Source organism: Bacteroides fragilis NCTC 9343 (assembly GCF_000025985.1).
In the GTDB taxonomy this organism is placed as follows: Bacteria; Bacteroidota; Bacteroidia; order Bacteroidales; family Bacteroidaceae; genus Bacteroides; species Bacteroides fragilis.
The window spans coordinates 1-230,686 of record NC_003228.3 but is presented as its reverse complement, the minus strand read 5'-3'; the positions used below and the strand labels follow the sequence as shown (position 1 = coordinate 230,686).

Genomic DNA, 230,686 nt, shown 5'->3' with positions numbered 1-230,686 from the left:
CCTGCAATATATTGAGCCACTGCCATACCGTTACGTGCCTCTGCATTCGATGGTTCTTCAACGGCAGTCACAAGATAACGATTGATCATTTCAATAGCTTTAATTTCGAACATATCACTCATCTCCCATGCCCCTTTGGTTATTAAACCTTCAATAGCATGAGTCAGTGCGTCGAGTCCCGTAGCTGCAGTCAGACTTTTAGGAAGTGTGTACATCAACTCAGCATCCACTATCGCAATAGACGGAATATCATTAGGATCTACACAAACCATCTTCTTCTGGTTCTTTTCATCCGTTATCACATAGTTGATAGTCACCTCTGCCGCAGTTCCTGCAGTAGTAGGCAACGCGATGATGGGAACAGATTTCTTCTTGGTATCTGCCACTCCCTCCAATGAAACGACATCACTGAATTCCGGGTTATTGGTAATAATACCAATCGCCTTTGCCGTATCCATAGAAGATCCGCCACCTATAGCCAAAATAAAGTCTGCACCGGAAGATGCAAATGCCTCGACACCGGCTTTCACATTCGACACTGTAGGATTGGGCTTAATCTCACTGAATATTTCATAAGGAATCTTGGCAGCTTCCAGCACCTTAAGTACTTTGTCAGCTACTCCAAACTTTATCAAATCTTTGTCTGTTGCGACAAATGCTTTGTGCAGCCCCAAACGTGAAATCTCTTTGGGGAGCACTTCACGTGCTCCCGGACCGAAGTAAGAAACTTCGTTTAATATAAATCGATTAATCATGTTGTACTCTTCTAAAGGTTATTTATAAATAGGCCCATAAGTAGTACAAGCTCTATAATCTGCTCCTTCTTTATCCATACCAAAAGCATTCCAAGCTGCCGGACGGAAAATCTGGTCTTCTTCTACATTATGCATGCAAACCGGAATACGAAGCATGGAAGCCAATGTAATCACATCCTGCCCAATATGTCCATAACTGATCGCCCCATGATTGGCCCCCCAGTTATTCATCACAGAATATACATCTTTAAAGGCCGGTTTATCACACAAACGAGGAACAAACCAGGTAGTAGGCCATGTACGATCCGTACGTTCGTCAAGTAATTTATGAATCTCCGGATCAATCTCTACTGTCCAGCCTTCGGCTATCTGCAGCACTGGACCAAGACCTTTTATCAGGTTCAACCGCATCATAGTTACAGGCATACCTCCTTTTGATAAGAAATTGGAAGAGAAACCACCTCCACGGAAATAATCGCGATTAGCCGGATACCAGGTAGTAGCCTCCAGACACTTCTCAACTTCTCCTTCTGTAATTTCCCAGCAAGGTTTCATCGCAGGTTCTCCGTTAGCATTCGTCTGCTGTCCGGTTCCGTCAAGAGTAGTTGCCCCCGAATTAATCAAGTGAATAATACCGTTAGCAGCCATTCCTGTCAACTCTTTACCGGTCACACGTTTCACTGCTTCCGGACTCCAATATGTGCGTACATCTGAAAAAATCTGTGCACGATTCGTCAGCAGATGACCAAACAGCATAGCCACACCGTTACAAGCATCGTTTTCTGTTGTAACGACAAAAGCCTCACGAATACCATTCCAATCGAACGAAGTATTGAGTAATGCTTCAGAGAAGTCGCCATTCGGATAGAAATCGGTCCACTGACGCTGCCCTTGGAAACCTGCCGCAATAGCATTATGCCCCAAAGCCTCTTCCTTAAATCCGAGTTCTTTCAATTTAGGGTTTCCCTGCATCAGATCGCGCATGATGATTGTCATTTTCACAATGAACTCCCAGTCCTCATCTTTTTGTGCACGGGTCTTCGTTTTTTCAGGTATATTAAAGTCATTGCCCTCATTCTTTTTGCAATATTTTTCAGTCCAAGCCATTGCCTTGGCATACTCTTCCTTATCATAGATTCCTTCGGCCATACGACGAATAATCTCTGTCAAATCAATCGATTCATTACGCATGCCCAGATATTCCTGGAAAAAGTCCGGGTTTACAATCGAACCGGCAATACCCATAGAAACACTGCCCATAGACAGATAAGATTTGCCACGCATTGTGGCTACAGCCTGAGCCGCACGTGCAAAACGCAGAATTTTTTCAGCTACATCTGCCGGAATAGAATTGTCATTCAAGTCTTGTACATCGCGACCATAAATGCCAAATGCCGGAAGTCCTTTCTGTGCATGTCCTGCCAGCACAGCAGCCAGATATACAGCTCCCGGACGCTCTGTTCCATTAAATCCCCAAACAGCTTTCGGATAATACGGATTCATATCCATTGTTTCGGCACCGTAACACCAGCATGAAGTGACAGTGATAGTGGCTCCTACCCCCTCACGTTCAAACTTCTCCGCACAAGCAGCACTTTCAGCCACACGTCCGATGGTTCCATCTGCAATCACACACTCCACAGGGGTTCCGTCTCCATTCTTCAAATTAGAAGTGATCAACTCGGCAACAGCTTTTGCCAGATTCATTGTTTTTTCTTCAAGGCTTTCGCGAACGCCGCCCTGACGTCCATCGATGGTGGGACGAATCCCGATTTTTGGATACTTTTTCATACTATATTATTAAGTTTATTAAACAATCTTCCTATGCTGACCTGTGCTGACACACAGGTCTGAAAAGCTCTTTTATAAAGAAGCCCTTAACCTGACCTCCGTAGGCAAGTAATCTTGTATGGTTTTCCCCTGCAAAACAAACTCAGCAGCTTTATCTCCCATCTTTTCCCAATCCACACTTAGTGCAGTTATTCCCTGATCTATCACTTCATAAGCAGGTGTATCATTATATCCGATCAAGCCAAAATCAACCCCACATTGCAATCCCTCAACCCTACTTTTCTTAATAATACTTACTACATCTATTTGGCGAATTGCTATATAAACTTCTCCTCTGCGAACCTGAAGTCCCTCAATATCACTCACCACTTCACAACCAAGATGTTGATCGGCACAAAATCTCTCAAAAAAGTCACGGCTACTCCGGGGATGCATACTATCATCTACTAACACGAAAACGAGTTTTTGATATTTTCTCAATCGATCTGCCAGTTGAAATAGCGCATTATAGAATCCTTGATCAAAGTCCTGACAAACATAAGAAAACCCCTCTTTCTCAAATTTACCGAAATCAAGAAGAAGAAGTTTGGATGGATTTATCTTATAAAGATTAGGAGACAGTTTTTCGTTATCGAAGTTCATCACAATATATTTATTATACCGCCCCAACGATTCACGGATGATGGTATTGAACAAACGTTCATTGTACTGATGAAACAGCAGGTCGACTTTATAGCGGATAGACAAACGCTTTACAAAACTATTGTAAAGTGCATACTTAAAAGGAGAATATTCATCAAGCAGAAGCAATACATTCTTCAATCTCCCCACAACGTAATACCCTTTTCCCGGAGTAGAATCAATAATCCCTCTTTCTTTTAAATCAAGAAAAGCTTTAAACACAGTATCACGGGAAACTTCATACGCCTGACTGAGCTGATTAATAGAAGGCAATGAGTCTCCCGATTTATATACTCCCATCGAGATATCAAAACTGATCTTATCAGCCAGTTGCTTTACTTTGGTCGTTTGTTGTCCAAAAGTTATTTTCATACGTATCAATAAAGGTTATTTAATTGTAGATAGCTATGCTGAACTATCATGATACAAAGAAAGGTAGTTTATTCTGGATAAGCAAGATAAAATGGTATGTTATACAACATCAAAGGCAGAGAACAAAGCAATTATTTATAGTAATCATTTACTCTACAACCAACAGAGCTACTCTTACTTAAATATAGAAAAGCATCCCTTGTGTTACAAGAAATCTAAATCTATTGACTTTACTAATTTAAAGTACAAGTCCAAGTCTATATTTTTATGATGAAGTGCCAAAGGATATAAAACCGTTCCAGTTTTTGAGCAATAGAATATATATGTCATATCTTTAAATTCCTCCTGAGGCATGGCATACTTTTCCGAACAAAAAATAGACGACAACTTAAGTTTATAAACGGTATTATAGATTTCCATATTCTTCTTCAATTTATCAGGGACAACCACCACTAAATCCGAAGTACTGGATAATTCAGAGATTTGTTTAAACAACCATTTATTACAAACATCACAAATACCATTAGGAAACACAAGGACAAAATATCCTGCAAATTCTTTTTTATCAGAAATTACATGTGGAATAATCCCTGATTCTATTTGATTAACTATTAATTCATAATTTTGTTTTTTCTGATGTTCCAACTCTTGCCCCAACAGTACTTCCCTGTTTTGTTGGTAATAGTAGTATCCTATAAACAGACAGTTAGTAAATAGACACAATGCTAACAACGAATAAAAAATTATATCATTACTTTTTCTCATAAAAACAAACTATTATATCATTTGAATTTTCATCTAACATATCATCTAGTTTTACCATCCACTTTTCTCCTACGCTTTTTTTACACTTCTTTTTCAACTGCATAATTCTATCAAAATCGTAAAAAGACAATGTATAATAATGGATATTCTCCTGAACATTAGCACGATATAAATAATCTTCAACAGGGACAACCTCATTTAATATCAAGTCATCATATACCCATTTATATGAATGTACGCTATAATCAGATTTATCTATAATATTCCAAAACAGTTCTTTTTTATACATATAAGTAGAACTCACAAAGCGCTCTCCTTCAAATAAATTACGATGCGCCCAAATAAAAGGACTATTTTCACAAACATCTATAAAAGACTGAAATGTATGATCTTCATTATAAAGTTCTTTTTCCGGAAAAGTATATTCATTTTGTTTAAAAGCGATGTATCCAGTCATATCATTAGCAGATAACCGACAAATACCATTTCTAAAAACCTCGTAATAATAGATTTCATCCTGAACACGATATAAACAATCACTTTGATCAAAAGAAATATACTCACTAGACTTTTTATCCATATTCAATATTCTATTTACGATTGTCCCCTCTTTCTTATTATACACATAAAGTTTATACTCTTCCTTTTTTTTCTCTCGGGAGATCGATTTTAAGAATATATAATTTCCACCATTATCAACAACAAAATCTGTAGCTGAAAGTATCTCAGACGGTAGCCGAAAGCGCTCTACCATTTTTTGTTTCTGCAAAGAATATTCCACAACTTCTGTTCCAGAATTAATCAATAAATAGATAGATCCATCTAATAGTTTAATACTCCAAATATCATATGCTTCTTCAGGTCCCTGCCCCCATTTCAAAACGGTTTTTAAATATCGGCCTTCATTATTAAACAAATGGACCCCACCCTGATCAGACTTTCCTTGCACAATCCACAAAGAATCATACTTAAATACTTTATTTATTGACGCTAAAACAATATCATTCAATTTTACAATTTCACATCTAGAAAAGAGAGCAGATAATGTGATAGTATCCTCTTGGGGTATGATACTTACCATAGTATCGGCTTGGATAATATCGGAGTGTTTAACAGGTCGATTACATCCTGCCAACAACAACACGAATATAAACAAATTCAAGTACTTCATAACTAACATATTATTAGAATAAACCGGAAGAGGAAAACACCTCTTCCGGTAACATTTGAACAAGTAACTATTATTTTTTACAAAAAATTGAATATGAACAAGTGCGGGTTGGATCAGGATCCGAAACACATCCTGTAGCATTTTTGGGACTTGTACAATATTGATTATGGGCTCCAGTATAGTTTCCCGGACTGTTTTCATAAGTAGCTGCTACAGCTTCTATTCCAGATAGAGTTAATGTCTCAGCATCATCCGATTTCACAACGACATTAAGCACATTTACAACAACAATTGTAAATAATGCCAAAAGACAAATAATTTTCTTCTTATAATTCATAAATATTTTTTTTAAAATTCATATTTCAAGAAATCAGTGAGAAGAACTTTCCTCCCATTCTTATCTCTAATTGTTTTATTTTATATTTGAAGCATATCTTAGTCCCTCCTTGGACTGATTCAAAGTGGGTTTACTAAACACTAATAATACAACTCACTCCTTTTTAAATTAATACTCTTTCAAAAACTGCGCCCATTCATAACATAGGAAACTTTGCTATCGCTTATAGGGCAATCTACATTACCACTGCCATAACAACTTGTAGGAACATCTCCTTCACCTGTAGCAAGCGCTTCAACATTCACTAAAGCCAATTCACTCAAATATTGCTTATTATTCATTCGGCAAACAGTCATAACGGCAATACCGACTAATAATAAAAAGGCACTTACAAAAAAATTTCTCATACTCCGATTTGTTTTTAACGGTTACAAATCTATGGAAAAAGAAAAGGAATAAAAAAACAACAAGAAGGAATCGACTGACATTCACTGACAAACAATAAAAGCCTATATAAACCTCCGAAAGCAGATCCGAAAGCTTATACAAAATTCTCAAATACAAACATTATAAAATTTGCATCTGATAAATTTCCTCCCCTAAATATTCAATTTGTATGGTCATAGGAAGCTGCCTTAACAAATCACGCAAACGTTCTATTGCTTTATGGAAACAATCGGGAGAAATAGATTTTCCCGGCCAAACATCTGCCATAATTTGAGACATAGACAGAGTATGATTCTCAGCCTTAATAAACAAAACTAAAAGAACACGCTGCTGGGGAGTAAGAGATACTTCCATGTTTTCGCAGATCAATACACCTTTACCAACATCCAGTTTAAGATCATCTTTCAAATCGTATATAGGCAGAGTCCCCTTTTTAACAGCAACTGTCTGAATATAAGTAGTAACCTCTTTTATTTTAGGAGGGTGAACAGACAACTTATATATATAGATTGTAAGAATCACACAAAGCACAAAAGCAACAACAACTCCAATAAGAGTCCAAACTATATTTACAAATACTGAGAAAAAAGATATAGATACAAACCCTAAGATTTCAATTTCACATCTATAGCCTACATAATAAGTAAATATCGAAGAATAAGATAAACAAGAAAGGCTATCCGGACTAAAAGAAGAGCGGACCACTCCATTATTATCAGAAACAGTTAATTTTAATCCTGTACGAATAGGAAATTTCTGTCTTTCATTCAACATAGTCCTCCATAGTATATTCAACGTATCTACACTCAAAGGATGTGTTAAACAAACAACAGTATGCAGTCCTTGCTCTCCAGGGGAAGACACGATATTTTTGCGAATCTTCATTGCATCAACCCGAAAACTATACGTACCGTACTCGTCCTGTATAGTAACTTTTTTGAAGGCTGTATCCACTGAAGAGACGAAAGAGTCTTCACATCCATATCTCCAACTTTCCACTTGATCCATACCTCGTTTTTGCAATTCTACATGAAAAGCTTCATGAAAAACACTATCCGCATATACATGCAATGCCTTTACTTCTTGTTCATATGCATAGTTCCCCCCTAACAAACCAAGAAGGGCATACCCTCCAATCAAACAACCAAAAATTGTTTTTTCCCAAGACATTACCATTCGTTTTTCACAGTTAATTTCAGCAAAGGTATCGTTATTCTTGTAATGAATAAAACAAATCACTATCTTTATCACGGATATTATAAAAAGAGAATAGAATAACATTATGGCACATCGTCTTAACACTAACAAGCAATTTATGGTAGGAAACGGCATTTTGGCATTTGCCGTCATATTTGTCGTGGTCATCTTTGTATATATGAGTTTAAGATTACAACGAGAAAAAGAAGCTAATCGTCATTTTAGTGAAACATACTCCATTCAGTTGACAAAAGGCTTCGTGGGTGATTCTATTTCACTGTTTGTTAATGACAGTCTGATCATGAATAAACAGATCAAAGAGGAACCTACTGCCATCGAAGTCGGACGCTTCGCAGAGCAAAGTGCACTGATGATTGTAAACAATCAAACTGAAACAGTAGCCGCATTTGACCTAAGTGAGAAAGGAGGTACTTACCGTTTTGAAAAGGATATTGACGGTATCAAACAGCTGCCACAAAAATGAGAAGGCAAGAGCTTTTCCAGTTTAAACCATAGAATATAAAAGATTCGATTCACACTCATGAAAAACTAAAAGCCGATTATCCGTGCAGACAATCAATCTGTAATAATCGGCGAAATCTGTGGTGGGAAGAACTTTACGACATTTGTTTTGTAACTGTCATGTCAGATCTCAGTCTTGTACCTCTTCAACTCTTCGCGTAGTTCCAATGCTTTCCCATCGGTAAGCCCATTTAGCAAGTCCCAAAAGCGATCTCCATGATTCATCTCGCAAGTATGGCAAAGTTCATGCAAAAGGACGTAATCTATCAGATGTTTTGGCAACAATACAAGGAAATAAGAGAGATTTATCTTTTTACGAGAGGAACAGCTTCCCCATCGCCCACGGCTCGAATTTATCTGCACGCTCTCGTAGGGTAAACGGTGCTTCTCTGAAAGCATATACAACCGGGGAGGCAAGATAATCTTTGCATTCCGTCGCAAAGCTTCTTCAATCACTTTTCGAAGCCAATCCTGCAAATTCGAGTCTGTAAAATCAGCTGTTGGAGGACAGATAATCCGCATCTCTCCCAACTCTGAATGTGCCAAAAACCTCTCTCGTTTACCACTAACCAGTGATAATTTGAAGTATTCTGTCTCAATCCGATAGTTCAGGTCAATCAAAGGGCGCACCAACTTCTGCCTGGAATCCAGTAATCGGGGACGCAACTTCTCTATTGCCTCTTTTACCTCTCGCATCGTAACTCCCAGAGGTATACTAATGTAAATAGCATCCGCTTTCGTACGAAAAACAAGCCGTTTTGCACGCACATTATCGCGTACAACCAAACGCCCTAACTCTTTATCTTCGATAACCCTATCCAATGTTACTCTTAATTATAAATACAAATAAACGGATTATTTTGCATAAAAAAGAAAGATAGATGCAACTTTTCATAGCCGACTTACGTCTAAATCAATAGAAACCTCTAAAAACGAAATAAAATGAAAACAATTTTCAGAATGTTATCGGTATTACTGCTAACTACAGGTTTATTGAGTAGCTGTATACAAATAGGTGAAGGTATCCAACCCAGCAAGAAGCTCATCACAAGAGACTATAAAGTGAAGGAGTTCAATAAGATTGATGCGGGGACTGTGGGCAACATCTATTATACACAATCCACAGACGGAAAAACGGATCTGCAAATCTACGGACCGGATAACATCGTAGCACTGATACAAGTAGCCGTAAAGGACAATACACTATTTTTGAGTATCGATAAATCGAAAAAGGTACGCAACTTCAAAAAGATGAAAATAACCATTACATCTCCCACCTTAAATGGTATCTCCTTTAAAGGAGTGGGCGATGTACATATCGAAAATGGATTAACTACGGATAATCTTGATATAGAAAGTAAAGGGGTAGGTAATGTGGACATTCAATCGCTGACTTGCCAAAAATTGAACGTTCAGTCGATGGGTGTAGGTGATGTAAAGCTTGAAGGCACAGCTCAGATAGCTGCTCTTCATTCCAAAGGAGTGGGCAACATAGAAGCGGGAAATCTACGAGCCAACGCAGTGGAAGCCAGTTCACAAGGCGTAGGAGATATAACCTGTAATGCAACAGAGTCCATTGATGCAGCCGTACGAGGAGTGGGAAGTATTAAATATAAAGGTAGCCCTACTATAAAATCACTCAGTAAAAAAGGAGTGGGAACTATCAAGAATATCTAATATAACAAATCAGAAGAGCATGAAAAAATATATACTATCGAGTCTTACAATTACTTTTTTGTTACTCAGCATCACAGCCTGTTCGCAAGGAAAGCAAATCAGTGGAAGTTCCAACTACATCACTAAAAATATAAAAGTCGGTTCATTCGACCAAATAAAATCGATGAGTAGTTCGGATATTGTTTATACACAAAAACAGGGCGCCCCCACCGTTCAGATTTATGGCCCCGACAATATAGTTGAATTGATGGAAACCTCTGTCAGCGGTCGAACATTAACGATTAAATTCAAAAAGAATACCTCCATCCGTAATAGTGGGAAACTCGAGATCAGAGTATCTTCTCCATCATTAAAACACTTATCTATATATGGATCGGGAAATACCACTTTTACAAATGGAATAAAAAGCCATGATGAACTGCAAATGTCTATTTATGGCTCGGGAAACATCAGCGGAAACAGTTTCTCATGCACAAAACTGGCAGCACGTATTTACGGTTCAGGAAATGTCAACCTGAAAAGAATCAGTACATCCGACACCCAAGTAAACATTTCCGGCTCGGGAAATGTACTGCTAGACGGCAAATCGACCGAGGCCGAATATCACATTGCCGGTTCGGGAGACATTAATGCTACCGAATTAAAAGTAGAGAATGTCAATGCACGTATTAGCGGTTCGGGCAGTATAAGATGTTACGCCACAGAAAATCTGACAGGAGGAGTCAGTGGCAGTGGAAACGTAGCCTATAAAGGCAACCCGCAAATAAACTTTTCTAAAAGAGGACTACAGAAACTCTAAATATAAAAACTCTCTCTTAGTTTAACTTCGCTCTATGAAGACAACGTAGTATAAACATAAAAGGGCTACTGCATCACGCGGTAGCCCATTTATTTAGTTAGTTTTTTATTGAAATTGAGAGAATTGAAACTTCACAGCCTCAAGTCAAAAAGTTGTTTTAATTAAGCACACTAACTATATTATATGTTTAAAGCAAATGAAAATGTCTTTTTATTTGTGCAATAAACTCCGGACTCATATTCCCCGTAAAGTTTACCACAGCAAAGTGATTCTTTTCGTGCATCAACATCACCAGTTCAACAATCGTACTTTTTTTCTTACGAACCATAATCTGACAATTCTCAGATTTGTCCTTAAAAGAAAGAAACGATTCAAACCGACCGGAATTCTTCTCTACCACCTTCAAAGCTGCATTGAAATACTTTTTTCCTTCCACATCAGAAGTAAGCACCTGCATGCTTTTGAGATTAGAGATCATATCCAGCACCTCCTTATCTTTTTCAGCATCGCTTTTCATAATCTCCTCCATCATTTTCGGACTGATCGTAACACAAGTCAGATTGGAATCTGCCTGATGTTCAGCCATGAAACGTGAAGCAAAGTCCTGGGCCGAAACAGCCACAGACAGCAATGCCATCCAGCACATTAAAAGAACGCTCTTCATTATTTTATTCCTTCATCACACGAACCGGTTCGACCTTTACACTGTCTCTTACGACCTGATCCTGCGATTTATTTATACCTTCAGACAACATCATCAACGCAGAAGAAACTTGTTTGTAAGCCACTTCGGGATCGTCGTATGTGTCCTTGTAAGCATCATAATTATAATCCAAAGCCTCATCGGCAAAGAATGTATGTTGTGCTACATTGCCCAATGATAAAATCAATGCAACCACGGCAGCAGCCTTAAATAAAGGCATAAATCTTCCGACCATTGTCAGATGTTTTGCTTTTACCACAGGTGCCTCTACCTGAGCCAGAATACGTGCATCAAAGTCTTTTCCCAGCCCTACCTCCTGTTGAACAGTCTGATAAACAAACAGTTCTTTGTAACGGAGCAAATGAGCAGGCACCTCTTCCTCCGAAAAGAAAGAGCGCAATTCCGATTCTTCTTCCAGAGAAGTCTCACATTGCCAGTATCGCTCTAAAAGCTGTTCTATATACTTATAATCCATATTCATCAATCTCTAAATACCTTTGTTTTACCTTTTGTCTTGCTCTGAAAAGATTCACTTTTACCTGTTCCTCTGTCAGATTCAAGATTTTTGCTATTTCTTTATAGCTCTCTCCTTCTATATCCCTCAACTGCATAATGAGCCGTTGCTTCTCAGGAAGTTCGTTAATCAGACGATGGATAATCGACATCCGTTCATTATTGACCAATTGATCATAAGGCCCGGATATTTCGGATTCTTCTTCCATTTCAGGTGTGAGTTCTACATTCTGAGCTTCTTTTTTTTGGCTTCTGTCTATAGCCAGATTTTTTGCTACAGTCAGGCAATATGCCTCTATAGATCCGAATTGTGTCCACTCTTCACGTTTATTCCACACTCTAATCATCGTATCCTGAACAACATCCTCTGCTTCGGCCCTGTCGAAAGTGATTCGGAGTGCCAAACGAAAGAGTTTATCCTTCAATGGCAATATGTCGTCTCGGAAGCTGATTTCTTGCATCTCTATTAAGTTGACGGATGAGCTGGTGAAAAGTTACAGAAGTACTCCTATTTTTTTTGAATTATTTTTTTATCCGAGTTCCCCCATCTGTATGAATAGCTGATGCTAAGGTAATTACAACCTCAGACACACCTGCATTAATTGCCTCAAAAGAATTTTCAAGCTTCGGTATCATTCCTCCCTGAATAACCCCCTCGGCAATGTAGCGTTGAAACTCGGCATGATTAATTTGGGGGATGACACTCTCATCGTCATTTTCATCACGAAGCACGCCTTTCTTTTCGAAACAATAAACCAAAGTCACATCAAAAATAGCAGAAAGGGCTTTTGCTGTTTCTCCGGCAATGGTATCTGCATTCGTATTGAGCATATTCCCTTGTCCGTCATGCGTCAACGGCGCCATCACAGGAACAACACCTTTATGAATCAGATCGGAAAGTAGCGTAGAATCCACACGCTCTACGTCCCCTACAAAACCATAATCAACCTCTTTCACAGGACGCTTCATTGAACGGATTACATTCATATCCGCCCCGGTCAATCCCAAAGCATTGACACCGCGAGCTTGCAATCCGGCTACGATATTTTTGTTCACCAGCCCGCCATAAACCATAGTCACCACCTTCAATGTCTCAGCATCAGTGATACGGCGGCCATTAACCATTTTGCTGTCTATACCCAGTTGCGCGGCTATTTTCGTTGCCGAACGTCCGCCTCCATGCACCAGCACTTTATGCCCTTCAATGGCTGCAAAATCATTCAACAACTGATTTAATGTAGCTTCTTCTTCTACAATCTTACCTCCGACTTTAATGACTGTCAGTTTTTCCTTCATCTTTTCTTTCATTACAAATTATGAGTTATGAACCACGGATTACAAGCCACGAGCTACAAGAAACGAGACTGATATCATGCAGTATTCGTAACTTGTAGCTCGTCGTTTGTTGTTCGTTGTTTATTGTAATCCTTTCTATTTATTCAAGATAAGTGTATCCATACAATCCCGAACGATAGTTGGAAAGGAATTCTTTACCTTCTTCTACCGAAATTTTTCCCTCTTTAACGGACTTTGTCACCCATGTTTCCAGGGTTCGAACCAGTTTCTTCGGGCTATATTGTACATAGTCAAGCACTTCGGCAACCGTCTCACCATCAATAATCTGTTCAATGTTATATCCCTTCTCATTGACAGAAACGTGTACTGCATTTGTATCTCCAAACAAGTTATGCATATCACCCAGAATTTCCTGATAAGCTCCTACCAAGAATACCGCAACATAATAAGGCTCTTTCTGCTTCAAGCTATGAACCGGCATATAGTGTGCCACATTCCTGGTAGAGATAAAATTGGCTATTTTCCCATCGGAATCACAGGTTATATCTTGCAAAGTGGCCGAACGATCCGGCTTCTCATCCAGACGCTGAATGGGCATAATCGGAAAAATCTGGTCGATTGCCCAAGAATCCGGCAGTGATTGGAAAAGTGAAAAATTACAGAAATATTTATCGGCCAACAACTTGGACAATCCACGGAATTCATCGGGGGCATGTTTCAACCCACCGGCTATTTGATTGATTTCGCGAGTAATTGACCAATAAAGACGTTCGATCTGAGCACGCGTTTTCAGGTCCACAATTCCATGACTGAACAAATCAAGTGCTTCTTCACGTATCTGCTGGGCATCATGCCACGCCTCGAGCATCTTATTCTGGTTCAGCGTATCCCAGATACCATAAAGTTCTTGTACCAGTTCGTGTGCATCCGGAGCAATCTCTTCTTCATCATCCCATTGAGGTAAAGTAGCCGTTTCGAGCACCTCGAAAATCAACACAGAATGATGTGCTGTCAAGGCCCGGCCACTCTCCGTGATGATATTAGGATGGGGAATACCGTTTTTATCACTGGCATCTACCAACGTAGAAATAGAGTCGTTGACATACTCCTGAATAGAGTAGTTCACGCTACTCTCGCTGCTTGACGAACGGGTTCCGTCATAATCGACTCCAAGCCCTCCGCCAATATCAACAAATTCAACATTGAATCCCATTGCATGAAGCTGCACATAAAATTGAGAGGCTTCCCGCAATGCTGTTTTGATGCGACGTATCTTTGTCACTTGGCTTCCGATATGGAAATGGATCAGTTTCAGGCAGTCCTTCATTCCCTTACTCTCGAGGAAATCGAGTGCTTCGAGCAGTTCGCTGGAAGTCAAACCAAACTTGCTGGCATCCCCTCCGGACTCCTCCCACTTGCCGCTTCCCGAAGAAGCCAGTTTGATACGAATACCGATATTAGGCTGCACATTCAACTGTTTTGCCATGCGGGCAATCAGTTTCAGTTCATTCATTTTCTCAACGACCAAGAAAATGCGCTTACCCATTTTTTGTGCCAGCAAAGCAAGCTCGATATAGCTTTCGTCTTTATATCCATTACAGATAATAAGAGAGTCAGAATCGGTATTGACGGCAATTACAGCATGCAATTCCGGTTTGGAACCGGCTTCAAGTCCCAGATTAAATTTCTTGCCGTGGCTGATTATTTCTTCAACAACCGGGCGCATCTGGTTCACTTTAATCGGATAGATGATAAAATTCTGGGCTTTATATCCATATTCTTCAGATGCCTGTTTAAAACAATAGGCAGTCTTTTCAATACGGTTATCCAAAATATCCGGAAAACGTACGAGCATCGGAGCCGCTACATCACGCAACTGCAACTCGTCGACCAATTCTTTCAAATCGACGGCTACGCCATCTTTCCGCGGTGTAACAACAACATGACCCTTGTCATTAATACCAAAGTATGAAGTCCCCCAACCTGTGATGTTGTAAAGTTCTTCAGAATCTTCAATACGCCACTTTCTCATTTTTCTGTTATTCAGTTGTTTTTAATAAATAATTGGACGGCAAAAATACGTATTAATCTACAGGTTGCCAATTAAATTGACATTAAATAATCGTTCCTGATATCCGTTATTTCCGTTACGTGTGTCATACAAGCTTGCCAATTGGGTAGCTTGTTTATAAAAATAATCACGCAATGCAGCTACTGAGTATATTCCGTCTGCCCGGTAAAGCGGAAATTCTTCCGGCAGGGACAAACTGACTTCTTCACGGGATTCATAACTCAAAGCCTCTACCATATCACACGAAAAACGATATTTTTTCTGCATATTAGTATTCAGGCTCCAGGGAATACAACGCTCTGCATACTCCCAGCCCCGATCCGGATGGGTCATAAAATAATAGGCAATAAACAACCCGAGATATAGCAACAAATATTCATCTTTTTCTCTCCCAACCAAGGCTTCTTCAGCCCGTGCACACATATCGGCAGCAATTTCCGGCTTCCCGGCTTTACAGGCATAATAAGCCAACTTCATATAGGCTCTCAGGTTAGCTTCATAACAAGAGACCTGTCTGGTAATTAAAGGTTGGGCACGATTATAAGCTTCCTCAAACTGCCCGGTTTCAAGATAATAATCCAACATAAAATTCAGTTCGCATGCCTCACAAGTCAGATCATCCATTTTTTCCGCCAACATTTTATCAATGCATTCTTTAGCTTTCGCGTATTCCCTCATTTTGGTATACTCCACAGACAGACGATGATAGTACGTACGCAACGAGTAACCATTTCGCAAGATACGGGTTTTATAATCTTCTCCCACTGCCTCTACCTGTTCCATCGGTATGCTGGGAAGATCGAATGTACAAGACCATATCCATTTATATTTCCATAAAATATCATCTTCATTTATCTGGTCCTTATGATTTTCATAACTGTCCAGGATTTTAGAAAACACAGCAATTTCTTCAGCATCAGCCGAAAGGAGATTTAGCTCGTAAATAAGATCCAATCTCATCTCCACAGCCCATTGTACATCTTCATTCTCGTCTGCAATGCGAATAGCTTCTCTCAGCAAATTGGCCTTTTCGCGGGGATGCAGGTTGTCGTTTTGTGCCTGCAACAGTAATTTTTGTATTTCAAGTGTATATTTCATGCTTTCGTTTAATTGAGAAAGTTTATAAAATCATTCATTTTGGCAGTCATCAATTCAGAAAGAGAGTGATTGAAAAGTTCCATCTCCTCACTGTTCACGGGATATTTTCCTTGCAAAAGCGATTGTACATACAGAATGTGCACAACATGCTGAAACAACTTGTTGTCTCCCTGGATTCTCAGCAATGTCTGCACCATCTCATTGTCGGCATTGAAAGTCAATGTGGGTGGCAAACGTTTTTTGGCATTTACCGAGCCCAATACCGCCGCCAACGGATTATTGGCGACTTTACTGTTCTCTTCTTTTTCTTCGGCTACGAATATAACCGGAGTATCCACCGGAGTGAAATGCTTCAACCGGCAAATACACCCAAAACGTTTCAAAAGTTCACTGGCTTTCGTTTCAAAAGACCGGTGCTCTTTATTACCCTCTACTTCGGCAAACTCTTCCAACAGACGGGCAGGTGAAATCTCCTCTAAAGACAATTCTTGATTAAGCCGGATATATTTTTTCAACAACGTTTCATCGAATGTATAAGCAGCATTAACTACCAGCCTGCCTTGTGCACCGGCTATTCTGCGCACTTGCCTGAAATCTTCCAGATTGCGTGTATAATAAATAGTATTATTTGACGAACGGATACTACCGAAACTTCTTATTCCCTTATTCGTCTCAAACGGAAGATAATCCATAAACAGACGAAGTAACTCATTATCTTCCGAAGCAATGGCTTTAATGTGAAAGTGATGAACATCCAGTATTTTATTAAAAACGGACCGATTGTTCTGCACCAAAGCCCGGAGATATTCCTTGATAGCGACCCCAATCTCTTTCCGGGCATCTTTCAATGAATCGTTGCTGACAAATGATTCGCGGGAGGCTGTGGAAAGCAGTCCGTCGGCATTCACCAGGCAACGAATAAAAAATGCCCAAGAAGGCAACAGATTGCAATCGTCCTCACTAAGCAACATCCGCTTCAGATATACTTTATGCGAATTACGCACAGAGAATTGCGTACGGAAAGGCAATACATAGAGTACACCTTCTATCCGTCCATGCTCTGTCCGTATAGGAAATGCATCCAGGGCAGACGATTGGAAGACCTTTGTCCCATAATCCAATAACTCTTTCCGGGTAGCTTTCGGATCAAGCCAGACGGGCGATGGGGTATTAACCAACTCTTCTTCTTCTCCACCATGTAAATAGACAGGATATGGCAAGACTTCTCCATAATTTACCAATATCTTTTTAAACACTTCGTATTCGAACAGATGAGCCCATTCATTTTTAGGCCTCAACACAACCCTTGAACCGATCTCCCACTCTTCATCGGGGAAAGTAGTCTGATAAGTACCGTCCACCTTTCCGCACCAGCAAACAGGATTTCCCCCCATTGCCGACCGGCTCTCTACCCTGATTTCATTGGTCACCACAAAACAAGACAACAAGCCGATACCAAACCGACCGATAAAATCGTCGGCATCGGGAGTGTCTCTCTTTGAACTTTCACCTATCACTGTGAGGAAACGGTATACCTCCTCTTCCTTCAGTCCGATTCCATTGTCCTGAAAGACCATCGAGCCATCCCCATTCAGGAAGACATCAATACGTCCGGAGTAATTTTCATCGATGTTGTGCAATGCAGTGATGGCATCCACACTATTTTGCAATAACTCCCGGACAAAAGTATTCGGATTACTATAAATATGCTCTGACAACAGGGCAATCATACCTTTAAGATTGACCTGAAACAGATTATTACCTTCTTTTTCCATTCTGTTTTTATCGTTGTCTTCTTCCAGTAATTTTCAAGGCTTTCGCGTTTCCGTTTTCGGCTGCTTTCTCAAACCACTCCATAGCGATCTCATCATTCTCCTCTACTCCATTACCCATCAAATAGGCATTGCCCAATTCGAACTGCGCCTTGTCACTATTATGCTCAGCAGCTTTCATCAACCATTGAAGCCCTGCTTCCGCATCGGGCACACAGCCTTCGCCATACATCAGCATCTTACCTAAATAATAATACGAAGCCACATTGTCATTTCCGGCGGCATCATTAAACCATCGGTAAGCTTCTGTATAATTCTGTTTTACACCTACTCCGTTGTAATAACACAATCCGGTGCGATACATACTCATAACATTGCCACTGCCCGCAGCCAAAGTATAATATTTGAATGCCTCTGTTTCATTGTCTTCCACACCGATACCCATCTCGTAGCAGATTCCCAGCCCTTCATTATAACATTCTGCTTCAGCCGCTTTCTTGAAGTAGCTGAAAGCTTTCTCCGACTCATTCAGTTTGTCATAATCGTAAAGGTAATATTCACCCATACGCAACATAGCCAAAGGTATATCATTTGCAACAGCCTTCTCGTACCATTCCACAGCTTGTTTGTTATCTTCGGGACAGGCACCGTAACCAAAGAAAAAGTAGTCTCCCATTTTAAATTGGGCATAACCATAATTTTGTTCGGCAGCCTTTGTCATATATTCAACAGCTTGATGAGGATTCTCTTCTATCCCACTACCGTATTCATAAGCCAACCCCATTTCTGTAAGACAACGGGGTTCGTTATTCTCTGCACCCTTAGTAAACCATTCAAGAGCCTTATCCGGATTCTCTTCCGTACCAATTCCATTCTTATAGCAACGCCCAAGAGCGAAGATCGCATCTCCATCTCCCCGTTCGGCTGCCTTTGCATACCATGCAAACGCTTCTTCGGGCCGTGGCTCACCGATGACTCCCCTATCCAAATAAAGTCCTACACGATACATCGCATAAGGATACTCCTGTCCGGCAGCTTTTTGGAGCAAGTCGAAAGCTTTCTCATAACTTTGTTCTACCACCTCACCATTTTCGTATAAGAATGCCAATTCTACCATTGCAAAACATGAACCCAGCTCTGCCGCTTTTTCATAATAGGCCTTTGACTTCCCGGCATCCGTAACTCCGGAATAACCATTAGCCAAATAAAGAGCCGCCCGTGCATACCCGTCAGCACTGTCCATAGACACAGCTTTTTCATAATACTCCATAGCCTTCTGATAATCCGGTTCTTCAGAAAGCAATCCACGCTCATACATCCAGCCGATACGATAGGCTGCACTACCGGACCCCAGCTCGATAGCTCTCTCCAACAACTGACAGGCATACGAGATATTCTCTTCCACCAATTCACCGTTGAAATAAACATTGGCAAGCGTCTCGATAGCTTCTACATAATTGTCGTCGACACAGCGCTGCAGGCACATCAACCCACGTTCCACATTCTTATACTCATCATTATAAAGATAGATCAATGCTAATTCATAGGCACAATATGATTCACAATAAAGCATCCCTTTCTCCAGCCATTCAATGGCTTTAGGCATATCGAGCCACTCTTCTTCCTGATAGTTATATCCAAGGAAATTAGCTGCAGACCATACACCTGCATGCCAGGCTTTCTCCCACAACTCAAACGCCAGCTCTTTTTGCTTCCCTAGTTCCGGATAGCGGAAATAGAGAGTTGCCAGATTTTTTAAAGAATATAGATTAGGAACAAGTTCCAGCGACTTCTCATAGCATGCCGCTTCTTCAGCCACACTTCCTTCTTCTATATCAAGTGCGTCGCCCATCGCGGCATATACATGGGCACGCAGGCGATGGCCTTCGGGAAGTTCGTCAAGCAACTCTTTTCGCATAAGCAGGGCTTTCTCTTTACTGCCGGTGTGCTGCTCGGCATAAGCCCGGTAATATTTTCCCCATAGCAAAGCTTCGGGTGAGGATAAAGCTGCAAATCGACGCTCTCCTTCTGCCCTATCCTGTTCGCAGTAGAAACCCATATAACGCCAATAAGCAACGGTTGCCTCTGCTTCCGGGCTTCCCATTTCCGCCGCTTTTTCATAGCAAGGGAATAACAGGCTGAGATCACGTTTCCCATAACGGGCTTCCGAATATTGTGCACCTTTCTGTGACCACCCGGCACCGTTGAATACAGCCACACGATCGCATACACTGATCACTTTCTCCCACCAGTAGGCATACTCTTCCTCATTAAGATCCACTTCTACGTTACAATCGTATGCACTGAATATTAATTCAAAAAATCCGGCTGTCAGTGCTTCGTCCTCATGGGTGTCCAAGGCATATTCGCACACAGCAAGTGCTTCCCACCAATTTTCGGCGTTCAACAAAGTGACAGGTGTAAATTGAGGGAACCATGCGGCAGCCGGTTTTCCGGATGATTGGATACGATGGGCCAGGGCTTCGAATTTCTCTTTTAAAGTTTCCATAATTGTCTGATCGTTTTATTTATGTTGTAACACACTGACAGGCATAAAACCTCACAGCGACTGCAAGATAGTAATATTGGCCGACTGAACAAAGGATAGAGAAGAAAAAAGGGATAGCCGAAGCAGAAAATAAGGTTTCTTAAAATTTAGCTTGCTATATGTAAGTTCAAAAGTTTACGCAGTTGTTGCACGGATGTTTCAATCTGACTACGGTCTTCCAGTTTGTCTGCACAATAGATATAATTAGCCTGACGATAAAAAGGCGCACGTTTTTCGAGTGCCTGTACGATAAAATCAAGTAGTTCGTCATCTTTCTTCCCCTGCAATATAGGGCGCTGTTGTTTGGCAACCCGCAACCGGCTAAACAATACCTTGGGGTCTACATCCAGAAAGACGGTAGTCCCCACCCGATTCATATACTCCATGTTATCGAAAAAGCAAGGCGCCCCTCCTCCTGTAGAGATCACCACATCCTCAAACTCACCTACTTCATGTAGCATGTTCTTTTCAAGTTCCCTAAAACTGGCTTCTCCCCGTTCAGAAAACAACTCTCCGACCGTTTTGTGAAAACGCTCTTCAATATACCAGTCCAAATCGATAAATGGGATGTGCAGTTCTCGTGCGAGAGCCTTTCCTAACGTGGTTTTTCCGGCTCCCATATAGCCGGTCAGAAATATACGGATCATAAGCAAACGGCATTTTCGCACAAAGATAGATATTTATTGAGAGAACACCGAATGACCCACATGGTAACTTTTCGGGTTCTTCTTCAAATTTGGTGGTAAATTCTTTATTTCTTTTTTTTCAAGTTGATTATTGTCCTTTTTGCTTTAATAAGAAAAAACAGACATCGGCTGAATAAGATAGCTCAAGCTTCGGAAGTGAATTTACGTCGTCTGAACCGGTATCTTCATCTTTATACCTTTCTTCAATTAACATTGTTAACGTCTTTTGCAGTTGGCAGGTTCTTGTGCGCAAATAACAAGCCTTTTGCATTTAAAGAACTTCTTATTCACATCCAAAGAACAAGTTTTAACTCTGTGTTAAAACAAAGCTTTTGAGGAGAGAAATCTTACTTTTTAAAGACATTGATTTTCAGATGATTTAGTCTAAGATTAGCTTCCTCACCTCACGGATGGACTCTTCGGGTGAAAGCCGGGATACTTCCTTTTTTGTCAACTATAAAAGAGGGCTTACACGTCCGAAAACTGAATTAGATTCCATGAGTAAAAGAAAACTTACCACCAAATTCGAAGAAGAACCCCAAAAAATCATTTCGATCTTCCGTCTTACACCCTCTGTTTTTCAGGCAATACGGAGGCCCATAAGCCCGCATGCCTGTGTCCATGAGCCCGAATATGCGGGCTTATGAGCACAGGCATGCAAACTCGGATAAGGATGCCGTTCTTTTTCATAAAAGACTTAATCATAACACATTGCACACAAAGCGATGTAATGCTACTCAACAAGTCTTGACCAAAGATAAAACGATATCCCCTCCTTCGGTGAAACAAATAAACCTTATTTAAATACCTTGACCCGGGTATCCAAATCTTTAAAATCTTTATCGCCAGGTCCCTGTACCGGAAGTCCAAACGGCATTTCGGCAATCAGATGCCACTCTTCAGGCAAATGCCAGGTATGGCGTACTTCTTCATCGATCAGCGGATTGTAATGTTGCAAAGAAGCTCCGAAGCCGACATCTTCCAACATCGTCCATACAGCCAGCTGATGCATCGCAGAAGTCTGCAGCGACCACCCGGGGAAGTTATCCTTATAACTGCTGAATGCTTCCTGCAATCCCTTAACGACCGACTGATCTTCGAAGAATAAAACAGTTCCGTATCCGCTTGCAAAAGAGTTGTCGATTTTGGCTTCCGTCGTTTTAAAAACTTCCGGTGGGACGATCTTTCGCAATGTTTCTTTTACGATATGCCATAATTTCTTATGATTCTCACCCAACAATAGCACTACACGAGTCGATTGAGAGTTGAAAGCAGAAGGCACATGAGTGACAGCTAAATTGACAATCCGCTCTATTTCCTCATCAGAAACCGGAGACTGGTTTGTTATCGAATAATAGGTCCTTCTGTGTTTGAGGGCCTCTTCGAAGGATTTTTTCATAAAAATACTCCTTTCTTTATTAGATTGATTCTTTTAAATTAAAACAACTGACAAACGAAAGTTGTTCGGTAATGGAATATATTCGTACCTTTACCACCCGATAAGTTGAAACATCAAATATGGGCAAACAAAAATTTTACGTTGTATGGGATGGAGTCACTCCTGGTATTTATACCTCCTGGACCGAATGTCAGCTTCAGGTGAAGGGATATGACAGTGCCAAATATAAATCTTTTGATAACCGGGAAGAAGCAGAACGAGCTTTCGCTGCATCACCTTATGCTTATATTGGTAAAAATGCAAAGAAAAAAACAACCGGACCTTCCACTGAGATGCTACCGGCAGCAGTCATAGAAAACAGCCTCGCTGTGGACGCTGCATGCAGTGGCAATCCGGGCCCGATGGAGTATCGTGGTGTCCACGTGGCAAGCCGGCAAGAAATTTTTCATTTCGGCCCGATGAAAGGTACCAACAATATCGGCGAGTTTCTGGCACTCGTACACGGTCTTGCTTTGCTGAAGCAGAAAGGGTTCGACATGCCAATCTATAGCGACAGTGCAAACGCAATCAGTTGGGTGAAACAAAAAAAATGCAAGACGAAACTCTCCCGTACGGCAGAAACTGAAGCCCTGTTTGTATTGATAGAACGCGCAGAAAAATGGCTTAAAGAAAATAAGTATACCACTCCCATATTGAAATGGGAAACCAGAGAATGGGGAGAAATCCCGGCAGACTTCGGAAGAAAATAGACTCTAAAACTTCTTCAATAAAAATGATGGATTAATCCGGAAATAGACTCCGACAGAAAAACTGGTAGTGCTACCGGGAGAAGTTAATTCTCCATTGGCACTCCGCATTGTCCCCGGGAAAAACTGATATGCATCGGCCTTCAATCCCAGTGCATAATGCTTCCCGAACATGCGGGAATACTCTATCGAACAGAACAGAGTTTGCGGTTTATCATAAGTTATACCCTCTTTCTTGGTAGATACTGTTCCGAAATAGGGAATTCCAAACATCGTAATGAAATCGTTGCAGATCCAATGCCCCATCTTTACGCGGAAGTTGCCCAAATCAACAAAAGCACTACTATAGACTCCAATGCCCTTATGATAAGGCCATAACTCACCTTTCTGTTGATAATAACCGGCAGCATCAAGTTCTACATTAACACGCTTCAAAATCCGGCGATCGATGTTCCACGTCACTCCTGCCCCTACGGCACCGTTCATCAACGTTTGTACTGAACTCTCACGAATCGTGTCGATCTCGCCTCCGCGATGTTGCGCCAATATTTGCAAAGGAATATAGCAATGGAAAGTCGAAGAAGGGGCATTCAACTTGAACCGTGTAGATAATCCGACAGTAAAAGCTTCCTGATGAGTATCATCCCGAAAGATAAAACTCTGCCAATCAATCCAAGCATCCAGATCGATCCAGGGAGCACCTGCCAATACCTGAAAACCCGTCTCCGGATCGGCAGTCAAATTCAACTCCGGATTATACAAAGGTGCAATCAGTCCATGATTGGAGCCTCCATATATATTCCCTAAAATCAAGTCTACTGATTTCATCGATATTTGTGCCCGGAAAAAAGGCAAAAGATGAGCACCTTTCTGATATTGTTCACCTTTCCACAGTGCTATGTCTTGATAAGAAACACTCGGATATCGATAAGCCCCACTAAACCACAACATATGGACTCCTCCTTCCAATTTGATATTCTTCAAAGGATAATATACAAATTTGGGTTGTATCCAGAGTCCCGGCAATGAATAGCCTTTTATCACTGTACCGGCAAATTCATTGTCTTTGAAAAAGCTGATATTGTCCAACTCCAGAAGAAGTTCTCCTTTTCGTTCGGGGCTTATTTTATAATCGGTACGGCAAACTCGCTCTACCAGTTGCGCCTTTGCGGGGATAACTCCTCCTATAAAAACTAATACTAAAAGGCATCTACATAAATATTGCCATTTTTTTGTCATGTCTATAGTGACTGCATATCATTCAGTCGTTTATAATATCCGTTTTTAGCCAATAATTCTTCGTGTTTTCCGCGTTCTACAATTTCCCCTTCGTACAGCACACAAATTTCATCTGCATTTTTGATGGTAGAGAGGCGGTGGGCAATAGCAATCGTCGTGCGTGTTTTCATCAAACGCTCCAGCGCTTCCTGTACCAAACGCTCTGACTCAGTATCCAAAGCGGAAGTAGCCTCGTCAAGAATCAAAATGGGAGGATTCTTCAAGATGGCACGGGCTATGCTGATGCGCTGGCGTTGGCCCCCGGAGAGCTTGCTGCCCCGGTCACCGATATTAGTATGGTAACCGTCTTCTTTCTCCATGATAAAATCGTGTGCATTGGCTATTTTGGCGGCCTCAATCACCTGCTCCATAGTCGCGTTCTCAACGCCGAAAGCAATATTATTGAAGAATGTATCATTGAACAAAATAGCTTCCTGATTGACATTTCCTATCAGGCTGCGCAAATCAGAGATACGAACATCCTTGATATTGACTCCGTCTATAGTAATCGTCCCTTCCTGCACATCGTGATAGCGTGGCAATAAATCTACCAACGTAGACTTTCCTGAACCGGACTGCCCAACCAAAGCAACGGTTTTACCCTTGGGTACAGTCAGGTTAATATGTTGAAGTACTTCTTTCTTCCCATCATAACTGAAAGAAATATCTTTGAACTCAACTTGTTCTTCCAACCCATTCAACGGTTTCGGGTTCGGAATCTCCACAATCTTATTTTCTGCTTTCAGTATCTTATCGACACGCTCCATAGAAGCCAGTCCCTTAGGGATATTATATCCGGCTTTCGAAAATTCCTTCAAGGGATTGATAACGCTATAAAGAATTACCATATAAAAGATAAATGTAGGAGCATCAATGGAAGAGTGATTTCCTAATATCAGTGATCCGCCAAACCACAATACAACCACAATAAGCAATGTGCCCAAGAATTCACTCATCGGATGCGCTAATGCCTGACGCATGGCAACCCTATTGGTAGCGTCACGAAACTCATTACTGCATTCCGTAAAACGATTTATCATTTTTTGCTCGGCGATAAAAGCCTTAATAATACGGAGTCCCCCCAAAGTTTCTTCAAGTTGAGACATCGTATCACTCCATTTAGCCTGCGCCTCAAGTGATTGCCTCTTTAATTTTTTACCTACTTTACCCATGATCCATCCCATACCCGGAACCACTAACAATGTAAACAAAGTCAGTTGCCAACTGGTGATAATCAACGTTCCAAAATACATGACAATCAGAATCGGATTCTTGATCAACATATCCAATGAACTTGTAATCGAGTTTTCAACCTCACCCACATCACCACTCATACGGGCAATGATGTCTCCCTTGCGCTCTTCTGAAAAGAAACCCAATGGTAAACTCATCACTTTAGAATAAACCATGATGCGGATATCACGAACGACTCCCGTACGCAAAGGAATCATCACTGCGGAAGAAGCAAAATAGCACGATGTTTTCAATAAAGTCATGAATGCCAGGAACAAACCCAAAAACAGCAATGTAAGAGAAGGACCGTTTATTTCAATCATCCGAGTCACATAATAATAGAAATTATTCACAGCGATGTCCTTCAAGCCCTCTCCCGCAGCATCCCAAGGAATAAACTCATAGACTTTATTGTCCATCTTAAAAAGAATCTGAAGAATCGGAATCAATAAAGTAAACGAAAATATATTAAAAACAGCCGACAGCAAGTTTAAGAATACAGCCCATCCCAGAAATTTCTTGTAAGGCGACACAAACCGCCGCATGAGTTGAAAGAATTCCTTCATTATATCTTATTTATGTTTAGGGCACAAAGATAACAGAAAATCTTTAGTGAATTTATAAATCATCGCATAAACCTACACTATATTTCTTACTTCAAGCCCAATAACTAACATTTGTTATCGAAATAATAACCAATATATTAAAACAGATCATTCCATTTTCAATCACTCTCCACCACAAAAGCTATCCCCCCTATTAATTCCGATCAAAGTCACATATAGCAAAAATTATAACTCGCCGACAAGAACAAACAGTGCTGTTACACTTACATTTAGACCCCAATTTAGTTTTAGAACCTCTAAATATTATAAAAGTATCCCACTTTTCTCCATTTTTTAGTAACATTCTAATATAAACGTTCTATCTTTGCACAAACTATATAAAATATAGAATATAGCAATTACCTAAACCTGCTTAAAAGAATGGAAGTAAATAAACCTCTGCCGCTTATTAGCATCATTGTGCCTATATACAATATAGCAGAATATGCTTCTGAATGCATACAATCCTTAATCAATCAGACCTACAAAAATATTGAAATCATCTTGGTAGATGACGGCTCAACCGATCATTCGCCTGCTATCTGCGATGAATTTGCCGAACAAGACGAACGGATTAAAGTTATCCATAAAAGAAATGGAGGACTCAGCGATGCACGTAATGCAGGGTTAGACGTGGCTACGGGAGAATACATCGGTTTTGTTGATGGTGACGACTGGGTTGATGAGGATATGTACGAGACTCTATATCACTTGATATACGAACATCAAGCTGATATTTCAATTTGTACACACTATACAGAACTGCCCAACAGAACAAAAGTAAAATATAAATCAAAAAAGACAAAGATTTTTAGTTCTCAAAAAGCAATAGCGACTTTAATTGAAGACAAAATAATCCAAAATTATATCTGGGAGAAACTATTCAAACGTGAATTGTTTACAGAACTCCGTTTTCCGGTAGGATGGAGTTTTGAAGACATAGCTTTATGTTATAAAGTATTTCATAAAGCCCGGAAAATCGTTTTATTGCAGACTCCTAAATACCATTATCGAACCCGACCGGGCAGCATTACAAACAGCACACGTAATCCGCTCAAAGAGTTTCAATATTTACAAGCGTTACATGAGCAATTTCAGTTTGCTGCCGAAAATAACATAAAAGTAAGGAAGCCCAAAAAGTTGGTTCAAAAAACGTTTCATTTTATTAATCACATTATTATTTTGCCGCCTTCTTCGTTAAAGAAGAAGTATATCAATGATGCTTTCGAAATAGCACATACTTATGATTATTTAAGGAATTGGGAAATAGGAGTTGCAGCCACCCTAAGACGCTTTTTCGTATATAATTATTTTAATGCGTATGCCTCAGTAATTATCACCTACAGAAAATATATTCCGGCAAGAACGGTAAAATCGACAACAGAATTCTTCTTTGTAAGACGAGTGGCAACCTCTTTGGCTACGGCTATGAGATCAATTCTTTATATCTAAACAATAAGAGCAATATAAAAGTCCTTTATTTCAAAATAAGTATTACATTTGTATCATCCTCACCTTGGAAGAAGCTGTAACATAAAGCTTTTTCCGGTTTTAAATAATAACTGAACTAAGATGAAAACAACTCTTATTATCTCTACTTACAATCGACCGGAGGCTTTGTCCGTATGCCTGGACAGTGTTCGTTTCCAAACCGTTATGCCCGACGAGGTCATTGTTGGCGATGATGGCTCCACTTCAGAAACCAAAGATTTAATAGAGTCTTTCAAAAAAGATTTTCCGGTGCCTCTTATACATTTATGGCAAGAAGACAAAGGTTTTCGCTTGGCTATGATGCGCAACAAGTCTGTTGCGGCAGCAACAGGAGATTATATCATTGAAATAGATGGAGATATCTTCCTCCACAACAAATTTGTAGAAGACCACAAACGATTAGCGAAACCAGGACATTATTTGAGGGGAACCAGAGTGAATCTGGGGCAGAAACTAACAGAAGAAATCTGTAAATCAAAAGTAAACCGAAGAATTTATCCTTGGACAATCGGTATACAAAACAGGGCTGAGACAGCAATTCACTCTACACCGGTTTCTAATTTCTTTGCTGACAGATACAAAAAGAACGTATCTTCCGGACTAGGATGCAACATGTCTTTCTGGAGATCCGATTTTCTGGCAATTAACGGATATGATGAATTTTTTGAAGGCTGGGGAAAAGAAGATGATGACCTGACTCACCGTTTACAACGGAAAGGCTGCAAAAAACGTTCTTTAAGGTTCGCCGGCATCGTATATCATTTGTGGCATGGACACGAAAGCATGGAAAGTGACCAGAAGAATGCAGAATATTTCCGGAAAAACAATGAAAAAAATATAGTTTACTGCGAAAACGGAGTAAGTAAATACTTAAAACAAGAATAAAAATGGGTGACAGTCTGGTATATAAATTGCGTAGTGGGAAACCGCCTAAATTCATCTACTTCGCTTATGATATGTTGAAGATGGCTATTCCCTCCTATTTTTATAGAATGCAGCTGAAGAGAACAATCGCCCAACTATCAAAACGTCCGGACAGGGCCTATATTGAAGAGCGTGTTAGTTATTATAACAGGTTATCCGGAAATAATCATCCCATCCCGCAGGGAACGCATGTAGAAAATAAAATCAGGTATCTGATATACAGAGGAAAGTTAGGCAACTACAAAATGTCATACTTTCACAAGGCCTACTTTTTTGATGCCAGAGAATATACACGTTGGTTCAGTCCTGATTTAAGATGGCAATATTGTCCGGGAGATGTTTATTTCACACCGGATTCACCTACCATTGTAAAAAGCAGATTGTTGGCTGGTGATAACCAAAACTCCGTTATCCTAAAATTAGATGCACTTCGCCATTTTATGTTTGTAAATGATAAAAGATCTTTCACAACCAAAAAGGACTGTGCTATTTTTCGTGGTAAGATCCGTGACAGTCGTATCCGGACTCAATTTATAAAAATGTATATAAATCATCCTCTATGCGACTGCGGAGTAGTAGGTCACGAAACAGGTATACCTCAGGAATGGATGGTTGCCAAGAAGACGATCCGGGAACATCTGGAATACAAATTTATTCTGTCACTTGAAGGGAACGATGTTGCATCTAACCTGAAATGGGTCATGTCTTCCAACTCTATTGCGGTGATGACCCGCCCTACTTGCGAAACCTGGTTTATGGAAGGAAAACTAATTCCCGACTACCATTACATCGAAATCAAGAATGATTTTTCTGATTTTGAAGAGAAACTCACTTATTACATAAACCATCCGGAAAAGGCTCAACAAATAATCGATCATGCCCACGAATATATAAAACAGTTCCAGAACAAGAAACGGGAAAGACTCATTTCACTTCTTGTTTTAGACAAATATTTCAAAGCGACTGGACAAAGCGGAGAAATGTAATAACTACAAACCATAAACTCAATCACCATGATACACATTGCATGTAACATCGACTCTAACTTTACGATTCACTGTGCTGTAACCCTGACTTCATTGTTCGCCAACAATCGTAATTCTGAATTTTGTGTTCATATCATAGCCAGTACTTTGCCGGAGGCCGATCAAAAAGCACTTTCCAGCATTGCAGAGTCATACGGAAACAAAATCTGTTTTTATTTCCCGGAAAAAGATCTTTTAAACAATTTTTCCATCAAGAAAAGTGGAAACAGAATTTCGATTGCAACATACTATCGTTGTCTCTTATCCCGGATACTGCCTGTAAATATTGACAAAATCCTATATATAGACTGTGACATTGTGGTCCTGAATGATATAAGTGAATTCTGGAATACAGATATTACGCAATATGCAATAGGATGTATAGAAGATATCGGTAGTGACGAAGAGGAATACTATTCCCGTTTGCAATACGACAAGAAGTACTCTTATTTTAATGCCGGAGTATTATTGATCAACCTGAAGTATTGGAGGGAACACAAAATAGACGAAATGTGTGAACAGTATTTTCTGGCACATTCCGATCGTATCCGGTTCAATGATCAAGATCTTCTCAATGCACTGTTGTATAAGGACAAATTATTCGTACCTTTCCGCTGGAATGTGCAAGACACGTTCTACCGCCGAACTTACAGTCACAAGGTGAAAGAGCATAGCGGCTTAAAAGAAGCTTTACTGCACCCGGCAATTCTTCATTATACCAATAAAAAGCCATGGAATTATGACAGTATGCACCCTTTGAAACAAGAATATTTTAAATACCTCGACATGACACCATGGAAAGGAACACGCCCTATTATTGACTTTCAGACACGTGTCATCACCGGATTCAAAAGACTCCTCTACATAACAGGAATAAAAAAATCAAAATATATTAATCTGAAAGACTATGAGCTTGCTCAATAAGTTCCAAACAAGTTTGTACGTCAAAGCCACGGGCTTTGGCGTACTCTTCGGCTAATATGGCAAACATCTCATGAGTACCGGGAAGACGCTCAAAATTTTTACATCCCGCTTCTATACCCACATTTCCAAAACGCATACGGTTTAAATCGATGATCTCCACTTCTACTTTTTCATCAATTGTTCGAAAAAGAATGTTACCGGCAGAGTAATCCTTGTGCAACAGTCCATTCTCATGCAACATGGCTGTAGTCCGGGCTATGGCACGTAAGATCTGCTCCTGATTCGGAAAAACCGTTTTTTCAAAGTCACGATATGTATAAGGACAATCTGACTTCAAACACACAAAATAACTTCTACCGAACAAAAGCCATGAACCTGTAGAATAATATCCCACAGGCGCCGGTGATCCGATACCCAATTTACGGAGCATCAAAGCATAGGAATACGAACGTTTGGCCTTTGAGGCACGAAAAAAATTATAGATAATACGATTCAACAGATGAGGTAATTGGTAGGACTTTACAATCAGCTTCTTACCCTCTACATCAAACTCTTTAAGCTCGTTACGTCCTTTGTAAATCACTTTACCCCCTGTTTCGAATACAGTAGGGAGCTCATGTACAAACGAAGATAATTCCTGAAAATCAGGGTTTACACCAATTTTCGTCAGCCTCTTTGTCATACCATCAAATTTTATCTAATCCTTTAGTAAATTTCAACCAGTAATATTTAAGCGGATTAGTATATTTCAACTGTTTCCACGGACGGCTACTATGCGGACGGTGCCAAACAGTCAAGGTAGTAAACAGATAGTTAACAAAACCCTTTTCAAGAGCCTGATGAGAAATGGTCACATCAAACCAGTTTTTCTCCGGGTTCAGAGAATGGAAATCAAAAGCACGTAAAAAGTCAGTCGTCAGCAAAGAGCAGCAGAAGCTAAGATGCTTCTTCTCCGGGAAGACTTGATTCTCTTTGCCTTTTGCATATAAATAGGGATAATTGATCGCCTCATGTTCATCTACTGTCACCGCGGCAGCTATACCGCAATCTTTGCGAGCCTGCGCACCATCAAAAAGAGACTGTAAAGTATGTTTCTTCACAATCACGTCAGATTCCACGATCAACAATCCCGCTTCGGCGGCAATGGCCTTCTCTTGTGCCATCTGGAGCACCAGCAAATAATTGGGAGAAGGATGAGAAGTGATCTCGGACAGATTGACCAATTCAAATCCCATCTTAAGGGATGCCTCCTTCAATTGTTTCGTATTTTCATCGGTGCTGAAGTCATTGTAAATAGTGTAATGAAAAGGAACGGTGAAATCTGATTTTAAAATAGCTTCAGCCGTTTGCAACGTCAACTCGATAGAATCTTTTACCGGAGTAATAATGTGGATACACTTCATTATGAATATAAATTGTCTAAGTTCAAACTTATCGTAATGCGCATTACCGGGCAAATCTATGCAATATTTTCCATATAGCCAATCTTTCCTGCTTTTTATTTCCTACCTTTGCATGCAAACCCCTGACCAATCATGAAAGTAATTGTAGATAACAAAATACCTTACATCAGAGAAGCTATCGAACAAATAGCGGACGAAGTAATATACGTCCCCGGAAAAGATTTTACGCCTGAACTAGTGCAAGATGCCGATGCGTTAATCATCCGTACACGCACCCGTTGTGATCGTTCACTGCTTGCCGGAAGCAAAGTAAAGTTCATCGCAACTGCCACGATCGGATTCGACCACATCGATACGGCTTATTGCCGTGAAGCCGGCATCACATGGACTAATGCTCCGGGATGTAATTCGGCTTCCGTAGCACAGTATATCCAATCCGCACTATTTATCTTACAGCAAACCCGTGGTATGAAATTGAATCAAATGACCATCGGTATTGTAGGTGTGGGAAATGTAGGAAGCAAAGTAGCTGATGTAGCCCGAAAATTAGGAATACAAGTGATGCTGAATGACCTTCCGAGAGAAGAGAGAGAAGAAAGTACAATGTTCGCTTCTTTAAAAAGTATAGCCGAAAAATGCGATATTATCACTTTCCATGTACCTTTATATAAGGAGGGGAAATATAAAACGTATCATTTGGCGGACAAGCATTTCTTCCATTCACTGAAAAAAGGAGCGGTAATCATGAACACTTCACGCGGTGAAGTCATCGAAACAGAAGCACTGCTTGAAGCTCTCCGGTCCGGCATTCTGTCTGATGCTGTCATTGACGTATGGGAACATGAACCGGATATCGACCTTGAACTGCTGGAGAAAGTAATTATAGGCACTCCCCACATCGCCGGATATTCAGCGGACGGGAAAGCAAATGCAACCCGAATGTCACTCGAAGCCTTATGCCGGTTCTTCCGGATAGAAACCGACTATCGGATTACTCCTCCGGAACCGAAGAATAAACTGATTTCTACTGCAACTTATGAAGAGGCATCCCTTATGATTTACGATCCTCGCAGAGACAGTGATGCCCTGAAATCTCACCCGGGGCTCTTCGAACAACTTCGGGGAGACTATCCTTTAAGAAGAGAGGAAGGTGCGTATCGGATCGTAATAACTAAATAATCATGGATATAATCTGTGGAGAATGTCCCCGATCATCTTATAAGCTGTTTACAACGCGCTCTATGATCTTGGGGAACCATTCATATTCCAATGCATGAACTTTTTTAGCCACATCCGCAGGGGTATCTCCGGGAAGTACCGGGCATTTTGCCTGAAAAACAGTACTTCCCTCATCGTAATGCTCATCTATATAATGTATAGTAATCCCACTTTCGGACTCACCTGCCATTACCACCGCCTCATGTACCCGGTCGCCATACATCCCTTTTCCGCCAAATTTAGGTAAAAGTGCAGGGTGAATATTTATAATTTTATCAGGATAAGCATGCAAAAGTGCATCCGGAATACGTAACAGAAAACCGGCCAGCACAATAAAGTCTATCTGATATTTACGCAGCAAATCCAAGATGGACTCCGCAGCTTCCCAATCAGACTTCGGAAAAGCCCTATAAGGCACTCCTAAACGACATGCACGCTCCAAAACATACGCATCTTTCCTGTTAGAAAGAACCAATCTCACTCTAACAGAAGCATTTTTTTCGAAATACCGGATAATGTTTTCAGCATTTGTACCGGAGCCGGAAGCAAAAATAGCGATGTTTTTTCCCATAATCAGACCTTTTAGTGCACAAAACAGTGAAAAATGTGCAAAAGATTGCATTTATTTAATCAAAAATTTGCGCAGGACGATAAATATTTATTCCTTTGCACCGCAAATTTAAAGAAATAAAACTAATTATTAATTAAAAACTTAAAGTTATGTCTGAAATTGCATCAAGAGTGAAAGCGATTATCGTCGATAAATTGGGCGTAGAAGAATCAGAAGTTACAGAAACAGCAAGCTTCACTAACGACCTGGGAGCTGATTCTCTTGACACTGTAGAACTTATCATGGAATTCGAAAAAGAATTCGGTATCTCTATTCCTGATGACCAAGCTGAAAAGATTGGCACAGTACAGGATGCTGTAGCTTACATCGAAGAACACGCTAAGTAATTCGATTTCATCAGTATGGAATTAAAGAGAGTTGTAGTAACAGGTCTGGGCGCCATTACTCCTGTTGGCAATAATGTCCCGGAATTCTGGGAGAACCTCGTGAACGGGGTTAGTGGAGCAGGACCTATTACTCATTTCGATGCATCGCAATTCAAGACTCAATTTGCATGTGAAGTCAAAGGCTTCGATGCAACTCAATATATCGACCGCAAAGAGGCTCGTAAAATGGACCTGTACACACAGTATGCCGTTGCCGTTGCCAAAGAAGCAGTTGCAGACTCGGGTCTTGATATCGAAAATGAGGATTTAAACAGAATCGGCGTTATTTTTGGTGCCGGTATCGGTGGTATACGTACATTTGAGGAGGAAACGAGTAATTACGCCCTTCACAAAGAAAACGGTCCTAAGTACAATCCGTTCTTCATCCCTAAGATGATTTCAGATATTGCTGCCGGACAGATTTCTATTATGTATGGCTTCCACGGCCCGAACTACGCAACTTGTTCTGCATGTGCAACTTCTACTAACGCCATCGCCGATGCATTCAACCTGATCCGTCTGGGTAAGGCAAACGTGATTGTATCCGGTGGTTCGGAAGCCGCTATCGCAGCTGCCGGTGTAGGAGGTTTCAATGCTATGCATGCATTGTCAACTCGTAACGACGAACCACAATCTGCATCTCGTCCGTTCAGTGCAAGCCGTGACGGCTTTGTAATGGGTGAAGGTGGTGGATGTTTGATTCTTGAAGAACTGGAACATGCAAAAGCCCGTGGCGCAAAAATCTATGCAGAAGTTGCCGGCGTAGGTATGTCTGCTGATGCTCACCACCTGACAGCATCTCATCCGGAAGGACTCGGTGCAAAATTGGTGATGAAGAATGCCCTGGAAGACGCAGAGATGAGTCCTGAAGAAGTGGATTACATCAATGTTCATGGAACATCTACTCCGGTCGGAGATATATCGGAAGCCAAAGCAATCAAAGAAGTATTTGGTGAACATGCTTTTGAGTTGAATATCAGTTCAACCAAATCAATGACAGGTCACTTGTTGGGCGCTGCCGGTGCGGTAGAATCAATTGCAAGTATTCTGGCTATTAAGAACGGCATCGTTCCTCCGACTATCAATCATGCCGAAGGTGACAATGACGAGAACATTGACTATAATCTTAATTTCACGTTCAACAAAGCACAGAAACGCGAAATTAATGTTGCCCTTTCGAATACATTCGGATTCGGCGGTCACAATGCTTGTGTAATCTTCAAGAAATACGCTGAATAAAGTCGTGTTACGTAATAAAATAGATAAGATAAGACTCCTGTTCCGCAAGGATAGAGAGTCTTATTCTTGTTTTTACCGTATACTCGGGTTCTATCCCCGCAACATCAGGCTGTACGAGCAGGCTCTACTGCATAAATCAACGGCAGTACGTTCGGAAAAAGGACGTCCGTTGAACAATGAACGCCTGGAATTCCTCGGTGACGCCATCCTTGACGCCATCGTAGGAGATATTGTCTATCAACACTTCGAAGGTAAAAGGGAAGGATTCCTGACCAATACACGTTCTAAAATCGTTCAACGTGAGACTTTGAACAAACTGGCTGTCGAAATAGGCTTGGATAAACTCATCAAATATTCGACACGCTCTTCCTCCCACAACAGCTACATGTATGGCAATGCATTTGAGGCCTTCATCGGTGCAATTTATCTTGACCGCGGATATGAATGCTGCAAACAGTTCATGGAAAGAAGAATCATCGAACCTTATATCGATTTGGATAAACTTTCACGTAAGGAGGTCAACTTCAAGTCAAAATTGATTGAATGGAGTCAAAAAAACAAGATGGAAGTTTCTTTCGAATTGATTGAGCAGTCCCTCGACAAAGAAAATAATCCTGTATTCCAGACAGAAGTGCGAATCGAAGGCATACTCGGTGGATCAGGAACAGGATACTCTAAAAAAGAATCCCAACAGAATGCAGCACAGATGACCCTCAAAAAGATTAAAGGAGATCCTGAGTTTATGGCAAGTGTACAAGAAGCCAAAACACAGAATAATGTACCTGCAGAAGATACGACTCCCGAATCAGAAACGTCTCTGACCGCAGAAAATCAACAGATCGACGAAATTATATCAACCGAAGAGATCAGTGTGTAATCCAAATACAGACACTGTTTATCCAAAGCAGATTCCCATCCGGCGTCCCTGCACCACAAGATCGTGTTCCTCGGTCACCAACTTCAACTTTCCGGCTACCTCCTCTAATGCAACAGAAGATATCTCATCCCCTTTCAAAGCAATCATACGACCGAACTGTCCATTAGCGATCAGTTCTGTTGCATGTCCTCCCATACGGGTAGACAAGTTACGGTCGAAAGGTGTAGGCGACCCACCACGCTGAATATAACCTAATACAGTTTCACGTGTCTCAATACCCGTTTCATATTCAATCTCCTGAGCAATATATTCGGCAGCACGTTTACGTCCATCGGTCTGGATGCCCTCGGCAACCACCACAATCGAATAGGGTTTTCCTTTCTTCAAGCGATTTAAAATCGTATCTCCTATATTTTTAATATTGTAAGGTATCTCCGGTACCAGAATAACATCGCCTCCACCTGCCATGCCCGAATATAAAGCAATCCAACCGGCTTTATGTCCCATCACCTCGATCACCATCACTCTTTTGTGCGAACTCGCCGTGGAATGAAGCCGGTCAATAGCATCCGTAGCAATACTCACTGCCGAGTCGAATCCGAAAGAGATATCGGTACCCCAGATATCGTTATCGATTGTTTTGGGCACAGAAACAATATTGATTCCCATCGCAGCAAACTTTGCAGCGGTTTTCTGTGTACCATTCCCCCCGATACACACTACACAATCAAGACCCAATTCTGCAATATTACGTTGTATTAACGCAGGTTTATCTACATCCGAGATAATGCCTTGCTTACGAAACGGTTTCTCCCGCGAAGTTCCCAGCATGGTACCGCCTAAATTCAACAATCCGGACAAAGATTTTTCAGTAAACGATTCTACTTCTTTCGTCAACAGTCCCTGAAAACCACTGTGAATCCCTACAACTTCCATCCCGTAATGATTAATAGCTGTTTTGCATACCCCACGAATTGTAGCGTTTATACCGGGGCAATCGCCGCCTGATGTAAGAATTCCGATCTTCATTGCTGCTCTTTTTTTATTGAATATTACGTATTTAAAAGAAAAAAGCTACTCTATTACATACAAAAGCATGACATATCCTCACTTTTAACTATTATTTCCGTCGTAAAGATAGAAAAAAAAGATAATTAAGGCTATTTTTGCACGACTAAACATTATATGTTAAAGAGCAATGAATATTACAAAGATTATAAGCAAAGTTTTTGATTCCCGTTTAAAAGCAATAGATCTTTACGATACACAAGCCGGAGAAATACAACACCGGGTATTGACTCGTCTGGTGAAACAAGCAGAAAATACCGAATGGGGAAAGAAGTACGATTATAAATCTATCCGCAATTACGAAGACTTTAAAAATCGCCTCCCCATACAAACCTACGAAGAAGTTAAACCTTATGTAGAGCGTCTCCGCGCGGGCGAACAAAACTTGTTGTGGCCTTCGGAGATACGCTGGTTTGCCAAATCTTCGGGTACAACAAACGATAAGAGTAAATTCCTCCCGGTCAGCAAGGAAGCCTTGGAGGATATTCATTACCGGGGCGGAAAAGATGCAGCTGCAATCTACTTTCGCATGAACCCCGAAAGTCGTTTCTTTTCCGGTAAAGGATTAATTCTGGGAGGTAGCCACAGCCCGAACCTCAACTCCAACCACAGCCTGGTGGGCGACCTTTCGGCCATATTGATTCAAAATGTCAGTCCACTGATCAACCTGATACGCGTGCCAAGCAAACAAATCGCGTTAATGGACGAATGGGAGGCTAAGATTGAAGCTATCGCCAACAGTACCATACCGGTGGATGTGACCAACCTTTCCGGTGTTCCTTCCTGGATGCTGGTACTCATCAAGCGTATCCTTGAGAAAACAGGCAAACAAACCTTAGAAGAGGTATGGCCCAATCTGGAAGTATTTTTCCACGGCGGTGTGGCTTTTACCCCCTACCGCGAACAATACAGACAAGTCATTCATTCTTCTAAAATGCATTATGTCGAAACTTATAATGCATCGGAAGGCTATTTCGGCACACAGAATGACCTTTCCGACCCGTCTATGCTATTGATGATCGACTATGGTGTTTTCTACGAGTTTATTCCTTTGGAGGATGTAGAAAAAGAAAATCCCCGTACTTATTGCCTGGAAGAAGTAGAATTAAATAAGAACTATGCAATGGTGATTTCCACCTCTTGTGGATTATGGCGCTATATGATTGGGGATACAGTAAAATTCACCCGAAAGAATCCGTATAAATTCGTCATTACCGGACGTACCAAGCACTTCATCAACGCATTCGGCGAAGAGCTAATCGTAGATAATGCCGAGAAAGGACTTGCCAAAGCCTGCGCCGAAACAGGAGCTCAGGTCAGCGAATATTCTGCTGCTCCCGTATTTATGGATGCAAATGCCAAATGCCGTCATCAATGGCTTATTGAATTTGCCAAAATGCCCGATTCCATCGAGAAATTCGCAATGATACTGGATGCTACCCTGAAAGAGGTCAATTCGGATTATGAAGCAAAACGATGGAAAGATATTGCTCTCCAGCCATTAGAAGTAATTGTAGCACGCAAGGGCCTCTTTCATGACTGGCTTGCGAAGAAAGGAAAATTAGGCGGTCAGCATAAAGTTCCAAGACTAAGCAATACAAGAGATTATATTGAAGAAATGATTGCTTTGAATGAACGGTGATGAACGACCGGTGGTTTTGAACGATCAACGATGAATATAATGTAAATAGCGCAGCCCACTCATCGTTGATCGGTCATCGTTATGATCCCTCCTCCCAACAACAAACCGTCTTTGTAAAAAGCGGCAGCTTGTCCTTCTGCAATAGCAGATAAAGGTTCGTGCAATCGTATGTGTAGCAACCCTTCAGGAGTGATTGTAACCGAACAATGGTTTTCTTGTTTCCGATACCGTATTTTCACTATGACATCATCACAGCCCAACAGACGAGATTCATCCACTATGTTCCAATCTTTCAGCCACATTTCTGATTTCTCAAGTGATTTCAAGGATGCCAATACCACTTCATTCGTTTCCGGATGGATTTCTTTTACGAAAACAGCACGATTCAACTGAATGCCCAATCCTCTACGTTGGCCAATCGTATAAAAAGGATATCCCTCGTGCCAAGCTATAAAATTGCCGCTTTCATCGAGGAATCGTCCTCTCTCTACTTTTCTGTATATGTTACGGTTCTTATCTCCGGACTCATCACAAAGACATTTCTTCAGAAAGCTACGATAATCGAGCGGACAAAAACAAACACCGATACTATCTTTCTTTTTCGAGACCTTTTCAAATCCCCTCCCGGCGGCATAAGCACGTGCTTCAGACTTAGTCATTCCACCCATCGGGAGTAACATACGTTGCAGAATCTCTTGCCTTAACCCCCACAGGAAAAAGGACTGATCCTTATCCACATCTTCAGCAGGTGCAATATAATAATTCCCATCTATCCACTGTTTTCTCACGTAATGTCCCGTAGCCAAATAAAAAATGCCCATTTCATCGGCGATTTTTGCTAACAAGGGCCATTTCAACTGATTATTGCAAAGAGTACAGGGAACCGGAGTATGACCGGACATATATTCATCAATGAAGTAATCTATAATCTGTTCTTGAAAAACTTTGCGAGCGTCATACGTAATATGACCGATACCCAAACGAGCAGCTAACGCACGGGCATCCTCCAAATATTCAGTAGAACCGTTGAACTCATAAAAACGAAAAGTAACCCCTGTTACTTCATAACCGGCTTCAAGCAATAACATAGCAGCCACAGAACTGTCTGTACCGCCACTCATTCCCAACAAGACTCGTTTGTTTTTTTCCATCATACCGCAAAATTACATAAAATCCCGTATCTTTGATCCTCCAAACCCGATAGAATGAAAGAAGCACTTACCACGAACCAAGTTGTCATTGTACTCGTAGAGCACCCTGTTTTGGGACTATTGCTCGTACCGTACACCGTCGGCCGGGCCTTGGACAATACGTTGGAAGTGATCGAACAGGCTTTTCATGCTTCTCCCGATGCCCTGAAAAAAATGAATGAAGCGGAACAAAAAGCTATCGACATAGCTTCACACTATACTGAGAAATATTTGATGGGAGTCTATTCACGTGAGAAGACAGTTCCCAAATTCCTCCGTAAACTAACCGAGGACAGCAATAAACTAAAGCAGCAAATCCGCCCTTTCATCGAGAAAAAGCTCTTGGAAATGCTAGAACTGATATGTAACGGACAGCTTCCGTTCTATCAAAAGCCAAGTGGCAGCAAACAACTTTATGAACACCACGCGTACCGCGTCCATCCTCACAACCTAAAAACTCATTTTTCATTCAAAGTAACCGAAGAACACTTCAGTTATCAGTTGCAGTGCTACGATGATGATACTCCGGTTTCATTAATGGAGCAGAAACCTGTCGTCGTCCTTACCTCAAATCCTGCCACTCTGCTGCTGGGTATGGATTTATATACTTTTAGCCACATCGAAGCCTCACGTTTGTTACCCTTCACTAAAAAAGAACGTATCAGCGCAGATGCTTCACTAACCGAAAAATATATAGATAATATCATAATTCCTCTCGCACGTTATCACGACATCAGTATACAAGGATTAAAAGTCGTCAGAGAGAAACGTCCGTGTAATGCTTATCTCTATCTTGAAGATACGATTTATAACGATACATTGTTACGGCTTGATTTTCGTTACGGCGAACAGTCCTTTTCACCGCAGCCCTCCGATGAAACCAGGAAATTTGTCTTTCGTGAGCAAGAAGAGGAGGAAATCGTCATACACTATTTCCAGCGTAATTCAACCGCTGAAAGAAAAGCTGTACATCTGCTTCAGAAAGCCGGCTTGCAATGCATCAGTGACTCCCATTTCAAGCTATCATCCGCGGCTCCCGAAAAGAACATTACCGAATGGATCAGCCACCATCGCCAAATGTTGCTCGAAGAGTTTGTCTTGTCCAGTGATACACAAAACAAACCGTACTATCTTCCCGAAATCCGGATAGAACAGAGTTGTGAAGACGGTCCCGATTGGTTTGACCTACACATCACTGTTGTCATCGGCAATCAGAGAATTCCTTTCAGCCGCTTCCGAAAAAACATACTGGAAGGCAATAGAGAATATATCCTCCCCGACGGACACATTGTCCTTCTACCCGAAGAATGGTTCAGCAAGTATGCCAACCTTCTTGAAGCAGGCAAAGAATCAGACAAAACGATCCGTCTGAAACGCCCCTTTATCGGTGTAATAGAATCTATCTTAGAAAAAGACCGACAAAGCACAAGCATCAAAACGCTGCTGAGCAAAGAAATTCCCGTACCCATCGGGCTTAAGGCTAATCTTCGCTCTTATCAACAGAAAGGCTTTTCATGGTTGGCAAACCTCTATCTTGAAGGATTTGGCGGATGCCTGGCCGATGATATGGGATTGGGCAAGACTTTACAGACACTCGCTCTCCTGCAATATGTCTACAAACCGGGAAATACAACCGAAGCAATTCGGGAAACAATCGATTTGAAAAAAGCGGAAAGCACTTCGGGTTGCCTCCCTCAAAAACAAGTATTCTTCGATGAAAAGGGACAATTTTCACTCTTTCCCATGCAAAGCAAAGAGGAAGAAAACTCCCGGATCGCCCCCCAAGTTCCACAAATTCCGGAACCGGTTCAAAAGCAAAACCGGATATCCCCCTTACACGGTACCCTGATAGTCGTACCTACCTCCCTTTTACATAATTGGAAACGTGAGGCATCTCGTTTCACCAATCTGTCAATGATGGAATACAATGGAAGTTCACCCAACGAAATTACCCGATTGAAAAAATATTTCGACCGTTATCATTTGATTTTCACTACTTATGGTACGATGCGCAACAACATAGCAACCTTAAGCCAATATACATTCGAATGCATTGTCCTTGACGAGAGTCAAAACATTAAAAACAGCGAATCCCTCACGTTTCGTTCAGCCATACAGCTACGCAGCAGACACAGGCTGATCCTGACAGGAACTCCCATCGAAAATTCACTGAAAGACCTTTGGGCACAATTTCATTTTCTTCAACCCGAACTTTTAGGAAATGAAACCACTTTCAGCAAGCATTTTATCAATGCCATCCGGCAAGGAGACGAACGAATGAAGGATCGCTTACGTCAGCTCATCACACCATTCATCCTACGCAGAAGTAAGCAGGAGGTAACCCCGGAACTGCCATCATTAACCGAAGAAGTAGTTTATTGCGATATGACAGAAAGACAAAACGAACTCTATCAACATGAAAAGAACAGCCTTCGGAACATCTTACTGGAACAGACTGCAGAGAAGGGACAACAATCTTTCACGGTACTCAATGGAATCCTCCGTCTAAGACAACTCTCCTGTCATCCGCAATTGTTTTTACCCGATTTCATCGGTGATTCGGGTAAATTATATCAGATTATAGAAACCTTCGAAACGCTCCGCAGCGAAGGACATAAAGTTCTGATCTTCTCTTCTTTCGTTAAACACCTGGAATTAGTTGCCGGTGAATTTCGTAAACGCAAATGGGATTACGCCTTCCTGACAGGCTCTTCAACCAATCGTCCGGAAGAAATAGCACGCTTTAACCGTGACCCCAAGATACAGGCTTTTCTTATCTCACTCAAAGCCGGAGGTGTAGGCCTCAACCTGACACAGGCAGACTATGTATTCATTATCGATCCTTGGTGGAACCCGGCAGCCGAATCACAGGCCATCGCCCGAGCCCACCGTATCGGACAAAACAATCAGGTGATTGCTTACCGTTTTATCACTCAAGGCAGCATAGAGGAGAAAATTATACAACTGCAAGAAGAAAAGCGCAAACTGGCCGAAACCTTTATTACAGATACCGAGCAGCTTCCGGCACTAACCAACCGAGAGTGGGCCCGACTTTTAGGATCATAGCCTTCTTCCCGCTGCTTATCAGGCCGGTTCTCTCATACATTCAAGATCAGAAAACCGCACTGACAACCTGCATGGTGTATACACTTTCCACTTCGGGATAGTCATCTGTAAACTGATCCAGGAGATCCTCATAAAAGCCATAAGGCACCATAGCCACACTTCGTGTCTTCGACGGATAATATCTCTGAACAATATATGTCCTTTCCATACCATCCAACTTTATTTCATATTTCCGATATGAACTATTCCCAACCGCAAGAGAACTACGGGTGAAAGTCCCTTCTTTATATTTCTCACCGTATTTATCCGGATAGACATATACAATTCCCCCTTGATCCTTTGTATATATAAACTGATAACCGCCTCCTGCTTTTACAGGAATGGAAGCCAAGGCTTTTTCTTTCAGTTCCTTTTGTGCAGCCACCGTCATCTTATCGCCTTTCACATAAGCATCCAGCTTAACGATCTTCATTTTATCAGACCGATAATCTATTTTCACTTTTAAACCGACGGATTCTCCTTTCGCATCGGTAATAGTCACTTCCGCATCACCAACGCCCAGTGTTTCGTAGTTGAAAGCATCCGAAAGCTTATCCATATTCACTTTGAGGATATCAGAATTGCTACTTACGGTATAGGGTTTTACTCCTCCATAAATGGCGATAGACGTCTGATTTGTATTCGGATAATAAGCAGTCCAGACACCATTTTCAATATTATTAAATGAATCGTCTCCAATTCTTAACGGTTCGGATTCCTCCTTATCACAGCCGGCCAGTCCCAGCAGAAAGGCTGTAGCCAGTAAAGTAAAGCATAGATAGCTTCGTAATGCCCGAGTTTTCATGTTTTTGTGTTTTTATGGTTACTTATCAGACAAATATATGCATTTTTTGTTTAGAGAGTTTCTATTTCTCTCTTTTTTAGAAAATTATCATTCAGAATCTTTTTATCACCCAATCTAAATCTGACAGCATATCTCCTCTCCCGCCCTAAAAATCGCTGAACCTAAAATCCCGGTCCACTCTTTTCCCTCCGATACCATTTACATCGTTTCCCCGCATCAACTATCTGACTCTTCCACCATTCAATATATACCCCATCCTTATCAGAAAAACTTCATGAAGCCCTCCTCCATTCTTTATCAGATGTATTGCCGGCTGTATATATGTATCCCGATTAAACGAATAACGATATGTCACTTCTCCGGCAACTTCATTACACGATTTGAACTGAGCGGCAGACAGGAACAAGCCCGCCTCATGCCGCTTCTGACCACCCGGAACATAAATCCACGTCACACCTGCTCCCATATAATTTCTACATTCACTGAACACAGAAGAAGTACGGGTGTATTGTACTAACAGGTTTACCTCCTGACGAACTCTACTCCATAACTTTCGTTCTGCATACCCCCACCAGGCAAACGTCATCTTCGGGGAGACTTTCTTTTCCCTTTCCCGGGTCTTCCACTCTCCAGCCACATCAGGCATATCACCGTTAGTATGTAGAGAGAAACCGCCAAAACACTTTCCATATTCTGTTTGATAATTAATTTCCGTTATACTGAATACTCCGTCCTTGCGGGGATTGAATGTGAACGGATGCTTACCTTTACTCCATCCGTTGTACCCTTTACCGTTGTACAGACTGCTTTCAATACCGAACCGGCCCAGCGTCATCTTATAATCGAGACATAATGCAGCCAGAGGATAATTGGCTATCGGATAGTTAGCGGACAAAGTAGGGAATATCCCGCACGAACTGTTTGTAAACAGTGACATACAAGGAGTTGTGAAATAATCTTCATTCAGATTGCGAATCCCGGCAAACAAAGTGACATTTCCGACAAGCCGGGTATATCCCAGCACAGCAATGGCACAAGGCAAATTATCCTCTTCAATATTCGAGAAGGTTTGCAGGTCATTAATGATCCGTTCCGGACGCGTCTTATATACGTGTATCGAAGCAAACTCCAAGATTCCCTTCGTACCGATGGGCACGTATGCGTCCAATCTTAACAGGTTGCACCAGTTCGTCCTCTTCTTCAGATCATATTGGAACTCGGTAATATAAGTGGCGCCACACGTCTGGGCGCAAAGGCGGAGGACGCTCCCGAAAAGCATCCAACAGACTATTGCAATATAGTTCATAATTTCCCATTCTTGTAATTCAGTCAGTAAATAGAGTTCGATTCAGCCTACTTCTTCCCCGTCTTTATAACCATTTCGAAAATCTTCGAATATACCAGCTCTTCATAAATTGTGTAAGAACACAGTAGGATACCAAGATAAGCACCAGCCAGGGGAAGTAACTCAACGGTAACGGTTCAAGTCCTATCGACAGGCCAAACGATGTGAAAGGAATAGCTATGCCCATTGCCATGATCAGGAAGGTCAACCCCAGCACCGGCCAGGTGGCACGACTCTGAAAAAACGGTATCTTACGAGTCCTGATCATATGTACGATCAATGTCTGTGACAATAATCCCTCGACAAACCAACCGGACTGAAAGAGAGTCTGGTGCTCAGGTGAATTACAGGCAAACACGTACCACATCAAACAATAGGTGGCAATATCGAAAACGGAACTTATCGGCCCGATGTAAATCATAAACCGACTCAGATCGGATGCGTCCCACTTCTGGGGTTGCTTCAGAAACTCGGCATCCATCCGGTCAAACGGAATGGTAGTTTGCGAGATATCATACAAAAGGTTCTGAATGAGCAGATGTATCGGCAACATGGGCAGAAACGGCAGAAATGCACTGGCGAACATCACACTGAACATATTGCCGAAATTGGAACTGGCGGTCATCTTTATGTATTTGGTGATATTGCCAAAGGTCTTACGCCCTTCCAAGACACCCTCTTTGAGCACACTCAAATCTTTGTCCAAAAGAATGATATCGGCACTCTCCTTCGCAATGTCCACGGCAGAATCTACGGAAATACCAATGTCCGACTGCCTCAATGCTCCGGCATCATTCACCCCGTCACCCAAAAATCCTACCGTGTTGCCATTTTGCTGAAGAATCATGATTATCTCGCTCTTCTGCAAAGGCGTCAGCCTGGAAAAGAGAGTGGCTTGTCCCACTATTTCACGTAATTCTTCCCCGTCCTTGCCTTCAAGCTCAACCCCTGTTACCGAATGGCACGTATCAATGCCTATCTGCCGGGCAATGGCGTTCACGATTACATCATTATCACCGGAAAGTATCTTAACCTCGATACCATATTCGCGCAATTGGCGGATAGCCTCGGCAGAAGAGGGCTTGGGGGGATCAAGAAACGCCAGGTAACCAATAAGTACCATCTCGTCCTCGTCGGTGACGGCAAAGTCCCGTGCCTTGCTGATAAAGCTTTTTTGTGCGATGGCAAGTACCCGCATCCCGTTACGATTCATATCATCACTGATTCTCTTTGCCTTACTTCTGAGTTTATCGGTCAATTCATATACCTGACCGTTGAACTCGGCATGAGAGCAAATATTCAGCATCTCCTCCACAGCTCCCTTCGTGATGATTTGCCTTTTTCCCTGCTGATCTTCAATAACTACCGACATCCGACGTCGACTGAAATCAAACGGTATCTCATCAATCTTCGTGTAACCTTCCGTCAGATGTTCCAGATTTTCTTCGCGTACGTGGGCAAGGATAGCTTTGTCCATCAGGTTCTTGAGACCTGTCTGAAAGTAACTGTTAAGGAATGCGTGGCGCAATATCCTTCGGGAATGATCATCGCTGCCGTCCGCATTGATATACTTCTCCAATACGATTTTATCGCAGGTCAGCGTACCGGTCTTGTCGGTACAAAGAATGTTCATGGCCCCGAAATTCTGGATGGCATTGAGATTCTTCACGACCGTTTTTTTCTTCGACATTGATACAGCACCTTTCGAGAGGTTTGCTGTGACTATCATCGGAAGCATCTCAGGAGTCAATCCCACAGCCACCGATAAGGCAAATATGAATGCCTCGAACCAATCGCCTTTTGTGAAACCGTTGACAAAGAAGACGAATGGAACCATCACCAGCATAAAGCGTATCAGTAAGAAACTGACCTTACTGATTCCCTTGTCGAAAGCGGTAGTCGCACGTTCACCCACTAAACTTCGGGCTATCGTTCCGAGATAGGTATCGTTACCCGTCCCGAAAACGATTCCTTTGGCAGATCCGCTGATAACAGTGGAACCCATGTAGCAGATATTGTCAAGCTCGATGACGCTTCCGTGACTGTGTCTCCTACCGTTTATTTCAGGAAATTTCTCTACTGGATCGGACTCACCGGTAAGTGATGCCTGGCTGACAAATAGATCCTTCGATTCAATGATGCGGATGTCTGCCGGAATCATGTCACCGGCAGCAAGGCAAACAACATCACCCGGTACCAATTCCGTAATATCAACCTCCTCACTTCCCGAAAACCGCTTTACGAAACAGGTATTTTTGACCATCTTCATCAATGAGTCAGTAGCTTCACTTGCTTTCCACTCCTGCCAGAAGCGGAGAATGGCACTGCAAACTACCATCGAGATAATAATCAGAACAGCTGTCCACTCACGGTCTTCAGGACGGGCCATTACTACATCGATGACCAGAGAGATGACAGCCAGCGCCGTCAACACACCGATAAACGGATTGATGAACGTACGGATGAAAAGTACGAGTGGATTCTTCTTTTGCTCTCGTGAGATTTCATTTTTACCATAGGCGGATTGTCGTTGCCCGATCTCTTCTTCACTCAGTCCCACACTCGAAGTCTGGAAATAAGAATATGCAGTCTTAGCAGGTTGCGTGGCAACCAGGAATACCCGTTCGGAATTAAATTGATACTGCGCTTTCTTTTTTTCTTTCTTTCTCCAAATCATAATCTTTGCGCTTTAATAAGTAGACACTCTGTTCGTTTTTAACGCCACAAAGGTACAAACCACCTTATGAGAAGGTAGTTAGAAACAAATTAGAGCAGTATTAGAAAAGTATTAGAATTTGCCGGATCGGAAGAGATCGATTCTACAATCTTACCGGAATTATAAATGATGAAACCTTATCACAAAGGTAGTGCCCTCTCCTTGGTGTGAATACACCGAGATCTCACTCTTATGGAGGGTGAGTATCTTCTTTGTAAGCGTCATTCCGATACCATGTCCCTGAGCCTGGTTTTTATTCTCTCCGCGGTAGAAGAGCTTGAACAAGTTCTCCTTATCCGTTTCGGACATCCCGGCACCGTTGTCGGATAAACTTACGATGGTCCACTGATCACAGAATGAGATCTGGATAAACGACGTCCGGTTATCAGAATACTTGCAGTTATTCTCTATCAGGTTCACAAAAGCAGTGGTAAGCAGATACGGATTCCCGATCACAGTCAACACACGGTCATCATCTGCCTCCTGCTCGAAAATCAGTTCTATGTGATAATCCGGATGGGCTTTGAGCACAAGCTCATTGGCATCCAACAGCAATTCATCCAGCCGGATTTCCTCTTTCTTGATTTGCTCGGGATAATAATCCGCTTTGGCAAGGTTCAACAAGCCATCTATCAGTTCAATGACGCGCTGGGAATCTTGTAACGCATTGTGTATTGAATTTTGATATTGTGTGACAGTACGTTCCTTTTGCAGCGCCAAGTCAAGTTCTGCCGACAGTGCCGCCATAGGTGTACGAAGTTCGTGTGATACATTGCTCACAAACATCCGCTGATCATTGAAAGTCTTTTCCACCCTGTCCAGCAGTGCATTGAAGGCAAGGGCTAGTTCTCCCAGTTCATCATGCTCGTTCTTGACAGGCAACCGTTCGTCGATTTGAGTGACGGTGATACCCTCGGCTTTACGTACGATGCTACGGATAGGGGCAAGTGAACTTTTGGCAAGCATATAACCCACAATGACGAGCACACTCAGTCCGCCGATAGATAAAAGGAGAAGCAGCCGCGTCATTATGACCTGATTAATATGTCCGTAACGGTCGTAAGCGGCAGCTGTCACCACATAATTTTTACCCCCGAACTCATATAAAATCCCTATCCCCTGATAGTCTCCTGTACGGAAGTCGATCTCCTTTTTCCGGACAATCTCATCGATCATTCCGGGAGTCTCCTTAATGATATCGTTGTGCAACGCATCGTGGTAGAGTATCCGGAAATCGGGAGTGTATACAGCTACTTCCACCTCATCAATGAACTGACGATTATTGAGATATATCGACTGCATGGTTTCTACATCAACCTGATTGTTAAGAAACAGATGGGCTTTAGTGATAGCTTCGCTTCGCAGGCTACGATAAAAAGAATCACTGCGCAGATGTTCGTTCACACAATAGATAGTGGCCATAAACACGAGAAAGATAGTGGCCGTGATACCTGCATATTTGATGGTAAGGATACTTCTTATTTTCATAACTTATCGGTGAGAATAAATCCCATGCCTGTCTTTGTGTGTATGAGTTTAGTATCGAAGTCACGGTCTATTTTCTTACGGAGATAGTTGATATAGACATCAATGAAGTTCGTACCCGTGTCAAAGTGCGTGTTCCACACTTTGTCGGCTATATCCATCCGGCTGACAACTTTCTCTGCATTCTCGATCATATATACCAGCAGGTTGTATTCTTTGGGAGAGAGCTTAATGTCCCGTCCCGCCCTCTTTACGCTCTTGTCCAACAGGTTTACGGATAAGTCTGCATAATTTAACTCTTCCTCCACATCAGTCACTACTGCAAGTTTTCGTTTCAGAAGAACCCGGATACGAGCATACAGCTCCCTGAAGTCGAAGGGTTTCACCATGTAATCATCCGCTCCGGCATCAAACCCATCCAGTTTGTCGTCCGTACTGCCCAATGCGGTGAGCATCAGGATAGGAATGGCAGGGTTAGCAGCCCGAATCTCTTTGCACAATTCAAATCCGTCCATCTTGGGGAGCACAATGTCCGAAATGACAAGGTCGAACGTATTTGCACGGAACATTCTCAGTCCCATAGCTCCATCGTAAGCTACCAGACAGTTGTAACCGTTCTCTTCCAAACCGACGCGAAGCAAATCGGCCACCCGCTGTTCGTCTTCAATGATTAGTATGCTGTACATAAAGAGTCTTTTTTATTGTATGTTATTCGTCCCGATCAACCTGAACGGCACAAAGTTAAGACTTTTTTCCTATCCTGAATGTCATGCGGACAGAAAGAGGGTCAATCCTATAATAAAGTACTTCCAATCCCGCATATATCAGCAAAACGAAGCTAACAAAATGACCTATCTGATGGCATATCTCTTATTCCGCTGAGAACAAAAGAAGAAGTTAATTTTCTCACTATCCTGCTTTGACTGAAGACTATATTTATACAATTCCTTGTGATATATCAGTTGCTAATAAATAATCTTATAGAAAAAGTATTCCCATCATAAAGAAATGGTATAAGAACCGGGCTGCAATTAAATATTTTTCATCTTACATTGTTATAATAATAATCGACTTCTGTTTTATCAAATTCCTTCAGATCAACACTATATACATTGCGCGAAGGATCTCCCATATAAAATCCGCCCAAAATATATAATTTCCCATCAAAGTAATACAAAGCTGGAGATTTCAATTTCAGATCTATCATATACGAACGAACTTGCCTGCTTTTTATATTAAACGTCTGTACAACACCTTGTTCAAAAATATAAATTATATCATTATGATAAGCTAAACTGGGCCAGCCAAGCCGATATAACAAATGTCCGGCATTGGTCCATGCGCCTGTCAATAAGTTATAACATTCAATACTCCAGCCGCCACCGTTACGATTTCCGATTAAATAAATACAATGATCAACCAGAATTGTTTCAGGAGCTTGCCTAATCGGCATTTTTCCCAACTCATACCAGTAGCCGGATTTTAAATTCCATAAATGCATTTCATCCGAATAGACTCCTTCATTATTTTGCAAAACCTTTTTAACACCGCCTAAAACAATCATATTGTCTTTATACACAACGGATCCCAATAAAGTCGCTTGATGCGGATTAGTATAATCTGTCCAGACGGTATCACGCTTAATATCATATATTTCTATTGCATTATCCAGATAATCAACAATTCTGGTTTCAGATAATCTCTTTCCCCCTAAAATAAAAATTTTTCCATCATAATAACCCGCCGTATGATATGCCCTTTCTCTAAACTTATGCCTGATCGTCTCCCACTTATCTTGCTTGATATCATATCTATACATCATGTTACTATATTTTTCCCAAAATAAAGTAGAACGTATATTACTCTGAAAGGGGCCGCACGATGTACTCCCTCCTACAATATAAATCTGCCCATCTACCAAGACCGAAGCAAACGAATAGACTCCTCTTTTCAATGGAGACAATATTTCATAATGCAAAAAGCGATTTAAATGCCTATTGCTAAAAATAGATACTTCTTCCAAAACCCGATTATTCTCTATCAAAAAAACGGTACATCTATTTTTAATTAAATCACCATAAGACAATTTCTTGTGCAAATAATTAATATGAGAAAAATATAAAGTATCATTCAATGACAACGAATCATATTTCTCTAATGAGAACACCCCCTTTTCATCACTGATAGCTATGACTCTCCTATCTTTCAAACAGATATATACATTTGAAAGAGGAATGCTATCCTTTTCACTCACGACACACGCTCTGTCCTGGGCTTTCCCAGTTACATAGCAAAAAAAGAATATTAAAAACAGACTTCTCATATAACAAATATTAAATAAAAATCAACCTTGAACCATAACATTTATAGGTTCCAATGCAATGATCCAAGGTTGACTACCTATATTTAGCAACATATATCCGAACTAAGGGGACGTACATATATAAATAATATAAATGCCTGTCAGCAAGGATTCACAAGAGGAATATAGCAATTATCTTTTAGACACTTTAATAATATAGATACCCGATTATGTCATTGCCATACAATGATCAAAGTCATCTCCTAAACAAAAAGAATCCGAATTGCACCCTTGATGTTCATCAATGCCACAACCAACAAAATAAGGATCACAACTTTCCGTTGGACAAATTGTCATACCTTCCGGTGACAATTTCTCTAATATTTTTTCCATCTTATTATAATTTGGGTATGTTGCAAACATAGTGCAATATCCTTTAATTCTTTATAACAAACACCTAATATCTATATACTCAAAACTATATTTTTTAATTATATAAATTATTAGAAACCATTTCTTTCATCAATTAAATATCTATTTATATCTTTGTCACACCTCAAACAAAAAAATCATGAAAAAAGAACTACTGCTTACCATCTTATCTTCTATAGCCTTGATCCTTCTTCAAGTTTTTTGGATAAACAGTATGTATCAGAAATATGAGAATCAATATACGGAAAAAATAAATAAAGCATTTTTTAACGCTATCGAAAAGGAAGTAGGCCTTCGATCCATGCATATAGAACAATCAAAGCACTCTACAATCTTTATAAAATCTGTTGAATATATGTCCGAAGAAGAACGAGCTGGATATAAAGGAGACACCATTGATTTAGTGCATTTAGAGCAAAATGGAGTAGCGCGAAACGTCTCTGAACTCCTTACACAAATTAAACAAGATGGATTACTAGCGATTCAAAAACCTCCGATTCTATCAATCATTGATAGTCTTTTTCAAGATGAACTCTACGACCTAAACATTAATCACTATATTACTCTACGTAATAAAGAAAAACAAATAATAGATTCTGTTGGAAATGCTCATCTACAATCTCATTTTCAAATCATTATAAACCAAAAACCAATTGGCACCAAAGGACTCCTCTACATACAAATAGAATCAGGACTTCCCAATGACACGATCTTATCTCAAATGCTCTATTCTCTAATAGCATCCACATTGATTGTTGCTATAGTGTTAGGATGTCTTATTTTTCAGCTAACCGTCATTCGCAAAAAGAACGAAATATTAAAAAATCGCGAAGCAAGTGTAAATGGAATAGTCCACGATCTAAAATCACCATTAAATGCACTTATAACTCTAACTTGTTGGCTCAAAAAAAATGAATCAGACCACAAAAAGAAACAACTAATGAACGAAGTTATCAAACGAGCCAAACACTTAACAACACAAATTGAGTCCATATTAATCTGTGCCAGAGGTACAACACAGCACATCATTTTACAAAGGACAAAAATAAACATAGAAGAAGTAATTAAAACAGCCATCGGAAATATCTGTGTAGACTTAAGTTCAAAACCACATAGTATTGAAATAGTGAACGAGTCACCAAACATAGAGTGTTTAGCCGATCAACTCTACATAGAGAATGCCATAAAGAACCTAATAGAAAATGCTCTAAAGTACTCTAATGATGGAGTGAAAATACAAATAAAAATAGTTAAAATTAGTCAAGGCATACAAATAGAAGTGAAAGACAATGGCTGGGGAATCGCTCATAAATACCAAAAGAAGATATTTAGTCAGTACTATCAGGTTCCCCGAGAAACATCGCAAATCCAGAAAGGATATGGTATAGGATTATCATACGTTAAATATATAATTCAGGCACACGGTGGAAAAATACGACTAAGAAGTCGAGAAAATGAAGGAAGTACGTTTACTTTTTATATTTCAAAATAAGACAAAAAGATGGGAAAAAAACTCAAAATTTTTTTTATTGATGACGATATCGCACTTGGACATATATGTACCAGGATTATGCAGGAAGAAGGTTATGAAGTTCTTTATCAAACTTCATTAAACGGAGCAAAGGCTTGTATCGTAGAAACACATCCAGACATGATCGTACTCGATGTAGAAATCGGAAATAAAAATGGCATTGAGGCTGTCCCGGAATTGAAGGCAATAGCCCCTAATACTCCTATATTATTTATATCTTCACACACAAATAGCCAATTGGTAGTCCAAGCACTAAGTGCAGGTGCAGTAGCTTATCTGAAAAAACCTCTTGAAATTGATGAATTAATTGCATATATCAAAAGATACGCGATTTCACATCCATATCAAATAAAGATAGGTTCTCTTATATTAGACACAGACACCCAATTGCTATGCACTAAAGAATTGAGAGTGATTAAACAACTGAGCGAGGCAGAATACAAACTACTTAAACTTTTGGTTGCTTATAAAGAACAACTTGTTGAACGTCGGCAAATAGAAGAAGAACTATGGGGGAAAGTAAATGGAAATGAACAAGGAATAAATAATTTAATATCAAAACTACGCAAATACCTGTCTATTGACCCTACCATAGAACTCGTAACTATACCCAGAAATGGTTATAAGCTCTCAGTAAATCTAAGTTAATTCAATATTCATCTCAGAAAAACCACTACCTTTGCACCCTCAAAAACCAAACAAAAGCGACTGATGAAATACAAACTCCTCGTACTCGACTTGGACGGAACACTGACCAACGCTAAAAAAGAGATAACTCTACACAACCGAGAAGCACTGATACGTGTACAGCAACAGGGTGTGAAACTGATACTTGCATCGGGACGTCCTACCTTCGGTATTGTACCCTTGGCCGATGAACTTCGCATGAAGGAATTCGGCGGATTTATCCTCTCCTACAATGGCGGGGAAATTATCGACTGGAGTACCGGAGAGATAGTTTATGCCAATGTATTGCCGGACGAAGTGATACCTCGGCTATATGAATGCGCCACGCGCAACCAACTTCCCATCCTGACTTACGACCGGCAATATATCATCACTGAATATCCCGATGACGTGTATGTCCGGAAAGAGGCTTTCCTCAATAAAATGCAGATATATCCTTCCACAGATTTTCTGAAAGATATCCGTCTGCCGCTTCCTAAGTGCTTGATTGTGGGTGAGCCACATCGTCTGATTCCCATTGAAGCCGAACTTTCGGTAGAACTGCAAGGTCAACTGAGTGTTTACCGCTCGGAGCCCTTCTTCCTCGAACTGGTGCCACAGGGAATAGACAAGGCACAATCTTTATCTGTCTTACTTAACAAGTTGAACATGAACCGGGAAGAGATGGTGGCTGTAGGCGACGGCTACAACGATCTTTCAATGATTCAATTTGCCGGATTAGGTGTAGCCATGGGCAATGCACAGGAACCGGTAAAGAAAGCCGCCGACTACATTACCCTTAGCAACGAGGAGGACGGTGTAGCTGCAGTCGTAAACAAGTTCTTTACAAAAGCACCCGAGAAGGGGGAGACAACAGTTTAAACACAGAAATTAATAAGAAAGCAAGTTGATTTCTCCATGATATTAACGCGTTATATATAAGTATATTATCATTCATCATACTAAACTTATCTCAGCCCGTATACCCGGGCCGGTGGGCCCGGGTATACGGGCTCATGGGCACAGGTATGCGGGCTTATGGGCACAGACATGCGGGACGAGATAAAGTCCGGACCATTTTCACTAAAGATACTAAGGAAAAGGAAATGCTTTAAACGGCATAAACAGATAGATAGCACGCTATATACAATTACAGATCAATACCTTATCCATCAAAAACAGTGGGTGGAAGATGGAAGATGAAAGTGGAAGATAAACGGCTTGAAAACGCTATCTTCCACCCATTCATTTCGTTGATAATTAGATAAGTAAACAGAAAAAGGTGGAAGATGGAAGATCGGAATGCATTTTTCGTATGAGTGGCCCGATCTTACATCAGACACATATACTTACAGAGAATAATCCGGCAGAACACGTCCCAATTCAAATTATTTATTCTAACTTTGTGGTTTAAAACAGAATAAATCTCAAACGTTATGGAACATCAACTGACGATTTACAACACTTTAGATAGAAAAAAAGAGCTGTTTGTGCCTTTGCACGCTCCACATGTGGGCATGTATGTCTGCGGACCGACGGTATATGGCGATGCACATCTGGGACATGCCCGTCCGGCCATCACGTTCGACGTACTTTTCCGTTATCTCACCCGGCTGGGTTATAAAGTGCGATACGTGCGTAACATTACCGACGTAGGCCACCTGGAACATGACGCAGATGAAGGCGAAGATAAGATTGCCAAGAAAGCCCGTCTGGAACAATTGGAACCCATGGAAGTAGTGCAATACTACCTGAACCGGTATCATAAAGCCATGGAGGCACTGAACGTACTTCCCCCCAGCATTGAGCCACATGCCTCGGGACATATCATCGAACAGATAGAATTGGTAAAAAAGATTCTGGATGCCGGCTATGCATACGAAAGCCAGGGTTCGGTATATTTCGATGTAGCCAAATACAATAAAGACTACCATTATGGCAAACTCTCGGGACGTAACCTGGACGATGTACTGAATACAACCCGCGAGCTGGACGGCCAGGAAGAAAAACATAATCCTGCCGACTTTGCTCTTTGGAAACGGGCACAACCGGAACATATCATGCGCTGGCCTTCACCATGGGGTGACGGTTTCCCCGGCTGGCATGCCGAGTGTACAGCTATGGGACGTAAGTATCTGGGCGAACACTTCGACATTCACGGAGGAGGCATGGACCTTATCTTCCCGCACCACGAATGTGAAATCGCACAGTCGGTAGCTTCACAGGGTGACGATATGGTTCACTATTGGATGCACAACAACATGATCACCATCAACGGCACCAAGATGGGCAAGAGTCTCGGAAACTTCATCACGCTGGATGAATTCTTCAGCGGCTCGCACAAATTGCTGACTCAGGCTTACAGCCCGATGACCATACGTTTCTTTATCTTGCAGGCACACTACCGCAGTCCGGTGGATTTCAGCAACGAAGCCTTGCAAGCAGCAGAAAAGGGACTGAGCCGACTGATGGAAGCAGTAGACAGTCTGGAAAAAATCACTCCCGCAGCTACTTCGAACGTCGATGTAAAAAGCTTGCGCACGAAGTGTTTTGAAGCAATGAACGATGACCTGAATACTCCGATTGTGATTTCACATCTCTTTGACGGAGCCAAGATGATCAATAATATCATTGCCGGCAACAACACCATTTCTGCCGATGACCTGAAAGACCTGAAAGAAGTATTCCATACATTCTGCTTCGATATCCTGGGTCTGAAAGAAGAAATCGGTTCGTCGGACGGACGTGAAGCCGCTTATGGAAAAGTGGTCGATATGTTGCTGGAACAACGTGTGAAGGCAAAAGCCAACAAAGACTGGGCAACCAGTGACTTGATCCGTAACGAACTGACTGCATTGGGATTCGAAATTAAAGATACTAAGGACGGATTTGAGTGGAAACTGAATAAATAAAAAGCTTCAGAAAGTTGTATTTAGAAAACATCACAGAGGATGCGGAGGGAACAAAGTAATAGCTTTGTATGCTCCGCGTCCTCTGTGGCTAATTCAGAACAGATATAAAAATGACAGCACAAGAATTTTTCAAAAACGACCTGTTTGCCACCAATGCGGGTGTAGAGCTGATCGAGATACGAGAAGGATACAGCAAAGCAAAACTGGAAATAAAACCCGAACATCTGAATGCGGGACAACGGACACAGGGAGGCGCCATCTTTACTTTAGCCGATCTGGCACTTGCGGCAGCAGCTAACTCACATGGCACATTGGCCTTTTCGCTCTCTTCCAATATCACTTTCTTGCGCGCCAGCGGCCCCGGAGACACACTCTATGCCGAAGCACGCGAACGCTATACCGGACGCAGCACAGGTTATTATCAGATAGATGTAACCGATCAGGAAGGCAGACTGATAGCTACCTTCGAGTCGAGCGTATTCCGCAAAAAAGACGAAGTTCCGTTCACTTTGTGACAATAGAAGTCTGAGGATGTCGGTAACCACTGACACTCTTCAGGAATGCCTTGGCCGAACCAAAGTTAAGGTGCATATCCAGACGTACCGGAAGGTGATTCCGGTCGTCCGTCACATAGAACGTTATGACCTCTTTCTCCTTTCCCTTTTTATTATATTCCACGAGTGAGAATATCAGGCAGCGATAGGTAGTATCATTCTCGGCAGTAATCTTCTTAATTCCCCGGTAAATCAGGGTCTGTTCTTCTACTCTACGCCCCGTCGCCATCGGGAACTGGATACGTTGACCGATGGTATATTCCTTTGGATCGAACGAACGGGCCTGCGCCAGAATAGTAAGCATATCATAGATACAACGATTGTCACTTTGCTCCGTCTCGGTGATACTCCCGTCTTTACGCACCCGTTTTTGATTGACATAACACATGCCGTTCCGAAACGAGAAACGGGCTTCATCGACGGTATAACGTTTTCCTTCTTCGGCTCCCTTCCGAAAATAGCGGGGTTCCAGCTTTTCAGTCATGACGCTTGTCAGCGTATCCCGCATCTTAAAGAAGAAGTCGGCCTCTTTACTGCTAATGGCCAATAAATTGACCCGATAGGCCGGCTCGGAGTGATAAGTCGTCGAGTTAGTGGTAAGGCTGGCAAGTCCCACTTTCTTCCAAATGAATTTCCAGTTGAAATAAAGTTCGTACATGACGTGCTCACCGGACTTAAACGCATCGTTCTTTGCTTCACACTGGGCATTGCCCGATGATGGGAAAGCAAAAAGCAGGGCGATAATAAGACATATCCACTCTTTCCGCCTAATTGCGGCGGCTACGGTTTGCGTTTTGACTATCTCGGGTCTTTTTCTTCTTATCTTCATCTGGTTTCTGTTTTTTAAGTTCGTCCGGCTTTTGCTTATCCAGAGGCACAGCTGTCACATTCCAGTCCTGAGTAGCATCCCAGTTTGCTTTAAATTCAATAATATGCGGATAATAGTATACCATCTCAGGCTGTATGCCCTTCTCATAGTCACCGGCATCCCACACTCCGTTGCCATTGGTATCGTTTACCAACCGGGCTCCGTATTTGCCGGGATTCAGATAGTAAAACTCCGCTCTCCCGTCAATCACCGGACGCCTGCGAAGAACTTTATCCTGATTATCCAACAGTTCGACAAAAGCGATAGAATCTGCTCCGGTTATGTTGAGGAACACATTACCGTATTCTTCGATCTGACGAACCTTGAAGGCTTGCTTTATCTTATCGGTAAACAGCCCGTAAATGCCATGAAAAGCTGTGGAATCGACGGCAAATTCATACTCGCCTCCGGGTTCCCAATCATAATAGAGGTTATAGCGGCGCACATCGAGCGAATCATGTTCGAACTCAAAAGGAACGTCGGTCCATATCGTATCTACTTTCTGGCGAAGATGAATAGCCGCACTGTCAAAGCGGGCTACCGGTTCTTCAAAAGTCATGGTGATATAATCGAACACGTCCATAGACGAAGGAGCGTGTGTGTTTACCGACAAGAACTTAGTCGGTTCCGGCTCATCGTCTTTCTTCTTTTTCTTTTTAGGCTCTTCTTTCTTCACTTTCTTTGCGGCCAACCTTAGCGTATCCGTACGAGGAACTAATTGATTTAACGTATCAGTGTACAAATAGTTCAGGCTCAACGTAAGTGTATCTTGCTGATAAAGCAAAGAGTCGCGTATCCAATAATGAATAGTGTCGTTGCGGAATGTCTTTTCTATCACAAAAGCATCCTTCTCGTCGAAATTCAAGCCTTTCAACACAGGCAAAGAATCTGCCGGAGCCGAAAAATACAAAGAAAATTTATTCGGAGTAAGGCGTTCGCTCTTAACCAGGTATTGTGAAACAGAAGGCTTTTTAAATGAGCGAAGCACAATATTATCGGGCAGGAAGTAGGTATATTTCTGCTCAACAATCGTATCGATGGTCAGTGAATCGACCCAGGCAGTATCCTGGCGTATCCGCTCTTCGAAGCGGGGAATAATCAGCGAGTCATTGAAAGCCACCGCTTCACCTTTTTGGTTATAGAAGAAATTCTGATCGGCATCCATTAAACCGAAAATACGATATTTGCCCGGTGCAATCCCACGAATCGTGAAGTGTCCACGACTATCGGTACGAGCTACACGATCAAAAGGAAGTTTGGTAAAAGCCGAGTCATTCAGGTTGGAATGTAGTCCCACCAACATACCTTTAATGGGTTCCAGATCAGAAGCTTCAAGCAAGGTGCCCGATACCTCCATTGTATCAATAGAGGCCCCTGTAGAGAATGTAAACGCAAAATTACCGAGCGGATTGCCCTCGTTGTTATCGACGATCGCATCCGAAAAATCGATTGTATAGGTGGTATTGGGCTTCAAAGAGTCGAGCAGGTTTACAGTAATCCGCTTCCCTCCGGGTTTAATCTCCGGTTGTTGCAACTGGGGAGGCGAAACCACTACCTTTTCACTGGCCTTTTCAAGTTTAATAAACTCATCGAAATCAAGGACAATCTTTGACTTTTTAGTATTTACGGCTCCTGCTGCCGGCGTACTGCCGATGAAGCGGGGTGGAGTTTCATCAAAAGGTCCCCCATCCGGACGTCCCATACTGGCACAAGAATAAAGGGTAGCTACCAGAGCAGCAACTCCCAACAGACTACGGATGAGTCGTTTTTTTCTATATATATTGTCTTTTAACATGCTGCAAAAATAAGCCTTATCCATTAATTAATGCTATACTTTACACTAATTTATCCAAAAAGACTCTGTCCGACAAGACAAAAAACGTATCTTTGACCAACAATTTACAAACCTAATAAGATTAACCCCATGAAAAGACAACTGCTGACTTGCTGCCTGGCGATGTGTAGCCTGGCGACCATGGCTCAACATGACGAATGGAAAAACCCCGAAATTAATGCGGTAAACCGTGCACCGATGCACACCAATTACTTTGCTTACTCTTCAAGTGAAGAAGCCGCAAAAGCCGATAAGGAAAACTCAAGCAACTTTATGACCCTGAATGGCATCTGGAAATTCAACTGGGTGAAAAATGCAGATGCTCGACCGACCGACTTCTACCGGACAGACTATAATGATAAAGGTTGGGGACAGATGAAAGTCCCCGGTGTTTGGGAAATGAACGGATACGGTGATCCGATTTATGTCAACGTAGGTTACGCCTGGAGAAGCCAATACAAAAACAATCCTCCTTATGTGCCCATAGAAAACAACCATGTAGGATCGTATCGGAAAGAAATCATTATTCCTGCCGAATGGTCAGGAAAAGAAATATTCGCCCACTTTGGTTCGGTCACTTCAAACATGTATCTATGGGTCAACGGTAAATATGTGGGATATAGCGAAGACAGTAAACTGGAAGCTGAATTTAACCTGACCAAATATCTGAAACCGGGCAAGAACCTGATTGCGTTTCAGGTATTCCGCTGGTGTGACGGTACGTACCTGGAAGATCAGGACTTTTTCCGCTACTCGGGAGTGGGACGTAACTGCTATTTGTACAGCCGCAATAAAAAATATATTCAAGATATCCGTGTAACTCCCGACTTGGACAGCAATTATACAAACGGTACATTGAACGTGGCACTCAATCTGAACGGAAGCGGAACAGTAGAGTTGAACCTGACAGATCCGGCAGGAAAAAGTGTTGCTACGGCACAGGTTAACGGAAATGGACAAAAGTCTGTTGTCATGGACGTGAGCAATCCTGAAAAATGGACAGCAGAAACACCCAACTTATATACACTGACTGCAACCCTGAAAAACGGCAGCAACACGCTGGAAGTGATCCCGGTAAAAGTAGGTTTCCGCAAAATTGAATTGAAGGGCGGACAGATACTGGTGAACGGGCAACCGGTGCTCTTTAAAGGTGCCGACCGCCACGAAATGGATCCGGACGGAGGATACGTGGTTTCCCGTGAACGCATGCTGCAAGATATTCTGCGTATGAAGCAGCTGAACATTAACGCGGTACGTACCTGTCACTATCCGGACGACAATCTGTGGTATGACCTTTGCGACCAATACGGTATCTATGTAGTGGCAGAGGCCAATATCGAGTCGCACGGAATGGGATATGGCAAAGAAACACTTGCCAAAAATCCATCTTACAAAAAAGCACACATGGAACGCAACCAACGCAATGTACAGAGAGGGTATAACCATCCTTCCATCATTTTCTGGTCATTAGGAAACGAAGCCGGATACGGCCCGAACTTCGAACAGTGCTATACATGGATCAAAAACGAGGACAAAACACGCGCCGTACAATATGAGCAGGCGGGTACCAATGAATTTACAGACATTTTCTGCCCGATGTATTACGATTATGACGCCTGCAAGAAGTACAGCGAAGGCAATATAGACAAACCTTTGATCCAATGTGAATATGCTCATGCTATGGGTAACTCGCAAGGGGGCTTCAAAGAGTATTGGGATCTGATACGCAAATATCCCAAATATCAGGGAGGTTTTATCTGGGACTTTGTAGACCAGTCGAACCATTGGAAAAATAAGGATGGAATAGACATCTACGGATATGGCGGTGACTTCAATAAATACGATGCTTCGGACAATAATTTTAACGACAACGGACTGATCAGCCCCGACCGTCGCCCCAACCCGCATGCCCATGAAGTGGGATACTTCTACCAGTCAATCTGGACTACTCCCGGCGATCTGTCAAAGGGAGAAATAAAGGTATATAACGAAAACTTCTTCCGGGATTTGTCCGCTTATTATATGGAGTGGCAATTACTGGCAAACGGTGAAGTAATGCAAACCGGAGTCGTTCAGGACCTGAACGTGGCTCCCCAACAAACAGCGACTCTCAAACTGAATCTGAATACGGAAAAGATCTGTCCATGTAAAGAGTTGTTGCTCAACGTAACTTATAAGTTGAAAGCTGCCGAAACACTGATGCCGGCAGGAAGTACAGTAGCATATGACCAGCTGACTATCCGTCCGTATACAGCCAAAGCATTGGAATTAAAGAACCAGAAAGCATCTAATCTTGACATTGTCGTACCGGTCATTAAGGACAACGACCATAATTATCTGATTGTAGAAGGCGAAAACTTCATAATCGAATTCAATAAGCACAATGGATATCTCTCTCGTTACGAAGCAGATGGTATGCAATTATTAAATCCGGGAGCTCAACTGACTCCTAACTTCTGGCGTGCTCCTACCGATAATGATTATGGAGCAGGATTACAGCACCGGTATGCTGTCTGGAAAAATCCGGGACTGAAGTTGACTTCATTGAAACAAAGTATCGAAAACGAACAGGCAATCGTTCAGGCTGAATATGAAATGAAAGCTGTAAAAGGAAAACTATTCCTGACTTATGTTATCAACAATGAGGGAGCGGTCAAAGTAACTCAAAAGATGGAAGCCGGCAAAGAAGAAAAGGTTTCTGATATGTTCCGTTTCGGCATGCAAATGCAAATGCCCGAAAACTTCAATGAAGTGGAATATTATGGCCGTGGTCCGGTTGAAAATTATGCCGACCGCAATCACTCTACTTTAATTGGCAAATATCGCCAGACAGTTGCCGAACAGTTCTACCCGTACATCCGTCCGCAAGAAACCGGTACCAAAACCGATTTGCGCTGGTGGAGAGTATTGAATATCAGCGGAAACGGTCTGCAGTTTGTAGGTGACGCTCCTTTCTCCGCCTCTGCCTTGAACTATAGCATCGAGTCTTTGGATGACGGAGTACAAAAAGACCAACGCCACTCTCCTGAAGTAGCGAAAGCTCCTTTCACTAACCTTTGCATCGATAAAGTACAGATGGGTCTGGGATGTGTCAACAGTTGGGGAACACTTCCACTGGAGAAATACCGTGTACCTTATCAGGATTATGAATTCAGTTTCATCCTGACCCCCGTACGCCACAAAGTGAATATGTGAAACAAGATTCCATGACAACAGGGACAGTGGTCCGGAATTTTCCGGATCACTGTTTTTTTATCATCTTTTTTCTGCCCCCGCCTGTTTCGCACCCATCTGAAGTAATTTTGAGCTTTACACCTATATTAATTAGAGAAAAACATCGTTAAAAACAGATATTAAAAAACAACGGTATAGAAAATAAAGAGTACTTTTGTCGCGGAAAACTAATTAAGGGTAATCAGTTTTCACCTATACCTGATAAGGTTATCACGATAAACCACTTTGCCACAAAATGAACATCATTAAAAATTGAATATAAAGAAGGTATGAAAAGTAAAATTGTTTTGTTTGCATTTTGTTTAGCCTTGTTGTCGGGTTGCGGCAAAAAGGGCTTCAACATGGGAGGAACTCCCGAATGTGCAGTAGAGACATTGCAGCCCACCACTGTCAATCTGAAAAGCTCCTATCCGGCCACAATCAAGGGTAAACAGGATATCGAAATCCGCCCGCAGGTTTCCGGGTTTATCACTAAACTGAATATTGATGAAGGATCTATGGTCAAAAAAGGACAGGTACTGTTCGTCATCGATCCGGTGCAGTATGAATCTGCCGCCCGTGCAGCAAAAGCCGCTGTAGCCACAGCTAAAGCGAATGTTTCTACTCAGGAAATCACTGTAAAAAACAAACGTGAATTAAACAAGAAAAACATCATCAGCGACTATGATTTGGAAATGGCTGAAAATACACTTGCATCTGCAAAAGCTCAATTGGCATCTGCCGAAGCCCAGCTGATCAGCGCTAACCAAAATCTGGCATACACACGCGTAACAAGCCCTTCGGACGGTGTAGCCGGAACAATCCCTTACCGTGTAGGTAGCTTGGTAAGCGCTTCAAGCCCGTCACCTCTCACTGTGATCTCGGACATCACTCAGATGTACGTTTACTTTTCACTGACAGAAAAGGAATTACTGAACCTGATCCGTCAGGACGGTTCTCAGACTGAATTTCTGAATAGCTTCCCGGCTGTTCAACTGACATTGGCTGACGGAACGTTGTATGCCGATAGCGGTAAAATAGAGACGGTAAGCGGAGTCATCGACCAAAACACAGGTGCTGTAAGCATGCGTGCCACTTTCCCGAATCACGGACATCTGTTGAGAACAGGCGGTACCGGTAACATCCAGATTCCTTATAGCAAGGAGAATGTAATCGTTATCCCTCAAAAAGCAACTTACGAAATACAGGATAAGAAATTCGTATATCTGCTCCAGCCGGATAACACTGTGAAAAATACCGAAATAGAAATATTAAATCTCAACGATGGACAAAACTATGTAGTCACTGCAGGACTGAAAGCCGGCGACAAAATCGTTGTCGAAAACGTCAGCACCCTGAAAGACGGTGCTACTATCAAGCCGCTCACCCAGCAGGAATCGGCCGAACGCTTTAAAGCAGCTTTGGAAGAACGCAAAAATCAGTAAACGAGTTAACTCAAAAAGCAGAATATGAAATTAGATAGATTTATTAATCGTCCGGTACTATCAACGGTTATCTCCATCGTGATAGTGATTCTGGGTGTGTTAGGCCTGCTGTCGCTGCCTATCTCCCAGTATCCGGATATTGCCCCTCCTACTGTACGTGTCAACACGACGTATCAGGGAGCCAATGCACAAACTGTATTAAACAGTGTGATTGCTCCGTTGGAGGAGCAGATCAACGGTGTAGAAAACATGATGTACATGACTTCTACTGCCACCAATACCGGAGAGGCCTCTATCGAGGTTTACTTTAAACAGGGTACGGACCCGGATATGGCTGCCGTAAACGTACAGAACCGTGTAGCCAAAGCACAGGGTCTGTTGCCGGCCGAAGTAACCAAGGTAGGTGTGATTACCTCAAAACGACAAACCAGTATGTTGCTGGTATTCTCCCTGTATAGTTCGGATGACAAATATGATAACGAATTCCTTGAGAACTATGCTAAAATCAATCTCGTACCGGAAGTTCAACGTGTACCGGGTGTAGGTGACGCCATGGTGCTCGGTGCAGACTATTCTATGCGTATCTGGTTGAAACCGGACGTAATGGCCCAATATCACCTGATGCCTACCGATGTTTCGGCAGCATTGGCCGAACAGAATATCGAGGCTGCTCCGGGTTCATTTGGTGAACAGGGCAAACAGACTTTCCAATATACGCTGCGTTATAAAGGACGTCTGCAGAGCCAGGAAGAGTTTGAGAACATCGTGATCCGTGCCAATTCTGACGGGCAGGTGCTCCGATTGAAAGATATTGCCACAATCGAGTTAGGTCGTCTGACATACGGATTCTCTAACAACGTAAATGGTCACCCTGCCGTAACGGTTATCGTATTCCAGACAGCCGGTTCGAATGCGACTGCCATCATCAATGACATCCTCGACTTGCTTGAAAAATCAGAATCGACTTTCCCGCCGGGAGTTAAAGTAAATATCTCACAAAATGCCAACGACTTCTTGTTTGCTTCTATCCACGAAGTTGTAAAGACTTTGATTGAAGCCTTTATCTTGGTATTTATCGTGGTTTACATTTTCTTGCAGGATCTACGCTCGACACTGATTCCGGCCATCGCGATCCCGGTAGCATTGATCGGTACATTCTTTGTGCTTTACATCATCGGATTCAGTATCAACTTGCTTACCCTCTGTGCCATGGTACTCGCCATTGCCATAGTGGTGGACGATGCCATCGTCGTCGTCGAGGGTGTCCATGCCAAGCTCGACCAAGGCTATAAATCAGCTCGGTTAGCTTCCATCGACGCCATGAACGAATTGGGTGGCGCTATCGTCTCCATTACATTGGTTATGATGTCCGTGTTTATTCCGGTAAGCTTTATGACCGGTACTTCCGGTACATTCTACCGTCAGTTTGGTCTGACTATGGCTATCGCTATTGCCTTGTCGGCAGTAAATGCCTTGACACTGAGTCCTGCATTGTGCGCCATCTTACTGAAACCCCACGATCCTGATGCTAAAAAGAAATCGACTTTGGCAAGCCGTTTCCATGCTTCGTTCAATGCTGCTTATGACACAGTATTGAAGAAATATAAAAAACGTGTTCTCTTCTTCATCCAGAAACCGGTGCTGACCATCGGCTCCGTAGTAGTGGGTTTCGCACTGCTCATCTTCCTGATGAAAGTGACTCCGACCGGTTTGGTACCGAATGAAGATACAGGAACGATTATGGCAGTAGTCGATATGCCTCCCGGAAGCTCACTGGAACGCACTCAGGAAGTGATGTGGCAGGTAGATAGCCTACTGGCCTCCGACCCGGCTATCGAAAGCCGTACCATGATCGCCGGTTATAGCTTTATCGCCGGTCAGGGTCCCAGCTACGGTTCATTTATCTGTAAAATGAAGAACTGGGATGAGCGTTCCATCGCTCAACGTTCTGACTTCGTTTCAGGTATGCTGTATCTGAAAGCCCGTGAAGTGATTAAAGACGCCCGCGTACTGTTATTCGCTCCCCCTATGATTCCGGGTTACAGTGTATCCAACGGTTTCGAAATGAACTTACAGGATAAGACAGGCGGTAGTCTGGATAAATTCTATGAAGTAGCTCAGGACTTTATCACCAAGCTACAGGCACGTCCCGAAATTCAGTCGGCACAGACTTCGTTCAACCCGAACTTCCCGCAGTACATGATCGATATCGATGCCGCTGCTTGTAAGAAGGCCGGATTGTCTCCGAGCGACATCCTTACTACCCTGCAAGGATATTACGGTGGTCTATATTCGTCCAACTTCAACCGGTTCGGTAAGATGTACCGTGTAATGATTCAGGCCGATCCGAACAGCCGTACCAATCTGGAGTCACTGAACTCGGTTAAAGTACGCAACGGCAACGAGATGGCTCCTATCACTCAGTTTATGAGCGTTAAACGTATTTACGGACCGGACAATATCAAGCGTTTCAACATGTTTACGGCAATGACTATCAATGGTTCGCCGGCTGACGGATACAGTTCTGGTCAGGCCATCCAAGCCATGCAGGAAGTGGCAGAACAGACGTTGCCTACCGGATACGGATATGAATTCTCGGGTATGACGCGTGAAGAACAAAGTTCGAGCGGCAGTACTACTGCGATGATCTTCGTCCTCTGCTTCGTATTTGTTTATCTGTTGCTGAGTGCACAATACGAAAGTTATATTCTTCCGTTTGCCGTACTGCTTTCTATACCGTTCGGTCTGGCAGGTAGCTTCATTTTCGCCCACCTGATGGGATTGGCAAACAATGTCCTTCCGATACTGGGAGCAGCTACCAACAACATTTATATGCAGATCGCATTGATCATGTTGATGGGTCTGTTGGCAAAGAACGCCATCCTAATTGTAGAGTTTGCTCTCGACCGTCGTAAGATGGGTATGAGTATCACTTGGGCTGCCGTATTGGGTGCAGGTGCCCGTCTCCGCCCGATCCTGATGACTTCATTGGCCATGGTTGTCGGCCTGTTGCCTTTGATGTTTGCCATGGGCGTAGGTGCCAATGGTAACCGTGCTTTGGGTACGGCTGCGGTAGGCGGTATGTTTATCGGTATGATATGCCAGATATTCGTGGTTCCTGCTTTGTTCGTTATCTTCCAGTATCTACAAGAGAAGGTGAAACCTATTGAATGGGAAGACATCGATAATACGGATGCAGAAACAGAAATTGAACAATACGCTAAATAGGAATAAAGAAAAGAATATGAAGAAACAAATTATAGGTATGTTGTGTGCAACTGCTCTCTTGAGCAGCTGCCACATCTACAAATCATATGACAGACCTAAAGATATTGAAGCCTCCGGTCTTTACCGGGACACAGTATCTGTTGCCGATACACTGGTATCCGATACTGTCAACTTCGGAAATCTGCCTTGGAGAGAGGTCTTCACCGATCCTCAACTGCAAGCGTTAATCGAACAGGGATTAACCCACAATACAGATCTGCTGACTGCTGCGCTGAAAGTGAAAGAGGCACAGGCATCACTGATGTCAGCCCGTCTGGCTTACGCTCCTTCACTCGGATTGTCACCACAAGGAACCATCAGCAGCTTTGATAAGCATGCCGCAACCAAAACCTATTCGTTGCCGGCAACAGCCAGCTGGGAGATCGATCTATTCGGCAAGTTGCTGAATGCCAAACGCGGTGCACAAGTAACATTGTTGCAAACCAAAGCATATCGTCAGGCTGTACAGACTCAGATCATTTCGGGCATTGCCAATACCTATTACACCTTATTGATGCTCGACCGTCAGCTCGATATTACCGAACAGACTGCCGACATCATGAAGCGTAATGTTGAAACCATGCAGGCAATGAAAGATGCGGCTATGTTCAACACTACCTCTGCAGGGGTGGAACAAAGCAAGGCTGCCTATGCACAAGTACTGGCGTCTATTCCGGCTATCCAGAAGAGTATCCGTGAAGCTGAGAACGCTATGTCCATGCTATTGGCACAAGCACCACAGACTATCAAACGGGGGGTTCTGGAAGAGCAGCAATTACCTGAAGATTTCTCAGTGGGCGTTCCTTTGCAACTACTCTCTAACCGTCCGGATGTGAAAGCAGCCGAAATGGCATTGGCCGGTACTTACTACAATGCAAATTCGGCCCGTGCCGCCTTCTATCCGCAAATCACTATCAGCGGCTCGGCCGGTTGGACCAATAGCGCCGGTAGTGCCATTATCAATCCTGGTAAACTGCTTGCCTCTGTACTTGGTTCGCTTACCCAGCCTCTCTTCTACCGTGGTGCAAACATTGCCCGCCTGAAGATAGCCAAGGCACAACAGGAAGAGGCTAAACTGGCCTTCCAGCAGAGTTTGTTGAATGCCGGAAGTGAAGTAAGCAATGCATTGTATCAATATCAGAGTGCTTCTGAAAAAACTGCTTCCCGCAAATTACAGGTAGAATCTTCAGAAAAAGCATCCGAATATACAAAAGAATTGTTTAAATTAGGGACGTCTACTTATCTGGAGGTATTGTCGGCCGAACAGTCTTTGCTCAGTGCCCGTTTATCTCAGGTAAACGACACCTTCGACCGGATGCAGGCTGTAGTGAGCCTCTATCAGGCATTGGGCGGCGGAAGAGAAGATTAACTTTAAATACAATACAATTATGATTAGTCCATTAGCATCGATAGCCCCCGGGGCAAAAATCGGAAAGAATGTGATCATTCAACCGTTTGCTTACATTGAAGATAATGTCGAAATAGGGGACGACTGTATCATTATGCCCTATGCCAGTGTGCTGAATGGTACACGGCTGGGAAAAGGTAATAAAGTATATCAACATGCCGTATTAGGAGCAGAACCACAGGATTTCCACTACAAAGGAGAAGAAAGTTCACTGATTATCGGGGATAACAACCATATCCGCGAAAACGTAGTTATCAGTCGGGCTACTTTCGGTGGGAATGCTACCAAAATAGGCAATGGCAATTTCTTGATGGATAAAGTCCACATTTGTCACGATGTACAAATCGGAGATAATTGTGTAGCCGGTATCGGCACCACCATCGCCGGAGAATGTACCTTGGATGATTGTGTCATCCTGAGTGGCAATGTTACCCTCCATCAATATTGTCATGTGGGACAATGGACATTGGTACAGAGCGGTTGCCGTATTTCAAAAGATGTGCCCCCATACAGCATTATGGCCGGTAACCCGGTAGAATATCACGGAGTAAATGCCGTAGTATTGCAACAACATAAAAATACGAGCGAAAGAGTTCTACGCCACATAGCCAATGCTTATCGCCTGATCTATCAGGGAAACTTCAGCCTGCAGGATGCAGTGCAAAAAATTATAGACCAGGTTCCCATGAGCGAAGAGATAGAGAATATAGTGGCTTTTGTCAAAGAGTCTAAGCGTGGAATCGTAAAATAGAAACCATTCTCTGCTTATAAAAGAAGGTGTAGCCATCTCAGAAAGAAGGCTACACCTTTTTTAGTAGTATCGAGGCCCTTTAGAGGCAGGTTCATCACAGACTATTCAAATTCCAACGTACCGAAGAAGTCGGGACGGTGAAAATCCGGCTTTTCTATTTTGATCGGATTCCATGAGAGGAAATGCGGAGTTTGCAGTTCGTCGCCACATTTATAGAAGTTGGCTGTGATTGTTTTCCCGTCCAAAGAGGTAATGTGATGTTTGAAGAAAGCTGTATATGGAATCACCAATGCCACCTCCCAGTTGCACTCACCGATACGTTCATCGAAAGGCTGGCGTCCCAGACTGGCCCAACGTTTCACCTGATCTGTCACTTCCCGAGAAGCGCGTTCACGGTTGTTGCGTTCTGCTCCTGCACCAATAAGAATGGTTCCGATACAGTTGCATTCGATGTTATAATAGATACCGTCACCGGCAGGTACAGAGAAAAACTCCACACAGGAATCAGTCCATACGGAGCCATCGTCTTCTCCATACTTGGCCCGTACACTGGCCTCTTTTACATTGAAGTGTAACAAAACAGCATCATCGCTATGTGCTATACGGAACTCCACTTTCGGACGATAAGGGTAGGCTTCCCAATTCACATTATCAATGGGTTGGAAACCGATCTTTTCTTTATCCAGTAATTCGGGAAGTGCATCGACCTCCACATTAGCAATACTGATCTTCTTTACTTTCATGGTCTATTCTATTTTTATCTTGCAAAAATATATACTTTATTTCAGTATTCCGTTCTCCATCCGATGCTATTTTACAACCTTTCCCGAAAACGTTTACTTTCGGATCTCCTTTTTTATGGTCAGTCAGATGATTTCCTTACCTTTGCAGCGTGAAACAACCACTTTGCATTGATTTAAGATAATAACTTCAACGGGTAAATCCCTAATGTATCTAACAAATAACACAAAAAATGAAGAAGCATCTGATTTTATCTGCTTGCCTGATAATGGCAATAAGCAGTTTTGCTCAAAAAAAGGACTTTAGTTATAAGTTTTACGGACAGATTCGCACAGACCTTTATTACAACAGTCGTGCCAACGAAGAGACAGTAGACGGATTGTTTTACATGTACCCCAAAGACGAAGTATTCGATAGCAATGGCAGAGATTTAAATGCAACTGCCAACGGTAGCTTTTACACCCTATATACCCGCCTGGGATTGGATGTAAAGGGACCTAAACTGGGACGCGCCATGACTTCCGCCAAAGTGGAAGCAGACTTCCGCGGTTCAGGTACTTCTTACTCTACTATACGCTTGCGTCATGCTTACCTGAACCTGGATTGGGGACGTTCGGCTCTTTTGCTCGGACAAACCTGGCATCCGCTCTTCGGTGACGTATCACCTCAAATCCTGAATCTTTCGGTCGGAGCACCTTTCCAACCGTTCAGCCGTGCTCCACAAATTCGTTACCGCTATACACACAAAGGGTTCCAACTGACGGGAGCAGCTATCTGGCAATCACAGTATCTGTCACAAGGTATTGTCGGTAAAAGTCAGACTTATATAAAGAACAGTTGTGTTCCTGAGTTCTATCTGGGACTCGACTATAAAGCCAATGGATGGATAGCCGGAGCAGGAATCGAACTGCTCTCTCTGAAGCCTCGTACAGAGTCTAAAGTAGAGGACCAAGTCTATAAAGTGAACGAGCGCATCACCACCCTGTCTTACGAAGGTCATGTGAAGTATAGCAATAAAGATTGGTTTGTAGGTGCTAAAACCGTATTAGGCTCCAACCTGACACAAACCTCCATGCTGGGAGGATTCGGAATCAAATCCATCGATAATCGGACCGGAGAACAAAAGTATACACCGATCCGGGTATCCAGTTCATGGCTGAACGTAGTATACGGACAGAAATGGAAACCGGGTATCTTCCTGGGATATGTCAAGAATATGGGAACAAGCGATGCCCTGGCATCCAATCAAGTATACGGAACAGGAACCAATGTGGACCAAGTGGTGACAGCCGGTGCTGAACTGACCTATAATGTCAACCACTGGAAGTTTGGAGTGGAATATACCTATACTTCCGCCGCTTATGGCTCACTGTATCTTAAAAACGGTAAAATCATCGATACACACTCCGTTGGTAACAACCGCATCGTAGGTGTAGCCATGTTTATGTTCTAAAAACAGATGAATACATTACCTATCCACCTCGCTCCGCTGCAAGGTTATACCGAAGCAGCCTATCGCAATGCCCATGCCGCCGTTTTCGGCGGTGTGGATGTCTATCATACTCCTTTCGTACGAATAGATCGGGGAGAATTCCGCCATAAGGATGTACGGGATATTCTTCCCGAAAACAACCGGGTTCCTCACCTCATTCCACAACTTATAGCCTCCGAGATGGACAAAACAGAGCGAATAATCGCCCTTTTCATCGAACAAGGCTATCGGGAGATGGACATTAACCTCGGTTGCCCTTTCCCGATGTTGGCAAAACGGCAATGTGGATCGGGCATGCTGCCCCACCCTGATAAAGTGGAAACATTACTCAAACAGATCGAACAGTATCCCGATGTGAGCTTCTCAGTAAAAATGCGCTTGGGATGGAAAAAGCCGGATGAATGTTTGACCCTGTTGCCTCTATTGAATGCGGCTCCGCTGACCGAGATTATCGTTCACCCCCGCTTAGGTATCCAGCAATACAAAGGAGAAGTAAATATGGAGGGCTTTACAGCTTTCTACGAAGCATGCAGACATCCTGTTATCTACAACGGAGACATCCTGACCATAGAAGACATCCGGTGCATCACCGAAAAGTTTCCGAAACTTACCGGAGTGATGATCGGCCGCGGATTATTGGCAAACCCTGCATTGGGTTGGGAATATAAAGAAGGCAGGAAACTTATGCCTGAAGAATGGAGAGAAAAGTTGAGAGCACTGCACACAGCCGTTTTCCAACACTATGAGACACAGATACAAGGTGGCGAAGCACAACTGGTGACTAAGATGAAAACGTTCTGGGAGTATCTGGCCCCACAAATAGACCGAAAGAGCTGGAAAGCTATCCATAAAAGCACTACGCTTGCCAAATACAACATTGCCGTCCGTTCGGCATTTTGATAAAAAATGTAATTCACCACAGAGTAACACAGAGTTTCACTGAGTGAGCCTCATCCATTAATAACTAATGATAGTTATCTGTGTTACTCTGTGGCAAATACGAATTTTGATACATCCCTCTTAAATTGACGCACCGGTATCCGAAAAAAGGGAGAGCCCTCTTAGCCCTTCTCTCCCACCGTTTTTTACGTTCCTACGGATGCAATTCTTTGAAAGTGTCGTTTTCTTCTTTCACTTGTTTCACAGTTTCGTTCAGATCGTCAATCGGAAGGTCGTATCCATACCATCCGGTATAGCAATCGGTCACGTACCACTTACCATCAATCAAGTCGAAGATCACACGAAGATCTACTTCCGACTCTTCATATCCGGCTTCAAACTCTTTATGTGTCGGTTCGTTTACCGTAAACTTAGAAACATAAATTCCTCCTTCTTCCTGAGTGATGCGTTCCTCTTTCAGAGTCTCGGCATCCAGCAACGGCCATTTTTCCTGAGTAAAGGGGAAGGTCTTTTCACTATTCCCATCGTCCGTCATCAAGGTGATGGGAGTTTTCAACGGAAACTTGACACGGGTATACTGGAAAGAAGCACTTGAGGTGAATTTCTTCAGAAACGACTGGAAGGTCTCCTCAGCCGTCTCCGCAGCAACATCACTCTCTGCCTTCGCTTTCGAAGTATTTCCACAGGAAATAAAGCAAATACCCCCTATCAGGGTAAGCATAAACAGACAAAGCACAAATCTTTTCACTTTCATAACGAATGGATTTAGAACGGGGAATCTCACCCCGCATTTTCAGCGGGCAAAGATAATATATCTTCCTAATATCCAACTCGGAGGGACAGAATTATTTATGTCTCAGATACTCATAGCCGAAACGGCAATAAAGACACTTCTTCTTATCGCAATATTCTTTCTGCAATTGTAACAACGCCTGGCTATCTGCCGCTGTCTGAACCGGAATGCCGGCTCCGCTCCACATACGGGTAACATAATTATTTTCAGCTTTCAGTTCTTCAAGTAATGAGGCCGCACGCTCACACAGCCGTTCGTCGGCTTTATGCAGGCCATATGCATACAGAAAAGGAATGACCGTATTGATAATGATCAGCTCCTTTGCACCGGCACCAATACTTTTCTCTCTCCGTGGGGAGGATTTGCCAAACATGAAATGTTCTTCCCAATAAGCAGAAGTGTGACCGGCAAAAATATGTTTCAGATCTTTCAGAGTCTCCGCTTCCATGACCCGTGAAAACAAAGAGCGTTCTCTGTAATAAAGTGAAGCTAATTGTGCCAGTCTCACATGGGGAAAGTTACCCGGACGAAGACGGAGGAAACGCCACAAAGAGGGATTCATCACCGGAGGAAGTTCAAACTTGTGTTGCAAATAACGGAATTCTTTCTGCATCCAACTGAAATAATCGTCGGCGGATTCTCCCTCCAACAAACCGGCTTGTCCGAAGAAGAAAGCTTCCACCTGTGTCAGATCGTCACGATGCTTATCAATGGCACGAAACGAGAGCAGATTTGCCCAAGTCTCAAAAGCATCTCCATTCAGCCCGAATCCGAAATTACGTGCCAACGTGATGAAAAAAGCATCTTCCCAATGCTGATTGCAACGTTGGAGTCGCCGAGTTATGGTTCGGTTCTTCTGATCAAAGCGCTCTGTCTGTAAAGCGGTCAGCCAGGAGTGAATCGTTAATTTAGGAAGGGTTTCCAGAATGGAATAGCAAGGCGGGTGTATATCTGCCCGGCAAAGCTCATCATAATGCTCTTTCACCTGTTCGGGGCAAGGTAACCGGAGTTGCGGAACCGGTTCCCCATTGGAACGATATATCTCGCAATCGATCTCTGTGACAATGTGCAGAATCACTGAGTCATACGCTATGTCACGGTCATGTCCGTGACGAAACCAATCAGAAGAAGCAGTATGTATTTCGACATTACCTACCCAAAGCGTACCACCGATTTTTAGTTTGGCATTAAAAAAATCGGGGCCGGAATCAGAATTCGGCAATCCGGTATCAATCACTTCAACAGGCAGCCCGGTGGTTGTTTGCAGTTCATGGAGAGGGAAGATTTTGTGTTTCCACACATAGTGCAGGAGTTGTTCCATTGTTAACAAGACGTTAATGTGCTCGACAAATGTAATAAAAATCTTATCTTTGCGACTAATATTTTGGATATAAAGTCTATAAAGTCAGTAAAACAATGAAAATAGCATTAATAGGTTACGGAAAAATGGGCAAAGAAATCGAAAAGGTTGCCCTCAGTCGCGGACACGAAATTGTCAGCATTATCGACATCAACAACCAGGATGATTTCGAATCCGAAGCGTTCAAATCGGCAGATGTGGCCATTGAATTCACTAATCCCATGGTAGCCTACAGCAATTATATGAAAGCTTTCAAAGCAGGTGTAAAGTTGGTTTCGGGCAGTACCGGATGGATGGCAGAGCACGGTGACGAAGTAAAAGAACTGTGTAACAAAGGTGGAAAGACCTTATTCTGGTCATCTAATTTCAGTTTGGGAGTAACTATCTTCTCGGCTGTCAACAAGTATCTGGCTAAGATAATGAACCAATTCCCCGCCTATGACGTAACCATGAGCGAAACCCACCACGTACACAAGCTCGATGCACCAAGCGGAACAGCGATCACACTGGCAGAAGGAATCCTTGAAAATATGAAACGCAAAAGCGTCTGGGTAAAAGAGGAAGCACATGCAACCAATGAATTGCCGATCCACTCTATTCGCGAAGGAGAAGTATTCGGTATCCATACCATCCGCTATGACTCCGAAGCAGACAGTATCTCCATCACCCACGATGCCAAAAACCGGGGAGGTTTCGCATTGGGAGCCGTATTGGCGGCTGAGTATACAGCAGCCCATGAAGGCTATCTGGGTATGAGTGATTTATTCCCATTCTTAAAAGATTAACATCATGAGAAAAGCAACACGTACTCAATGGATAAAGTGTTCCATTGCCATTCTTTTGTATCTGATATTCCTGATTTGGGTGAAAAGCTGGTGGGGACTGATCGTAGTTCCTTTCATCTTCGACATCTACATCACCAAAAAGATTCCCTGGTCGTTCTGGAAGAAATCTAAAAACCCGACGGTCCGTAGTGTGATGAGTTGGGTAGATGCCATCGTTTTCGCTTTGGTAGCAGTATATTTCGTAAACATCTATGTTTTTCAGAATTATCAGATCCCATCATCGTCACTGGAAAAATCGCTGCTGGTTGGAGACTTCCTCTACGTGAGCAAAATGAGTTACGGCCCCCGTGTGCCGAACACACCGCTATCAATGCCCTTGGCACAACATACATTGCCGATTCTGAATACTAAATCCTATATTGAATGGCCGCAATGGAAATACAAACGTGTACCCGGATTCGGTAAAGTGAAACTGAATGACATCGTAGTGTTTAACTTCCCTGCGGGAGATACCGTCGCACTGAATTTCCAGGATGCAGACTTTTATACATTGGCGTACAACATCGGAAAGCAGATTTACCCGAACCCGATCGACATGGACAGCCTGACTCGGGAGCAGCAGAAGACAGTGTATGATTTATACTATAATGCCGGTCGGAAAGAGATACTGTCAAACCCTCAACGATATGGTAAAGTTGTTACCCGTCCGGTAGACCGCCGGGAGAACTATGTAAAACGTTGTGTAGGACTTCCGGGAGATACACTCCAGATTATCAACGGTCAGGTTATGATTGATGGCAAGGCCATTGAAAACCCGGAAAACTTGCAATTCAACTATTTTGTGCAAACTACCGGCCCGTACATCACGGAAGAAATGTTCCGCGAACTGGGTATCAGCAAAGCCGACCAAAGACTAACTCCCGAAGGAGCAGGCTATGAAGAGGGACTGATTGAGCTGGGATTGGACGGACGAAATGCCCAAGGTGGACTGAATCCTGTTTATCATCTTCCGTTAACGAAGAAGATGTATGACACTCTATCCGGTAACAAAAAATTAGTCGGTAAGATTGTAATAGAACCGGAAGAATACTCCGGAGAAGTGTATCCCCTGAATTTAAATACCCATTGGAATCGTAGTGACTACGGCCCTATCTGGATTCCGGCAAAGGGTGCCACCATCACACTGACCCCGGACAATCTGCCCATTTATGAACGGTGTATCACTGCTTATGAAGGCAATAAACTGGAACAGAAAGAAGACGGAATCTACATCAACGGTGTGAAGACAAACCAATACACTTTCCAGATGGATTATTATTGGATGATGGGCGATAACCGTCATAATTCCGCCGACTCTCGCTATTGGGGATTCGTACCGGAAGATCACGTAGTAGGTAAACCGATCGTCGTATGGTTATCATTAGATAAAGACCGTAACTGGTTCGATGGTAAAATCCGCTGGAACCGCATCTTTAAGTGGGTAGACTGAGTAATCAATGGGAAAGGGACTCAAATGGATTATAGCTTTTGCCGGAGCAATGGTCATCGTACTGTTGCTCCGCGGCTTTGCTTTTACCTCATGCCTGATACCTTCGGCGGGTATGGAGAATTCCCTTTTTCAGGGTGAACGTATTCTGGTAAATAAATGGAGCTACGGACTTCGTGTACCCTATATGTCATTATTCTCCTACCACCGCTGGGGAGAAAGTCCCATACATAAAGACGACATCGTCGTATTCAATAACCCTGCGGGTATCAAAGAACCCGTTATAGACCGAAGAGAGATTTATATAAGCCGATGCATCGGTGTACCGGGGGATACGTTACTTATCGATTCACTCTTCAACGTGGTCGACCGTAGCACACAACTCGGACCGGACCGGAAACAACTATATACGTATCCGCAAACCAAGGAACAGCAACTGGATTCATTGCTTTCTATTCTTTCTATTGGCCCTAATGAACTGATGGGACAACACGAAGGAAAAAATGTACGGAGCTTCAGCCGCTATGAGTATTATTTGCTCGATCAGGCTATGAACGGGAAAAGCTGGATACAGCCTTTACAACAAAGCTTACAGGAAGAAGCTAAACCACTTATTGTTCCGGGTAAAGGAAAAGCAGTCCGGGTATATCCGTGGAACCGGACATTGTTACGAAACACGCTGGTACTGCATGAGGGTAAACAGGCGGAGATCCGAAACGATACGCTCTACATCGAAGGACGTCCTTCACAACATTGTTATTTCACCAAAGATTATTACTGGATGGCTTCCAATAATTCGGTAAATCTTTCCGATTCCCGCCTGTTCGGTTTCGTACCGCAGGATCATGTCATTGGAAAAGCTTCACGAATCTGGTTCTCAAAAACAGACCATACGGGAATCTTTAGCGGATACCGCTGGGAACGATTCTTCCAACCGGTAAAATAGTTCGTATCCCCGGATAACAAATTATATAATAACAATCAAGTAATCACTAATCATCAATTACCAATGAAAGTTGCCTATCTTTCTTCTGCCTATCTGGCTCCTGTAGAATACTACAGCAAATTGTTGAACTACGATAAAATATTCATCGAACAACACGACCATTACATGAAGCAGACCTACCGGAACCGTTGTACCATTGCCGGACCGGAAGGCGAACTGGCACTTTCTATCCCCATCGTAAAACCGGAAGAGCCTAAATGCCCGATGAAAGATATCCGGATTTCGGATCATGGGAATTGGAGGCATCTACACTGGAATGCAATAGAGTCGGCCTATAACAGTACTCCATTTTTTGAATATTACAAAGATGATTTTCGCCCGTTCTATGAGAAAAAATATGAATTTCTGACGGACTTCAACGAAGAATTATGCCGACTGGTTTGCGAACTGATAGATATACAGCCTGCCATTGAACGGACGAAAGAATATAAAACAGACTTTGCCCCGAACGAAATCGATTTTCGCGAAGCGATCCATCCCAAGAAAGATTTTCACCGGACAGATCCGGAATTTATCCCTCAGCCTTACTATCAGGTATTCGAAGCCCGCTACGGTTTTCTACCCAACCTGAGCATCATCGACCTTCTGTTTAATATGGGACCGGAAAGCCTGCTGATACTGCAGAAAACATGTGCCGATTCTCAATAAAAGGGAGCGATCCCCTTGAATTTCCCTCTTTTTTTAAACCATCCCATCAACTTTATAGCTATATTTGCGCTCTGCGTGTGCGATAACGAAGCCACAAGACAAGAAGTCTAACCTTTAAAAGCAATAGTATGGCAAACTTATTTAGTGTAAAGGACAAAGTAGTAGTCATTACCGGTGGAACGGGAGTATTAGGAAAAGCAATTGCAGCCCACCTGGCAGAAGAAGGTGCCAAAGTCATTCTCCTCGGACGTAAAACCGAAGTGGGTAATAAGATTGTAGAATCAATTCGTACCCAAGGAGGTGAAGCGCTGTTTCTGACAACCGATGTACTCGACCGGAAGATACTTGAACAGAACCTGGCGGATATACTGAAAGCTTATGGGCGGATAGATGCATTACTCAATGCGGCAGGAGGCAATATGCCGGGAGCTACGATCTCACCTACAGGCGATATCTTTGACCTGAAAATAGATGAATTCCAGAAAGTATTGGATCTGAACCTGACCGGTACGATACTGCCGACACAAGTATTCCTGAAACCCATGGTGGAGCAAAGAGCGGGCGCTATCGTCAATTTCTCCTCCATGGCTGCTTTCCGCCCTTTGACGCGTGTGGCCGGCTATGCCGCTGCCAAGGCCGGGATCTCCAATTTCACCGCATTTATGGCCACGGAGATTGCCAAAAAGTTTGGTGAAGGAATCCGTATAAATGCCATCGCCCCGGGATTCTTCCTGACAGAACAGAATCGTGCACTACTAACCAATCCGGACGGCACCTATACACAACGGGGACAAGACGTAATCCGTCAAACGCCATTCGGGCGTATGGGACGTGCCGAAGAGTTATGCGGAACAATTCAATACCTCATCAGCGACGCAGCAAGCTTTGTAACGGGTACAGTGGCGGTAGTGGATGGAGGATTCAATGCCTTTGCGATGTAAAGAAAGTCTAACTTCTGATCCCACACATATCTGAAAAGGGAAGAGACAGAACAGACACACTGACTGATTAAACCAACCTCAAATAAAAACAGACTTATGAATCAACCAGATATCATGACTTTACCAAAAGACAAACTCTTTTTATCCGAACAAACCTGGCGTTGGTACGGACCGGACGATCCTGTCAGCCTTTGGGATATTAAACAAGCCGGAGCTACGGGTATTGTTAACGCTTTACACCACATTCCCAACGGTGAAGTGTGGACCGTCGAAGAAATTATGAAACGAAAGGAACTGATCGAATCTGTCGGCCTGAAATGGTCGGTAGTAGAGAGTGTCCCGGTACACGAACATATCAAAACCCAGACTGGCAACTTTCGGAAATACATCGAGAATTATAAAGAAAGTTTGCGTAACTTGGGACAATGCGGCATCCATATCGTTACTTACAATTTTATGCCTGTGCTCGACTGGACTCGTACGGATCTTGCCTATACCCTCCCCGATGGCTCCAAAGCCCTGCGTTTTGAACGCGCCGCCTTCATAGCTTTTGATCTTTTCTTACTGAAACGGCCGGGTGCCGAAACCGAATACACAGATGAAGAAAAAACGAAAGCGAGAATCCGGTTTGAACAGATGGACGAAAAGGAGAAACAGCTCCTTGTCCGTAATATGATTGCCGGGCTTCCCGGTTCGGAAGAAAGCTTCACATTGGAGCAATTTCAGCATGAATTGGACCGATACAGAGGCATCGATGCAGAAAAGTTACGCACCCACTTAATCTATTTCCTCAAAGAAATAACTTCGACGGCAGACGAAGCCGGTGTGAAGCTGGTTATCCACCCGGACGATCCTCCTTGCTCCATTCTCGGTTTGCCACGCATCATGAGCTGTGCAGAAGATTTTCAGGCACTGATCGATGCCGTCCCTAACGAATCGAACGGACTCTGCCTTTGTACCGGATCACTCGGTGTAAGCTGTGCCAATGACTTGGAAGGTATGATGAGACGGTTCGGAGACCGGATCAACTTTGTCCATTTCCGAAGTACCCAACGGGATGCTGAAGGTAATTTCTACGAAGCCAATCACCTGGAAGGAGACGTGGACATGTATCACGTCATGAAAGCCTTCCTGGAGTTACAACAGAGAAGAAAAGTATCGATCCCCATGCGCCCGGACCACGGACACCAGATGGTGGATGACCTTAAAAAGAAAACGAACCCGGGATACTCCTGCATAGGACGCCTGCGAGGACTTGCCGAGTTAAGGGGATTGGAAATGGGAATTGCAAAGTCAATCTTTTAAAATCCGAAAGCTACAACAGCCAACTTCTTTATCCGGTACAAATACAGATTCCACAGATTAACACAGATTCCCCAATAGGACAATCAATCTCTGCTAATCTGTGGAATCAATAGTATATCGACAAATATACAAGGTTTGTACAAGGGTCAGCCGACTTGCTGCCTGTACACCTCCTCCTTGATTCTTTCTACCTGCTCAGCCAACCGGGGAGAATCTTCACTTCCCATAATCCAAAGCGGACAAGCATCTTCCAACGCATGATAAGAAGGCTGCACATAAGTTTTATCCAGCACTTCATATCCATTACGCCGGTAGTAATTCACACGACGGGTAGTCATTTCATCTTCTGTAGGTTCTACTTCGAGCAGGCGTACCCCTTTCAGGTGTTCAGCCACATAATCAAGCACTTGCTGCCCTATCTTTTTATTCCGCATCTCAGGGAATACAGCCAAATGTTCCAGATAGTAGAAGTCACCCATATCCCAATATACAAACATTCCACTCAATTCTCCATCACATTCAATAGCATTGAAATACATTGGGGCATGGTTCTCAATCATTCGCTTCAACTGCCCGATTTTTCTTCTCTCACTTTCGGGAAAAGACTCCTCGTACAAAGGAATCAAACGGTTCAGACGTGAATCGTCAGCACTCGTAATACGGATTAATGTCATCATAAATTCTATGTTTTCGAGCAAAGATAAGCTGAATAAGCCGGAAGACAGCGGTCTTTAAACATTTTTACGCAATCTTTTTAAGCAGAAGATATGCAGGCATTATTCACCGACGGACATCCCCCGACAGGTTCAATCCAATACTATTAAAAATAATTAATAAGCGAGAAAAAGCAGAGTCACCCGGACCAAAAAGCCATATTAATCCATACATTTGCCGCCAATTATGGCAGCATACATCAAACTACTAATGTTATGCCTGTTGTTTTTGGTATTCGGTACCCAGAAAAGCAGTGCTCTACAGCCCGTAAATAACGGGGTGGCGGTCACTACTGCCGTAAAAAGCCACACTCACAATGTTCCCTCTTTTGATAACTCCGGTCACGATCTGTTTGACTTCAATCAGGGGATACTGCTTAAGAAATCGGTTTCGGATTCAGCCAATCCGTATAAACAGGGCAATAACTTCCATCCCGCTATCAAGACGGATGCTCAGAGACCGATAACATTCAAAGAAGATACTTCTACCTATACCCTCCGTAACAGAGTTAAGCCTGCACAAAAATACGATGTATTTGCGCTCAGGCATATCCTTATTTAGCACTTTCTGCATCACGGCTCTATAGGTTCATATACAGCCCGCACCAGGATGTTTTTTTAGTTTATATATTCCAAGGTCAGAGAGTGCATCGTAAAGATTTATATAAGTATTAATTGTGTGTCTAATAGTAATGTCAATCCTCAGATGCACCCTCTTCCTTTTTTCTTATCTGTAAATCAGTGTAGAGAGATATTCCTCTGCAAACATTTCATTGGCTACCTCCAACAGTCCTTCTGCCGTCAAGGCTTCGATACGCCGGAAAACAGATTCGGATGATTCATACTTATTGTAATGCAGAAAAGTCTTCGCCATTCCCAGCGCATTGTTTTCGTTATTATCGGAAGCGACCCCGATCTGGCCGATCAGTTGCTTTTTGGCAGCCATCAATTGCGAAGAGGTCATCTTCACATCACGCATCCGTTTCAGCTCCTTGTAAGTCAGTTTCAGACAAGTATCCACATCCTCCGGATCGGTACCGAAATAAATGCAGAAAGCCCCCGTATCGGTATATGACGTTAAGTTGGACTCCACCGTATAGACCAGTCCCCTGCGTTCGCGCAGAGAGACATTCAGACGACTGTTCATCCCCGGACCACCCAGAATATTATTCAGCAGATACAATGCGGTACGCTTGTCATCATAGGCATTATATCCCCGACTGCCAATCATCACATGTGCCTGATGGGTCTCCTTGTGAACAACCAACTGCTCGGGTACATAAAGCGGAGGTATCGTACGCTGATTCTCAACCGTAACCAACGGAAGATCCACTAACAGCTTCTCCACCTGACGGACTATTTTCTGAAAATTGAAATCACCCAGGACAAAGAATACCATATTGGAGGGTTGATAAAACCGGGAAGTAAAAGCCATGGCATCCTCGCTCCGGAATTTCTTCAGCAGATCGGGTCTGCCCAGGATATTACGTCCTAACGGATGATTGCGAAAGATCATATCTTCAAAGTCATCAAAAATCAATTCCGAAGGAGTGTCTTCGTACGACTGTATTTCATCGATAATCACCTCTGTCTCTTTTTCGATTTCGTTCTGCGGAAAGGTGGAATGGAAAACGATATCCGCCAGCAGTTCCAGTGCCCTTCCGAAGTGCTCAGTCAGAAATGCCGAATAGATCACAGTTTCCTCTTTATTGGTATACGCATTCAGATCGCCACCCACATTCTCCATGCGGTTCAGGATATGCCAAGCCTTCCGTTTCCGGGTACCTTTAAAAATAAGATGCTCTACAAAGTGAGCCATTCCTTGTTCATTTTCGGCCTCATCACGGGTTCCGGCATCTACGGCAAATCCGCAATAAGCCACCTTCGAAGAAGAGGGTTCATGAATAATGCGAAGTCCATTGGACAGGGTATGTATATTATATTGCATTTCTGCACGGGTACTTAACTGCTTCATTCTTACTATTAAGTTAGGTTGAGGACACAAAAATACAATAAAACTTATTGTCGTTTATAGAAAATTGCAGATATTTGTAAGCTATAACATCAATAACCCTTATGGAGAAGATAGGAATTTTCTGTTCCGCATCCGGCAGCATCGACCCGATATACTTCGATGCCGCCCATCAGATTGGCGAATGGATGGGGAAAAACGGCAAGACACTTATCTATGGTGGTGCCAACCTCGGACTCATGGAATGCGTGGCCAAAGCAGTCAAAGAAAACGGGGGACATGTCATCGGTGTAGTACCTTCCAAACTGGAAGAAAACGGCAAAGTAAGTACATACCCCGATGAGATAATCGCCACACACGACCTGAGCGACCGCAAGGATATCATCCTGCAACAATCGGATGTATTGGTGGCCCTTCCCGGCGGCATAGGCACGCTGGATGAGGTATTTCATGTCATGGCAGCCGCTTCCATCGGCTATCATCAGAAGAAAGTGATCTTCTACAATGCAGATGGTTTCTACAACCCACTGCTCGCCGTGCTCAGCGAATTACAGGCAAGAGGATTCACCCGTCACCCTCTGTCCTCCTATTATGAAGTAGCAAACACATTTAATGAATTAACAATTAAGATATAATGATTGAATCTATTCAAGAACTCCTGCAAAAGGAAGCACAAGCTGTGCTGAATATTCCTGTGACTGATGCCTACGAAAAGGCCGTTGAATTAATAGTGGAACAAATACACAGAAAAAAAGGCAAACTTGTAACTTCCGGCATGGGTAAAGCCGGACAAATAGCGATGAACATCGCCACTACGTTTTGTTCGACCGGAATTCCCTCTGTCTTCCTGCACCCCAGCGAGGCACAACACGGCGATCTGGGCATCCTGCAAGAGAACGACCTGTTATTATTGATTTCAAATTCAGGTAAAACCCGTGAAATCGTAGAGTTAACCCAGCTGGCCCACAACCTGAATCCGGGTCTGAAATTCATTGTCATCACCGGCAATCCGGACAGTCCGCTTGCCAGCGAATCGGATGTATGCCTGAGCACAGGACATCCTGCCGAAGTTTGTACCCTGGGGATGACTCCGACCACTTCGACTACGGTAATGACCGTCATCGGCGATATTCTCGTAGTGCAAACCATGAAAAGGACCGAATTTACTATTGAAGAATACTCCAAACGCCATCACGGTGGCTACTTGGGCGAAAAATCAAGAAAACTATGCGTAAAGTAATCGGCATCGGAGAGACTATACTCGATATCATCTTCCGAAACGACCAGCCTTCGGCAGCCGTTCCCGGAGGCTCTGTATTCAACGGCATCGTTTCTTTGGGACGCATGGGAGTCAATGTATGCTTCATCAGTGAAACAGGGAATGACCATGTAGGAAACATCATTCTGCAATTCATGCGTGACAATCACATCCCGACGGATCACGTCAACGTGTTTCCGGACGGCAAATCGCCCGTATCCCTGGCTTTCCTCAACGAACACAGCGATGCAGAATATATCTTCTATAAAGACTACCCAAAACAGCGGCTGGACGTTTTATTCCCGTCCATCAATGAAGACGACATCATTGTCATCGGTTCATATTATGCTCTCAATCCGGTATTGCGTGATAAGATATTGGAGCTGCTGGACATAGCAAAAGAAAAAAGAGCGATTGTATACTACGATCCCAATTTCCGATCCTCACACAAGAATGAAGCGATGAAACTGGCTCCGACCATTATCGAGAACCTGGAATATGCCGACATTGTAAGAGGTTCTTTGGAAGACTTCTATTATATGTACGGAATCAAAGACGTAGAAAAAATCTACAAGGACAAGATAAAGTTCTATTGTCCGCTCTTCCTTTGCACAGCCGGAGCCGAAAGAATCTCACTGCGTACGAACGCAATATCCAAAGAGTATCCTGTCGCGCCATTAGAGGCAGTCAGCACTATCGGTGCAGGAGACAATTTTAATGCCGGGCTGATCTACGGCATGCTAAAGTACGACGTCCGGTACCGTGACTTGCAACACCTGAGTGAAGAGACCTGGGATAAAGTGATACAATGCGGACAAGACTTTGCAGCCGAAGTCTGCAAAAGTTTCAACAACTCCATATCCGGGGAGTTTGCGGCCAACTACCGTTGAAAGCAATAAGCTACGGGCTACAAACTGCGAATGAATGTACAGTCATCCGGCACGGTTACCTGTAGCTTGTAGCCTGCAATTCGTAGCTAATTACTATTAACGTTGCCTAATTATCGCAAAGTAATTATACCATGTAACGAGAATTCCTATCTTTGCAATCAGTGCTTTCAGACAAATACAAACTATGTACAAGAACCTGTTCAATTTACTAACTATTTTACTTATTCTGCCTTCGTGCACAGACATGTCTCCTAACATTTCGGTGGTTTGCGAAGAGAATAATATAGGAAACTGTATTCTTAAATGGGAAACGACTCCTCTCATCAAGGGGCAGGTGAAAGTATATACATCCGACAATCCGGAATTCATACCCGAAGATAATCCGGTTGCCATGGCCAATATCTCCGATGCGCGAATGACGATTGTGACCAACGATCCTTCCAGGCGCTCTTATTACATGCTGGTGTTCAACGATAAATACCGTGTGAAAGTGGCTCCCCGCAACGTGAATATGCCCGGCATTCAAAACTTCCGTGACTTGGGAGGTTACAAATCCGCCACCGGAAAGCATGTACGTTGGGGCAAGCTCTACCGTTCGGCACAGATAGACAGCCTGAATTGCTTTGCCCTCAGGAAACTGCAAAACCTGGGTATCAAGACCATTCTGGATCTGCGCTCCGAGAGCGAACTCCATAATACACCTCCCTTGCAAAAGGGATTCAATGTAGTACATATCCCCATCAACACGGGCGACATGGAACATATCCTGCACGGCATACAGCAAGAGAAGATCAAGACAGATACCATTTACCACATGGTAGAAGCGATGAATCGTGAACTGGTGGCAAAATACCAAAAGGAATATAAAGAGATTTTCGACATCCTGCTCGATAAAAACAGTTATCCGGTCGTGATTCACTGCTCGTCGGGAAAAGGACGGACAGGCATTGTATCCGCACTGATACTGGCCTCTTTAGATGTCAATGCAGATATCATTATGGAAGATTACCGTTTGAGCAACGATTACTTCAACATCCCCAAAGCCTCCAAATACGCCTATAACCTGCCGGTCAATTCACAGGAAGCCATCACCACCCTCTTTTCGGCAAAAGAAGACTTTCTCAATGCAGCCAAAGACGAGATAGAGCGGAAATACGGTGATGTACCCACCTATCTGCGAAAGGCAATCGGCCTTCAGTCCGAAGACATACACAGGCTACGCACCATCTTACTGGAATAACGCACTTTTTGTTCATCATTATTTATTGTTATCATTCATTATTCACAATTAATGCGTATCTTTGCACCCGAAAATAAAGATATACAGAGATTTAATGAAGACATTTGAAGAGCTTGGCGTTTCTCCGGAGATACGTAAAGCTATTGAAGAGATGGGATACGAGAATCCCATGCCGGTACAGGAGGAAGTGATTCCATACCTATTAGGAGAGAATAATGATGTAGTAGCTCTTGCACAGACAGGGACGGGTAAGACCGCAGCGTTTGGCTTGCCCCTCATCCAGAAAATTAACGTAAAAAACAGAATACCTCAATCACTCGTTCTTTGCCCCACACGCGAGCTTTGCCTCCAGATAGCAGGCGACCTGAACGACTATTCCAAATACATCGACGGGCTGAAAGTATTGCCCGTATACGGCGGTTCATCCATCGACAGCCAGATACGCAGCCTGAAACGGGGTGTGCATATCATTGTTGCCACACCGGGGCGACTCCTCGACCTGATGGAACGCAAAACGGTATCTCTTGCCACTGTCACAAACGTAGTGATGGACGAAGCGGACGAAATGCTCAATATGGGCTTTACGGACAGTATCAATGCCATCCTGGCAGATGTTCCACAAGAACGTAACACACTGCTTTTCTCGGCCACTATGAGCCCGGAAATAGCCCGTATTTCGAAGAACTACCTTCACAATGCAAAAGAGATCACCATCGGACGCAAGAACGAAAGTACGAGCAACGTGAAGCATGTGGTCTATACCGTACATGCAAAAGATAAATACGCCGCCCTGAAACGCATCGTAGACTATTATCCGCAGATTTACGGTATCATCTTCTGCCGTACCCGCAAAGAGACACAGGAAATTGCCGATAAACTGATGCAGGAAGGTTATAACGCTGACTCGTTGCACGGAGAACTCTCACAGGCACAGCGTGACACGGTGATGCAGAAGTTTCGCATCCGCAACATCCAGATTCTGGTAGCCACCGATGTAGCCGCACGCGGACTGGACGTAGACGACCTGACACACGTCATCAACTACGGATTGCCGGACGATACGGAAAGTTATACGCACCGTAGCGGACGTACAGGACGTGCCGGAAAGACAGGTACATCCATCGCCATCATCAATTTGCGTGAAAAAGGAAAGATGCGCGAAATAGAACGCATCATCGGTAAGAAATTCATTGCCGGTGAAATGCCTACCGGTAAGCAGATCTGCGAGAAACAGCTTCTCAAAGTGATAGACGATCTTGAAAAAGTAAAGGTAAACGAGGAGGATATCAATGATTTCATGCCTGAGATTTACCGTAAACTGGAGTGGCTGAGTAAAGAAGACCTCATCAAGCGCATGGTATCGCATGAGTTCAACCGGTTTGTCGACTATTATCGCAACCGCGAAGAAATAGAGGTGCCGACTGATAGCCGCAGCGAACGCGCCGGAAAAAGCCGTGAAGGAAAAAGCAGCCGCCAGGCAGAACCGGGTTACACCCGCCTTTTCATCAATCTGGGTAAGATGGATAACTTCTTCCCTCACGAACTGATCACCTTGCTCAACAATAACACACGAGGAAGAGTAGAATTGGGACGCATCGACCTGATGAAGAATTTCTCGTTCTTCGAAGTGGAAGAGAAACAAGCACAAAACGTCGTAAAGGCGCTGAACCGGACAAACTGGAACGGACGTAAAGTCACAGTAGAGGTAGCCGGAGAAGAGGCATCTACAGAGCACAAAGGACGTGGAAAGCGGAATGAAGGTAACGATCAGGGTGGCAGAGGAAGAAGCAGCGCTCCATCTGCCGACCGCAAAGAGAGAGGCAAAGGCAGCAAAGACAGCAAACAAGCCGACAGCCGGAAAGGCAAAAAGCCAAGCCGTGAGGAACGGGGATATTCCGCAGCCCGCGGCCCCAAAGGCAAAGATGAATGGAAACAGTTCTTTAAAGATGCCGAACCCGACTTCAGCGAAGAAGGATGGGCAAGAAGAAAGCCTAAAAAGAGCTAAATACAAAAGGACAGGAAAAACGGCTGACGGACTTACAAAAGGATTCAAATAGCCGTTTCTGACCAACCTTCCCTCTTTATAAGATCACTCTTTCAGAGAGATCCCGAACGAAAGCCCGGCGCTTCATCCCACTCAGCTACCGTCTGAGTGAGACGGAGAGCCGGGCTTTCCCGTTCCGACAAGCAAGCTCCCGGATGAAATGCTTACTGCATTTACCCCAAAAGGTTACTGCATCGGGAGCAAATGCCTGCTGCATCGGAAGAAGAGACCCACTCTATCGGTACATTCTTCATAAAAGCTCCCGTTTCCGAGTCGGTTGGTATCCGAAGAGGAGCACGAACGAACTATCAAAAAGGCACTATATTTTTATCCGAAAGGTCTATTTGCTCACAGATCACCGCTTATAGCAAAAATCAGAAAGGAAACAGAAGAATTCTCAAGCATCGGATCCTTTCCCTGATGCAAAATCCAGCCATTTTTATTACCTCCACAGGAGAGAGGGCCGAAATAAACGATTCTGAATGGGTCGGAAAAGCAAAAAGTCAAAATGACAACATCCACCGCAGAGCAACAAAGAGTAAACCTGACCTATGGGTAACGAATGATATTTATCTGCGGAAAGCTGTGGAATCCGCAGTGAACACGAGTTGCGATCCCCCATAGTAAAAATCCTTCCCCTCTTTATTATTGTCTTTAAAAGTGCTACCTTTGCGTGAATTAAAAAAAACAGGTAATAGTTTTCGGGTATGAACAAATTGAATGGTTTCCTTTACGGTTTGCTGTCGTCGGCCTCTTTCGGCCTTATTCCTCTTTTCACGATCCCTGCCATGCGTGAAGGAATGAACTTCGAGTCCATTCTGTTCTACCGGTTCCTGTTTGCCTGCCTGGCATTGGGATGCATCCTATTGCTAGACAAGCAGTCTTTCCATATCAAGCGGAAAGAGATCCCGTCATTAATGTTACTTGCTTTTCTGTATCTGATGTCCGCAGTCTTTCTGTTCTGGGGATATAAATTTATGGCAAGCGGCGTAGCCACCACCATTCATTTCATGTATCCGGTATTGACCACTCTGATCATGATGATCTTCTTCCGCGAAAGGAAATCGACGTGGCGCTTCTTTGCTATCGCCCTCGCAGTGGTCGGTGTCTCCTGCCTCTCTTATGGCGACAGTTCGGGAGGAATTACCGCCCTCGGATTATTTATCGTCCTCCTGTCGGCTTTGGGATATGCACTTTATCTGGTTACGGTCAGCCAGCTCAAAATCGGACAGATGAAGGGATTACGGCTTACTTTCTATGTTTTCCTGTTCGGCACGCTCTTATTGCTGGCAGGCATAGGTACTACTACAGGCATACAAACCATCCCTGACTGGCACACGGGTGGAAACCTGGTACTCCTGGCACTGATCCCGACAGTGGTCTCCAACCTGGCATTGGTACGGGCGGTAAAAAGCATCGGCTCCACGCTCACTTCCGTACTTGGAGCCATGGAGCCGGTGACAGCTGTTTGTGTAGGTATCTTTATATTCGGCGAACCCTTTACCCAAAGCATCGGGATCGGTATTCTGCTGATTATTTCGGCAGTAATCGTTATTATACTGAAACGTTAGGAGGTATGTCGAAACCGTACCCTGCGTTATTCTGCGGTAAGTGATGCCCTCACCCCTCTATTTTCAGTTCTTGTATCAGATGGCTTGCTTTACCAAACTTCTCGATAATAAAGAGCATATAACGCACATCGACCCCAATGCAGCGTTGCACATCGGGCTCGAAAACAATATCACTGCTCATGGCTTCCCAGTTTCCATCGAACGCCAATCCCAGCAATTCGCCTTTGCCATTGAACATGGCGCTGCCGGAGTTTCCACCTGTGATGTCGTTGTTTGAGATAAAGCAGACATTCATGTCTCCCTTCGTATCGGCATAACGCCCGAAATCACCCGATGACAGCAGGGACAGCACCTCGGGTTGCACGGCAAAGTCGGGATCGCCGCTGTGCTCTTTTACCTTCTCGAAAATACCCTTCACCGTAGTGTAATAGCCATAATCAGCCCCATCGTAAGGTGAATAACTGCCAATGGTACCGAAACTCAACCGCATGGTAGAATTGGCATCGGGATAGAAATTACGGTCGGCATACATCCGTCTCATGGCAGCATTGAACTCACGTTCGTCCTTCTCTATATTGTCGGAAGCCTCAGCCATCTGACTACGCATATCGAAGAGCTTTACAATGAGATCGATGCCCAGCGAGACTGCAGGATCATCGATCATGTGGAAAGTTGTGTCACGCTCCAGAAAACGCTTCAAGCCGCGGGGGGAGGTAAGTTCCGAATGAGCATACAACGTGTCGACATACATCTGTTCATTGCCTCCGTAAAGTGTATCTATGGTCTGATAAAGATCGGGCAGATAAGCCTTATCCACTTTGCTCCGATACTCCTTCAGCATGGCCACAAACACCTCCTTATCGATGGAAACGTCATAATTTGCATACTTATCGAGTAATTTCTGGAGCTGGGCCACGACCTGTTTCTGTTCCGCCTCAAAATCAAAATTGAGGATAGTCAACGCAAATTGCACCAGCTCGGGACCATTGATAAATGACTCCCCGAAATAAGACATCGCCCGGTTCACCTCCTTGCGGTCCTTATAATTCAGTTCGAGCGACGACATCAGATGCAACAGTTTCTCACGTTCTGCCGGAGTCTTCTGAATCCACTGCCGGAGTGCTTCTTCCGCCTGCCGTTTCTTGTCAAGCACCTTCAGCTTGCGTATCGCTTTATTGGTTCCGATGCTGTTTTTCCAGTAATTGGAACTTTCATCATATTTTGACGCATACTTGATACGGATGGAATCCCTGCGATCCATCTCACGTTTCCAAATGGCCTGTTTCACTCCGCGGACATCGATCATAGCCTGGTTCATGCCGTTCATCATCTCTTCGATGCCAAACGAAGAAAGATAACGTTCCGTGCTACCGGGATAACCCAGAGTCATGCAGAATGAACCTTCTTTGTATCCATCCAATGTGATGGGAGCCACGTATTCGGGACGATAGGGCACGTTGTCGGGTGAATAGTCGGCAGGACGGTTGTCTTTACCGGCATAGATACGAAAGACGCAGAAATCGCCAGTATGACGGGGCCACATCCAATTGTCCGTATCCCAACCAAACTTACCGATGGAAGACGGTGGAGCAAACACCAGGCGTACATCGTTGAAATCGCGGTAAACAGAAAGCCAAAACTCATTGCCACCGTAATACGCATCCACAATGCCGACCAGTGTAGAGTCCTTCTTAGTGACTTCATCTCCCAGCAACACCATCATCGAATCGATGGCCAGGCTGCGTTCGGATTCGGTCATACCGGGTGTCGTAGCTTTCAGTACCCGCCGGGTTACGTTTTCCGTACGAAGCAGAAACCGGACATACAGCTCGGGATTGGGCAATTCTTCCTCCCGGCTATGTGCCGTGAACCCATCTTTCAAATAATCATGATCCACCGAACTGTGTTGCTGTATGCTGCTGAATCCGCAATGGTGATTGGTAAACACCAAGCCATCTTCGGAGACGACTACTCCCGAACAGAATCCTCCGAAACTGACCACAGCGTCTTTCAGAGACGGGTGCCTGGTGCTATAAAGTTGGTCGGCAGGCATCTGCAAACCCAACTCTTTCATCGTCTTACGGGTTTCTTTATTCAAATTGCCAAGCATCCACATACCTTCATCGGCATGCATCGAAACCGGATAGAGTAAAAGCAATGCCAGAAACAGAGCCTCCCCCCACCTCTTTCCGTTGTGGAAAGAGGTAATCACTTTCATTTTATTCATTTATATAAATCATGTTTATTCATCTTCTTTTCTCTGGCGACACGCTTACCGTCACTCTTCAACAATCAGCCGAAGTTTCTTCGCCCCTACCCGCGCCTGAAGCCATGCACTGATTTTCGCTTTTTCCTCGTTCTTCGGATGACGGGTGAATTTCAATACGGCGAGCGCTATGGTATCCGTTTTCATCGAATCGACCGTTGTCTCGATGGTATGCGAAATAGACAAAGCCGTCACCGACGGATAGAGTACTTTCAGTTCCGGGATAATTTTCCGGCTCATTTCATCGTAAGACTTATACCGTTCGAGGCTTTGCTGGAGCGTGGCTATCTTGACTTGCTGTTCCTGCAGGCGTTGTTCACTGTTTTTATAGAAGTCTTCCATAACCATGGCACGGATAGACGACATATCCATCGCTTCATTATTGTTCATCCCCTGCAGAACGATCAGTTTCGTATTCTCCAGTTTATAATCTTTCATCTTGCTGCGGGCAATGGCAATGGAAGCTTCCGGCACCTCCGGACCAATCAGCACAACCCGGATTTCGCATGAATCTCCTTCATAATGAATCTTCTTATTCAAGACCTGGGTATTGTCGAAGTTGAGTTGTTCGGAAACGAAACGATTCGCTGCCGCTTCGAAGAAGGTGCTTCGGATAATTCCCATAGTCAGGTAAATAGCCGGACACATGGTCAGGATTACGATCAATACGATGTATTTCCGCACTTTCTTTTCCCGGTTCTTATCCACAAACTCTTTCCGCTGGAAATGCATCAGCCTCACACCGATAAACGTAGCCAGACTGATAAATACGGAATTGATGAAATAGAGGTAGAACGCGCCCAGAAAATAGATCAGATTGCCCGAAGCCAATCCGTAACCGGCCGTACAGAGAGGAGGCATCAGCGCAGTGGCAATGGCAACTCCCGGAATCACATTTCCTTTCTCCTTGGTAGAGAGGGCAACCACTCCGGCAAGTCCGCCGAAAAGTGCGATGAAAACGTCATAAATGGTCGGTGACGTACGCGCCAGCAGTTCCGACTGCGCCTCAGCGATGGGAGTGAAAAGAAAGAAAACAGTCGCCGTCGTGACACTGAATGCAGTTGTAATCAGGAAGCTCTTCAGGGAACGCTTCATCAACTCGAAATCGTTCATACCGACAGACAGCCCCACCCCCATAATCGGGCCCATCAACGGAGAAATCAACATGGCACCGATAATCACGGCCGTCGAGTTGACATTCAGTCCGAGTGAAGCCATGAAAATGGCAAAAATCAGAATCCAGAGATTAGCTCCTTTAAACTCAACTCCCTTGCGGATAGAGTCGACGGTTGCCAGTTCATTGTCCTTATCCTTTCTCAGATCGAGATACTCTCTCAGAAACGCCTTAATGGCAAAAATGTTTCGGTTGTCTGCTTTCATAACTATTTCTTCTTTATAATTCGGTTAATCACAGGAATCTGGCTCAGCGGTAAGTCTTTCCGAACAACATAAGCCATAAATATCAGCAACAATACAGTACGGAAAGCCAGACGGAGCACGATATTCTCAATGGGAACCCACTCTCCGATCACATAAAGCACTGCTGTAAACAGCACATACGTACCAAGGTGTTTCAGGTCATAGTGAATGGGATATTTCTTCTGCCCGATCCAATAAGAAAGGATCGTAATCACAGCGTATCCGGCCACCGAAGCCCATGCCGAAGCCACAAATCCGTAAGTGGGGACAAGCATCACATTCATTCCTACAATGATGACACATCCGACAATGGAAAAGTATGCTCCCCAACGGGTTTCGTCTATCAGCTTATACCAGAACGAAAGATTGAAATAGATACCTTTGAATATTTCCGCTCCGATCACGATGGCGACAACGCTCAGTCCCGCCCAATAATCAGGTGCCACCATATAACGCAAAAGATCCAGGTAAAACATTACCACCAGAAAAGCGAACATCGCAAAAATAAGGAAATACTTCATCGCCTGTGCATACATCCGGCGGTTATCCCCTTCCTTTTGTTTGCCGAACACAAAAGGCTCGTAGGCATAGCGGAAAGCTTGGGTGAACATGGCCATTACCATGGCAATCTTAGTGGCGGCCCCATAAATGCCGAGCTGCACCAGTCCCTCCTGCCGGTCGGCAAAGAGAAAAGGATAGATAATCTTGTCTACCGTCTGATTCAGAATGCCTACCAACCCGAAAATCAATATCGGGAAAGAATAGATAAGCATCCGCTTCAACAACTGTTTATCAACCCTGTAAGCGAAACCGCGAAGTTCGGGAATCAGGCAAAAGAGCTGCAGACAGGTTGTTATCAGATTGGAAACGAAGATATACCCCACCAAATAGGTCGGGTTATAGAACCAATCGACCCAAGCGGGAAAGTGTTCATGCAACCACGGACACAGCAACAGGAAGAACAAGTTCAGAACAATGTTGGCAATGATGGAGACAAACTTAATGGCAACAAACTTAATGGGCCGCTTCTTGAAACGCAGATAAGCAAACGGAATGCACAGAAAAGCATCGAGTGCCATCACTATAATCATCATTCCGATGAAATCGGGATGATCGCCATATTCCAGAAGATGAGAGACCGGTTGGAGAAACGTCAGGCAGAGAATGGCAAATATCAGTGAAATGCCCCCTACCGAAATCAGTGAATTGGCATATACTTTCACCGGATCTTCTTCTGACTTATTGGCAAAACGGAAGAAACCGGTCTCCATACCGAACGTCAAAAGTACCATAATCAACCCGGCCCAGGCATACACATTGGTAACCACTCCGTATCCGCCGGATGCAGCCGGCAGAACTGCGGTATATAAAGGCACCAACAGATAGTTCAGGAACCTGCCAACCATACTACTCAACCCATACAAGGCTGTATCTTTTACCAGGGATTTTAATCCGGCCATGTTATTTTTGTGATTAATAGTGTTTCCACTAATCATTAAACAGTGTTTTCTGACTATTGTAGAGACTGCGCCCCAAATGCTTATAGGCGAGTTCCGTCACCTCACGTCCGCGGGGAGTACGCTTCAGGAATCCCTCTTTGATCAGGAACGGTTCGTAGACCTCCTCAATCGTTCCGGCATCTTCGCCCAGTGCAGTGGCAATAGTCGTAAGCCCCACGGGACCACCCTTAAATTTATCAATAATAGTACAGAGAATCTTGTTGTCTATCTCGTCCAGTCCGTATTTATCGATATTTAGCGCCTCAAGCGCATAGTTGGCTATCTCCGTATCGATAGAACCGGACCCTTTCACTTGTGCAAAATCACGCACCCTGCGCAGCAGCGCATTGGCTATACGAGGTGTCCCGCGGCTGCGCGAAGCAATCTCACCCGCAGCCTGAGACGAACAGGGCACATCGAGTATGCCGGCCGAACGGCTGATAATGTTGCTCAGAATATCGTCATCGTAATATTCCAGATGCAAGTTAATACCGAACCGGGCACGCAGAGGTGCCGTCAGTAATCCGCTCCGGGTAGTGGCTCCCACCAATGTAAACGGGTTCAGATCGATCTGGATACTACGCGCCGAGGGGCCCTTGTCGATCATAATATCGATCCGGTAATCCTCCATGGCCGAATACAGATATTCCTCCACTACCGGTGAAAGGCGGTGAATCTCATCGATAAACAGCACGTCGTTAGGTTCGAGACTGGTTAAGACGCCGGCCAAATCACCCGGTTTGTCGAGTACCGGTCCGGAAGTTACCTTAAATCCTACTCCCAGTTCGTTGGCTATAATGTTCGATAAAGTGGTTTTACCCAATCCGGGGGGGCCGTGAAGCAATACATGGTCCAGTGCTTCTGCTCTCAAACGAGCTGCCTTGACAAAAATACGGAGATTATCTACCACTTTATCCTGTCCATTGAAGTCTTCGAAACTCAATGGCCGGAGGGCATTTTCAAAATCCCGCTCTCTGCTGGTCAGCTGATGATCACGTATATTAAAATCTTCTTCCATTCCTTTTTTATAAATAGGTAGCAAAGATATAGATTTCGCTACATAGTAAGGCAGAGTTTCACAGAGTTTTTCCTTTACGAAGTACGTTTAAGCTTTGTTTAGGCTAAGACAAGCCCAAAGGTTCCTCCGACAAATCTGCCGTTCTTTATTGTCTGACTCCGGACAGCTGATCTCTTTCGCTGCACCGGAACTTATATCCCGTACAAAGTTTTCCAACGGTTCTCTCTCGGAAGCAGTTCAAGCCAATGGTTCTTCTGTCGGACATTTTCATTACACACCGACCTCACTTCCGGTTCTGAAAGCCCATTTCTCCTCCGTTCAATGCGGATCATCGCTCCATATACAACTTCCGCTCCTCGTCCGTGAGCTTCTCTATGGAATAACGCAGCATAGTGCGGGGCATCACTTTGCTATATTTATCCAGAAACTGCAACAGCAGGGTCTTGTCCCGCTTTCCCATTTCACGCAGCATCCAGCCTATAGCCTTCCGCATCAAGTCATGTTTGTGTTGCAGCAACAATTCCGAAAGACGGAGAATATCGATGAAATCGTTATTCCGGATGAAGGTAACCGTAGATACGACAGCAATACGCTGATCCCACAGCAGAGTACTTTCCGCCAGCCGATAAAGATCATCACGCGACTTATCCTTTAGGTATTCACCCACAATATATGGTGCCGACAGGTCCACAAGGTCCCAATTATTTATGCGCTCCGTCTGCGACAGATAAAAACGGTAGATCGCTTCCCGCTCCTCTCCACCACTTTTCTTAAACCGCTCCACCATCATCAGTAATGCACATAAGCGACATTCATGCCATTCGGATTGTAAAAGCTCCGCCATCACCTCAAAAGGCGCGTTCTTATACTTCTTCGCTACAAGCCGGGTTGCAGGAACCACTATTCCAAGAAACCGGTCGCCTTCACCATATTGCCCCTTGCCGGTTTTAAAGAATCCGGGAAGATATTCCCTTTTTACCGGATCAATATAAGTCTCCAGTTCTTTTTGAATTTCTATCGCTTTCATCGGGATATTTGAGTCTACAAAGTTATATACGGACAAAAATAGTCAAAAAAGCCGCAATGAGTGGAAACATATTCTTAATTTTGTAGGAAAATTAACGGGCATATTTATGGTTTTAAATTACATCTGGATCGCATTCTTCGTGATTGCTTTCGTAGTTGCCGTCTGCAAACTTTTGTTCTTCGGCGATACCCAAATATTCACAGAGATCATCAACTCCACCTTCGATTCATCTAAAACGGCATTCGAAATCTCTCTCGGCCTGACAGGTGTGTTGTCGCTTTGGCTCGGTGTAATGAAGATTGGCGAGAACAGCGGCCTGATTAATGCCCTTTCACGCTGGCTGAGTCCGGTCTTCTGCCGCTTGTTTCCGGACATTCCGAAAGGACATCCGGTCATGGGATCTATTTTCATGAATATGTCCGCCAATATGCTGGGGCTTGACAATGCTGCCACTCCCATGGGACTGAAAGCTATGAAAGAGCTGCAAGAATTGAATCCGAAAAAAGACACAGCCAGCAACCCGATGATTATGTTCCTGGTGATTAACACTTCGGGACTGATCATTATCCCGATCAGCATCATGGTCTACCGGGCTCAAATGGGAGCGGCCCAACCTACAGACATCTTCATCCCTATCCTGCTAAGCACCTTCATCTCTACACTCGTAGGAGTCATTGCCGTCAGCATCTCCCAACGCATCAACCTGATAAACAAAGCTATATTGACACTAATGGGTTGCCTTAGCCTTTTCTTCGGCGGAATTATCTATCTGACAACTACACTTTCCCGTGAAGAGATGGGAGTTTATTCCACTCTGATTGCTAATGTAATCTTATTCTCGGTCATTTTACTGTTCATTATAGCAGGTATCCGGAAAAAAATCAATGTGTACGACTCCTTTGTCGAAGGAGCCAAAGAGGGATTCACCACTGCGGTCCGGATCATCCCCTATCTGGTGGCTTTTCTCGTTGGAATCGCTGTTTTCCGCACCTCGGGTGCCATGGATATACTGGTCGGCGGCATTGGGGCAATCGTAGAATTTTGCGGACTGGACACCGGCTTTGTGGGAGCACTGCCAACGGCCTTAATGAAGTCACTGAGCGGCAGCGGTGCCAATGGCCTGATGATCGACACCATGAAACAGTTTGGACCCGATTCATTTGTCGGACGTGTCAGTTGTGTCGTTCGCGGTGCATCGGACACCACCTTCTATATTTTAGCAGTATATTTTGGAAGCGTAGGCATCACGAAAACACGTAATGCGGTCACGTGCGGACTGATTGCCGACTTTGCCGGAATTATTGCAGCCATTTTAATCAGTTACTTATTTTTCTTTTAAAAAGAACATCAACAAGAATTAGGTATCCAAGGGCTATCTCCGGCAGAAATCCGTAACGACAGTTCGGCAGCATTGGGATGGTTGAAAGTACCGGAGTGTCTAAAGTAGTTATTCACTTAGAGATATTCCGTCAAAGAGCTATTATGACAGTTGACTTCACAAACTTTACCATGTTCTGCATACACCAAAAATTCTGATGTTAACTTCTCCAAAGACTCTGACAACTAGAGTCCAGAAAAAGTATACCTAAAAAATCTACTAAAGGAAGACAGATTATTCTGATAATAAACATCTTACATTATAAAATCTTGTTTCAAAAGACGTACGTCTGATGCAACAAAGATAAGACGCTTTTTTTGTCTGTGCAAACATTTCTGCATCATTGTAACAGTCAGTCATTTATCTCTTTTACGTATATTCTGTGCGAGAACTAAAGATTGTGTTTCAAAAGACGTACGTTTTTTGAAACACCATTGTGTATTCAAGACCGTTATATCTGATTGTAATACACAAACTTACGCATAATAAAAGTTGTATCAAACAGTCTTTCCGGACTCATACGAAGATGTATAGGTCCGCAATGCGTCTTTGATACGATTATTCACTTTAATATCATGGTATATGAATAGAACTTTTATTATGCGAGAGTGTCTCGGTAAAGCCTTATGGCTGTGTTTTTGCCTTTCGATAACAGGATGTGCGGAAGATGACAGAATGACTCCCCTGTCTGCTGACAGCGGGGATACTGCCGACGAGTTAATTCCTATCCATATCAGTCTGACGGGTGACAACGACTATCATTCTTCCTCTTTTAACGACGCTTCGACCCGTAGCCACTCTCCCCTGATCGCCGAATGGGTGGGAGTAAAAGCTTTCTCACCTACACGCACAGGAGAGCAACCGGACTATGAAGGTCCACGGATAGCCTCGATGGAACTGACGGAAGATACCCTACCCCGTGTAAGTACCCGTGCAACAGTGCCTGCGGGAGTCTATTTCCGGCTGATTGTTTTCCGGAAGTCCGGAAATAACTATGTCTTCCAGTCGGTTGCCGATTACGCCTCCAATGGTACGGGCACTCCTGTACTCGAACGAGGGAAACTGCTGACACGCTCGGGAACGATACGTGTGGTGGGCTACTCATTTAATACCACTGCCGACTTGGGAGATATGCCTTCCACGTATGCCTACAACAGCAGTACAGTGTCTATCCCTGACATGAGCAAGGACTTCATGACCTTCGATTCCGGAGATATAACGAATGTAAACAGCCTCAGCCACAATCTTCCGGTGAGTTTCAGCCAGAAGCTATGTAAACTGACAATTACCATCAGTCCCACCGGATTTCCAAGCAATACGATCACCAATTGCACGGGTGTATACGTAAAGCAAGGTGGAAATTCCACATCATGGAAGATCGGTCCTTCGACCAATGTGGTAGCCGCCAACACGAATAATACGGCGGCATTCAGTCCGAACACGACCCTGAATACAACCATACGCATGGTTCCATTTGCAGGGGCCAGAACGATTACAGTGCATTTCAATACACTGACGGTAGGCGGACGGACTGTGAACAACAACACCGAAATCACGTCCACCCAAAGTGTACAGTTGAAGGAAGGGAAAAGCTATACACTAAAAATACAGTTTAAAAAGGGTCCTGGAATTAATGTACCCGCAAGTAACATTAATCTTACGCAAAATGGGTGTACAGAAAATGACAAAACCATCTTATCAAAACTCCGATGGGCTGAAGGTAATCTCAATTCCCAAAGCAACTATAATCTGACATGGGCTTCTTCTACTACCGATTACGGTTATTATTATATATGGAAGAATGTATATGTATCATCTGGGTATACAGGCTATGGTGCTGTTGATCCTTGTACACGTCTTGACGAAAGTATATACGGTAGTGGTTGGCGTACTCCAACAAGAAGTGAATTCATAAGTCTCTCCCGCTGTAGCAACAAGCAATTGGTAAAGTATAACGGTATCCAAGGTATGTGGTTTATGAATAGCTCGACCGGTCTATTTTTGCCTGCTGCAGGCTATCGAGATGGCGACAAAGGCAGTGGTACTACTGCTACCGCTTATACCAATGGTACAGGCAGCTACTACTGGAGTAGTGACCTCAACGGTAATTCAGCCTATGGTCTTTACATCCTTAAAAATGACGTCTTCGTAGACGCTAACGGTAACAGGAAGTCCGGTGTTTCTGTCCGATGTGTTCACAATCTCTAGCGAGTTTGCCAGATGAAGTCAGAAGCCAGTAAGCCTGACACCTTAAAGAACGGGCTTTCTGAGCCTGCACAAACACCCATACTACAAGATATTCAGTAAATGTCTTTAAAAGTAAGATGGCATATGAAGATGACTTGCTAATATCATCTCATATGCCATTTTTATTATAGTTTCTCTCTCTGACCTAAAATCTTATCCGTTTGGGCATGATGTTCCGGAAGAAGCCTGACAACTTCTTCTAATAGATTCTTTATAATCATACTATGCGGTTTCCCTCTGCCTGTTTTTGATTTTGTCAATCATTAATATGGCGTTTGCCGTATGTATTCCAAAGAAAATCCACAGGATTTCTATTTTCCTGTTCCGTGCCTTGATTTTTGATAGCGAGTAATGCTGTTTTTGCGTACCGAAATTGCCTTCGAGCCTGGTAGCTCTTCCCTTGCGTACAAAGGATGTTGATATCCCATATACTTTCCAGTATTTATCTGATTGATAAACAGTAATTGAAAAATAACAAGTTGTCGATAGCGATTTGACAAAAGTCAGACAGCATTAATATTCCGTACTTTGCATACCTCGTAAGTTTTCACCATCAGACCAATGATTTGGAAATGGTGTGATTCAAATTATATGTGAGCTTAGAACTAAACATAAGATCTTCGTACCGCTAATCAGTTTGGGTGGTGTCACCTTCCAATTTCCCATCTTCCGAGAGTATTTCTTTGCCATTTTTCTCTACAACAAGAGTGATGTCCGCGATCCCCGACGCGGCTATTTTATTATGGAACACCTTGTATTCATAGATATTATTTTTAAATGTAATCACGTGATTTCCTCCACTTCCACTAAATTCTATTTTTCCATTTTCCAAGACTAAATCCGGCTTGGTCGATTCTGGGTTCTCTTTTTTCCAACAGGCATACCGGTACATGCCGTTTTTCAGTTCATCTATCCTTATAAAATAATTTTTTGTCTTAAATTTATATACTTCCCCTTTGAAGTTATGTCGCAAATCCGAGGATAGGTCACCTTTTACTTTGGAGGTAAGCTTCTTGGCAAGCTTTTTCTCGTATTTGCTTTGATAATTCACAGCTGTAATTTTTCCGTCGTAATCCATCCAAAGTATGCCATCGTCCAGCATTATTCCTCTCCATCCCATTTCCGACCATTGATCAATATCCGAACTCGTAATAATACGGATTAAGTCTTCATCGAAGATTGAATCGAATCTTTCTTTCAATTCCTCTGCATTCTCAACACTCGGTATAGGGGATGTTCTCTTCAACGGATAAACTATATTTTCGGATATTTCATCGACAGCTTTTTGCCGAAATATTTTTTTGAGATATTCGATGTTTTGTATATTAGGATTCCGCTCATCGTTACGTTGTACATTCTTTTGCATCGTATCAATTTTGGATATCGACCAAACGACCGCTTTGCTACCGCCTTGTCCCTCTGCCTTGTAACCGTACGCTGAAAGTCCGATGGAACTGAACAGGGAAATCAAAATATACGGTATTACTTTTTCCTTTATTACTATTTTCATTGATTCGGTTATTCTTTTTAAACGATTTATATTTTATCTTCGGGTGCTACAAAAACGACTTGATCAGTACTGTTAAGTAACAATCTTCCAAAAGTTGCTCTTAGCTTCCGTATTTTGCTTATCTAAAAGGCTTTCTATCTCATTTATCCTCGGGGTACTACTCTTTATGCAATTTTTCTCCTTAGGAATTCCTGATCGTTTTTGATAAGGGCATTCAGACATTCAATAACATCCTCTTTCGTTTGACCAGTGATCTCACTGACATAATCCTCCACGACCGTTTGCGGTTTACGAAAAAACTGCTTCTTCACCACGCTTATGGGACGTTTGTAAAAAATATAAAACTCAGGATCTTCCGGATCGCCGACAGCAGAGATCGTAAGCCCGTTTTTATTCGCTTTATTCTCCACTTCCAGCGAGGGAGAAAAATAAATGTCCATTTTCCTCGTTTCAGCGACTTCTATCTGCTTTAAATAATAGTCCCACTGAAAATCATTGAACAACCCGATAACGGAGTCAGGGGCTATCATTCCTTTTTCTATCACTTTCGGATTAAGTGGTTCGCAAATACTGTATCTGAACTCTGTCATAGTATTGTATGTAATAGTAATATCCGACCTGGATAATTGTCATTTGCAAATATATAAAAAACAAAATAGTTACGGTCTCAAAAGATAGTATTCTTCTTGTGCAATAATACTCTGACCGGACAACCTGTCTAATTTGACATTTCACGATTTTCCTCTATATCACTTCTGCTTTTCGGAGCTTCGGTTATATTGGCAAACAAATAGTGTCTGAAAATCATAGAAATCAGTTCTTTGAAAACGATCCTAACCACTACCAACCCAAGGAAGTAACGGAACAGTATAGTTTAAACCGCTATTCATCAGCCTTATTACTGCAATTTGCGCTTATCCTCAATTAAAATTCTTATCTTTGTCTTTTAAAAAAAGAAATACTTTTTTTAAAGTACATCGGAAGCATGGTAACTCTCCCGAAAACTGCGTATTCCGATCATTATTAAAAATCAAATAATATGGCTATAACTTATCAGACAGAGGGTATCAAAATGCCCGATATCAAAAAACGTGAGACTACCGAATGGATCAAAGCCGTAGCCGCCACTTATGAAAAAAGAATCGGTGAAATCGCCTATATTTTCTGTTCGGACGAAAAAATATTGGAAGTGAACCGCCAATATCTTCAACACGATTACTATACAGATATCATCACTTTTGACTATTGCGAGGGCAATCGTCTTTCAGGTGATTTATTCATTAGCCTGGAAACAGTGAAGACTAACTCGGAACAGTTCAACACTCCTTATGAAGAAGAACTCCACCGGACAATTATTCACGGTATACTCCACCTTTGCGGAATCAACGACAAGGGTCCTGGAGAACGTGAAATTATGGAAGCTGCAGAGAATAAGGCACTAGCTATGAGAAAGCAGTAATTCTCCCTCAAATAAAAGATGGGATAGGAATCATGCATGGCAATCATTCCATCCCATCTTTATAGTTAAATATAGAGCCTGTCAGAAATTAATTCTTCTCCTTTGGGACCGATTGGGCACGGACTGCATAAAACCGTGTTACGAACTGGCTTCGCAGACCAAAGAAACGGATAAGAAGAAGACAAGACAGCCCATTGTTTAGGTTATTTTCCAAACGCAGATTTCGACAAAGGAATATAAACAGAGAACTGCCAGTTTGAGAAACGGCTATCCTTAAAAGGCGAAATCTTATTATTCTAATTGTGTCAGAGAAAAAACATCAAATGAATTACCGGTCCCTTGGAAATGCAAAACAACTTTCCGCTTATTTCCCGTTAAATTTCTGTCACAGTTGAGAGTCATTTCTTTTCCATTAACCTCTAATTGATACCATCCTCCCTGATATTCAACGCCATTAATCTCGCCTATACTGAAAATAGTATCCTGATTTAGAATCTCTTCTGTCTGTACAAGTATAAACTTCTCTCTTCCTTCTACAGTAATATCTCCTCCTTCCGCATTCAGAGTCACTTCCCTACTCTTCAGAAAATTAGAAGAATATTTATCAGAATCATCATTGCATCCATAAATACATAATAAAGAAATGCAATACAAAAAGAATACCTTTTTCATAATTATAAGTTTATATTTTACCACAAAATTTCAGTTCCCATCGCTTCATGAAAATAGATGTAATCATTTTCAGTATAAAAATTACCATTCGGTGAATTTTTATCATTAGTTGGATTATTGCCATCTTGAGAAGCGCTATTAGCGGGTCTATTATAAGCCCCATCCTTAATAGCATACCAGCCATTATTAGCTCTATTCCATCCAAAATTACAATGAATTGCCTTTACCTGTATATTCGTGCAGCCAATCATCATATTTCCAGAATATTCAAAAACTCCACCATCAACTAGCCAAACATGTCCTGTACTCTTTTTCTTCTTTCCCCCAAAGATAACAACATTCTTAGTTATAAGACACTTATACAATAAATTCTTATCAACGTCATTCGTTTTATGCCTTTCAACGTTATATCCCCATCCTTTCAAGAAGTCATTGGTTGAACCTAAATTTTTTGCTCCTGTTCCATCACATTTATAACCGACCTTAATACCATCCGCCACCTTTTTTACAAATTGAGATACAGGAGCTATTAGATTAGTATCGTATATCCCAGTATTTACAGTAAATGCATCCCAATCATAAGCAACCGGGCATTTTCTATAATAAGTAATCGCCTGAGCAACTGCAATAGGAATACAACCCGCATAATAATAACTTATAGAGCACTTTCCGTTTGTCGGCATTTGTGCATTATAAGGATAATGTTGATTCCATTCAGTCTTTACCAATGGTATAGAAACATGTGTCGTTCTTTGTTCACCGCTTCTTGTTAAATTCGGATTCAACTGATCCTGTTTTATAATATCCGGAATCTGACTAACGAGATAAGCCATACCTTCATTTTCTATAGTATCTGACAAGATTCCATTTTCCACATAAGCATAAACTCTTCCTACTTCAGCTTTTCCGGTGGCTATTGCAAATCCAAATCGTCCATCCTTTTCTGTATCAAATATGAACATATTCACACTATCCGTACTTATCTCACCAGTTCTTGTAGCTATTTTCGGTATAACAACAGATTTCTTACCGGCTAAAGATAATATAATTTGTGAAGTACTACTTCTCGTACCACCTTTCTCCTTATCTATTCTCTCACTGAATTGACATATCAAGTCTTCGGCTCTTTTATACTCAGATACATCCTCTAAATCGCTATTATTCAAAATGATTTCTTCGTCATTCTCAATACATCCACTAAGTATAACTAATAACAATATTAATTTAAATATTTCTTTCATCTCGTATTATTTTGAGTTTCTAATTAAAATCAATTTTACCTTCCAATATAAATGTCAAAACTATCAGAATCCCTTTCCAAAAAGATAGAGAAAGAAGTACCTGTTATAGTATCATCAAAAACAGTCTGCCCTGTTTCGGAATCAACAACCTGTATCTTTCTATTTTCTAAGGAGGAATTAAAATTTAAAAATAGTTGGCTCTCTTCAATATAACCACAAGCAACAAGTAGAGTACTTCTCTGCAGATTTGCCTCCTTATGAGTAATCAAATGTACCTTATGTCTATCTTTCATAATAGCCATTACATCCTCTCCATAAACATTATTAGACGTGAATACTATTTGTGTAAACAGCATCCCCACTAATACAATCATCTTTGTTTTCATTGTTATGTGTTTTTTTATTTCAAAAGCAAAGTTACCACATTTCTTCTTCTAAAAAGAAGAAAAGAGATAACATCTTAAACATTGTAAATAGCAGATTAACAGATATAAAGCAATGGGGTATGATAACATTTATGTCCACCAATACTCTAAAAAGCTAAAGAGGGCCTGTTCAATTGGCTTCAGCCATTTTTTTCTTTAATCGTAAACGCCGCTGCGCTACAATTTGCTTGCTTACATTACCAAAACAATAAGCTATGGTTTGATCATCAAATTCACAAAGTTTCAAGCAACAATAAATACAGTCATTATCTGTTATTTTAGGATAAGTACCCTTAAGGTATCGAATATAATCATCATAAATACCAAACAATATATTTTTCAATTGTTCCTGTTCTTTCATAAGAAGAACTTTCGGACTCCCCTTTGTTCCATTTTGTCCCAACCTGGGTTGAGTGCTTAGTTCTCGAATATGCTTAAAAATAGAAGTTTCCATAAACAAACAGTTACGCAATCGTGCTTTTTCATCAATAACACAGCATAATTCTGCTTGTTTCAAATCTATTTCCTGTTCACGCTCCATGCCAGACTGCTTTAAAGCAGAAATTTGAACTTCCAAACGTTCTATTTGTAATTGAGATAAGGCTGTTTTCTCATTTAAATAAGTTATACGCTGTTCGTACAGTAATCGAGCTATTTGACGACGCCGATAAACACGTTGAAAAATTACAACAATAACCAGCAGAAACAAAACTCCTCCATAACAAAGTTGCTGAATTAAAAACCTCTGCTTTTCCTTTTCCTTTACTACTTTTGCTTCTGAATCATATTTATACGCTAAGCGCTCAATATCGGAGGCTTTATTTAACAAAAAAATAGAATCTATATTATCACCATAATAAGACTGATATTCAAAGGCCCGTTGATAATTACCCCTAATCTTCTCGACTTCAGCCAAAGAATACGACGCTAGAATCTTCCTTTTAAAATCAGCAGTATCAAGTATACGCTTTAAATAATATTCAGCAGAGTCTAGTTCTTGCTTGTCTAAATACAAATCACCAAATGTTAACCATAAACTAATAGAGTCGCCATCCTTTGTCAAATATTGATGTGACAAATGGGCATATAGGAAAGCAGAATCGACATTCTCACAATTCAAACTCATTCGTTCATATATATCACTAACAAAAGCTGAATCATTCAATCTCAAAGCTAATTGTATAGATTGGTTCAAATAATAAAAAGCTTCTACCGTTTTTCCTTGAATCACACGCACCCACCCCATATTTGACAAAGGATACATTACCAATCTATGGTCATTCAGTAAAGAATCACATTGATAAGAGCGATAAAACGCATCAAACGCTTTCTGATAAAGAGATTGATGTAAATAAATCGATCCCATATCTTCATATAGCATTCCTTTCAGTTTTAATTCCTCCCCGGTATTTCCTTCAACTCCCTGCAGAGCAGTAAAGCAACTCTTCAAAGCCTGTTCAGTCATATTCATTTTTTTTTGAATCCGGCCTTTATAAAGCCAAGCTTTAGCCCAATTGACACCATCTTTTTTAATATAATAATCTAATGCAGTATCAATCAAAGAGTCACATGGAAGAAGAGAAAGCATATTTTTATCAGTAGCCTGCGTGAACAGTAAGCTAAAGTATGCCCTGTCACCCGCTGAATAAGTAGAAACATCAAGTTTACGAAGATAAGCCAACGTACGTTCAGGAGATATCTCCATCAAAGAATCGGCATATCTCAAAGAATACGGATACGGTGACGAGGAACGTTGACAAGAAACTACTCCGCCCACTAAAAACAATAAAAAGATAAAACCGACAAATGTCTTATTCATAATTAAAATACTTTATGATGACAAACTTACGATTCTTTTCAGCCACTTCCAAATTTTTCAAAGGAAGACAACTGTCTATCTGTCATTCTGTATTTTCAAACCGTTCTAAAACGCTCTATTTCCGACCAACCGGAAGACTCATTAAAAAAAATGCCTGTATTTCGATTTTCGTAATATCAATAAAACAACAATTTGCCATTTACACGAACAATATATTCGATATAAACGTAGAATAATGACATTATTAAAAGCAAAAAGTACAAATTCAACACATTAAGACACACAAAAGCAAAAACACTTTTGATATATTCTGGAAATGAAAAAGGTATTTTATAGGATAGCAAACAACTCTTTAAGGATAAAAGCTAATTCCCCCCAACCCAAAACGCACTTCGTGCCAACAGGATGTTAACTTCATATTTGGAAAGAATTAATATCCTCTCGACAGAAGGTTAACTTCACAGAAGTATGAAGTTAACTTCATTTGGTCATCTATGACAAAAGATGCATAAAATACCTCGGAACCCGGTCTATTAAGAACATTCTATTTACAATTCAAGTTTTCAAAATACTCAAGTTGCAAACATTATGTAAGTAAGTGCCCCCGATCAGCCGCTTATTGACAAAACAATCCTGCAATTGGCGATCCCTATAAACCCTTAAAACTTATTGCATAAAACCCGCAACTGGCAACTTTTTCGTAACTTTGCGCGGTTAAGAAATAAACATTGATTCAATGGATTTTAAGTACGACGTTATTGTAATTGGTGCCGGACATGCAGGCTGCGAAGCAGCAGCAGCGGCAGCAAACTTAGGCTCAAAAACCTGCTTGATCACTATGGATATGAACAAGGTAGCGCAAATGAGCTGTAACCCCGCCGTAGGAGGGATTGCTAAAGGACAAATTGTACGTGAGATAGACGCTTTAGGCGGATATATGGGATTGGTAACAGATCAGACAGCTATCCAGTTCCGCATACTAAACCGCTCGAAAGGACCGGCCATGTGGAGTCCCCGCGCCCAATGTGACCGAAACAAGTTTATCTGGGCCTGGCGCGAAATATTAGAAAATATCCCGAACCTTCATATCTGGCAAGATACTGTAAAGGAAATCATCGTTGAAAACGGTGAAGTTGTGGGATTAAAAACATTTTGGGATGTGACGTTTCACGCCAGATGTATTGTATTAACAGCAGGAACCTTCTTGAACGGATTGATGCATGTAGGAAAAACCCAACTCCCGGGTGGACGCATGGCAGAACCGGCATCGTATAAATTAACCGAATCCATCGCAGAACATGGCATTGAGTACGGCCGGATGAAAACCGGAACCCCCGTACGGATTGACGGAAGAAGTGTACACTATGAACTGATGGATACCCAAGATGGAGAATGTGACTTTCACAAGTTTTCATTCATGAATACCAGCGTGCGTCACCTTAAGCAATTGCAATGCTGGACATGCTTTACTAATGAAGAAGCACATAATGTTCTTCGTAACGGATTAGCGGATTCTCCCCTTTTCAACGGACAAATACAAAGTATCGGTCCGCGCTATTGCCCTAGCATCGAAACGAAGATCGTCACCTTCCCCGACAAAGAGCAACACCAGCTATTCCTTGAACCGGAAGGAGAAACCACACAAGAATTATACCTGAATGGATTCTCTTCTTCATTGCCAATGGAGATCCAAATAGAAGCACTAAAAAAGATCCCTGCTTTTAAAGACCTGGTGATTTATCGTCCGGGATATGCCATCGAATACGATTATTTCGATCCAACGCAACTAAAACATACGCTGGAATCGAAGAAAATCAAAAACCTCTTCTTCGCCGGACAAGTAAATGGTACTACCGGATATGAAGAAGCAGGAGGACAAGGTATCATTGCAGGTATCAATGCTCACATCAACTGCCACGGTGGAGAACCTTTCACTTTAGCAAGAGACGAGGCATATATCGGCGTATTAATAGACGACTTGGTGACCAAAGGGGTAGATGAGCCTTATCGTATGTTTACTTCACGAGCAGAATATCGTATTCTACTTCGTATGGATGATGCGGACATGCGACTTACAGAAAGAGCCTATAAACTGGGATTAGTAAAAGAAGACCGCTATGCTCTATTAAAGAGTAAAAGAGAAGCAGTCGAAAATATCGTAAACTTTACCCGCAATTATTCGATCAAGGCAGCATTAATAAACGATGCACTTGAGAATTTAGGAACGACTCCCCTGCGTCAAGGATGCAAACTGATCGACTTGATTAACCGTCCACAGATTACAATAGAAAATATCTCCGAATATGTACCGGCATTTAAACGGGAACTGGATAAAATCACAGATGAACGAAAAGAAGAGATTCTGGAGGCCGCTGAGATTTTAATCAAATATGAAGGCTATATTGGACGGGAAAGAATTATAGCAGACAAACTGGCACGATTGGAAAGTATTAAAATAAAAGGTAAGTTCGACTATGACAGCCTTCAATCACTTTCGACCGAAGCCCGGCAAAAACTGAAGAAGATCGACCCCGAAACAATAGCCCAGGCAAGCCGCATCCCCGGCGTGTCACCAAGCGACATCAATGTATTATTGGTGCTTTCGGGACGATAGACTGCTGCGTTTCACGTGAAACAAAACATTTAAAGAAACAACATAAAAGAATGATTATGAGCAAAGAAAAGCTTATCAAAAGCATCCGTGAGGTACCCGATTTTCCAATCCCCGGAATCCTGTTCTACGATGTAACCACACTATTCAAAGATTCGGAACGCCTTCAGGAACTTTCGGATATTATGTACGAAATGTACAAGGATAAAGGAATCACCAAGGTAGTAGGCATCGAATCGAGAGGCTTCATTATGGGACCGATTCTTGCCACCCGCTTAGGGGCAGGATTTATCCCCATCCGTAAACCCGGCAAACTCCCTGCCGAAACAATGGAAGAAAGTTACGATAAAGAATATGGCAAAGACACCGTGCAGATACACAAAGATGCATTGAACGAGAACGACGTCGTATTGCTGCACGATGACTTACTGGCTACCGGAGGTACTATGAAAGCCGCCTGCAACCTCGTGAAAAAGCTCCATCCGAAAAAGGTATACGTAAACTTCATCATTGAGTTAAAGGAACTGAACGGAAAACAAGTATTTGAAAACGACCAAGACGTAGATATACAATCAGTATTGTCGTTATAAATAAAATGAATATATTTGCAGGGCATAGCGATAATCGCTATGCCCTTTTTTCATGGATACAAATCAAGAACTTAAAACCAGCGAATATCTAAAAGGAATTGTTTCAAATCTTCCTGAGAAGCCCGGCATTTATCAATATCTGAATGCAGAGGGAACTATCATCTATGTAGGGAAAGCCAAAAACCTGAAGCGGAGAGTCTACTCCTATTTCAGCAAAGAGCATCAGCCCGGAAAAACCCGGGTATTGGTAAGCAAGATCGCAGACATACGTTATATCGTGGTAAACTCAGAAGAAGATGCACTACTGCTTGAGAACAACCTAATCAAAAAATATAAGCCGCGTTACAATGTTTTGCTAAAAGACGACAAAACCTATCCGTCCATCTGCGTACAAAACGAATATTTTCCAAGAGTATTCAAGACCAGGCGTATTATCCGAAACGGCTCTTCGTACTATGGCCCGTACAGCCATAGCCCATCCATGCACGCAGTGCTCGATTTAATAAAACACTTATACCCTCTGCGTACATGCAACCTCAACCTCTCACCGGAGAATATCCGTGCGGGAAAGTTCAATGTATGCCTTGAATATCACATAAAGAACTGCGCCGGCCCGTGTATCGGCCTGCAATCACAGGAAGAATATCTAAAAAATATTGCCGAGATAAAAGAGATCCTGAAAGGGAATACCCAGGAGATAAGCAGATTGTTATACCAGCGCATGCAGGACCTTGCCGCAGAAATGAAATTCGAAGAAGCGCAAAAGGTGAAAGAAAAGTATGCATTAATCGAAAATTATCGTTCAAAGTCCGAGGTTGTCAGCTCCGTATTACACAATATAGATGTATTTTCCATCGAAGAAGACGGCGAAAAGTCAGCCTTCATCAACTATCTGCATATCACAAACGGAGCCATTAACCAAGCTTTCACTTTCGAATACAAGAAGAAACTGAATGAAACAAAAGAGGAATTGCTGACACTGGGAATTATAGAAATGCGGGAACGCTACAAGAGCGCTTCACGCGAAATCATCGTCCCGTTTGACATCGAGATAGAACTGAATGATGTCACTTTCACCATTCCTCAACGAGGAGACAAAAAGAAGCTGTTGGAATTGTCTCTACTCAACGTGAAACAGTACAAAGCAGATAGGATGAAGCAAGCCGAAAAGTTGAATCCGGAACAGCGTAGCATGCGCCTGATGAAAGAGATTCAACAGGAATTACACTTGGACAGACTGCCTATGCAGATAGAATGTTTTGATAACTCAAACATCCAGGGAACAGATGCGGTAGCAGCTTGTGTTGTTTTTAAAAAGGCGAAACCATCGAAAAGCGATTATCGGAAATACAACATCAAAACGGTTGTGGGCGCTGATGATTACGCCTCAATGAAAGAGGTCGTCAGAAGGCGTTATCAGCGCGCTATAGAAGAAGAATCCCCCCTGCCCGACCTGATTATCACCGATGGCGGAAAAGGGCAAATGGAGGTGGTCAGACAAGTAATGGAAGAGTTACAGTTAGATATTCCAATTGCAGGACTCGCCAAGGATCGCAAACACCGTACATCTGAAGTTCTTTTCGGGTTTCCACCTCAAACCATCGGCATCAAACAACATAGCCCCCTATTCCGCCTATTGGAACAGATACAAGATGAAGTACATCGCTTTGCCATTACCTTCCACAGGGATAAACGAAGCAAACGACAAGTAGCATCTGCCCTGGACAATATCAAAGGAATTGGCGAGAAAACCAAAACCGCCCTGCTGAAAGAGTTCAAGAGCGTAAAACGTATCAAAGAAGCCACCATAGAAGAAGTGTCCGCCATAATAGGTGAATCAAAGGCAAAAATCATAAAAGAGGGTCTCGATAATCATTAAAAATAGCTATCTTTGCAATAACAAAGATTAAGCAATATAATTCGAATGAGAGTAGTTATACAACGCGTCAGCCACGCATCAGTCACGATTGACGGGCACTGCAAATCGGCTATTCAGAAAGGAATGATGATCCTGGTAGGCATCGAAGAGACGGACAGCTGGGAGGATATCGATTGGTTATGCAAGAAAATCGTAAATCTCCGTATTTTTGACGACGAAAACGGAGTTATGAATAAATCAATCCTTGAAGACGAAGGTAACATATTGGTTATTAGTCAATTCACACTACATGCGTCTACTAAAAAAGGAAATCGTCCATCCTACATAAAGGCTGCTAAACCGGAAATTTCAATCCCACTTTACGAACAATTCTGCAATGATTTGAGTTGTGCATTAGGGAAAGAAGTGAAAACAGGAGAATTCGGAGCCGACATGAAAGTAGAGTTATTGAACGACGGACCTGTAACTATTTGCATCGATACCAAAAACAAGGAATAATGACATTAGAAGAAGCACAGAAAGCCGTTGATGAATGGATACACAAATACGGTGTACGTTATTTCAGCGAATTGACCAACATGGCAGTTCTCACCGAAGAAGTAGGCGAACTGGCACGTATCATGGCCCGTAAATATGGAGACCAATCTTTCAAGGAAGGTGAAAAAGACGATATCAGCGACGAGATAACGGACGTACTCTGGGTACTCCTTTGCATCGCAAACCAGACCGGGGTAAACCTCACAGAAGCATTTGCACGAAATCTGGAAAAGAAAACCCAAAGAGACAACAAAAGACATATCAATAATCCAAAACTGAGTGAACATGGAAATGAATGATACCCCTCAAGACAAGTACCTGACGGCATTGGCCAAGTATGACACGCAACTGAATGATGCTGATGTACAGGTTCAGGTTGCTGCATTAATCGAGAAAAAGGTTCCCGAAAACAATACGGAAGAAGTGAAGAAATTCCTTTTCAACTGTATTGACCTGACCACTCTCAATACAACAGACAGTGATGAAAGTGTCATGAGATTCACTGAAAAAGTAAATCGGTTTGATGATGAATTCCCTGACCTGAAGAACGTTGCAGCTATCTGTGTATATCCGAATTTTGCACAAGTAGTAAAAGACACACTTGAGGTAGAAGGTATAAACATTGCCTGTGTATCAGGAGGCTTTCCCTCTTCTCAGACATTTACCGAAGTAAAGATAGCAGAAACAGCTATGGCATTGGCTGACGGAGCCGATGAAATAGATATCGTAATTCCCGTAGGGGCATTTCTGAGTGGCGACTACGAAACGATGTGTGAAGAAATCATGGAATTAAAAGAGACTTGCAAAGAACACCATCTGAAAGTAATCCTCGAAACAGGCGCTTTAAAGACTGCCTCTAACATTAAAAAAGCCTCTATCCTATCCATGTATTCCGGAGCCGATTTCATCAAAACATCCACCGGAAAACAGCAACCGGCAGCAACCCCGGAAGCAGCTTATGTAATGTGCCAAGCTATCAAAGAGTACTACGAACAGACAGGAAACAAAGTCGGTTTCAAACCTGCAGGCGGCATCAATACCGTAAACGATGCATTGATTTATTATACCATCGTAAAAGAAGTATTGGGTAAAGAATGGCTCAGCAACGAGCTGTTTCGCTTAGGAACCAGCCGTTTGGCTAATCTTCTTTTATCTGAAATTAAAGGTGAAGAGCTGAAATTTTTCTAAAGGCTACATTAGCAATCAAATATGTCATGCCGTGTCGTCCTCTTTATTCATGTGGGGTGACACGGTATTTTTATTTAAGAAAAACTAAAGTTAGCTACAGAGAAGTCAGAAGATTTTTCTATCTTTGCGCAGATATTAGCCCACAGAGAATAGGCTAATTCATTGTATTAGAGAACGTTTCAATTATTATCTTTTTCCTGGAATTCGGCAAAATTCATGTTATGAAAGGTAATAAGCAAACGGGTCTCACGCACCTTCACGTATATACTCTTGTTATATATCGAATGGAGCGTGAGACTGTTGCTTGTATCATCATAACGGCTTGCCGAAGCCCCAGGAAAGATACAGAGCAACAGTTCTCACGCTTTTCGGTTAACAAAGAATTAAAATAAACAAGAGTATGGCAGAACAAGCATTATTTCAACCATTCAACCGGAACCAACAAAGGGAGAATTTAGAGAGCACAAAAGAAACGGATCTACTAATCAGCCTGATTCCCAGTTTACAGGAAGACTTCTACGTAGACAGCCTGACAACCGGAGCAAGCAAAGAAACCCTATCCAAACTTCTTTTAAGAAACCCCGGAATCAAAAATGAAACGGCTGTTATTGAAATGATTCATTTCCTGCATGATGAAGGCGACCGCATTTCATTCAGCATTCTCCTACCCTTTTTAGTGGCCGAATATGATCCGAAAGAACTGGAAGAAAAGATACGCGAACGTTTTTTCGGCATAGAACTTTTCATCCGCAAATGCAATAATCTGCACCATTTCATCACTTGTATAAAAGCCGATCAAACCTTCAAAATAGGAGAAGAGGAGCTAAAAAGAGGGGTACTTGCATGGGATATGGGAAGAATGGTATGCCTGACACGCATAGCTTATGATGCGGGATTTATAGATGAAAGCCTTGCATGGAACTATATTTGCTCGGCCGGACAACAATGCATACAAGCTTTTAATGATTGGACTGAGGTAGGAAAAAGTTTCTTATTAGGACAGGCAATGGAAGCTACTGAAAAAAGGAAGCAGGAACTATACATCCGTCTTTACCGTCAGGCCACAGAGAACCCAAACAGTCCATGGAAAAAGAGAACACTGAAATAAATAAGAAACTTATTTATCACGATCGACCACATAATCCAAGTAGGTAATCAAGGAGGTTTTTACTGCCGAATCCGGCAAAGTGCGCAATAGGTCAAGAGCACGCTCTTTGTATTCATACATCACTTTCACAGCATATTCTATTCCCCCGTTTTGCTTGATAAACTCAATTAAACGGGTGATTTCGTCTACTGTAGCCGTACCGGCTTTTACCCTAAGGGCCATTTCCTGAGCCCACGCATCAGTCGTGGTATTCAGTACATATAAAGCAGGTAGAGTAAGCTTACCTTCCAGCATATCATTTCCGGTCGGTTTTCCAATCTCCTTACTCTCAAAATAATCGAATATATCGTCTTTAATCTGAAAGCAAATTCCGATGTTCTCACCAAAAAGACGTGCAAATTCAGCCTTTTCATCGGTAACTTCTACTGAAAGAGCAGCAGCTTTAGTACATGCGGCAAAAAGGGCAGCCGTCTTCTTACGGATCACATCGAAGTAAATAGTTTCAGAGTATTCCCGGTTACTGACATTAGAGAGTTGAAGTATCTCCCCTTCTGCCAAATCTTGTCCCAAACACGCTACCACACCGATTATATCATGATTACGAGTACGTTCGGCATGCACCAGACTTGTTGCCAAAAGAAAATCGCCTACCAGCACTGCTACTTTATTATTAAAAATAGCATTCACTGATAACTGTCCGCGACGTTCTGTACTTTCGTCTACCACATCGTCGTGCACCAGACTTGCCGTATGAAGAAGTTCAAGGGATACTGCCGCATGTAATGTCTCAGGCTTTATTTCTCCGTAAAGCTTTGCTACAAGCAACACAAGGATAGGGCGCATCATCTTACCATTCCTCTGCCGGATGTGAGCAATCACATTATTAAGCAAAAGATTTGAACTGGACAGAGAACTATCAAATAGATTTTTGAAATCTTCCAGCTCCGTAGTAATCGGGGACTTTATTAAAGATAAGCTATCCATGCACACACTATTTGAGCACAAAAGTAATAATAAAACGGTTAATACGGTATTTTTTTGTACTTTTACCATGAAAAAACTGAAAAATATGAATCAAAACAGCAAACTATTCCTCTTGGATGCTTATGCTCTTATCTATCGGGCGTACTATGCGTTCATTAAAAATCCCCGCATTAATTCCAAGGGTTTTAATACTTCAGCCATACTGGGATTCGTCAACACCCTGGAAGAGGTGCTGAAGAAAGAGAACCCCACCCACATTGGAGTTGCATTCGATCCACCGGGACCCACATTCCGCCACGAAGCTTTTGAACAGTACAAAGCTCAACGAGAAGAAACTCCGGAAGCAATCCGTCTTTCGGTACCTATTATAAAAGATATTATCAAGGCTTACCGAATCCCCATCCTGGAGGTAGCGGGATATGAAGCGGACGATGTAATCGGAACTCTGGCAACAGAAGCCGGCAATCAGGGTATCACTACTTATATGATGACTCCTGACAAGGACTATGGTCAGTTGGTAACGGATCATGTATTTATGTATCGCCCCAAATATGGAGACAAAGAATTTGAAGTTATGGGGGTAGAACAAGTAAAAGCTAAATTCGATATTCAATCACCGGCACAAGTGATAGATATGCTCGGACTGATGGGCGACTCTTCCGATAATATTCCGGGGTGTCCGGGTGTGGGAGAAAAAACTGCCCAAAAATTAATTGCCGAGTTTGGGAGTATAGAAAATCTGCTTGAACATACCGATCAGTTGAAAGGAGCACTGAAGACAAAAGTCGAGACGAATCGGGAAATGATTATTTTCTCCAAATTCCTGGCAACAATCAAAGTGGATGTACCTATCCGGCTCGATATGAACTCACTCGTCCGGGAACAAGCAGATGAGGACACGTTGCGTAAAATATTTGAAGAGCTGGAATTCCGCACACTGATGGAACGGATATTCAAAAAAGAATCATCACCCGCCTCCCCTATCGCCGGTACATTATTTAATCAGGAAAACGGCCCGGTTCAAGGCAATCTCTTTGAAGAATTTACGCCCGATCATACGAATGAAGAAAAAAAATCAAATCTGGAAAGCTTAAATTCATTAAGCTACGACTACCAATTAATTGATACAGAGGAGAAAAGAAACGAAATTATTAAAAAACTACTTACATCCGAAATTCTTGCGTTAGATACGGAAACCACCGGAACGGATCCAATGGATGCAGAATTGGTTGGAATGAGTTTTAGTATTACCGAAAATCAGGCATTTTACGTTCCGGTACCTGCCGAACGGGAAGAGGCAATCAAAATCGTTCGGGAGTTCGAACCTGTCTTCAAAAACGAGAAGTCACTCAAGGTCGGTCAGAATATAAAGTACGACATGCTCGTTCTGCAAAACTATGGGATTGAAGTCCGAGGTAAACTCTTCGATACCATGGTAGCACATTATGTCCTCCAACCCGAACTCCGTCATAACATGGATTATCTGGCCGAAATCTATCTGCATTATCAAACCATACATATTGAAGAGTTAATAGGGCCAAAAGGCAAAGGGCAGAAAAATATGCGCGACCTCTCCCCTCAAGAAGTTTATCTGTACGCCTGCGAAGATGCAGACGTTACACTAAAACTTAAAAATATACTGGAACAGGAATTAAAGAAAAATGATGCCGAGAAGTTATTCTATGAAATCGAAATGCCTCTGGTCCCTGTTCTTGTCAATATCGAGAGCAACGGAGTGCGTTTAGATACGGAGGCTCTGAAACAATCGTCGGAACACTTCACTACGAGACTGCAAAGTATCGAAAAAGAAATTTATACTCTCGCCGAAGGAGAATTCAACATTGCATCTCCCAAACAGGTAGGAGAGATACTTTTTGATAAATTGAAAATAGTAGAGAAAGCTAAAAAAACAAAAACCGGACAGTACGTCACCTCAGAAGAGGTATTGGAGAGCTTGCGAAATAAGCACGATATTATCGGTAAGATTTTGGAATACCGGGGACTTAAGAAACTATTAAGTACTTATATCGACGCTCTGCCGCAATTGATCAATCCCAAAACCGGACGTATACACACCTCCTTTAACCAGACCGTTACCGCAACAGGAAGATTGAGTTCAAGTAACCCTAACCTGCAGAATATCCCGATCCGGGACGAAGACGGTAAAGAGATACGCAAAGCTTTTATTCCGGATGATGGTTGCAGTTTCTTCTCCGCCGACTATTCACAGATTGAGCTACGCATAATGGCACACCTGAGTGAAGACAAAAACATGATCGATGCTTTCCTCAGTGGCTATGATATTCATGCGGCTACAGCTGCCAAGATTTATAAGGTAGATATAAAAGAGGTTACCGCCGATATGCGCCGTAAGGCCAAGACTGCCAATTTCGGTATTATCTACGGTATCTCCGTATTTGGCCTGGCGGAACGCATGAATGTCGACCGCAAAGAAGCCAAAGAGCTGATAGACGGTTATTTTGAAACCTATCCGCAAGTAAAATCCTATATGGACAAGAGTATCCAGGTGGCACGCGAGCACGGTTATGTGGAAACGATTTTCCATCGCAAACGCTTTTTACCGGATATTAACTCCCGTAATGCCGTAGTACGCGGATACGCAGAGCGAAATGCCATCAATGCTCCGATACAGGGAAGCGCAGCTGACATAATCAAAGTTGCTATGGCACGTATTTATGAACGTTTCAAAGCAGAAGGCCTGAAAGCAAAAATGATTTTGCAAGTACACGATGAGCTGAATTTCAGTGTACCGGCAAAAGAGAAAGAAATAGTAGAGCAAGTGGTTATTGAGGAAATGGAGAAAGCCTATCGTATGCATGTTCCCTTAAAAGCAGATTGCGGATGGGGTACAAACTGGCTGGAGGCACATTGATAACAATCATTAACCATTCGTACAGAAAGCTATGAAAGATCCATCTAAAAATGCTTACTGTTTATATAAATATCCGGCAAACAATCTGCCGGATATCTTTTTGTCAGCATACTTATCAAAAAGAAAGTAACTCAAAGGTCCTAATACTGACAATATGATAAAATTCTTTCGATTTTATGCATTTATATCCGTTTAATATGTAACTTTGCCACCGTTAAAGCCAACAAATGGTAGAAATATGACAATTTAAAGACTTAAAAACAGATATCATGAAAACAACAGGATTTTTAAAAACAGTAGCATTGTCAGCAGTTCTTTTGGTAAGCAGCGTTGCAGTTTCCGCCCGGAACTATGATAACAATCTTATTTATAACTCCGAAGAAGAAAACGGCATGTTAATAGGACAAACCGTTTATAAGAAAGAAGGCTCTTCCCTAGCCAATTATATGAAATATAACTATAAATACGATGACAATAAACGCATGATTGAAAGTCAGACTATGAAATGGAACAGCAATAAAAATAATTGGGAGAACGATTTGCTGGTTCGCTATACGTACGAAGGCAAAACCATTACCACAAACTATTATAAATGGAATAACCGGAAAAGTGAATTTATACTGGCTCCGGAGATGACCGTTACAATGGATAACCCTAATCTATAATCTCCAAACACTTTACTCTTTCTTAAAGATCTAACACATTAAATACTCTAAAAAAGACCGTTGCTAACAGCTTCGGTCTTTTTTTGTGTCACGTGAAACATAAAGAAGAAATAAAAAAGATTATTTGAGATAACAACATCATAAAATAGCCGGAGTTTTTTCACAAAAAGCTCCGGCTTTACCCAACCAGTTAACTATCAAGAGAGTTGTTTAATTGTTTAACACTGTTCATCTCAGTTGTTTTTAAGAGTAATCGTACCTCACAAAGATACAATCAAAGTAAAAGCATAGCAACCCTTTTTTATCTGAAAGCCGATTATATGGTTACAGTCAGAGTATAAGCGGTAAAATAAGAGTCTATCCGACAGAAAAACTTCAAATTATACAAAAGCGCTCTTGTAGTTCTTTCAAGAATCCGCGTGAAATAATCAAGTCTTCTTTATCACTAAAAGGAGGATAGAGTAAGCACTGTTTGCTCTTTATCATTGCCAGATAATTGATGTTGATAATAGCCGACTGACTGATTTGTACAAATGCGTCGGAATAGCCGATTATATCACCGGCAGTCGTATTTTTTTTCAGACAAAGTTTCGTTTGATTAAAAAGTTCCACTTGCCACAGCCTCTTATCTTTCAGATATTCAAAATAACCTATTTCTTCAAGACGAAGAAATCTAAATCCCGTTACTGTACTAATCATAAACAAATCTCTACCGGGCATCAAAGTACCCACAGCAGAAGCAAAAGAAGGCAGAGGCCGAGCAGAAGCCATCGTCTTGCGGTAACGTTCAATAATCAAATTCAGTTCTTCTATATCATAAGGCTTCAGTAAATAATCAAAAGCCGATTCGCGCAAGGCCTGCAACAGATATTTATCATAGGCAGTATAGAAAACGACTTTCATATCCCACAACACCTGTTCACGAATCTCACTAAGCAAACGGATTCCCTGAATATCGGGCAACTCTATGTCCAGGAACAAAAGATCGGGATGTATATCCATAATAAGTTTCTTCCCTTTTGCCCCATTGCCGGCAGTCCCTTTTATTTCCAGATCAGTCTGCACCTCCAGATCCCGGCGTAAGGTCTCAATAGCCGCCTTCTCATCATCTATAATGATCACCTTATACATAATTTCCTATCTTTATAAATTGTAAGAATAATCCAATGGTATATAGATTAGAACTTGTGTTCCGGTCTGTCCATTATTCACCAGATTCTTGATTTCAAAACGTATTTTCTCGCGATTCTTATCATTCAATAGCTGAATAGTCTGATAAAGCACTTTCAACCCTGTTCCTGTTCCACGTGTAGATGATAAAGTTTGTGGAGAATATCCACGTCCATTATCGCAAATATCAATAAGGATTCCACTTCCCTTTCGGCAAACAGATATACCAAGTAACTTCAAACCGTCAATTCCGGCCAATCCATGTTTCAATGCATTCTCCACCGGTATCTGTACTACCATTGAAGGAATGACAACCTGCTGAATATCCAAGTCTTCCTCGATCTTCACATCCATTGAAAAATCACTTCCGAGACGTCCTTGCTCAAGATGGATGTAAGTCTTCACAAATTCCAGTTCATCATAAAGAGAAATACTGAGTTTCTCTGTCAATTCCAAGCTCTTACGAAGTAGTTTCACCAATTCTGTCAGATCACCACACAACGTTTCCCCATCCCTAAACCGACTGATCTCACGATTCAATACATTAAACGTGAAATGCGGTGAAAGACGATTCCGGATATTCTCCATACGGAAACGGCTGATCTGGTTGATATGCCGTTCCTGAAGAAACATGCGTTTCTTCTTCATATACCAATAAACAAGTCCCGCTACAATAACAGATACAATACCGATCAGAGCCCATATATAGGTTGTCAGTTTCAGCACCTCCATCTCTCCTTTTTGTTTCTCGATCACCAATTCTTTCCGCATCACAATCGTATCCTGCCGGTAACGCATATCCAGTTCGGCTACACGCGTCCTGACACGTTCATTACGGATGGAATCATTAAGTTGAAGATCGTGTTTCTGATATTCATAAGCCTTTTTATAGTTTCCCACCTGCTCGTAATAATGCTGTAGATAGTGATTACGGATATTGATCATATTGGCATCTATATGCCCGTAATCGGCTGATCGTCTGATTATATCTCCGGCAAGAGCGACATTTCCCTTTTTAAGTGCAAGCTCGATCATTTGAGTCTCTATGTAATAAAGCGCCGATTGATTCCCGATTCCGGAAAAGAAGCGATAGCTCTCGTCCAGATATAATTGCGCTGAATCCAGTTTATTGGTAATCACATAAAGTTCTCCAAGATTTGCCTTACACAAATTCTGTTCAAAAACCATTTGAGGATAAGACTTCACGACCTCTAATGCACGCCCAATATAATGAACAGCCTGCGGATAGTCTTTTTTATAATAAAAATGGTTTCCCCGGTTATTCAGGTAAGTCCATTTCTCAGACACGCTCATCTGAGGAAAAAAGTTTCCTGCAAGTTCATAATAATGATTGGAAAGCTCAAAATCACGTAATTCCATATAAGTCTGTCCGAGACCATAGTAAACCGGAAATTTATTACGATCGGGCAATCCGAGAGAATCACAAATGAACAGTGCGCGACGATAATAATAAGCGGCATACGCATAATCTCCCTTATGCACATTGGCATCAGCCAAATTTATGCACAAGTCCGGTAGATAGTCCGTTTGTTGTCCTTGAAGCCTTTCTTCGTAGGCTTTTTTATAGGAGATAATAGCCGAATCGGGCTGAGTGCACTGCATCAAGACGTTGCCTTCCATATTATAAACAGTCGAAAGCAGATCATGCACTTCCGCGGAAAGCTCCACTTCATTACAAAAGCGCTTCACAAGCCGATTGTAATACAAGACTGAATCAAAGTCTGCCGTAACAAAATAAGATTTGGAATAAAATGACAAAAGGTAATAATAAGACAGGCTATCCGGAGCATCCGCCATGGCGTGTCGCAACAAAGAACGTGAATATCGGGTATTACTAAACAATGAATCCTGAGCACAACGTTCCACAGAGTCTATGCTCATACCCCCAAAAGCGGAATCAGAACGGTTTATTTTTTGCTTACAGCCTGTTAACGGTAATAACAAACAAAAAAATACAATTGCCAGGTTTGCTCTATGCCTCATTGTTTTGATTTATCGTGTAATACCCAACAAAAATACATCCTTTTTTTAAATTCGATAACAAACGTACTACTTTTTATGCGCAATTATTCATATCTTTGTAGCCAATATAATTAGAATAGTCTCATAATGAGTCCACTGAACTTCACTCACATCCTGACACAGACAGTCGATGAGCTATCGGAAAGCGAATCATACAAAGGACTGTTTCACCAACATAAAGACGGTGAGCCACTACCCTCGCCACGGGTATTGTGCGATGTTATCGAATTAGCGCGTTCCATTCTCTTTCCCGGATATTACGGAAACTCAACAGTCAACAGCCGGACTATCAATTACCACATTGGTGTCAATGTAGAAAAGCTGTTCAATCTGCTAACAGAGCAGATTCTCGCCGGTTTATGTTTCGGTAATGGTGACCGGTGCGATGAATGTACCGAGGCCAAACGTGAAGAAGCAGCGCGCCTGGCTGCCAAGTTTATCAGCAAACTACCGCACTTGCGCCGTGTCCTGGCTACAGATGTGGAAGCTGCTTACAACGGTGACCCGGCTGCACAAAGTTTTGGTGAAGTGATCTTCTGCTATCCGGCCATCAAAGCCATCAGCAACTATCGCATCGCCCACGAACTTCTGGAATTAGGTGTACCGCTTATCCCCCGTATCATCACCGAAATGGCACATAGCGAAACCGGTATCGACATACATCCGGGAGCAAGAATCGGCACACATTTCACGATCGACCATGGAACCGGTGTAGTGATTGGTGCGACAAGTATCATCGGTAATAATGTGAAACTCTATCAGGGAGTGACATTGGGTGCCAGAAGCTTCCCCCTGGATGCTGACGGCAAACCTATTAAAGGCATTCCACGTCATCCGATTCTGGAAGATAACGTGATTGTATACTCCAATGCCACCATTCTGGGCCGGATTACCATCGGGCGTGATGCGACCGTAGGCGGTAACATCTGGGTGACAGAGAACATACCGGCAGGGGCAAGAATCGTACAGACAAAAGCGAAAAAATAATATAATTAACAACATTAAAGCGCCGGTCGCCCGGTTCATTACCGGAACATTAGCATACTGGCATGTTATCCATTTTTATGAGCGAACAATTTGAAATGATTGCCAAAACCTTTCAGGGACTGGAAGAGATACTGGCTGAGGAATTGACAACACTTGGGGCAAACGACGTACAAATAGGCCGCCGCATGGTCTCGTTTACCGGTGACAAGGAGATGATGTACAAAGCAAATTTCTGCCTGCGTACCGCAATCCGTATTTTAAAACCAATTAAGCACTTCACCGCAAAAGACGCTGATGCTGTATATGAACAAATCAAAGCCATCCGTTGGGAAGAAATCCTGGATGTAGACAAAACCTTTGCTGTCGACGCAGTAGTATTCAGCGATGAATTCCGCCACTCCAAGTTTGTCTCATACAAAGTAAAAGATGCCATTGTCGATTATTTCCGCGAATTGAATGGAAAACGTCCTTCTGTGCGTATCAGCAGACCGGATGTACTACTGAATATACACATTGCACAGACTACCTGTACGCTTTCACTCGATTCATCGGGCGAATCACTCCACCGCAGAGGTTACCGTCAGGAAGCCGTAGAAGCTCCATTAAATGAAGTTCTGGCCGCCGGTATGATTTTGATGACCGGATGGAAAGGCGAATGCGACCTGATTGACCCGATGTGCGGTTCAGGTACTATTCCCATTGAAGCAGCCCTGATTGCCCGTAATATCGCGCCGGGAGTGTTTCGCAAAGAGTTTGCTTTTGAAAAATGGGGAGATTTCGATCAAAACCTGTTCGACCGGATCTACAACGACGACAGTCAGGAACGTGAATTTACCCACAAGATATACGGTTATGACAACAATCCCAAAGCCAACGAAATCGCAACGCACAACGTGAAGGCAGCAGGGGTATCAAAAGACATTATCCTGAAATTGCAACCGTTCCAGCAATTCGAACAGCCGGCTGAAAAATCGATCATTATAACCAATCCCCCTTACGGAGAACGTATTTCGACCAACGACTTGCTGGGACTGTACAATATGATCGGCGAACGCCTGAAACACGCTTTTGTGGGTAACGATGCATGGATACTTTCTTATCGTGAAGAGTGTTTCGATCAGATTGGCCTGAAACCGAGCGTAAAAACTCCTTTATTCAACGGTCCTTTGGAATGTGAATTCCGTAAATATCAGATTTTCGACGGTAAATATAAGGAATTCAAAAGCCAGGAAGGCGGTGATGAAAACGGTGAACGTGCTCCGAAGGAAAGAAGAGAGTTCAAGCCGCGCCGGGAGGAAGGCGGTTTCAGAGGAGAAAGAAGACCACGCGAAGAACGTAATTCGGAATACGGAGACAGAAGACCGAGAGAATTCAAAGGCAACCGTGAGCCCAAAATCAAAAAGCCCCAGGAGGACTAAACCGTTCCGAACACAAATATGCAGACGGATGAACAGGCAGTCATAGAAGATAAACGATACGGTACCAAAGTATGACGCTGTCATCCGCCCGGAAACGACGAAATCAGACAGAGTATAAATCAAAGGATTTAAATAATGATAAAGCAAATCATGAAAACCAACAGTAAACAAAAGAGTGCTTTGTTAGTAATGCTCTTATCTTTACTAATACCAAACATTATGGCACAAGAACCGAAAATGCCGACCTTGGAGGATCTGATTCCGGGTGGAGCTACCTACCGTTCTGCCGAGAATATATCCGGCCTGCAATGGTGGGGTGACCAATGTATCAAACCGGGAATAGAAGCAGTGTTCATGATAAACCCTAAAAATGGAAAAGAAACACCGCTCACCACCCGCAACATAGTAAACAAGGCGTTGGAAGCCGGAAATCACGGTAAGTTGCAACACTTCTACAATGTCAGTTTCCCATGGCCGAAGAAAAGCCTTATGCTGATCGCCCTGCCGGATAAATACATCGTATACGATTTCGACTACCGTGAGGTTATCAGCACACGTCCATTGCCAAAGGAAGGTGCCAATAGAGATTATCACCCTGAAACGGGACATGTAGCCTATACCATAGGCAACAATCTGTATGTGGACGATCGGGCCGTAACCAACGAACCGGAAGGTATCGTATGCGGCCAGTCTGTTCATCGCAACGAATTCGGAATTAAGAAAGGAACTTTCTGGAGTCCCTCGGGCAATCTGCTCGCATTCTATCGGATGGATCAAAGTATGGTAGCCCAATATCCCCTGGTCGATGTCACAGCTCCCATTGCCGAAGTCAACAACATCCGCTACCCGATGGCAGGGATGACCAGCCACCAGGTAAAAGTAGGCATCTACAACCCCACTACCGGCAAAAGTATCTATCTCAATGCCGGAGACCCGACCGATCGCTATTTCACTAACATCAGTTGGGCGCCGGATGAAAAGAGCCTTTATCTGATCGAGTTGAACCGCAATCAAAATCATGCCAAATTGTGCCGATATGATGTTGAAACAGGCGAATTGACGGCCACTCTTTTTGAAGAGAAGAGCGACAAGTATGTAGAGCCGCAGGACCCTATCATTTTCCTGCCTTGGGATAACAGCAAGTTCATCTACCAGAGCCAAAAAGATGGCTTCAGCCACCTTTACCTGTACGATACGAACGGCCGGCAAATCCGTCAGTTGACCGAGGGAGACTGGCTGGTAAAAGAGGTTCTGGGCTTCGACACCAAGAAAAAAGAGATTATTATTGCCAGCACAGAGTTCTCGCCATTGCAGAACAACCTGTTCCGCCTGGATACAAAAACCGGAACACGTACTCCCCTGGGCAGTGCAGAAGGCGTACACAGCGGCCAGTTGAGCCCTTCGGGACGCTACCTGATTGACCAATACAACTCACCGACTGTCCCGAGAAGTATCAATATCATCGATGTGCAAAGTGGTAAAAGCGTCAATCTGCTCACAGCAGCCGATCCTTTCACCGGCTACAAGATGCCGGGTATCGAGACAGGTACCATCAAAGCAGCAGATGGCAAGACGGACTTATATTACCGATTAATAAAACCGGCCGATTTCGATCCGAACAAGAAATACCCGGCTATCGTATACGTATACGGCGGTCCTCACGCACAACTGGTCACCAACGGCTGGCAGAACGGTGCACGAGGCTGGGATATCTATATGGCCAACAAAGGTTACATCATGTTTACCGTAGACGGACGTGGAAGTAGCAATCGGGGACTCGATTTTGAGAATGTAACTTTCCGCCAGTTGGGAATCGAAGAAGGAAGAGACCAGGTGAAAGGAACCGAATTCCTGAAAAGCCTCCCCTACGTCGATGGGAACCGTATCGGAGTACACGGCTGGAGCTTTGGCGGTCACATGACCACTGCCCTTCTCCTTCGCTATCCCGAAATATTTAAAGTGGGCGTGGCCGGCGGTCCCGTCATTGACTGGGGGTATTACGAAGTGATGTACGGAGAACGCTATATGGATACCCCGCAAAGCAATCCGAAAGGATATAAAGAGTGTAACCTGAAAAACCTGGCAGGCAACCTGAAAGGACATCTGATGATCATCCACGATGACCACGACGACACCTGCGTGCCGCAGCACACCCTCTCGTTTATGAAAGCGTGCATCGATGCCCGCACGTATCCGGACCTCTTCATCTACCCGTGCCACAAGCACAATGTGTCAGGCCGCGACCGTGTACATCTGCATGAAAAGATAACCCGTTATTTCGAAGACTATTTATAAAGATATAAATCCTCAAAAGACATGAAGATATTACTATTAGGTTCGGGCGGCCGTGAACACGCCCTGGCATGGAAAATCGCCCAAAGTCCGAAAGTAGAGAAGCTGTTCATTGCACCCGGCAATGCCGGAACCGGTGAAGTAGGTGAAAACGTGAATATCAAAGCAACCGACTTCGCCGCTTTAGGGGCATTCGCTCTTGAAGAAAGTATCGATATGATTGTGGTAGGCCCCGAAGACCCGTTGGTAGAAGGTATCTATGACCACTTCCAAAGTAACCCCTGCCTGAAAAACATCGCCATTATCGGCCCGTCGAAAGAAGGAGCCAGGCTGGAAGGCAGTAAGGAGTTCGCGAAAGAATTCATGCACCGCCACCACATACCGACAGCCCGCTACCAAAGCGTGACAGCCGATACCCTGAACGAAGGACTGGCATTTCTCGAAACACTTGAAGCTCCTTATGTGCTGAAAGCAGACGGACTTTGTGCCGGAAAAGGAGTATTGATTCTGCCGACTCTCGAAGAAGCCAAGAAAGAACTGAAAGAGATGCTCGGAGGTATGTTCGGCAATGCCTCGGCAACCGTTGTCATTGAAGAGTTCCTGAGCGGTATCGAATGTTCGGTATTCGTACTGACAGATGGCGACCACTATAAGGTGCTGCCCGTAGCCAAAGACTACAAACGCATCGGCGAAGGTGACAAAGGGCTCAATACCGGCGGTATGGGCAGTGTGACTCCCGTTCCGTTTGCCGACGAAGTGTTTATGGAAAAGGTACGTACCCGCATCATCGAACCGACTGTCAACGGACTAAAGGCGGAAGGTATCACCTATAAAGGATTCATCTTCCTGGGGCTGATCAACGTGAAAGGCGAACCGATGGTAATCGAATACAATGTCCGTATGGGTGATCCCGAAACCGAAAGTGTCATGCTGCGCATACAGAGCGACCTGGTAGAACTGCTGGAAGGGGTGGCCGAAGGTAACCTCGACGCCCGATCGCTTGTCATCGATCCGCGTACAGCCACTTGTGTGATGATGGTCAGCGGAGGATACCCCGAAGCCTATCAGAAAGGATATGCCATCAACGGACTGGAAGCAGCCCGGGCAACGGACAGCATTCTGTTTCATGCCGGAACAGCCATGAAGGACGGACAGGCAGTGACCTCCGGCGGACGTGTGCTTGCCATCTGCTCGTATGGCAACGACAAGGCCGACGCACTGGCACAATGCTACAAAGTGGCCGACATGATTGACTTCAAAGACAAGAATTATCGCCGCGACATCGGCTTCGATTTATAATGAGGAATCAAAGATTACAAGGACGGATAACGGCGGGCAGATTTACGCTGCCCATCGTTATCTTTACGTGTATTGCCTGTTGGGTGCTGACCTCCGTTCTCCTGCCCGGACTGGAAGTTAAGGAGTCGTCCTACCCGCTGTGGAATATCGTGAACATACCCGCATGGGCCAACCGCATTGTCAGCTTTTTGCTCTTTGCCGGTATCGGCTATTTCCTGATAGAGCTGAACAATACGTTTGCCATCATCCGCATGAGAGCATCCGTACAAACCTCACTTTACTTTCTGCTCATCACGGCCTGCCCCGGCATGCACCTGCTCTATGCGGGCGACGTCGCTGCTGTAACCTTTCTCATTTCGCTCTATTTCCTGTTCAAAAGCTATCAGCAGCCTCGTCCTGCCGGTTATCTGTTCCATTCGTTTGCTTTGCTGAGCGCCGGCAGTGTGGCGTTTCCTCAGCTGACGTACTTCATCCCCATCTGGCTGATGGGTGCATCCGGTTTTCAGTCGCTCACGTTCCGCAGTTTCTGCGGTTCCATAATAGGTTGGAGCATCCCCTACTGGTTCTTATTGGGACATGCCTTTTTTCACAACGAAATAGAGCTTTTCTACCAACCGTTCATCCATCTGGCCGACTTCCGGGACATTGACTTCGGCCGTGACTTCCAACTATGGGAAGTCGTCACGCTGGGCTATCTATTCATCCTCTACATAGTCAGTTCGATACATTGCATCGTGGCAGGATATGAGGATAAGATACGGACACGCGCTTATCTGCACTTTCTTATTTTCCTCAACTTCTGCATCTTCCTGTTCATTGTGTTGCAACCCGCCCTGAGCATGAATCTGCTTTCGCTGTTGCTGATAGGCATCAGTATATTAGTGGGACACTTGTTTGTACTGACCAACAGCAAATCGTCCAACCTCTTCTTTATCGGTTCGATGATTACCCTTATCGCTTTATTCTGCTTTAATATATGGACGCTTTTATAGAAACCGTTTCACAGATACTTATCGACTGGGGATATCCCGGCCTGTTCATTTCGGCACTGTTGGCCGGAAGTATTGTCCCGTTCAGTTCGGAGATCGTGCTGCTGGGACTGGTAAAGTTGGGACTCGATCCTACCCTTTGCCTCATTTCCGCCTCGCTGGGGAACACCGCCGGAGGGATGACCTGTTACTATATGGGGCGCTTGGGCAGGATAGACTGGATCGAGAAATACTTCAAGGTCAAGAAGGAAAAGATAGACAAGATGCAACGCTTCCTTCAGGGGAAAGGCGCTTTGATGGCGTTCTTCGCCTTTCTGCCCGCCATCGGTGAAGTGATATCCATAGCCCTCGGATATATGAGGAGCAATGTATGGCTGACCACGGCTTCGATGTTCGCCGGAAAACTGATACGCTACATCATCCTGCTGAAAGCCATGCAGGAAGCCCTGAACCTGGTTATGTAAAGAAGAATATGGAAAGAATCATTGAATATACGGCCGACGGAAGTGCCACCCTCTTCGTTCCGGAGCTGAACGAGCACTACCATTCCGTGAAAGGGGCTCTGACGGAGTCCTCTCATATCTTTATCGACATGGGCCTGAAAGCCTCTGCTTCTCCTGCACCCCATATCCTTGAAATCGGTTTCGGAACGGGGCTGAACGCATTGCTCACACTGATTGAAGCGGAAAGATCGGGCAGACAGATCCATTATACGGGCATCGAGCTTTACCCGCTGCCATGGGAAACGGTAGAGAAACTGAGATATAACGACCGACCGGGAGGGGATGGTGAACAACGATTAACGACCGGCGATGAACAGGCCGCGCAATGGATGAAAGCCCTCCATACATCGCCCTGGGGAGAAGACGTGCGGATCACTCCGCATTTCACCCTGAGGAAGATACAGGGAGACTTCACAATCATGGACCGTTCATCATTGATCACTGACCGTACATCGTTATTCTCCCTCCTTTATTTCGATGCCTTCGCACCGGAGAAACAACCTGAGATGTGGACGCAAGAACTATTCGATGAGCTGTACGTTATGATGGAAGAAGAAGGAATACTGACCACTTATTGCGCTAAAGGAGTGGTAAGAAGGATGTTGCAAGCGGCAGGATTCATCGTTGAACGTCTGCCCGGACCTCCGGGAGGCAAAAGGGAGATACTGAGGGCAAAGAAGAGATCCCAGGACTCTCCGGCCGTAACGCAATGTAACGCGCAACCCACATTAAAACAGAAAGGATAAACATTATGAGAATGAATCGAACACATCAGTCAATAGTAACCCATATCCCCGGGAGAGGAATGAGAGGACAGACTGTTCTCTTCCTTTTCCTCCTGCTCCTTTCCGCCTGTTCCGGCCGCGGGAAAGGCGATGCGGGAGAGCGGATCATCACCGTCACGATGGAACCGCAACGGTACTTCACCGAAGCCATTGCCGGAGATAAGTTCACCGTACGCAGCATGGTGCCCAAAGGCAGCAGCCCCGAGACTTACGACCCCACCCCGCAGCAACTGGTATCGCTGGGTGAAAGTGAGGCATATCTGCGCATCGGCTATATCGGATTCGAACGCTCGTGGATGGACCGGTTGATGAACAATACTCCTCATATCCAGGTGTTCGACACCTCAACAGGGGTGGACCTGATCTTTGAGTCCGCCTTCGATCACGGCGACCACCGCCATGAAGGAGGTGTGGAGCCGCACATCTGGAACTCCACCGCCAACGCGTTGATCATAGCCGGAAATACATTCAAGGCGCTCACCGTACTCGACAAAGGGAACGAAGCATACTACAAGGCTCGCTATGACTCGCTCTGCCAACGCATCGAGCAGACAGACAGCCTGATCCGGCAAACGTTGTCGGTGCCCGGCGCCGACCGTGCCTTCATCATCTACCATCCGGCACTCTCCTACTTCGCCCGCGACTACGGACTGCATCAGATCAGTATCGAAGAGGGAGGCAAAGAGCCGTCGCCCGCCCACCTGAAAGGGCTGATGGATCTCTGTAAAAAGGAAGGGGTACGCGTCATTTTCGTCCAACCGGAATTTGACCGCCGAAACGCCGAAATCATCGCGAAGCAGACCGGCACCCAGGTGATCTCCATCAATCCCCTTTCGTACGACTGGGAAGAAGAGATGCTGAATGTGGCAAGAAGCCTCCGTGGTGAACCCGGATACTAATAACCAACCTCAAGCAATTCATGGATAAAGAAAGAAAACCCCACAAGCATACGGAAGCAGCGACTTCCTCCCCCCTCCTCTCCATCAGAGGACTCTCCGCCGCCTATGACGGACGCACGGTGCTCCACGATGTCGATCTGGAGGTCTACGAGCACGATTTCCTCGGCATCATCGGGCCCAACGGCGGAGGCAAGACAACTCTTATCAAATGCATTCTGGGACTGCTTCGCCCCACAGGAGGAGAAATCATCAAATATCACGAACCACTCACGACGGGCTATCTCCCGCAGTACAACTCGATCGACCGCTCCTTCCCCATCTCGGTTCTCGAGGTAGTCCTCTCGGGACTCAGCTCCAAGAAGTCGCTGACCGGCCGTTTCAATGACCGTCACCGCGAGAAAGCCCGACAAGTGATCCACCGCATGGGACTCGAGGGACTTGAACACCGGGCCATCGGACAGCTGAGCGGCGGACAACTGCAACGCGCCCTGCTGGGACGAGCCATTATCAGCGACCCGCAACTGCTTATTCTCGACGAGCCGAGCACCTACATCGACAAGCGCTTCGAAGCCCGCCTCTACCAGCTGCTGGCGGAGATCAACCGCGACTGCGCCATCATCCTCGTCAGCCATGACATCGGGACGGTGCTGCAACAGGTAAAGAACATCGCCTGCGTGAACGAAACACTGGACTATCACCCGGCCGCAAGCGTCAACACCGAATGGCTGGAACGGAACTTCAACTGCCCGATCGAGCTGCTGGGACACGGCACACTGCCTCACCGGGTGCTGGGCGAGCATTGTCATTGCCACGAGGATGGCAAAGCCTGACAAAGGACGCCTTATTCCATAGAAAAACTCCGCCCTGCATTGCTTCATCTTTTATGTGAAGTGATGCAGGGCGGAGTTTTTGCACAATCCTCTTTCCTAAGCCAAGGAACGATAGTTTCCCTCCACCGGGAAGCAAGGTTTCCCCGAGTAAGGAAAACCTCTTTCCCAAGAATCAGGCTGTAGGATCATCTACAATATCACCATCCCCTCCCGAAGGAAGACCAATAACCAGGCTACGTATCACTGTACGAGGTACTTTCAGCAACTTATTACCGGTTGAAAACTGGGTAGTCAGTCGTAATTCATAGACTCCGTCTTTTAAGTCCGCAGGAAGTAGCACCAATACTTCCGAAGGGTTGTTTACGGCGATCATATCCATCGGCAACTTTGTTTCCGTACCTTTCTCATCAATCAATACGATACCCACTGCAGAGTCTGTACCAGTTACTTTAATATTCTTTCCTTGCAGACGATAGTTACGTCCGGCAGTTGCACTACCATCCGTAGCTCGGGTAGCAGCGTCTTCACCGCCGATGAAGTAGGCCGGGTCACCTTTGGCTCCCAGAATTTTCACGCCGGTCCGTGCGATAGTTTCACGTAAATCCTTATCTTGATTGAAAGAAACATAGATAGAATTTCTCTCAGGATTCCATACTCCACCGTCTATAACACCGCGAAACTGTGGTACGGCACGAAAAAGCCCCGTATTGACAGAGTATCCGTTCAGTACCAATTCCGATACCGTACGCTGAAAGAGGTCGACGGCATGCTTTAAAGTCTCTGCCCGCAAGCCGGTATCTTCTTTCTTCATTTCATCCAGTACATCGGATAGTGTCAGGTTTCCGGCGCTTTCTAATACCAAGATTTTGTCTTCTTTGTTGTCGGTGGTCACGGTATTGTCCGCAAGCCAGCCTTTAAGTTCGGTTTTCATGATTTGTTAAGTTTAAAAGTGAATATTATTATTTGTTTTTCACGCAACGGACAGATTGTCCATTAGTCTTTGGATAGTGGCCTGTTCGGGATTCACCACCAGTAGTAAAATATAGTAGATAACCATATGTTGAACCATTAGCATCAAGGCACCAGTAAGCTCCTTCTGAACCGGCATTGCCTGGAGGAGTTGTCTTACTTCCTGTAGCGCCACCGTGAGATCCACCAAATGGTAAGAAAAGTCCTATTGTTGAGTTCATAAACCAAAATCCCTTATTACCTCCGTTGGTTACAACAGCTTTATTCGTACATCTGGATAACTTGTCCATTTCATCTTTTGAAGGGGTACGCCACCCCGTTCCGTAATCACTTTTAAGTTTTGGGCAAGGATCGGTATTATTGAGTGATGTATTTCCCGTATATGTACTTTTCCATGTGTAATAATATCCATATTCTGAATAAGTCCCCCACACATAATTAGCAGATCCGGTGCTTTTCAGATTCCCGTCTGCCCAGATCAGCTTGGCTAACGCTGTCTTATCGGCTGAGGAACAACCATTTGTAGTTAAATTGATACTTCCGGAGGGTACATTAATTCCGATGGTTTTCTTAAACTGTATTTTCATCGTATAGCTTTTTCCCTCTTTCAACTGTATGCTTTGGGTGGAGGTGATTTCCGTATTATTGGGAATGGTCCGTCCGCTTATTGTCAGCGTATTGAAATGCACTGTAATCGTTCTGGCCCCTGCAAACGGAACCATGCGTATGGTTGTACTCAGGGCCGTGCTCGGACTGAATGCCGCCGTATTATTCGTGTTGGCGGCTACCACATTGGTCGAAGGACCGATCTTCCATGATGTGGAATTTCCACCTTGCTTTACGTATACACCCGTGCAATTGGTGATCGTATTGCTTGGAAATCCGGTAGGACTGATGGTAATCGTCAATTTACATAGCTTCTGGCTGAAACTCACCGGAAGAAGATTGTGGCTCAGGCTATTTACATTTGTTATATCTCCGGAATCGAAGGTCATGAAGTCCTTGGTCATGTCAGGGATAGACACTGTACTGCTGTTGTAAGTATATGATGCGGGTATAGTTCCCAAGTCGGCAGTGGTATTAAAGGAGTAGCCCACCACACGTATCGTTCCGGAGCGTGTCAGCAATTTCCCTTGTTTGAGTACAGGAGTGCCCGTACCATTGGAGGCGTAATCGGCAGCCGACTGGAAGACATAGTTATTTCCGGACTTCCGGAAAACAATCAGCCGGAAATAGACTCCCACAGGCACTGTTGCACGGGTACTTACACGGGGCAGGGTATCTTCCGTCAGTTCCATCGAGGCTATCCGGGGACCTTCGTAGTCCGGTTGCTCTCCTGTGCGTGTAGGGGAGAAAGCTTTTACTCCCACCCATTCGGCGATCAGGGGAGAGTGGCTACGGGTCGAAGCGTCGTTAAAAGAGGAAGAATGATAGTCGTTGTCACCTGTCAGACTGATATGGATAGGAATTAACTCGTCGGCAGTATTCCCGCTGTCAGCAGACAGGGGAGTCATTCTGTCATCTTCGGCACATCCTGCTATCGAAAGGCAAAAACACAGCCATAAGGCTTTACCGAGACATTCTCGCATAATAAAAGTTCTATTCATATACTAAGATATTAAAGTGAATAATCGTATCAAAGATGCATTGCGGACCTATACATCTTCGTATAAGTCCGGAAAGACTGTTTGATACAACTTTTATTATGCGTAAGTTTGTGTATTACAATCAGATATGACGGTCTTGAATACACAATGGTGTTTCAAAAAACGTACGTCTTTTGAAACATCATTTTTACTCTCCGCACTGGATGCAAGGAGGATAGATAAATGGCTGATAATTAAAATGATGTAAAAAGATTTGCACAGACGAAAAAAGCGACCTATCTTTGTTGCATCAGACGTACGTCTTTTGAAACATCATTCTCCAAAGTTAAATTTGCATCTTAGTCAACCTTCTTGGTCCATAAAAGGGTGGTTCATAAATTGATCTCCACTTCTTCTCAAAAATTGTCCAATAATCTAATTATGTGCGTGTTGTACAAAAGTCTTTATTTAGTGGCTTTTATTATTCAAAAGACCTAATCAATCCGTAATTTATATACCTTTGAAGATCTTGGTCATGAATAACAATTAATTATTTAACACAACGAACTGCCAGCCCGGATGCCAAATAATCAAGGCCTATTCCTGCTGAACCATTAGCAAAGACCAAGCGTTTAGCATCGTTTTTATTATATGTCGAACTCCAATACTGTCCTCCTGTACCCCCATCACTAGTAGGATCACCAGTCGAACTACTTCCACCCCAACCAATTCCTCCAGAAGCTAATAGAAAAACACCAATACTTTTATTCATAAACCACATGCCACCATTTGTCAACACCTTATCTGTACATCGGGATAATGAAATGTAGTCATTTTCAGATGGAGTACGCCACCCTGTACCATAGTACGCAGTATTCAATTTAGAACATGGATCTGTGTTATTGGTTGTTTTGTTCCCTGTATAAGTGCTATAAAATGTATAATAATAACCTCTATCTGTTGAAGAAGTCCATACGTAATTCGTATTTCCGGTACTCTTCAAATTTCCTGTGGCCCATCTTAACTTCGCCAAATAATTTTTATCACTTGCCGTACATCCGTTTTGTGTCAGGTTAATGTCGCTTGCCGCCAATTGTACCCCTAACTCAAACTTCAGTGTAATGGTATAACTCTTTCCCGGCAGCAACTGTACATTCTGGCTTGAGGTGATATTCCGGTTATTCGCATTGAAGTAATTACTAAGTTTCAACGTACCGATATGTACCGTGATTGCCCGGGAACCCGAAAAAGGGACTAACCGTACAGTGGCAGTCGAATTATTGGCTATATTGAATGTAGGTGTATTTCCGGTATTGGCACTTACATTATTTGTAGAGGGACCTATCGTCCAGGCAGACGTATTGCCGCCCTGAGAAACATATACCCCCGTACAGTTGGTAAACGTGTTGCTCCCAAACTGCGACAAGGATAGTTTAACCGTCAGCTTGCAGAGTTTTTGCGTGAAACTAACCGACAGGTTGTGGCTGATTGTGCTCACATTCGCTATGTCCCCCGAGTCATAGACCATAAAGTCACTGTTCATATTCGGGATAGTGACGGAAGTACTGTTATAAGTATAGGATGAAGGGATCGTTCCCATCCCTGCCGTACTATTGAACGAGTATCCGATCACACGGACAGTTCCTGCTCTGGTGAGCAGATTTCCTAGCCTGAGTGTGGGAGCGGAAGCCCCGTTCGTCGTAAAATCCGCAGCCGACTGGAATACGTAATTGCTGCCTACTTTACGGAAAGCGATCAACCGGAAATAAATGTCGTTGCCCAATGTAGAGGCCCGGGTAGTGACTTGTGGCTCTTCGCGGAGCGTCATCCGTACCGCTGAAGGCCCCTCGTAAGGCACGGCAGCGGGTATGGCCCTGCTGGCGGGTGGCTCTTTCACCGGCACCCATTCGTCTACAAGCGTTCTTCCCCCGGTTGTGTCGGGAGTATCAACATGACTTTCCATATAGCTGCCATCCTCAACCCGGCTGATCGTAACAGGAATCATATCCTCTCCGTCCGGTTCCGGGCTGTCGGGGTTCACAACATTGTCGCCACACGATGTTATCATTAAAAAAGCCGCGTACAGACAGCATGTGCTTAACGCACGAAAGCCTACATACAGAAGTTTTGTCTTCGTATTCATAACTCAAATGTTTAAAAATGAATAAAATAGATCATACTCAGCAAGGCCTTCCCATTAAGAATGGACAGGCCGGCTATGGCAGGCTGTGAATACAGCTTTTATTTTGCGGTAAGTTTGTGTAAATTAGATAGATAGAACGACCCTTGTGTTTCAAAAGACGTTCCTTTTTTGAAACACGGTTTTGGCTCTGCTCACTGAAGGCCAAAGGAAGATATAAATGACTGATAATTAAAACAATGTAGAAATATTTGCACAGATGAAAAAAGCGTCTTATCTTTGTTGCATCAGACGAACGTCTTTTGAAACATGATCTTTGCTCTCCCATACAATAATTCTTCTTCAACTATTCTTATTATTAATTCAAGACCAACCGTTACCGTTTCTTAATTCTCCCCTCCAAACTCCTAAAACTCTACACTTTCTACGGCTATCTTCACGTAAATCATTATCTTTGCGCCCGTGTATCATGATAATATGTAACTAACTATAGTCTGAATGAAACAGTACAAAACCGTAAACAACCTCGTGGGTTGGATCACTTTCCTGATCGCCGCAACCGTCTATTGCATGACGATAGAGCCCACAGCCAGTTTCTGGGACTGCCCGGAATTCATCACCACCGCCTATAAACTGGAAGTAGGCCATCCCCCCGGAGCACCCTTCTTTATGCTCACCGCCAACCTTTTCACACAATTCGTCAGCGATCCGGCACTGGTAGCCAAAATGGTGAACTACATGAGTGCGCTGATGAGCGGTGCCTGCATCCTGTTCCTTTTCTGGAGCATCACGCACCTGGTTCGTAAACTCGTCATCACAGACGAAACGAACATCACCCGCGGACAACTGATCACCGTCATGGGATCGGGACTGGTAGGCGCATTGGCCTATACATTCAGCGATACATTCTGGTTTTCGGCCGTAGAAGGCGAAGTATACGCCTACTCTTCCATGTTTACGGCCATCGTTTTCTGGCTGATATTGAAATGGGAAGACGTAGCCGACCAGCCGCATAGCGACCGCTGGATCATCCTGATCGCCTATCTGACCGGGCTCAGCATCGGTGTGCACCTGCTCAACCTGCTCTGTCTGCCGGCCATCGTACTGGTATACTACTACAAGAAAGTGCCGGGCGCCAACGCCAAAGGATCTCTGCTGGCACTGGCCGGCTCCATGGTATTGGTGGCAGCCGTACTTTATGGTATTGTTCCCGGTGTCGTAAAAGTAGGCGGCTGGTTCGAACTGCTGTTCGTCAACTCACTGGGCATGCCGTTCAACACCGGTGTCATCGTTTATGTAGCCCTGCTGGCAGCCGCCATCATCTGGGGTATATACGAAAGCTACAACGAGAAGAGCCGCACCCGCATGAACCTCTCTTTTCTGCTGACCATCGCCATGCTCGGTATCCCCTTCTACGGGCACGGAGCAAGTGCTGTCATCATCGGTATCCTGGTGCTGGGAGTACTGGCGGCCTACCTCTTCGCGTCAAAGCTGAACGAAAAGATACGCATGTCGGCCCGTACCATGAACACCGCCCTGCTCTGTACGATGATGATCATGGTGGGATACTCCTCGTATGCCCTGATCGTGATCCGCTCGGTAGCCAATACACCGATGGATCAGAACTCCCCGGAAGACATCTTCACGCTGGGTGAGTATCTGGGACGCGAACAGTACGGAACCCGTCCGCTGTTCTACGGACCGGCCTACTCCTCGAAAGTGGCCCTCGATGTGGAAGACGGCTATTGCGTACCCCGCCAGAAAAGTACAGACACCAAATACGTCCGTAAAGAGAAAACCTCACCCGACGAAAAAGACTCTTACGTTGAACTGCCGGGACGTGTGGAATATGAATACGCGCAAAACATGCTCTTCCCCCGCATGTACAGCTCGGCACACACCGCCTACTATAAGTCCTGGCAAGATATCACCGGCTACGACGTGCCCTACGATCAATGCGGAGAGATGCTGATGGTGAACATGCCAACCCAGTGGGACAACATCAAGTTCTTCTTCTCCTACCAGCTCAACTTCATGTACTGGCGCTACTTCATGTGGAACTTTGCCGGACGGCAGAACGACATCCAAAGCAGCGGCGAAATAGAACACGGCAACTGGATCACCGGCATACCGTTCATCGACAACCTTCTGTATGGCGACCAGAACATGCTCCCGCAAGAACTGAAAGACAACAAGGGACACAACGTTTTCTATTGTCTCCCCCTCATACTGGGAATCATCGGACTCTTCTGGCAGGCATGGCGCGGTCAGAAAGGTATCCAGCAGTTCTGGGTGGTATTCTTCCTGTTCTTCATGACCGGTATCGCCATTGTGCTTTACCTCAACCAGACACCCGGACAGCCGCGCGAACGTGACTATGCCTACGCCGGTTCCTTCTATGCCTTTGCCATCTGGATCGGCATGGGTGTGGCGGGCATCGTACACCTGCTGCGCAACTACATGAAGGAAGTCCCCGCAGCAGCCCTCACGTCGGCAGTCTGCCTGCTCGTACCCATACAGATGGCGAGCCAGACCTGGGACGACCACGACCGCAGCGGACGCTACGTGGCACGCGACTTCGGACAGAACTACCTGATGTCACTTCAGGAAAGCGGCAACCCGATCATCTATACCAACGGTGATAACGATACCTTCCCGTTGTGGTACAACCAAGAAACCGAAGGCTTCCGCACCGACGCACGTACCTGTAACCTGAGCTACCTCCAGACCGACTGGTACATCGACCAGATGAAACGTCCGGCCTACGACTCTCCGGCACTGCCCATCACTTGGGACAGAACGGAATACATGGAAGGTCAAAACGAATACGTCCCCATCCGTCCGGATTTCAAGAAGCAGATCGACAAAGCCTACAAAGCCGCCGAAGAAGAGGTGCTGAACGGCAAGAATCCGGAAGCACTGAACAATATCCGTGCCCAGTTCGGCGATAATCCTTACGAGCTGAAGAACATCCTGAAATATTGGGTACGCACCAAAGACGGACAAGCAGTGATACCGACCGACAGCATCGTTGTCAAAATCGACAAAGAAGCCGTTCGCCGTTCGGGTATGATGATTCCGGAGGCATTGGGTGACTCCATCCCCGACTACATGCACATATCGCTCAAAGACGAAAAGGGTAACCCGAAACGGGCTCTCTACAAGAGCGAGTTGATGATGCTCGAAATGCTGGCCAATGCCAACTGGGAACGCCCCATTTACATGGCCATCACCGTCGGTACGGACAATCAGCTGAACATGCGCGAGCATTTCATTCAGGAGGGTCTGACATACCGCTTCACACCGTTCGATACGGAAGCTCTCGGAGCCACCATCGACAGTGAAAAGATGTATGACAACCTGATGAACAAGTTCAAGTTCGGAGGCATCGACAAACCCGGCATCTACATCGACGAGAATACGATGCGCATGTGCTACACCCATCGCCGCATCTTTGCCCAACTGATCACCCAGCTGATGAAAGAAGGCAAAAAGGACAAAGCGCTGGCAGCACTGGAATACGCCGAAAAGATGATTCCGGCTTTCAACGTGCCCTACGATGTACAGAACGGAGCACTCGAAATGGCAGAAGCTTACTACCAGTTGGGAAACAATACGAAAGCCGACCAGATTATCGATGAACTGGCAAACAAGTCTGTAGAATACCTCACCTGGTACCTCAGCCTGGACGACAATCATCTGCTCATGTCGCAGCGTGAATTTATCATGCACCTCAGCGCACTGGATATGGAAGCCAAAATGATGGAGAAATATAAGTCGAAACTCGCCGGTAACTATACCCCGAAGGTGAACGAACTATATAACATATACGTGGGACGCATGAAAGCCCACCAGTAATCTGTAACCGAAGGAGATGTTTATAGAGCAACCGCCTTGGTTTTTCCGCGCAATCTATCCCGACGCCATCTTCCGGATGGACCCTGACGAAAAGGCTGTTTACCTGACCTTTGACGATGGTCCCATCCCGGAAGTGACGCCTTGGGTACTGGAACTGCTGGACAAACACAACATCAAGGCAACCTTTTTCATGGTAGGCGACAACATCCGTAAGCACCCGGATGTGTTCCGTATGGTAGTAGAGCGCGGACACCGCATCGGCAACCATACGTTCAACCATATCCGCGGATTCGAGTATCTGTCGTCAAACTATCTGGCCAACACGGACAAGGCCAACGAGATGATGAAAACGGATCTGTTCCGTCCACCCCACGGACATATGCGCTGGATGCAATATATGACGTTGAAGCGTCACTATAAAATCATCATGTGGGATCTTGTCACACGAGACTACAGTAAGAAGCTGCGTCCGCCCCAAGTGCTGGCCAATGTGATGAGATATGCCCGCAACGGGTCTATCATAACCTTCCATGATTCGCTGAAGTCCTGGAACAACGGAAACCTGCAATATGCGCTTCCCCGTGCCATCGACTTCCTGAAAGAAGAAGGATACGAGTTTAGGTTACTATAATGGAAACGAAGATAAACAGTAAAGCCCTGAAAGCCGAAGCCTTGCGCCTCGGCTTTTCTGCTTGCGGCATAGCCCCGGCCGAGCCAATCGATCAAGCCCATCAGAATGCTTTGAAAATGTGGCTGGATGCGGACCGGCAAGCCGGAATGACTTATATGGCGAATCATTTCGACAAACGCTGCGACCCGGCTTTGCTGGTCGAAGGCACTCGTTGCGTGGTTTCCGTAGCACTGAACTATTACCCCGCCACCCGTATACCTGACGAGGAATATCAATTCGCGTGGTACGCTTACGGGAAGGACTATCACGATCTCATGCGTGAAAAACTGGCTACCCTGTTCCGCTTTATACAAGAATCAGACGTACCGGAGCTGAACGGACGCATGTTCTGTGACACCGCGCCCGTACCGGAACGTTATTGGGCCTGGCGTGCCGGCCTCGGGTGGATCGGAAAGAACACCCAACTGATCATTCCCCATGCCGGTTCCACTTTCTTCTTAGGCGAGCTTTTTCTGAATACGGAAGCCGATACATACGACCGGCCTCAACCCAATCGCTGCGGCCGATGTAACCGTTGCCTGCAAGCATGCCCTACAAAAGCTTTAGAGACGCCATACAGCCTGAATGCACACCGTTGCCTTTCATACCTCACCATCGAGAATAAAAGCGAAATTCCGGACTCTATCGCCCCCTTTATGGGAAACCGTGTGTATGGGTGTGACGAATGTCAGAAAGCTTGTCCCTGGAACCGGTTTGCCACTCCCTGCCGGACACCGGAACTGCAACCCTCACCGGAGTTCATGAACATGAAGAAAGAAGACTGGAAGCAACTGAGCGAAGAGAAATACAGAGCCCTCTTCAAAGGCAGTGCCGTGAAGAGGGCCAAATATAGCGGGCTGATAAGGAATATAAGACAAATGGAAGACTAAGAAACGGGCTATAAGCAGCTTCCGGCAGCACTCTTATTTCACTGTAACCGTCAGCGGATTGCGAACCTTCTGTGCAAAATCGGCCATATACGCATTCCAGGCAGCGCTATCTTTTATGTCGGCTTTGCTCCAGGCAGCCCCCCAGTAGTAAGTAAAGTCCGCTCCCGGTTCGTACTCACTGATTGCCAGCACATGCCCGTCGGCACCTCCACGCAGTTCCTTCTTTTCTTTCTCCGGGAAGAGAACTGCTTTTGCCTCCTTCACCAAAGTAGGAAACGCAGCACCGACAAAGATCTTACCATTGTCACCACCGGCATTATCCGTCGGATCCACATAAGTCATGTATCCGTTTGCCGCATCTGCAACAATGGCCCCATCGGGTTCGTGCAATACAATACCGACGGCTAAAGGCATCGTCTCCTTCAGGTTCGTATAAGAGACAACTGTTTTATTGCAATATGAACCCGCATCCAATGTAATGATCCGTGTCTCGATAATAGTAGAATCTCCTTTTACGACCAATGGATTGTATACCAGTTTCACAGTAAAACGCAACGGACCGTTATCCAGTATCTCCTGGGTAGCGTAACAATACGGATAAACGATTGTATCCCCTGCCATCAATGCAGTCGTACCTCCCCCCAACGTAGGGCCGACCTTATAACAATCCAGCCCGTTGCCATGGTCCACATGATAAGAGACAGAGCGGTAAAGTTCCTGCGCGGCTTTGGGGTCCGTCTTTCCAAGTTCGGCTATTTTAGCTTTCATATCCGGATTCAGTTCGCCTTCATAACGAGCTTCCACCACCGGCTCAGTAGTATTATACTTCGTCCAGATATCATATCCGAAAGCACGCTCTCCGGTTTCCTGCAAAGCAGGCCCATAAGCACGAAAGGCCGTCAGATCGTTCTCCCAAGCCACGTCATCCACCCGTTCGGGATAATATCTTCCACAAGCCTTCACCGGGCACTCTTGAGGAATACCCACTTTTATCGTATAAACGGCTGAGCCATTCGCTTGCACAGTGACCGGAAATATCACTTTCTCGTCAGAAGTTATTTGATAGGGTACTTGCTGTCCTTCGGCATCTACCACTACTATCTGTGCCGTATCGGGTAAATGCAATTTAGAGGAAACCTCACCCATGGAAACTTCTACCATCTCGCCGCTTCGTTCCAGTGAGGTGGCATTGGACACCGTGACAGATACTGTTCTGCCCGCTTCGTTACAAGCCAGGCACAACAAAACGGCTGCGACAAAAAGAAAAACTTTCTTCATTGATTCAATTGTATTGATCAGATTCATTAAGGTTGTTTACCGATATAAGCCAAAATACCGCCATCTACATAAAGTACATGACCGTTCACAAAATTCGAAGCATCCGAAGCCAAAAAGACAGCCGGCCCCATCAGATCCTCCGGTGTTCCCCACCGGGCAGCGGGAGTCTTGGATATTATGAATGAATCAAACGGATGGCGCGAACCGTCCGACTGCACTTCACGCAAAGGTGCTGTCTGAGGTGTAGCGATATACCCCGGGCCTATGCCATTACACTGAATGTTGAATTCTCCATATTCGGATGCAATGTTGCGTGTGAGCATCTTCAACCCACCCTTGGCAGCAGCGTAGGCAGATACAGTCTCACGTCCCAGTTCACTCATCATCGAACAGATATTGATGATTTTTCCATGCCCTTTCTTAATCATCGAAGGGATAACAGCCTTCGACACGATAAACGGAGCATTCAGATCTACGTCGATCACCTGACGGAATTGCTCTGCCGTCATCTCACACATCGGTATACGCTTGATGATACCCGCATTATTCACCAAAATGTCAACCACTCCCACTTCTTTCTCGATCTGTGCAACCAAAGCATTCACCTGCTCTTCGCTGGTAACGTCACACACATATCCCCTGGCCTCGATTCCCAATTCTTTGTATGCGGCCAAGCCTTTATCAACCAGCTCCCGGCTGATGTCATTAAATACGATCTTCGCTCCTGCCTCCGAGAAAGCAGTAGCCAAGGCAAAGCCAATGCCGTAAGATGCACCTGTGACCCATGCCACTTTGCCCTCTAATGAAAAGTTTACCATACTTATAATGTTTTTAAAAACTTATCTCACTTTCATTTCCTAAAAGGAACTTCCACACCGGACAGTTTATTTCAAGTCCGTAATTAATGAAAAGTCCTGATCACCATAATCAAGATTCTCACCTCCCATACCCCAGATAAAAGTATAATTGTGAGTTGCCGCAGCCGAATGGATAGACCACTCCGGTGACAAGACTGCCTGATCGCCCTTCATCCACACATGACGGGTTTCGTCAACCTCACCCATAAAGTGGCACACAGCATGCTCTTCCGGTACTTCAAAATAGAAATAAGCCTCCATACGACGGCTATGGACATGTGCAGGCATCGTATTCCACACACTTCCCGGAGCCAGTTCGGTCATCCCCATCTGCAACTGACAGGTGGGCAACACCTGATTTACCAGCATCTTGTTGATATTACGATGATTCGAACCTTCCAACGTTCCCATTTCAGCAACTACAGCATCGGCTTTAGTCACCTTTTTATCGGGATAATTGCGATGAGCGGCCAGTGAATTAAAATAAAATTTAGCGGGATGTGCAGCATCCGTACTCTCAAAGGTAACGTCCCGGTCACCTGCCCCCAGATAAAGTGCCTCTTTATAATCTAACTGAAATATCGCATCCCCCGCCCTCACGACACCGGGCCCCCCGACATTGAAAATACCCATTTCACGACGGGTCAGAAAATAAGGAGCTTTCAAAGGATCGATAGCTTCCAATTTCAACACTTCCTTTACCGGCATGGCCCCACCTACCACCATACGGTCGTACATGGAATATACCATGTTTACTTCATCGGCTGAAAAAACCTTTTCTATCAGAAAATCTCTTCTAATTCTCTTGGTGTCGTAGCTTCTTGCATCTTCCGGATGGGCAGCATAGCGAATCTCATAGTTTGTTTTCATATTTCTTATTTATAAGTTTACATTAGGTGTCGCTCAGATAAACTCCGTTTACGCACACGACGCAAAAATAAGAAAAGAAAACGGGATTTGGGAATAAATGATACTCCAATTATCATGAATAAATCAATCTTTCGGATAATTGGGACTATAAAGTAAGGTTTGATCTCTTACCGCCAGCTTTCCATCTTTTACAAACTCTGTTCCTCTCTCTTGCAAGTGGTCAACCATCGCTTTACGCATTTCAACCAGCCTATCTGCATAACGACTATTTCCGGAAAGGTTCTTCTGTTCACCGGGATCTGAACTTAAATCGAACAGTTGCTCTTCACCCGTATGAATAAACCAGATATACTTCATTTTACCATCAGTCAACGCACACCAATAGTTATCGGCACTGTAGCAGGTGGCATGTTCCAGATCGATATATTTTCGCCAGCCGTTTTTATTTCCTGAGGCCAGGGCTACCAAAGATTTTCCATCCATATCATCCGGTACCGTCCCTCCCGCAAGTTCAATGAAGGTAGGTAAAAAGTCGCGTAGCTCTACTGGCTGTTCAATCCGCTTTCCTCTGATAGCCTGTGTAGTCATGGCAGAAGGCCATTTTATGATATAAGGAATCTTGGCCGACCCTTCGTATGCATAGGTTTTCCGCCAATGATAATGATCTCCCAACATATCACCGTGATCGGCCGTATAGCAAATGATTGCATTTTCGTACATTCCTTTCTCTTTTAGAGTCTGAATGATCTGTCCAATCTGGTCATCAATAAATGTCACATTTGCATAATAATGGCGTCGTGAATTGACAGCATACTCTTCGCCTAGATTTGCAAAAGCCGCATCCTTTGAAACCCGTTCCGGATCTTTGCGTTCAGCATATTTCCCACACCAATCTCCAACGAACGGTACAGGAATATCTACCTTCTCATACATATCCAAATATCGTTTCGGAGGATCGTACGGACTATGAGGACGAGCAAAAGAGACCTTGAGGAACAAAGGTTGATCGCTATCATAATTGCGTATCAATTCACAAGCTGTCTGACCTGTCCAGGCTGTAGGATGCAGCCTCTCTTCAAGTTTATAAGTCCCGGCATTATGATTATTCCAGCCGATTCCTGTTAAATCCGGATTCTTCCCGGGAGCTTGCAACTGAAACCATTCCCGATAGTCACTGATAAAATCACGGGTTTCACTGCGTCCGCTCTCGTCGACCAACGTAGCATGAAAACCATGCAAAGCTTTCTGTGGAAACCAGTGCATCTTTCCTATCCCGAAAGTGTAGTAACCCAAGTCACGCAACATCTGAGGCATTTCATATTTATATTTGGAAGCCACCTTCCCATATCCCAGCATCCCATGGTGCCATGGAGACATCCCCGTGAGCAAACCGGCACGTGCAGGCGTACTACTGGGTGCAGAGCTGTAACCACACACAAACAAACTGCCTTCCTGAGCCAGTTTATCTATATTAGGAGAAATAACCGCCTTATTGCCCATGCAATGTAAAGCATCTCCACGATGTTGGTCACTCATAATAAAAATGATATGCGGCTTCCCTCCCTTTGTGGCAGGAGCCTTTGACAGTTTGGAAGAATCATTACCGGTCTCTTTGCTTTCGCCATTAAACGCATAGGTTGACGGAGAGGCTGCCAAACCTGCTCCCACGGCAAGTGAACATTTCAGAAAATCGCGACGTTTCATTGATTATCAGACTTTAGTATTAACGAATAGGCAAAAATAGGTAAAAAGAAAGAGAAAGAAGAGAAATTTAAGATAATAAAAATCCACCGGGAGTTCTTTCCTTTGTTCTTCGAAAAACATAAAGGCAACAGAGAAGGCAACAAGAAGATAAAGAACAGATTATAGAATAGAATTTCATCCGGTACAAAATACTAAAATATCGAAAGAGGACCTACTGAGGACAGTAATTCAAATTAGCGTTTTATTCGGTGAGATAAAGGGATACAAAAAAGGCCCTAAAACTGTCTGTTTTAGGGCTTTTTTATAAAATATATCCGATTGTATGTTGTCCTACCAAGATTCGAACTTAGACAAACAGAACCAAAAACTGTTGTGCTACCATTACACCATAGGACAAGCTATTGCGCTTTCTGTTAAAAAGCGATGCAAAGATAATGCCATGCAAGCTATTTTCCAAATATTTTTAGACTTTTTTGTATAATAAGTCTCGTTAGCCGAAGCGAATTGCTACCTTTGTACTTACAGAAATCAATAAAGTAAACAAATAAATTCAGTAAGTATGAGAAAACTTTTTGTATGTATTGCACTGGGTCTCACCACGCTTACCGGCAATGCCGCATCACCGCTATGGATGCGCGATGTACAGATTTCGCCGGACGGAACAGAAATAGCGTTTTGCTACAAAGGAGACATTTATAAGGTATCTGCCGGAGGAGGAACAGCCATCCAGCTCACAACACAGCCTTCGTATGAATGTACCCCCATTTGGTCACCCGACAGTAAACAAATAGCTTTTGCCAGTGATCGTAATGGCAACTTTGATATTTTTGTAATGCCTGCGACAGGAGGTACAGCACAAAGACTGACTACCCATTCTTCATCCGAACTGCCTTCGGCTTTTACACCGGATGGAAAATATATTCTCTTTTCAGCATCCATCCAGGATCCGTCACAAAGTGCTTTGTTCCCGACAACAGCCATGACAGAACTATACAAGGTTCCCGTGAACGGAGGACGTACGGAGCAGGTACTGGGTACTCCGGCCGAAGCCGTTTGTTATGCGCCATCAGGAGAGTTCTTTCTCTATCAGGATCGTAAAGGTTTTGAAGATGAATGGCGGAAACACCACACTTCGTCCATCACCCGCGACATTTGGCTGTACGACACTAAAACAGGAAAACATACCAACCTGACCAATCATGCCGGAGAAGACCGCAATCCCGTACTTTCACCGGACGGAAAAAGCGTATATCTTTTAAGCGAACGGAAAGGGTCATTTAATGTTTATAGTTTTCCATTGGACAACGCACAAGACCTGAAAGCAGTAACATCGTTCAAAACACACCCGGTACGTTTCCTGTCAATGAGTCACGGCGGAACGCTATGCTATGCATACGACGGAGAAATATATACCCAAAAGGATAATGCCACTCCACAGAAAATAAACATAGATATTGTCCGTGATGATCAGGACAAAATAGCAGACCTGACTTTTACAAACGGGGCAACATCAGGGACTGTATCACCGGATGGGAAGCAAATTGCATTTATCGTACGGGGAGAAGTATTTGTAACCTCAACTGATTATGCAACTACAAAGCAAATCACCCATACACCCGCACGCGAAGCCGGGTTAACATTTGCTCCGGACAATCGTACACTGGCTTACGCAAGTGAGCGTAACGGCAACTGGCAACTTTTTCTTGCTAAAATAGCCCGTAAGGAAGAAGCTAATTTCCCCAATGCCACCATCATCGAAGAAGAGGTGCTGTTACCATCCGCAACCGTGGAACGGGCCTATCCGCAGTTCTCACCGGACGGTAAAGAGCTGGCATTTATAGAGGAGCGTAACCGTTTGATGGTAATCAATTTGGATACGAAAAAAGTTCGTCAGATCACCGATGGTTCCACCTGGTTCAGCACAGATGGAAACTTCGACTATCAATGGTCACCTGACGGCAAATGGTTCACCCTCGAATTTATCGGCAACCGACACGATCCTTACTCGGATATAGGATTGGTAAGTGCAAAGGGGGACAGTCCGATTACCAACCTGACCAACAGCGGTTACATGAGCGGATCTCCCCGTTGGGTACTGGACGGCAATGCCATTTTGTTCACAACCGAACGATATGGTATGCGTGCACATGCTTCCTGGGGTTCACAGAATGATGCCATGCTGGTATTTCTCAATCAAGATGCTTTCGACAAGTTCCGCCTGAGCAAAGAAGATTATGAATTGCAAAAAGAACTGGAAAAGGAACAACAGAAAGATAAAGAAAAAGCCTCAATTGACCCGAAAAAAGATAAGAAGAAGGATCCCCAAACAGATACTGAGAAGAAAGATGAGATCAAAAACATCCTAGTAGAACTGAATGGTCTTGAGGATCGCATCATACGCCTCACTCCCAACTCTTCGAACCTGGGCAGTACTATTATCTCAAAAGACGGCGAAACTCTCTACTATCTGTCAGCATTCGAGGGCGGATTTGATCTATGGAAAATGGATCTCCGTAAAAAAGAGACCAAACTGCTTCATAAAATGAATGCCGGATGGGCTTCTATGGATATGGACAAAGATGGAAAATCCCTGTTTGTCCTGGGAGGTAATACCATGCAAAAGATGGACCTCAGCGGAGAAACCCTGAAGCCGATCAACTATAAGGCAGAGATGAAAATGGATCTGGCTGCTGAACGAGAATATATGTTCGACCATGTATATAAGCAACAACAGAAACGTTTCTACAACGCCAACATGCACGGAGTAAACTGGGATACCATGTCTGCTGCTTATCGTAAATTTTTGCCACACATCAATAATAACTATGACTTTGCCGAATTACTCAGCGAATGGCTGGGAGAACTGAATGTATCACATACCGGCGGGCGTTTCTCTCCATCTATACCGGGAGATGCCACAGCCAGTCTGGGGGTACTTACAGATTGGAATTATAAAGGAAAAGGCGCATCGATCATGGAAGTGATTGAGAAGGGCCCTTTCGATCACGCCCGCTCGAAAGTAAAAGCCGGAACTATCATTGAAAAAATTAACGGACAGGAAATAACCCCTGAAACAGACTATCATACGTTATTGAACGACAAAGCAAACAAAAAGACACTCGTTTCATTATACAATCCGCAAAGCGGTGAACGGTGGGAAGAAGTAGTTATCCCGATCGGCAACGGAATACTCAATAATCTGCTCTACAAACGTTGGGTGAAACAACGCGCGGCCGATGTAGATAAATGGTCTGACGGACGTCTGGGATATGTACATATACAATCGATGGGTGATGACAGTTTCCGTTCTGTCTACTCAGATATTTTAGGAAAATACAATAATCGCGAAGGAATCGTTATCGACACCCGTTTCAATGGCGGCGGCCGCCTTCACGAAGATATTGAAGTATTGTTCAGTGGTAAAAAGTATTTCACCCAAGTCGTCCGCGGACGCGAAGCTTGCGATATGCCCAGCCGCCGATGGAACAAGCCGTCTATCATGCTAACGTGTGAAGCCAATTACTCGAATGCACATGGCACACCATGGGTATACAGCCATCAGAAACTAGGTAAATTGGTAGGTATGCCCGTACCGGGAACCATGACCAGCGTTTCTTGGGAACGTCTGCAAGACCCGTCTCTGGTATTCGGTATTCCTGTCATAGGCTATCGACTTCCGGATGGGAGCTATCTGGAAAACACACAGTTGGAACCGGATATTAAAGTAGCCAACTCACCGGAAACAATCGTCAAAGGGGAAGATACACAATTGAAAACAGCGGTAGAAGAATTGCTGAAAGAACTCCCGGCAGGCAAAGGGAAAAAGCATTAACCTATCCACTCTATAAATAAAAAGGATGGATTCTAAGAATCCATCCTTTTTATTTATAGCGAAACTTCACTTCTTCCGTCGTCCTGACACAAAACGGGGAGAAAGAAGTTCTTTATTTTGCAATAATCAAATAATAGTTTTTCTTACCACGCTGAACCAACAGATACTTTTCATCAAGCAAGTCGGCAGTAGTAATCACCTGATCAAAAGCAGCCAGCTTCTCTTTATTCAAAGAGACACCGCCACCTTGAACCAATTTACGCATTTCACCTTTTGAAGCAAATACAGCGGCATTGTCGACAAACAAATCAACCGCTTTCACTCCCTCTGCCAACGCATCACGTGAGATCTCAAATTGAGGAACACCTTCGAACACAGCCAACAATGTATCTTCATCCAGCTTTTTCAACGCATCGGAAGTGGCATTACCAAATAAGATATTGGATGCGTCTACTGCAGCATTGTAATCCTCTTCAGAGTGAACCATCACAGTTACTTCCTTTGCCAGACGTTTCTGGAGCACTCGCAAATGCGGAGCTTCATTATGTTCGGCAATCAGTCCGTCAATTTCTGCCTTATCGAGTGAAGTAAATATCTTAATATAGCGCTCAGCATCGGCATCACTCACATTGAGCCAGAACTGATAGAACTTGTAAGGAGAAGTATAACGAGGGTCCAACCAAATATTACCCGATTCGGTCTTACCAAATTTTCCACCGTCAGCTTTGGTGATTAACGGACAAGTCAATGCATAAGCCTCACCACCGTTAGTACGACGAATCAGTTCAGTACCGGTAGTGATATTTCCCCACTGATCAGAGCCTCCCATCTGCAGTTTACATCCTTTGGTTTCGTAGAGATGAAGAAAGTCATAACCTTGCAACAACTGATAGGTAAACTCAGTAAACGACAATCCGTCACGGGCTTCACCGTTCAGACGTTTCTTTACCGATTCCTTAGCCATCATGTAGTTCACAGTAATATGCTTACCTACTTCGCGGGCAAAATCCAGGAAAGTGAACTCCTTCATCCAATCATAGTTGTTCACTAGTTCAGCTCTGTTAGGAGCATCAGATTCGAAGTCCAAAAACTTAGCTAGTTGCTTTTTGATACAAGCCTGATTGTGACGCAGTGTTTCCTCATCCAGCAGATTGCGTTCGGCCGATTTACCCGAAGGATCGCCAATCATACCGGTCGCACCACCAATCAAAGCCAATGGTTTATGACCACAACGCTGGAAGTGACGCAATATCATCACACCACATAAGTGTCCGATATGCAATGAATCGGCTGTCGGGTCAATACCCACATAAGCAGTCACCTGTTCTTTAGCCAATAACTCTTCTGTGCCGGGCATCATGTCATGCACCATTCCACGCCATCTTAGTTCTTCTACAAAATTCATCGAATGATAATAAGTTTTAAAGTTTAATTAGGGCAAAAGTACGACTCTTTATCGTAACAAGCAACTCTTATTGCCTAAAAAAGACGTTATTAATGTTTTGACGCACTTGTTGCATAAGTTTGCAAAGAGGTATCTCCAATAGCAAAGCAGCACGTTCATAAAGGCAATGAATATCTATCATACTTTCATCCGTTTCCAAAAATAAATATTCCAAGGGAATGCCCCAAAGCACTTCCTCCTGATATTTCTCACCCAATGAAACATAGATCCCTTCCCGGATGTACTGCAAAGCCAGTTCTTTCTTTCCACGGAACCCATGTATAATCCAAGGATTAGAGGGTTTCATTTTTTTCCTCAGGCAGATAATTTCGTTCGCCGAACGCACTGCATGAATCACCAACGGATATTTCATTTCGTGTGCAAGCATAGCCTGTTTCTCAAATACTTCCTGTTGCAACATATAGTCCGTCCGAACCAATTTGTCAAGACCGGCTTCACCTATTGCCAGAACCTGGGGACACTGTATCGCTGCAAGCAACATCTCCCACTGCCGGTCAAGGTTTTCACGAGTCAGATACCACGGATGAATTCCGACAGAATAATAAGCACCGGCCAACGGATCAAACTCTGCGGGCTGACAATTTTGTATCGCCTGTCCAAGTTCAACAGGCATCCGATGTGTATGTATATCGAGAATGTCCATAGACTATTAAGGAACCGGATCGTATCCCGATCCACCCCAGGGATGACAACGGAGAATTCGTCTGACAGCAAGATAAAGTCCCTTAAAAGGGCCATGTTTCTTAATCGCTTCAATAGCGTATTGCGAACAAGTAGGAGTGAAACGACATGAAGGAGGAGTCATGGGCGAAATGCATGCTCTGTAAAAGTAGATAGGAAGCAACAATATATATGACAACAGGCGTTTCATACCAGTTTCTCACTAATACGAGCCAGTAGAATCTTCATCTTTTCCTCTATTTCGGCCGAGGACGTTAATTCGTCCGAAAGATAGATAAAGGCAATAGCCAACTGTTGCTGCTTATCAGTAAGAATCTGCAAAAGTTGATGTTTATGCATCCGGTAAGCCTCACGCAACTGGCGTTTCACCCGATTTCTTTTTACTGCACGTTTAAATCGTTTTTTCGAAACGCTCAGTAAAATAGATGCCTGAACATCTTGATTTTCAACAGGCATATACACCACACGCAACGGAAAGATGGAAAACGACTTTGAGCCGCCCGCAAACATCTTCTCAATCAGAATCTTACTATTCAGCCTTTCGGCTTTGCACAGGGTATTTGCCATAATAATAACAAACGGTAAACAATAAACAGTAAACAACGGACAGATAACTTAGCTTGTTCATCGTTCACCATTTATTGTTTACCGTTTCATTTATTTTCCTTTATTGTTTTCCTTAATAAACAAATCGAGGGCAGCCGTCATTGAAGGAGCTTTCACGTTAGGTGCTTCAAGATCAAGACGGAGTCCGGCATCACGAACAGCTTGTGCTGTAGTCGATCCGAATGTTCCGATCTTAATGTCCTTCTGATCAAAATCAGGGAAGTTCTTCTTCAGCGAAGATACTCCGGCAGGACTAAAGAATACCAACATATCATAATCAAACTCCTCTCCCTCCATAAAGTCATTGCTAACAGTGCGATACATTACGCATTCCGTATGCTGGATGTTATTTTTATCCAGCAGATCCCTCACGTCATCGTTGTGTACATCCGACATCGGGACGAGATACTTTTCTGTTTTATGTTTCACAATCGAAGGAATCAGATCCTCGATCTTGCCCGTAGCACCAAAGAAGATCTTACGCTTACGATACTGCACATACTTCTGAATATAAAGAGCAACAGCTTCTGTTACACAGAAATACTTCATCGTCTCAGGGATCGTCACACGCAACTCCGTACAAAGATGGAAGAAATGATCAATCGCATGACGCGATGTAAATATAACAGCCGTATGATCTAAAATAGATACTTTCTGTTGTCTGAATTCTTTCGCAGAGACGCTCTCAACCTTGATAAAGGGGCGGAAATCTATTTTTACACCATACTTTTCAGCAATGTCGTAATAAGGAGATTTCTCTGAAGCAGGCTTTGGCTGCGACACTAATACTTTCTTAATTTTCAACGTCCTAAAAATTTATTATCAAAACATTATTTAGCTGAATCATACCTTGATACACTATCAGACAAGGTACGATTTCAAGGGCACAAAAGTATAAAATTAAAAGGAAAACCCCATAAATATTACAGGAAAAAAGCTTTAACCACTTGTAAAACATCAATATTTTAGTAAAAATTACCAAAACGCAACCAATTGAAACTAAAAAGGTGACATTCAAATCAAAATAGACCAGAAACAAAACAAACGGAAATAAAGCGAATCCAAGGTAATAAATCAGCGTAGAATAAGACTCCAGCCATATATCGGTTTTGCTTTTGTCAAAAAACACCCATCCCAAAAACGAATATAAAATCCATTTAAACAAAAGATAGAGTAAACAAACAGCCACATAAACTCCCAAAAGTATATGCGGCGAAACACGCTCCATCAATGCAGGCCTGACATCATTAAAATAGTTAAAAATACAAACACCTCCAAGAACGCAGGTCTGCACGATAAGTAATAGCAAATAGCGCATGTCAGCCGCCGTAGAAGAAGCGAAAATGCTCGTTCTTTCACGATGTAACATAAAATCTTTCACCTGTTGCAACAGAAACTTCTTGCTGCGTGCCAACACATACGCAGAAACAAAAAAACATCCCAACAGTATCATAGCCAACCCATCGTCAGTTCTTGGAGAATAAGGAATCGGCATACCCTCCGCCCCGGTCACGGTCTCACTTACCGCCTGTAAATCCACCCGGCTACCCAACGTATTCTGGGGAGCACCGGCTGCACTAATTACATGCTGCACAGTATCTGCCTCCTGTGCGCCAAGAGAGTCCTGGACAAAAATCATATAGCGGCAAACTTACGAATAGAACCATCCCACACCGGTATGGAATAAACCAACTCTACAGCCTCCTCCGGAGTATGTGCCACATGCCAGATATCTCCATGCTGTTTCCTCATGAAATTACCTTCTATAGCATTTTCAAGCATCTCCAGCAACGGGTCAAAGAAACCATTAGTGTTTAATATCACGATCGGGTTAAGATACAACCCCAACTGTTTCCAGGTAATAATCTCAAGCAGCTCTTCCAAAGTTCCGCATCCTCCGGGCAGTGCAATCACGGCATCACTCTTTTCAGCCATCAACCTCTTACGCTCGTGCATACCTTCTACCTCGATAAGCTCTGTCAATCCCGTGTGATGCCATCCCTGGTCTACCATAAAATGAGGAATTACTCCGGTCACTTCTCCCCCATTCTGCAATACTGCATCAGCCACCGAACGCATCAATCCTATATTCCCCGCTCCATTTATCAAACGGATATGCCGGTTTGCCAACAGATGCCCTAATTTCATGGCTGCATCAAAATAAGTCTGGTCTATTTTTGTACTTGAAGCGCAATATACGCATACGGAAGTTATTTGGTTCATTTCTTGCATGGGTTTAGTTCAACACGCTGCAAAAGTACCAAATTTCAAGGAGAAAAGAAGAAGGCTGCCTTGTTTTCTCCCCATATCGGGTTAAAAACAAGTGCAGCCTTCTATAATAAATAGCTGTAAAGCTACGCTGATTACAAACCGAAAGCGGCTTTTACTTTGTCCACATAGTCAAGTTTTTCCCATGTAAACAGTTCCACTTCCATAGTCCGGTCGCCTTCATAACGAGATTGAAAATGCTTAGTCACCATCTGAGGTTCACGCCCCATATGCCCGTAAGCAGCAGTTTCACTATAAATCGGATAACGCAGTTTCAGGCGGTCTTCAATAGCCTTCGGACGAAGGTCAAACAGTTCATCGATCTTTCTGGCGATCTCTCCATCACTCATCTTCACGTTACTGCGTCCGTATGTATTTACATAAATATTAATAGGACGAGCCACACCGATAGCATAAGAAACCTGTACCAGCATTTCGTCGGCAACACCGGCAGCAACAAGATTCTTAGCAATATGACGGGCAGCATAAGCAGCACTACGATCTACTTTGCTTGGATCTTTACCGGAGAAAGCACCGCCACCATGAGCTCCCTTTCCACCATAAGTGTCCACAATGATCTTACGTCCGGTGAGTCCTGTATCTCCATGAGGGCCACCGATCACAAACTTACCGGTCGGATTCACATGATAGATAATATGGTCATTGAACAAAGCAAGAACCTTCGGATGATTAATAGAAGCAATGACACGAGGCATCAGCACCTCAATCACATCTTTCCGGATCACTGCCAACATCTCTTCATCAGCCTTCAGTTGGGCAGCGGCAGAATTATCAGCCGGTAATATAAATTCATCATGCTGTGTTGAAACAACAATCGTATCAATGCGTACCGGAGTACCGTTATCATCATATTCAATGGTTACCTGGCTCTTTGCATCCGGACGAAGATAAGTCATTTCTTTACCTTCGCGGCGGATATCGGCCAACACAAGAAGTATTCTATGTGCCAGGTCAAGAGACAACGGCATATAGTTTTCTGTTTCGTTGGTTGCATAACCAAACATCATACCCTGGTCGCCTGCTCCCTGGTTCATCGGGTCTTCGCGTTCTACACCACGGTTAATGTCCGCACTTTGTTCATGAATGGCAGAAAGTACACCGCACGAATTACTTTCGAACATGTATTCGCCTTTCGTGTAACCAATCTTTTGGATCACTTCACGTGCAATCAGTTGCAGATCAACATAAGCACCTGTTTTCACTTCTCCCGCAAGCACCACCTGTCCGGTAGTTACTAAGGTTTCGCAAGCTACTTTCGAACTGGGATCATAAGCCAACAGTTTGTCAAGCACAGCGTCCGATATTTGATCGGCCACTTTATCGGGGTGTCCTTCAGACACCGATTCGGATGTGAATAAATATCCCATAATAAAATTATGAATTATGAATTATAAATTATGAATGAGGGCAAAGATTCAAAAAAGAGTAGAAAACGCATACAGAAGGGAATGTTGTTTTAGCATTTTTTTCTGTGGTTGCAAGCTACTCAAATCTTTCCACATTTCATTTCAGGGACAAAGGTAGATAATATTTTGGATTTATTGCTACTTTTGCTTCGTATTAACAGACTACCTTATGAAAAATAAACTAAAAACCGCTTTTACATTATTGGTGTATATTGCTGTCACAGTGGGTATTTACGCCTTAATCTGTCATCTGAATCACCAGCCCTTCGACGATTTGCGCATACTGTATGCCGTACTGATCGGCTGCGTAGCCTACCTTCCCCGACACCTGATGGTTCGCAAATCACGAAAGAGCCAGAAATAGCTCTTTAATCGTCTTATGAAACACCGGATGAACAACGTCCGGTGCAATCTCGGCAAGGGGTTCCAGAACAAACTTACGGTCGGTCATCAACGGATGAGGCACTATAAGACTTTCATCCTGTAGTATCTTATCGCCATAGAGCAAAAGATCAATATCAATCAGGCGGTCACTATACACACCGTCCCGTGATTTATGCAAACGCCCTATTTCCTGCTCTATCCGTTGAGTACTTTCCAGTATCCCGACAGGGGACAATACTGTCTCCACTCCCACCGCAGCATTCAGAAAGTTGTTTTCCGACTGAAATCCCCAGGGAGCAGTAGCATAAAAAGCGGAAAGAGAAATGATTTTCCCTATCCGCTCCTCTATTTTTTGTAGGGCAACACGAAGATTTAGCTCCTTATCACCCAAGTTGGTACCTAATCCCAAATATACTTTCATCACTTATCCAAAATCAGCATCGCATCTCCATAAGTACCAAAGCGGTAACCCTCCTTCAACGCTATGTGATATGCATCCATCACCTGATCGTAGCCACCAAAAGCAGCCACAATCATCAATAACGTAGAAAGCGGCATATGGAAGTTTGATACCATGGCATTTGCCACAGTAAAGTCGTATGGAGGGAAGATAAACTTGTTCGTCCATCCTTCGTATTCCTTCAAATGTCCGTCTGTACTTACCGTACTTTCAATAGCACGCATTACAGTTGTTCCCACAGCACATACATTCTTACCCAGATCTTTAGCACGATTCACTATCTTGACAGCCTCCTCCGTCACAAACATCTGCTCAGAGTCCATTTTATGCTTTGTCAGGTCTTCCACATCGATATCACGGAAGTTTCCGAGTCCTGCATGCAATGTGATATATGCAAAGTCTATTCCCTTAATTTCCATACGTTTCATCAGCTCACGGCTGAAGTGCAGACTTGCAGTCGGTGCTGTCACAGCCCCTTCGTTTTTAGCGAAGATAGACTGGAAACGTTCTGCATCCTCCTCTTCAACCGGACGGTTCAGAATCGTATGTGGCAATGGAGTTTCTCCTAATGCATACAATGCTTTTTTAAATTCATCATGAGGTCCGTCATACAGAAAACGAAGCGTACGCCCACGTGAAGTAGTATTATCAATTACTTCAGCAACCATTGAGTCATCATCCCCAAAGTAAAGCTTATTGCCGATACGGATTTTACGTGCCGGATCTACCAATACATCCCACAAACGCAATTCCTCGTTCAACTCGCGCAACAAGAACACTTCGATACGCGCACCTGTTTTTTCCTTATTTCCGTATAAGCGTGCAGGAAACACCTTGGTATCGTTGAATACAAACACGTCTTTATCATCAAAATAATTCAGGATGTCTTTAAACATCTTGTGCTCAATCTCTCCCGTACGCTTGTGGAGTACCATCAAGCGCGACTCGTCTCTGTACTTTGTAGGGTGCAAAGCAATCTTTTCTTCGGGTAACTTAAATTTAAATTGCGACAGTTTCATGATAATAATGTGCGTTTATTAATTATTTTATTTTCTATTTTTTTACTTCAATCAGATATCTCAACATCTTGCTGATCTATCCATTCCGCGAACTTTGCCGGATCCAGACACTGCTCTAACTTAACGTCTCCCACACGGGTACGTATCAGCCCGGTCAAGTGCGCCCCGCTTTGCAAAGCCTCTCCGATGTCACGTGCCAATGCACGAATATAAGTCCCCTTGCTGCAAACCACCCGTATTTTAATTTCCGGTAAATTACACTCCAACAACTCTATCTCATCAATCACCAGCAATTTCGGTTTCAACTCCACTTCCTGGCCTTTACGGGCCAAATCGTAAGCGCGTGCACCATCTACCTTACAAGCCGAGAAAGCGGGAGGTATCTGCTGTATCTCGCCAACAAACGTTTTCAACGTCTTTTCCACCAACTCACGGGTAATATGCTCCGTAGGGTATGTAGCATCTATTTCATGTTCCAGATCGTAAGACGGAGTAGTAGCGCCCAACTGTATGGTAGCCACATACTCCTTCGTATGATACTGAAACTCCTCTATTCTCTTGGTAGCCTTGCCTGTACAAACAATCATCACCCCTGTTGCCAAGGGATCGAGTGTACCTGCATGTCCAACCTTTAATTTCTTCACTTTCATCCGCCGGCACATATGGTAACGGGCGTGCCCCACGACTTTAAAAGACGTCCATCCCAACGGTTTATTAAAATAAAGTACTTCTCCTTCTTTAAAATTCATCCGCAATTTATTGCAATTGTGAAACGACAATGGTGACCACTCCAACTATTGCACAATAAATAGCAAAGTAAATCAACTTACCTTTCTTCACGATATTAATCATCCACTTACAAGCCAGGCAACCTGAAACAAAAGCCGCAATGAAACCTACTATCAATGACAAAGTAGGAATATCGCCCGCAATAGCCTCACCTTTTATCATCTTCATACCATCCAGCAGCGCCTCTCCCAATATAGGAGGTATCACCATCAGGAAAGAAAATTGTGCCAGTTTCGCTTTATTATCACCCAATAACAAACCGGTTGCAATCGTACTGCCCGAACGAGATAATCCCGGTAATACTGCACACGCCTGCGCCAGGCCAATGATAAATGCATCCTTCATCGAGATGTTCTCTTTCTGGCGTGGCTTTGCATAATACGAAAACGACAGTAACGCAGCCGTCAGCAACAGCATGCAGCCAACAATCAGTAATCCCGAGCCAAAAATGGCCTCCACTTCATCTTTAAAAAACACCCCAACGATACCAATAGGAATCATCGAAATCAAGATATTGATTACATAGCGTGTTTCACTGTTCATCTCAAACTTAAATAAACCACGGAAAATCCAGTCTATCTCTTTCCACAGAATCACCAATGTACTGAACACAGTGGCTACATGTACCACAATGGTAAATGCCAGATTTTCTTCTCCTTCTATACCAAATAAAGCCGAACCAATGGCCAAATGCCCGCTACTGCTTACCGGTAAATACTCAGTCAGTCCCTGAATCAATCCAAGGATCAGTGCTTCAAACCATTCCATCCTGTTTTATTCTTTTGTTTTGGGTTTGCGCATCACGCCATATATCATAAAAATAAAGCCCAGGAAACAGACCACCGGAGCCACCTTAATTCTTCTCACACTGAAAATGTCCGCCTGAAACACCGTTTCCGACGATGAAGGCCCTGTCATCAGGATAAAACCCAGAATAACCACTGCCATGCCGATAGCAAGCAGAATGAAGTTCGTTTTATCGAAGGCAAATTTTTGTTTATCACCCATTGTTATTTACATTAATTTATTTACATCTATAAATCCGGAATTACACATAATATAGCGTACTTGCTTTCATCCTCAGATATTTATTAATAGAAAGATAAGCACACAAGAAAGTGATGACCACACCGAACACCAATACTGCGCCCGATACCAGTAACATGACTTCGGGCGTAATTACCCGAATCAATTCAGGCTCATAGGATACCAGCCAGTAAGCGGCCCCCATCAGGATCGTATCTGCAATAAAAGCAGCCAGAACCCCACTCCATATATTCCTTTTCAAAAACGGACGACGAATAAATCCCCAGCTCGCTCCCACCAGTTTCATCGTATGTATCAAGAAACGTTTCGAGTAGATAGCCAGCCGGATTGTATTATTAATCAGCGCAAAAGAGATAAATGTCAACATCACGGCCAATGCCAGCAGAACAAGACTGATATTACGGATATTTTCATTTACCGCGTCGATCAAGTCTTTCTGATAAAGCACATCCTGTATATTGGTATTTCTTTTAATCAATTTCTCTATTTTCGCAATACTGTCGGAGTTCGCATAGTCCGAATGCAATTTAATTTCTATTGAAGCCGTAAACGGGTTATACCCCAAAAACTCTTGCGGATCGGTCCCCATGGCTTCCGTCTGCTCTTTCAATGCCTGTTTTTTCGAGATATATTCTGTTTCTTTCACAAAAGGTTCATTATTCAGCCGTTTCTGAAGCTTCAGAATATCTGTCTCCTTCATATCATCACTGATAAGCACGGAAAAATTAATATTTTCCCGCACATAAACAGACAAATTATTGGCCGCCAATACAAAGAACACCACAAGCCCCAGTAACAGCAATACCAACGTGGTACTGATACTGGAAGTGATGAACTGCATATCAAAATATGACACAGCGTTATTTCTGCTTTTACTCTTCATCAGCGTTTCTTTCTGAATACATAAATCATCGAACTACTCCGTTCCTTTTTAGCCTGGGCACTCAACCATGCCGCCGTTCCGGTCCACATGCCTTTCACAAAGGAGTATGCACTACCTTTATGTTTCTCCGTCAGCATCGATACATAGAAAGCATCGAACGGCATCGGATGACGGGCTGCCAGAATAAATCCGTGCTTCGACCCGAACTGCTGAATCGTGGCAGGCGTAAAATGCCATAAATGACGGGGTACATCATAAGCAGCCCAGTACTTCCCGTATTTCATCGCATCATACGACGAGCAATTAGGCACAGCCACTATCAATACCCCTTTCTCGGTCAACAGTTCACGTAACAATTCCCACGTTTCGTCCAAATGTTCCAAGTGCTCCATGACGTGCCACAACGTGATTACATCGAACGTTCCCGGAACTAATTCTTTCAATGCAGCCTCCGGCCTCACATTCAGCCCGAAATGTTCGCGTGCAAAATTACGGGCTTGTCCGCTCTTTTCCACGGCCTCTACTTCCCATCCCTTGTTTTGCATCGTATGGGCAAAGTAACCGGTACCTGTACCGATATCCAGTATCCTCCCGGTTTTTCGATGAGACTCTTTCATCACCAAACGCGCCTTTCTTCCAAGCATATACTGACGTACATGATGGTAAATGGCATTCATGGCACCTTTCTTCGTGTCCGAATGGGAAATATAATCAGGTGTTTCGTAATATCTGCCTATTTCCGCCTCTACCGGGACTCCTTGCGTAAAAATAAATCCGCAATCTTCGCAGGTGTACAAGTCAAACTGTTCACCGGAAGCATAAAAATCCGTACAGGTCATAGCACGTTTCAAATGTGCGCCCCCACATAGCGGACAGGCATTTATAGTGAGTTTATTCATTGGTTTTATCTGCATATTTAAGTGTACCCCGAAACGACAGGACACACTCCACCCGAATTTGGTGCAAAATAACAAATAAAAAGTGACGAATAGGCATTTCCTTAAGGAGGTTTAACAATAATGGCAAGGCAACTGTTCGTTCATAGCAATCATTCCCACTTCACATCTCCTTTTTCATAAGTAAATATACGCTCTGCCGTCTTTCCTTTCCAGCGACAGTTTTTCAACATCAGCAATGCTCCCCGGGGCACTCTCTCAAATACAAGATACCCTTTATGATCAGCTTGCTTACGCTCCACAGTCTTCCAACCATTATCCCAATATCTTAACTCAAATTCATCCGGACAGAACAACTGTGTTTTCAGGTAAGAAGTCATTCCAATATGACTGACCATATACTCTTTTCCCAGATCTATATCTACCAGCCTTTCTGCCACCCTGCCTCTATAGCCCGTCGCCCCCAAACCATCGGTTATCATCCCGGGCACTTCATTCCTTCCGGTAGCTCTCATCGGAGTAATTATCCTCACATTCCCGATCCGTCCTTCTTCCGTATAAAAAGAAAGCTCCCCCAAAGCAATGCTATCCGACGGTAATAATAACCTTACAAAACGGTAAGGTAATCGTGCGGACACCTTCCGTACAACCGACTGCAGAGCCAGCGAGTCCGTCCATCTGCACAGTTCTTCTTCTGATTTTCCATCAAGTAATCCTACTATCCGGCTTCCTTTCATACACCCCAGATATTCCCTATTCTGATCATAAGCCGGCGCTCCCGTCACCATCCTCACGGCAACCTCCTCTGTTCCTTCATTTCCGCTCAGCTTCTCCATCGTTCCGTCATTCCGCAATCTGAAAGGTTCTGCTGCGGGCAATAATCCTCCCCGCTTGTAATAAACGGGTAAATAAACCATATCCTTACCTATTTCCCGAAAGACAGCCCTCCCGTTTTCTACCTTTCCCCACTGCACAGGGTGCCAGTCCTGATATCCGAACACAGCCAAATACGCATATTTCACCCCTTGAGGCGCCTCACCTGTCAACTCCACCGTTACATCGGCCGTTTCAAAATACTCCGAAGAAACATCCACCTTTTTCACACTACGAAATAGCTCCGGAATATCAGCTTTATCCACCTCTACATCTGCCAACGGTCCTTCAATGTGATTTGAATAGGTATATCTGTATACCTTCGGAAGGCGGAATCTTCCCCAAAGCTCATCATCATTCCGGTTATTATAAATCCGCTTATATTTCCAGCGATCATTATCCCAAAACGCCTCAAAAGCATGCGATTCCCCGTTTATTAGCACCACATTCCAGGTATGCGAATTATTTCGGTTTCCCCATGCCGGAACAAAGTCAATGGCAACCGGAATCCCCAATGATGATAATAACAAAGAGTTATACCAACAGCGCTGTGCACATAACCCATGACGCATCTTCTCAAGAGTCGCCGCATTCCATATCGGAATCTTCGTCCCCCAAAAACCGGAATGAGTCAGATACTTATATTCGTATAACAACGAATCGATCTCTTGTTGCCAATCCTTTCCCTCTTTCACAAAATACTTTCCCTGATGCCGTTTGTTGAACTCCCGGCGTGCATTGTCAATCAATAAGCCATTCTGTCGCCTATAAGGCAGTATATACTCACAAAAATCTTCAAACGAACAGTTTCTTGAATGCACATTCTCCACCCATGCCCGAAATGCCAGATCAATTTCCCGGATTAAATCTTCCGCCTTCATGCGGGTAATATCATAGTTAAGCTCCTGTCTCACCCGATGTCGATTACTAAAATTTTGCCAAAGACTATCTACCTGTTTCCCCCATTCCGTTCCTACCCGATAGCCATACTTTTGTCCCAATGAATCATAAGCCTCGTAAAAAGCAGAACAATCCTGCTCTACTATCGGATTAGCTCCATAACTTCCGGGCATATTGCCAATCAAGAAGCGTGCCGCCTCCAGCTTCCGGCCATCTCCTTCATAATGCTTCAGCACCGCTTCAAGTTCATTACGGTTATTGCCCGAAAGGGATAAGGCCTCCTCCACTTGTCTGTCTCTGCCCCCGCATGAAGAAACAAGGCAAAATAAACCGGTCGCTATAAATATTTCAGTCCTCTTCATACTATCTTTTTAGCAATAAACCCTAAATAGTATTGTGTCAACTCAAGGTGATCTTTAAGAGGATAAAAAGGATATTTACAATTCCCGTCCTTATCTATAAAATAAAAGTAACGTTGATCCATTCCAGTCCTATTATGCTTAGGAAAAACAAGACAAGAATAATCTATATTCCTATATCGAAATTTTCGCAATAAATTACTCAACCTAATATGATTATTCCGATTATCAGCATATGCCGTAAGTATTAATATCCTATCTGCACCAATTCGTTTCTGAATATCCAATAATACACATAAATCCTGTCGTACACATTCCTCACACATATACTCGGAAAAACAATATACTAATTGCACATTTTTTAAAGTATCAATGGGTTTAATATCAAAAGTAAGGTCACTATTCACATCTATATAATTAAAGAATGAATCTCCACAACTATCAACCTTTTCTTTTAGATCATTTATCCTATCCAAACCGTCATATACTTTTATCCTTTGTGTTACAACATTCCATAGAAGAAAGAAGTTACTGATAACCAATCCTATTAATACTATCTTAATCTTTATATTCATAATACAATAACACCGGATTTGCATCACCATCCAAAGAATCCAAATCATTTTTCCCAATCACTTCATCCTTCACAAGGCCTTGAGAGATAAAATACTTCATCTCAGGCAAATGACTGGGTTTAAGAGAATAGAAAACACCTCTATCACTCGCATACAAAAAAGTAGGTATCTGCCTGTGTGATGGTTGCTCTCCGAACAACACATCATCTTTAGAGCGATCAAACACCATAGTTTCACCCGTACTCTTATCATACAACGCATCCGTCCCCATCATTCCTTGCATATACGAAAACCCAATAACAGAGTCGTTCACAAACACATCAGATAGATTATAGGCCCTTCTTTGTGCCCCTAAATGCTGAATCAGCTTCATCATAGCCAATCCTTTGGCCGAAGGATTATCAGTAGTCCCAAGTATTTCTAAATCTGTTTTACACACCCAATCCTGACTCTTCACTACCATATAAGGAATAACCTGATCCCCATTCACATAGATAATCGTATCCATAAAGTCCTGAACAAAAAGAGCAGACTCAGTTCCTAAATTAAAAAACATATTCCCTTGAAGAGCTATCCCGTCCCAACCCTTTTTGTAATCAGCTACTTTAAAAAACATTTCTACATTACCTTCATTATCAAAGTCGATTCTTTGTAATAGGTAATGCTCTTGTCCAGGTTCATCTTCCAATTGATAATCAATATTTGCGTACAAGTACCCCTTTGAAAAAAACATCCGATTCAATCGATGTTCAACATTGCAAACTCCTAAATACTTTCCCGAAGCAATATCATACTTAAATATCTTTTTTTGACTATAATCGAATATATATATTTCCCCTTTTTTTGTATCAATCGTAAAATCTGTCGGCTTAGAATATTCTCCCGGTCCACTGCCCACATCACCTATCTTACGGATAAACCGCCCTTTAGAATCGAAAAGATATACTCCGCGTGCTATCTCTTCATCAAGTACAATATAATGACCTTTATAAACCTGCATTTTATTAACGTCTCCCAGCAACACAGATTTATCCATTGCCAAAGGAATCACTCTTACAGATTTAAACACATCAGAATACAAATACCAATCTTTCTGAATGGCACTATCCAGATCAGCTATATATATTTCGTTCTTTGATTTCTCCACCAAAGAACAAGAAGAAAAAGCACTAAGAAACAATAAAACCGATACTATACGGTACCAAGCAATCTTTTTATTGACAAGGTATTGATCTCGTAAAATCATTTTCTGCAATTTGTGCTCCATAACAATCATAAAAATAATAAATAGTACCAGATTGACATACCCCCGTCCTTGAACCTGTGCAGGAGAATTTTACAAGATAACGAGATAGTACCTTACGCCCATTACACTCTTGCTCTTCCAAAACAGTCCCAACCGCAGTTCCACATCCACCCGGACTGCCCCCTATTTCATCTTCAGCCAAAGCTTCTAAAGCTTCAATAGAAGCCAACCAGGCTCTATCAGAAGACTTCTCCGCTCTTGTAAACATTACATTTGTAACAGTACCTAAAATCAATAGAATACCCATTACACTTAAAACAAGTTTTTTCCTCATAATAATCAAATTTAAAGTTCAACAAATATATTTCATTTCAAACTATTTAGCATTCCCCATTATCTTTAATCGCAATGGAGACACAGAAGAGTTACAGTATACCGTAATAGTTTTATTAAAGTGCTCCGGATGATCCGCTTTATAAGTTACAATGATATCCAAAGACTTCCCTGGCGAAACCGGTTCTTTTGAATACTCCACTGAAGTACACCCACAAGATGTAACCGCATCATCAATGACAAGCATATTTTTACCTATATTATATAAAGTAAAAATACAAGATTGGGATTTCTCAGAAGAAAAACTTCCCATATCAATAGAAGATTTCGGCAACGTCGTTTCTGTCTGTAAAATTCCAGAGACAGTTACTTCTTTCCTTTTCAAAACAATACCCTTATATAAATCCTTAACTTTTTTACTATAAAGAGGGTTACCTATAGCTATTACTCTATTAGTTTTATCAAGCAGAAATGTACAGAAATTAATATCAGTAGAAAAATGATTTAATATGTTAAATGAATCTAATCTATCAACAAAAACGGGATACTCAAAACCATCACGTTTTAATAAATAAGTGATTTCTTTTGGCTCTTTCGGATGCAAATAAAAAAGAAATTTGACATTCGTATTTAATGAATCAAAACAGTTTATCACTTCCATCCATTTTCTCAATTGCATTTTACAAGCAGTACATCCGCTAGAGTCAATATAAGAAACGATAGTATAATCTGTCCTCCGCTCAATAAGTCCCAAATTAGACTCCTTTAAAGCCATACATGAAACACTATTGGGAAAAAGAATCTCTCTTCCCATCCAGCTATCTACCATATTTTTAATACCTTTCACCTTTTTACCTTCACAACCAACCAATAATATGCAGAGCATTAAACAACAGATCAACCCACTTTTCATACAGCGTTCTATTTTTTAATCCGAACAAATAATAATATAGAATTATCCTCTTCGTTCGATATTGTTAGCAATTCAGACAACTTATCATCAAACACATATCCATTTCCTGCCATATCTTTTAAGGATAATACATCCAATGGAGCCACATGATAATCATCAACTGAACCTATACTAAAATAATTCAGTTCACCGACCTTTAACTGATCCTGAAATATTTTAATTGGATAATTATACGTTCTATCAGTATTCTTATCATACAACCCTATATACTTTTCTTTATTTTTCATATAGCATACAAACAAATCACGTTCAGTTTCTTCTACACAATAATAAGAAATATAATCGGATTGAATCAGATCATATAAGTAATTAGAGTTTCCCTGATTACTAGTTTTATTCAGAAAATCTAAAGAAGGGATATCAGTACCCTCAAATGAAAAAGAATGAGCAGGAACTATCTCAGAAGTACCCACTCTATAAATCGTCAAATCAAAAGGAGTATATGCAAATACATTGGTTCCAACCTTATATATCATTTGAGAAGGCCCTGTTGTATAACCAGATTTAAACTCTTTATTCATTTTATAATCTATAATATCAAACAAAGAATCTGTAACCACAAAATAGAAGTCAGATAATTTAGAGTCTGTATATTCTCTACTATTCCAAAGCAAATTACCATCCTCTAACTGTAAACAGCAAGATGTACTAAAAGGTAATCTCCTTTCGTACAAAAAACTAAAATCAGTCGCATTGTAATACAATACTTTATCTTGGGCAATATCAATTGCGGCAATATAATTTTTATTATTGTCTACAAAAAATGAAGATAACAATATATATTCACCGGGGCCACTTCCCTTCTGTCCTATCTGATTTACAAAAGCTCCTGATTTGTTAAAAACATACAAATTAGAGTTGGCAGAATCCAATATTAATAAACAATTATTTAATTCTCTAATAAGCCCAACATTCTTTACCAAACATGAATCTTTTGTTTGAAGCTTTAAGAAAGATAACTCTAATATACTATCCGCATTTACATCAGTATGTTCTTTAAAAGAAATAATTGTACTGCTTTCATGCAATTCTTTCACTTGGCTACAACCACAAAATAGTATAAGTAGTAGCCCAACTGTAATTTTCCACTTTGTCACCATAATAATATTGACTTAATAAAGAGTGGGAGGCTACCAAACAACCTCCAAACTCTATAATAAAGAATAAAGCTCCTATCCTGCTACTGTTTTTTTACAACAAAGTGTACCATTACCACTGCAATGCAAAGTATTGGAATACTGATCATAATTTACATTCCCAAACGTACAATCAGCCGACGATTCGCGAGAATCTGCCAATGCCTCCACATTTGCCATTGCCAAATCCGACATTGTCACCTCTGCTCTTTGTGACTTATATATATTGTAGCCTGCAAAAGTTGCGACTACAGCGACTATCAGGGCTGCAAAAATCTTCTTACTCATAACTTACATATTTTTTATGTGGTTAGTAATTCTTTTATTTGTCGTGTCTCTCTTTCGGAGAGCCACCTCCTCCATAGAAAAAGTAAATACAACGTATATTTCATTTTTAAAGTATATCAAGCAAACCCGTAACACCCTAACCAAAAAGTCAGTTTAACTGATAACAATAATAATGATAACGCTCTTCTCCACCATCCGTTTCCTTTGTCATCAGGCAGAGTCGTTCATCATTACTATCCACCGAGATGCATATACCCCATCTATCCAGTATCACTCTCTTTACAGCACGTCCTTCCCAATCAAATACATAAACTTCATTTGCTATTGCCTTATTTTTCCCAATTTGCCCACTGTAAAGTGCATAAACATAGTTTTCAGTGGCTACCCCACGAAGAAATCCTTTAGGAGAATCGGTAGAGACATTAACAGAAGACACTTCGTTAGTAGATTGATTCTCAAATAACGGCGTATACGTATTCAAATGTACTACACTTTCCAGGCACGTGTCATTTACCACTTTCTGAATAGATAATAAATCGCACTCATACGCCAAGTAAGCAAAACGTTTTTTATCCGGCTTCATAATAAGATCCCCCCTGGAACAACAAATAGTTTACATCCCGATTTACCGCTTGCTCTGTTTGTGGAAAAGGGAGATATTGATTTAAAACCTTTTTCTGATTACATTTTGCTATCAGGCCACTTTCAAAAGTCCCACTTCCGTAAAAAAACAAAATATAAATCAATTTAAAGACAAACAAGAAAGCTCATAAGCATTCTGTTCGTTCTCGGCAATTACATAGATTGCGTTATCCTTCTCATCGACGGCAATATTAGAGAGGGAGCACCCTGTTTTAATTTTAGTTATCGGAATTCCCTCCCAATTAAATACAGTAATTTCCGAAGGTAAAGTTTCACTCCCTATACTATGTAATAATGTATATATACTATTATTGGTTACATATATGTCCTCAAAACCAATCTGAGTCGTTTCATTGAAAACAACATATTTGGGTATTGCCCCTTCGGCAATACCATATTTAGGCTCGTAAATATAAAGTATCTTTGCCAATGATAAGGAACAATTATCATCCAAATCAAACAATTCCAATACTCCTCCAAGATAGGTTGCATTCAACATCTTTGTCCTGTCAGGTCTTAATTTGGTTTTGGTATTGCTACAGAAAACTGACCAGACTTCTTCATCATCATTCGTATTTACACAATCTGAGAAAGAATTGTATAATTGAGTAACCTTTCTATCTTTTAATAATCCAAACCGAAGACCCTTATGATTTGCTTTTACAAGAAAGTTTGAATCTTTAAGAGAAAGCATATCATAGATTATTGTAGGCACTTCGGCTTGAGGCAAGCTATCATAATTCACCTGTATAACCTCAGATTTCAATGAGTCTTTTAGAAAAGAAGAAACATCATATTTCACTATTTTACGTAATGACGTATCGTAGGCATACATGTTTTTTCTATCTTCAGATAAATTGAATGATTCCACATTTATAAAATCAGTAGGCCCTTGCCCTTTTTCTCCAAATGATTTTATAGGTACCCCCTTTAGAGTAAACAGATGGAAGAAGTTATTATTAACATTATCCAATACCAGTAGCATTGAGTCTATACATTCCATTTGCAAAGGATACGAAAATAAAAACGTATCATTTAAAACAACCAGTCCTCGCGATATACTATCGCTACAAATCACTCTGTTTGAAAACTCAATCTTCTCTTTTGTCGAGTGACACCCTAAAAGAATAGTCCCTATTAAGATCAATATACTAAAATTTTTTCCCATGATCTTTTTTAATTTAGAGCTGACTAAAAATCTGCCAGATTATATAGTTTAATCAACGCCTACCCTTTAAAGTCAGCCCTATTATAAAACTACATACTACATTTATGACTTCCTGTTAATGTTCCTTTTGACTTAGGAATTGTGGTACCACATAATCCACATTTTGCACCACATGTACCAACCGTTCCTTTACAGGACCAAGTCGTTTCAGTACTAGATTCACCATCATTAGCCAAAGCTTCTATATTAGCCATTGCCAAATCTGACATCTCCATTTCTGCTCTCTGTGACTGATATATATTGTAGCCTGCAAAAGTTGCGACTACAGCGACTATCAGAGCCGCAAAAATCTTCTTACTCATAATCTACATATTTTTTATGAGGTTAGTAATTCTTTTATTTGTCGTGTCTCTCTTTCGGGAAGCCACCTCCTCCGTAGAAAAAGTAAATGCTACATTTACTCATTCCAATTTTTTTTTCGCTATCTTCGTGCCGGGCAACCTCCTTTTTTAAAGGTTATCCGGGAGTGAACGATTCTAAGACTTTTCACAGGACGTAGATCGTTCCACTCCCTTTCTAACCAAGTTAATATTTCTAATAATCCAAACTAAATCCTTGGCTCACATACTTCACTTTATCATGTTGAATTGGGCAGTCCACAGAACCTGTACCAATGCAAGAAGTATAAATAGGAGTTTCTCCGCTAGCCAAAGCTTCTACATTCTGAAGTGATAAAGAATTTAAATCACGAACTTGTTTCACAGGCATCCAGTGCCCCATAGAAAGAATAGCAATAAGAAGAATAGCTACTTTTAAAGTTTTTTTCATGTCTATATGCGTTTAAAATGCATACAAACATAAACCATATTTTTCTTATCATCATCATTTGCCGCGTTACAAAGCGTTACAAGGCCTCAATTTCCGGCAGTTGCAGCTGAAAAAGATCTCTGTTGTGCTGAACAATAGAAATAGAAGGATCGATTTGAAGTACCTTAGATAAACGATGCTTAGCTGTCCGGAGGCACTCCCGGCTCCTTCCAGATAAACACTTCTCGATTTCTTCACGTGTCAATTGACAATCAGTAGCATTTAAGAAAGCCAGCAAGAGAGTAGAGGACTGAAGATTAAGTGGAATTATTTCTTCATTACACACCAATATCTTTTTATATGCATCAAAGGTCAGTATAGGGCTCAATTTATAAACCAGAGATTTTGTTCCCAACAGTTCTTTTGCCTTTTTTAATTCCGCTATTTGCCCTTCGTACGCCTTTGACTTTTGCTCCAGATCCTTCAACAGCATGTCCTTTTCCCGAGCATCAGATCGCTGCATTTCAACTTGTTGCGCATATTGATCCCGTATACTCGCTAACTCTACTAATTTTTCTTTTGACTTATTTAAATCGGCTATCTGATCTTCACACTCTTTCAACTTTTGCTCCAGATCCTTCAACAATATGTCCTTCTCCCGAGCGTCAGATCGCTGCACTTCAATCTGGTGCGCATATTGATCCCGTATACTCGCTAACTCTACTAATTTTTCTTCCCTTCTTTTTAGCTTCTCCGCTAACAGCCAACGCTCAGATTGTATTTTAAACAAACGGTTTTTCACCCTAAACAAATAGATCAAATAAACAATCAAACACAAAGCTATACCAACAATCATTCCGAATGGAAAGAAATGGTATCTACAAACCGACCACCAAGTATAATATAAAAAACCGGAAACCTCTATTTCACATCTCTCCCCCAAATAAACAACAAACTTCAACTCTGGAGACAGATTGACAGTCCGACTCTTTTTATATAAGGTATTATTTTCCAAGTCTGTAGTTACTATTTGTATCGCAGCTCTTGCCAAAATATGTCGTGTTTGCAGACTATCCGCCCAGGTCTGACTCAAAGTCATGGGAGATAACTGCTTCTCAGAACAAATAACAGAGTGTAATGAACGTTCTCTCGATATCTGAGAAAGATTTTTCCGGCTCTTCCCAGCATCCACTTTATACTGTCTGGATCCGGTTTCGGTCATTATCGAAATAGTTAAAGGTATCGTGTCACTTGATATCCCGGAAAAAGAATAAAATAAATCCAATTCCTCCCCTTTCTTTTTCATTTCATCTTTCAATACTTGTGTAAACAGCTTTTCCGCCTTTATGTGCATCAACTTTCTATTTCTTTGAAAGAAATACAAACTAACCAGAAATGCTAATAACACTATCCCCAGAATGCATAGCAATAACCGAATATACTTCATATCAATATATTTAAGTGAAAAACCGTTCTTACCATTTCGATTTATTTTACTGACAAAAATAAGATTATTTACAACAAGAACAAAGACATCGAAGAAAATAATTAAAAAAACAAACAAGACTGTTCATAAGCATTCTGTTCATTTTCAGCACAAACAATAACTCTTGTACAATTCAGATTATTCCAATATAGATTGCATTCAGCATTTTCGTCCTGTCAAATTCTAATTAGCTCTTATTCATTACGGCCATGCTTCTTCATTATTTGTATTTACACAATTCGAGAAAAGATCCCTGCATGAAGAAAAATTTGAAAGATAAAAAATATATATCAAACAAACCCGTAACACCCTAACCAAAAAGTCAGTTTAACTGATAACAATAATAATGATAACGTTCTTCTCCACCATCCGTTTCCTTTGTCATCAGGCAGAGTCGTTCATCATTACTATCCACCGAGATGCATATACCCCATCTATCCAGTATCACTTTCTTTACAGCACGTCCTTCCCAATCAAATACATAAACTTCATTTGCTATTGCCTTATTTTTCCCAATTTGCCCACTGTAAAGTGCATAAACATAGTTTTCAGTGGCTACCCCACGAAGAAATCCTTTAGGAGAATCGGTAGAGACATTAACAGAAGACACTTCGTTAGTAGATTGATTCTCAAATACCGGCGTATACGTATTCAAATGTACTACACTTTCCAGGCACGTATCATTTACCACTTTCTGAATAGATAATAAATCGCACTCATACGCCAAGTAAGCAAAACGTTTTTTATCCGGCTTCATAATAAGATCCCCCTGGAACAACAAATAGTTTACATCCCGATTTACCGCTTGCTCTGTGTGTGGAAAAGGAAGATATTGATTTAAAATCTCTTTCTGATTACATTTCGCTATCAAGCCACTTTCAAAAGTCCCACTCCCGTAAAATATGGAATCCGAATAAGCATATACCCTATTCATTCCTAACTTAGGAGCTGAAACACAATCTATCTTTGAAAGACTGCCTTGAGCTAAACTATCAATTTGAAAAGAACTTATAGTTTGTAAAGACTGATCATACAGTAGCAAAGAACGCTTGCCCATATCTACATACATTTGGGATATAGATAGAAAATCATCCGGCCCCATGCCTTTATTCCCAAAAGCAACCATCTCTTTCCCTGTATTCATGTTATAAACATGCACCATCGGATTGGCAGTCCAATCTATTAGACACAGAGTGGAATCATAAGAACACATCAGATAGGGAGCTAATAGTTCCTTGTTTAAACTAACTTCCTTATCACTCTTAAGCGATTGTTCTAAAGGAAAATCATACACAGTTTTTTCTTCCCTGCCACAAGAATAGAAAGAAAGTAAAATTACAAATAAAACGACTAAATTAAATCTCATATTATTCATATTTATTCTATAAAGTCACTATCCCACTTCAATCGGGCAAATGCTTCCACAACTCTACCAAATCGACAGATTCTATATTACAATCCACATCTAATAGATACATCTTGGATTTGGTAAACACGAATGATCTTATTTTAAACGGAAACTTAAATTTTACAATTGGAACTCCATCTTTATTAAAAACCAGCAAATGAGTGGGGACTAAAGCTGAAATATCATTCTCTTGATCCATTGTTATATCAGGTTTCCCTATATACGTCGCAAAAATATAATTCTGATAAACCCTGATATCACCAAAGCCCAAAAGATGTTTGTATTTATCTAATGAAATCCCATTCGCTGATTTTTGGATTATTGGAGATATATACATCCTCTCAAATACTGGTTTTATCTCTTTCTCAGATAAAATATCATAAGCAGCCATATAAGAAAAGTCATTAGAAGCATAATAAACCGTATTATCATCTATACATAAATGACCAATAAAAGGAGCGAGCTTATTATTTGCATTTTCCTCAATGTCTATCGGCACCCGTGCAAAAGTGGTAAGTGTATCCAAACTTTCGTCTAACAATGTAAACAAATGTTCTTTTCCAAATAAACGGGCACCTACAAATAAACCACTTTGTAGACGACAAATCTGATAATAAAATTCTGAATTCATTTTAGGACTAACATCTTCAAGACACTTATATTGCAAACTATCATTATGATTTGATAGTAAATAAGTCATTCGCCTTGTTCTAGAACGTTCAGAAACATAAATAGTATCATTGCAATGTCCTATATATCCAGGAGTGATACATTCTCCAAAACCATTTCCTTTTTGCAAGAAGTGTCCCAGTTCGGAAGCATTCGATTCACATAAAACCAATGCTCCAGACGAAGGATCTCCATTGAAAAGAAAGAATAATGAATCAATCATTTCAAAAGGAAATGCACCTCTAGCAATTACTTCGTCTTTATTAATCCTATTAGTTTTAATATCTATAGAATTCATTGACAGAATATTTGCTATATGCTCTTTCCTATCTGAACAAGAACAAACAAGAATTAAAATAAAAAACGATACAATTTTATTCATAATAATAAATTAGGGGATAAAATTGACTAGTCAAAACTAATATTTCTATCCCCACTTTTTATAAGAATCAGTACTTTGTTTTTTGGTCAAAATAAGTTTCTAGATAATTCCCATTTGGGGTCACTATCAAAACAGAGCAATAACGATTAGATGCACTGACACAATCCTCATCATTAATCTCAGAACCAGCTAACGCCTCTACATTGGCCATCGTCAAATCCGACATGATACTTTCTACTCTCTGTGACTGATATATATTGTAGCCTGCAAAAGTTGCGACTACAGCGACTATCAAAGACAAATAAGACAACTGGCAGCACTCGCCCTATAGAAATTTATTTCATTATGCTCCAATTATTTAGCATTTCCAGTTATCTTTAATTCCAAAGGAGAAGCGGAAGCATTGCAATATAGTATAATAGTTTTATTAAAGTGTTCCGGATGGTCTGCTTTATAAGTTACTTTAACTGCTAAAGACTTTCCGGGCTGAACGGGTTCTTTGGAATATTCAACAGAAGTACATCCGCAAGATGTCTTATTATCATAAACGACCAAATTATTATTACCAATATTGTGTATCTCAAAAGTTATATGCTGCTCTCGTCTCCAATCAAAACTCCCCAAATCAACCATATCTTCCTCTATTTTTATCACTGTTCGCATATTTGAAAGAGAATCTCCATCTATTCCTCCTGAAATAAGATGGATATAGAGTTCTCTTACATCGTAATTATGGACCGGATTTCCTATCGCAATTACATGATTGTTTTTATCTAATAAAAAAGTTTGAAAATTTAGCTGTGAAGGAAACTTATTCACTTTATTAAAAGTATCTTCCGTATCCATACAAACAGGATAATCAAAACGATTTTGTTTTAACACAGACCTCATCTCGCGAACATTAGCAGGATGAAGAAAAAAAAGAACCGGTATTTGATAGCCTACTATAGAATCCGCATATTTCATAAATTCCTTCCATTTAGGCAATTGCAATTTACAGCTGGAACAACCCAACGAATCGACATAGGTCACGATCTTATAATCCGAAACAGGGATTTTAAAATCGACAGGAGTTTTTCCATATAACGTAAAACTAGGATTTGTCGGAAATAGTACCTCCTTCCCATTCCAATTTTTAACAAGTTCTTCAAGTTTTTCCTTCTCGGTCTGCTGACATGAGATTAGAAAGAAAAAACAACCTAACACCAGTATAAGATTTTTCATTTGAAATAAAATTTGATTAAACAGGGGTTATCATCTTCTAAACGCTCTTCCAGCTTCTTATATTCCTCCGGAGGAAGCACTTTTTCATAGTTTGGAAAGTCTTCATTGAAAACAATACAAGTCAGGAAATCTTCATTAAAAGCTAAAGGTTCAAAATGAATGCCTTCTGTTGTTTTTTCAAAAAAGAAACTCTTACTGTCTTCCTTCCGATAAAATAGATTTTTCGAATGCTTAAGCCCGAACACCAACATGATATAATAGAATTTATCATTCTGATATTGATCGCATAAAAAATAAGGCACAGTAGAATCACGTAAATACTGCAACATTAATTTATATTCTTCAACCTTTTTATCCTCTAATAAAGTGAATCCATACTCCTTCAAATCAAGATTATCTTTTCCAAAATCCCAACGGTATGCAACCCGTAAGCTATCTGTCCTTACTTCATATACTTCATTTTGATAAGGATTCGAAAAATATATTTTATGTTCATAATTATAAAAAGGTTTAGAATTCAGAGTAGTGAGAACGGGAGGAACATGCCAAAATTCTTTCACATTCTTGGAAGACTCTTTAGAAATAACGCTGATACAATTATCATTCTCAGAGGCAGGAAGTGTCCATGTAACGAAATACTTACTCTCCAGCTCCTCTATCAATTGATAATTTGCCCTCGTTGGCAGTTTTATTTCTTTTATGAATTTTCCATCCAGAGAATACACATAAAGAGAGCCAAATGGAGATAGCATATACACTGCATTTTCTTTTTCTTTAATAACGGCATCGTATATTTCACGATACTCTCCGGGACCTTGTCCCTTTTTACCTATTTTATGCAAAAGATGCCCTTCTTCATCAAAAGAAAACACAGCCGGAACCCCTTCATCGACAATATAATATCTGTTATCTTTTATAATAACTTTTACAGGCCTTACAAGAAAGGAACTATCATTGGTTTCCAATGGAATGACAGATATTTTAGAGAATAATTCTTCCGTTGGAACAGGGCGTTCAACCAAATCGACATGTAATACTTCACAGTCGGTTTTATCTCCAGTGCTTTTACATGAAAAAAGTATAAACAAGAGAAGGATTAACGAGATATTCTTCATAACTTTATTAGATTAGATTAACAATACAGGAAGTTATACCAAGAAATTTGTAGTAATCATCTCCCCCTCCTGTATTTTAAAAAAAGAAATGAAGAAACTCTAAACTTTTGGTATAACTTCCTCTTAATAGTTAGCAGGTACAAGAATATGTTTGACTACCGTCAAAATGACAGTTTCCCCACTTATCATAAACCTTGTAGCAACGTCCTACTCCGTCAGAACACGTACGGGAGCAAGTGATAGTAGCACCGCCCTCAGTATCGCCTGCCAATGCTTCGACATTAGCTATCACCAAGTCTGAAACTATTTTCTCTGTTTTCTGTGACTGATATATATTGTAGCCTGCAAAAGTTGCGACTACAGCGACTATCAGGGCCGCAAAAATCTTTTTACTCATAATCTACTTTTATGATGTTAATTATTTTTCTCCCATATCTCTCTTTCGGGGAGCCACCTCCTCCGTAAAAAAAGTAAATGCTACATTTACTCATTCCAATTATTTTTTCGCTATCTTCGTGCCGGGCAACCTCCTTTTTTAAAGGTTATCCGGGAGTGAACGATTCTAAGACTTTTCCCGGACGTAGATCGTCCACTCCCTTTCTAACCCAAGTTAATAATGCAATGAATGATTCTAGTGTGATAAGATTTATATAAAAGAGCACTCACTCCCCAAGACTAAATCCTTGAACCACATATTCTACTTTAATATGGTTAATAGGACAATCTACAGATCCGTCACCCAAGCAACCTAAATTGGTAACGTGTTCACTACCGGCAAGCGCCTCTACATTTTGCAAGAATAAGGAATTTACTCTCTTAGGAGTTTTCGCGGCAGGCCAATACCCGACCAAGGCTATTAAACCAAGCCCAAAGATCAATTTCATATAGTTTTTCATGGTTTCAAAGTATAAGTGTTAATAACTGGCAGCAAAGGTAAAAAGAGATTTTGGATAAACTGCTATCAATTTTATTGCCATTTATGTCAAATCATTATCAACAAGGTCGTCTATGAACAACATACGATAACGATCGCTTCCAAAACGCCTGAAACAAACACCACAACCAGCTTGCTCTAATCTCTTCCCTAATTTGTTTCCGGCAGAACAAAACGTATTTATCTGAACGTTCGATTGACCTTTCCAAATAAACTTAATAATATCCTCATCAGTCACAGTATAATCGGGAGCATCTAAAAAAAGCTTTAGAATCTGACACTGTTGGGGGGACAAAGACATTTTCTTGCCATTACAATTAAGAACTCTATTCTGGGAATCAAAAACAACTCCATAACGTAAACCATATAGTTGTCCTTCTACTTTACAAATTTGCTTTATTAAAGGTGCCTTTTTTTCCGGAGATGTTTCTTTTTCAACTATTATCTCACGAATGACCTCTTTCTCAACAACGACTTCCTTTTCAACGACAACCTCATAAGGAACCTCTTTTAATTCCGGAGGGCGATTCACCTTTTTATAATAAAAGCAGATAAATAAAAGCATCAATAACAAACAAATTACAATCCATCCAAAAGGTTGCCAATGATACCATAATATTGTTTTCCAACTAAAAGCTAAAAGACCGATGACCTCTATCTCACAACGATTACCTATATATGAAGTTATAATCCCAGAAGAAGTATCCCACACACCATCGTGACTTGATGAACTAATAATCTTTCCTTGAAGATTTTCCATCCGCACATGTATAGTGGACTCTGTATCAATGTGATCTTTCTTAAGCATACTCTGCCAATGTTCATTTAAAGAATCCGGCAATAAATGGGATTTCTCACATAATATAGAGTGTATTGACCGGTTTCTCAGGTTCTGAGAAATGTTCTTTTTACTTTTCAGGGAATCAACCTCATACTCTTTTTTCCCCTCTTCTGTGATAATGCAAATTTTCAAAGGTAAAGTATCAGATGAACTCTCAGAAAACAGATGAAATAGATTTAAATTTCTTTCTTTTCTTTCTATCTCTTCTTGAAGCATCTGTACGAATAGCCTCTCCGCCTGTTGATGTACAGCCACCTTATTTCGTTGATAGAAATAGGCTCCAACCAATAGTGATAGGATTATCACTCCAATAACACACGAAAGCAATTTATTTTTTGTCATTTCGATTTATTTTACCGACAAAAATAATATTATTTCTTAACAAGAAACTAAAATATAGAAAAAATTAAATAACAAATTTAGGGATATACAAAACAGTTTGTAAGTATTCTGTTCATTTCACACGCAAACAAGAACTCTTGTACGAGTCAACTAATTCCAATATTCCTCCAAGATAGATTGCATTCAGTACCGTTTCAAATTCATCACGGTTATTGCCCGAAAATAACAAAGCCTCCTCCCGCTTGTCTGTTCCATCCCTGCATAAAGAAAAATTTGAAAAACAAAAAATATACATATCAAGCAACCCCGTAACACCCTAATAAAAAAGTCAGTTTAACTGATAACAATAATAATGATAACGCTCTTCTCCACCATCCGTTTCCTTTGTCATCAGGCAGAGTCGCTCATCATTACTATCCACCGAGATGCATATATCCCATCTATCCAGTATCACTTTCTTTACAATAGTACCTCCTTCCCATTCCAATTTTTAACAAGTTCTTCAAGTCTTTCCTTCTCGGTCTGCTGACATGAGATTAGAAAGAAAAAACAACCTAACACCAGTATAAGATTTTTCATTTAAAATAAAATTTGATTAAACAGGGGTTATCATCTTCTAAACGCTCTTCCAGCTTCTTATATTCCTCCGAAGGAAGCACTTTTTCATAGTTTGGAAAGTCTTCATTGAAAACAATACAAGTCAGAAAATCTTCATTAAAGGCTAAAGGATGGAGCAAAACACCTTCCGCTGTTTTCTCAAAAAAGAAACTCTTGCCGTCATCCTTTCGATAAAACAGATTTATCCGATGCCGAAAGCCAAACGTCAACATGGTATAATAATATTTTTTATTCTGAAATTGATGCCTTAATAAATAAGGTACAGTAGAATCACGTAAACACTGCAACATTAATTTATATTCCTCAACCTTTTGATCCTCTAATAAAGTGAATCCATACTCCTTCAAATCAAGATTATCTTTTCCAAAATCCCAACGGTATGCAACCCGTAAGCTATCTGTCCTTACTTCATATACTTCATTTTGATAAGGATTCGAAAAATATACTTTATGTTCATAATTATAAAAAGGTTTAGAATTCAGAGTAGTGAGAACGGGAGGGACATGCCAAAATTCTTTCACATTATTGAAAGACTCTTTAGAAATAACGCTGATACAATTTTCATTCTCAGAAGCAGGTAATGTCCATGTAACGAAATACTTACTATCCAGTTCCTCTATCAATTGATAATTAGACCTCGTTGGCAGTTTTATTTCTTTTATGAATTTTCCATCCAGAGAATACACATAAAGAGAGCCAAATGGAGATAGCATATACACTGCATTTTCTTTTTCTTTAATAACGGCATCATATATTTCACGATACTCTCCGGGGCCTTGTCCCTTTTTACCTATTTTATGCAAAAGGTGCCCTTCTTCATCAAAAGAAAACACAGCCGGAACCCCTTCATCGACAATATAATATCCGTTATCTTTTATAATAACTTTTACAGGCCTTACAAGAAAGGAACTATCATTGGTTTCCAATGGAATGACAGATATTTTAGAAAATAATTCTTCTGTTGGAACAGGGCGTTCAACCAAATCGACATGTAATACTTCACAGTCGGTTTTATCTCCAGTGCTTTTACATGAAAAAAGTATAAACAAGAGAAGTGTTAACAAGATATTCTTCATAATTTTATTACATTAAATTAACAATACAGGAAGTTATACCAAGAAAATTGTAGTAATCATCTCCTCTCCTGTATTTTAAAAAAGGAAATGAAGAAACTCTAAACTTTTGATATAACTTCTTCTTAATAGTTAGCAGGCACAAGAATATGTTTGACTACCGTCAAAATGACAGTTTCCCTAATCATCATAAACCTTGTAGCAACGTCCTACTCCATCAGAACACGTATGGGAGCAAGGATATTTCGGGTAGCCACCTCCGCCGTAGAAAAAGTAAATGCTACATTTACTCATTCCAATAAATTTTTCGCTATCTTCGTGCCGGGCAACCTCCTTTTTTAAAGGTTATCCGGGAGTGAACGATTCTAAGACTTTTCCCAGGACGTAGATCGTTCACTCCCTTTCTAACCCTAATTGATAATGCAATGAATGATTCTAGTGTGATGAGATTTATATAAAATGAATCCTCACTCCCCAAGACTAAATCCTTGAACCACATGTTCTACTTTGATATGGTTAATAGGACAATCTACAGATCCGTCACCCAAGCAACCTAAATTGGTAACGTGTTCACTGCCGGCAAGCGCCTCTACATTTTGCAAGAATAGGGAATTTACTCTCTTAGGAATTTTCGTGGTAGGCCAATACCCGATCAAGACTATTAACCCAAAGATTAATTTCATATAGTTTTTCATGGCTTCAAAGTATAAGTGTTAATAACTGGCAGCAAAGGTAAAAAGAGATTTTGGATAAACTGCTATCAATTTTATTGCCATTTATATCAAATCATTGCCAACAAGATCCTCTATGAACAACATACGATAACAATCGGTTCCAAAACGCCTGAAGCAAACGTCACAACCAGCTTACTCCAATCTCTTCCCTAATTTGTTTCCGGCAGAACAAAACGTATTTATCTGAATACTCGTTTCGCCTTTCCAAATAAACTTAATGATATCCTCATCACTCACCGTATAATCGGGAGCATTTAAAATAATAAATTGAAAAATATTACACAGATTGAACATCCAGACACCGCTGATTCAAAAACTCTATAGCCAATGCTCTTCAGCCATTGCTGCTTACTGTTTCTTTGAAAAGAAGCCTGCCATTGATGTATGTTTTATCAAGCTCCAACCAATGGTGATAGGGTTATCACTCCAATGACATGTGAAAGACCTACCAATCTGAGTCGTTTCATTGAAAACAACATATTTAGGTATTGCCCCTTCGGCAATACCATATTTAGGCTCGTAAATATAAAGTATCTTTGCCAATGATAAGGAACAATTATCATCCAAATCAAACAATTCCAATACTCCTCCAAGATAGGTTGCATTCAACATCTTTGTCCTGTCAGGTCTTAATTTAGTTTTGGTATTGCTACAGAAAACTGACCAGACTTCTTCGTCATCGTTCGTATTTACACAATCTGAGAAAGAATTGTATAATTGAGTAATCTTTCCATCTTTTAATAATCCAAACCGAAGGCCCTTATGATTTGCTTTTACAAGAAAGTTTGAATCTTTAAGAGAAAGCATATCATAGACTATTGTAGGCACTTCGGCTTGAGGCAAGCTATCATAATTCACCTGTATAACCTCAGATTTCAATGAATCTTTTAAAAAAGAAGAAACATCATATTTCACTATTTTACGTAATGACGTATCGTAGGCATACATGGTTTCCCTATCTTCAGATAAATTGAATGATTCCACATTTATAAAGTCAATAGGCCCTTGCCCTTTTTCTCCAAATGATTTTATGGGTACACCCTTTAGAGTAAACAGATGGAAGAAATTATTATTAACATTATCCAATACCAGTAGCATTGAGTCTATACATTCTATTTGCAAAGGATACGAAAATAAAAACGTATCATTTAAAACAACCAGTTCTCGCGATATGCTATCGCTACAAATCACTCTGTTTGAAAACTCAATCTTCTCTTTTGTCGAGTGACATCCTAAAAGAATAGTCTCTATTAAGATCAATATACTGATATATTTTCCCATGATCTTTTTAATTTAGAGCTGACTAAAGAGTTCTGCTATAAGTATTTGAAATCCCCCCTTTCCTAAATCGATTCCTCTTTCAAGAAGAAATACTGAGCCAACTTTATTCTCCTAGACTGTAGGAGTCATATACGACATCTACCTTATCATGACTAACGGGACAATCTACAGATCCCCGTCCATAACAATGAGTCTGAGAAGAATCTTCCCCACTTGCCAAAGCTTCTACATTTTGTAACAAAAGAGGATCTGCATCCTGAGATTTTTCTATCGGTTTTAAAACCCAAACAGAAACGATAGCAACCAAAAGAAAAGCTGCTTTTAAATAGTTTTTCATCTTCATAAAATATAAATTTAAATTATTCACTCCAAAGTTAAAGGCTATTAACCAATAAAATATCATGTAATACATTACAATTTATTACATTGCATAAAAACTGTCCTAAATTAACCCTTTTCAGGTAGTACTAATTGATATTTATTAATATCCTTCTGAAAAATAGAAATCTCAGGATCTACACTCAGCACAATACGTAAACGAGAAATTGCAACTCGCAAACGAATCATGTCTCCACTACCATCTTTCCATAAACATTCCAATAGTTCCTCGTATGTTAAAATATATTCAGGAGCATTCAGGAAAGTATCCAATAGTTGACATGCCTGCGAAGTTAGAGATATCGACTGATCACCACAAATCAATAGTTTTGCATAGGAATCAAAAGTAACTTTTGAACTCAGTATGTAAAGTAACGGTTCTTTTCCGGATTCTCTTAATTCTTTAAGTTTTTGAATCTGCATCTTATACTCTTTCAATATTTTCTCCATACTTTTTCGTTCTTCTTCACGCTCTTCACCTTTTAAAGAAAGATCTTTAATTCGTCTTTCATACTCTTTTTGCTTTACCTCCAATCTCTTCTGATCCTTCTCCAATTGCATGCGAACCTTTCTCTCGCGATCCCGATCATTGGCTAAACGCCTTCTATCATTTCGAATTTTAGATATATATCTCTTCGTCAGATACCAACTACAGAAAATAATGATAAGAACAGCTGCCACAATACCTATTACTTCAAATGGAGTGCTATTATACTGATATATAGCTTGCCATAAATAAGACCAGAAAGCAGTGATCTCAATTTCACATCTATTACCTACATAAAAAGTAATTTTGTGTGTACCGAAACACAGGTCGTCACAAGTTTTACATTTAAAATAAGAGGTAGTATTATCCAAATGAGTTATTGATATATGTATGTCGGTATTAGCAAAAATTTTAGATTTCTTGAGCCTTTCGTTCCATAGTTGTTGCAAACTATCTGTAGATAGACAACTTTTCATACAAACAATTGAGTGCCAAGATCGCTCTGCCATACTTTGTGAAATATTCTTTTTACTTTTCTGGAGGTCAACAGTATAAGTCTTAACTCCCTCACTAGTTGTAACACGAATGGTTAAAGGAACAGTATCGACTACTATTCTAGAAACATAAAACATATTTAACTCTAATTGCTTTCTGTGTAGTTCCTCATTCAAAACTTCCTTCAGAAGATACTCGGTTTCGGTATACATTGCTTCCATGTTCCTCTGATAGAAGTGCATACTAATTAAAAATGCTTGCATCAATATCCCCAAAATCCATAAAAATAACCTAGAACGTTTCATCACTGTTTGTTTTTGCAAACAAATGTAATACTTTACAATATTATCTCAAAGTTCCCTCATAGATTTCACTGACTGACAGAGAATAAACTCACAATTGGCCCATTGTTGATGCTGGTAAGCAGGTCTTCAAATATTTGCCTCAAACAGACACAGAAAAGCAGATGTTTGCCACTGTCCTATTTTTCATATCAAATTCAGATTATTTTAATATTTTCCCTTTAAAAAGAAACCTTTACATTATGGGTATATTTCAGTGTATTACAATTTATTACATAGTATTACAATGTCGATATTTACCCCATATACAGGTAATAATAAGTAATAATCTACATTTAACCTCAATTAGCACATCGAATTAACACTTGACACAATCGCATCAGCCCTTGATTATACTACTATTTTTATAAATTTGGATTGACCAAGATATCCCTTTCAATCAAAAAAAATCATCATATCCAAAAATCAGAAACAGATATTTTCATCAGTATATCAACAACTTATAATCCAAAAGATAGTTGCATAAGACAGGTATTACATATAGAGAAGAGGCATCCCTAAATTGAATCTGATTCAACTAGAGAAAATACTCCGTTGGAGGTTTCTTTCTACCCACCCAATAAGCCCTATATAGCATCTTCAATATAGCCAATCGACATCTAAATAGGAATAAAAAACATATAAAATAGGACCATTCGGGCATAAAAGAGAGAAAGAGACTTGACAGTTCAAAATAATAAATAACTCCTCATGGCAAAAGGGTCTTTATTACGAAAAAGATATACATCGCAATTCTGCACCAAATATTACCCATTTCTTTTGAAAGATTATACCCAATCAGGATGTTCAAAAAATCATATACTTGCAGCAACAACAGTAGTTAAGATATTCACAGGAATAAAAAATGTATAAAAAACCATAGATTGAATAGAAACATAAAATTAAAATTTATCTAGCTATAATTATGAAATCAATTCTCACTTTCTTACTAATTATCTTAATGGACATACAACTTAATTACGCATGCCCCTGTAGCCCAACCAATACATTTATTGAAATGAATGAAAGTTTCGCGAGTCAGTTTCAAACGGCCACCATTATTCCAATGTTCTTATGGCAATCGTCATGGTCTTATCCTATTGAGGGCCTGGCAATAGGGTTACTTATCTCCCTTATCGTATATTACCGAATGGTATACAGCACAAAGCTATTTCCTCACGAAAAGCTGAGACTGATCTTAAACATAACCCATAAAACTCAGACACCGCTAACTTTGATCCACCACCTACTGGAAGAAATCATTTCGGACAGTCTCTCCGAATCTACATCCCAAAAGATAAAGCGGATACTCGGATACACCAGTCATATTATGAGTTGCTACCAGAACATTGCGGTATTCGACGATAAGGAGAATGAACTGCATCCGGGCTCCTCTCCCATTGAATTCGAACTTTACACTTTTATAACCTCAATCGTCAACCAATGCCGGGCGTATGCCGATACTCGTCAAATAAAATTAAATATTAATAAAGACTTCAGTTATATCAGTTGCCGGATGGACGAAATAACGATGACTGCCGCTCTGCAATGCCTGCTGAATAAAATGATAGAAGCCACACCTTGCAAAGGCTGCATAAATATGGACGTGTCACACAGCATCAAGCATTGGAACCTCCAGATAACCAATGGACCGGAATGCAGGCAAAGTCACAAAAAGATACTTTCGTTCATCTCTACATTTATGTTAATACACTATTGCGGAAGTCTTCAAATTATAAAAAAGATAATCCGCTTACATGGTGGAAAGTTGATTGGCAGCTATCACGGACGGTCAATAACTCTCCGGGTTACTGTACCTATCAACGGATATTGTAATACCATCCAATGTCCGGAAGTAGTGCCTCCTGTAATGAAAGATGATAAAATCATCCGTCCCGATAAAAAACAGCATCACATACTGCTGGTTATGGCAGATACAGAGTTAAGCAACTATTTGCATAAGGCGTTCTCCATACTTTTCAGAATAACGATCCTTGAAAATCCGGAACAGATATTACATTTCTCGGGAGATCGGCTACCGGATATTATCGTTATTGACGAAACGGTAAACGGCATACGCGGCAAGGAAATCTGTTCTAAAATAAAATCGAATACAAGCATGGTTCATATTCCTGTCATTCTCCTGATCAGTAACAATGATAACGGAAGTTATCTTGCCCATGCGGACTGTGGAGTAGATAAATTGGAACCGCGCGCAATCAATATTTGCAGACTCAAAATGGATATACAAATACTTATCAATAAGCATGAACGTATCATGAAACTCCTGGAGAAAAACCTGTCGGACAATCTGCCTTCACCAACTGCAAAAAGTGAAGAGGACACACTGTTCATAAACAAAGTGAACAAGCTTCTGGAAAAGAATCTTTCAACAGAAAGCTATACAGTTGACATGTTAAGTGCTGATATGGGAATGTGTCGTACCAAATTCTACACCAAAATAAAAGAAATTACAGACAAGACACCTACAGAATACATGCATTATTTCAAAATGAATAAAGCTAAAATTTTATTGGTTACCCAACAATATACAGTTACGGAAATAGCCACTTTTCTAGGCTTTTGTAATGCCAAATATTTCGGAAAACGATTTAAGAAATTCTATAAAGTTCCACCTACACAATATATTAAAGAGGTTTTCTAAAGTTATACGGCTTTATACTCCTTTCAAAAAGCAAATTCAGAAGAAAACAAGTTAATAATCTTCTTTTCATAACACGCTTACAATAAGAATGTTATTTCCTTATATGGCATCATTATCTGAGTCCATATACCCGGGCTCATCGGCCCGCATACCCGGGCTGATGGGCCTGTGTACCCGGGACAATGGGCACAGGTATGCGGGACGAGATAAAGAAAAGACCATTTTCACTAAAGATAACGAGAAAAACAAAATACAATAATGGATATAAACAGATAAAAATCCGAATTTTTATCTGTTTATCAGAAATTTATGATCTATTCGGTCCTTAAAAACAGGAGGTGGAAGATGGAAGATCAAAATACATTTTCGTAGGAAATTTTGAAATCTACGATCAAAAGCCCGAATGTTCATTCTTATTTTCATATGAATCGATTTCCCTGTTTTTCTCACCGGAATAATTCCATTCAATCTCGTCAGTATATTCCTTCCCCTTAGTTGAGACTACAGCTTTCAGTATATTTTTTCCGTCGGCAAGTGATACATTGTCAAACACATAATGTACATCGGTATAGCCATTGCGAATGCCACTCAGTTCCTGCCCATTCAAGTATACTTTCGGAGTTCCGATATTGGAATAAACGGTAACGGCTGTCGTTCGCTTTTCACGATCGGCATTGCGACGCTGTGTGAGATAGAGTACCGGCTCTTCGCTCCAGTTGGCTTTATACCAGAAATAAGAGTCTTTCTTTGTTTTACGATCGAAGGTAATCAGCCCCTTCATGTTACGGGCAGGCACACCGCCACGAGTCCACATAGGTACGGCAAAATCGAACATATTCCAGAGATAAGAAGCAATGATGTACGGATGGTCTTTGATAATACTCCACTGGTATTCATGTGTCTTAGTCTGAAATGTTTCCGGATAAAAAGGCTTTCCCCAATTCAGGGCATCCCCAAGGTATTCGGTCTGATGAGCCAGATTCGCATCGGCACCATATTCGGTCAACATCAATTTTTGATAGGGATAGTCTTTTTCAAGTTGTTCCACCCATGGCTTGATGTCCTGTATCTTTTTCTCGTACCAGCCAAAATAACGGTTCATACCCTGTATGTCTGCGTTCAGGTTGACCGGATGATCCATGTGACCATACCCATTGACCGAAACGGTGTAACGGTCCGGATCTTCTGTCTTGGCAAGATCATGGAGAGAACGGGTCAATGCAGCTGTATACTCATGTGGTTGATATACTTCATTGTGAAGCCCCCATACATAAATGGAAGGATGATTGAAACTCTGGCGGATCAATTCGCGAAGCTGGCTTTGCGCATTCTCAGTTTCGTATCCGGTTACCCGGTTCACGCAAGGTATTTCGGCCCAAATAATCAGTCCCAATGTATCACAGCGGGAATAAAGGTAGTCTGATTGCTGGTAGTGGGCAAAACGGACAGTAGTGGCTCCCACATCCATAATGGCAGCCAAATCGAAATCGTGATGTTCGTTTTTAAGGGCGCTACCCAATCCCCACCAATCCTGATGACGGGTCACACCATACATCGAGTACTTCTCTCCGTTCAGGAAAAAGCCTTTCCCGGCTACTATCTCATACTTACGCACCCCGAGAGGCTGCACCACTTCATCGATTACTTTTCCGTCTGCCATCAGCCTGCAGACAACTTTATAAAGATACGGATCTTTACGTCCCTGCCAGAGATGTGGGTTCTTCAGTTTAAAAGTGGACAAATAAGTTTGTGTCCCTTGCGGACTCAAGTCAAACGACCGGCTGTGTGTACCGACTTTCTGACCCTCCTGCGTATAAATAGTGTTTTCGAGTGTTACAGCAGCAGGTTGAAGTCCTGCATTATCCAATTTTACTTTTACGGTGATATCGGCCGATTTCTTCGATACATCCTTTTGGGTGATGTAGACACCCGGCGAGGCACAATCGGTAACCGTTATGTTATTCTGTTCGGTTACAATCAGCCATACGGGACGATAAATACCGCCGTAGACACCGAAAAGGTTTTGATTGACCGGAATTACATCGGGACGGGCTTTATTGTCGGCTTTAACAATGATTTCATTCTCGGCACCGAGTTTGAGCGCTGTACCTATTTCGCATGCAAAGGCAGAATAACCACCTTTGTGCGTACCTGCCAGTTTCCCGTTGACATACACTTCGGCACAGGCTCCTACCCCTTCGAAACGCAAAAAAACACGCTTACCCTCCAGGTCGTGGGGAAAGAACTGTGTTTTGCGGTAGTAGCCTGCCCCTTCGTAGAAAGAGCCCGACTGTACCTGCATATCCATGGCATTCCAGGTATGTGGAATTTCGACCGTTTCCCACTTTCCATCCCATTGGGAGGCGGCTCGCATCGGATCTGTAGCAAAAGGACCTTTCTTAAATTGCCAGCCGGTATTGAAAGCCGTGACCTGACGTGCCATCAGAGGAATGACACCACTGCACAGGCATAAGCACACGATGATTAAATAAGATAGTTTTCTCATGATATTTTATTTTAATGGTTTGTTAAAGCAAGTGCATAGCGTGACGGGGGTACCGTTACGTTAATGCGTCCCGATATCCGTCTGCTGCTCCGGAAGCCTCCTTAACTTGTAGTTTGATTATAAACGGCTCACCCGGATCTTGCGAAGGCATGGCCACATTATATTCATTCCGGGCAGTTTCAGTTACCTTTACCACCTGTCCATCCGGCAAAACGGCTCTTTCTATTTCGGTACCTTTGGGAACCTTTACTTTAAGAAGCCCCGAATAGGGGCGATTAAATACAACCATGTATACCTCTTGCCCCTTACGGGTATAGTATCCCCAGTCCTGCTTATCCCATCCGGCATAGTCGCATCCATATATACATTCACCATACCTCTTCATCCAGCACCCCAATGCCATCGCCAACTCTTTCTCTTCCGAACGGAAATCTCCATCGGGCTGAGGACCGAAATTCACTACCATATTTCCTCCCATCGACACCGCATGCACAATGCGGTCGATCACCTCTATCGGGGTTTTAACATAGCTCAACGACCAATCTTTGTGATATCCCCACTGATTTTCGGGAACAGTCATACAAGCCTCCCAGTCCCACTTAGTCACTTGTAAGTCTTTTACCGGATCGGGAAGACGCCGTTCATATCCCGACTCATAATCTCCCATAAGACGGCCATTACTGTCAAAGTGCCTCTTACCATAATCATCGGCACGAAGCCGGCTATTAACGGTAACTCCCGGTACAAGTTCTTTCAGCATTTGTTCGGCATGAGCTGTCCACCAACCGTTCTTCTTGATACTTGCATCCCAAGTTCCGTCAAACCAGAAATCTTTGACTGTCGGATAACGGGTAGCCAGTTCCTTCAACTGATGGTCGGTAAAAGTCAGAAAACGGCTGAAAGCAATGCTGTCTTCTTTCGATGTAATCTCATAACGATAATCCGGATGACTCCAATCCATCACCGAAAAATAGAAATGTACATCGATACCTTCATCATTGTAGGCTTTCACCAATTCACCTAAGATATCTTTTCTATAAGGCGTCTGCGCTACGGTATACTGACTGTATTGACTGGGCCAGAGACAGAAACCTTCATGATGTTTTGTCGTAATCTTAACGTATTTCACTCCCATCTCTTTGGCCATCCGGGCCCATTGTCTGGCATCGAACTTAACAGGATTCCATTGTTTCATCAATTCCAGCCAATCGGCAGCAGGGACTTTAGCCCATGATTTCAGCCATTCGGCAGCCCCATTATATACTTTACCTTTCCATTCGCCACCGGGAATAGCATACAGTCCCCAATGAATAAACTCTCCCAAGCGATTGTTGCGAAACCGCTTCATAGCATCATCCTGACGTTTGCCAATGTTGGTAGCTCCATATTTTAAAGGTATCTCCCTGGAGGGCTGTTGAGCATAAACATGGACTGAAATACAAAATGCAAATAAAATAAATAATTTGTTCTTCATAGTGTTCTATTTTCTAAGGTACGCACAAAGATAAAACAATGTAGCCATATAACAAACAAGGTGCAGTCATACCTTCCTGATGACTACACCTTTTTATCTTATATACAAAAACCCGGATTAGCTGAAGACTTCTTCACCCTTCAATGTGGCAGAACTGGCCTCCGTGATTCTCACATTCACGAAATCACCTATCCGATGGGTACCGCGGTCGAATACCACTACCCTATTCTGTTCGGTCCGGCCGAACAGCTGGTCGCGTGAACGCTTCGAAACACCTTCAACCAACACTTCGTACGTTTTACCGATGCAACGATTATTGGATTCGGCCGACAAACGATTCTGCAAAGCAATGATTTCATTCAGCCGACGGACTTTTATCTCTTCGGGAACGTTGTCCTCCAGATGCTTGGAAGCATAAGTACCGGGACGCTCCGAATATTTAAACATAAATGCTGCATCATAACCACAAGCTTCCATCAACGAAAGTGATTCCCGGTGGTCTTCTTCCGTTTCGGAATGGAAGCCGGAAAATATATCGGTAGTAAGTCCGCAATCGGGCACAATACGTTTGATCGCCGCTACCCGGTCCAGATACCATTCACGCGTATATTTGCGATTCATCAATTTCAGGATACGCGAACTTCCGCTTTGTACGGGAAGGTGAATGTGTTTGCATACGTTAGGAACCTGTGCAATCACCTCCAAGGTTTCATCACTCATATCTTTGGGATGCGAAGTGGTGAAACGGACACGTATTCCCGGTGCAGCCTCAGCCACCAGACGAAGTAACATTGGGAAAGTAACTACTTCCCCCCCCTCCTTCTCAAAACGATAAGAGTTTACATTCTGCCCCAGCAGAGTGATCTCTTTGTAACCTTTTGATACCAAATCGGCCACTTCATTCAATATACTCTCCACATCCCGGCTACGTTCACGTCCACGGGTATAAGGCACAATACAATAGGTACAAAAGTTATTGCATCCGCGCATGATGGATACAAATCCGGAGATATGGTTACCACAGATACGCGAAGGAATCACATCCCGGTAGGTTTCAGTAGTCGAAAGTTCTACATTCATTGCCTTCTCACCGGCCTCTACCGAAGCAATCAACTCAGGAAGAGTCAGATAAGCATCCGGTCCTACTACAAGGTCCACATGATGGTGTTCTATCAGATCATCTTTTACCCGCTCGGCCATACACCCCAATACACCTACAATAAGGTGCTTCTTTTTCTTCTTCATCGAATGAAAGAACTCCAGACGATTCAAAATCTTCTGTTCGGCATTGTCACGGATAGAGCAGGTATTCATAAACACCGCATCAGCCTCTTCCAGCGTTTCGGCAACCGAATAACCCGCCATTTGCATCACAGAGGCGATTACTTCACTATCTGCCACATTCATTTGGCAGCCATAAGTCTCGATAAACAACTTCTTGTTGTCATCAGCAGTTGCGGATTTAAAGTCCGCTCCCGTCAATTCGTTCATAAATTCAGAATTTAAATTTGCGTCCGCAAAGATACTGCTTCATCCTCAAAAAGTTGTAAAATGAAACCAAAATAACACCTTAACTTATCAATTTAGAGCTAAAAGGATAATTTATGTTAATAGAACAAACATTTATGGCGTAAGGATTTGGCACTATTAATTTTATTTCACACATTTGTGCAATGAAAGAAACATTAGATTTTTTCATAGTTAAGGTTTAGGTTAAAAAAATTAAGGGGAGCTGTGAAGCTGCCCTTTTTTCATGCCAAAATATTGGTATCAATCAGATTAAATGTATAACTTTGGCGGACTGTAGAAAATAAAAGTACTATGGATGATATTGTAAAAGTCCTCGTCATTATGGCTGCTTTCGCATTACCTCTTATCAGACAGATCAAAAAGAGCAAAACAGAAAGATCTGCCCAAAAACCTTTCGTACCCATTCCGGATACTGAAGAACCGGAAGTCCTGAAAGTCACGCGAAAATACCAACCGTTACACTCCCAACCCACTTCTCAGAAAGTGGAAGTAAAAAAGAACAAAACAGTTTCTCAGAAAATAGAAACGACTCCGGCCAACGACCCGGAATTTACCATTCATTCGGCTGAAGAAGCCCGAAAAGCCATTATCTGGTCCGAAATTCTGAATAGAAAATATTGAAATAATTATTCCTAACACGAAAATAATACTATAATTATGGCATTCAAATCCATTTCTGCAGCAGAAGCTGCCAGCCTTGTCAAACATGGCTACAACATCGGCCTCAGCGGTTTCACACCCGCAGGAACGGCCAAAGCGGTCACTTCCGAAATAGCAAAAATAGCGGAAGCGGAACACGCAAAAGGAAATCCTTTCCAAATCGGCATCTTTACCGGAGCCTCTACCGGAGATTCATGTGACGGTATATTATCACGTGTAAAAGCCATCCGCTATCGTGCCCCTTACACTACCAACCCCGATTTCCGTAAAGCTGTGAACAACGGTGAGATTGCCTATAATGACATTCACCTTTCACAAATGGCACAAGAGGTACGCTACGGATTCATGGGAAAAGTGAATGTAGCCATTATCGAAGCCTGCGAAGTAACTCCGGACGGAAAAATCTATCTGACGGCTGCCGGCGGAATTGCTCCGACCGTCTGCCGCCTGGCCGACCAGATCATTGTCGAACTGAACAGTGCACACAGCAAAAACATGATGGGAATGCATGACGTATACGAACCACTCGATCCGCCTTATCGCCGTGAAATTCCGATCTATAAACCAAGTGACCGCATCGGACTACCTTACATACAGGTCGATCCGAAAAAAATCGTAGGTATAGTAGAGACAAACTGGCCCGACGAAGCCCGCTCATTTGCAGCAGCCGATCCTATCACCGATAAAATCGGCCAGAACGTAGCCGACTTCCTGGCTGCCGATATGAAACGCGGTATCATTCCTTCTACATTCCTTCCGTTACAATCGGGAGTAGGCAACATCGCCAATGCAGTTTTGGGTGCATTGGGACGTGACCAAACAATTCCTGCCTTCGAAATGTATACTGAGGTTATCCAGAACTCTGTGATCGGTTTGATTCGCGAAGGACGTGTAAAATTCGGCAGTGCCTGTTCGCTGACCGTAACCAACGATTGTCTGCAGGGTATATATGACGATATGGACTTTTTCCGTGATAAACTGATCCTCCGTCCGTCAGAAATCTCTAACAGCCCCGAAGTAGTTCGCCGTTTAGGCATCATCTCTATCAATACAGCCATTGAAGCGGATATCTATGGTAATGTAAACTCTACCCACATTGGCGGAACCAAAATGATGAACGGTATCGGCGGTTCGGGCGACTTTACACGTAATGCGTACATCTCTATCTTCACTTGTCCGTCAGTGGCTAAGGAAGGTAAGATCAGTTCTATCGTTCCGATGGTTTCTCACCTGGATCATAGCGAACACTCTGTCAACATCGTTATTACCGAACAGGGAGTAGCCGATCTGCGCGGTAAGAGTCCGAAAGAGAGAGCACAAGCAATCATCGAGAATTGTGCACACCCGGATTACAAACAGATTTTATGGGATTACCTGAAACTGGCAGGTAATAAGTCACAGACTCCTCATGCCATTCAAGCCGCTTTAGGAATGCACGCCGAACTGGCTAAAAGCGGAGACATGAAAAACGTGAACTGGGCAGAATATGAACGATGAACCATTAATGGTAAACCGTTAACGATCAATGGGACGATGAACCGACTGTGGTTTCCACAGAGGGTTCATCGTTCGTCATTGATGGTTTGCCAGTATCTCACATACTTTATTTTGAAAATTCCTTGCTTTAGCGGCTGAAAGTATATTCTGGTTCATTATGGCAAAAGCCACTTGGTGTCCATTAGCCATCTTAAGATAACCGGCTAATGTATTGATAGCAGTATAAGAACCGGTCTTGGCATGTACATTCTTAAACGCCGCCCCTTGTTTCATCCGATTTTTTAATGTTCCATCGATGCCTGCAACCGGAAGGGCCTTATATAATTTCCGGAAAATATCTGTCCGCGAATAAGCAAACTTCAGAAAATCAACCAGTAGGGCAGGAGAGAGGTAGTCGTAGTTGGACAATCCACAACCATCAGCTATCTTATAGTTATCCGGATCATGTCCCAAATCCTGAATCAACCGATATATTTCCTCAATTCCGTCCTTAGCCGAAACCTGCTTCTTACCTGTGGCCCGGGCACCTAAACGGCAAAGCAGTGCTTCCGCACTCAAATTATCACTCTCTTTCATAATCTGGTCTATCACATCCTGAGCCGGGCACTCCCAACGTGCCATACAGATAGAAAGACTGTCAGACCGGAAACTGTCGAAAGCATAATGATTGGAAATCTCTATACCTTTATTACGTAAACGTTCGACAAAAGTATGCATGAAAAAGTCCTGCGAAGAATATACATTTACATCACCTATTCTTCTATTCTCTACATTTCCACTGACAATAAGATTATTTTTATTTTCCAACCAACCTCTTGACACAGAAAACTTACCGGCAGAGGATGTACGTGTTTTAGTTTCATTGGTCATAGTATAATAAGACGATGACGGCTCAAAGCTTAAACGTGCCGAGTCACCTCGTGTCGCCCCCGGAACAGCTGTCACTTTCACCATGCCTTTATGATACATTAATGGTGATAGATAAGGTTGAAAAGAGGAGGGAGTATCATCCCATGCCCAACCGCTTCCCCAATAGAGAGAATCTTTCATCGATATATCTCCGTAGATATTCCCTTTCAATACCGAGAAAGGGAAAGTAATCACCTCTTCTACCAATGCATTCATTCCTTCATCATTAAACTCCGGATCGAATCCGCCAACCACATAGATATCTCCTCGAAGTGTATCATGTTCTATTGTACCTTTATACCACACTTCAGTACGAAAAGGTTCATCTGCGTCCGACCGGGCAAGCGCAGTAATGGTAGTCAAAAGTTTCATGGTAGATGCCGGACGCGAAAGTTTGGTATCACGATAGGTGTAAAGTGTCTTTCGGGCAGTCAGGTCATACACGGAAATACCAACCTCCGAACCTTGAGGCAGTTCTTTTTTAATAAGTGAATCAATCGCTGCAAAATTGGCTTGTCCCCAAGTGATAATCGAAAAACAAAAAGAGAATAAAATAAATAAGTTCAGTTTCTTCATAATGCTTACAAGCTACGAATGACAAACTACAAGTTACGGACTGCAGTTCGCTACATGATTAATCTGCACCCCACTATAATCCGTAACCTGCAATCTGTAACTCTTATAATGCTTCACGGAAAATCTCGGCAACCGTAGGATGTGGGAAAACAATCTTCTTCCACTCGGCTGCCTTCAGTTTCATTTCTACAGCCATCCCTGCCAACGTGATAATCTCAGAAGCAGGATTACCCAAAACATGTGCTCCCAAAATAGTATCATCCTCGCCAAGCAGCACCTTACATACTCCATTCACTCCTTCATTCTCAGCAACAAAACGTCCGGAATATGCCATGGGAAGTTTTACGGCACGGTAAGCAATGCCTTTTGCAGTCAGAGATTCTTCTGTCTGCCCGACACCGGCTATTTCAGGATTAGTATAAACTACCCCGGGGATAGCGGCATAACTCATCCTATCTTCTTTTCCAAGAATTGCATGTACGGCTACTTCTGCTTCACGGACAGCAGTATGTGCCAATAAGGAGAATCCGGTTAAATCACCGCAAACATAGACTCCGGGTAACGAGCTTTCCATTTGCCCGTTCACTACAATACTTCCACGTTCTGTCCGTTGCAGGTTAAGGTTCTCAAGCCCAAAGCCTTTTGTCACCGGACGACGTCCCACACTCATTAATAGCTTTTCGGCAATCACGCTTCCTGCCCCTTCGGCGTTTTCATAAGAAACCACAGCACCTTCTTCCGTCTGTGCCAATGAAACGACTTTGGTACTTAACAGGAACTGAATGCCCCGCTTTGCATAGTCGGCACGCAACAGGGCGGAAAGCTCTTTATCCATGCCTCCCAGAATTTCATCCATCATCTCAATAACGGTCACCTTCACACCCAGACTATTGAAAAAGGACGCAAACTCCATACCGATCACTCCACCGCCCACAATGGCAAGTGAAGCCGGCAACTCCTTATTGTCTAACGCTTCACGATGTGTCCAATAGTTTACACTATCGATTCCGGGAATAGGAGGAATAAAAGTTTCGGAACCTGTACAGAGAATTAAGTTATCACATTCATAAGTTTCTTCACCGCAACGAACCGTATTCTTGTCCAAAATGGTTGCCTCTCCACTTATAATAGTAACATTATTGGACGTTAACTTCGATTTTACCCCTAAAACCAGTTTACGTACCACCTTCGATTTACGAGCAATGATCTTAGGAAGATCAAAAAAGACCTCTGGAACCGTTACAGCATATTTTGACGCATGTTTAGCACCATCATAGGTTTTAGCCGAATAGAGTAACGTTTTTGTCGGGATACACCCTTCGTTCAGACAAACACCTCCTAAATTTTGTTTCTCAAAAAGCAACACACTCAGTCCTGCTTTCCCGGCAGCCTCAGCAGCCGTATAGCCGGCAGGCCCTCCACCGATAATAATAACCTGGTATTTCATAGTTCACTAAATTAAGTTTCTTGTTTTTTCAATCAGTTCCATAAATTCCTTTTCTTTCACCGGAAGTACAGAAGCGTATTTCCCTTTTCCATATTCTATCAATAGATAGTTGGTTACAGAGAAACTTCCGAATTTCATAGAATGGACTTTCCGGATAGAAGTAATTTCTGCAATAGGAATGGTTTTCTTACGGATAAAACGGCCATGATTAAGTAACAGCAGGCCGTCTGCCGTAACGGTATAAACAGTATGTATGATCTGTTCGATAACAACAATCAGAAACAACATCATCAGAGTAGCTAATATAATATTCTTACACCATAAGAAACCAAAAGCATTAACACCCAATACAACCAGCAGGAAATATTGGTACCAGACAATGCGAGCATGAAAGATACGGTTCATTTTGTCAGATTTTTGGCGGAAAGTTAGTAAATTTATGAATTAATGGCAACGAAAAGCACAACGAAAAAACTTATTTTGTAGCTTTGCGGTGATAAACACTAAAACTTATGGTTAAAAAGTTCGATTTCCTCGTAATCGGTTCTGGTATCGCCGGAATGAGTTTTGCCCTAAAAGTGGCACATAAAGGAAAAGTTGCCCTTGTTTGCAAAAGCGGGCTGGAAGAAGCAAACACTTATTTTGCCCAAGGAGGAGTGGCCTCAGTGACCAATCTGCTGGTAGACAATTTTGAAAAACATATTGAAGATACAATGATTGCCGGTGACTGGATCAGTGACCGTACCGCTGTAGAAAAAGTCGTACGTGAAGCTCCCGCACAGATACAAGAACTGATCAGTTGGGGTGTAAACTTCGATAAAAACGAAAAAGGAGAGTTCGATCTTCACCGGGAAGGAGGTCATTCGGAGTTTCGTATCCTGCACCATAAAGATAATACCGGCGCCGAAATTCAGGACAGCCTGATTCGAGCCGTACAACAACATCCGAATATAACGGTTATTGAAAATCATTTTGCCATCGAAATCCTGACACAACACCATTTAGGAGTAACCGTCACCCGTCAGACACCGAACATCAAATGTTATGGAGCCTACATACTCGATCCGAAAACAGGGAAAGTGGATACTTATCTGGCCAAAGTGACATTAATGGCAACAGGTGGAGTAGGGGCTGTCTACCAGACTACAACCAACCCGCTTGTAGCAACCGGCGACGGCATTGCCATGGTATATCGGGCAAAAGGAACCGTAAAAGATATGGAATTCGTACAATTCCACCCGACAGCGCTTTACCATCCGGGCGATCGTCCTTCTTTCCTCATTACCGAGGCGATGAGGGGATACGGTGGTGTACTTCGTACCATGGACGGGAAAGAGTTCATGCAGAAATATGATCCCCGTTTGTCTCTGGCACCGCGTGATATCGTAGCGCGTGCTATCGATAATGAAATGAAAAACCGTGGAGACGACCACGTTTACCTCGACGTAACTCATAAAGATCCGGAAGAGACTAAAAAACACTTCCCCAATATATATGAGAAGTGCCTGAGCCTGGGAATCGATATTACCAGAGAATATATCCCTGTAGCACCATCGGCTCATTACCTTTGCGGAGGTATTAAAGTGGATTTGAATGGCCAATCTTCTATCGAGCGGCTATACGCTGCCGGCGAATGTTCGTGTACAGGTTTGCATGGTGGCAACCGGTTGGCTTCAAACTCACTGATAGAAGCAGTGGTTTATGCAGATGCTGCTGCCAGACATTGTTTATCGGTTATCGACCAATATACTTATAACGAAGAAATTCCGGAATGGAATGACGAAGGTACCCGCTCACCGGAAGAAATGGTACTTATTACTCAAAGCATGAAAGAAGTCAATCAGATCATGAGTACCTATGTAGGTATCGTCCGCAGCGATCTCCGGTTGAAACGTGCATGGGATCGTCTGGATATCTTATATGAAGAGACCGAAAGCCTTTTCAAGCGTAGTGTAGCATCTAAAGAAATATGTGAGCTGCGTAATATGATCAATGTAGGTTATCTGATTATGCGTATGGCCATGGAGCGTAAAGAGAGCCGCGGTCTTCACTACACGGTCGATTATCCGCATGCCGGTAAATAGAAAAAAATAACTCAACAGAGAGATAAAAGAAAAGGTGGGGCTATATTTAAGTATAGCTCCACCTTTCTGCAAAATGCAATCTGTTAATAATTTTCTTTCTTGATTTCGAAGTATGCTTGTGGATGCAGACATGCCGGACATACCTCAGGAGCTTCTTTACCCACTTCGATATAACCACAGTTACGGCACTGCCATACAACTTCGCCTTCTTTAGCGAATACAGATGCAACTTCTATATTTTTTACGAAAGCAAGGTATCTTTCTTCATGCCCTTTTTCTGCAATAGAGATATTGCGATACATAGCAGCGATCATTGGGAAACCTTCCTGTTCTGCAACATCTGCAAAATGCGGATAATCCAAAGACCATTCTTCATGTTCGCCTGCCGCTGCAGCCTGCAAATTCTGAAGAGTATTACCGATAACACCGGCAGGATAGCTTGCAGTGATTTCAACCATACCTCCTTCAAGGAACTTAAACATACGTTTTGCATGCTCTTTTTCCTGATCGGCAGTCTCTGTAAAGATAGCTGCAATCTGTTCGTAACCTTCTTTTTTAGCTACACTTGCAAAATAAGTGTAACGCATTCTTGCCTGTGATTCTCCAGCAAATGATGTCAGCAAATTCTTTTCTGTCTGAGTGCCTTTAATACTTTTAGTCATAATCTGATTTATTTTAGATTGGTAATTACGTTTGTCGATTATATGCCGTTATTAATAACGCAAATATAAGGATTTAGTTCAAAAAACACGGAACTTTATCCATTAATAATATCTATAAGAACATAGACAAAACCGATCTAAAATAAATAAGATGTTCAAAAACATAATATTGCCATTTATTTTATGTAATTTTGCAACCTCGACTTTGCAAAACGGAGATTATAACGACATTTATCACATTATATAAGTAAAAGAAGGAAATGAAAGTGTTGGATTTCAAACCAAGGTTATTCTCTACCTTGAAGAACTACTCTAAGGAAACGTTTATGTCAGATCTGATGGCAGGTATCATAGTAGGTATCGTAGCCTTACCTCTGGCCATCGCATTCGGTATCGCATCAGGTGTATCACCCGAGAAAGGAATTATTACAGCTATCATTGCAGGATTCATCATCTCTTTGCTCGGAGGAAGCAAGGTACAAATCGGAGGACCGACCGGAGCATTCATCGTCATCATTTATGGCATCATCCAGCAATATGGAGAAGCGGGATTAATCGTAGCTACACTGATGGCCGGCATACTCCTGATCCTATTAGGAGTATTTAAATTGGGAGCGATTATTAAATTTATTCCCTATCCGATCATTGTAGGCTTTACCAGCGGTATAGCCGTCACTATTTTTACAACCCAGATTGCTGACATATTCGGATTGAATTTCGGTGGAGAGAAAGTTCCGGGAGACTTTATCGGAAAATGGATGATCTATTTCCGGCATTTCGACACAGTCAACTGGTGGAACGCTGTCGTAAGTATTCTCAGCATCATCATTATTGCCATTACTCCGCGGTTTTCGAAAAAGATACCGGGTTCTCTTATTGCTATTATTGTGGTAACGATAGGGGTATATGTATTAAAGACATATGCCGGCATTGATTCCATCGATACCATTGGCGATCGTTTTACCATCAAATCAGAATTGCCCGAAGCAGCCATACCCACCCTCAACTGGGAAGCCATCAAGGATTTATTCCCTGTAGCCATTACAATCGCTGTATTGGGAGCTATCGAATCATTACTATCGGCAACCGTAGCCGACGGTGTGACAGGAGATAAACACGATTCAAATACCGAACTGATCGCACAAGGAACAGCCAATCTGATCACACCGTTATTTGGTGGCATCCCCGCAACCGGAGCCATTGCCCGCACAATGACTAATATCAATAATGGCGGTAAAACACCGGTAGCCGGTATCATTCATGCTATAGTTTTATTGCTGATCCTCCTGTTTCTGATGCCTCTGGCGCAATACATCCCAATGGCCTGCCTGGCAGGTGTATTAGTCATCGTATCATATAATATGAGTGAGTGGCGTACATTCAAAGCATTGCTGAAGAATCCCAAATCGGATGTGACCGTATTGCTGATCACCTTCTTCCTTACCATTATCTTCGATCTGACTATTGCCATCGAAGTAGGTTTGGTGATCGCCTGTATCCTGTTTATGCGACGTGTGATGGAAACAACCGAGATATCTGTCATCAAAGATGAAATCGATCCGAATGACGAACTGGACATTGCCGCATGCGAAGAGCATCTGATAATCCCTGCCGGCGTGGAGGTATATGAAATTAATGGTCCGTACTTTTTTGGTATTGCCACCAAATTTGAAGAAACAATGGCACAATTGGGTGACCGTCCTAAAGTACGCATCATCCGTATGCGTAAAGTTCCATTCATCGATTCGACCGGTATTCACAACCTGACCAGCCTTTGTAAAATGTCTCAAAAGGAAAAGATCACTATCGTACTCTCGGGAGTAAACGAGAAAGTACACAAAACCCTTGAGAAGTCGGGTTTCTATGAATTACTGGGAAAACAAAACATCTGCCCGAATATAAATGTAGCGTTGGACAGAGCCAAAGAAATTATAAATTAATCATCTGATACTATCTGCACACACGAAGCGGATGGAAGTGAATAAATCATCACTTTCATCCGCTTTCTTTATTATATAACTCACCAATTCTATGGATTCCACATTGCATTATACCTTTTTATAGGTATTGTAGACTCTTTCAGGTACACATACCTTTGCGGCTCGCTAAATTTTAATATTAATTTAATGCTGTTAAATGTATGAAGCAAATTTATAGTACCCTGCTTTTATTAGTTTTACTAATATTCCCATCGTTACTTTTTGCCACAGAACCAGAGTCTGTCGATAGAGTCCCTGCCATCCGTGGAGTAGTCTATGACGAAACTGATACGCCATTGGCTTCGGCCACTGTCCAAATAGAAGGTACCACCATCGGAACAACAACCAATAGTGAAGGCCGATTTATTCTGCGTAATCTGGCACGTAAAGTTTACAAGATAAATGTCAGCTTTGTAGGATATGTCACTCAAACCCGTACAGTCGATCTCACCTCGAGAAGTGTAGCGCAACTCTCGTTTACGCTCTTACCGGACGATAATTTACTATCGACTGTAGAAGTGTTCGGAGAACGATATAAACAACCGAAAAAACTGGATGCCATCACCCGCATGCCTTTACGTCCCAGTGAACAGATACAGAGTATTTCTGTAATCTCAGAAAAATCGATTACCGAACAGGGGGCACTTACCGTAACCGATGTCGCAAGAAATGTACCCGGAGTTACTCTTTTCGGATCGTATGGCGGAGTAAGAGAAAGCATGTCCATCCGCGGATACCGGGGAGTACCTATTTTAAAGAATGGAGTCCGGATAGATTCCGATTTCCGTACCGGCTCTGCTTTATCCGAAATGCAGGGAGTAGAAAGCATACAGGTCATCAAAGGTTCCGCAGCCGTCACACAAGGTATCGGAAACGACCTCGGAAGTGCAGGCGGAGTAATCAACGTAGTAACCAAAACACCCAAGTTCACCAATGAAGGAGAAGTATCTTTGCGGGCAGGCAGCTGGGGATTGTTCCGCCCCACATTCGACGTACAGTCCGTTCTGGATAAAAATCAGACGATCGCTTTCCGTATGAACGGTGCCTTCGAACGTTCGGATAATTATCGTCCGGTTATCCATTCCAATCGCGTATACATCAACCCTTCATTAGAATGGCGTCCGGATGACAAAACAAGCGTTACCATAGAAATGGATTATCTGAATGATAACCGTACTCCTTATACCAGTTCAGTCAATCTATCGAAAGATACGGAAGAGAATCTGTACGACATGCCACACAACAAATTCCTGGGATTCAAAAACGATAACGTAAACAACAAGACGCTGACTTATGCCGCACGCATCACTCGCCAGCTGACAGATAATATCAGTGTGCGGGCAGCATATTTCGGCTCTTCATATAAAGTGGATAATACAAGTACTTCCGTAAAAACCGTAGTCAATAAAGAATATAACATGCGTAGAAGAACGATTTCACGTTCATTACGCGATGACCGCAACTCAACTTTCCAGCTTGACTTTATCGGCAGAGATATTTTCACCGGCCCTGTTAAACATACATTCCAATTAGGATTCGACTACAAAAACACCGATCTGTCGATCACCAATTATACCCCTGTCAATATAGACACTATCAACGTACTGGCCCCGAGCATCTCGAATGTGCTACCTGTCGCGGTTAAATTTGTTCCCGAAACCCCGGTAGAATCCAATTCTTCAAGTTATGGAATAATGGCACAGGAAGTAATGACTTTTAATAAGTATATAAAGGCTATCCTGGGACTGAGATACAGTTATATCAGCAGTCAGGACGGCACAAGTGCAGGTCCCACTACCGGAGATGCCTGGAATCCGATGTTAGGCATCATGCTGACTCCGATAAAGAACATTAATTTGTTCGGTTCATATACAACTACTACCAGCCTTCTCCATGCAGCCAGACGAATGGAGAACGGAGATGAAATAGGTCCGTCGAAGACCCGCCAGTTTGAAGTGGGCATCAAGTCCGATTGGCTGAATAACCGCCTGCGCTTTAACCTGACATATTTCGATATCCTTACTAAAAACCTCTCTTATAGTACTTATCATCCGGGAACTACTCAACCTACCGGTTATTTTGATAAAGCGGGAAGTCTGAAAAGAAAAGGTATTGAAACCGAATTAAGCGGAAGTATACTTGAAAACCTCCAAGTAATGATGGGTTACGCTTATCTGGATGCAAAATACGAAAACAGCCCGGCCTTTAAAAATGGTTCAGCCCCGATGAATACCCCGAAACATACTGCTAACGGATGGATTCAATATCGATTCGACAAAGGAGTATTAAAAAGACTATCAGCCGGTATAGGAGTCTATTTCGTAGGTAAACGTCCTGTTAATGATTTTGCAATCAAGCCGGACGGACACGGCTCCATGACCAACGAAAAGCCTTTTGACATGCCCGGTTATACTACAATAAACGCCCAGCTGGCCTATAGTATCCACAAGTTTACTGCCCGTGTATACCTGAACAACCTGTTCGATGCATTAGGATACAATTCGTATTATCGCGGAGGTTATATCAATCAGATCGATCCACGTAATTTCTCAGCAGTAATCTCTTACCATTTTTAAATGAAGATAAAAAAATATTGCCGTTACATTCACTTATGGCTTTCACTACCGGCAGGGATCCTGATCAGCATCATTTGTTTTACAGGCGCCATCCTTGTATTCAAAGAAGAGCTTCTGACAATAATGGGATATGATTCCATCCGAGAAAGTCCTTTGATGATCGTAATGAAGCTTCATCGGTGGCTTATGGATGATACCCGTACGACAGGTAAAATGATTGTAGGTATTTCTACCCTTTTTTTCATCTTTATCCTGATCAGCGGACTTACAGTATACTGGCCGCGCAAGTGGAAGAAAAGCCGGTTGATTATAGAACATCAAAAAGGCAGAAGAAGGTTAATGTTCGATTTACACTCTGTACTGGGATTATATGCAGCACTTATCTTATTAGTATGTGCACTCACCGGATTGATGTGGTCATTTCAATGGTACAGAGACATCGTAAGTTTTATCTTTGATGCGGAAGTAAAACGCGGAGCACCTATCTGGAAAATAGTACGTGCTTTACATTTTGGCACCTATGCGGGAATGTTTTCAAAGATCGTCACTTTTATCGCTGCCCTGATAGGAACTTCATTACCTGTCACAGGATATTGGATGTATCTGAAAAGAAAAAAATTACTATAGCCCGCTACCGCAAATTTCACAGATTTAATAATCATTTCTATGTTAATCTGTGTAATTTGCGGTGTTTTCAACACATCTTCATGGTCTGGAATAACGGTTGGGATCATAAATCCTTTCCGGATTGATCAGGATACAGGGATTTATAATAATTGATACGCTTAGTCCATGGTCTGTATTCAAAAGGAAATACCTGTTGTTTTTCTGCCCATTGATTCCACTTTTTTTCCAATGTTTTCACTCTATCCGGGTAACGGGCAGATAAATCGTTCTGTTCAAACGGATCTTGTAACAGGTTAAACAGTTCCCACGGCTGCTTACCATTAGCCCGAACCAACTTCCAGTCTCCGGATATAATGCCACAGGAGGTTTGATGTTCAAAAAACAAATCTCTTTTCGATAATTTCTTTCCTTTCAACGCCGGAAGAATCGTTCTGCCTCCAGGAGCATCAATGGCATGATTTCGAAATTCCCGGGGATATTCAATAGAAGCCATATCCAGGCAAGTGGGAAAAAGATCGATAATATGTGTAAATTCGTGACGAACCGCTCCCTTTTTTCCATCAGGTTGTCCGCCTCCGTACATGATAATCAGAGGAGCACTCGTACCTCCCTGAAAACACCATTGCTTATAACTGCGAAATGGAGTATTACTCAAATCTGCACGCAATTGCGTGATCATATCGCCTTCATTGGTAGCACCGTTATCAGTTAAGAATAAAAATATGGTATTATCAAATATACCTTTTTCCTTAGTGGCTTTTATTACTTCTCCGATACCATCGTCCATAATTTCAATCATGGCAGCATAAGTAGCCATTTCCGTAATCCATCGTTCCTGCTGCTGCGGAGTAAGACTATTCCATGCGGGACGTTTTCCTCCAAACTCTTTTTCAAATACCGGAAGTTCTCTTTCAATGTCGATTAAGCCATTGCGACGGATGCGTTCGAAGCGTTGTTTACGCAATACGTCATATCCCGCTTTATACTTTTCCCGACAAGCCTCTACTCTCTCTTTTGGAGCCTGAAGGGGCAGATGAGGAGCATAGTGAGCCAAATACATGAACATAGGTTCATCAACCGGATGTTGACGGATAAAACTAACGGCAGAATCGGTTATGGCTGTGGTATAATAATAGTCTTTCGGAAACTCCGTAATGCGCTGCAAACCCGAAAATACCGGTTTGGGAGTATAATAGCTGCCCCCTCCCGAAAGGCAACCGTAATATTTCTCAAATCCCCGTTCAACTGGATAGCTTCCATTAGGTTGGGTAAATGCTCCTTCAACGGTAACATGCCATTTACCGCTCATATAAGTGTGGTACCCATTTTCACGAAATACCTCTGCGATTGTAGGATACCGGTCCGATATCTGTCCTCTGTATCCCGGACGATGTTCATCCACAGCAGTCATCCAGCCCATACCTACTTCGTGTTGATATCTACCTGTCAGCAAAGCCGCCCGGCTGGGGCAACTGCGTCCCGTATTTTTAAATTGACTGAAACGTATCCCGTTTTCCGCCAGAAAATCAATATGTGGTGTGTGTACTTCTCCGCCATAACACGATAAATCAGAAAACCCCATATCATCACACATAATCAGAATTATATTGGGTTTCGCTTGATCAGGATTCGCTTTACGGTCTGTTATTTGAGTTCCCCAAGCATTCTGAATTCCCGAAGCAAACAATAAGGAACATATCAGACAATTGTTTTTCATAAATTAAGCTATTAAGATTAATCTTTTATCCATGCACTCGTAATCTCCGCCACATACACATGATGCAAACCTCCATGTGTAGTATACCATTGTTCATACACAGACGGATCCAGAAAGTTTTCTTTCCGCAACACATCAGTATATAATTTCCGGCATTCCAGACTCAACCTTCCTTGTTCGAACAGAACGTTGCCTTTATCGGTAATCATCGGTTTCAATCCGGTCTCCTTGATCTTATCCACCTCACGTCCCGACTTAGAACCACATATTTTATGAATACTTTTATTCTCCTCCCCTAAAAAAGAAAGAGTGAAATAATCACTTTTCTCCATAAAGCCGAACGTATATCTTTCCGGACGAATGAAAACATAAACAACCGGTTTATTCCACAGAAATCCGATACCACCCCAGTTGGCAGTCATGGTATTAAAAGCATTTTTATTACCGGCAGTTACCAACATCCATTCTTTACTGATGGTTTCAAAGAAATTATCACTAAGTTGGCTGACAGCAATTGGTTTCATCATATCCAAATCTTTTTTATAAATGATACATTTAAGAATACTTCTCAATAAGAAGCAGATGCCGAAAGTCCTTCTTTCGTGAGAAGAGCCACAATACGATCCAACTCTTCATGAGTAGCTTTTTGCAAGTCCTGATCGGGAGTTTCCCGATCGATCGTATAAATCATTACCTGTCTTGGGGCAATATCCTTTACAACTTTCAACCAGGGAAGTACATACTTGTCAGAAGTATTATCCACATCTTTCCCCTTATATTTTCCTTTCATAAACATAGTCTGCACGATGCAATTACCTTTAAAAGCTTTTAAAAGTCCGACTGTTCCATTCAGATCGTATCGTCCGTTCGGACGATCTACAGTCCGGATATACTCTTCATCCACCGTGTCCAACTTTAAAATGTTATTATCCACCCTGTTCAACGCATCGAATACAGCCGGACGGTTAATAAAAGTAGCATTACTGAGCACACTCACCTTTGCATCCGGAAAGTAAGCATCACGCAAAGCAAGTGTATCCTCGATAATCTCCGGAAAGTGAGGATGAGCAGTCGGCTCACCGTTTCCGGCGAAAGTCAGTACGTCGGGAGCAGGTCCGTTGCTTTTCATCTCTTTTAATTTCTCTTCCAGAGCCATACAGACTTCTTCGCGGGTCGGTAATGAAGATTTAGGACGATGTTCGCCATTGTAACCACATTCACAATAAATGCAATCGAAAGAACATACTTTTCCATCGGAAGGAAGCAAATTTATTCCAAGTGAGACCCCTAACCGACGTGAATGAACCGGTCCGAATATAGGAGAAGGAAAAATAATAGTCATACTTAATTCTGTTTAATCGTTCAAACTTAGAAACTGTTTTGAATTTCTACAAAATTACTAAAACTTTAGACGCAGCTGCATTTGTACATCCGTTTTTTTATTTCCCCTGATCAGGTCGTTGCCGGAACCTATTTCATCACGATCAAAATATGTGGTTTGTCCAAGCTTGGCAATTGCTGTCCAATGCTTGTTCATATCATAGCGAAAATGAATAGCCAAGCGAATACCTTCTCCCTGAAAAGATGGAGTATAAAAAGAATACAGCAACCCTTTCTCGTAGATATAAATGCGTGAATCATAATCGTCTGTATGAAAATAACTACCTTGCAATTCTGTTGTCAGAGGCAACCAGGGAAGTTTCCATCCAGCCGTCTGCGTCAGTTGATAACCTTGTCCAGCCGTTTTTCCGGATGAATGAAAATGATTATAATCGACTGTTGTCCGGAGAGATAACGAAGAGCAGGGTAAATAGTTCAATCGATAACGCAGCCGGTGATGATAGGTGGGCAGAATCACTTTTCCCTGCGTACCGGTCACATCACGTTCTTTTTGTTTATAACGGTAATTCACATACATATCAACCGTTTTCGACGGAACGTAATCTGCCTGAAAGAGCAGATCCACTCCTTTCGAGGCCTTACTTATCCGGTACCTCCACCACGGAAAAGAAAACAGATCGGCAGAAACAAAAAATGTCCAACGGTTGAAAGGATTTACAGAAGCAGCCAGATACCATCCGTTTTCATTCTGAACACTACTTCCTTCACTAAATGAATGAGCAAACATAGCCCAATAATCATGGGAATAATAACGGTGAACCAACATCAACCGGATATCTTGTAAAGGAGAATAAAGCACCTGATTCATAAAAGCCATACCACTGATCCCCAAAGCTGCTTCTCCTTGTATAGAAAAACGATGAAAACGATATTTATAATCCATACCCAGATTATAAAAAGAACGACCATGTAGGTTGTATTTTGAATAGTCTTTAAGTTCCGGTTCATAAGACCTGTTAAAACAGTAGTAAACACCGGTTATACCCAGTTGATAACTATTTCCGGTATAACTGATATTTCCTCCGCTCATCTGCATAGTCAATTGATTCATTTTATCAGCTTCCTTTTCGCTTCGGTGTAAACCTGTTTTATAAATCGAGGTAATTTCACCGCCTTTTATCACTCCATCCAACGAACGATGTGAATAAAATACGGAAAGTGTCCATTGTTTCCATTTTAGAGCTATGCCACTCCCACGGAAATAATTATATTCGTCGGTAGAAGTATGTCTGCGTATACCTGTACTCCTGAAAGTGAAAGACGAAGAATAAGCTGTTTTTCCAAACATAGAACCTTGTCCGAGTACCAGTCCCTGACCGAAATTCAACCGATAGTTTCCTACAATTCCAGTTTTCAGTATTCCTATATCATGAAGAAGTAGATAGAAAGAGTAGTAATCGTATCCCTGCTTATTATGTAAAGCTCCGAAAGGTTCGCCACTATCTTTCTCGGCAACTATACCTGCATAAACCTTTTCCCGATAGTGAAATCCATATTTCACCGAGTTATAAACAGCAGGACCCAAGTAATTTTTCTCGTATCCCTTACGCTTATACAAAGGCACATCCATACGAGTCACCGCTTCATGTTTTCCATATTTTAAAATCTGCTTTAACGTAACAGACTCTTTCTTATCAACAGGCTCTACACAGACAAAAGGAAGCAGATATTGAATAGTCTGCCGATCCAACTCCTCCACTAACTGAAGTTCATAGACAGTCTGCATCGATCCGTGAATATAAATGTACGCAAGTAAATTCTCAATCTGAACATCATTAAGAAAAGGAAACCGCTGTAACTGCTCTTTGGTGGCAGAGTTTATATTAACAGGGTTGTTAACAAGATCGGTTAATTCCTCCAATTCATTCTCCCAATTACGTATATCTCCTTCTTCATCGGATATAGACAAGTTTTCCATCACCTCTTCCCAAGGATAATCCGAACGATTCTGAGCATGGCAAGTAGAAGTTATCAACGTCATATTAACAAGTAGGAATATACTCAATATAGATATGCTTTCGTTCATATCGAGTGTGATTATTGTGTTTTAAATAGCAAACGAATTGTCGAAGATAATTTAAATAGGTTAATGCTGCAAGGAAAACCATTAATATAAATTTAATCCTTTATTTTTGCAAAATGAATATGAGGCTTACCATAGGACTTTTAATGTTATCTATCGCCTTATTGTTTTCTTCCGAATCACTGGCACAGGAAAAAACAAATCTCGGTGGATACCTGGTACCTATGTGTGTGTATAATGGTGATACAATCCCGGCTTTCCAGATTCCGACCATTCATATATTCAAGCCTTTAAAATTCAGAAACAGAAAAGAGCAGATGGAATATTATAAATTGGTGAGAAATGTGAAGAAAGTGTATCCTATTGCCAGAGAAATTAACCGCACCATCATTGAAACTTACGAATACTTACAGACCCTGCCCAACGAAAAAGCCCGCCAACGTCATATCAAACGGGTGGAAAAAGGATTGAAGGAGCAATATACTCCACGAATGAAAAAGCTCTCTTTTGCACAAGGCAAACTGTTGATAAAGCTGATAGACCGGCAAAGCCATCAAAGTTCTTATGAACTGGTAAAAGCATTTATGGGACCTTTTAAAGCAGGATTCTATCAAACATTTGCCGCTCTTTTCGGAGCCAGTTTAAAAAAACAATATGACCCCGAAGGAGAAGATAAGTTAACCGAACGAGTGATACTGTTGGTAGAAAGCGGACAATTGTAATGTATCCTTCCAGATTCATTTCCTATACTTTGAGTAATAGGTTATTCTCAAATTCATATTATCTTATAAGTGTGTTATAGGAGTGACTTTTGATACATGCTCCTAGATATTCTTCGTTAATCTTGTACCTGTGAAGAAACCAACTCAAAATAATGCCCCTTTTTCTCCATCAATATTTCATGAGTTCCGGTCTCAACGATAAAACCTTTGTCCAACACCACAATTTGATCAGCATTACGAATGGTACTAAGCCTATGAGCAATAACAACAACAGTACGCTGTTCAAATGCATTGTTCAAGGCATTCACAATTTTTCGTTCATTTATTGAATCCAAAGAGTTTGTGGCTTCGTCCATAAAGAGAAATTTCGGATCCCGATACAGCGCACGAGCAATCAACAAACGCTGCTTTTGTCCTCCACTCAACCCGCGTCCGGTTTCTCCAATGGTCGTTTCAAAACCCTTAGGCATCGCGTTTATCTCATCCTCAATCTGAGCGATACGACAAACTTCCCTCAAACGCGTATAATTAATTTGTTCATCATCTAATACAATATTATTCAAGATGGTATCACTGAATATTTTTCCATCTTGCATTACCACCCCACACATGTTTCTCCATTGGCGTAGATTAATGGCACTTACATTCATCTTGTCCATTTTTATTTCTCCATGGCTGGGCTTATAAAGCCGAACCAATAGTTTCAGAAGAGTTGACTTACCACTACCACTTCCTCCCACAATTGCCGTGATTTTATTTTCCGGTATTTGTAAGTAAATATTACGCAGAACCAAAGGAGAGTTAGGCGTGTATTGAAAATGTATATTCTCTAATAGAATCGTTTTTCTTTCCGGAAGGATGGTTGTACTGCCAATAGAAAGTAATTCATCCTCATTTTCCAACTGACGAATCTCGTTGATGCGTAAGAAACTGATTTTGGCATATTGCGCTGATACCACAAAATTAATAAATTGCACAAGCGGACCATTGAGCATACCAATAATAAATTGTGTAGAAATCATTATTCCAAATGTTATTTCACCCTTGATAACCGCCATAGCACAGAAAAACACGATAGCCATATTTTTGATATTTTCTATAAATTGGGCACCCAGATTTTGAGCATTGGTTATGGCAAGAACACGCTTATTGACATGATAAAGCCGTGCCTGAATTTCTTCCCATTTCCACCGCCGGTACTTGTCATAATTGTAGATTTTGATATCCTGTATAGTCGAAACGGTTTCCACCCAATAGCTTTGGTTTTTGGACAAAAGTTCAAAATATTCCCAATCCAGTTTTTTACGTATGCTCAAAAACAGTAACACCCAACAAGCGTACAGAACCGATCCTGATAAAAATATATAGAAAATTATAGTATTGTAAATCAATAAAATAATACTAAAGACGGCAAATGTAAGCGTTGAAAATATCAATGCCAAAGAATTATTCATAATGAAACTGCGTATACGTTCATGATCTTGTGCCCGTTGCAAAATATCGCCCAGCAGCTTATTCTCAAAGAAAGTAACAGGTAGTTTCATCAATTTTATCAAGTAGTCAGAAATCAAAGCAATATTTACTCGCGCCGTGATATGCAATAAGATCCAATCCCTCAACACATTGAAAATCATTACACTCAACAAGATACAGATGTTCCCTATCAGTACCATATTAATAAAGTTCCTGTCCGAAGTTTTAATGCCGACATCAATCACCGCTTTAGAGATAAATGGTAACATACCTTGTAAGACAGTAACAACGAGCATAATAATAAATATTAACCCGAAGCTCTTTTTATATGGAAAAAAATATTTAAGAATGCTCGAAAAGCTGTTTCTCTTCTGTTCTTGTTCAGCTTTACTATTCTTAAAATCAGTAGTTGGTTCCACGGCAAGTAATACACCTTGGCTTTCATCCCTTTGATACCAACCCTTTCGAAATTCTTCATGCGTGTATTTTATGCGTCCTTTTGCTGGATCCGAGACCCATATGTATTTCCTATCAGAATGATATACCACGATGAAATGACTGTCATTCCAAAACACAATTGCAGGAAACGGAATGCTGTTCACCACATCATCAATGGTACATTTTATGGCAAGCGTTCGCAGCCCGATACTTTCTGCCCCGGTACTTAGATCAAGTAGCGATACACCTTCTTTGGTAATGCCGCAACGGTCACGCATGAACTGCAATGAGTAAAACTTACCAAAATGCTTAGCAATAATTTTAAGGGATGCGGGTCCGCAGTCTTGCGAATCCATTTGGTATTCTACGGGAAAACGGTGGAGTAGCATATTCTTATTTTTCTCCTTTTGATTTTAAATTATCAAATAGTCTTTCAATCAAACGTTTTCGTTTGGTGATAATCTCAACTGTACCTTTTGTTTCAAAATCGAGGGGTAATATTTTCCCAAAGTTAGTTAATGTACCATCGGGAAAAGATATGATTACCAGATAAGTATCCATGTCTCCATTTTGAGTTTTTATCTTGTTGGTAATGCGTGAAACAGATTTCACCACTCCCTTCAGTAATCCATATTCATCATATGGATAGTTGTCCATTTTTACGTTTACTGTTTGCCCAACTTCTACTTTTCCTGCACCGAAAGAAGGTATCACTACTTCACCCAAGATGTTAGTTTTATCGGGAATGATGGAGAATAGCTCCTGCCCAGACTGTACAAAACGATTGTTCCGCCAGAAACCAAGATATTCTAACTCCCCTTCTACAGGTGCATATTGCAAATAATGCTCTTTCCAGAGTTTAATGGCATTTGAAAGTTCATTCTTCCGAGTAATATAATCGGAATAGGCTTTCTCTTTAGCCTCAGTTTCTTCCAAACAGATACGCTGTATTTCCAATTGATTACGACTTATTTCCGATTGTTTCATCTGTCGGTTACTTTGCAAATTTAATTGTGATTCTTTTAAAGAAAGATGTGTCGAGAACTTTTGCTGGTATTCTTGTTCGCTTATTCCTTTCATCGACAGCAATATACTGTCCTTACTCAATTGGTTTTGAGAGTTATCCAATATTTGTTTTTTTAATCGCAGCTCATTATTAAAATTAGCAATGACTGCTTCGTCAGAAATAATTTGTTGTTGCAATTTTTGTCGCATGGTTGAATAAATGTCTGAAGTAAGTAACCGCTCATATTGTAAAAAGGAAAGTAAAAAGGAATTGTATGCGGAACTGACTTCCCCAAGCAACAGCGTATCGGGCAATGCAACACGAATTGTGCTTTTGTCACTAAGTGTCTTCAAAAAAGAATCAATCCATAAAATATGTTTGTAATCCGCACCACTTTCAATACAACTAATCACATCGTTTTTATGCAGTAATGCTTTATTGGGTTGAAATAACGTAATCCGTCCGTTACTGTTAGCGACCAAACGTACCGGTGCTGCATTTGCGGTTACTGATATTTGTCCGTCTACCGTATCGGGATACTGTATCAAAAAACCAAGTAATATGATCATTCCCATCAGTACCCCTACGCATAGTATCACCCATTTTGCCCAGTAGGTGGGCATACGGTCAATAATGGCTTGTACTTCCTCAGATCTGGCAATCACATCAGATTTTTTGTTCGGATTAGGCAAAATAATTTTTGGTGAACATATAGGTTGTTCCTGCTTTTGTATTCTTGAATTCATCTTTTTGCCTGTTCTTTAAATTTATGACTAACATGATGAATCATTCTCAAGCGGTAGTTCGCCTGAGAAAAATAGTTGCTTATCATCCCCGGAGTCCCATTATAAACGGTTACGTCCGAATAGCCAAAATCTTTTTGAACGGAGATGAACGGATAGATAGTCATCTTATCTTTAGCAAGGACAGATAAAACTCCATCTGCCGTATCAGTGTCTTTGAAGTCATAGTCTAATATCTTTTGAAATAGCGGCTTAAAAATAATGATAAATTGCGTAGACCAAAACCAATCCATCCAATAGCGATTTGTGTCCACTGGTACCGCTGTGCCAAATCCTCCGACACCTCCCGAAAGCAACTCGGAACCTTGAGCGTTTGCTCCTATTATATTGGCAAACAAATAATCTTTGTTATATGCGGGGGTAAATATATGGTCGTCTTCGCAAATGATCATGATATCATCCCTTTTGTCGATAGCTGTTTGTACAGCCTTTAGCATGCTTTGCCATAATCCAACTGCTCCAATGGAATGTTCGATTGCCTCTATCCAATGGAGAGCAAACTCTACCTTCCCTTGAAACTGTTCCTCTATATGCTGCCGCCGTTCCGTGCGCTCTTTAAGGTTAATGACATATACAGGCAGATAAAAATCACTGTTGTTTGTTCCCATTATTCTTATGATGTTCTTCTACAATTTCTTCCAATATTTTATTTACTTTCTCGCTCCATACCTCCCAATTAAGACGGGTTTCAAATTCTTGCCGCGATGACATCCGGAGTTTCAGATAGTTTTCTTTGTCAGCGAAAACCGACTTTATTTTCTCAGCATAATCTTCAGCTGTAGCATCCGGCATGAGCAAATACCCGTTTTTCCCTTCACGTACCGGTTGACTCACTCCACCCACATTGGCGGCAATGCTGGGTACAGCATAAGCCGATGCTTCACAAAACACAATTCCAAATGCGTCGAACTCTGTAGGAAGTACTAAAAAATGAGCTTCCTGCAAGATATTACAAAATCTTTCCAAATGTTCCGGTTGGGATTTATCTAAATAAGGAATTATAACTAAATTCTCATCTTCATCATAAGGTTCCCGAATAATAGAACCAATAATCGTAAGCGTACATCGAAATCCATCGGATTTAAGCTTTCTATATGCCCCTAAAACTTTATCTCCACCTTTTTTCTGCCAATTTTTTCCGATAAAGACTAAATTACAAATATCTGTCTGTATATCTATTTTATAGTCTGAAGGAGTAGGGATATTTGCCCCAAATTCCACTACATGAATTTTACCCGGCTCTATATCATAATAATTTATTGTACTTTGCTTTGCCCATTCCGAACTATAAATGATGGCAGTATATTTATTCAATAATTTCTTCTCCATCATTTCTATTTTCTTTATCTGTTCTTCATTCTTTAGTGGGTTTAAGTAGCTTTGGAATGAGTGGTATGTCACATCACTAAGATGCACGACCGGAACATTTACATCCAGAAAAGGAGCTAAATATAAATCTCCAAAAAACACAAGATCATAATTCGTCAATTGTTCGGTACATAATTTCCCGAAAACAGAAACATAGTTCTCTAATGGATTTTTTTTAATACAATTATCTTTGGTAAAATACGCTGCCTGAGGAAGGGTATTCTGTCCAATCACTTTTACATGATGCTTTCTGCTTAGAGCGTGAAACAAATGAAATGTCGTTCCCGACCAATTATTTATATCAGCCGGATTTAATGTTGTTAAAAATGCAATATTCATATATTGAGATCTATTTTTGATTGCATAAAAAAATTAGTTTCACTCACCCGGTCGTACGATCGGTCGGATTTACCGCATGGAGGGTTCAACCGAGCAAGATTGCGCTAAAAAAAGAACCGATGCCAATAATATAAAGTATTTCATAACCGGTGTTTTTATAAATTTTCTATCCGCTTCTGTATCTCCTTTATTTTTTCCTGTCTTTGTTTTATTTTCATTATAAGCCTATCAGAAGCTTTCTCAAAAGAGATTTCTTTTTCATCCTTATGGGTACAATCCGTACTTTTTATGAAAAACACACCTTTAAATCTTTGATATAAGTTAAATGGATAAAATTCTTGTGGGATATGGTGACTCCCCTGAAGTCGAGACAGTGTTAATTCATTAAAATCGACAGTTAAGGGGGTGTAAAAAACATTGTCATCAATAAGACTTAAAAAATATTCCATACTGTTTTCAGGAGGACTACTCAACCAATTATCTTTCCTGTTATAATGCTCATCATATGCCATGGCTTCTCCACTTCCTATCAGAAATAGCAAAGGAGAGTAACTTTCACCATACGCTTTGCGCATATACCTCCCGAAAGGAATACAAGGTACGGCAGGATAACTCGAAATAGGATTAATATGTCCCGCATGCCCGTAGATTACCGTTTTTACGTTTTCGTCTTTGGCGAACTTGTCAATTAAGAATCTTGCATTTACGAACATAATGGAATCCCGCCGTATGAATCTTTCTATTCCGCCATCTCCGGCTTGCTTTGAAACCCTCAGAATATGCAAGATACATTCTATTTCTTCAGCAGTAAGAAGTTTTTTTATCTTATCTCGATGAATATCAAGAAAGTTTATCGCACAGTTACGATCTTTTTTCATTAACAGCAGGGATAATTGATCAACTTCCGGAATCTGCGATTTTTTGTTAAGCCCGGTAATAAAATCAAAAATATCCATAGCGGAACTTTGAGTGGAAGAAAGGATTGAATTGTAATCCATGCCATATAATTTAACTTTAGAATCTTTCGTTTTACCAGAATTAAAGCTCCGCAATCTTTTTAAAAAATTAATTGTAGCATGGTTGATAACCAAGGAAGAATCAAGTTCATAATTGTCATCTTGTATAAACCTATTGTAGGCAAATGATTGTTCGAGGGGCATTTCCTGCAGTACTAATTTGCAATTTAACCTTTCCACTGCCTGGATAATCAATTGATACGCTAAATTTTTTATACCGTCATTCCCGTGGACTGACTCCCCTAAGCCGATAATCTTTTTATCATTGATTTCATTGATTTGCTCCAATCCTATTTTTCTATCAACATTTATACCCGTATAGTTAATTTTTTTATCTACTATCAACGGGGAAAGGGTTCGAACAGGAAATTCGTCGATAGGTTTACCGTCAATCAGTATGTCCAATCGAGAGAAAGCAATATAAGCATTCTTATCAATTTCTCCTTCCACATTAATCCGTACGTTTAACATCTCCGCATTATTCAAATTAATGTTTTGGGTAACCAAGCTTAATATACTGTCAGGCCTGAATCTTAAGGTGTCAGAAAAAAGAATGTTTTCCTGTTTACCTATCGCATCCAAGATGATAGAGACAAGTTTTATATTATCACCTTTACCTTCAAATCCGATTACAGCTTCTTTTATGTTATTATTGGGAAGCAAAATTCTCTGTTCGTACTCTGATCTTAACCGCTTAGAAAAAGGAAATCCTTTAAAATATTTTTTAGCGAACAAATTTCGATTTGAATCTTGTATATAAGCAGGGATAGTATAATTGCTATATGCTCCATTTTCACGCCACGGATAAACCACCGCAGAATCGAAACGCATAGCAAAATGTAAATCATATACATTCGTATATGTTTGTTTCTCTAATTTAGCGGTACATGATACGGCATAGAATATAAATACAAAGAAAAACAATACATGGAGTTTTGTTATTGAATTCATGTTTAATATTATTTATAAAGATTATCAATACTTAGTTTCCTCTGACTTCTCGTTCTTTCGCCAAACCATCTCTCAGCCCTTTAGAATACCATAACATTTCATAATCGGCATTATGCCACTATGGATTCCAAAATAGCGATAAAGTCAGAGGAAGTACCACCTTTTTTCCGAATATTTCGGAGAAAAGGTTCATGGAATCCATTTTCTTTTCTTTTCATACAAATACATAAGAGCAAATAAAGTTTGGACATGATAGTCTAAGTTCATTTTAAAAAACTCTTCCCTCTTATTTATGGCGGACGCGTTTTTTGTGAACAGCACTCCGTCCATCATACATTTTGGAAAAACCCACTGGAATTGTCCAATTTTCGATTCTGTATTTCCTATATATCTCATTTTCAAAACATCCGCATCGGACAGTTTATCCATCGACAGATAACACGGACTGATACCCGAACGTTCGATACAGTATTCCAATCCGGCAGACGACGAAGACTGCAATCGCCTTATTCCCATTTTACCAGGAAATACCCATGTCAAATAACTTCCCCCTCCGGCAAGCAGTCCCACGGCGGAGTAGTCATCACCGTATGAACCCTTCATATATTCTCCGAAAGGGCGCATGTCCGATCCCAGCCATCCAGCGATACTTGTATAATTCGCATGCCCCAAATGACAATATACGGTAGTCGTTTCATCTTTTTTAAGCATTGTTTTCATTAAGAACTTCGCATTCTCGTACATGCCGGAATCCCTACCCCGAAAACGATTCAGTTCATCAACGGTCGCTTCCTCCTCCGCATTCAGGCAATAACTCATTATTTCCGCTTCTCGCCGGGTAAGTATGCCCTTGAAGCCATGATTGGCATGCAACACAGAGTCCGCCCCTTTAAAAGGGAACTTCTCGTCCGACAACAGAAGAGAATTGCATATCGCTTTCAAGCCTTCGTCGCCTTTACCTCTGCGGAGCGTGTAAAAGAAGTAAAACAGGTCGATACTGCTTTGTAAGCGGTAAATATTCCGGTCAATGCCAAAGAAGCTCACCTTTTCTTCCGAATGCCGGTTGTATTCTTTAATCCATCGCATAAGAGACACAAAGGATGAAGAAGAAAATAAGACCTTGTCAAAAGAGGAAGCGATACTGTCCGGCTTGAACCGCTCGTCCCCCTCCAAATACCGGTTGATATGGAAAGACAATGTCAGGGGCATTTCTAACAAGACGAGCCTGCATTTTCCGTGTTCGATCCTATTCTTGATTATTTCAACACCCATGTCATTCATCGTTCCGGTGCCATGCACGCTCTCTCCGATGGCAAGTATCCTCTTATCGGAAAAGGACAGAGACTTAAGATCGTCACCGTTCACGGGTATCACATCCAATTCCCGAACGGAAGCCGTTGCACCGTTATTCAATGATGGGGGTTCAACCGCATATTTTCCATCAATTAAGATATCCAAAGAGTCAATCCATATTTTAGAGTATTCCCCGGGCTTAAAGGAATTATCCGCCGATCCTAAAGGATCGACCGGAAAATCCTTTTTCCAGGGCTTCTCCCCTTGGGCTTCAAGAGCCACTCCCAGCAACAGAGGAGAAGCTATATCCACACTCCGGCGGGCTACCCTCCATGTGTTGGCAGCAGACAACCGAAACGTGTCCACGGAAGTGACCTCCCTGCATTCACTAATCCCACTCAGCTTCAAATACAGGTCATTGCAGTTTTCTGTTTTATACTTTATCCTCACTTCAATATCTGCCCGCTTTTTTTTATCCATATGATAAAAAAGCGGTACCGTGAACCCCGCGCTCCCCTTAGCTTCATATGACGGATACAATAAAAGCGGATAAGAGCTGATCGCGCTATCTATTTTTGATTGCCAGGAAAAATTAGTGTACGTAGCCCAGTCGTACGATCGGGCGGATTCACGCATGGAGGGTGCAACCGAGCAAGATTGCGCTAAAAAAATAACCGACGCCAATAATATAAGGTATTTCATAACCTATGTTTTTATAAGGTTTTATTTTCATTAAAGCCGAAGGATCTTATGCGGGGAATTTCATTCACCAACCGTTCTTGATGTAACAAACTGACCCGTGGCAGCATCATAAACTGAAATTTGAGTCCCTCCGTACGGTATATTCGTTTTAACAAAGTTGAAAGAAGACGAAGCATTATAGCCCTTTTCCAACAGCTCTCTCAAAATAGATAATTCCATATTGGTGATGTCTTGTGAAACATGGCTTACGAGTGATCCTAACGGAGTAAGCCCTACAGCTTCGGAGAGAAATCTGTCCCACCCTGTAGAGGAGATCGAGGTGACATAATCAGGAAATGTATAATACATTTGTGATACCGATCCCGAGTATACCGAACTCCCATAAATATACGTATTGGTAGCTACATATCCCATTCCTTCTACATAACCACCGTTCCAGTTGTCATTGCTAAGCATGTTATCGAATTCCGCTTGGGTATAAGGATTAGCTGATGTTCCATTTCCTCCCCCAACGTAGCTCATTTGCAAGGACTCTTCAATTACCGGCATTGTTTTCGCCAGTTCATTTAAACTTTTTCTTGTCAGTTTTTTCATTGTTGTTGAATTTTAAAGTTATTATTAAATTTATTATAGGTTCAACTTCTTTTCATTCTTTGAAAATAAAGTTTGAAATAAAGTTAATACTTCACATTTAGTAAGTAATTGTTTTTCGTACAACTTACATAAATCACCATAAGCTGCTGCCAATTCCGGATATTCATTTTTATTGAGTTCCATCAGATATTCCAAAACCTCATTAATTATAGACTCTGTTGTTGCTCTTTGCTCACTACTTTTTTGGCTACTGACCTGACTGTCTGATATCCGGTAATAGAGTAATGGTTGACTGTCAATATAAAATCTCCCTCCTGACTTTGCTATCTCCACCCAAAATTTAAAATCTTCGGCATAAGGGTAGTTCTCATATTTTAATGCATTCTTTTTCAAAAAATCCATCCTTATCATAGTAGTGGGATGAAATAAGAAATTTCCCTTTGTAAATTTTAACAGTGGTTGTTCAACCCACCCACTCAAGGTACTCAATAGACCATTCGTTTGTGAATATGTTCCAATACTGTTCATCCAAGTTCCACAAACAGTTACATCCGGATATTCTTGCATAATCGCATATTGAATTTTTAGTCTATCGATATGCATTATATCATCTCCATCCATGCGAGCCATATACTTTCCTAAAGAATTCTCTATTCCAAGGTTCAATGACTCTATAAAATTATGACTGTTCTGAATAAGACGTACTCTTTTATCATTATATGACTGAATAATAGAAGACGTGTGGTCAGTAGAACCATCGTCTATGAGGATGAACTCAAAATCCACAAAAGATTGCTCTAAGACGCTTTCTATCGCATCTTTTATATGCATTTCGGCATTATAGACAGGCATTACAACAGATATCTCACACATTGTTATCAAGTTATTAAAGTAAAGGAAATTTTTTATTCGCGCAAAAGCCAAGATAACGGGCCAATCCATATTGATATCCAACATGTATACAATTGGGACGAACCATTCTTTTTATCCTTTCTAAACTTTCTTCAAACAAATCCATTTCTATACGCTGAATTTTTACACGATTTTCATCAGCGTTTTCTATGATTCCCGTTAAATTTATCTTTTGGTCCAAAAAGAGAATAGCTGGATTAATATTCTTTTGTCCATATCTAATATGATCTCTTATTACATCATTAAACCCGACCATATTATTTTTAGTAATGATACTATGTAAATAATACCCCCTAACGAGTGAACTCGCAATTCTTCCCTCACTATATAATGTAACGTAACTATCCATCAATGATTTTGAAAAATATTTATAATTGCAAAAATCGACCAACTTTAAATAAGCCTCATACATTTGTAATACATAATCTTTACTATTTATGTAATAAATATTTTTCCAATCGAAAAACTGAAGTGATAAATAAAGTTCCAGTCCTTGAAATATTTTCTCAATAATTGAATATATTCTCTCATCTTGCTTTTGTAATTTATCCAAGACAAATAAAAAATAAATAATTTTATATGAAACTAACAGCTTATCCGGCTGCTTGTCAATGTTTTCAAAATGTTTGATTATTGCTTCGCGTTGGTCTCCAAACAAATCTTCAAAATCGGCATCAATTAATTTATTTGTTATTAGATAAATAAGGACATATCCTATTCCGGACATACCATTTTCAAAGCCATAATCATTTGTTTTTCTTATTAAAGATTCTTGGAATAGGCTGAAAGCTTTATCTTCAATTTCAGTATCTTGCAAACATTTAGCAGTTTCAAATAACGCTAAAGAGATTCCTGACTTTCCGTTGTAAAGACCGGAAGAGTTGACAGAGCAGGCATTCAGTGAGATATAATCAACAAGTTTTCGTATGGTTGTATCACTAATCATTGAAGAGTATTTTTTCTAATTCGACATTTTTTTTAAAATCATATAAAGCCAAATTACGTAATGTAAAGAAGCTTTCGTAAGAATCTTTGATGGCAGAGTAGTAACGCTGCATAGCATCATTCCGCTCTTTTTGTGCGGTGGCAAGTTCATATACCGACACTTTTCCCAATGAAAACTTTTTCGTCAACATCTTATACTGTTCTTTCGATAACGCATAGGCTCTTGATGCTGTCAGCCAAAGCTTTACACTATGATCATAAGCATTTATCTTTTCTTTTACTTCGTTCTCAAATTCAAAAATTTTTTTTTCTATTCGCAACCGACTTGCATCATAATTATTCTTTGCGATCCGGATATTATTTTTGTTGATGCCCCACTGAAAAATAGGTATTTGAAATTCAATGATCACGGACTGTCTTGTATTTCCATGCCGGTAAGCATCTGCCAATGTTTCAGCATACTGATTTATTCCATAGTTTAAACTTATATTCCCATTGAACCTATTCTTTAATTTGATAGAGAACAGGTTTTTCTCCTCTTCCAACTGTTGAATCTCTTGCTGATTTGAAATTGGATTATTTTTTTTCACATAGTAGATTGCAAGCCGAGCATCGATGGTTAAGGGTAAGTCAAAATCCGGTATTGTAATTTCGGCATTATTTTCTATTCCTAAAAAAGTAAAAAGTTTTTGTCTTGATTCCGCATAGTGTCTGACCGCATTTTCATACATGTATTGCAAGTTTAAAGACTGCAATTCCATCTGCTTGTAATCATATTCAGTGATACTTCCATTCCTCAATTTTATCTCTGCAATATGTAACAGAGTGTCGTTGCTCTGTTTGATATCTATGGCAAGTTCACTATCCATCTTACTCAGTATGGCGGATAAATAAAGCGTCAATGCTTGTTGCTGGATCTGGGCAATGTTTGAACAATATTGTTTCACGGCCACTTCGTTTTTGGCACGTTCAATTTTATTTTCCAACCTTTGTAATTTTCCTCCTCCCCACAACTGCTGCGAATAGCTTATAAAAAACGGATTTGTACTAAAACTGTTTTGTTTACGTGAAAACTCATTCAAATAATTTATATTACTTCCAATACTCAGTTCCCCTCCTGTTATGCTTATTTTCTGTCGTACAGTAGTACCAAAATTAGTATTATTTGAATTGTCCTCTACATAAGAATAACTTCCATCGATCGGTTGTTGCAATAATCGCAGTGACCTGTTAAAATTGATAGGATTAAAATTCAGCACAAATGCAGGGAGAAAGCTTTTCTTATAATTCTCGTATTGCAATAAGTCATTTTGGAAGTTAAGTAATTCTATTTTAGCCGATGATGATTCCAGAGATAGTCTGTTTATCACTTCATCTAATGTCACTTCCCTTGGTATACTTTGACAATATGCATTCGTATAGCACAAAGAAAATACCAATATATAGACTAATAATGTTTTCAATGTTTTAGAATATCTTTAGGTTTAGGTTTATTTTGCAATATCATAAAAACCATATAAATAGAATAATATTACTATTTCTATTTATTTATTTTTAATAATTATACAGTAATTTATTCTAAAACCATAAGATATTTAACAAAGATCATCTACAAGACTATTTCAACTTTTTAAATAAATCCCAGATCACAATTCCTGCTGTTACCGATACATTCAATGAATGTTTTGTGCCATATTGGGGAATTTCAATACAACCATCCGAATGGTCAATAACCTCCTGCTGCACTCCTTTTACTTCATTTCCCATAACTACAGCATATTTCTTCGAACGGTCCAGTGTTAACTCATCCAACATGATACTCCCTTCCGCCTGTTCGACAGAGTATACCACATATCCTTCACTCCGGAGGTTATCAACCGTTTCAACTGCGTTATTAACATACTTCCAATCCACTGTAAACTCGGCTCCCAAAGCTGTCTTATGCATCTCGGGATGGGGAGGAGTAGCCGTAATTCCACACAGATAAATACATTCAATCCGGAAAGCATCTGCCGTACGAAACACAGAACCGATATTATGCAAACTCCGTATATCGTCCAACACTACAACTAAAGGCAATTTATCAGCTTCTTTAAACTCTTCTATACTTATCCGGTTCAGCTCGGTTATTTTCAATTTTCGCATGATGATGTCGTTTCTGTTAGTATGTTGCAAAAGTAATTCTTTTCTTGTTAACATAGGTGTTGATAA

General features: G+C 42.1%; 196 protein-coding genes, 1 tRNA gene and 3 pseudogenes (1 of these 200 cut by a window edge). 73 read left to right on the top strand and 127 right to left on the bottom strand.

The genetic code is table 11. The features are described from left to right. The 8 genes from fucO to BF9343_RS00945 all read right to left on the bottom strand — a co-directional run. Nucleotides 1-755: the 5' portion of a lactaldehyde reductase gene (gene fucO / locus BF9343_RS00980; RefSeq protein ID WP_005801896.1), read on the bottom strand. The gene continues 400 nt to the left of window position 1, outside the view; only the first 755 of its 1,155 coding nucleotides appear in the window; its start codon is at nt 753-755; its stop codon lies beyond the left edge, outside the window. Nucleotides 756-773: 18 nt separating this feature from the next. Next, the gene (gene fucI / locus BF9343_RS00975; protein ID WP_010991938.1) at nt 774-2,546 is read right to left on the bottom strand and encodes an L-fucose isomerase; all 1,773 of its coding nucleotides are present in this window, start codon (nt 2,544-2,546) and stop codon (nt 774-776) included. 72 nt (nt 2,547-2,618) lie between these two features. After that, nucleotides 2,619-3,599, bottom strand: a complete 981-nt coding sequence (locus BF9343_RS00970) for a GntR family transcriptional regulator (protein ID WP_005783903.1) — start codon at nt 3,597-3,599, stop codon at nt 2,619-2,621. Between the two features lie 204 nt (nt 3,600-3,803). Then, on the bottom strand, nt 3,804-4,364 hold the full coding sequence (locus tag BF9343_RS00965; RefSeq protein WP_008657987.1) for a hypothetical protein: 561 nt from the start codon (nt 4,362-4,364) through the stop codon (nt 3,804-3,806). Continuing rightward, nucleotides 4,351-5,535: a 6-bladed beta-propeller gene (locus BF9343_RS00960; protein WP_005783896.1), complete on the bottom strand. Its 1,185-nt coding sequence runs from the start codon at nt 5,533-5,535 to the stop codon at nt 4,351-4,353. Before BF9343_RS00960 ends, BF9343_RS00965 begins: the two co-directional genes overlap by 14 nt. A gap of 70 nt (nt 5,536-5,605) precedes the next feature. After that, nucleotides 5,606-5,872, bottom strand: a complete 267-nt coding sequence (locus BF9343_RS23545) for a hypothetical protein (RefSeq protein ID WP_005783894.1) — start codon at nt 5,870-5,872, stop codon at nt 5,606-5,608. 179 nt (nt 5,873-6,051) lie between these two features. Next, nucleotides 6,052-6,279 (bottom strand): NVEALA domain-containing protein, encoded by a 228-nt coding sequence (locus tag BF9343_RS00950; RefSeq protein ID WP_005783893.1) that lies wholly within the window; start codon nt 6,277-6,279, stop codon nt 6,052-6,054. Between the two features lie 160 nt (nt 6,280-6,439). Then, nucleotides 6,440-7,495 carry a winged helix-turn-helix domain-containing protein gene (locus BF9343_RS00945; RefSeq protein WP_010991935.1) on the bottom strand — a complete coding sequence of 352 codons (1,056 nt, stop codon included), beginning with the start codon at nt 7,493-7,495 and terminating at the stop codon, nt 6,440-6,442. A gap of 106 nt (nt 7,496-7,601) precedes the next feature. Here BF9343_RS00945 and BF9343_RS00940 point away from each other — a divergent pair, with 106 nt between their 5' ends. Then, nucleotides 7,602-8,000: a hypothetical protein gene (locus BF9343_RS00940; protein ID WP_005783889.1), complete on the top strand. Its 399-nt coding sequence runs from the start codon at nt 7,602-7,604 to the stop codon at nt 7,998-8,000. Nucleotides 8,001-8,161: 161 nt separating this feature from the next. On the opposite strand, the gene BF9343_RS00935 is transcribed toward BF9343_RS00940, so the two are convergent. Continuing rightward, complete coding sequence (locus BF9343_RS00935) at nt 8,162-8,860, bottom strand: YgjP family zinc-dependent metalloprotease (protein ID WP_005783888.1); 699 nt, start codon at nt 8,858-8,860, stop codon at nt 8,162-8,164. 120 nt (nt 8,861-8,980) lie between these two features. Here BF9343_RS00935 and BF9343_RS00930 point away from each other — a divergent pair, with 120 nt between their 5' ends. Together BF9343_RS00930 and BF9343_RS00925 are read left to right on the top strand one after the other, a co-directional pair. Next, a complete protein-coding gene (locus BF9343_RS00930) occupies nt 8,981-9,715 on the top strand; it encodes a head GIN domain-containing protein (RefSeq protein ID WP_005801900.1) in 735 nt (244 codons plus the stop codon). 19 nt (nt 9,716-9,734) lie between these two features. After that, nucleotides 9,735-10,514 (top strand): head GIN domain-containing protein, encoded by a 780-nt coding sequence (locus tag BF9343_RS00925; protein ID WP_005783884.1) that lies wholly within the window; start codon nt 9,735-9,737, stop codon nt 10,512-10,514. Between the two features lie 187 nt (nt 10,515-10,701). Here BF9343_RS00925 and BF9343_RS00920 read toward each other — a convergent pair whose 3' ends face one another. The 11 genes and pseudogenes from BF9343_RS00920 to BF9343_RS00870 all read right to left on the bottom strand — a co-directional run bounded on the left by BF9343_RS00920 (nt 10,702) and on the right by BF9343_RS00870 (nt 22,600). Next, the gene (locus BF9343_RS00920; RefSeq protein ID WP_005801902.1) at nt 10,702-11,178 is read right to left on the bottom strand and encodes a DUF4252 domain-containing protein; all 477 of its coding nucleotides are present in this window, start codon (nt 11,176-11,178) and stop codon (nt 10,702-10,704) included. A 4-nt stretch (nt 11,179-11,182) separates the two neighbouring features. Beyond that, nucleotides 11,183-11,692: a hypothetical protein gene (locus tag BF9343_RS00915; protein WP_010991934.1), complete on the bottom strand. Its 510-nt coding sequence runs from the start codon at nt 11,690-11,692 to the stop codon at nt 11,183-11,185. Beyond that, on the bottom strand, nt 11,682-12,191 hold the full coding sequence (locus BF9343_RS00910) for an RNA polymerase sigma factor (protein WP_005783878.1): 510 nt from the start codon (nt 12,189-12,191) through the stop codon (nt 11,682-11,684). The genes BF9343_RS00915 and BF9343_RS00910 overlap by 11 nt, the downstream gene beginning before the upstream one ends. 61 nt (nt 12,192-12,252) lie before the next feature. Beyond that, on the bottom strand, nt 12,253-13,026 hold the full coding sequence (argB, locus tag BF9343_RS00905; RefSeq protein ID WP_005783875.1) for an acetylglutamate kinase: 774 nt from the start codon (nt 13,024-13,026) through the stop codon (nt 12,253-12,255). A gap of 139 nt (nt 13,027-13,165) precedes the next feature. After that, on the bottom strand, nt 13,166-15,058 hold the full coding sequence (speA, locus tag BF9343_RS00900; protein WP_005783873.1) for a biosynthetic arginine decarboxylase: 1,893 nt from the start codon (nt 15,056-15,058) through the stop codon (nt 13,166-13,168). Nucleotides 15,059-15,115: 57 nt separating this feature from the next. Beyond that, entirely contained in the window at nt 15,116-16,195 is a 1,080-nt protein-coding gene (locus tag BF9343_RS00895) for a hypothetical protein (RefSeq protein WP_005796795.1), read from the bottom strand. An 8-nt stretch (nt 16,196-16,203) separates the two neighbouring features. Next, nucleotides 16,204-17,970, bottom strand: coding sequence for an HSP90 family protein (locus BF9343_RS00890; RefSeq protein ID WP_010991933.1), 1,767 nt, complete (start codon nt 17,968-17,970; stop codon nt 16,204-16,206). 7 nt (nt 17,971-17,977) lie between these two features. Beyond that, on the bottom strand, nt 17,978-20,476 hold the full coding sequence (locus BF9343_RS00885; RefSeq protein WP_009291366.1) for a tetratricopeptide repeat protein: 2,499 nt from the start codon (nt 20,474-20,476) through the stop codon (nt 17,978-17,980). 146 nt (nt 20,477-20,622) lie between these two features. After that, nucleotides 20,623-21,162 carry a shikimate kinase gene (locus tag BF9343_RS00880; protein WP_005783866.1) on the bottom strand — a complete coding sequence of 180 codons (540 nt, stop codon included), beginning with the start codon at nt 21,160-21,162 and terminating at the stop codon, nt 20,623-20,625. A 104-nt stretch (nt 21,163-21,266) separates the two neighbouring features. After that, nucleotides 21,267-21,492, bottom strand: a pseudogene (locus tag BF9343_RS24135) (hypothetical protein). 505 nt (nt 21,493-21,997) lie between these two features. Continuing rightward, a complete protein-coding gene (locus BF9343_RS00870; protein ID WP_005783862.1) occupies nt 21,998-22,600 on the bottom strand; it encodes a nitroreductase family protein in 603 nt (200 codons plus the stop codon). A 119-nt stretch (nt 22,601-22,719) separates the two neighbouring features. Here BF9343_RS00870 and BF9343_RS00865 point away from each other — a divergent pair, with 119 nt between their 5' ends. After that, a complete protein-coding gene (locus tag BF9343_RS00865) occupies nt 22,720-23,349 on the top strand; it encodes a ribonuclease H1 domain-containing protein (RefSeq protein ID WP_005783859.1) in 630 nt (209 codons plus the stop codon). Nucleotides 23,350-23,352: 3 nt separating this feature from the next. Here the strand turns inward: BF9343_RS00865 and BF9343_RS00860 are convergent, their stop codons facing one another. Both BF9343_RS00860 and BF9343_RS00855 read right to left on the bottom strand, forming a co-directional pair. Beyond that, nucleotides 23,353-24,585, bottom strand: coding sequence for a hypothetical protein (locus BF9343_RS00860; protein WP_009291364.1), 1,233 nt, complete (start codon nt 24,583-24,585; stop codon nt 23,353-23,355). A gap of 2 nt (nt 24,586-24,587) precedes the next feature. Continuing rightward, nucleotides 24,588-26,423 carry an ABC transporter ATP-binding protein gene (locus BF9343_RS00855; protein ID WP_005783855.1) on the bottom strand — a complete coding sequence of 612 codons (1,836 nt, stop codon included), beginning with the start codon at nt 26,421-26,423 and terminating at the stop codon, nt 24,588-24,590. Between the two features lie 420 nt (nt 26,424-26,843). Here BF9343_RS00855 and BF9343_RS00850 point away from each other — a divergent pair, with 420 nt between their 5' ends. From BF9343_RS00850 to BF9343_RS00835, 4 genes are all read left to right on the top strand, one after another. Next, nucleotides 26,844-27,914, top strand: a complete 1,071-nt coding sequence (locus BF9343_RS00850) for a glycosyltransferase family 2 protein (RefSeq protein WP_010991932.1) — start codon at nt 26,844-26,846, stop codon at nt 27,912-27,914. A 120-nt stretch (nt 27,915-28,034) separates the two neighbouring features. Further along, nucleotides 28,035-28,838, top strand: coding sequence for a glycosyltransferase family 2 protein (locus BF9343_RS00845; protein ID WP_008657976.1), 804 nt, complete (start codon nt 28,035-28,037; stop codon nt 28,836-28,838). A gap of 2 nt (nt 28,839-28,840) precedes the next feature. Then, nucleotides 28,841-29,863 carry a glycosyl transferase family 90 gene (locus tag BF9343_RS00840; protein WP_005796808.1) on the top strand — a complete coding sequence of 341 codons (1,023 nt, stop codon included), beginning with the start codon at nt 28,841-28,843 and terminating at the stop codon, nt 29,861-29,863. Between the two features lie 27 nt (nt 29,864-29,890). Continuing rightward, entirely contained in the window at nt 29,891-30,826 is a 936-nt protein-coding gene (locus tag BF9343_RS00835; protein ID WP_005783848.1) for a glycosyltransferase family 8 protein, read from the top strand. On the opposite strand, the gene BF9343_RS00830 is transcribed toward BF9343_RS00835, so the two are convergent. Both BF9343_RS00830 and BF9343_RS00825 read right to left on the bottom strand, forming a co-directional pair. Continuing rightward, nucleotides 30,795-31,508 (bottom strand): lipopolysaccharide kinase InaA family protein, encoded by a 714-nt coding sequence (locus tag BF9343_RS00830; RefSeq protein WP_005796811.1) that lies wholly within the window; start codon nt 31,506-31,508, stop codon nt 30,795-30,797. The genes BF9343_RS00835 and BF9343_RS00830 overlap by 32 nt on opposite strands. Before the next feature lie 4 nt (nt 31,509-31,512). After that, on the bottom strand, nt 31,513-32,229 hold the full coding sequence (locus BF9343_RS00825; RefSeq protein ID WP_008769187.1) for a glycosyltransferase family protein: 717 nt from the start codon (nt 32,227-32,229) through the stop codon (nt 31,513-31,515). 132 nt (nt 32,230-32,361) lie between these two features. Between BF9343_RS00825 and pdxB the strand changes: the two genes are divergently transcribed. Next, nucleotides 32,362-33,408 carry a 4-phosphoerythronate dehydrogenase PdxB gene (gene pdxB / locus BF9343_RS00820; protein ID WP_010991931.1) on the top strand — a complete coding sequence of 349 codons (1,047 nt, stop codon included), beginning with the start codon at nt 32,362-32,364 and terminating at the stop codon, nt 33,406-33,408. A 37-nt stretch (nt 33,409-33,445) separates the two neighbouring features. Here the strand turns inward: pdxB and purN are convergent, their stop codons facing one another. After that, the gene (gene purN / locus BF9343_RS00815; protein WP_005783840.1) at nt 33,446-34,069 is read right to left on the bottom strand and encodes a phosphoribosylglycinamide formyltransferase; all 624 of its coding nucleotides are present in this window, start codon (nt 34,067-34,069) and stop codon (nt 33,446-33,448) included. A 98-nt stretch (nt 34,070-34,167) separates the two neighbouring features. On the opposite strand from purN, the gene BF9343_RS00810 reads away from it, so the two are divergent. Genes BF9343_RS00810 through rnc form a run of 3 tightly spaced genes read left to right on the top strand, consistent with a single transcriptional unit; the run spans nt 34,168 to nt 36,559 of the window. Then, complete coding sequence (locus BF9343_RS00810) at nt 34,168-34,404, top strand: acyl carrier protein (RefSeq protein WP_005779510.1); 237 nt, start codon at nt 34,168-34,170, stop codon at nt 34,402-34,404. A gap of 15 nt (nt 34,405-34,419) precedes the next feature. Further along, complete coding sequence (fabF, locus tag BF9343_RS00805) at nt 34,420-35,682, top strand: beta-ketoacyl-ACP synthase II (RefSeq protein ID WP_005783836.1); 1,263 nt, start codon at nt 34,420-34,422, stop codon at nt 35,680-35,682. 4 nt (nt 35,683-35,686) lie between these two features. Next, complete coding sequence (rnc, locus tag BF9343_RS00800) at nt 35,687-36,559, top strand: ribonuclease III (RefSeq protein WP_005796814.1); 873 nt, start codon at nt 35,687-35,689, stop codon at nt 36,557-36,559. A gap of 18 nt (nt 36,560-36,577) precedes the next feature. On the opposite strand, the gene BF9343_RS00795 is transcribed toward rnc, so the two are convergent. Further along, nucleotides 36,578-37,588: an ATP-dependent 6-phosphofructokinase gene (locus BF9343_RS00795; RefSeq protein ID WP_005779516.1), complete on the bottom strand. Its 1,011-nt coding sequence runs from the start codon at nt 37,586-37,588 to the stop codon at nt 36,578-36,580. A gap of 169 nt (nt 37,589-37,757) precedes the next feature. Here BF9343_RS00795 and BF9343_RS00790 point away from each other — a divergent pair, with 169 nt between their 5' ends. Further along, a complete protein-coding gene (locus tag BF9343_RS00790) occupies nt 37,758-39,269 on the top strand; it encodes a GH3 auxin-responsive promoter family protein (protein ID WP_005783832.1) in 1,512 nt (503 codons plus the stop codon). A 59-nt stretch (nt 39,270-39,328) separates the two neighbouring features. Here BF9343_RS00790 and mnmA read toward each other — a convergent pair whose 3' ends face one another. Then, on the bottom strand, nt 39,329-40,420 hold the full coding sequence (gene mnmA, locus BF9343_RS00785; RefSeq protein ID WP_005783829.1) for a tRNA 2-thiouridine(34) synthase MnmA: 1,092 nt from the start codon (nt 40,418-40,420) through the stop codon (nt 39,329-39,331). A 54-nt stretch (nt 40,421-40,474) separates the two neighbouring features. Between mnmA and BF9343_RS00780 the strand changes: the two genes are divergently transcribed. Continuing rightward, on the top strand, nt 40,475-43,525 hold the full coding sequence (locus tag BF9343_RS00780; RefSeq protein WP_010991929.1) for a DEAD/DEAH box helicase: 3,051 nt from the start codon (nt 40,475-40,477) through the stop codon (nt 43,523-43,525). A 46-nt stretch (nt 43,526-43,571) separates the two neighbouring features. Here BF9343_RS00780 and BF9343_RS00775 read toward each other — a convergent pair whose 3' ends face one another. The 7 genes from BF9343_RS00775 to BF9343_RS23540 all read right to left on the bottom strand — a co-directional run bounded on the left by BF9343_RS00775 (nt 43,572) and on the right by BF9343_RS23540 (nt 52,610). Next, nucleotides 43,572-44,369, bottom strand: a complete 798-nt coding sequence (locus BF9343_RS00775) for a hypothetical protein (RefSeq protein ID WP_005783825.1) — start codon at nt 44,367-44,369, stop codon at nt 43,572-43,574. Between the two features lie 220 nt (nt 44,370-44,589). Continuing rightward, the gene (locus BF9343_RS00770) at nt 44,590-45,675 is read right to left on the bottom strand and encodes a hypothetical protein (protein ID WP_005783823.1); all 1,086 of its coding nucleotides are present in this window, start codon (nt 45,673-45,675) and stop codon (nt 44,590-44,592) included. Between the two features lie 64 nt (nt 45,676-45,739). Continuing rightward, nucleotides 45,740-48,391, bottom strand: a complete 2,652-nt coding sequence (gene mgtA, locus BF9343_RS00765; RefSeq protein WP_005813834.1) for a magnesium-translocating P-type ATPase — start codon at nt 48,389-48,391, stop codon at nt 45,740-45,742. A 159-nt stretch (nt 48,392-48,550) separates the two neighbouring features. Then, nucleotides 48,551-49,918, bottom strand: coding sequence for a HAMP domain-containing sensor histidine kinase (locus tag BF9343_RS00760; RefSeq protein WP_005796827.1), 1,368 nt, complete (start codon nt 49,916-49,918; stop codon nt 48,551-48,553). Next, the gene (locus BF9343_RS00755; RefSeq protein WP_005796829.1) at nt 49,915-50,601 is read right to left on the bottom strand and encodes a response regulator transcription factor; all 687 of its coding nucleotides are present in this window, start codon (nt 50,599-50,601) and stop codon (nt 49,915-49,917) included. Before BF9343_RS00755 ends, BF9343_RS00760 begins: the two co-directional genes overlap by 4 nt. Before the next feature lie 356 nt (nt 50,602-50,957). Continuing rightward, nucleotides 50,958-52,238, bottom strand: coding sequence for a Kelch repeat-containing protein (locus BF9343_RS00750; RefSeq protein ID WP_005813840.1), 1,281 nt, complete (start codon nt 52,236-52,238; stop codon nt 50,958-50,960). Nucleotides 52,239-52,445: 207 nt separating this feature from the next. Further along, on the bottom strand, nt 52,446-52,610 hold the full coding sequence (locus tag BF9343_RS23540) for a hypothetical protein (protein ID WP_224223189.1): 165 nt from the start codon (nt 52,608-52,610) through the stop codon (nt 52,446-52,448). Nucleotides 52,611-52,788: 178 nt separating this feature from the next. On the opposite strand from BF9343_RS23540, the gene BF9343_RS00745 reads away from it, so the two are divergent. The 5 genes from BF9343_RS00745 to BF9343_RS00725 all read left to right on the top strand — a co-directional run bounded on the left by BF9343_RS00745 (nt 52,789) and on the right by BF9343_RS00725 (nt 58,273). Further along, nucleotides 52,789-54,141, top strand: coding sequence for a sensor histidine kinase (locus BF9343_RS00745; RefSeq protein WP_010991928.1), 1,353 nt, complete (start codon nt 52,789-52,791; stop codon nt 54,139-54,141). Nucleotides 54,142-54,150: 9 nt separating this feature from the next. Continuing rightward, on the top strand, nt 54,151-54,828 hold the full coding sequence (locus BF9343_RS00740) for a response regulator transcription factor (RefSeq protein WP_010991927.1): 678 nt from the start codon (nt 54,151-54,153) through the stop codon (nt 54,826-54,828). A 63-nt stretch (nt 54,829-54,891) separates the two neighbouring features. Then, nucleotides 54,892-55,728 (top strand): Cof-type HAD-IIB family hydrolase, encoded by an 837-nt coding sequence (locus BF9343_RS00735; RefSeq protein ID WP_005813849.1) that lies wholly within the window; start codon nt 54,892-54,894, stop codon nt 55,726-55,728. Nucleotides 55,729-56,282: 554 nt separating this feature from the next. Then, nucleotides 56,283-57,758, top strand: a complete 1,476-nt coding sequence (cysS, locus tag BF9343_RS00730) for a cysteine--tRNA ligase (protein WP_005801929.1) — start codon at nt 56,283-56,285, stop codon at nt 57,756-57,758. Nucleotides 57,759-57,868: 110 nt separating this feature from the next. After that, nucleotides 57,869-58,273 (top strand): PaaI family thioesterase, encoded by a 405-nt coding sequence (locus BF9343_RS00725; RefSeq protein ID WP_005779558.1) that lies wholly within the window; start codon nt 57,869-57,871, stop codon nt 58,271-58,273. Here BF9343_RS00725 and BF9343_RS00720 read toward each other — a convergent pair. Beyond that, entirely contained in the window at nt 58,263-59,141 is an 879-nt protein-coding gene (locus BF9343_RS00720) for a DUF3108 domain-containing protein (RefSeq protein WP_008769176.1), read from the bottom strand. The two genes, BF9343_RS00725 and BF9343_RS00720, sit on opposite strands and share 11 nt — an antisense overlap. Continuing rightward, complete coding sequence (locus tag BF9343_RS00715) at nt 59,080-60,999, bottom strand: Ig-like domain-containing protein (protein WP_005796864.1); 1,920 nt, start codon at nt 60,997-60,999, stop codon at nt 59,080-59,082. Before BF9343_RS00715 ends, BF9343_RS00720 begins: the two co-directional genes overlap by 62 nt. 105 nt (nt 61,000-61,104) lie before the next feature. On the opposite strand from BF9343_RS00715, the gene BF9343_RS00710 reads away from it, so the two are divergent. The 5 genes from BF9343_RS00710 to lpxA all read left to right on the top strand — a co-directional run bounded on the left by BF9343_RS00710 (nt 61,105) and on the right by lpxA (nt 71,098). Then, the gene (locus BF9343_RS00710; protein ID WP_008657952.1) at nt 61,105-64,209 is read left to right on the top strand and encodes a glycoside hydrolase family 2 TIM barrel-domain containing protein; all 3,105 of its coding nucleotides are present in this window, start codon (nt 61,105-61,107) and stop codon (nt 64,207-64,209) included. Between the two features lie 308 nt (nt 64,210-64,517). Beyond that, on the top strand, nt 64,518-65,672 hold the full coding sequence (locus BF9343_RS00705) for an efflux RND transporter periplasmic adaptor subunit (RefSeq protein ID WP_005783796.1): 1,155 nt from the start codon (nt 64,518-64,520) through the stop codon (nt 65,670-65,672). A gap of 24 nt (nt 65,673-65,696) precedes the next feature. After that, on the top strand, nt 65,697-68,900 hold the full coding sequence (locus tag BF9343_RS00700) for an efflux RND transporter permease subunit (RefSeq protein ID WP_005783792.1): 3,204 nt from the start codon (nt 65,697-65,699) through the stop codon (nt 68,898-68,900). Between the two features lie 16 nt (nt 68,901-68,916). Next, nucleotides 68,917-70,308, top strand: a complete 1,392-nt coding sequence (locus tag BF9343_RS00695) for an efflux transporter outer membrane subunit (RefSeq protein WP_005783789.1) — start codon at nt 68,917-68,919, stop codon at nt 70,306-70,308. Between the two features lie 19 nt (nt 70,309-70,327). Next, nucleotides 70,328-71,098, top strand: coding sequence for an acyl-ACP--UDP-N-acetylglucosamine O-acyltransferase (gene lpxA, locus BF9343_RS00690; RefSeq protein WP_005783787.1), 771 nt, complete (start codon nt 70,328-70,330; stop codon nt 71,096-71,098). 101 nt (nt 71,099-71,199) lie between these two features. Here lpxA and BF9343_RS00685 read toward each other — a convergent pair whose 3' ends face one another. Then, nucleotides 71,200-71,841 carry a carbohydrate-binding family 9-like protein gene (locus tag BF9343_RS00685; protein ID WP_005783784.1) on the bottom strand — a complete coding sequence of 214 codons (642 nt, stop codon included), beginning with the start codon at nt 71,839-71,841 and terminating at the stop codon, nt 71,200-71,202. A gap of 230 nt (nt 71,842-72,071) precedes the next feature. On the opposite strand from BF9343_RS00685, the gene BF9343_RS00680 reads away from it, so the two are divergent. Further along, a complete protein-coding gene (locus BF9343_RS00680; protein WP_005783781.1) occupies nt 72,072-73,292 on the top strand; it encodes a hypothetical protein in 1,221 nt (406 codons plus the stop codon). A gap of 6 nt (nt 73,293-73,298) precedes the next feature. Beyond that, nucleotides 73,299-74,231 carry a tRNA-dihydrouridine synthase family protein gene (locus BF9343_RS00675; protein ID WP_010991925.1) on the top strand — a complete coding sequence of 311 codons (933 nt, stop codon included), beginning with the start codon at nt 73,299-73,301 and terminating at the stop codon, nt 74,229-74,231. Between the two features lie 193 nt (nt 74,232-74,424). Here BF9343_RS00675 and BF9343_RS00670 read toward each other — a convergent pair whose 3' ends face one another. Both BF9343_RS00670 and BF9343_RS00665 read right to left on the bottom strand, forming a co-directional pair. After that, entirely contained in the window at nt 74,425-74,985 is a 561-nt protein-coding gene (locus BF9343_RS00670; RefSeq protein WP_005783777.1) for a DUF4348 domain-containing protein, read from the bottom strand. A 91-nt stretch (nt 74,986-75,076) separates the two neighbouring features. Continuing rightward, on the bottom strand, nt 75,077-76,345 hold the full coding sequence (locus BF9343_RS00665) for a DUF2851 family protein (RefSeq protein WP_008769170.1): 1,269 nt from the start codon (nt 76,343-76,345) through the stop codon (nt 75,077-75,079). A gap of 95 nt (nt 76,346-76,440) precedes the next feature. Here BF9343_RS00665 and dapB point away from each other — a divergent pair, with 95 nt between their 5' ends. From dapB to uxuA, 6 genes are all read left to right on the top strand, one after another. Next, entirely contained in the window at nt 76,441-77,169 is a 729-nt protein-coding gene (dapB, locus tag BF9343_RS00660; RefSeq protein ID WP_010991924.1) for a 4-hydroxy-tetrahydrodipicolinate reductase, read from the top strand. 4 nt (nt 77,170-77,173) lie between these two features. Next, entirely contained in the window at nt 77,174-78,658 is a 1,485-nt protein-coding gene (locus BF9343_RS00655; RefSeq protein WP_005783769.1) for a S26 family signal peptidase, read from the top strand. Nucleotides 78,659-78,665: 7 nt separating this feature from the next. Next, entirely contained in the window at nt 78,666-79,601 is a 936-nt protein-coding gene (lepB, locus tag BF9343_RS00650; protein ID WP_005783767.1) for a signal peptidase I, read from the top strand. 63 nt (nt 79,602-79,664) lie between these two features. Next, nucleotides 79,665-80,309 (top strand): WbqC family protein, encoded by a 645-nt coding sequence (locus BF9343_RS00645; RefSeq protein WP_010991923.1) that lies wholly within the window; start codon nt 79,665-79,667, stop codon nt 80,307-80,309. Between the two features lie 128 nt (nt 80,310-80,437). Then, nucleotides 80,438-81,250, top strand: a complete 813-nt coding sequence (locus tag BF9343_RS00640; RefSeq protein ID WP_005783762.1) for an SDR family oxidoreductase — start codon at nt 80,438-80,440, stop codon at nt 81,248-81,250. A 96-nt stretch (nt 81,251-81,346) separates the two neighbouring features. Continuing rightward, nucleotides 81,347-82,555 (top strand): mannonate dehydratase, encoded by a 1,209-nt coding sequence (gene uxuA / locus BF9343_RS00635; RefSeq protein ID WP_005801936.1) that lies wholly within the window; start codon nt 81,347-81,349, stop codon nt 82,553-82,555. 146 nt (nt 82,556-82,701) lie between these two features. Here the strand turns inward: uxuA and BF9343_RS00630 are convergent, their stop codons facing one another. Then, nucleotides 82,702-83,232, bottom strand: a complete 531-nt coding sequence (locus tag BF9343_RS00630) for a GNAT family N-acetyltransferase (protein WP_005783757.1) — start codon at nt 83,230-83,232, stop codon at nt 82,702-82,704. Nucleotides 83,233-83,455: 223 nt separating this feature from the next. Here BF9343_RS00630 and BF9343_RS00625 point away from each other — a divergent pair, with 223 nt between their 5' ends. Further along, a complete protein-coding gene (locus BF9343_RS00625; protein ID WP_011201878.1) occupies nt 83,456-83,830 on the top strand; it encodes a hypothetical protein in 375 nt (124 codons plus the stop codon). A gap of 165 nt (nt 83,831-83,995) precedes the next feature. Here the strand turns inward: BF9343_RS00625 and BF9343_RS00620 are convergent, their stop codons facing one another. Beyond that, a complete protein-coding gene (locus tag BF9343_RS00620; protein ID WP_008769163.1) occupies nt 83,996-85,216 on the bottom strand; it encodes a M16 family metallopeptidase in 1,221 nt (406 codons plus the stop codon). 128 nt (nt 85,217-85,344) lie between these two features. On the opposite strand from BF9343_RS00620, the gene BF9343_RS00615 reads away from it, so the two are divergent. The 6 genes from BF9343_RS00615 (at nt 85,345) to BF9343_RS00585 (ending at nt 92,243) form a co-directional block, all read left to right on the top strand. Beyond that, complete coding sequence (locus BF9343_RS00615) at nt 85,345-85,875, top strand: LOG family protein (protein ID WP_008657929.1); 531 nt, start codon at nt 85,345-85,347, stop codon at nt 85,873-85,875. Beyond that, complete coding sequence (locus tag BF9343_RS00610) at nt 85,875-86,480, top strand: SIS domain-containing protein (RefSeq protein ID WP_005783748.1); 606 nt, start codon at nt 85,875-85,877, stop codon at nt 86,478-86,480. Before BF9343_RS00615 ends, BF9343_RS00610 begins: the two co-directional genes overlap by 1 nt. Continuing rightward, nucleotides 86,468-87,388 (top strand): carbohydrate kinase family protein, encoded by a 921-nt coding sequence (locus tag BF9343_RS00605; protein WP_005783746.1) that lies wholly within the window; start codon nt 86,468-86,470, stop codon nt 87,386-87,388. The genes BF9343_RS00610 and BF9343_RS00605 overlap by 13 nt, the downstream gene beginning before the upstream one ends. Nucleotides 87,389-87,572: 184 nt before the next feature. Further along, complete coding sequence (locus BF9343_RS00600; RefSeq protein ID WP_005783744.1) at nt 87,573-88,628, top strand: tyrosine-protein phosphatase; 1,056 nt, start codon at nt 87,573-87,575, stop codon at nt 88,626-88,628. Between the two features lie 94 nt (nt 88,629-88,722). After that, the gene (locus BF9343_RS00595; RefSeq protein WP_011201875.1) at nt 88,723-90,633 is read left to right on the top strand and encodes a DEAD/DEAH box helicase; all 1,911 of its coding nucleotides are present in this window, start codon (nt 88,723-88,725) and stop codon (nt 90,631-90,633) included. A 746-nt stretch (nt 90,634-91,379) separates the two neighbouring features. Next, on the top strand, nt 91,380-92,243 hold the full coding sequence (locus BF9343_RS00585) for a DMT family transporter (protein ID WP_005783741.1): 864 nt from the start codon (nt 91,380-91,382) through the stop codon (nt 92,241-92,243). A gap of 49 nt (nt 92,244-92,292) precedes the next feature. Here the strand turns inward: BF9343_RS00585 and BF9343_RS00580 are convergent, their stop codons facing one another. The 5 genes from BF9343_RS00580 to BF9343_RS00560 form a co-directional block, all read right to left on the bottom strand. Next, nucleotides 92,293-94,470: a S46 family peptidase gene (locus BF9343_RS00580; RefSeq protein ID WP_010991919.1), complete on the bottom strand. Its 2,178-nt coding sequence runs from the start codon at nt 94,468-94,470 to the stop codon at nt 92,293-92,295. Nucleotides 94,471-94,521: 51 nt separating this feature from the next. Beyond that, nucleotides 94,522-95,889 (bottom strand): TIGR00341 family protein, encoded by a 1,368-nt coding sequence (locus tag BF9343_RS00575; RefSeq protein WP_005783735.1) that lies wholly within the window; start codon nt 95,887-95,889, stop codon nt 94,522-94,524. Nucleotides 95,890-95,891: 2 nt separating this feature from the next. Further along, entirely contained in the window at nt 95,892-97,388 is a 1,497-nt protein-coding gene (locus BF9343_RS00570; RefSeq protein ID WP_005813883.1) for a lipopolysaccharide biosynthesis protein, read from the bottom strand. 28 nt (nt 97,389-97,416) lie between these two features. Next, nucleotides 97,417-98,445, bottom strand: coding sequence for a Holliday junction branch migration DNA helicase RuvB (gene ruvB / locus BF9343_RS00565; RefSeq protein ID WP_005783731.1), 1,029 nt, complete (start codon nt 98,443-98,445; stop codon nt 97,417-97,419). Nucleotides 98,446-98,773: 328 nt separating this feature from the next. Then, on the bottom strand, nt 98,774-99,472 hold the full coding sequence (locus tag BF9343_RS00560) for a DNA alkylation repair protein (RefSeq protein WP_010991918.1): 699 nt from the start codon (nt 99,470-99,472) through the stop codon (nt 98,774-98,776). 106 nt (nt 99,473-99,578) lie between these two features. Between BF9343_RS00560 and BF9343_RS00555 the strand changes: the two genes are divergently transcribed. Continuing rightward, nucleotides 99,579-100,811 carry a nucleoside recognition domain-containing protein gene (locus BF9343_RS00555; protein ID WP_005783728.1) on the top strand — a complete coding sequence of 411 codons (1,233 nt, stop codon included), beginning with the start codon at nt 99,579-99,581 and terminating at the stop codon, nt 100,809-100,811. 621 nt (nt 100,812-101,432) lie between these two features. After that, nucleotides 101,433-103,058 (top strand): fimbrillin family protein, encoded by a 1,626-nt coding sequence (locus BF9343_RS00550; protein ID WP_010991916.1) that lies wholly within the window; start codon nt 101,433-101,435, stop codon nt 103,056-103,058. Nucleotides 103,059-103,319: 261 nt separating this feature from the next. On the opposite strand, the pseudogene BF9343_RS23850 reads toward BF9343_RS00550, so the two are convergent. The 3 genes and pseudogenes from BF9343_RS23850 to BF9343_RS00540 all read right to left on the bottom strand — a co-directional run. Next, nucleotides 103,320-103,574: pseudogene (locus tag BF9343_RS23850) on the bottom strand (DDE transposase); the annotation flags it as partial. Nucleotides 103,575-103,725: 151 nt separating this feature from the next. Further along, nucleotides 103,726-104,607 carry a hypothetical protein gene (locus tag BF9343_RS00545; protein WP_010991914.1) on the bottom strand — a complete coding sequence of 294 codons (882 nt, stop codon included), beginning with the start codon at nt 104,605-104,607 and terminating at the stop codon, nt 103,726-103,728. Nucleotides 104,608-104,771: 164 nt separating this feature from the next. Continuing rightward, a complete protein-coding gene (locus BF9343_RS00540) occupies nt 104,772-105,197 on the bottom strand; it encodes a hypothetical protein (RefSeq protein WP_005783718.1) in 426 nt (141 codons plus the stop codon). Between the two features lie 449 nt (nt 105,198-105,646). Here BF9343_RS00540 and ybeY point away from each other — a divergent pair, with 449 nt between their 5' ends. Beyond that, a complete protein-coding gene (gene ybeY / locus BF9343_RS00535) occupies nt 105,647-106,066 on the top strand; it encodes an rRNA maturation RNase YbeY (protein WP_005783716.1) in 420 nt (139 codons plus the stop codon). A gap of 291 nt (nt 106,067-106,357) precedes the next feature. Here the strand turns inward: ybeY and BF9343_RS00530 are convergent, their stop codons facing one another. From BF9343_RS00530 to BF9343_RS00515, 4 genes are all read right to left on the bottom strand, one after another. Beyond that, the gene (locus BF9343_RS00530) at nt 106,358-106,738 is read right to left on the bottom strand and encodes a hypothetical protein (RefSeq protein ID WP_005783715.1); all 381 of its coding nucleotides are present in this window, start codon (nt 106,736-106,738) and stop codon (nt 106,358-106,360) included. 17 nt (nt 106,739-106,755) lie between these two features. After that, nucleotides 106,756-107,979: a C10 family peptidase gene (locus tag BF9343_RS00525; protein WP_005783712.1), complete on the bottom strand. Its 1,224-nt coding sequence runs from the start codon at nt 107,977-107,979 to the stop codon at nt 106,756-106,758. A gap of 35 nt (nt 107,980-108,014) precedes the next feature. Further along, nucleotides 108,015-108,365 (bottom strand): hypothetical protein, encoded by a 351-nt coding sequence (locus BF9343_RS00520; protein ID WP_005783706.1) that lies wholly within the window; start codon nt 108,363-108,365, stop codon nt 108,015-108,017. A 169-nt stretch (nt 108,366-108,534) separates the two neighbouring features. After that, complete coding sequence (locus BF9343_RS00515) at nt 108,535-110,223, bottom strand: tetratricopeptide repeat protein (RefSeq protein ID WP_010991912.1); 1,689 nt, start codon at nt 110,221-110,223, stop codon at nt 108,535-108,537. 736 nt (nt 110,224-110,959) lie between these two features. Between BF9343_RS00515 and mnmG the strand changes: the two genes are divergently transcribed. The 7 genes from mnmG to BF9343_RS00480 all read left to right on the top strand — a co-directional run bounded on the left by mnmG (nt 110,960) and on the right by BF9343_RS00480 (nt 118,136). After that, nucleotides 110,960-112,837, top strand: a complete 1,878-nt coding sequence (gene mnmG / locus BF9343_RS00510; protein WP_005801979.1) for a tRNA uridine-5-carboxymethylaminomethyl(34) synthesis enzyme MnmG — start codon at nt 110,960-110,962, stop codon at nt 112,835-112,837. A 50-nt stretch (nt 112,838-112,887) separates the two neighbouring features. Continuing rightward, complete coding sequence (locus tag BF9343_RS00505; RefSeq protein WP_010991911.1) at nt 112,888-113,424, top strand: adenine phosphoribosyltransferase; 537 nt, start codon at nt 112,888-112,890, stop codon at nt 113,422-113,424. A gap of 52 nt (nt 113,425-113,476) precedes the next feature. Continuing rightward, nucleotides 113,477-115,303 carry an excinuclease ABC subunit UvrC gene (gene uvrC / locus BF9343_RS00500; protein ID WP_005783702.1) on the top strand — a complete coding sequence of 609 codons (1,827 nt, stop codon included), beginning with the start codon at nt 113,477-113,479 and terminating at the stop codon, nt 115,301-115,303. A gap of 45 nt (nt 115,304-115,348) precedes the next feature. Further along, nucleotides 115,349-115,801: a D-aminoacyl-tRNA deacylase gene (dtd, locus tag BF9343_RS00495; RefSeq protein WP_010991910.1), complete on the top strand. Its 453-nt coding sequence runs from the start codon at nt 115,349-115,351 to the stop codon at nt 115,799-115,801. Beyond that, nucleotides 115,801-116,139: a nucleotide pyrophosphohydrolase gene (locus BF9343_RS00490; RefSeq protein WP_005783700.1), complete on the top strand. Its 339-nt coding sequence runs from the start codon at nt 115,801-115,803 to the stop codon at nt 116,137-116,139. The genes dtd and BF9343_RS00490 overlap by 1 nt, the downstream gene beginning before the upstream one ends. Continuing rightward, entirely contained in the window at nt 116,126-117,028 is a 903-nt protein-coding gene (gene deoC, locus BF9343_RS00485) for a deoxyribose-phosphate aldolase (RefSeq protein ID WP_005783699.1), read from the top strand. Before BF9343_RS00490 ends, deoC begins: the two co-directional genes overlap by 14 nt. Before the next feature lie 400 nt (nt 117,029-117,428). After that, on the top strand, nt 117,429-118,136 hold the full coding sequence (locus BF9343_RS00480; RefSeq protein WP_010991908.1) for a DUF1266 domain-containing protein: 708 nt from the start codon (nt 117,429-117,431) through the stop codon (nt 118,134-118,136). A gap of 9 nt (nt 118,137-118,145) precedes the next feature. Here BF9343_RS00480 and BF9343_RS00475 read toward each other — a convergent pair whose 3' ends face one another. Beyond that, nucleotides 118,146-119,120, bottom strand: a complete 975-nt coding sequence (locus BF9343_RS00475; RefSeq protein WP_005796989.1) for a polyprenyl synthetase family protein — start codon at nt 119,118-119,120, stop codon at nt 118,146-118,148. 85 nt (nt 119,121-119,205) lie between these two features. On the opposite strand from BF9343_RS00475, the gene polA reads away from it, so the two are divergent. Both polA and BF9343_RS00465 read left to right on the top strand, forming a co-directional pair. Then, nucleotides 119,206-122,013, top strand: coding sequence for a DNA polymerase I (polA, locus tag BF9343_RS00470; RefSeq protein ID WP_005796991.1), 2,808 nt, complete (start codon nt 119,206-119,208; stop codon nt 122,011-122,013). A gap of 269 nt (nt 122,014-122,282) precedes the next feature. Beyond that, on the top strand, nt 122,283-122,678 hold the full coding sequence (locus tag BF9343_RS00465) for a DUF3836 domain-containing protein (RefSeq protein WP_005783692.1): 396 nt from the start codon (nt 122,283-122,285) through the stop codon (nt 122,676-122,678). 375 nt (nt 122,679-123,053) lie between these two features. Here the strand turns inward: BF9343_RS00465 and BF9343_RS00460 are convergent, their stop codons facing one another. Both BF9343_RS00460 and BF9343_RS00455 read right to left on the bottom strand, forming a co-directional pair. Next, nucleotides 123,054-123,809 (bottom strand): LytR/AlgR family response regulator transcription factor, encoded by a 756-nt coding sequence (locus BF9343_RS00460; RefSeq protein ID WP_005796993.1) that lies wholly within the window; start codon nt 123,807-123,809, stop codon nt 123,054-123,056. A gap of 12 nt (nt 123,810-123,821) precedes the next feature. Further along, nucleotides 123,822-125,852: a tetratricopeptide repeat-containing sensor histidine kinase gene (locus BF9343_RS00455; protein WP_010991906.1), complete on the bottom strand. Its 2,031-nt coding sequence runs from the start codon at nt 125,850-125,852 to the stop codon at nt 123,822-123,824. 126 nt (nt 125,853-125,978) lie between these two features. Between BF9343_RS00455 and BF9343_RS00450 the strand changes: the two genes are divergently transcribed. The 9 genes from BF9343_RS00450 to BF9343_RS00410 all read left to right on the top strand — a co-directional run bounded on the left by BF9343_RS00450 (nt 125,979) and on the right by BF9343_RS00410 (nt 135,893). After that, on the top strand, nt 125,979-126,878 hold the full coding sequence (locus tag BF9343_RS00450; RefSeq protein WP_005783689.1) for a serine O-acetyltransferase: 900 nt from the start codon (nt 125,979-125,981) through the stop codon (nt 126,876-126,878). Nucleotides 126,879-126,955: 77 nt separating this feature from the next. Further along, nucleotides 126,956-128,296, top strand: a complete 1,341-nt coding sequence (locus tag BF9343_RS00445; protein WP_010991905.1) for a THUMP domain-containing class I SAM-dependent RNA methyltransferase — start codon at nt 126,956-126,958, stop codon at nt 128,294-128,296. A gap of 150 nt (nt 128,297-128,446) precedes the next feature. Further along, nucleotides 128,447-130,591: a S9 family peptidase gene (locus BF9343_RS00440; RefSeq protein ID WP_041926292.1), complete on the top strand. Its 2,145-nt coding sequence runs from the start codon at nt 128,447-128,449 to the stop codon at nt 130,589-130,591. Nucleotides 130,592-130,612: 21 nt separating this feature from the next. After that, nucleotides 130,613-131,887 (top strand): phosphoribosylamine--glycine ligase, encoded by a 1,275-nt coding sequence (gene purD / locus BF9343_RS00435; RefSeq protein ID WP_005796998.1) that lies wholly within the window; start codon nt 130,613-130,615, stop codon nt 131,885-131,887. Beyond that, nucleotides 131,887-132,879: a hypothetical protein gene (locus BF9343_RS00430; protein ID WP_010991903.1), complete on the top strand. Its 993-nt coding sequence runs from the start codon at nt 131,887-131,889 to the stop codon at nt 132,877-132,879. The genes purD and BF9343_RS00430 overlap by 1 nt, the downstream gene beginning before the upstream one ends. Continuing rightward, nucleotides 132,864-133,340, top strand: coding sequence for a YqaA family protein (locus BF9343_RS00425; RefSeq protein WP_005783683.1), 477 nt, complete (start codon nt 132,864-132,866; stop codon nt 133,338-133,340). The genes BF9343_RS00430 and BF9343_RS00425 overlap by 16 nt, the downstream gene beginning before the upstream one ends. Nucleotides 133,341-133,348: 8 nt before the next feature. Further along, nucleotides 133,349-134,125 (top strand): tRNA (5-methylaminomethyl-2-thiouridine)(34)-methyltransferase MnmD, encoded by a 777-nt coding sequence (gene mnmD / locus BF9343_RS00420; protein ID WP_010991902.1) that lies wholly within the window; start codon nt 133,349-133,351, stop codon nt 134,123-134,125. 11 nt (nt 134,126-134,136) lie between these two features. Next, nucleotides 134,137-135,063, top strand: coding sequence for a metal ABC transporter solute-binding protein, Zn/Mn family (locus tag BF9343_RS00415; RefSeq protein WP_164088326.1), 927 nt, complete (start codon nt 134,137-134,139; stop codon nt 135,061-135,063). Nucleotides 135,064-135,083: 20 nt separating this feature from the next. After that, entirely contained in the window at nt 135,084-135,893 is an 810-nt protein-coding gene (locus tag BF9343_RS00410; RefSeq protein WP_005797003.1) for a metal ABC transporter ATP-binding protein, read from the top strand. Nucleotides 135,894-136,065: 172 nt separating this feature from the next. Here the strand turns inward: BF9343_RS00410 and BF9343_RS00405 are convergent, their stop codons facing one another. From BF9343_RS00405 to BF9343_RS00395, 3 genes are all read right to left on the bottom strand, one after another. Continuing rightward, complete coding sequence (locus BF9343_RS00405; protein WP_010991900.1) at nt 136,066-136,824, bottom strand: DNA-binding domain-containing protein; 759 nt, start codon at nt 136,822-136,824, stop codon at nt 136,066-136,068. Nucleotides 136,825-136,852: 28 nt separating this feature from the next. Further along, nucleotides 136,853-138,469 carry a fimbrillin family protein gene (locus BF9343_RS00400; protein WP_010991899.1) on the bottom strand — a complete coding sequence of 539 codons (1,617 nt, stop codon included), beginning with the start codon at nt 138,467-138,469 and terminating at the stop codon, nt 136,853-136,855. Nucleotides 138,470-138,998: 529 nt separating this feature from the next. Further along, complete coding sequence (locus BF9343_RS00395; protein WP_010991898.1) at nt 138,999-140,591, bottom strand: hypothetical protein; 1,593 nt, start codon at nt 140,589-140,591, stop codon at nt 138,999-139,001. Nucleotides 140,592-141,086: 495 nt separating this feature from the next. On the opposite strand from BF9343_RS00395, the gene BF9343_RS00390 reads away from it, so the two are divergent. From BF9343_RS00390 to queG, 3 genes are read left to right on the top strand one after another with little or no spacing between them, the layout of a single operon-like run. Beyond that, complete coding sequence (locus BF9343_RS00390) at nt 141,087-144,446, top strand: glycosyltransferase family 117 protein (protein ID WP_010991897.1); 3,360 nt, start codon at nt 141,087-141,089, stop codon at nt 144,444-144,446. A 16-nt stretch (nt 144,447-144,462) separates the two neighbouring features. Further along, entirely contained in the window at nt 144,463-145,077 is a 615-nt protein-coding gene (locus BF9343_RS00385; protein WP_005783668.1) for a polysaccharide deacetylase family protein, read from the top strand. Then, on the top strand, nt 145,077-146,006 hold the full coding sequence (gene queG / locus BF9343_RS00380) for a tRNA epoxyqueuosine(34) reductase QueG (RefSeq protein ID WP_010991896.1): 930 nt from the start codon (nt 145,077-145,079) through the stop codon (nt 146,004-146,006). The genes BF9343_RS00385 and queG overlap by 1 nt, the downstream gene beginning before the upstream one ends. 33 nt (nt 146,007-146,039) lie before the next feature. On the opposite strand, the gene BF9343_RS00375 is transcribed toward queG, so the two are convergent. The 5 genes from BF9343_RS00375 to BF9343_RS00355 all read right to left on the bottom strand — a co-directional run bounded on the left by BF9343_RS00375 (nt 146,040) and on the right by BF9343_RS00355 (nt 151,111). Next, on the bottom strand, nt 146,040-147,284 hold the full coding sequence (locus BF9343_RS00375; protein WP_010991895.1) for a DUF4861 domain-containing protein: 1,245 nt from the start codon (nt 147,282-147,284) through the stop codon (nt 146,040-146,042). A 26-nt stretch (nt 147,285-147,310) separates the two neighbouring features. Next, nucleotides 147,311-148,102 carry a gluconate 5-dehydrogenase gene (locus BF9343_RS00370; protein WP_005783664.1) on the bottom strand — a complete coding sequence of 264 codons (792 nt, stop codon included), beginning with the start codon at nt 148,100-148,102 and terminating at the stop codon, nt 147,311-147,313. Between the two features lie 66 nt (nt 148,103-148,168). Next, nucleotides 148,169-149,011: a 5-dehydro-4-deoxy-D-glucuronate isomerase gene (gene kduI / locus BF9343_RS00365; RefSeq protein WP_005797024.1), complete on the bottom strand. Its 843-nt coding sequence runs from the start codon at nt 149,009-149,011 to the stop codon at nt 148,169-148,171. Nucleotides 149,012-149,134: 123 nt separating this feature from the next. Further along, the gene (locus BF9343_RS00360; protein WP_005802003.1) at nt 149,135-150,715 is read right to left on the bottom strand and encodes an arylsulfatase; all 1,581 of its coding nucleotides are present in this window, start codon (nt 150,713-150,715) and stop codon (nt 149,135-149,137) included. Between the two features lie 325 nt (nt 150,716-151,040). After that, a tRNA-Gln gene (locus BF9343_RS00355) sits at nt 151,041-151,111 on the bottom strand. Nucleotides 151,112-151,274: 163 nt separating this feature from the next. On the opposite strand from BF9343_RS00355, the gene BF9343_RS00350 reads away from it, so the two are divergent. Next, nucleotides 151,275-154,547, top strand: a complete 3,273-nt coding sequence (locus BF9343_RS00350; protein ID WP_008657877.1) for a S41 family peptidase — start codon at nt 151,275-151,277, stop codon at nt 154,545-154,547. A gap of 112 nt (nt 154,548-154,659) precedes the next feature. Here the strand turns inward: BF9343_RS00350 and tyrS are convergent, their stop codons facing one another. The 8 genes from tyrS to metK all read right to left on the bottom strand — a co-directional run bounded on the left by tyrS (nt 154,660) and on the right by metK (nt 160,955). Then, entirely contained in the window at nt 154,660-155,952 is a 1,293-nt protein-coding gene (gene tyrS / locus BF9343_RS00345) for a tyrosine--tRNA ligase (protein WP_010991893.1), read from the bottom strand. A 67-nt stretch (nt 155,953-156,019) separates the two neighbouring features. Beyond that, nucleotides 156,020-156,655, bottom strand: a complete 636-nt coding sequence (locus tag BF9343_RS00340; protein WP_005783653.1) for a TatD family hydrolase — start codon at nt 156,653-156,655, stop codon at nt 156,020-156,022. 6 nt (nt 156,656-156,661) lie between these two features. Next, on the bottom strand, nt 156,662-156,883 hold the full coding sequence (gene yidD / locus BF9343_RS21710) for a membrane protein insertion efficiency factor YidD (RefSeq protein ID WP_005779696.1): 222 nt from the start codon (nt 156,881-156,883) through the stop codon (nt 156,662-156,664). Beyond that, nucleotides 156,880-157,260: a ribonuclease P protein component gene (rnpA, locus tag BF9343_RS00335; protein ID WP_005783651.1), complete on the bottom strand. Its 381-nt coding sequence runs from the start codon at nt 157,258-157,260 to the stop codon at nt 156,880-156,882. The genes yidD and rnpA overlap by 4 nt, the downstream gene beginning before the upstream one ends. 90 nt (nt 157,261-157,350) lie before the next feature. Continuing rightward, the gene (locus BF9343_RS00330; RefSeq protein WP_005783649.1) at nt 157,351-158,103 is read right to left on the bottom strand and encodes a uroporphyrinogen-III synthase; all 753 of its coding nucleotides are present in this window, start codon (nt 158,101-158,103) and stop codon (nt 157,351-157,353) included. 4 nt (nt 158,104-158,107) lie between these two features. Continuing rightward, nucleotides 158,108-158,938: a DUF4271 domain-containing protein gene (locus BF9343_RS00325; protein WP_010991892.1), complete on the bottom strand. Its 831-nt coding sequence runs from the start codon at nt 158,936-158,938 to the stop codon at nt 158,108-158,110. Further along, on the bottom strand, nt 158,935-159,522 hold the full coding sequence (locus BF9343_RS00320) for an LOG family protein (protein ID WP_032532449.1): 588 nt from the start codon (nt 159,520-159,522) through the stop codon (nt 158,935-158,937). The genes BF9343_RS00325 and BF9343_RS00320 overlap by 4 nt, the downstream gene beginning before the upstream one ends. 140 nt (nt 159,523-159,662) lie before the next feature. Next, nucleotides 159,663-160,955, bottom strand: a complete 1,293-nt coding sequence (metK, locus tag BF9343_RS00315) for a methionine adenosyltransferase (protein WP_005783643.1) — start codon at nt 160,953-160,955, stop codon at nt 159,663-159,665. Between the two features lie 208 nt (nt 160,956-161,163). Between metK and BF9343_RS21705 the strand changes: the two genes are divergently transcribed. Beyond that, nucleotides 161,164-161,358, top strand: a complete 195-nt coding sequence (locus BF9343_RS21705) for a hypothetical protein (RefSeq protein WP_005783641.1) — start codon at nt 161,164-161,166, stop codon at nt 161,356-161,358. Here the strand turns inward: BF9343_RS21705 and folK are convergent. The 33 genes and pseudogenes from folK to BF9343_RS00155 all read right to left on the bottom strand — a co-directional run bounded on the left by folK (nt 161,338) and on the right by BF9343_RS00155 (nt 189,544). Further along, entirely contained in the window at nt 161,338-161,799 is a 462-nt protein-coding gene (gene folK, locus BF9343_RS00310; RefSeq protein WP_010991890.1) for a 2-amino-4-hydroxy-6-hydroxymethyldihydropteridine diphosphokinase, read from the bottom strand. The genes BF9343_RS21705 and folK overlap by 21 nt on opposite strands. Beyond that, nucleotides 161,799-162,857, bottom strand: a complete 1,059-nt coding sequence (gene queA / locus BF9343_RS00305) for a tRNA preQ1(34) S-adenosylmethionine ribosyltransferase-isomerase QueA (protein ID WP_005783637.1) — start codon at nt 162,855-162,857, stop codon at nt 161,799-161,801. Before queA ends, folK begins: the two co-directional genes overlap by 1 nt. 47 nt (nt 162,858-162,904) lie before the next feature. Then, the gene (gene truB, locus BF9343_RS00300; RefSeq protein WP_005783635.1) at nt 162,905-163,606 is read right to left on the bottom strand and encodes a tRNA pseudouridine(55) synthase TruB; all 702 of its coding nucleotides are present in this window, start codon (nt 163,604-163,606) and stop codon (nt 162,905-162,907) included. A gap of 7 nt (nt 163,607-163,613) precedes the next feature. Beyond that, complete coding sequence (locus BF9343_RS00295) at nt 163,614-164,414, bottom strand: undecaprenyl-diphosphate phosphatase (protein WP_005797037.1); 801 nt, start codon at nt 164,412-164,414, stop codon at nt 163,614-163,616. A gap of 6 nt (nt 164,415-164,420) precedes the next feature. Then, nucleotides 164,421-164,654 (bottom strand): DUF3098 domain-containing protein, encoded by a 234-nt coding sequence (locus BF9343_RS00290; protein WP_005779716.1) that lies wholly within the window; start codon nt 164,652-164,654, stop codon nt 164,421-164,423. A gap of 40 nt (nt 164,655-164,694) precedes the next feature. Continuing rightward, nucleotides 164,695-165,576 carry a cell division protein FtsX gene (locus BF9343_RS00285; protein ID WP_005779718.1) on the bottom strand — a complete coding sequence of 294 codons (882 nt, stop codon included), beginning with the start codon at nt 165,574-165,576 and terminating at the stop codon, nt 164,695-164,697. Further along, the gene (locus BF9343_RS00280; RefSeq protein ID WP_008769124.1) at nt 165,576-166,475 is read right to left on the bottom strand and encodes a methyltransferase domain-containing protein; all 900 of its coding nucleotides are present in this window, start codon (nt 166,473-166,475) and stop codon (nt 165,576-165,578) included. The genes BF9343_RS00285 and BF9343_RS00280 overlap by 1 nt, the downstream gene beginning before the upstream one ends. A gap of 149 nt (nt 166,476-166,624) precedes the next feature. Next, nucleotides 166,625-168,607 (bottom strand): hypothetical protein, encoded by a 1,983-nt coding sequence (locus tag BF9343_RS00275; RefSeq protein WP_010991887.1) that lies wholly within the window; start codon nt 168,605-168,607, stop codon nt 166,625-166,627. Then, nucleotides 168,604-169,179: a beta clamp domain-containing protein gene (locus tag BF9343_RS00270; RefSeq protein WP_010991886.1), complete on the bottom strand. Its 576-nt coding sequence runs from the start codon at nt 169,177-169,179 to the stop codon at nt 168,604-168,606. The genes BF9343_RS00275 and BF9343_RS00270 overlap by 4 nt, the downstream gene beginning before the upstream one ends. Next, the gene (locus tag BF9343_RS00265; protein WP_010991885.1) at nt 169,163-170,425 is read right to left on the bottom strand and encodes a 6-bladed beta-propeller; all 1,263 of its coding nucleotides are present in this window, start codon (nt 170,423-170,425) and stop codon (nt 169,163-169,165) included. The genes BF9343_RS00270 and BF9343_RS00265 overlap by 17 nt, the downstream gene beginning before the upstream one ends. Continuing rightward, nucleotides 170,394-170,759 (bottom strand): hypothetical protein, encoded by a 366-nt coding sequence (locus BF9343_RS23845; RefSeq protein WP_010991884.1) that lies wholly within the window; start codon nt 170,757-170,759, stop codon nt 170,394-170,396. Before BF9343_RS23845 ends, BF9343_RS00265 begins: the two co-directional genes overlap by 32 nt. A 42-nt stretch (nt 170,760-170,801) precedes the next feature. After that, a complete protein-coding gene (locus BF9343_RS00255) occupies nt 170,802-171,671 on the bottom strand; it encodes a DUF1573 domain-containing protein (protein ID WP_010991883.1) in 870 nt (289 codons plus the stop codon). A gap of 8 nt (nt 171,672-171,679) precedes the next feature. Continuing rightward, nucleotides 171,680-172,831: a 6-bladed beta-propeller gene (locus BF9343_RS00250; RefSeq protein ID WP_010991882.1), complete on the bottom strand. Its 1,152-nt coding sequence runs from the start codon at nt 172,829-172,831 to the stop codon at nt 171,680-171,682. 72 nt (nt 172,832-172,903) lie between these two features. Further along, on the bottom strand, nt 172,904-173,155 hold the full coding sequence (locus tag BF9343_RS00245) for an NVEALA domain-containing protein (RefSeq protein ID WP_010991881.1): 252 nt from the start codon (nt 173,153-173,155) through the stop codon (nt 172,904-172,906). A gap of 148 nt (nt 173,156-173,303) precedes the next feature. Beyond that, entirely contained in the window at nt 173,304-173,738 is a 435-nt protein-coding gene (locus BF9343_RS00240; RefSeq protein ID WP_010991879.1) for a BF3164 family lipoprotein, read from the bottom strand. A gap of 159 nt (nt 173,739-173,897) precedes the next feature. After that, a complete protein-coding gene (locus BF9343_RS00235; protein ID WP_010991878.1) occupies nt 173,898-174,965 on the bottom strand; it encodes a BF3164 family lipoprotein in 1,068 nt (355 codons plus the stop codon). An 89-nt stretch (nt 174,966-175,054) separates the two neighbouring features. Beyond that, on the bottom strand, nt 175,055-175,327 hold the full coding sequence (locus BF9343_RS00230; RefSeq protein WP_010991877.1) for an NVEALA domain-containing protein: 273 nt from the start codon (nt 175,325-175,327) through the stop codon (nt 175,055-175,057). Between the two features lie 232 nt (nt 175,328-175,559). Beyond that, complete coding sequence (locus tag BF9343_RS00225; RefSeq protein ID WP_010991876.1) at nt 175,560-175,793, bottom strand: NVEALA domain-containing protein; 234 nt, start codon at nt 175,791-175,793, stop codon at nt 175,560-175,562. Between the two features lie 76 nt (nt 175,794-175,869). Beyond that, on the bottom strand, nt 175,870-177,126 hold the full coding sequence (locus tag BF9343_RS00220; RefSeq protein ID WP_041926290.1) for a hypothetical protein: 1,257 nt from the start codon (nt 177,124-177,126) through the stop codon (nt 175,870-175,872). 454 nt (nt 177,127-177,580) lie between these two features. Further along, the gene (locus BF9343_RS00215; RefSeq protein WP_032532447.1) at nt 177,581-178,624 is read right to left on the bottom strand and encodes a BF3164 family lipoprotein; all 1,044 of its coding nucleotides are present in this window, start codon (nt 178,622-178,624) and stop codon (nt 177,581-177,583) included. 37 nt (nt 178,625-178,661) lie between these two features. After that, entirely contained in the window at nt 178,662-179,717 is a 1,056-nt protein-coding gene (locus BF9343_RS00210) for a BF3164 family lipoprotein (protein WP_010991872.1), read from the bottom strand. A gap of 67 nt (nt 179,718-179,784) precedes the next feature. Beyond that, complete coding sequence (locus tag BF9343_RS21700) at nt 179,785-180,027, bottom strand: NVEALA domain-containing protein (RefSeq protein WP_005779749.1); 243 nt, start codon at nt 180,025-180,027, stop codon at nt 179,785-179,787. Nucleotides 180,028-180,071: 44 nt separating this feature from the next. Beyond that, nucleotides 180,072-180,941, bottom strand: coding sequence for a DUF1573 domain-containing protein (locus BF9343_RS00205; protein ID WP_005799326.1), 870 nt, complete (start codon nt 180,939-180,941; stop codon nt 180,072-180,074). Beyond that, entirely contained in the window at nt 180,938-182,056 is a 1,119-nt protein-coding gene (locus tag BF9343_RS00200; protein ID WP_010991871.1) for a 6-bladed beta-propeller, read from the bottom strand. The genes BF9343_RS00205 and BF9343_RS00200 overlap by 4 nt, the downstream gene beginning before the upstream one ends. A 130-nt stretch (nt 182,057-182,186) precedes the next feature. Next, nucleotides 182,187-182,453, bottom strand: a complete 267-nt coding sequence (locus tag BF9343_RS00195) for an NVEALA domain-containing protein (protein WP_010991870.1) — start codon at nt 182,451-182,453, stop codon at nt 182,187-182,189. Nucleotides 182,454-182,718: 265 nt separating this feature from the next. Then, on the bottom strand, nt 182,719-182,940 hold the full coding sequence (locus BF9343_RS00190; protein WP_005812429.1) for an NVEALA domain-containing protein: 222 nt from the start codon (nt 182,938-182,940) through the stop codon (nt 182,719-182,721). A gap of 93 nt (nt 182,941-183,033) precedes the next feature. After that, a complete protein-coding gene (locus tag BF9343_RS00185) occupies nt 183,034-184,173 on the bottom strand; it encodes a winged helix-turn-helix domain-containing protein (RefSeq protein WP_010991867.1) in 1,140 nt (379 codons plus the stop codon). A gap of 328 nt (nt 184,174-184,501) precedes the next feature. Further along, the gene (locus BF9343_RS21690) at nt 184,502-184,660 is read right to left on the bottom strand and encodes a hypothetical protein (protein WP_008769118.1); all 159 of its coding nucleotides are present in this window, start codon (nt 184,658-184,660) and stop codon (nt 184,502-184,504) included. A gap of 88 nt (nt 184,661-184,748) precedes the next feature. Further along, the gene (locus BF9343_RS00175; protein ID WP_010991865.1) at nt 184,749-185,867 is read right to left on the bottom strand and encodes a 6-bladed beta-propeller; all 1,119 of its coding nucleotides are present in this window, start codon (nt 185,865-185,867) and stop codon (nt 184,749-184,751) included. Nucleotides 185,868-186,331: 464 nt separating this feature from the next. Beyond that, a complete protein-coding gene (locus BF9343_RS00170) occupies nt 186,332-186,547 on the bottom strand; it encodes an NVEALA domain-containing protein (RefSeq protein WP_005783606.1) in 216 nt (71 codons plus the stop codon). A gap of 498 nt (nt 186,548-187,045) precedes the next feature. Next, nucleotides 187,046-187,879: pseudogene (locus tag BF9343_RS00165) on the bottom strand (BF3164 family lipoprotein); the annotation flags it as partial. Nucleotides 187,880-187,982: 103 nt separating this feature from the next. Next, nucleotides 187,983-188,222, bottom strand: coding sequence for an NVEALA domain-containing protein (locus tag BF9343_RS00160; protein WP_032572340.1), 240 nt, complete (start codon nt 188,220-188,222; stop codon nt 187,983-187,985). Nucleotides 188,223-188,326: 104 nt separating this feature from the next. Next, nucleotides 188,327-189,544, bottom strand: coding sequence for a winged helix-turn-helix domain-containing protein (locus BF9343_RS00155; RefSeq protein ID WP_041926160.1), 1,218 nt, complete (start codon nt 189,542-189,544; stop codon nt 188,327-188,329). Between the two features lie 997 nt (nt 189,545-190,541). On the opposite strand from BF9343_RS00155, the gene BF9343_RS00150 reads away from it, so the two are divergent. Continuing rightward, entirely contained in the window at nt 190,542-192,245 is a 1,704-nt protein-coding gene (locus BF9343_RS00150) for a hybrid sensor histidine kinase/response regulator transcription factor (protein ID WP_172579060.1), read from the top strand. Between the two features lie 391 nt (nt 192,246-192,636). Here the strand turns inward: BF9343_RS00150 and BF9343_RS00145 are convergent, their stop codons facing one another. The 3 genes from BF9343_RS00145 to miaB all read right to left on the bottom strand — a co-directional run bounded on the left by BF9343_RS00145 (nt 192,637) and on the right by miaB (nt 197,716). After that, entirely contained in the window at nt 192,637-194,751 is a 2,115-nt protein-coding gene (locus tag BF9343_RS00145; protein ID WP_010991858.1) for a glycoside hydrolase family 2 protein, read from the bottom strand. Between the two features lie 55 nt (nt 194,752-194,806). Then, complete coding sequence (locus tag BF9343_RS00140; protein ID WP_005783586.1) at nt 194,807-196,225, bottom strand: alpha-L-fucosidase; 1,419 nt, start codon at nt 196,223-196,225, stop codon at nt 194,807-194,809. Between the two features lie 117 nt (nt 196,226-196,342). Continuing rightward, nucleotides 196,343-197,716, bottom strand: coding sequence for a tRNA (N6-isopentenyl adenosine(37)-C2)-methylthiotransferase MiaB (miaB, locus tag BF9343_RS00135; RefSeq protein ID WP_005783584.1), 1,374 nt, complete (start codon nt 197,714-197,716; stop codon nt 196,343-196,345). 330 nt (nt 197,717-198,046) lie between these two features. Between miaB and BF9343_RS00130 the strand changes: the two genes are divergently transcribed. Beyond that, nucleotides 198,047-198,376, top strand: coding sequence for a hypothetical protein (locus BF9343_RS00130; protein WP_005783583.1), 330 nt, complete (start codon nt 198,047-198,049; stop codon nt 198,374-198,376). 36 nt (nt 198,377-198,412) lie between these two features. Beyond that, nucleotides 198,413-199,912: an acetyl-CoA hydrolase/transferase family protein gene (locus tag BF9343_RS00125; RefSeq protein WP_005797086.1), complete on the top strand. Its 1,500-nt coding sequence runs from the start codon at nt 198,413-198,415 to the stop codon at nt 199,910-199,912. Nucleotides 199,913-199,987: 75 nt separating this feature from the next. Here the strand turns inward: BF9343_RS00125 and dacB are convergent, their stop codons facing one another. The 3 genes from dacB to BF9343_RS00110 form a co-directional block, all read right to left on the bottom strand. Further along, nucleotides 199,988-201,397, bottom strand: coding sequence for a D-alanyl-D-alanine carboxypeptidase/D-alanyl-D-alanine endopeptidase (dacB, locus tag BF9343_RS00120; RefSeq protein ID WP_010991857.1), 1,410 nt, complete (start codon nt 201,395-201,397; stop codon nt 199,988-199,990). Nucleotides 201,398-201,500: 103 nt separating this feature from the next. Beyond that, nucleotides 201,501-202,844, bottom strand: coding sequence for a dihydrolipoyl dehydrogenase (gene lpdA, locus BF9343_RS00115; protein WP_005797088.1), 1,344 nt, complete (start codon nt 202,842-202,844; stop codon nt 201,501-201,503). Nucleotides 202,845-202,850: 6 nt separating this feature from the next. Then, nucleotides 202,851-203,249 carry a PH domain-containing protein gene (locus BF9343_RS00110; protein WP_005783575.1) on the bottom strand — a complete coding sequence of 133 codons (399 nt, stop codon included), beginning with the start codon at nt 203,247-203,249 and terminating at the stop codon, nt 202,851-202,853. A gap of 107 nt (nt 203,250-203,356) precedes the next feature. Between BF9343_RS00110 and nadB the strand changes: the two genes are divergently transcribed. Further along, nucleotides 203,357-204,928 (top strand): L-aspartate oxidase, encoded by a 1,572-nt coding sequence (gene nadB / locus BF9343_RS00105; RefSeq protein WP_010991856.1) that lies wholly within the window; start codon nt 203,357-203,359, stop codon nt 204,926-204,928. 83 nt (nt 204,929-205,011) lie between these two features. On the opposite strand, the gene rbr is transcribed toward nadB, so the two are convergent. Beyond that, a complete protein-coding gene (rbr, locus tag BF9343_RS00100; protein ID WP_005783570.1) occupies nt 205,012-205,590 on the bottom strand; it encodes a rubrerythrin in 579 nt (192 codons plus the stop codon). A 260-nt stretch (nt 205,591-205,850) separates the two neighbouring features. Between rbr and BF9343_RS00095 the strand changes: the two genes are divergently transcribed. The 3 genes from BF9343_RS00095 to BF9343_RS00085 all read left to right on the top strand — a co-directional run bounded on the left by BF9343_RS00095 (nt 205,851) and on the right by BF9343_RS00085 (nt 210,772). Further along, on the top strand, nt 205,851-207,530 hold the full coding sequence (locus tag BF9343_RS00095; RefSeq protein ID WP_010991855.1) for a SulP family inorganic anion transporter: 1,680 nt from the start codon (nt 205,851-205,853) through the stop codon (nt 207,528-207,530). Nucleotides 207,531-207,730: 200 nt separating this feature from the next. Beyond that, nucleotides 207,731-210,145, top strand: a complete 2,415-nt coding sequence (locus BF9343_RS00090; protein ID WP_005783566.1) for a TonB-dependent receptor — start codon at nt 207,731-207,733, stop codon at nt 210,143-210,145. Next, the gene (locus tag BF9343_RS00085) at nt 210,146-210,772 is read left to right on the top strand and encodes a PepSY-associated TM helix domain-containing protein (protein ID WP_005797095.1); all 627 of its coding nucleotides are present in this window, start codon (nt 210,146-210,148) and stop codon (nt 210,770-210,772) included. Nucleotides 210,773-210,875: 103 nt separating this feature from the next. Here BF9343_RS00085 and BF9343_RS00080 read toward each other — a convergent pair whose 3' ends face one another. From BF9343_RS00080 to BF9343_RS00065, 4 genes are read right to left on the bottom strand one after another with little or no spacing between them, the layout of a single operon-like run. Continuing rightward, entirely contained in the window at nt 210,876-212,489 is a 1,614-nt protein-coding gene (locus BF9343_RS00080) for an arylsulfatase (RefSeq protein ID WP_010991853.1), read from the bottom strand. A 17-nt stretch (nt 212,490-212,506) separates the two neighbouring features. After that, on the bottom strand, nt 212,507-213,016 hold the full coding sequence (locus BF9343_RS00075) for a flavin reductase family protein (RefSeq protein ID WP_010991852.1): 510 nt from the start codon (nt 213,014-213,016) through the stop codon (nt 212,507-212,509). Nucleotides 213,017-213,057: 41 nt separating this feature from the next. Next, entirely contained in the window at nt 213,058-213,831 is a 774-nt protein-coding gene (locus BF9343_RS00070) for a radical SAM protein (RefSeq protein ID WP_010991851.1), read from the bottom strand. 57 nt (nt 213,832-213,888) lie between these two features. Continuing rightward, nucleotides 213,889-215,916: a helix-hairpin-helix domain-containing protein gene (locus tag BF9343_RS00065; protein WP_010991850.1), complete on the bottom strand. Its 2,028-nt coding sequence runs from the start codon at nt 215,914-215,916 to the stop codon at nt 213,889-213,891. 119 nt (nt 215,917-216,035) lie between these two features. Here BF9343_RS00065 and BF9343_RS00060 point away from each other — a divergent pair, with 119 nt between their 5' ends. Next, the gene (locus tag BF9343_RS00060; protein WP_005802042.1) at nt 216,036-216,635 is read left to right on the top strand and encodes a DUF4294 domain-containing protein; all 600 of its coding nucleotides are present in this window, start codon (nt 216,036-216,038) and stop codon (nt 216,633-216,635) included. A gap of 116 nt (nt 216,636-216,751) precedes the next feature. Here BF9343_RS00060 and BF9343_RS00055 read toward each other — a convergent pair whose 3' ends face one another. The 11 genes from BF9343_RS00055 to BF9343_RS00005 all read right to left on the bottom strand — a co-directional run bounded on the left by BF9343_RS00055 (nt 216,752) and on the right by BF9343_RS00005 (nt 230,620). After that, on the bottom strand, nt 216,752-218,935 hold the full coding sequence (locus BF9343_RS00055) for a peptidase domain-containing ABC transporter (protein ID WP_005813997.1): 2,184 nt from the start codon (nt 218,933-218,935) through the stop codon (nt 216,752-216,754). 4 nt (nt 218,936-218,939) lie between these two features. After that, complete coding sequence (locus BF9343_RS00050; protein ID WP_005797109.1) at nt 218,940-220,298, bottom strand: HlyD family efflux transporter periplasmic adaptor subunit; 1,359 nt, start codon at nt 220,296-220,298, stop codon at nt 218,940-218,942. Further along, nucleotides 220,295-220,963: a glycosyltransferase family 25 protein gene (locus BF9343_RS00045; RefSeq protein ID WP_005814001.1), complete on the bottom strand. Its 669-nt coding sequence runs from the start codon at nt 220,961-220,963 to the stop codon at nt 220,295-220,297. Before BF9343_RS00045 ends, BF9343_RS00050 begins: the two co-directional genes overlap by 4 nt. Continuing rightward, on the bottom strand, nt 220,944-222,062 hold the full coding sequence (locus tag BF9343_RS00040; RefSeq protein ID WP_010991848.1) for a glycosyltransferase family 4 protein: 1,119 nt from the start codon (nt 222,060-222,062) through the stop codon (nt 220,944-220,946). The genes BF9343_RS00045 and BF9343_RS00040 overlap by 20 nt, the downstream gene beginning before the upstream one ends. Before the next feature lie 155 nt (nt 222,063-222,217). Next, the gene (locus BF9343_RS00035) at nt 222,218-224,029 is read right to left on the bottom strand and encodes an erythromycin esterase family protein (protein WP_010991847.1); all 1,812 of its coding nucleotides are present in this window, start codon (nt 224,027-224,029) and stop codon (nt 222,218-222,220) included. A gap of 189 nt (nt 224,030-224,218) precedes the next feature. Further along, complete coding sequence (locus BF9343_RS00030; protein ID WP_010991846.1) at nt 224,219-226,024, bottom strand: erythromycin esterase family protein; 1,806 nt, start codon at nt 226,022-226,024, stop codon at nt 224,219-224,221. A 60-nt stretch (nt 226,025-226,084) separates the two neighbouring features. Further along, complete coding sequence (locus BF9343_RS00025; protein ID WP_008657827.1) at nt 226,085-226,618, bottom strand: hypothetical protein; 534 nt, start codon at nt 226,616-226,618, stop codon at nt 226,085-226,087. A gap of 33 nt (nt 226,619-226,651) precedes the next feature. Beyond that, nucleotides 226,652-227,491, bottom strand: coding sequence for a glycosyltransferase family 2 protein (locus BF9343_RS00020; protein ID WP_010991845.1), 840 nt, complete (start codon nt 227,489-227,491; stop codon nt 226,652-226,654). A gap of 13 nt (nt 227,492-227,504) precedes the next feature. Continuing rightward, complete coding sequence (locus tag BF9343_RS00015) at nt 227,505-228,476, bottom strand: glycoside hydrolase family protein (protein WP_010991844.1); 972 nt, start codon at nt 228,474-228,476, stop codon at nt 227,505-227,507. Beyond that, nucleotides 228,469-229,938, bottom strand: coding sequence for a TolC family protein (locus BF9343_RS00010; RefSeq protein WP_010991843.1), 1,470 nt, complete (start codon nt 229,936-229,938; stop codon nt 228,469-228,471). Before BF9343_RS00010 ends, BF9343_RS00015 begins: the two co-directional genes overlap by 8 nt. Nucleotides 229,939-230,092: 154 nt before the next feature. Then, nucleotides 230,093-230,620, bottom strand: coding sequence for an RNA methyltransferase (locus BF9343_RS00005; RefSeq protein WP_005782842.1), 528 nt, complete (start codon nt 230,618-230,620; stop codon nt 230,093-230,095). Between the last annotated feature and the right edge of the window lie 66 nt (nt 230,621-230,686).

Excerpts from the sequence above, each read along its gene's own strand:
- fucI (WP_010991938.1), bottom strand. The coding sequence starts at position 2,546 with ATGAAAAAGTATCCAAAAATCGGGATTCGTCCCACCATCGATGGACGT.
- BF9343_RS00970 (WP_005783903.1), bottom strand. The coding sequence starts at position 3,599 with ATGAAAATAACTTTTGGACAACAAACGACCAAAGTAAAGCAACTGGCT.
- BF9343_RS00965 (WP_008657987.1), bottom strand. The coding sequence starts at position 4,364 with ATGAGAAAAAGTAATGATATAATTTTTTATTCGTTGTTAGCATTGTGT.
- BF9343_RS00960 (WP_005783896.1), bottom strand. The coding sequence starts at position 5,535 with ATGAAGTACTTGAATTTGTTTATATTCGTGTTGTTGTTGGCAGGATGT.
- BF9343_RS23545 (WP_005783894.1), bottom strand. The coding sequence starts at position 5,872 with ATGAATTATAAGAAGAAAATTATTTGTCTTTTGGCATTATTTACAATT.
- BF9343_RS00950 (WP_005783893.1), bottom strand. The coding sequence starts at position 6,279 with ATGAGAAATTTTTTTGTAAGTGCCTTTTTATTATTAGTCGGTATTGCC.
- BF9343_RS00945 (WP_010991935.1), bottom strand. The coding sequence starts at position 7,495 with ATGGTAATGTCTTGGGAAAAAACAATTTTTGGTTGTTTGATTGGAGGG.
- BF9343_RS00940 (WP_005783889.1), top strand. The coding sequence starts at position 7,602 with ATGGCACATCGTCTTAACACTAACAAGCAATTTATGGTAGGAAACGGC.
- BF9343_RS00930 (WP_005801900.1), top strand. The coding sequence starts at position 8,981 with ATGAAAACAATTTTCAGAATGTTATCGGTATTACTGCTAACTACAGGT.
- BF9343_RS00925 (WP_005783884.1), top strand. The coding sequence starts at position 9,735 with ATGAAAAAATATATACTATCGAGTCTTACAATTACTTTTTTGTTACTC.
- BF9343_RS00920 (WP_005801902.1), bottom strand. The coding sequence starts at position 11,178 with ATGAAGAGCGTTCTTTTAATGTGCTGGATGGCATTGCTGTCTGTGGCT.
- BF9343_RS00915 (WP_010991934.1), bottom strand. The coding sequence starts at position 11,692 with ATGGATTATAAGTATATAGAACAGCTTTTAGAGCGATACTGGCAATGT.
- BF9343_RS00910 (WP_005783878.1), bottom strand. The coding sequence starts at position 12,191 with ATGCAAGAAATCAGCTTCCGAGACGACATATTGCCATTGAAGGATAAA.
- argB (WP_005783875.1), bottom strand. The coding sequence starts at position 13,026 with ATGAAGGAAAAACTGACAGTCATTAAAGTCGGAGGTAAGATTGTAGAA.
- speA (WP_005783873.1), bottom strand. The coding sequence starts at position 15,058 with ATGAGAAAGTGGCGTATTGAAGATTCTGAAGAACTTTACAACATCACA.
- BF9343_RS00895 (WP_005796795.1), bottom strand. The coding sequence starts at position 16,195 with ATGAAATATACACTTGAAATACAAAAATTACTGTTGCAGGCACAAAAC.
- BF9343_RS00890 (WP_010991933.1), bottom strand. The coding sequence starts at position 17,970 with ATGGAAAAAGAAGGTAATAATCTGTTTCAGGTCAATCTTAAAGGTATG.
- BF9343_RS00885 (WP_009291366.1), bottom strand. The coding sequence starts at position 20,476 with ATGGAAACTTTAAAAGAGAAATTCGAAGCCCTGGCCCATCGTATCCAA.
- BF9343_RS00880 (WP_005783866.1), bottom strand. The coding sequence starts at position 21,162 with ATGATCCGTATATTTCTGACCGGCTATATGGGAGCCGGAAAAACCACG.
- BF9343_RS00870 (WP_005783862.1), bottom strand. The coding sequence starts at position 22,600 with ATGAAAAAATCCTTCGAAGAGGCCCTCAAACACAGAAGGACCTATTAT.
- BF9343_RS00865 (WP_005783859.1), top strand. The coding sequence starts at position 22,720 with ATGGGCAAACAAAAATTTTACGTTGTATGGGATGGAGTCACTCCTGGT.
- BF9343_RS00860 (WP_009291364.1), bottom strand. The coding sequence starts at position 24,585 with ATGACAAAAAAATGGCAATATTTATGTAGATGCCTTTTAGTATTAGTT.
- BF9343_RS00855 (WP_005783855.1), bottom strand. The coding sequence starts at position 26,423 with ATGAAGGAATTCTTTCAACTCATGCGGCGGTTTGTGTCGCCTTACAAG.
- BF9343_RS00850 (WP_010991932.1), top strand. The coding sequence starts at position 26,844 with ATGGAAGTAAATAAACCTCTGCCGCTTATTAGCATCATTGTGCCTATA.
- BF9343_RS00845 (WP_008657976.1), top strand. The coding sequence starts at position 28,035 with ATGAAAACAACTCTTATTATCTCTACTTACAATCGACCGGAGGCTTTG.
- BF9343_RS00840 (WP_005796808.1), top strand. The coding sequence starts at position 28,841 with ATGGGTGACAGTCTGGTATATAAATTGCGTAGTGGGAAACCGCCTAAA.
- BF9343_RS00835 (WP_005783848.1), top strand. The coding sequence starts at position 29,891 with ATGATACACATTGCATGTAACATCGACTCTAACTTTACGATTCACTGT.
- BF9343_RS00830 (WP_005796811.1), bottom strand. The coding sequence starts at position 31,508 with ATGACAAAGAGGCTGACGAAAATTGGTGTAAACCCTGATTTTCAGGAA.
- BF9343_RS00825 (WP_008769187.1), bottom strand. The coding sequence starts at position 32,229 with ATGAAGTGTATCCACATTATTACTCCGGTAAAAGATTCTATCGAGTTG.
- pdxB (WP_010991931.1), top strand. The coding sequence starts at position 32,362 with ATGAAAGTAATTGTAGATAACAAAATACCTTACATCAGAGAAGCTATC.
- purN (WP_005783840.1), bottom strand. The coding sequence starts at position 34,069 with ATGCAATCTTTTGCACATTTTTCACTGTTTTGTGCACTAAAAGGTCTG.
- BF9343_RS00810 (WP_005779510.1), top strand. The coding sequence starts at position 34,168 with ATGTCTGAAATTGCATCAAGAGTGAAAGCGATTATCGTCGATAAATTG.
- fabF (WP_005783836.1), top strand. The coding sequence starts at position 34,420 with ATGGAATTAAAGAGAGTTGTAGTAACAGGTCTGGGCGCCATTACTCCT.
- BF9343_RS00795 (WP_005779516.1), bottom strand. The coding sequence starts at position 37,588 with ATGAAGATCGGAATTCTTACATCAGGCGGCGATTGCCCCGGTATAAAC.
- BF9343_RS00790 (WP_005783832.1), top strand. The coding sequence starts at position 37,758 with ATGAATATTACAAAGATTATAAGCAAAGTTTTTGATTCCCGTTTAAAA.
- mnmA (WP_005783829.1), bottom strand. The coding sequence starts at position 40,420 with ATGGAAAAAAACAAACGAGTCTTGTTGGGAATGAGTGGCGGTACAGAC.
- BF9343_RS00780 (WP_010991929.1), top strand. The coding sequence starts at position 40,475 with ATGAAAGAAGCACTTACCACGAACCAAGTTGTCATTGTACTCGTAGAG.
- BF9343_RS00775 (WP_005783825.1), bottom strand. The coding sequence starts at position 44,369 with ATGAAAACTCGGGCATTACGAAGCTATCTATGCTTTACTTTACTGGCT.
- BF9343_RS00770 (WP_005783823.1), bottom strand. The coding sequence starts at position 45,675 with ATGAACTATATTGCAATAGTCTGTTGGATGCTTTTCGGGAGCGTCCTC.
- mgtA (WP_005813834.1), bottom strand. The coding sequence starts at position 48,391 with ATGATTTGGAGAAAGAAAGAAAAAAAGAAAGCGCAGTATCAATTTAAT.
- BF9343_RS00760 (WP_005796827.1), bottom strand. The coding sequence starts at position 49,918 with ATGAAAATAAGAAGTATCCTTACCATCAAATATGCAGGTATCACGGCC.
- BF9343_RS00755 (WP_005796829.1), bottom strand. The coding sequence starts at position 50,601 with ATGTACAGCATACTAATCATTGAAGACGAACAGCGGGTGGCCGATTTG.
- BF9343_RS00750 (WP_005813840.1), bottom strand. The coding sequence starts at position 52,238 with ATGAGAAGTCTGTTTTTAATATTCTTTTTTTGCTATGTAACTGGGAAA.
- BF9343_RS23540 (WP_224223189.1), bottom strand. The coding sequence starts at position 52,610 with ATGGAAAAAATATTAGAGAAATTGTCACCGGAAGGTATGACAATTTGT.
- BF9343_RS00745 (WP_010991928.1), top strand. The coding sequence starts at position 52,789 with ATGAAAAAAGAACTACTGCTTACCATCTTATCTTCTATAGCCTTGATC.
- BF9343_RS00740 (WP_010991927.1), top strand. The coding sequence starts at position 54,151 with ATGGGAAAAAAACTCAAAATTTTTTTTATTGATGACGATATCGCACTT.
- BF9343_RS00735 (WP_005813849.1), top strand. The coding sequence starts at position 54,892 with ATGAAATACAAACTCCTCGTACTCGACTTGGACGGAACACTGACCAAC.
- cysS (WP_005801929.1), top strand. The coding sequence starts at position 56,283 with ATGGAACATCAACTGACGATTTACAACACTTTAGATAGAAAAAAAGAG.
- BF9343_RS00725 (WP_005779558.1), top strand. The coding sequence starts at position 57,869 with ATGACAGCACAAGAATTTTTCAAAAACGACCTGTTTGCCACCAATGCG.
- BF9343_RS00720 (WP_008769176.1), bottom strand. The coding sequence starts at position 59,141 with ATGAAGATAAGAAGAAAAAGACCCGAGATAGTCAAAACGCAAACCGTA.
- BF9343_RS00715 (WP_005796864.1), bottom strand. The coding sequence starts at position 60,999 with ATGGATAAGGCTTATTTTTGCAGCATGTTAAAAGACAATATATATAGA.
- BF9343_RS00710 (WP_008657952.1), top strand. The coding sequence starts at position 61,105 with ATGAAAAGACAACTGCTGACTTGCTGCCTGGCGATGTGTAGCCTGGCG.
- BF9343_RS00705 (WP_005783796.1), top strand. The coding sequence starts at position 64,518 with ATGAAAAGTAAAATTGTTTTGTTTGCATTTTGTTTAGCCTTGTTGTCG.
- BF9343_RS00700 (WP_005783792.1), top strand. The coding sequence starts at position 65,697 with ATGAAATTAGATAGATTTATTAATCGTCCGGTACTATCAACGGTTATC.
- BF9343_RS00695 (WP_005783789.1), top strand. The coding sequence starts at position 68,917 with ATGAAGAAACAAATTATAGGTATGTTGTGTGCAACTGCTCTCTTGAGC.
- lpxA (WP_005783787.1), top strand. The coding sequence starts at position 70,328 with ATGATTAGTCCATTAGCATCGATAGCCCCCGGGGCAAAAATCGGAAAG.
- BF9343_RS00685 (WP_005783784.1), bottom strand. The coding sequence starts at position 71,841 with ATGAAAGTAAAGAAGATCAGTATTGCTAATGTGGAGGTCGATGCACTT.
- BF9343_RS00680 (WP_005783781.1), top strand. The coding sequence starts at position 72,072 with ATGAAGAAGCATCTGATTTTATCTGCTTGCCTGATAATGGCAATAAGC.
- BF9343_RS00675 (WP_010991925.1), top strand. The coding sequence starts at position 73,299 with ATGAATACATTACCTATCCACCTCGCTCCGCTGCAAGGTTATACCGAA.
- BF9343_RS00670 (WP_005783777.1), bottom strand. The coding sequence starts at position 74,985 with ATGAAAGTGAAAAGATTTGTGCTTTGTCTGTTTATGCTTACCCTGATA.
- BF9343_RS00665 (WP_008769170.1), bottom strand. The coding sequence starts at position 76,345 with ATGGAACAACTCCTGCACTATGTGTGGAAACACAAAATCTTCCCTCTC.
- dapB (WP_010991924.1), top strand. The coding sequence starts at position 76,441 with ATGAAAATAGCATTAATAGGTTACGGAAAAATGGGCAAAGAAATCGAA.
- BF9343_RS00655 (WP_005783769.1), top strand. The coding sequence starts at position 77,174 with ATGAGAAAAGCAACACGTACTCAATGGATAAAGTGTTCCATTGCCATT.
- lepB (WP_005783767.1), top strand. The coding sequence starts at position 78,666 with ATGGGAAAGGGACTCAAATGGATTATAGCTTTTGCCGGAGCAATGGTC.
- BF9343_RS00645 (WP_010991923.1), top strand. The coding sequence starts at position 79,665 with ATGAAAGTTGCCTATCTTTCTTCTGCCTATCTGGCTCCTGTAGAATAC.
- BF9343_RS00640 (WP_005783762.1), top strand. The coding sequence starts at position 80,438 with ATGGCAAACTTATTTAGTGTAAAGGACAAAGTAGTAGTCATTACCGGT.
- uxuA (WP_005801936.1), top strand. The coding sequence starts at position 81,347 with ATGAATCAACCAGATATCATGACTTTACCAAAAGACAAACTCTTTTTA.
- BF9343_RS00630 (WP_005783757.1), bottom strand. The coding sequence starts at position 83,232 with ATGATGACATTAATCCGTATTACGAGTGCTGACGATTCACGTCTGAAC.
- BF9343_RS00625 (WP_011201878.1), top strand. The coding sequence starts at position 83,456 with ATGGCAGCATACATCAAACTACTAATGTTATGCCTGTTGTTTTTGGTA.
- BF9343_RS00620 (WP_008769163.1), bottom strand. The coding sequence starts at position 85,216 with ATGCAATATAATATACATACCCTGTCCAATGGACTTCGCATTATTCAT.
- BF9343_RS00615 (WP_008657929.1), top strand. The coding sequence starts at position 85,345 with ATGGAGAAGATAGGAATTTTCTGTTCCGCATCCGGCAGCATCGACCCG.
- BF9343_RS00610 (WP_005783748.1), top strand. The coding sequence starts at position 85,875 with ATGATTGAATCTATTCAAGAACTCCTGCAAAAGGAAGCACAAGCTGTG.
- BF9343_RS00605 (WP_005783746.1), top strand. The coding sequence starts at position 86,468 with ATGCGTAAAGTAATCGGCATCGGAGAGACTATACTCGATATCATCTTC.
- BF9343_RS00600 (WP_005783744.1), top strand. The coding sequence starts at position 87,573 with ATGTACAAGAACCTGTTCAATTTACTAACTATTTTACTTATTCTGCCT.
- BF9343_RS00595 (WP_011201875.1), top strand. The coding sequence starts at position 88,723 with ATGAAGACATTTGAAGAGCTTGGCGTTTCTCCGGAGATACGTAAAGCT.
- BF9343_RS00585 (WP_005783741.1), top strand. The coding sequence starts at position 91,380 with ATGAACAAATTGAATGGTTTCCTTTACGGTTTGCTGTCGTCGGCCTCT.
- BF9343_RS00580 (WP_010991919.1), bottom strand. The coding sequence starts at position 94,470 with ATGAATAAAATGAAAGTGATTACCTCTTTCCACAACGGAAAGAGGTGG.
- BF9343_RS00575 (WP_005783735.1), bottom strand. The coding sequence starts at position 95,889 with ATGAAAGCAGACAACCGAAACATTTTTGCCATTAAGGCGTTTCTGAGA.
- BF9343_RS00570 (WP_005813883.1), bottom strand. The coding sequence starts at position 97,388 with ATGGCCGGATTAAAATCCCTGGTAAAAGATACAGCCTTGTATGGGTTG.
- ruvB (WP_005783731.1), bottom strand. The coding sequence starts at position 98,445 with ATGGAAGAAGATTTTAATATACGTGATCATCAGCTGACCAGCAGAGAG.
- BF9343_RS00560 (WP_010991918.1), bottom strand. The coding sequence starts at position 99,472 with ATGAAAGCGATAGAAATTCAAAAAGAACTGGAGACTTATATTGATCCG.
- BF9343_RS00555 (WP_005783728.1), top strand. The coding sequence starts at position 99,579 with ATGGTTTTAAATTACATCTGGATCGCATTCTTCGTGATTGCTTTCGTA.
- BF9343_RS00550 (WP_010991916.1), top strand. The coding sequence starts at position 101,433 with ATGAATAGAACTTTTATTATGCGAGAGTGTCTCGGTAAAGCCTTATGG.
- BF9343_RS00545 (WP_010991914.1), bottom strand. The coding sequence starts at position 104,607 with ATGAAAATAGTAATAAAGGAAAAAGTAATACCGTATATTTTGATTTCC.
- BF9343_RS00540 (WP_005783718.1), bottom strand. The coding sequence starts at position 105,197 with ATGACAGAGTTCAGATACAGTATTTGCGAACCACTTAATCCGAAAGTG.
- ybeY (WP_005783716.1), top strand. The coding sequence starts at position 105,647 with ATGGCTATAACTTATCAGACAGAGGGTATCAAAATGCCCGATATCAAA.
- BF9343_RS00530 (WP_005783715.1), bottom strand. The coding sequence starts at position 106,738 with ATGAAAAAGGTATTCTTTTTGTATTGCATTTCTTTATTATGTATTTAT.
- BF9343_RS00525 (WP_005783712.1), bottom strand. The coding sequence starts at position 107,979 with ATGAAAGAAATATTTAAATTAATATTGTTATTAGTTATACTTAGTGGA.
- BF9343_RS00520 (WP_005783706.1), bottom strand. The coding sequence starts at position 108,365 with ATGAAAACAAAGATGATTGTATTAGTGGGGATGCTGTTTACACAAATA.
- BF9343_RS00515 (WP_010991912.1), bottom strand. The coding sequence starts at position 110,223 with ATGAATAAGACATTTGTCGGTTTTATCTTTTTATTGTTTTTAGTGGGC.
- mnmG (WP_005801979.1), top strand. The coding sequence starts at position 110,960 with ATGGATTTTAAGTACGACGTTATTGTAATTGGTGCCGGACATGCAGGC.
- BF9343_RS00505 (WP_010991911.1), top strand. The coding sequence starts at position 112,888 with ATGATTATGAGCAAAGAAAAGCTTATCAAAAGCATCCGTGAGGTACCC.
- uvrC (WP_005783702.1), top strand. The coding sequence starts at position 113,477 with ATGGATACAAATCAAGAACTTAAAACCAGCGAATATCTAAAAGGAATT.
- dtd (WP_010991910.1), top strand. The coding sequence starts at position 115,349 with ATGAGAGTAGTTATACAACGCGTCAGCCACGCATCAGTCACGATTGAC.
- BF9343_RS00490 (WP_005783700.1), top strand. The coding sequence starts at position 115,801 with ATGACATTAGAAGAAGCACAGAAAGCCGTTGATGAATGGATACACAAA.
- deoC (WP_005783699.1), top strand. The coding sequence starts at position 116,126 with ATGGAAATGAATGATACCCCTCAAGACAAGTACCTGACGGCATTGGCC.
- BF9343_RS00480 (WP_010991908.1), top strand. The coding sequence starts at position 117,429 with ATGGCAGAACAAGCATTATTTCAACCATTCAACCGGAACCAACAAAGG.
- BF9343_RS00475 (WP_005796989.1), bottom strand. The coding sequence starts at position 119,120 with ATGGATAGCTTATCTTTAATAAAGTCCCCGATTACTACGGAGCTGGAA.
- polA (WP_005796991.1), top strand. The coding sequence starts at position 119,206 with ATGAATCAAAACAGCAAACTATTCCTCTTGGATGCTTATGCTCTTATC.
- BF9343_RS00465 (WP_005783692.1), top strand. The coding sequence starts at position 122,283 with ATGAAAACAACAGGATTTTTAAAAACAGTAGCATTGTCAGCAGTTCTT.
- BF9343_RS00460 (WP_005796993.1), bottom strand. The coding sequence starts at position 123,809 with ATGTATAAGGTGATCATTATAGATGATGAGAAGGCGGCTATTGAGACC.
- BF9343_RS00455 (WP_010991906.1), bottom strand. The coding sequence starts at position 125,852 with ATGAGGCATAGAGCAAACCTGGCAATTGTATTTTTTTGTTTGTTATTA.
- BF9343_RS00450 (WP_005783689.1), top strand. The coding sequence starts at position 125,979 with ATGAGTCCACTGAACTTCACTCACATCCTGACACAGACAGTCGATGAG.
- BF9343_RS00445 (WP_010991905.1), top strand. The coding sequence starts at position 126,956 with ATGAGCGAACAATTTGAAATGATTGCCAAAACCTTTCAGGGACTGGAA.
- BF9343_RS00440 (WP_041926292.1), top strand. The coding sequence starts at position 128,447 with ATGAAAACCAACAGTAAACAAAAGAGTGCTTTGTTAGTAATGCTCTTA.
- purD (WP_005796998.1), top strand. The coding sequence starts at position 130,613 with ATGAAGATATTACTATTAGGTTCGGGCGGCCGTGAACACGCCCTGGCA.
- BF9343_RS00430 (WP_010991903.1), top strand. The coding sequence starts at position 131,887 with ATGAGGAATCAAAGATTACAAGGACGGATAACGGCGGGCAGATTTACG.
- BF9343_RS00425 (WP_005783683.1), top strand. The coding sequence starts at position 132,864 with ATGGACGCTTTTATAGAAACCGTTTCACAGATACTTATCGACTGGGGA.
- mnmD (WP_010991902.1), top strand. The coding sequence starts at position 133,349 with ATGGAAAGAATCATTGAATATACGGCCGACGGAAGTGCCACCCTCTTC.
- BF9343_RS00415 (WP_164088326.1), top strand. The coding sequence starts at position 134,137 with ATGAATCGAACACATCAGTCAATAGTAACCCATATCCCCGGGAGAGGA.
- BF9343_RS00410 (WP_005797003.1), top strand. The coding sequence starts at position 135,084 with ATGGATAAAGAAAGAAAACCCCACAAGCATACGGAAGCAGCGACTTCC.
- BF9343_RS00405 (WP_010991900.1), bottom strand. The coding sequence starts at position 136,824 with ATGAAAACCGAACTTAAAGGCTGGCTTGCGGACAATACCGTGACCACC.
- BF9343_RS00400 (WP_010991899.1), bottom strand. The coding sequence starts at position 138,469 with ATGAATAGAACTTTTATTATGCGAGAATGTCTCGGTAAAGCCTTATGG.
- BF9343_RS00395 (WP_010991898.1), bottom strand. The coding sequence starts at position 140,591 with ATGAATACGAAGACAAAACTTCTGTATGTAGGCTTTCGTGCGTTAAGC.
- BF9343_RS00390 (WP_010991897.1), top strand. The coding sequence starts at position 141,087 with ATGAAACAGTACAAAACCGTAAACAACCTCGTGGGTTGGATCACTTTC.
- BF9343_RS00385 (WP_005783668.1), top strand. The coding sequence starts at position 144,463 with ATGTTTATAGAGCAACCGCCTTGGTTTTTCCGCGCAATCTATCCCGAC.
- queG (WP_010991896.1), top strand. The coding sequence starts at position 145,077 with ATGGAAACGAAGATAAACAGTAAAGCCCTGAAAGCCGAAGCCTTGCGC.
- BF9343_RS00375 (WP_010991895.1), bottom strand. The coding sequence starts at position 147,284 with ATGAAGAAAGTTTTTCTTTTTGTCGCAGCCGTTTTGTTGTGCCTGGCT.
- BF9343_RS00370 (WP_005783664.1), bottom strand. The coding sequence starts at position 148,102 with ATGGTAAACTTTTCATTAGAGGGCAAAGTGGCATGGGTCACAGGTGCA.
- kduI (WP_005797024.1), bottom strand. The coding sequence starts at position 149,011 with ATGAAAACAAACTATGAGATTCGCTATGCTGCCCATCCGGAAGATGCA.
- BF9343_RS00360 (WP_005802003.1), bottom strand. The coding sequence starts at position 150,715 with ATGAAACGTCGCGATTTTCTGAAATGTTCACTTGCCGTGGGAGCAGGT.
- BF9343_RS00350 (WP_008657877.1), top strand. The coding sequence starts at position 151,275 with ATGAGAAAACTTTTTGTATGTATTGCACTGGGTCTCACCACGCTTACC.
- tyrS (WP_010991893.1), bottom strand. The coding sequence starts at position 155,952 with ATGAATTTTGTAGAAGAACTAAGATGGCGTGGAATGGTGCATGACATG.
- BF9343_RS00340 (WP_005783653.1), bottom strand. The coding sequence starts at position 156,655 with ATGGACATTCTCGATATACATACACATCGGATGCCTGTTGAACTTGGA.
- yidD (WP_005779696.1), bottom strand. The coding sequence starts at position 156,883 with ATGAAACGCCTGTTGTCATATATATTGTTGCTTCCTATCTACTTTTAC.
- rnpA (WP_005783651.1), bottom strand. The coding sequence starts at position 157,260 with ATGGCAAATACCCTGTGCAAAGCCGAAAGGCTGAATAGTAAGATTCTG.
- BF9343_RS00325 (WP_010991892.1), bottom strand. The coding sequence starts at position 158,938 with ATGATTTTTGTCCAGGACTCTCTTGGCGCACAGGAGGCAGATACTGTG.
- BF9343_RS00320 (WP_032532449.1), bottom strand. The coding sequence starts at position 159,522 with ATGAACCAAATAACTTCCGTATGCGTATATTGCGCTTCAAGTACAAAA.
- metK (WP_005783643.1), bottom strand. The coding sequence starts at position 160,955 with ATGGGATATTTATTCACATCCGAATCGGTGTCTGAAGGACACCCCGAT.
- BF9343_RS21705 (WP_005783641.1), top strand. The coding sequence starts at position 161,164 with ATGAAAAATAAACTAAAAACCGCTTTTACATTATTGGTGTATATTGCT.
- folK (WP_010991890.1), bottom strand. The coding sequence starts at position 161,799 with ATGAAAGTATATTTGGGATTAGGTACCAACTTGGGTGATAAGGAGCTA.
- queA (WP_005783637.1), bottom strand. The coding sequence starts at position 162,857 with ATGAAACTGTCGCAATTTAAATTTAAGTTACCCGAAGAAAAGATTGCT.
- truB (WP_005783635.1), bottom strand. The coding sequence starts at position 163,606 with ATGAATTTTAAAGAAGGAGAAGTACTTTATTTTAATAAACCGTTGGGA.
- BF9343_RS00295 (WP_005797037.1), bottom strand. The coding sequence starts at position 164,414 with ATGGAATGGTTTGAAGCACTGATCCTTGGATTGATTCAGGGACTGACT.
- BF9343_RS00290 (WP_005779716.1), bottom strand. The coding sequence starts at position 164,654 with ATGGGTGATAAACAAAAATTTGCCTTCGATAAAACGAACTTCATTCTG.
- BF9343_RS00285 (WP_005779718.1), bottom strand. The coding sequence starts at position 165,576 with ATGAAGAGTAAAAGCAGAAATAACGCTGTGTCATATTTTGATATGCAG.
- BF9343_RS00280 (WP_008769124.1), bottom strand. The coding sequence starts at position 166,475 with ATGAATAAACTCACTATAAATGCCTGTCCGCTATGTGGGGGCGCACAT.
- BF9343_RS00275 (WP_010991887.1), bottom strand. The coding sequence starts at position 168,607 with ATGAAGAGGACTGAAATATTTATAGCGACCGGTTTATTTTGCCTTGTT.
- BF9343_RS00270 (WP_010991886.1), bottom strand. The coding sequence starts at position 169,179 with ATGAATATAAAGATTAAGATAGTATTAATAGGATTGGTTATCAGTAAC.
- BF9343_RS00265 (WP_010991885.1), bottom strand. The coding sequence starts at position 170,425 with ATGATTTTACGAGATCAATACCTTGTCAATAAAAAGATTGCTTGGTAC.
- BF9343_RS23845 (WP_010991884.1), bottom strand. The coding sequence starts at position 170,759 with ATGAGGAAAAAACTTGTTTTAAGTGTAATGGGTATTCTATTGATTTTA.
- BF9343_RS00255 (WP_010991883.1), bottom strand. The coding sequence starts at position 171,671 with ATGAAAAGTGGGTTGATCTGTTGTTTAATGCTCTGCATATTATTGGTT.
- BF9343_RS00250 (WP_010991882.1), bottom strand. The coding sequence starts at position 172,831 with ATGGTGACAAAGTGGAAAATTACAGTTGGGCTACTACTTATACTATTT.
- BF9343_RS00245 (WP_010991881.1), bottom strand. The coding sequence starts at position 173,155 with ATGAGTAAGAAGATTTTTGCAGCCCTGATAGTCGCTGTAGTCGCAACT.
- BF9343_RS00240 (WP_010991879.1), bottom strand. The coding sequence starts at position 173,738 with ATGAAGCCGGATAAAAAACGTTTTGCTTACTTGGCGTATGAGTGCGAT.
- BF9343_RS00235 (WP_010991878.1), bottom strand. The coding sequence starts at position 174,965 with ATGGGAAAAAATTTTAGTATATTGATCTTAATAGGGACTATTCTTTTA.
- BF9343_RS00230 (WP_010991877.1), bottom strand. The coding sequence starts at position 175,327 with ATGAGTAAGAAGATTTTTGCGGCTCTGATAGTCGCTGTAGTCGCAACT.
- BF9343_RS00225 (WP_010991876.1), bottom strand. The coding sequence starts at position 175,793 with ATGAAAAAAACTTTAAAAGTAGCTATTCTTCTTATTGCTATTCTTTCT.
- BF9343_RS00220 (WP_041926290.1), bottom strand. The coding sequence starts at position 177,126 with ATGCACATAAAGGCGGAAAAGCTGTTTACACAAGTATTGAAAGATGAA.
- BF9343_RS00215 (WP_032532447.1), bottom strand. The coding sequence starts at position 178,624 with ATGAGATTTAATTTAGTCGTTTTATTTGTAATTTTACTTTCTTTCTAT.
- BF9343_RS00210 (WP_010991872.1), bottom strand. The coding sequence starts at position 179,717 with ATGAATAAAATTGTATCGTTTTTTATTTTAATTCTTGTTTGTTCTTGT.
- BF9343_RS00205 (WP_005799326.1), bottom strand. The coding sequence starts at position 180,941 with ATGAAAAATCTTATACTGGTGTTAGGTTGTTTTTTCTTTCTAATCTCA.
- BF9343_RS00200 (WP_010991871.1), bottom strand. The coding sequence starts at position 182,056 with ATGAAGAATATCTCGTTAATCCTTCTCTTGTTTATACTTTTTTCATGT.
- BF9343_RS00195 (WP_010991870.1), bottom strand. The coding sequence starts at position 182,453 with ATGAGTAAAAAGATTTTTGCGGCCCTGATAGTCGCTGTAGTCGCAACT.
- BF9343_RS00190 (WP_005812429.1), bottom strand. The coding sequence starts at position 182,940 with ATGAAATTGATCTTTGGGCTTGGTTTAATAGCCTTGGTCGGGTATTGG.
- BF9343_RS00185 (WP_010991867.1), bottom strand. The coding sequence starts at position 184,173 with ATGACAAAAAATAAATTGCTTTCGTGTGTTATTGGAGTGATAATCCTA.
- BF9343_RS00175 (WP_010991865.1), bottom strand. The coding sequence starts at position 185,867 with ATGAAGAATATCTTGTTAACACTTCTCTTGTTTATACTTTTTTCATGT.
- BF9343_RS00170 (WP_005783606.1), bottom strand. The coding sequence starts at position 186,547 with ATGAAATTAATCTTTGGGTTAATAGTCTTGATCGGGTATTGGCCTACC.
- BF9343_RS00160 (WP_032572340.1), bottom strand. The coding sequence starts at position 188,222 with ATGAAGATGAAAAACTATTTAAAAGCAGCTTTTCTTTTGGTTGCTATC.
- BF9343_RS00155 (WP_041926160.1), bottom strand. The coding sequence starts at position 189,544 with ATGAAACGTTCTAGGTTATTTTTATGGATTTTGGGGATATTGATGCAA.
- BF9343_RS00150 (WP_172579060.1), top strand. The coding sequence starts at position 190,542 with ATGGACATACAACTTAATTACGCATGCCCCTGTAGCCCAACCAATACA.
- BF9343_RS00145 (WP_010991858.1), bottom strand. The coding sequence starts at position 194,751 with ATGAGAAAACTATCTTATTTAATCATCGTGTGCTTATGCCTGTGCAGT.
- BF9343_RS00140 (WP_005783586.1), bottom strand. The coding sequence starts at position 196,225 with ATGAAGAACAAATTATTTATTTTATTTGCATTTTGTATTTCAGTCCAT.
- miaB (WP_005783584.1), bottom strand. The coding sequence starts at position 197,716 with ATGAACGAATTGACGGGAGCGGACTTTAAATCCGCAACTGCTGATGAC.
- BF9343_RS00130 (WP_005783583.1), top strand. The coding sequence starts at position 198,047 with ATGGATGATATTGTAAAAGTCCTCGTCATTATGGCTGCTTTCGCATTA.
- BF9343_RS00125 (WP_005797086.1), top strand. The coding sequence starts at position 198,413 with ATGGCATTCAAATCCATTTCTGCAGCAGAAGCTGCCAGCCTTGTCAAA.
- dacB (WP_010991857.1), bottom strand. The coding sequence starts at position 201,397 with ATGAAGAAACTGAACTTATTTATTTTATTCTCTTTTTGTTTTTCGATT.
- lpdA (WP_005797088.1), bottom strand. The coding sequence starts at position 202,844 with ATGAAATACCAGGTTATTATTATCGGTGGAGGGCCTGCCGGCTATACG.
- BF9343_RS00110 (WP_005783575.1), bottom strand. The coding sequence starts at position 203,249 with ATGAACCGTATCTTTCATGCTCGCATTGTCTGGTACCAATATTTCCTG.
- nadB (WP_010991856.1), top strand. The coding sequence starts at position 203,357 with ATGGTTAAAAAGTTCGATTTCCTCGTAATCGGTTCTGGTATCGCCGGA.
- rbr (WP_005783570.1), bottom strand. The coding sequence starts at position 205,590 with ATGACTAAAAGTATTAAAGGCACTCAGACAGAAAAGAATTTGCTGACA.
- BF9343_RS00095 (WP_010991855.1), top strand. The coding sequence starts at position 205,851 with ATGAAAGTGTTGGATTTCAAACCAAGGTTATTCTCTACCTTGAAGAAC.
- BF9343_RS00090 (WP_005783566.1), top strand. The coding sequence starts at position 207,731 with ATGAAGCAAATTTATAGTACCCTGCTTTTATTAGTTTTACTAATATTC.
- BF9343_RS00085 (WP_005797095.1), top strand. The coding sequence starts at position 210,146 with ATGAAGATAAAAAAATATTGCCGTTACATTCACTTATGGCTTTCACTA.
- BF9343_RS00080 (WP_010991853.1), bottom strand. The coding sequence starts at position 212,489 with ATGAAAAACAATTGTCTGATATGTTCCTTATTGTTTGCTTCGGGAATT.
- BF9343_RS00075 (WP_010991852.1), bottom strand. The coding sequence starts at position 213,016 with ATGATGAAACCAATTGCTGTCAGCCAACTTAGTGATAATTTCTTTGAA.
- BF9343_RS00070 (WP_010991851.1), bottom strand. The coding sequence starts at position 213,831 with ATGACTATTATTTTTCCTTCTCCTATATTCGGACCGGTTCATTCACGT.
- BF9343_RS00065 (WP_010991850.1), bottom strand. The coding sequence starts at position 215,916 with ATGAACGAAAGCATATCTATATTGAGTATATTCCTACTTGTTAATATG.
- BF9343_RS00060 (WP_005802042.1), top strand. The coding sequence starts at position 216,036 with ATGAGGCTTACCATAGGACTTTTAATGTTATCTATCGCCTTATTGTTT.
- BF9343_RS00055 (WP_005813997.1), bottom strand. The coding sequence starts at position 218,935 with ATGCTACTCCACCGTTTTCCCGTAGAATACCAAATGGATTCGCAAGAC.
- BF9343_RS00050 (WP_005797109.1), bottom strand. The coding sequence starts at position 220,298 with ATGAATTCAAGAATACAAAAGCAGGAACAACCTATATGTTCACCAAAA.
- BF9343_RS00045 (WP_005814001.1), bottom strand. The coding sequence starts at position 220,963 with ATGGGAACAAACAACAGTGATTTTTATCTGCCTGTATATGTCATTAAC.
- BF9343_RS00040 (WP_010991848.1), bottom strand. The coding sequence starts at position 222,062 with ATGAATATTGCATTTTTAACAACATTAAATCCGGCTGATATAAATAAT.
- BF9343_RS00035 (WP_010991847.1), bottom strand. The coding sequence starts at position 224,029 with ATGAATTCAATAACAAAACTCCATGTATTGTTTTTCTTTGTATTTATA.
- BF9343_RS00030 (WP_010991846.1), bottom strand. The coding sequence starts at position 226,024 with ATGAAATACCTTATATTATTGGCGTCGGTTATTTTTTTAGCGCAATCT.
- BF9343_RS00025 (WP_008657827.1), bottom strand. The coding sequence starts at position 226,618 with ATGAAAAAACTGACAAGAAAAAGTTTAAATGAACTGGCGAAAACAATG.
- BF9343_RS00020 (WP_010991845.1), bottom strand. The coding sequence starts at position 227,491 with ATGTGTGAGATATCTGTTGTAATGCCTGTCTATAATGCCGAAATGCAT.
- BF9343_RS00015 (WP_010991844.1), bottom strand. The coding sequence starts at position 228,476 with ATGATTAGTGATACAACCATACGAAAACTTGTTGATTATATCTCACTG.
- BF9343_RS00005 (WP_005782842.1), bottom strand. The coding sequence starts at position 230,620 with ATGCGAAAATTGAAAATAACCGAGCTGAACCGGATAAGTATAGAAGAG.